Raw genomic sequence first — 227,728 nt, 5'->3', positions numbered from 1 at the left:
GTCTGGCGCTGGAAGCCGAGCGGGCCGACCACGCGGCCAAAGGGTTCGTCGGTGCTGTCCAGCACCTGGTTCATGGCCGGGCTGAGATGGTCCGGCAGGTACCAGTTGTCGGCCTCGGAGAGGACGCGGCTGCCACAGACCAGCTGTACCCGGCGGTAGCGCAGGGCGGTGCCCGGTTGCGTTGCGCCCAGCGCCTGCAGCACGTCGGCGGGGGCAGGCTTGTCCTGGCCGTGCACACGCACCGCGCGCACCCGCGCCTGTTCGGCCAGGCCGTGTTCGGCGCACCAGTGTTCCAGGGTGGCGGTGGCGCTCTGCCCGGACAGCACGCGCTGGTGCAACCGCTCGACCAGGGCAGCCGATGCGATGCGCTGTTGGCCAGGCGGTGCCTGCGGCGGCGCGGTAGCGGCCGCATCGGTGGCGGACAGGCTGGCGATCGGGGCAGCAGCGAGCAGGGACGCGGCCTGCCAGCGGCGGAGGCGATCGTGGCGGTCGGACGGGCCCATGCGGCATCACAACGGAAACAGGCGCCTATGGTACCCGTTCAGGCGTGTGCACGGCGTGGCTGCGAGCGATCGTGGCAGGGCAATCATCGCTCTGATGAATATCTGGCATCCAGATATTTCGTTGGCCGATGGCTTTGCGGAGGCGCACGCTGGCGCCATTCTTGGCTTTCCGGGAGTCCCCGATGACCCTCCAGTTCGTCCATGGCGGCGTAGACCGCTACGGCGCGCCACTGCATTTCCATATCCGTGGCGGCCGCATCAGTGGCTTCAATGGCGAGGCCTCGCCGGCCGACGGGGCAGAATGCGTCGACCTGCAGGGCTTCGCGGTCCTGCCCGGGCTGGTCGACGGCCACATCCATCTGGACAAGAGTTTTGTCGGCGACCGCTGGCACCCGCATCAGCCGGTGAACAGCCTGCGTGAGCGGCTGGCGGTGGAGAAGGCCGCGGTAGCGGGTGCCGCGCCGATGGTGGACCGTGCCGAGGCATTGATCCGCCAGTGCAGCCGCTTCGGCACCGTGGCGATGCGCTGCCACGTGGATGTGGATGGCAGCACCGGCCTGCGCCATCTCGAGGCGGTCCGCGAAGCGGCGCGGCGCTGTGCCGACCTCATGCGCATCCAGCTGGTGGCGTTCCCGCAGGCCGGGGTGATGTCCTGTCCGGATACCGCCGCCGTACTGGAACAGGCGCTTTCCGCGGGCGTGGAGGTGCTCGGCAGCATCGACCCGACCACGCTGGATGGCGATGCTGAAGGCCAGCTGGCACTGCTGTTCGGCCTGGCCGAGCGCTATGGCGTGGGCCTGGACATCCACCTGCACGAGCCCGGCGAGACCGGACTGGCGCAGCTGCTGCGCATTGCCGCGCGGACCCGGGCCGCTGGCCTGCAGGGGCGGGTGGCGGTCAGTCATGCCTACTCGCTGGGCGACGTGCCGCTGGCGCGCGCGTTGCAGGTGGGCGAGGCGCTGGCGACGGCGGGCGTGGCGATCATGAGCAATGCCCCGGGTGATCATCCGTTCCCGCCGCTGCGCGCGCTGCATGATGCCGGTGTGCGCGTGTTCGCAGGCAATGACAACATCCGCGACTGCTGGTGGCCGTATGGCAATGGCGACCTGCTGCAGCGCGCGATGTTGCTTGGCTACCGTTCCGGGTTCTACACCGACGCCGACCTGATGCTGGCGCTGGACATGGTCACCACCCATGCCGCGCAGGTGATCGGCCTGCCGCAGCATGGCATTGCCGAAGGCCTGCCGGCGACGTTCGTGGCGGTTCGCGCCGACCACGGCCCGGCGGCGGTGGCCGGGGTGCCGGTGGAGCGCAAGGTGGTCGTTGATGGCCGCTGGCTGTAGATCCAGGCCGCGCGACCCCCTGTAGCGCCGAGCCATGCTCGGCGACCTTTCAGGCGTAATCGTCGGCGCGGGTGGCGATGAATTCCTCAAGCCACGCCAGCAGATGGGCGATGTCGATGACCTCGCCCTGCTCCACGCGCTTGAGCAGCAGGGTGCCGGCGCCGATCTGCAGGCTGCTGTCGGCGTAGCGCAGCACTGCATCGATGCCCCAGGCATCGGTGACCTGCATCCAGGCCAGGCCAGGCACGCGCTGGGCCAGGGTGTCACCGAACGCGACGCCCAGGGCTTCCCAGCCGCCGCAGTCGTCACGATCGATCAGTTCGGCATCGACCACGCGCTGCAATGTGCTGGCGGCCAGCGGCCATTGCACCGGCAACGTCGGGAAGCTGGCGGCCACGCGTGCGGCGATCAGCGAGCGTTGGTGCTGCAGGTGCGTCTGCAGGGCGGCGGGCAGGGGATCGAAGCGGGTCGGGGTTTCGTCGGACATGGCGAGGCGCCGTGGAGCACGGAAACAAGGGGCACTTTACGAGGCGATGATGCCCGCCGTGCGGCAAGATTGATCAGATATCGATGATCAATGCGCGAAAGGCATCCACGCATGGCGTGGACCTACCGTGGTCAGTCCGGCTCGCGCTGCACCTGCCGCCACAGCTCGCTGGCCAGTGCCCGCACCGCATCATCGGCATCGGCACGATGCAGCAGGCCGATTTCGTAGTTGTCGATCACCGGCAGCCCACGCTCGCCATCGATGATGCGGTGCTCGCGCGTGACCGCGCGGCGCGGCAGCAGGCTGATGCCGATGCCATCGGCCACCGCACCCTGGATGCCGCTCAGCGACGAGCTGGTGAAGGCGATGCGCCAGCGCAGGCCCAGCGCTTCCACGGCATGGATCATCTCGTCGCGGTACAGCCCGCGCGGCGGGAAGGTGACCAGCGGCAGCGGGTCCTGCTGCAGGCAGCTGCTGCGCAGGCTGTCGATCCAGTGCATCGGCTCGCGCCGGCAATGCACCGCCTGGCGGCTGTTGCGGCGTTGCTTGACCAGCACCAAGTCCAGCTCGCCGTGGTCGAAGCCCTGCGCCAGGTCACGGCTCAGGCCGCTGCTGATCTCCAGCTTCACCTGCGGGTGGCGGCGGCTGAAGGCGGCCAGCATGCGGGTGGTCTGCGGGTTGACGAAGTCTTCGGGTACGCCGATGCGGACCGCGGTCTCCACCATCGCGCCGGCCAGCGCCTGGGCCATTTCCTCGTTCAGGTCGAGCATGCGCCGCGCGTAGCCGAGCAGGGTGTGGCCGGCGTCGGTGGGGTGCACATCGCGGTGGCCGCGCTCGAGCAGGCGATGCCCGGCCAGTTCCTCCAGCCGCCGCACCTTCTGGCTGACCGTGGACTGGGTCGAATGCAGGCGCGTGGCCGCCGTGGTGAAGCTGCCGCAGTCGGCCACCATCACCAGCGCCCGCAGCAGGTCCAGTTCGAACAGGGTTCTATTCGATTTGGCACTGTCTTGCATTTGAACATTTCACTTCTGGATACCCGGGCCGACTTCTACCATGCGGGGCAGGGGCCGGCAATGCGCGACCCCTGCGACCATCGCCCTGCGGCGATGGAGAAAAGGAGACACCGTGATGCGCTTCCATTGCCCCGCTGGCTGGCCTGCACCGTTCACGCGCGTGCTGCTGTGGTGTCTGCTGGCCATGGTCGCCCCTGCCTGCACTGCTACGTCCAGGGCCGACGCAGACGCGCGCCTGCGTGATGCCGCCAGTCGCGGCGACGCCGGGGCGGTGCGCGGAGCACTGGCCGATGGTGCTGATCTGGAGGCGCGTGACGGCCAGGGCCGCACGGCGCTGCTGCTGGCCACGCAGGGCAACAACGTGGATGCCGCGCGCGAACTGATCGAGGCCGGGGCGGACGTCAATGCCAAGGATGCGCTGCAGGACAGTGCTTACCTGTATGCCGGCGCGCGCGGCCTGGACGAGATCCTGGCGATGACCCTGGCGCACGGCGCCGATCTGCGCAGCACCAACCGCTATGGCGGCACCGCGTTGATTCCGGCCGCCGAGCGCGGCCATGTCGCCACCGTGCGCACGCTGCTGCGCGCAGGTGTGGCGGTGGACCATGTCAACCGCCTGCACTGGACCGCGCTGCTGGAAGCGATCCTGCTCGGCGATGGCGGTGCACGCCATGTGCAGATCGTGCAGCTGCTGCTGGAGGCCGGTGCCGACCCGGAGCTGGCCGACGGCGATGGCGTAACGCCACTGGCGCACGCCCGCCAGCGTGGCTATGCCGGCATTGAAACCCTGCTGCGCCAGCACGGCGCGGCGCGCTGAACCGCTACTCCTTCCACCCGCACGCTGGCCGTGCCCATCAGGATGCTGTCCATCATGTTCCGTTCCCGTCCGTTGTCCCTTGCCATCCTCCTTGCGGTGGCGCCGCTGTCGGCATCTGCTGCCGAGCGCGCCGACCTGCTGATCCGTAACGCCACCGTGGTCGACGTCGAGCACGCCAGCACGCTGGCCGGGCAGAGCGTGGTGATCCGCGGCGAGGACATCGTTGCGGTGGGCCCGGACGCGCAGCTGCGCAGCCAGTGGAGCGCGGCCCGCCAGATCGATGCCAAGGGCAAATACCTGATCCCGGGGCTGTGGGACATGCACGTGCACTTCGGGGGTGGCCCGGCGCTGATCGAAGAGAACAAGGCACTGCTGCCGCTGTATATCGCGCACGGCATCACCACCGTGCGTGACTGCTCCGGCGATCTGCCCGAGCAGGTGCTGCAGTGGCGTGGCGAGATCGCCAGGGGCACGCTGTTCGGCCCGCGCCTGCTCAGTTCCGGCGCGAAGATCGAAGGCATCAAGCCGGTGTGGAAGGGCACGATCGAAGTGGGCAGCGAGGCCGACGTCGACAAGGCGATCACCCGCCTGCAGCACGACAAGGTCGATTTCGTGAAGATCACCGACAGCACGCTGAAGCCGGATCTGTTCCTGTATTCGGCCAGCGCCGCGCGCAAGGCCGGATTCAAGGCCTCGGGCCACATTCCGATGGCGCTGACCGTGGAGCAGGCGGTCGATGCTGGCCTGGCCTCGATCGAGCACCTGGACTACGCATTCAAGGCCGGCAGCAAGGACGAAGCGAAGATCGCCGCCGACTTCGGCGCCGGCCGCATCGACCGCGCCGAAGCCAATCGCCGCCTCGACGCCAGCTTCGACCGTGACACCGCGATGCGCGCCTACCGCGATTTCGCCAAGCGCGGCGTATTCGTGACCCCGACCCTCAACGGTGGCCGTATCCTCGATTTCCTTGACCAGGATGACCACGCCAACGATCCGTACCTGGCCTACATCGGCCCGGGCCTGCGCGCGACCTACCAGTGGCGCGTGGACCGCGCCGCGAAGGCGACGCCGGCACAGATCGAGGCGCGCCACGCGCAGTACCATCAGGTGGCGGCCGTGCTGCCGTTGCTGCAGGAGGCGGGCGTGACGATCATTGCCGGCACCGATGCGGGCTTCCTCAACTCGTTCAACTTCCCGGGCATCGCCCTGCACCAGGAACTGCAGCTGTTCGTGAAGGAGGGCCTGAGCGCGCCGCAGGCGCTGTCGGCCGCAACCCGTTCCGGCCCGGCCTGGTTCGGCCAGATGGACCGTTACGGTGGTGTCGCGCAGGGCAAGGCCGCCGACCTGGTGCTGCTGACCGCCAACCCGCTGCAGGACATCGCCGCCACCGAGAAGATCGACAGCGTGATCCTGCGCGGCAACGTGTATGACCGCGCTGCGCTGGACAAGATGCTGGCCGAGACCAAGGCCAAGGTCGCAGCGTGGAACGCCGAGGCTGCGAAGGCGCAATGATCGACAGGGTCGGATCCCTTCCCGACGGGAAGCACCCTGACCCTGTGGTCTTGAGCGAAATCCACGCCATGCGTGGATGATGCGGCCGGTGACCTAGCGCGGCGCCGGCCGCATTCCGTGCAGTTGCGGCAACGCGGCCTTCATCGCATCGATGAAGGCACGCAACCGTGGCGGTTGCTGGCGCGCGGCCGGGAACACCACGTGTACCGGCAGTGCCGGTGCCTGCCAGTCCGGCAGCAGCTGCACCAGCCGCCCTTGTGCGAGGTCGTCGGCCACCAGCCAGGCCGAGACCACCGCTGCGCCCAGCCCGGCGCGTGCAGCCTGCTGTACCACGAACAGGTTGTCGCTGAGCAGGCGTGGGCTGATTGACAGCGTATGCGCCCGGCCCTGCGCATCATGCAGCAGCAGGCGTTCGCGGTAGTAGGTGACCAGCGAGATCCACGGCAGTGACTGTGCCTGTTCCGGCGTACTGACCGCCGTGGCGTCCACCAGCGAGGGCGCTGCCACGACGATGCGCGGCACTTCTGCGAGCGGCAGTGCAACCATGCGCGGTTCGTCGACCGGACCCACCCGTACCGCGCAGTCGATACCTTCGGCGATGAAATCCGGGCGCCGATCTTCCAGGATCCACTCCAGGCTCAGCTGTGGGTGCTGGGCCAGGAACCCGAGCATGGTCGGCAGCAGCTGCGCCTGGCCAAAGGCGTGCGGCACCATCACCCGCAGGCGTCCGCGCAGCGTTTCCGGTTGGCCGTTCAGTTCGGCCTGCAGCGACTCCCATTCGTCGACCACGCGCTGCGCATGACGCTGGCAGCGCAGGCCGTCCTCGGTCAGTTGCAGGCCATGGGTGGAGCGCTGCAGCAGGCGCAGGCCGAGCTGCCGCTCCAGTGCCTGCAGGCGTCGGCTGACCGTCGGCTGGGTGGTGCCCAGCTGCAGGGCCGCAGCAGACAGGCTGCCGGCATCGACAATGCGCAGGAAGGTGCGCAGCAGATCCAGGCGATCAGCGCCGGTGGCGAGGTCATTCATGCGTGTGGCGTATGAAATATATGTGCCAGAGCCTACTACAGACGTTTGGCGAATACAGGCAGGATACGCCCACTTCCTCTACCGGGCTCCCCCATGTCTACCCCCTCGCTGTCTGTTGCGGCCGCACCGGCGACCGTACCTTCCACCCCATTGGTGCTGGCGATGGCGGCCGGTGCCGGCTTCTCGGTCGCGTCGCTGTATTACAGCCAGCCCATGCTGGGCCTGATCGCCCAGGACCTTGGCGCCGGTGAGCGCGCCGTCGGCCTGGTGCCAACCTTGACCCAGCTCGGCTACGCACTGGGCATCCTGCTGCTGGCACCGCTGGGCGATCGCTTCGACCGCCGCCATCTGATCCTGTTGAAGTCCGCGCTGCTGGCGCTGGCACTGGGCGCCGCCGCGATGGCTGGGCACCTGCCGGGCCTGCTGATGGCCAGCCTGCTGGTCGGGCTGATGGCAACGCTGGCGCAGGACATCGTTCCCGCCGCTGCGGTGCTGGCACCGGATGCGCAGCGCGGCCAGATCGTCGGCCGGGTGATGACCGGCCTGCTGCTCGGCATCCTGTTGTCGCGGGTGGTCAGTGGCGTGGTGGCTGAAGCGTGGGGTTGGCGCGCGCAGTTCGTGCTGGCGGCGGTATCGGTGGCGGCGATGGGCGCGGTGATGGCGCGTGCGCTGCCGCGTTTTGCACCGACCAGCACGCTGCGCTATCCGGCGTTGCTGGGCTCGTTGCTGGCGTTGTGGCGCGAGCAGCCGCAGCTGCGCCGTGCGGTGGCCAGCCAGTCGCTGCTGGCGGTCGGCTTCAGTGCGTTCTGGTCGACGTTGGCGCTGATGCTGCATGCCCGCCTGGGCCTGGGCAGTGCGGCGGCGGGTGCGTTCGGTATTGCGGGTGCGGCCGGTGCGTTGGCCGCGCCGTTTGCCGGCCGTTTCGCTGATCGCCTGGGTTGCCATGCCGTGGCGCGGTTGGCGATCGCGGTGGCGCTGCTGGGCTTCGGCCTGCTGCTGGCCGAAGCCTGGTTGCCGGCCGCCGCGATGCTGCCGCTGCTGGTGGTGAGTGCGCTGCTGTTCGACTTCGGCTTCCAGTCAGCGCTGGTGGCGCACCAGACGCTGGTCTACGGCCTGGTGCCACCGGCACGCAGCCGGCTCAATGCGTTGTTGTTCACCGGCATGTTCATCGGCATGGCCGCCGGTGGTGCGCTGGGCAGCCTGGCGCTGGCGCAGTGGGGGTGGCACGGCGTGGCCTGGCTGGCGGTGGTGTGTGCGGGTGGCAGCCTGCTGCTGCGTCTGAAGTAAGGGTGGGCGTTCGGCAGGACTTGCTGGCCCAGCACCTGCGGTAGTGCCGGCCGCTGGGCGGCAACAGCCAGGTTCCTGCGGTCTGTTGGAATGGCTCTTGGGGTCAGATCCGTTTTCCGAAGGAAAACGGATCTGACCCCTGATTGATTTCGATATCTGACAGAAGTGTCGAACAAGGTCGACACCTACCAACCGCCATCGGAATCTGTCAGAGGTGGGGCGGTGTCGGAGTGCGGGGTGTCAGCCGCATGGATGCGGCTGCCAAGCTTACAGGGACGTACTTGCAGCGTCCCCGCACTCCGACACCGCCCCGCCATCCCACGGAATCCAGGCTTCTGCTGTTGTTGTTGCCGTTGCTGCCGAGGTTGCCGGCCAGCGGCCGGCACTACCGCGGGTGCAGGGCTGCAAGCCCTGCCGAGCAACCCCCTAATCGTGACCGCTGTCGTCCAGGCTGATGATGCCGCGCCGCAGCGCCTGGGTTACCGCATGCGTGCGATCACCCACGCCGAGCTTGTCCATCAGGCTTTTCATGTGCGCCTTCACCGTCTGCTCGGAAATCTGCATGCGCTCGCCGATGCGCTTGTTCGACAGCCCTCCGGCCACGTGCCGCAGTACCTCGGTCTCGCGGGGCGACAAGCGATCTTCCACTACATGCGCGGCGATGCTGGCCGCCACGGCAGGGGGAATCGGTGCGCGCCGGCCGCCGGCGACCATGCGGATGGTGTCGATCAGTTCATGGCGCAGCATGTCCTTCAGCAGGTAAGCGCTGGCGCCGGCCTGCAGCGCCCGCACCGCACGTACGTCACCGCGGTAAGTGGTCAGCACGATGATGCGCGCGCGTGGGTCCAGCGCGCGGATCCGCACGATGGCTTCCACGCCATCCAGGCGGGGCATCTGCAGGTCCATCAGCACGACGTCAGGTTGCAGCTGCTGGTAGCGCGCGATGGCTTCCTCGCCATCGGCGGCCTCGCCGAGCAGGCGCAGGTCGGCGTGAGCGCCCAGCAGTGCCGCCAGGCCATCACGCAGCAGCGGGTGGTCGTCGACCACCAGTACGCCGATCGGGGCAGGGGACTCAGTCATGGTTTTCTCTACTCCAGGGCCAATGCCAACGTGATCGGCGGCGGTGATACAACCGCCGGGCCGGAACTGCCAGCGCGACTTCGGTACCCAGCCCGGGGCGGGTCCACAGCTGCAGTTCCGCGCCGAGGCGCTGGGCGCGCTCACGCATGCCCTGCAGGCCCCAATGGCCATGGCCGGCGTTCTCGTCGGCAATGCCGGCGCCGTCGTCGCGCACGTGCAGCAGGAAACACCGCGTGCCATAGGACAGTTCCACTTCAATGGCACTGGCATTGGCATGGCGCAACGCATTGCGGATGGCCTCGCGCCCGATCAGGAACACCTCTTCGGCCGCGTCGGCCTGCAGCGGTGGCGTCGCGCCTTCCACGGTCAGGCGCAGGGGATTGATGCCATGCCCGGCGTATTCGGCGTGCACGTCGGCCAGCGCCGAAGCGAGGTCGCGGCCCGCGAACGGCGCCTCGCGCAGCGCATTGACCCGTTCGCGACCCTCGGCCAGGTTGCGCTCGGCCAGCTGCATCGCTGACTCAAGCTGGCTGCGCACCGGCTCGGGTGTCTGCGCTGACTGGCTGATCGCGTGCAGGCGCAGGATCAGGCCCTGGCTACCCTGCAGCAGGGTGTCGTGCAGGTCGCGCGCGATGCGTTCGCGCTCGCCGTTGCGTTCCTGCAGGCGCGCGCGGAACAGTGCGGCCAGCTGCCCGCTGCGGATGCGTACCGCCAGCACCAGCAGTGCAAGCACGGCGGCTGTGCACAGCAGCTTGAACCACACGGTCTGCATGAAGGTGGGAGCGATGCGGAAGCTGCGGCTGGCCGGCGCGGTGCTCCAGATGCCGTCCTCGTTGGCGGCTTCCACCTCGAACCGGTAGTTGCCGGGCGCGAGGTTGGTGTAATACGCACGCGTGCTGCTGCCAGCGTCCTGCCAGCCGTCATCCACGCCCGACAGGCGGTAGCGGTAGCGGTTGCGCTCCGGACGTGCCAAGGACAGCGCCACGTAATCGATCTGCAGCTGGCTGGTGCCGGCCGGGAGGCGCAGGCCATCGCGTAGCGGCGCGTGCTCGCTGCCATACAGCACCTCGCCGATGCGCACGCTGGGAGCCATCGTATTGACGTGCGAGCGGGTGGTGTCCAGCCAGGCCAGGCCCTGGTTGGTGGCCAGCCACAGCAGGCCGTCGTCGGCCAGGGCGGCGGTGGAGATCGGTCCGCTCTGCAGGGCGATGCCGGGCATGCCGTCGATGGCGTCGAACAGGCGTGGCGTCACCGGCAGGCCGGTGCGCAGGGCACGGCGCAGCAACCCGCTTTCCATCCGTACCAGGCCACGGCTGCCGTTGAGCCACAGGTGTCCATTGGCATCGGCGACCATGCCGGTGATGCCCTCCAGGACACCGGCCATGTCGGTGCGCACCGGGACGAACCGGCCGTTGCCCAGCCGTGCCGCCAGCCCCGCTTCGCCGGCGACCAGCAGAAGGTCCCGGTGGTGCAGCATCGCGGTCACCGGCCCTACCGACAGGCCGTCCCGGGAGTCGAAGGTCTCGGTGCCATTCGCACCGAGGCGGCGCAGGCGGCCATCGGCATAGCCGAGCAGCAGCTGGCCATCGGCATCCAGCGCCAGCGATGAGCAGGCCTGCTCGGGCAGGCGGAGTTCACGTTGCCACTGGTCATGCTGGTAGTGCAGCACCCCGCGTTCGCCGGTGCAGACCCAGGCCTGTCCGTCATCGGGGAACAACAGGGCATGCAGCGGCTGCCCGGTGAACGGCGCCGGCAGCGGGATCAACGTGGTGTGGCCGGCGACCGTGCGCGCGAGGTTGACCCAGTCGAACTGCCAGATCGGCGTGGGTGCCTGGCGCGCGGCGGCCTGCAGCTGCGTGGCGCTGCCATCCAGCAGGGTGCGCCGCAGGTCGTAGGGCTTGAGGTCTTCGCCATAGCCATACACGTGGCCATCGCTGGCCCGCACCAGCGCGCGGTACGGATCGCTTGGGCCCACCGCCAGGGTGTGCACGCTGCGTGCGCGGAAGCGGTTGAGGCCGAGATTGGTGCCAATCCAGAGATTGCCTTCGCGATCGACGATGATCGGCACTGCTGATGTGGCGGTCAGTCCTTGCGGCGAATCGAAGCGTTCCATGCGCACGGCCCGGGTGCCGTCGAAGGTGATGCGGGCGACGCCGCCGTGCGGGCTCATCGTGGCCCACAGCGCGCCATCGGCAGTGAACTGCAGGCGCGCAGCAACCAGTTCCGGCAGCCGCCGCGCCTCACGTTCGCTGTCTGCCAGCAGACCCTGCGCGTTGGCCAGCGGCGAGGTGCCGCGCACCCGGTCGGCCAGCCACACTTCACCCTGCGGGCTTTCGGCCAGCGTCGCCATCTGCGAGACCGCGATGCCGGTGTCCTCGAACGCAGTCTGGCCGGCCGCACGCATCCAGATCTTCAGGTCGGCCAGCACCCAGAACCTGCCCCGGCTGTCGTGCAGCACCCACTGCACACGGCGCTCGGGCAGGCCGGCAGCGGCCGGCAGTGGCTGCCAGCGTTGTCCGTCGAAGCGGCGCAGCCCGCCATTGATCGCCGCCCAGAGCTGGCCCTGGCGATCCTGGCTGAAGCGTGGGACGACGCCGACCGGCACCCCCTGCTGGCGGCCGTAGCTGCGCAGCTGCCCATGCGCGAACTGGCTGATGCCGGCCTGGAAGTAGCCGATCCACAGCGCACCGCCGGCGGCATGCGCCAGCGTGACCATGTTGGTGGACGGGAACTGGCTGCCGGCGGGTGCTGCCTGCCGTTCGAAGCGACGGCCATCGAAGCGGTACAGGCCCGAGCCGGTAGCCAGCCACAACAGGCCCTCGCGGTCCTGGGCAATGTCCCAGATATCGCCTGGTGCGCCCTGGCCGACACGCCAGGCGGTGTGTTCGTAATCGGGCAGCCCGCCGCTCACCGGCGGGCGCTGCACGGCAAAGGCGGGCAGGGAGGTCAACAGCAGCAGGCACGTCAGCAGCGTCGGCAGGCGACGCAGGAACGGGAAGGGGCGGCCACGCATGGCGCGCATTCTGGCAGGTGTGGGGCAGTCCAGGGTGACCCGAACGGGGTAGGCGGCGTGCGCCGGGGTCGGCTATCACGCCGGCATGCCCTCCGGAGCCCCGCCATGCAGCGCCTGTTCCTGATGTTCCCCGACCGCGGTCCGGGCATCGGCCTGCTGTGGTTGCGGTTGTGCCTGTCCGCTGCACTGGTCACGCCCGGCATGCAGGCGGGCGGGTGGTCGGCGTTGTGCCTGCTGGCAGTGCCGATGCTCGTGCTGGGTGCGTTGACGCCGCTGGCGGCGCTGATGGCGGCCGTGGGCATGTTCGCGCAGCAGGCGCCGTGGCCACAGGTGGTGCTGCCATTGGCGCTGTTGATGCTGGGCCCTGGCGCCTATTCACTGGATGCGCGGTTGTTCGGGCGCCGCCTGCTCCGCCGTCGGCCTCCCCCATTCGGGTAGGTGCTGGCCTCGACCGACGGGGGTAGGGCGTCACGCAGGGGGCGCGCACCATGGGGCACCCCTTCGCGGCGTCCCGCATGGCCACCATCTCCCCGCCTGATCCGCCCGCCGCTTCACTGGCACCGCAGCAGGCTGCCGCGTTGCAGCGCGCCCTGCGCTATGTCGATGAGCATCTGTCGCAGCCGCTGCGGGTGACCGAGCTGGCGGCGGCCGCCTGCGTCAGCCGCTTCCATCTGGTACGCCTGTTCCGCGCCGGTACCGGCGCCAGCCCGCTGCGCTATGTCCGCCGCCGTCGTATCGAGCGTGCGCGCCAGCTGCTGCCGGGCGCGCAGCTGCCGATGGCCTGCCTGGCCCAGCAGCTGGGCTTCTTCGACCAGAGCCATTTCGTCCGCAGCTTCCGCGCGGAGACCGGCTGCAGCCCCGGCCAGTACGTCGCCGGCGATGCCGCCCTGTTGCATCCCCTTGATCGTGTTTCCAACGGAGTCCACCCATGAGCCTTGCCACCGCCACTCCCGCCCCGGCGCTGCTGTCGCCGACCGACCACGCCCTGGTGCTGATCGACTTCCAGTCGCAGATGGCGTTCGCCACCCACACCATCGACATCTCCGCGCTGCGCAACAACGTGTCGCTGATCGGCAAGGGCGCCAAGGGCTTCAATGTACCGGTCGTGCTGACCACAGTCGCCGAAGCATCGTTCTCCGGGCCGATGTTCCCGGAACTGCCGCAGATCTTCCCTGGCCAGACGGTGTTCGATCGCACCTCGATGAACACCTGGGAAGACCAGCCTGTGATCGATGAGATCAACCGCATCGGCAAGCGTCGTCTGGTCATCGCCGGCCTGTGGACCAGTGTCTGCATCGTCGGCCCGGCGCTGTCGGCGCTGGCGCAGGGCTTCGAGGTGTATGTGATCACCGATGCCTGTGGCGATGTCAGCGAGGAAGCGCACGAGCGTGCGATCACCCGCATGGTGCAGGCCGGCGCGGTGCCGATGACCAGCGTGCAGTACCTGCTCGAACTGCAGCGCGACTGGGCACGGGGTGAAACCTACGACCTGACCACCGGCATTGCGCGCGACCACGCCGGCGGCTACGGAATCGGCATCCAGTACGCCAAGCGGATGTTCGGTGCGCAGGAAGGCGGGCACTGAGCATGGTTGCCGGCCATGGCCTCGACCTGGCCCTGCTGATGCTGCGCGTGGCGGCAGGAGGCTTCCTGCTGCCGCACGCGCTGGGCAAGCTGTTCGGCTGGTTCGGGGGGCCGGGGCTTTCCGGCTTCGCCACCGAGCTGCGCGGTTTCGGGCTGCCGGCAGTGGCACCGTTGCCATTGCTGTTGGCCGTGCTGCAGGTGTTGTCCGGGCTGGCCGTGCTGCTGGGGTGGCAGACCCGCATCGCCGCGCTTGCGGCGGCTGCCTTCATCGGCTTCACCGTGCTGTTGGCCCTGCCCAAGGGCTGGTTCTGGATGCGCGGCGGCAGTGAGTACCCGTTGATGTGGACCACGGTGCTGCTGGCCCTCGCGCTGGCCGGCCCCGGCGCCTGGGCGCTGGACGGCCAACGCTTTCCGGGAGAATCCGCATGAGTCACGATCCCCTCGATCACGGCCGCCGCAACGTGGTGCTGGCCAGCGGCGCCGCTGTTGCGCTCGGCCTGGCAGGTCGCGCCGGTGCCGCACTCGATTCCACTTCCAAGGAGCGTCGCATGAGCACGCTGGTCATCCGCAATGCCCGCATTACCACCCTCGACCCGCGGCAGCCGCATGCGCAGGCGCTGGCTGTACAGGAAGGCCGCATCGTCGCCGTCGGCAGCGACGAGGAGATCATGCGCGGCTGGGGCAATGAAGCGACGCTGATCGACGCGCAGGGCCGGCGCCTGCTGCCCGGCCTCAACGACAGCCATACCCACCTCATCCGTGGTGGCCTGAACTACAACCTGGAACTGCGCTGGGACGGCCTGCGTTCGCTGGGCGATGCCCTGGACATGCTGAAGGCCCAGGTAGACCGCACTCCCGCGCCGCAGTGGGTTCGCGTGGTCGGTGGCTTCACCGCCGCGCAGTTCAACGAGAAGCGCCTGCCGACGCTGCAGGAGCTCAACGACATCGCACCGGATACGCCGGTGTTCCTGCTGCACCTGTATGACCGCGCACTGCTCAACCGCGCCGCGCTGCGCGCCTGCGGCTACACCAAGGACACGCCGGATCCGCCGGGTGGCCAGATCGTGCGCGATTCGCTGGGCAACCCGACCGGACTGCTGCTGGCCAAGCCCAATGCGCTGATCCTGTACGCCACGCTGGCCAAGGGCCCGCGCCTGCCGATCGAATACCAGGCCAACTCGACGCGCCATTTCATGCGCGAACTGAACCGGCTTGGCATCACCTCGGTGATCGACGCCGGCGGTGGCTTCCAGAACTACCCCGAGGACTACCAGGTCATCGAGCAGCTGCATCGCGATGATCAGCTGACGGTGCGCATCGCCTACAACCTGTTCACCCAGAACAAGGGCAGGGAAGTGGATGACTTCCGTGGCTGGAGCGAGATCCTGCAGCCGCGCCAGGGCGATGACCTGCTGCGCCACAACGGCGCGGGCGAGATGCTGGTGTTCTCCGCCGCCGACTTCGAACTGTTCAACGAGCCGCGCCCGGAACTGCCGCCGGAGCTGGAACCCGAACTGCACGACGTGGTGAAGCTGCTGGTCCAGAAGCGCTGGCCGTTCCGCATCCATGCCACCTACGACGAGAGCATCACCCGCATCCTCGATGTGTACGAACAGGTCAACCGCGAGGTGCCGTTCGATGGCCTGCACTGGTTCATCGACCACGCCGAGACCATCACCCCGCGCAACATCGAACGCATCCGCGCGCTGGGCGGCGGCATCGCCGTGCAGCACCGCATGGCCTACCAGGGCGAGGCCTTCGTCGAGCGCTACGGCGTGCAGGCCGCGCGGCACACGCCGCCGGTCAAGCGCATGTTGGCCGAGGGCGTGCCGGTGGGCGCAGGCACCGACGCCACCCGCGTGGCCAGCTACAATCCGTGGGTGGCGTTGTCCTGGCTGGTGACCGGGCGCACGGTGGGCGGGTTGGCCCTGTATGGCGAGGAAAACCTGCTCGAACGCGAGCAGGCGCTGCGCCTGTGGACCCAGGGCAGCGCCTGGTTCTCCGGCGACGAAGCAGTGAAGGGGACATTGAAGGTTGGTCAGCTGGCCGACTTCATTCTGCTTTCGGCCGATTTCTTCCGCGTCGACGACGCGCAGATCGCCGACATCACCAGCCTGCTGACGGTGGTCGGCGGCCGCATCGTGCACGCCGACGGCGATTACGCCGGCCTGGCGCCGCAGCTGCCGCCGGCGATGCCGGACTGGTCGCCGGTCAACCGCTTCGGTGGCTACCACGTTGGCGGTGCCGCCACCGGATTGGCCGCCGCCCATCGCCACCATCACGGTGTGGCCTGCAGTACGCATGGTGCTCACGGTCATGCCGCGCAGCATGCGGCGCCTACCGGTGACCTGACCGCCTTCTGGGGCGCGATGGGATGCTCGTGCTTCGCGTTCTGAGCCTGGCGCTGCTGGCCGCGCCATCGCTGGCGCTGGCCTGCGAGGGGGGCCGCTGCAGCGACGCGGGCGATGGCCGGCTGCAGCTGGACGCATCGCTGCGCCTGCGCGGCCTGTACTACGACCCGACCCGGTTCGGCATCGGCGGCGGCGAAGATGGCTATGGCCTGCTGCGGGCACTGGCCTCGGCCACCTATGTGGAGGACAGCTGGCAGGCAAAGCTGCAGCTGGGCGTGCATGCCGAGAATGGCAAGGCAGGCGGCCCGGGCCGCACCGACCGTGGTGCCTTGGACGTGCAGCAGGCGTACTGGCGCTGGCAGCGCGGTGGCATCCATGTGCAGCTCGGCCGGCAGGAAGCCGGCTATGGCAGCTCGCGGCTGTTGTCGGTGCGCGATGGGCCGAACATCCGCCTGGCCTTCGACGGTGCGCGCCTGGGCTGGAAGGGGCGGCTCGGCACGCTTGACCTGATGGCCTTGCGGCCGGTCGAGAACCGGCCGGGTGCCTTTGATGATCGGGGCGAACACGGTGCGCACCTGTGGGGTGCCTATGCCACCGCGGCACGCGGGCAGGGCGTGGGACAATGGGATCTGTACCTGCTGGACTATCGTCGCGACGGTGCGCGCTTTGCGGCAGGCTCGGGATCCGAGCGCCGGCAGACACTCGGTGCGCGCTGGTTCGGCCAGTCAGGACTGCTGGACTGGAACAGTGAGCTGGTGGCGCAGGGCGGTGAACTGCGTGCCGCCACCGGCCCCCTCGACATCCGTGCCTGGACGCTGGCCACCGACACCGGCTGGCGCTGGACGGAGCGGCCGCTGCAACCGCGGCTGGGGCTGAAGGCCGACATCGCCAGTGGCGATGGCAAGCTGCACGATCGGCGATTGGGAACCTTCAATGCACTGTTCCCCAAATCGGCGTACTTCAGCGAGGCCAGCCTGCTGGCCCCGGCCAATCTGATGGACCTGCAGCCGACCCTGGCCCTGCGCCTGCGCGACGCGGTGGCGACGGAGCTGGGCGTACAGATGGCCTGGAAGCATCGTCGTGCCGATGCGGTCTACACCACGCCGGCGCCGCTGGTGGCGTTGCCGGGCAGCGCCGGTGGCGCGCGCCGCATCGGCACCCAGTACAAATCCGAAACCCGCTGGCAGGCCAGCGAACACTGGCAATGGCAGCTGCAGCTGGCCTGGATCGACGCCGGTCCTGCACTGAAGCAGGCTGGAGGCCAGGACACGCTGTTCGCCTCGATCGTTGGAGCATGGCAATGGTGAACGCAACCGCGTCGCAACACCCCGCACAGGCCGCAGGGGCCTGGTCCCCGCTGAAGATCCAGATGTTCCGTTCGATCTGGCTGGCAATCCTGGCCAGCAACATCGGCACCTGGGTCAACGATGTGGCCGCCGCCTGGGTGATGGCCGAGCGCACCGGTTCGCCGCTGATGGTGGCCCTGGTGCAGTCGGCCACCACGGTCCCGATCGTGCTGCTGGCGCTCGCTGCCGGCACCCTGGCCGACATTGTCGATCGTCGGAAGTACCTGTTGGCGACCCAAGGCTGGATGCTGCTGGTGGCCGCAGCGATGGCTGCGTTGACCGCGATGGACCTGCTGACCCCGCAGTTGCTGGTGCTGCTGACCTTCTGCATGGGCTGCGGTGCGGCGATGGCAATGCCCGCGCAGGCCGCCATCGTCTCCGAACTGGTACCGCAGCCGATGCTGGCCTCGGCGGTAGCGCTGAACTCGATCGGCATCAATATCGCCCGTTCGATCGGCCCGGCCATCGGCGGCGTGATCGTCGCCCAGCTGGGTGCGGTCTGGGCGTTCGGCTTCAATGCCATCACCTTCGCCGCGATGTTGTTCGTGGTGTGGGGTTGGAAGCGCGACCCAAAGCAGTCGAGCTTGCCGCCGGAAGGCTTCGGTGCCGGATTGAAAGCGGGCCTGCGCTACGCCAGCCGTGCCGGACGGCTGCAGGCGGTGCTGATCAAGTCGGTCGGCTTCTTCTTCTTCGCCGCGGCAATGAACGCGCTGTTGCCGGTGGTGGTGCGTGGGCAGATGCAGGGTGGGGCGGGGCAGTACGGCATGCTGCTGGGCTGCATCGGGATCGGCGCAGTGGGCGGTGCGTTGCTGCTGCCGAAGCTGCGCGCACAGATGGATCGCGACCTGCTGGTGCTGCTGGCGACGTTGTCGCTGGCCCTGAGCCTGGTCGGGCTGGCGCTGACCCGCAGCTGGTACGTGCTTCCGGCGGTGATGCTGGTCAATGGATTTGCGTGGATCACCGTGCTGTCGTCACTGCAGATCGCTGCGCAGACTGCGGTTCCGGCATGGGTACGTGCGCGTGCGCTGGCGCTGTACATCATGGTGTTCTCTGCCGGCATGGCCGCCGGCGGCCTGAGCTGGGGCGCGCTCGCTCAGCGCACCTCGCCCGAACTGGCGTTGCTGGTGGCAGCGGCCGGTGCAGTGATCGGTGGGTTGCTGGTATGGCGCGTGCGCATCGCCGGTACCGAAGACCTGAACCTGAGCCCGGCCGGGCACTGGCCGGCACCCGAGCTGTCGGTGCCGGTGTCGAACGATCGAGGCCCGGTGCTGGTCACCATCGAGTACCGCATCGATGATGCTGATCGTGCCGCGTTCCAGGCGCAGATGCGCGCGATGGGATCCATCCGTCGTCGCGATGGTGCAGTGGTCTGGGGCGTAGTCGAAGACGTGGCAACACCGGGGATCCACCTGGAGTATTTCGTGACCCCGTCATGGCTGGAGCACCTTCGCCAGCACGAGCGCATCACCGCCGACGACAAGGCGATCCAGGAAGAACTACGCGGATTGCATCGGGGAGAGCGCGCGCCGGTGGTGCGTCACTTCGTGGGTGGCCATGATCCGCTGCCCGCCTCCGTGCCACATCACCATGCAGACATCTGAGCCGTCGCTGGTAGAGCCGGCCGCTGGCCGGCTGTGCAGGATCGCGATGGATTGATCGGGTTGCCGGCCAGCGGCCGGCACTACCAAAGCGGAGGCGGTTGACCTGCCCGTGGTAGAGCCGGCCGCTGGCCGGCTGTGCAGGATCGCGACGCGTTGATCGGGTTGCCGGCCAGCGGCCGGCACTACCAAAGCGGAGGCGGTTGACCTGCCCGTGGTAGAGCCGGGCGCTGGCCGGCTGTGCAGGATCGCGATGGATTGATCGGGTTGCCGGCCAGCGGCCGGCACTACCGAAGCGGAGGCGGTTGACCTGCCAGGGGTAGAGCCGGCCGCTGGCCGGCTGTGCAGGATCGCGATGGATTGATCGGGTTGCCGGCCAGCGGCCGGCACTACCAAAGCGGAGGCGGTTGACCTGCCCGTGGTAGAGCCGGCCGCTGGCCGGCTGTGCAGGATCGCGACGCGTTGATCGGGTTGCCGGCCAGCGGCCGGCACTACCAAAGCGGAGGCGGTTGACCTGCCCGTGGTAGAGCCGGGCGCTGGCCGGCTGTGCAGGATCGCGATGGATTGATCGGGTTGCCGGCCAGCGGCCGGCACTACCAAAGCGGAGGCGGTTGACCTGCCAGGGGTAGAGCCGGGCGCTGGCCGGCTGTGCAGGATCGCGATGGATTGATCGGGTTGCCGGCCAGCGGCCGGCAGTACCGAAGCGGAGGCGGTTGGCCTGCCAGGGGTAGAGCCGGGCGCTGGCCGTCTGTGCAGGATCGCGATGGGTTGGTCGGGTTGCCGGCCAGCGGCCGGCAGAACCAAAGCGGAGGCGGTTGACCTGCCAGGGGTAGAGCCGGCCGTTGGCCGGCTGTGCAGGATCGCGACGCGTTGATCGGGTTGCCGGCCAGCGGCCGGCACTACCGAAGGGGCGGCGGCACCGTTGCGGCGCCGCCGCGATACCTCACTTGCGTGCGAACGCCAGCAGGTCGGCGTTGAACTGGTCGGCGTGGGTGATGGTCAGGCCATGCGGCGCACCAGCGTACACCTTCAGTTCGGCATCCTTGATGATCTGCGAGGATAGCTTGGCCGAGGCATCGAACGGCACGATCTGGTCGTCGTCGCCGTGCACGACCAGCGCCGGCACGTCGATCTTCTTCAGGTCCTCGGTGTAGTCCACTTCCGAGAATTCGTGCACGCAGTCGTACTGGCCCTTGACGCCACCGAGCATGCCCTGCAGCCAGAACGCATCGCGCATGCCCTGGGTGACGTTGTTGCCATCCCGGTTGGCGCCGAAGAACGGTGTGGTCAGGTCCTTGAAGAACTGCGAACGGTCGCCGCCGGTGCCCTTTCGGATGCCGTCGAATACTTCCAGCGGGGTGCCGGCCGGATTGCTGGCGGTCTTGAGCATCAGCGGCGGCACGGCGCCGACCAGCACCACCTTGGCTACGCGCTTGCTGCCATGGCGGCCGATGTAGTGCGCCACTTCACCGCCGCCGGTGGAATGGCCGACCAGGATCGCGTCCTTCAGGTCCAGCGCTTCGATCACCGCGGCCAGGTCATCGGCATAGGTGTCCATGTTGTTGCCGTTCCAGGTCTGGCTGGAGCGTCCGTGGCTGCGGCGATCGTGGGCGACCACGCGGAAGCCGTTCTGGCCCATGAACAGCATCTGCGGATCCCAGGCATCGGAAGACAGCGGCCAACCGTGGGCGAACACGATCGGCTGGCCGGTGCCCCAATCCTTGTAGAAGATGCGGGCGCCATCGGCGACGGTGACGAAGTTGCTCATTGCAGGTTCCTTGGCGGAAGGGAGGGAAGGCTTCGGCAGGATGCCGGTGCCTTCGGCAGTACAGCGCAGGCGCAGGCGACCGACTTGCACGGCTGTGCTGGATTGCATCGGATGTGACGCGTATCGCTCTGGCAGGACGGGAGCCGTATGCCGAGGATGAGCGCAGCCCGCCACAGGAACGCACGGATGCCCGCCATGCGATGGTCGCTGATGCTGTGCCTGCTGCTGCCCATGGCAGCGCCGGCACAGACCCATGTCTACAAATGCGTGGATGGACCGCACCCGGTCTACCAGCAGACACCCTGCCAGGGGCGTGCCGCATGGCGCTGGGACGTGCCCGCGGAGCAGTCATTGTCCCGCGGCGCTGTGGCGCCAGCGGCCTCGGCACCGAAGCCATCGCCCCGACCACGGCGTGCGGCGCGGGCGCACGGTGCGCTGATCACGATCAGCACGGATGCGGCGGCCTGCGAGCGTGCCCGCCGCCAACGCGAGCAGGCGCTGCTCAAGCGTCGGCGCCTGGATTTCGTGCAGCGCCGGCAGCTGGATGACGCGGTCTACGACGCCTGCCAGTGATGCGGTGACCGTGAAGTGCCGAAAACGACAACGGCGCCATAGGGCGCCGTCGCGTGGAGTACCGTGGGTGCAGCTCTCAGCGACCGTCGCTGGCGGCGGCCGGCGCGGGCATGCTGTCCGGCTTGGGCAGGCTCAACTCCGGGTTGCCCTGTTCGGCCTGCAGGATCTGGATGCGGCGCTGCAGGGCGTCCAGCTGGCTGTTGGTGCTCTGCACATCGGTGCTCAGGCTCACGGCCTGTTGCTGGGCCTGCTGCAGGGCTGCGCTGACCTGGGCCGACTGCGCCTGCTGCTGTTCCATTTCCTGCTGCAGGGTGCGCAGGCGTTCCTCGTTGTAGGCCACCAGGCGCTCGGTGTAGCGCTTGCCGGCTTCAAGGCGGGTGGTGTCGATGTAGACCTGGGCCAGCTGTTCGGACTGCTGCGCGAAGGTGCGGTAGACACGCTCGGCGTTGTCCACCGCATCGGTCTTGATCACCCGCCAGAAGTTCTTCTCCTGGAACAGGGCCACGTAGTAGGTCAGGGTGTTGGCGTTGAACAGCAGGCTGGCGCCGTAGTTGCCGTTGTAGGTGGTGCGCAGCTCGGTCAGCTGGCGCGAATCCATCAACTGCTTGAGTTCGTCCACGGTATTGCGCACCACCGGCGCGCTGCGCGCCGGTTCGGCTGCCGCCTCACGGTCGCCACGTGCGGCCATCGCCGCCGGTGCCACCAGCATCATCGCCACGGCCAGCACTGCCGCGCTGCGCGCGTGCCGGGCAAAGACCGCGCCCCCTGAAGTTTCTCGCATGTCTAGACCATCCACGGATGAGTGTGGGTTGAGTTGAAGGTGGTTCCCCGCCGGGAGTCTAGCATGGGTGTGGGCGCCGCCAAGGGCGCCCGTCACGGCTCGATTTCAGTAGACCAGCTGTGCGGCGCTGCACTGGATCGACTGCACGTTGACGTCGGTCCGGCCCAGTTCCAGGCCAAGCACGCTGGCCAGCAGGTTGGTCAGCAGGGTGCCGACGCTGTTGAGCACCGGTCGCAGTGCGGCCAGGATCGGCTTCAGCAGGGTGCACAGCAGTCCGCTGCAGCTGACACTGCCATCGGGGTTGGTGACACCCGTTCCCCCGGCACCATCGAGAAAGCCCGCCGGTGCAGTCTGGATGTAGGACGCCAGATTGTTGCGCACGCAGCCGTTGTAATCGATCAGGTTGCCGAGCAGGCTGTCGCAGCGGTTGATCAGCAGGCCGCCGACCAGCGAGCCAAGCAGGCCATCGAGCAGGCCCAGGCCCTGGCCGGTGACGGTCGTCCTGTAACCGGCCCACACCGAACCGTCTTCCCAGCAGGTGGTCAGGCCCAGCAGGCAAGGCTTGGGGACGCCATTCTTCACCGTCCAGTTGCCCAGCGGGGCGAGATTGCGTGCCGGATCGCCATCGCGCAGCAGCGGGATGACCTGGTCGACGTTGTAGCGTCCGCCAGTCGGAAAGGCCGCCTGCAGGTAGCGATCGGCCAGCGCCTTGGCCGTGTCGTTGGCGCTCATGCCCTGCTTGGGCGAGCTGAGCATGCCTGACAGCACGCGCAGCAACTCGTTCACCAGCCCCGATACGGCGTCACCAACCGCGAGCGGGTTGATCCGGGTCGAGCCGGTCTCGCCGGCGGCCAGGGTCAGGGTCTGTGTGCTGGTCAGGGCGGGCAGGGTAATCCTGTCGTTGATCAATGGTTGGCCCAGCAGCTTCAGCAGCTGTTCGTCCTGCAGCGTGGCATCGCAGACATTGGCCCTGGAGAAGCGCTGTGCGGGGTCGACATTGCCGACGCAGGCGCGCAGCACTGACGAGTCCACCTGGATCGTGGCCTTGGGTGGACTGCCGCCGCACTGGATGCCGGTCAGTGTGCCCATGCCGTTGGCCACGTCGACGTGCAGCGGCAGGTGCAGGCGCGTGCCGAGCAGGCTCAGCAGCGGCCCCAGCGCGAACAGGTTGTTGCTGTCCACGTCCGCCATCAGCCGGACCTGCGCGTTGTAGGCACGGCTGCCGACACCGCCGATGGCGATCGATGGCGGCTCGACCACGCCGGCCTGGATCCTGATGCCCAGCAGGTCCAGTCCCTTGACCGCCACGCCATTGCCATCGTTGGCGATGGAGATCGCGGTGTTGATCAGGTTGAGCACGTTGATCTGTGACTCCAGTGCGCTGCCGACCGTGCCGTCGGGCGAGACAACTTCGGCAAACAGGCCACCGCCGCCGGACTGGCTGCCAAGCACGATGTTGAGCTTGTTGATGTCCAGCTGGGTGGCAACCAGATCGGACAGGGCGCGCAGCTGCACGCCCACCGTCGAGTCACGGCCGACCACGGTGGCGGTGGCATCGACCAGTTGCGCCAGCGAGATCTTGTTGACCGACAACAGGCGATTGAAGTCGGCCACGCTGAGGTTGGCGCTTACCGGTATGTTGAGCGCTTTCAGCAGGCCGGACGGAGTCACGTTGGCCTGCGCCAGGCCGTCATAGGACAGCACCGTGGCATTGGTGACGTCCAGGCCAACCAGGCGCAGGGTCGACAGCAGTACTGAATCGCCATTGGTCCGCAGCAGCTGCGAGCCGACGGCAAACACCGCGGTGGGTTCGGCGCGGCGCGCCACGGCCTGCACGCTCACGGTGGGCAGGCTGGAACTCTGCCCGAAGAAGGGCAGCACGCTGCGCTCGGCGATCACCTGAACCGCATTGCGTGGATTGCTGGCATCGACGCTGGTGACGAAGCGGGTGCCGGTGCCACGGCTGGCGCTCCAGTTGCCGCAGCGGATCTGCAGGGTGCCTGCGAACCTGTTCTGGGCCAGCGCATTCTGCCGGGCAGCGCTGTTGTCGCTGTTGTCCGGGCTGCACAGCTCCAACCGCTGTGCGCCGGCCAGTGCGGCAAGGTCGGCCACCTTCTGCGCATCACGCTTGGCCCAGAACAGATAGCCGATCTCGATCAGGCCCAGCATGGCCAACAGCGCCAGCATGACCAGCATCATCGTGACCGACATGCCGCCGCGTGCGCGGCTGAAACTGAACTGGCGTGGGCGTTTCATGGCCGACCTCAGCGTCCGGAGGAAGAGGCGTCCCCGGACCGGGCAACATCGGTCTCAAAGAAGTCCGGGATCTCGTGTTCGAAGCTCTTCAGGTAACGCGCATAGCTCAGCGTGGCCTGGTCACCCAGGATCGGCAGGCGCTGGCCGGCCTGCTGCCCGGAGGCCTGCAGGCGGAACAGGTTGCGGGTGGCCTCGCCGCTCTGCATGCGTGTGCGCGGTGTGGCCGGTGGTGCAACGTCGGTTGCGACGGTTGCCGGTTGCGCCCCAGTCACCTCGGCGGATGCGGCCGGTGCGGCCAACTCCACGGTGGGAAGCGGTTCGGCCTGCATCGGCACCGTGGCCGCTGGCGACGCCGAGGGGCCACCAAGCATCCGTCCGGTCAATGGCTGTTGCTGTGCCTGCACGGCACCGGCCACAAGCAGGCAGCACAGCACGGGCAACAGGTGTCGGGTCTGGCGCATCGCGGTCATGGTGTGCTTCCGGTCGGGTGGTCGGTGGCGCTGAAGCGTTCCAGCATCGATGGTGGCAGGCGCTGCGGATCGCGTTGGTCGCGCGGGTCGCGGCGGGGTTCGCCCGCCAGCCGTGCGCCGCCCGATGCACGAGCGCCACTCTCGACGCTGGCCGTATGTGCAGGTGTGGCTGCGTTGGCGGCGGCAGCGGCCTGTCGTTGCTGCAGGCGCGTGCGGATCTGCTGGGCCTGCTGCTGGATGCTTCGGCGCGTTTCTTCGTTGAGGCTGGCCTGTTCCGATAGCCGCTCCGCCGTGGCCTGGTCGCCGCGCAGTACCGCCCAGAGTGCAAGGTTGGCCGTTGCCTTGGCGTTGCCCGGTGAAAGTTCCAGGGCCTTGGCCAGCGGCTCGCGGGCCTGATCGAACTGGCCGGCACGCAGCCGTGCATAGCCCAGGTCGCCCAGGTAGTCGGTGTTCAAGGGCTGCAGCTGCGTGGCGCGCGCCAGCGCCTGTTCGCTGCCGGCGTCGTCGTCGCGGCGTGCAGCGATCAGGCCCAGGCCATGGGCGGCCGCCGCGGCCTGCGGCCCGCTGGACAGCTCGCGATACAGCATGACTGCCGCGTCGGTCTGGCCGGTCTCACGCAGTGCGTCGGCCTGCAGCAGGCGCAGGGCAGGGCGATCACCATAGCGTTGGCGGAAGGCTTCCACATGGGCCAGCGAGGCATACCAGGCGCCCTGCTGCTGCATGCGTTCGATCAGCTCCAGATAGGCGTTGCGGCTGTCCTGCGGATCGGGTTCCGGCGGCGCAAGGCTGGGCGCCCGAACATACTTCGGTGTGGTCGAGGCGCAGCCACTGGCCAGGGCGGCGAGGGCGACGGCAAGCAGCAGGCGGGAGGTGCGCAGGGCAGGCATCAGGGAGATCCCATCTTGGACAGGGTGGTGGCCAGCGCGACCAGCGCCGGGCCGGCGAGCACCAGCATCAGTGCCGGCAACAGGGTCAGCATCATCACCACGGTCATCTTCACCGAGAGCTTGCCGACCTTTTCCTTCAACGCGTTGCGGCGCTGTTCGCGCAGGCGGATGCTGAACTGGCGCAGCGGCTCCTGCACTGCGCCGCCGTGCGCATGCACCTGCAGGATCAGCTGCATCAGGCTGGCCAGGTCATCATCGGCGTAGACCTCGCTCAGCCGCCGCAATGACTGCGCGCGCGTGCGGCCATGGGTATAGGCCACATTGGCTTCCTGCAGTTCGCCGCCGAGTACCGGCAATGCATCGCGCAGCTTGTCACCCAGCGTCTGCAGGCTCTGGTCCATGCTGAAGCCCACGCCCTGCAGCAGGCGCAGCAGGTCGATCAGCAGGGGCAGCTCGTTCTCGACCGCGCGGCGGCGGCGCTTGACCCACGACGACAGCACGAACTTGGGCAGCAGCAGCCCGGCCGCCAGCGCACCGATCACCACCATCACCTTGGCAAGCCCGTGCGCGCTGCTGAACGCCAGCGCCAGCGCCAGCACCAACAGGGCAAGCAGCAGGCGCAGGCCGAGATAGATGGCGGTGCCACGGCGCGTGTTCCAGCCAGCCAGGTCCAACAGCAGCTTGTCTTCGTTGGCAAGCAGCGCAGCCTCCAGGCGGCCGCCACTGAGCGAGCGCCCGAAGCGCTCGATCCAGCCCAGCGAGTCGCGGCGCGTGGCCTCGGTGTCGCGGCCTTCTTCACGAGGCTGCAGGGCGGTTTTCAGCGTGGCCGAGCTGCGGTGCTCGCGATGGCTGCGCACCCAGCCGGCGATACCGAGCAGGGCGACGCCGGCTGCCAGCACCAGCAGCGAAAGGGCGAACCAGGCGCTGGCGCTCATCGGGCACCTCCGGGGCGGCTGCGGACGGTCATAGCGATTTGGCCAGGCGGTACAGCAGGAACGCCCCGAGCAGTTCCAGGCCCAGTGCGATCAGCAGGATCCTGTGACCGAGCGGGTCGTGCAGCACCGGCTGGAAGAACGCCGGGCTGGAGATCGCCATCAGCACCGCACTGGAGGGTGGCAGCAGCCCCAGCACCCAGGCCGACATCCGTGTTTCCGAGGTGGTGGCCGCCAGTTCCTGCTGGGCCTGTTCCAGGTCGCGCATGAAATCGCCCATGCGTTGCAGGATCTGGTCGGCGCGGCCACCGATGCGCACGCTCACTCCGATCACCACTGCCAGCACCTTCAGTACGTCCATCCGGTACGGCTGCGCGGCCAGGCTCAATGCACGATCCAGGTCCATGCCGCTGCGCGCATAGCGCACCGTGGTGTCGAGCAGGCCGCGCAGTGGCGCGCTGGTCTGCATCGAAGACACCTGGAACGCGGCCTGCAGGCTGTTGCCCAGCGCAGTGAGGCGGACCAGGTTGTCGAGAAAGTCCGGCATCTGGTGCAGCAGCTGCGCGCGCAGCTTGGTGATCCGGCGCATCACCCACAGCCAGCAGCCCAGCAGGTACAGCAGCAGGGTCAGCGGAAACATCCAGGCCGTGCCCAGCCGCATCGCCGCCACGATCGCAAGCGCCAATCCTGGCACCAGCAGCATCAGTGGCAGCTTCCAGCCCGGCGCAAGGCCTGCGCGCTGCAGGACACCGTCCCACGGCAGTACGCGGGTTCCGGAGCTGGCCGGGCGGGTCGAATCGCTGGCCGCCGCAACGGCAGGCCCGGCCGGTACCGCGCCGGCCGCGCTGCCGCGCGCCAGTTGTTGCTCGGCATGCTGCAGCGAGGCCTGGCGCTGCTCGCGGTTGCTGGCAGCGCCCCACAGCCAGACCGCCAGCGCCAGCAGCACCGAGATGATGCTCAACACGCCCAGCAGCAGGCCGGTGCCCATGCTCAGAAGTCCCCGTAGAGCGATTCACGCAGTTGCTGGCGGAACGGCTCCAGCTTGTGCGAGTGCGGATGGAAGCCCAGGCCGATCCAGCGGTCGATCTCGCGGCCGGCGGCGTCGATCTGCACCTCGTGGCGGAACATTTCCTGGGTGGTGATCAGGTTGTCACTGACCCCCGTGATCTCGGTGATCGAGACCAGCACCCGGCGCCCGCTGCCCAGCCGCGAGATCTGCACGATGAAGTCGATGGCGCTGGCAATCTGCCGGCGCAGGCTGTCCTCGCTGCCCTGGAAGCCGGCAAAGCCTGCCAGCATCTCGATGCGGTACAGGCAGTCGCGCGGCGTGTTGGCGTGGATGGTGGCCATCGATCCGTCATGGCCGGTGTTCATCGCCTGCAGCATTTCCAGCACTTCCGCGCCACGCACTTCGCCGACCACGATGCGGTCCGGGCGCATGCGCAGACTGTTGCGCACCAGGTCGCGGATGCTGACCGCGCCCTGGCCCTCGGCGCCGCCGATGCGGCTTTCCAGGCGCACTACGTGCGGATGGTTCAGCGAAAGCTCGGCGGTGTCCTCCACGGTGATGACGCGCTCGCTGGGTGGCACGTAGCTGGCCAGCGCGTTCAGCAGCGAGGTCTTGCCGGAACTGGTGCCGCCGGAGACCAGGATGTTGCAGCGGCCCAGCACCATCGCCTTCAGCAGGGCCTGCATCGGTGCGTCGAAGGTGCCCTTGGCGAGCAGTTCGTCGGGGGTGAACGGGTCCTTGCGGAACTTGCGGATGGACACCATCGGCCCGTCCACCGCCAGTGGCGAAATGATCGCGTTGAGGCGGCCGCCGTTGGGCAGGCGCGCATCGACCATGGGATTGGAATCATCCAGCCGGCGGCCAAGCGGCGCGAGGATGCGGCGCAGGATGCGCAGCAGGTGGGTGTCATCGGTGAAGCGCTGGGTGGCACGCCGGAGCTGGCCACCCTGCGAAACGTGCACGTCCTTGAAACCGTTGATCAGGATGTCTTCAATGGTGGGGTCGTGGAGCAGGTCGTCCAGCGGGCCGAAACCGGTCAGCTCCTTGACCAGGCCCTCGGCAACCACCTGCATCTCTTCTTCGTTGATCGGGATGCGCCATTCCTGGATGAAGCCCACGGTCTGCACCTGCACCCAGCGGGCGATGGTATCCGGGGCCCAGGAATCGATGTCGATGCGCTCGTCCTCGATGCTGTTGAGCAGGTGCTCATGTGCGGCCGACAGCACCTTCTGGTACTGCTCGGTCTGTGCGAACGGCAGGTGGCCCGGGCTCTCGTGCAGCAGCGGGCGGGCAACGGCATGCGGGAACGGGGTTACCTTGTCTTCCATTGCGATCCACCCAGGGCAAGGGAGAGTCTTTCCCGCAGGCCATGCGGCTGGACCGGGCAGGCAGCCGGGTCCAGCCGTGACACGAGCGGGGCGAGGGCACGCAGGTAAGGATCGCGCGGCGCATCCTGCAGCAGCAGGCGGCCCTGGCTGGCGGCAAGGCGCACACGCGGTCGTTCAGGCAATGTCGCCAGCAACGGCACTTCGAAGCGGCGTGCGATCTGTTCCGGGCTCATGCCGCTGCTGTCGTCGTGGCGGTTGATCACCAGCTGCAGGCGCTTCTCGCGCTCGCGCTGGCCTGCAAGATGCTTCAGCGCCTGGTCCAGCGAGACCAGCGTGGCGATTGACGCATCGGTGACCAGCCAGATTTCGTCTGCCTGGTCCAGCAACAGCGGCGGCAGCTGCCGCAGCGGGCAGCCGCCGGCATCACACAGCACGCTGGCGAACACCCCGCGCAGGCGCTGCAGCAGCGCGCCAGGGTCGGACGGGGGCACGGCATCACTGCCGCCGGCACGGTCCAGCAGTACCAGCCCGGAGTCATGGCGCGCCATCGCGGTGCGTGCGAGGGTGGCGTCGATGCGGCTGGCATTGCGCAGCGCATCCTCGTAGTGGAAGCGGCTGTCGAGATTGAGGTACAGCGCAAGGTCACCGGACGGCTGTGCCAGTTCCATCAACAGGCCGTCCTGCTGCATTGCATCGCCCTGGGCGAGGGCCCGCGTCTGTTGCGCCAGCACCGAAAGATGTGCGGCCAGGGTACTGGTGCCGACCCCTGCGCGCACGCCCAGCAGCACGATCAGGCGCGCCTTGTGCGCGTGCTGCGCCACCGCGGCCGGGCGCGGTGACAGCGCACGCCGCAGGGCCGCCTCGATGCCGGCGTTGTCACTGTCCAGGTCCAGCACATCGCGCAGGCCGGCGCGCAGGGCAATCACCACGCCTTCGACCTGGCCGGCGCTGGTGGCGCCGACCGCGACCAGGGCCAGGTCCGGCTGGGTCTGCTGCAGCTGCTGTGCCAGTACGCTCGAGGCAGCCGCGTGCTCGGGCCGGAAGTCAAGCAGCACCAGGCTCTGCGGGCCGCGTTGCAGGTCCTGCGCCGACGTCGGCGCACTGCTGTCCTGCCAGTGCAGGGTGGTGGTCGGCGGCAGCTTGGCGGCCAGCCGGGGCAGCAGTTCGCGGTCGATGCCGTACAGGACCAGGTTCATCGGCGGTCCTTGCGGATGCAGCGGCTGGGCGGTGGCGTAGGGCATGGGCGTGGTTCCGCAGGCGTCATGGAAGTCAGCGCGAGAAGCCGGGCACCGGGTCCTGGCTGACCGGCCCCAGCAACCACGCCCCCCATTCGGGAAGATGCGGCTTGGCTTCGCGCTCGCCAGGCAGCGGCAGTTCGGTGTTGCGTGCCAGCGGCTGCACCAGACGCGGGGTGACGATGATCACCAGCTCCTTGTCCTGGCGCTTGTAGTCGAAGTTGCGGAAGAACGAACCAATGATCGGCAGGTCGCCCAGCAGTGGAATCTTGTTGACGTTGGAAACGATGTTGGAGCTGACCAGGCCACCGATGACGAAGCTCTCGCCATCGCCCAGCTCGACCGTGGTATCGGCGCGACGGGTGGTGATCGAGGGAATCTGCACGTTGTTGAGCACGATCGCGTTGCTGTAGTCCAGGTCGCTCGCCTCCGGCGCCACCTTCAGCGCGATCCGGTTCGGCGCCAGCACCGTTGGGGTCACGGTCAGGCCGATGCCGAAGGGCTTGTAGGTGATGGTGGTGGTGCCAAGCCCCTGCGGCTCCAGGATCGGCAGCTCGCCACCGGCCAGGAAGCTGGCGCTTTGGCCGGACAGTGCCACCAGCGTCGGCTCGGCCAGCACGCGGGCCATGCCATTGCTCTGCAGCAGTTCGACATCGGCGTTCCACAGTCCCTTGGTCGAGCCGAACACCAGCCGGAACGCCGAGGAAATCGGCGACACGGCTTCGTTGCTGCTGTTGCCTTCCTTCATGCCGGGCAGCAGGCCGGTATTGCCGGGCAGGCCAGTGCCGGGCCGCGCGAAGCCATAGGCGAAGCCGCCGTTGCGGTTCTGGAAGTTGATGCCGATCTGCTTCATCGCGGTCTTGTTGAACTCGACCACCTTGACCTCGACCTGGACCACGCCACCACTGTTGATGGTGGACGCATCGGCAAGCATGCCATCCTTGCCCAGCGCCATCGCCGCAGTGCGCTGTTCCTGCATGTGAGTGAGCATGCTGTCGGTGCTTCCCTGCAGGAGGCCCTGCTGGTCCTGCTGGGTGAACACCAGACCGGTGCTGCCGGTGCTGGCGGCGCCCTGTACGGCGCTCTGCACCCGTACCGTCAACCGCTGGGGCTCGGCCTGTCTGCGGTGCCACAGCAGCAGGGTGGTGGTGCCGGGCATCTTGCCGACCAGCAGCGCCTGGCGCTGCCCGCGCAGCATCACGATGTCGGCCACACCCGGGTCGGCAATGGCCACCCGCTCCAGGTCGGCCGGCAGGTTCCAGGGACGCTGCTCGCGCGCCTGCAGCACCAGGTCATCGGCGGCCACGCTCGTTGCCGGCGCCAGCAGCACCAGCAGCAGGGCCAGCCAGCGCTGGCGGAGGGAGAGGCGTGGACGGCGGCGACGTTCGGTCATGGATGCACTCGATGCAGGTCAAAGGGAGGCACGGGATGTGGGACTGTCGCCGCGGATGATCTCGATCCCCGACGCGCGCGGTGCACTGCGACGTGGCGCCGACGCGCGCGCCGGTGCGTCCGGGGTGCTGCGTGGCGGTGCACTGCCACGTCCGGCCAGCGCGTCGCCGTCGAGACCAGCAAAAGCGTGGTTCTCCGGCCGCTGCAGGGCGAGCTGCTGTTCGGCGTCGAGCCCACGCAGCGGGTCGATCACTCCGCGCGATTGCGGGAACAACGCCAGGTCGGGCAGGCCGGTATCGGCGGGATTGCGCAGGGCCAGGAAAAGTTTGCCCTGCTGCGCACCCAGCAGCAGCCGGTTGGCGTCGGCCACCGGTACCGCAAGTACCGCGCTGCGTGCGGGTTGCGGCGCTTCATTGATGCTGCTGTGCGTGCTGCCACTTCCGGTGATGTCGGCTGCGCGCGGGTCGTTGCGGGTGTCGGCCCCGCTGTCGGAAGCAGTCTCTGTGGCCACCGGCACAATGTCCTGCTGGCCATAGCTCAGGACGCGCAGGCGCGACAGCAGCAGGCGCGTCTGCGCGGCTTCGCCAGGGCCGTTGATGTTGGGCTGGGCGTTGCGCAGGTTGAGGAAGACGTCGACGAAATCACCGGGAAGGATGCGGTTGCCGGCACCGACCAGTTCGTCCACGGGCACGGCCAGTGCACGCTCGCCCGGCCGCAGCTGCAGCGAGAAGCCCTGAGCCAGTGCGCTGCTGTTGATCACACTGCCTTCGGCAATGTCCTGCACCGGCACCTTGCCGGTCACGGCGGCAATGCTGGCAGCGGCACCGGGGACGGGTGAGGTGCGCTGGGCCAGGCGCAGGCCGTTGGCGCTGATCGGCTCGCCCGCAGGCAGGCGTGCCACGGCTTCGACCACGGTGATCGCCTGCGTCTCGTTGTGAGCGACTGGCGCGACGGTTGCAGGTGCGGCGGGTTTGCGCCCGATCATGAAGGCGATCACCGCCAGCAGCACGGCCAGGCCGATCAGGGCGACGGCAGCGATGCGGGTCAACTTGAGCATGGAACCGTCTCCAAAGTACCGATCATCAATTGCCGCTGCCGAGATCGAGCTGCGCGACCGCGACGCTGCGGATGGGGGCCTGCATCACCCACTTGTAGAGCGTGGCGGTGCCGGGCAGGAACGGATGGCTGGCATAGTCGTAGCTGACCGTCACGGTCATGCACTGGGCCGTGGCCAGACCGGCGCAGGGCGCCTGTGCCGACACCACGATGGCGTTGCTGCCCCCCGCGCTGCAGTCCACGTTCTGCTTGGAAAACTGCAGCAACCATTGCATCGAGGTGCGTGCGGCGACGCAGGCGGCGGTGCGTCGTTCGCTGGCGGTGCCGTAGCGCAGCGAGGCGCGCGCGCCTTCGGCCGAGGCGGTGGCCAGGGTCTGCTGCGCCGCCATGATCATCACCCCGGAGAAGGTGAACAGCAGCAGCGGCAACAGGCCGAGCATCAGCATCAGGGCGAACTCGATGCTGGCGACACCGCGTTGCAGGCGTGGGCTGCGGATGTTCATGGTGCACCTCCGTAGATGCTGGCCAGCACCCAGCCGATGGCGGCCAGTGCCAGGTAGGCTGCATAGGGAATGCCACGTCGTCCCTGGCGGGCGGCCTGCATGTCACGCAGCACCGGATGCGCCTGCCACTGCGTGCTGGTGCGATTGACCTGCATCTGCAGGTGACCGGGCAGCAGCACGCCCAGGTGGCGACCGGCCAGCACCAGTACGGCATGCAACCCGGCCGCGAGGCTCGCGAACAGCCAGACCGGCAGCAGTGCCTGCCAGCCCAGCATCAGGCCCACCACGGCGAAGAACTTCACGTCCCCGGCGCCCATCCAGCGCAGGGCATGGAACGGCAGCAGCGCCAACAGGCCGATCACCGCGCCGGCAAGGTGGGGCAGCCACGGCTGGCGCGGCGCACTGAACTGGCCGACGGCGATCACCGCAGTGGCGATCACGCATGCGGCGACCAGCCAGGTGTTGGGCACCCGTCGGGCATACAGATCACTGATCGCGATCCGCAGGCACACGCCGATGGCCAACAATCCCAGCACTGTCATCGCACACTCCATCGTCCGTCACCGGACGGTCTTCGCCTGGTTCCATGCGCCCCGCCGTCGCGGCCCTGCCGGCCGCGCGCGGTCGCCGCTCAGGTCGTCGAGCCCGACGCCTTGGTGGCCAGTGCGGAGAGGTTCTTGAACAGCGTTTCGAAGAACCCCTTGATCTGGTCGTTGCCGACCGCAATCAGGACGCCTGCGATGACGGCAGCCAGCAGCCCGTACTCGAGCGCGGTGACGCCGTCTTCTTCCTTCAGGAATTTGCGGATCGATGCGTTCATGACCAATGTCTCCCTCTACCTGTCTGCGGATGCAGTACACCTGCGTTGGGCGGTGGCCCGGCTCCGCCGGGATCGTCCGTGGGCCTCCGCGCGTCCTGGCGGAGGAGGCACGGCGGGATAGGCCCGCTGTGCTCAAGCAGGGTGATCGTTTCCAGGCGGGACATTGGCCGCATGGTCGCGACCGGACGGCCCGGGGCCGGTGGTCGAGGCATCCAATGATGCGTGCGTGGTCATGCTGTCCCCCTGGGTGCGGCCAGATCAGATGGCCCGATCACCGTAATGTCGACTTTGCCTGAATGGCGGTTGGCTGCAACCGGAACCTATATGCAAATTCGGCAGAAACCCCGGAAGCCTGAAAATTCCAGATGGTTTCTGTGACGAAAATCCGTTCGCAGGCAAAACGATTCATTGTCGTGCAGATAATGTGATTCGCTTTCCGGGTCCATGCGAAAACCGTGCCACCTGCTCAGACATTTTCTTCACTTGTGTATCCCTTTTCATCATTCCGGGCCGCGGGTTTACCTTTGCCGATTATTGGGCATACTCGCATTCAAGCTCTTGCATTGATTTGTACGATCGCATCGACGCCGGCGCCGCCGGCGTGGCAACGGAAATGGATTCTGGATCGTTGCGTGCCCTGTCAGGCAGTGGGGGCCGCAGCGGATGGCGGATCAACGGGGGGACAACACTGTCATGGTCGATGGTGGGGTAGAGGACAGCGACGACAGCGGCCTTCGGTCGATAGACCTGGCCACGCTGAGCGGCATGCTTCGCGTCTGTGATGTCGAACTGCTGCTGCTGGATGGCAACGGGCCACGGGCAGCGTTCGCTTCGCGCGTGCACGAGGAAGCCCTGTTCTGCAGCATCAGCTGCGGCTTCCATTGCCGTGGCCGTTTCATGCTGCCGCCGGACTGGGCGATGCTGGGGTACCTGCAGGCCACCGATGAAACGATGAGCTGGTGCCACGGCGTGCCGCTCACGCCGGGCATGGCGCTGACGATCATGCCGGAGGGCATCAGTGAGTTCACCCTGAGCCCGGGCACGCACATGACCCTGATGCTGGTGCCGGTGGCCCGCGTCCAGCGCAAGCTGACCGAACTGAGCCTGCGCAGCACGCCACCTGCTGGCCAGGCACTTTCGCTGTTCAACCTGGCCAGCGATGCCACGCCGCTGGCACGCCATTACCAGCAGCTGCACCTGCAGCTGGGACAGGGCGCAGGCCTGCAGCCGGACGAGACCGAGAACCTGCTGCATGAGCATGTGCAGGCCCTGCTGGGCGCCGGTGCGGCGGATCGACCGGGCTGCACCCGTGCGCGGCGCACGCATTATCTGATCGCGCAGCGTGCAGAGAACTTCATGCGGCTCAACCTGCGTCGCAATATCTACATGAACGAGATCTGCGATGCCGCCGGCGTCAGCGAGCGCGGCCTGCGCTATGCGTTCGAGGACCTGTTTGGAACCTCGCCGAACCGCTACCTCTCGATGCTGCGCCTGTGCGCGGCCTGCCGCAGCCTGTCGATGGCAGACTCCAGCCGTCGCTCGGTGAAGGCGATCGCCCTGAGCTGCGGGCTGTGGGATCTTTCGCGGTTCGCCGACAATTACCGCAAGGTATTCGGCGAACTGCCGCGCGACACCCTGATGCGCGCACCCGCGCAGATCGGCCAACCGGCCTGATCCAGGCCGGGCAAGGGTTTTTGCGGTGTTTATGCCGGAATTGCGTATCCGCTTGCCGATCGTGTTGCCGCTTATGCATAGCCGGCTGCCGATTCCGGCCGTGGATTTGCCGGAATGCGTGATTGCCGTGCCGGATTGAAGTGCACCGCCCTCGTTGCAACCGCTGAAATGTCAGTCACCTGCCTAGCGGCAAGTCCACTGACATTCCAGTTGTTCGCCTACGGGGGAAATGCTCATGAACCGCATCTACCGGCGTGTATGGAACCGCCAGCTCAATGCTCTGGTTGTGGCCTCGGAACTGGCCACCGGCGACAGCGGCGGCAGCGCTGCACGCGATCCGCGCGCCTTTCTGCTGATGCCCACTGCCCTGGCCCTGGCACTGCTGTGCGCGCTGGCCAGCGGCCACGCAGGGGCCTCGGAAACCAATCAATCGCTGCGTGACCTGCAGGCACTCGCGGCAAAGTATGCGCAGCCGATGCCGGTCAAGGTTGACGCGGAAGTGGCCCTGGCTGCCGCCGCGCGACAGGCGCAGAACAGCCCCGCAATCAGTGCGGATGCTCGTCTGGGCCTGCAGTTGAACACCACGTCGCTGCCGGTGGTACGTGACGTGTTGCCGGCCACCGTGCAGGTGAAGCTGGCAGCGAACACCGTGCCGAAGCAGGTGGCCGTGCCGGCGCTGGCGGCTGATGTCCGCGCCAATGTTGGCGTGGGCAGCACCGCGGCCAGGGCGGCACAGGTGGATGCATCGCTGGCTGCGCATGTTGCGCCCGGCGCGCATGCGCCGCTGGGCGTCGCTGCCGATGCGCGCGCCAGGGCCAAGGTCGGCATGGCTGGCCGCCAGGTCGCTTCGATCGATACGGGTGCCCAGGCGGCCGCCGGCCTCAGCGGTGCAGCCGCGGGATCACTGCCTGGGCTGAAAGCCACCGTCGATGGCAAGGCCGACACGCATCTGGCGGTCGCTGGCCATCCCATCGAAGGGCAAGGCCAGGCCAGGGCGACGGCGGCAGTCACGCTGCCGGCCAAGGAAGAACTGCCGGGTGAAACCCATGATCGTGCCATCAGTGCCGCGTTCGATGCCGGCATCGCCGGCAAGGTGCGCGTGCAGGCGCCAGACGGCCAGGAGGTAGTGGCCGATCGCAACCTGAAGCTGGCCGGACAGGCGACCGTAGCGGCGCAGCACAGCGCACTGGGCGTCGGCAACCTGGTCGGCGGTGCGGTGGGTGCTGTCGGCGGGACGCTTCACGGTGCTGCGGGTGCGGTTGGCAGCGCGGTGGGTGGCGCGCTGAACGGCACTGTTGGCACGGTTGGCGGTGCAGTGGGCGGCACGCTCAACAACACGGTAGGCGCAGTCGGTGGTGCAGTTGGCGGTGCTCTGAACGGCACAGTCGGCACGGTTGGCGGCGCAGTCGGTGGCGCGCTGAACGGTACTGTCGGTACCGTTGGCGGTGCACTCAACGGCACCGTTGGCCAGGTCGGCAGTGCAGTGGGCGGCACGCTCAACAACACGGTCGGCGCAGTCGGTGGCGCAGTCGGCGGTGCTCTGAACGGTACTGCTGGTACCGTCGGCAGTGCGGTGGGCGGCGCGCTCGACGCCACAGTTGGCCAGGTTGGCGGCGCAGTGGGTGGCACGCTCAACAACACGGTCGGTGCAGTCGGTGGCACTCTGAACGGCACTGTCGGTACCGTCGGCAGTGCGGTGGGTGGTGCTCTGAACGGCACCGTCGGCCAGGTCGGCAGCGCAGTGGGCGGCACGCTCAACAACACCGTCGCCACGGTCGGCGGCGCCGTGGGCGGCGTTCTCAACGGCACCACCGGCAGCCCCACCGGCGACCTGGGCGGCGTGCTGGGCAGCACGCTGGGCAGTGTCGGAAGCGCGGTGGGCAACCTGCTCAACGGCAATCTCAATGGCACCATCGGCAACCTGGGCAGCGCCGTGGGTGGCCTGGTGGGAGGCACGCTGGGCAGCCTCGGCCTGACCCAACCTTCGGCGATTCCGCCAACCAGTCCGAAGGCGCCGGCGCCGGCCGACCCGAATGCTGGGCTGATCATCGGCACCGGTGGCCTGGTCGGCAATGTCGGCCAGCTGATCGGGCCGACCACCACCAGCCTGTTCGGCGGCAACGGTTATCTGAGCAACGGCAATCTCAAGCTCAGCAACGCCAACGTCATGCAGACCTATTCGACGGTCAATGTGCTGGGCCTGCCGGTGGTAAACCTGTCGCCGGTCGGCAGCACGCTCAACGGCCTGGGCGGCGCAGTCACGGGCGGCAGCTCGCACCTGACCCTGATCGGTGGCGTGACCTCCGACAGTTACATCTACAACATCAACAACGGCAATCCCGGTGGCCTGCTGGGCCTCCTTCTGCCAACCGACTCGCCGGCGTGGGCGGCCAAGTGCCTGGACATCGCGCTGGCCGACATTTCCTGCTGGGCGGTCAACGCGGCACAGGACTACCAGGTGTTGATGGGCGATGGCGCCTTCGCCAACGGGTCCAAGGAAGTGGTGATCGGTGCCAATGCACGCCATGAACTGCCGAAGGTCGATGCCAATGTCGCCTTCCCCGGCGATGGCGTGAACGATCCCAGCAATCCGACCGGCGTGCCGACGGCCGACTATGCCGCCCGCATGGGCCACTCGGTCGTCGTCGGTGACAGTGCCGTGGGCACCGCCAACGGACAGACCCTGCTGGGTGCCGAATCCACTTCCAATCAGGCCAACTCGGTCGCGCTGGGTTACCGCTCCGCTGCACTGCGCGGCGCGCAGGCCAGCTACAGCGCCTACGGCCTCACCGCACCGCAGGTCTCGGCCGGCGAAGTGTCGGTGGGCACGGCCGGTGGTGGCGAGCGCCAGATCACCAACCTTGCCGCGGGCAGCGCCAATACCGATGCTGTCAACGTGGCCCAGCTGAAGGGCGCCATCAGTCTGATCGACGATGTGGCCTCCGCAGCGGTCACCTATGACCTGGACGGCTCGGGCAACCCGAACTATCGCCGGGTCACGCTCGGCGCAGGCACCGGCACCACCACCATCGGCAATCTTGCCGCCGGCGCGGTCACCGCCGGCAGCCTGGAGGCGGTCAACGGCGGCCAGTTGGCGGCGACCAACAGTGCCATCGCCAGCTTCTTCGGTGGCCGTGCGGCTTTTGATCCGGCCAGCGGCATCTTTACTGCACCGTTGTTCGAGATCAGCACGATCTCCACTGGCGGTGCCATTGCCAAGGGCCTGTATGAGAATGCCACCGATGCCTTCGCCGCGGTCGATGGCTCGCTGGTCAACCTCAACACGCAGATCACCGACATCCGCAACGGTGGCACCAAGTACCTGCGGGTGAACTCGACCGGCACTGAGGCGGTGGCCAGTGGCACCGATTCGATCGCGGTCGGCACCAATGCGCGGGCGACGGCGGCCAACAGCATCGCGGTCGGTGCCGGCAGCCTGGCCGATCGAGCCAACTCGGTGTCGATCGGCACCGCCGGTGCCGAGCGCCAGGTCACCCACATGGCGGCCGGTACCGCAGCGACCGATGCGGTCAACGTGGGCCAGCTGCAGGCCTCGGAGCAGGGCGCGCTGCGCTATGACCTCAACGCCGATGGCAGTGTCAACTACGCCAGCGCCACGCTGGGCCAGACCGGCACGGCAACCACGCTGCGCAATCTCGGACCGGGCCAGGTCAGTGCCACCAGCGGTGAGGCCATCAATGGTGCCCAGCTGTTTGCCGCCAACCAGGCGGTGGCTACCCATCTGGGCGGTGGTGCCGCGGTCGATGCCAACGGCGTACTGACCGCGCCGACCTACTCGATCAACAACGTCGCCGCCAACGGCACCGTCACCAAGGGCGACTACAACGATGTCGGCACCGCCTTCGATGCGGTCAGCAACTCGTTGGCCAATGTCGCCGACCAGACCGGCGAGATCGACAAGCTGGCCGTGAAGTACGATGTCGATGGCAGTGGCAACGTGCTCAACAGCGTGACGCTGGCCGGTACCGGCACCGGCGCGGTGAAGATCACCAATGTCGCTGCCGGCAGCGTGCTGGCCGGCAGCAGTGATGCCATCACCGGCGACCAGCTGTTCAGCACGAACAGCACCATCGCCACCTACTTCGGCGGCACCACCGCCTACAACGGCACCACCAACGTGTGGACCGCGCCGACGTTCAGCATCTCCAGCATCGCCACCGATGGCACGTTCACCAGCGGCGACTACAACAACGTCACGGCCGCCTTCACCGCTGTCGACGGCTCGCTGAAGGTCCTCAACCAGCGCATCACCAATGGCGGTGGTGGCAGCGCATACCTGGCGGTCAACTCAACGGCGGCCGCAGCCACTGCAGCCGGTGCGGAAGCGGTGGCGGTCGGTCCGCAGGCCAGTGCAGCCGGTGCCAACAGCGTGGCGGTCGGCAACGGCGCCAGCAGCAGCGCCGGCAACAGCGTGGCGCTGGGCGCCGGTTCGGTCGCCAGCGTCGGTGCACAGAGCGGCTACACCGGCGCCTACGGGCAGACCGGTGCCAGCAACTCGGCCGGTGAGGTCTCGGTCGGCAGCACCGGCAGCGAGCGCAAGATCACCCACGTTGCCGACGGCTCGGACACCTACGACGCGACCAATGTCGGCCAGCTGAAGAACGGCGTGAACTACGCCATCGACGAGTCGAAGAAGTACACCGACCAGAAGATCCAGAACATCACCAACGTGGCCGGCAGCTTCCGCGCCAACAACACCAACAACCTGGCCGATCCGTCCGCCAGCGGCGCCAACTCGGCCGCCGGTGGTGCAGGCTCCACTGCCGCCGGTGCCAACTCGACCGCGCTGGGCAATGGTTCGCAGGCGCAGGCCGACAACTCGGTGGCATTGGGTGCGGGTTCGGTGGCGAACCGGGCCAATACGGTCTCGGTGGGCGCCAGCGGTGCCGAGCGCCAGGTGGTCAACGTGGCCGACGGCTCGCAGGCCACCGATGCGGTCAACGTGCGCCAGCTGCAGGCCTCGCAGCAGGGTACGATCCGCTACGACACCACGGTCAACGGTGCGACCAACTACAACAGTGTCACGCTGGGATCCACCAGCAGCGGCCCGACCACGGTGCGCAACGTCGCCGCCGGTACTGCTGGCACCGATGCCGTCAATGTCGACCAGCTGAAGTCGGGCATGGCGCAGACCCTGGACTGGTCCAAGGCCTACACCGACGAGCGCATGGGCGGCTTCGAGCGCGACCTGCGCAAGACCGACAACCGTGCCTCGGCCGGTATCGCCTCGGCGATGGCCACCGCGGCGCTGCCGCAGCCCAGCGAGGCGGGCCGCAGCATGGCCTCGATCGCGGCTGGCAGCTACAACGGCGAATCGGGCGTGGCGCTCGGCATCTCCGGTGTCTCCGAAGGCGGCCGCTGGATCTACAAGTTCAGCGGTTCGACCAACAGCCGTGGCGAGGCCGGTGTGGCCGTCGGTGCCGGCATCCAGTGGTGATCCCCGCCGCCGGGCCGCACCCGCGGCCCGGCATCGCGGAAACGTCTACAGGGGGAATGACATGAAACAGCATCGCATCGCCCGCGCCGGCCAATGTGCCGCCACGCTGGGCCTGATCCTGGGGATGGGCCTGCTGGCCGCCTGCCGCAGCCATGCGCCGGCCGCCGATGGTCCTGCCGGAGCCACCGCTGTGCACTTCCCGGAGGCCTCCAAGGCCTCGCTGAAGGAAGGCATCTATCCCGACGTCGCCGACCTGCGCCGTTTCGCGCCGGGCATGAGCAAGCGGCAGCTGTACACGCTGCTGGGCACGCCGCACTTCAATGAAGGCATGTGGGGCGTGCGCGAGTGGAACTACCTGTTCAACTTCCGCACCGCGCAGGGCGCGGAGTACTTCACCTGCCAGTTCCAGGTGCGCTTCGACAGCAAGGGCATCGCGCAGGGCGGGTATTGGAAGCCGGAATCGTGCGCGGCCGTGCTCGAACCGCCGCGGCCACCGGCGCCGCTGGCACCGGCACCGCTGCCGGAACAGCCGCTGCGGCTGTCGGCCGACGCGCTGTTCGGCTTCGACAGCGCGGTGCTCAGCGCCGAAGGCCAGCAGGCGGTGCAGGGCATCCTGGCGCAGGTACGCGAGGCCGCGCAGGTGCAGTCGATCAGGGTAACCGGCTACACCGACCGCATCGGCAGCGCCAGCTACAACCAGGCACTGTCGCAGCGCCGCGCCGATGCCGTGCGCAACGCGCTGGTGCAGGGGGGCGTGCCTGCAGCCAGCATCAGTGCCGAAGGACGCGGCGCGGCCGAGCCGATCGTGCAGTGTGAACAGCGCAACCGGCGCGAGCTGATTGCCTGCCTGGCGCCGAACCGGCGCGTGCAGATCGCCGGGATGGCCCAGCCACATTGACCTCCTGCGCCGGGGCGGTGTCCCGGCATCCCGAGTCCCCCCTGACCGCCGGCAGGCGTGGCAACGTCTCCCCCGTCGTCCACGCCTGCCTGCGGCTCAGGTTCTCAAATGGTGCACGCGATGAATGCCCAATTCCTGCCCCTCTCCATGAAGACGGAAGCTACGCTCAGCGTGTACGGCCAGCTCGGCAACCACGCCGTGGTGCGCATCCCCGGTCGGCGACTGCCAGGCCTGATCCTGCAGGCCGACACCGTGGCGGGGTTCCTGGCCCAGCTGCAGGAAGCCCAGGCCTGCCTGCGCAGTGGCCGCGCGCAGCGCACCGATGCCGAGCTGGACATGCTGATCGACGTGCTGCAGCAGTGGTACGCCCTGATCGAATCGCGCCTGGCCGACGCCGGCGAGACGCTCTAGCAAAAAAAGGGACGGAGGGGATTAAGTCGTTTCCGGCACAACCGGGGCATATGCGACTTAATCCCCTCCGTCCCCTTTTCTCAAGCGCGGGCGCGGATCAGCCAACAGGCGGCATCCACACGAACGCGGTCACCTTCGATGAACGGCGCGAATGCTGCCAATGCTTTTTCGCGAAGCACTGCGGCGCGGGCTTCCGGCATTGATCGCAGGGCCAGTCCCAACGGTCCCAGGTGGCCGACATAGGTCGGCAGGTCTTCGCGGGTGAGCGAGCAGGGCAGGTCCACTGCAACAACCTCTGCGTCATTCCAGCCGGCATTCTGCAGCAGGCACTGCACGCGCTCGCCATCGGCAAAGGCGAACTGTCCCGGTGCGCCGGGTACGCGGGGTGGGAGATCCAGTGCATCGCCGATGGCGCGCTCGGCCGTGGTCATGAATGGATTTTCATCGGCACTGCGCCAGGCGATGAAGCGCAGCCCAGCGCCGGGTGTCGTGGCACGGTGCAGGTTGGCGAACGCGGCCTGGCTGTCCTCGAAGAACATGACGCCCAGCCGCGACTGGATCCAGTCGAAGTGCGCCGGCGGCAGCGGATGGCGCTGCGCGTCTGCCACGATGAAGTCCGCGTCCAGTCCCGCAGCCTCGGCGCGCTGGCGGGCCAGCGCCAGCATCGGCGCGGAGATGTCCAGGCCGGTGCAATGTGCCGCTGGGCGCGCTGCGGCCGCGGCCAGCAGGCTGGCGCCGGTGCCGCAGCCGATGTCGAGCAGTTTTGTCACGGTCTCAGGAAGTTCGGTGACCAGCAGGTCGGCCATCGGCTGGAACAGGCCGTCAAGAACAGCCTGCTGCGCAACCCACGCCTGGCCGCCAGGGCCGTTCCACAGGGCGTTCTGATCGATGGGAGATGTGCTTGCCATGGCCTTGCTTCGTCGGGTAGTTGCCCATAGCTTGGTGCTTGAAGGTCACTTGAGGTCAAGCCCGTGCGTGAACTGGATATCGGCGAGGTGGTCAAGCGCAGTGGCGTGCCGGCCTCCACCCTGCGCTACTACGAACAGCTGGGGTTGTTGCAGGCGCTGGGGCGCCGCGGCCTGCGCCGGCAGTACGACGAGCGGGTGCTGGAACGGCTGGCCTTGATCGGCCTTGGCCAGGCGGCTGGCCTTTCGCTGCAGCAGATTGGTGCATCACTGCCGTCGCAGCATGGACGCATCTCACTGGACCGCGAGGCACTGCTGGCGCAGGCCGACGTGCTGCAGCGGCAGATCACCCGGTTGCAGCGGGTGCGCCGTCAGCTGCAACGCGCGGCGGCATGCCCGCGGGCGGAGGATGCCCGGTCGTGCGGTTCGTTCCGGAAACTGTTGCGCGCGCAGCAGCGGATGAGGGGATGAGAGAAGAGCCTCCACGCCCCGCGTGGATCAATCAATCGCGGGTGCTGACTTCCCAGGTGGCATGCAGCACGCCCGGCACCTGTTCCATCCGTGCCAGCACCACGTCCAGTTCATCGGCACTCACGGCCGTACTGACCAGCACCGCGATCACATCGGTAGGCGCGTCGGCATGCTCGACCACCTGCACATCACCCACCGGGTACTGCGCCGCTTCCAGCGCATCGACCAGGCGCTCGCGCACCCGCGGTACGGCGTCGGCATCCACGCTCAGGCGCACCTCGTAGGTGGCTTCAGTCGCTGCCTCGTTGATCGGAATGCGGTTGATGGCATTCACCAACGGCCGCAGCAGGGTGTTGCCGGCGATGATCAGCACGGTCAGCAGCACGCCCTCGGCCAGCATGTCCGCGCCGGTGCAGCTGCCGACCGCTGCCGAGCACCACAGGGTGGCGGCGGTGTTCAGGCCACGCACGTTCATGCCTTCCTTCATGATCACGCCGGCGCCGAGGAAGCCGACACCGGAGACCACGTAGGAGATCACCCGCACCGCCTCGGCACTGCCGGCGATACGCATGCCCAGGTCGACGAAGGCGGCGGCGCCGACTGCCACCAGCACGTTGGTGCGCAGGCCGGCGGTGCGTTGCCGGTACTGGCGCTCGGCACCGATCAACGTACCCAGCACGAAGGCGGCCAGCAGGCTGACCACGGTGTCGGCGAAAGGACCGGCCTGGAAGGTCTCAAGGAAGCGCATGGCCGGAGTCTACCCGGTCGAGGTGACAGTAGATCCACGCCATGCGTGGATACCCGGAAGTGCCAGAAGCGACTTAATCCCCTCCGTCCCCTTTTTGTCGGGTCAGTCGGTGTCGTCGACGCGCTCGCCCATCAGTTCGCGCTGGCGCTTGTCCAGTTCCTCGGCATAGCGCTTGCGTACGAAGGCTTCGGACACCACGCCCAGGACCTGGCCGTCAGCGGCGACCACCGCCAGTTCGTCGGCCTGGGTCTGGTCGAAGCGCTGCATCACGCTGACCACGTCCGCAGACGGCGACAGCGATACGTCCCGGTTCTCGGCCAGCTCGCCGATCACGGTCTCCGGCTTCACGCCGTCGCCGTAGACGCGCGGGATCTGTACGATGCCGGCGTAGTGCCCCTCGCTGTCGATCAGGATCACCCGGCTGCCCGAGCCCAGTGGGAAGCGCTGGCGGAACGCGGCGGCATCGATATCGCCCGGCGCGGTGGCCACGCCCTTGCGCATCAGCCGGCCGGCGCTGAGGTTCTGTACCCAGCCCACGTCGCGGGCACTCTTGATGGTCTCCCCGCGCAGGTGCATGCGCCAGGTCGAGAACGAGTAGCCGAACCACTGCCGTACCAGCGTGCTGGAGACCAGCACCGCACTCATCACCACGCTGGTCAGCAGGAAGTCGTGGGTGCCTTCCAGCACCAGCATGGCCATGGTCATCGGCGCGCCCACCACGGCGGCGGCCAGCGCGGCCATCCCGGCCAGCGCGGCGGAGGTGGCGTCGATTACCGGCACGCCGGTGGCCATGGCCAGCAGGCCAGCGAACAGCGCGCCCACCAGGGTGCCCATGAACAGCGAGGCGAAGAACAGGCCGCCGCGGAAGCCGAACCCCAGCGAGATGCCCGAGGCCAGGCACTTCAGGGTCAGCAGGCCGCCGATCCAGATCAGCGGCAGATGCGTGGTCAGGTCCAGGTGCAGGGCGCCATGGCCGGACGACAGCACCTGCGGGCTGGCCAGGGCCAGCGGAATCAGCAGCAGGCCGCCCACCACCGGCCGACCCCAGGCAGGCAGCGGGCTGCGCTTGACTGTGCCCTCGATCGAGGCGATCAGCCGCATGATGACAATACCGACCATCGCGCAGCAGCAGCCGAGCAGGCCGTAGATGGCGTAGTCGGCGGCGCGCACGTCGATGGTCGAAGCGGCCGGCAGCAGGTAGGCCTCGATGCCGGCCTGGTCGGCCACGAAGGCGCCGGCCAGGGCGGCCACTGCCACCGGCGCCAGTGCGGCCGGCGTGTAGGCGCCGATGACGATCTCGAAGGCGTAGAACGCACCGGCCAATGGCGCACCGAAGGCGGCGGCAATGGCACCGGCGGCGCCGGCGCCGACCAGGATGCGCACGTCGTTGCGGCGCAGGCGCATCACCCGGCCCAGCTGCGAGCCAGTGCCGGCCCCCATCTGCGTATACGAAGCTTCCAGCCCGACCGAGGCGCCGCAACCATTGGACAGCAGGGTCTGGGTCAGCACGATCAGGTTGTCGCGCATCGACATGCGGCCGCCGTGCAGGGCATTGGCTTCCACCGCATCGAGCAGGGGGCGTTTGAGCCGGGTCGCGGCCAGGCTGACCAGGCCGACCAGCAGGCCACCCAGCGGCAGCACCAGCAGCGCGGTCCATGTCAGCGAGGGCAGGGAGCTCAGGCGCATGCCGTCGTCCAGCCCATACAGCGTGCCCTGCAGCCAGCGTGCAATGCCGGACTGCAGCAGGGTCAGGTAGCCGGCAAGCAGGCCGACCAGCAGGGCAAGCGCGATGAACCACAGGTCGCTGCCGCGCAGCCGCAGGCGCAGGCCCTGGAAGGCCGAATGCAGGCGCGATGGCGAAACAGGCAGTGACATGGTGGCGGCATGATACGCCGCCACCGTGATCGTCACCGTCACTGCATCGGGCGGTTACCGCTTCAGAAGCGGTAGCGGCCCTGCACGTAGAAGGTGCGCGGTGCGGCCACCATGCGGCCGGCGTTGCCATCGACGTTGCGGGTGTACCAGCGCTTGTCGGCCAGGTTGTTCACGCCCATCGCGATCTCGCTGTCACCCAGGCCCGGCACCTGCCAGGACACCTGCGCGTTCCACAGGCGCACGCCCGGCACGCGGCCCACGCGCGCATCGGCGGTTTCTTCCCAGGTGTTGGCGGCATCGGAGAACTGGCCGCTCTGGTGGGTGCTGGAGACATTGAAGGTCCACCCGGCGAGCGTGTAGCGGGCGCCGACGCTGTCGGTGTCGCGGGAGTAGAACGGCACGTCCAGGCCACGGTTGTCACCGGACTGCTGGATCGCCTTGGTCCAGGTGTAGTTGGCGTACAGCTCCAGCCCGGCCAGCGCACTGTCCTCGGTGAAGTGGTACTCCACCGCGCTCTCCACGCCCTTGTGGTCGGTGGCGCCGATGTTCTGGAAGGTTGGCGGGGTGATGCCCGGCACCTGCAGGATCTGGTTGTCGAAGCGCATCTTGAACACGGTCACTTCCGCGCGCAGTGCGCCGTCCTGCCAGCGCGCACCCAGCTCGGTGGTCCTGGCCACTTCCGGATTCAGCGGGTTGCTGGCCGTCTGCGAATTGAGCTGGATGTTCTGCACGGGCCCGAACGAGGTGGTGTAGTTGCCGAACACGGTCAGCTGCGGCGTCAGCAGGTAGGCGATGTTGAGCGAGGGCAGGGCCTTGTCGTTGCGGCTGGTGAAGGTCGCCGCGCCCGCGGCCTGGCGGCGGTCCATGTCGATCCATTCCATGCGCACGCCCGGGGTGATCCGCCACTGGCCGATCGCAATGCGGTCGTCGATGTAGAACGCGTGGGCGTCGGTGGCGTTGTCGAAGCGGTTGGTGGCGCTGGCCACGCCGGTGCGGCGGGTGACGGTGTAGCTGCGGTCGTTGCCACGCTCGCGCAGGAAGCGGTAGCCGGCAGTGATGTCGTGCACGCTGGCGCCCCAGTGCAGGCGCTGGGTGTAGCGTGGCTCGATGCCGAGCACGCGGTAGTCACGCGGCTGCACGGTCAGCTGGGTGTTGGCGGCGTTGATCAGCGAGCTGGCACGGCTGCTTTCGTTGTAATAGGCCAGCACCTCGAACTCGCTGTCGGCCGACAACGTGTTGGTGTAGCCCAGGTCGATGCCGGTGCGGTGGCCCTTCCAGAAATCAGTGGGGCGGGTGTTCTGGAACGGGTCGGCCTCGTACTGGGCGCGGGTCAGGCCGCCCGGGGTCAGTGAACGCACGTCGTAGTAGGAGAGCTTGGCGCGCAGCTCCTGCTGTTCGTCGATCGCGTAAGCGAACTTCAGTGCGAGATCGTTGAAGCGGTCATCGCTGCCCTGGCGCCAGCCGCGGCCGTCCTGGCCGGAGTACAGCAGGGCCGCGCCCAGGCCATTGTCGCCGGTGCCGCCGAGGAAGGCGTTGTACTGGGTGCTGTCGCCGCCGCCGTGGTCGTAGGCGGTGTAGCGCACACCGGCTTCGCCATGCAGGCCGGTGCCGGTGGGAATGGCACGGGTACTGAAGTTGATGATGCCGCCCACGTTCTGCGGGCCGTAGCGTACCGCGCCGCCGCCACGCACCACGTCGATCGATTCGATGTTTGACAGGCTGGCCGGCGCGAACGAAAGCTGCGGCTGCCCATACGGTGCCACCGCCAGCGGCACGCCATCGAGCAGCACGGTCGAACGCGGCGAGTAGCGGCCGGTCAGGCCACGCACGCCGATGTTCAGCGACACGGAACTGCCGGCGGTGCCGGAGTTGTCGGTGACCTGCACGCCGGGGATGCGGCGCATGGCATCACCGATGCTGGCCGCGCCGCTGGCCTCGATGCGCTGGCGGTCGACCACCGTGCGCGCGCCGGCAAAGCGCTTGACGCTGTCATGCAGGCCGGTGCCCAGCCAGCTGCCCGAGACCTGGATGCTGTCCAGCGTAGTGGCGCTGTCCTGGGCAAAGGCGCGGGTGGCCGGAAGCAGGCACAGGGCGAGGGTGGCGGCCAGGGGCAGGCGGGCCGGTTGCAGGGCGTGGATGGCCATCGGTAGAGGGTGTGGAAGGTCGCAAATGAGAATTATTGCTGATTCCATTCGCTATTGGAATGCGCCCCCGGTTCATGCCTGTGCCCCGGTGATAGAGTGGGCGATTGTTTCCTGACTCGCTGAGAATCCGCCATGTCCCAAGCCGCCTTCTACCCCGTCGGAACCCCTGGTCAACCGTGGGGAGCGGCGGAACGGGAGCTGTGGCGTGGCCGCCAGCAGCGCCTGCGTCGGTACGACAAGGAGGTGCTGCCGCGGATCGAGTCGCTGGCCTCGCGCTTCGACAAGGTGGCCTATGGTCAGCTCGACTACGCCGGCGAGAGCTACACCCTGTTCGCCCTGCGCAGCCGCGACTGGAACCCGGCGCTGCCCGCCGCGCTGGTCACCGGCGGCGTGCACGGTTATGAGACCAGCGGCGTGATGGGCGCGCTGGAATTCCTCGAGGAGCACGCCGCTGACTATGCCGGCAAGGCCAACCTGCTGGTTGCGCCGTGCGTGAATCCGTGGGGCTTCGAGCGCATCAACCGCTGGAACTTCGATGCGATCGACCCGAACCGCAACTTCCGCACGGATGGTCCGGCCCGTGAGTCGACCGCGTTGATCGAGCTGATCGCGCCTGACAAGGGCCAGTTCGTGCTGCACATCGACCTGCACGAGACCACCGACAGCGACGAGAGCGAATTCCGCCCGGCGCTGGCCGCACGTGACGGCAAGCCTTTCGAGCCGGGCCTGATCCCCGATGGCTTCTACCTGGTGGATGACAGCGAGAACCCGCAGCCAGCCTTCCAGCAGGCGGTCATCGCCGCCGTAGAGAAGGTCACCCATATCGCCCCCGCCGATGACAAAGGCGAGATCATCGGTTCGCCGGTGATCGCCCACGGCGTGATCGAGTATCCGCTGGTGAAGCTCGGACTGTGCGCGGGCATCACCGGTGCGAAGTTCACCACCACCACCGAGGTCTACCCGGACAGCCCACGGGCGACCCCGCAGCAGTGCAACGACGCGCAGGTGGCCGCGGTGTGCGCGGCGCTGGATTACGCGCTCGCCCATCGTTGACCGGTAGTACCGGCCGCTGGCCGGCAACTGAAAAGGGGACGGAGGGGATTAAGTCGTTTGTGGCACAAACGACTTAATCCCCTCCGTCCCCTTTTTCGTGTCATCCCAACGCGTCGGCCCACCACAGTGCGGCCGGTCCCGGCGGCGCGTCGCGGCGCCAGAGCAGGTCGCTGTGGATGCGCCGCGGCCAGCCGGGCAGCGTCAGTTCCACCAGTCGCCCGCGGTCGTAACGCTGCACCAGTGCCCGCGGCAGCTCGGCCCAGCCGATGCCGTCCTCGGCCATCTCCATCACCATCAGATAGTCGGTGGCGGTCCAGGCCAGGCCGGTGACGATGTGGGATTGATCGACCTCCGCACTCAATCGCACCTGCCGGTGCCGCGCCAGCTGTGCGGCGCTGCGACGGCCGGCGTTGGCCAGTGGGTGCTCGCGCGCCACGTACACCGACAGTTCGCTGTGATGGGCCAACGGCCGGGCCATCAGGCCATCCGGATAGCTTTCCTGTTGCGGCAGCAGGCCCAGCGCGGCGCGGCCGCTGCCGACCAGCTCCAGCACGTCATCGCCTTCGGCATCCAGCCATTCCAGTTCGATCTCCGGGAATGCTTCGGCAAAGCGCTGCAGCACGCGCTGCTCCGGATCGAGCTGGTACACATCGGAAAACACCACCGTCAGCCGCGCTTCGACCGGCGCGGCCAGGCGCACGCTCAACTGCTGCAGGCGGGCATCGGCGGCGAGGATTTCCTGGGCATGGCCGAGCACCTGGCGCCCGGCCTCGGTCAACTGGGGGTAACGCCCGCTGCGGTCGAACAGGCTCACGCCCAGGTCGGCCTCCAGATGGGCAATGGCGGTACTGACCGTTGACTGCGTCTTGCGCAGGCGGCGCGCCGCCGCCGAGAACGAGCCCAGCGCGGCCGCTTCCACGAAGGCCTGCAGGGATTCGGGGGAATAGGGCATTGATCCATCGCTCCTGTCGATGGGATCCATTTTGGTACCACCGTAAAAGGCGATGATACTGGCCGCCGTCGCCCCTGTCTGCGGGCGTTCCGGACCCTCCACGCATGCCGTGGACCCATTGAAGAGGCGGCGCGGTCCCCGCCCTGCAAGGAGCTTCACATGTCCCGTACTGTTCCCGCCCGTGGCGCGCTGGCCGCCTGGGCCTGCCTGACCGTGGCGATCATCGCCGAGGTGGTCGGCACCTCGTTCATGGCCCATGCCGCCCGCGACGGCGGCTGGAGCGGCTACCTGATCATGGCCGGCGCGCTGGCGCTGTCCTACTTCTTCCTCGCGCAGTCGGTGCGCCGCATTGCTGTGGGCGTGGCCTACGCGGTGTGGGAAGGCCTCGGCCTGACCCTGCTGACCGTGGTCGGCCTCACCGTGTTCGGCGAGAGCCTGTCGCTGCAGCAGCTGGCCGGCCTGATGCTGGCGGTGGCCGGCATCGTCTGCGTCACCCTCGGGGAGGCGCACTGATGAACACCCTGGCCCTGTTTTTCGTGATCTGCTCGGCGCTGATCGACGTCGCCGCCAACATGATGGTGGCCAAGTCGCAGGGTTTCCGTCGTTGGCGCTGGGGCGTCGGTGCGATCGTCCTGGTCTGGATCGCCTTCGCCCTGCTGGGCCAGGCCGTGCGCTACATGGATCTGGCCACGGCCTATGCGATGTGGGGGGCGATCGGCGTGATCGGCACCGCCACCTGCGGCCGCCTGTTGTTCGGCAACCGCCTGCGGCCGATCGGCTGGGTTGGCATCGCCCTGGTCACGGCGGCGGTACTGCTGCTCAGCACCGCCAAGTAGCAGCACGCCCGGTCGCGAGCGGGGCGGCGATGATGCAGCGATTTGCGAAGTCGCCCTTGCTCATCGACACTGCGGTTTTCCACATGGAGTGCCCGCATGTTCAGCCACATCACCGTAGGAACGAACGACATGGATGCCGCACGTCGCTTCTACGACGCCCTGTTCGCCGCGATGGACGCGCGTGCGGGCGTATTCGACGAGAAGGGACGGCTGCTGTACTTCAAGGATGGGCGGATGTTCGGTGTAACCGCGCCGATCGATGGGCAACCAGCGTGCCATGCCAACGGCGGCACCATCGGTTTCAGTCTGGGCAGTGCAGAGGCCGTGCGTGCCTGGCAGGAAGCTGGCGTGGCTCACGGTGGCAGCGCAATCGAAGATCCGCCCGGCGTCCGCAACATGTCCGGTCGGCAGGTGTTCCTGGCCTATCTGCGTGACCCGGATGGCAACAAGCTGTGTGCGGTGCATGTAATGTCGTGATCGGACAGGATGCGCGTGGCCGCACCGCGGCCCGCGCGGGCAAGGTTGCGCTCCGGCGCGCGCGTGATACCACGGAATGAGCGGACGGGCCTGCGACCGCAGGCCGCAACTTCATGCTCTGTCCACTGCGGTTCAGCCAGAATCGGTCGGCTAACCCTTTGATCTACCGGAGAACGCCGCCCCATGGACGTACTGGAGCCGCAACAATCCCCGGTGCGCACCCTTCGGCCTGTGTTCGCCTTCGCGGCGATCGTTGTCGTGGCGTTCGCGCTGTTCGTCAGCCTGTTCCCGCTCGGCGCGGGCCGCCTTCTGCTCAAGGCACAGGACTGGGCCGCCCTCAACGTCGGCTGGTACTACCTGCTGGCCATGACCCTGTACCTGGTGTTCGTGGTGGGCGTGGCGCTGTCCAAGTACGGTGGCATCAAGCTGGGTGCCGACCATGACGAGCCGGAGTTCAGTTACCTCTCGTGGGCCGGCATGCTGTTCGCCGCCGGCATCAGCATCACCCTGTTCTTCTTCTGCGTCTCCGAGCCGCTGACCCACTACCTGCAGCCGCCGCAGGGCGATCCGGCCGCAGGCGAGGCTGGCGCGCGCCAAGCCATGCAGCTGCTGTTCCTGCACTGGGGCCTGCACGGCTGGGGCGTGTTCGCACTGGCGGCGATGGCGATGGCCTACTTCGCCTATCGCCACAACCTGCCACTGGCCCTGCGCTCGGCGCTGTACCCGCTGATCGGCAAGCGCATCAACGGCCCGATCGGCTACACCGTGGATGCGCTGGGCATCGTCGCGACCGTATTCGGCATCGGCGCCGACATGGGCTTCGGCGTGCTGCACCTCAATGCCGGCCTGTCGCACCTGTTCGACATTCCGCATTCCAACCTGGTGCAGATCACCCTGGTGGTCAGCATGATGGGCGCGGCGGTGGCCGTGGCGGTTTCAGGCGTGGAGAAGGGTGTGCGCTGGATGGCCAACATCAACATGCTGCTGGCGATCGCGCTGGTGCTGTTCATGCTGTTTGCCGGCCCGACGCAGTACCTGTTCAGTACCTTGATGCAGAACCTGGGCGATTACCTGGGCAGCGTGGTCGGCAAGAGTTTCGACGTCTACGCCTACGGCGGTCGCCCGGAATGGCTGGGCGGCTGGACGGTGTTCTACTGGGCCTGGTGGATCGGCTGGGCGCCGTTCGTCGGCCTGTTCATCGCCCGCATCTCACGGGGCCGCACCATCCGCGAATTCGTATTCGGGGTGCTGCTGATCCCGCTCGGCTTCACCCTGGCCTGGCTGTCGATCTTCGGCAACAGCGCGCTGGACCAGGTGCTGCACCACGGCCAGCAACAACTGGCGCAGCTGGCGGTGGATGATCCACCGACGGTGCTGTATGCACTGCTGGATGGCTACCCGTGGAGCCGCACGGTGATCGCCGTGACGGTGCTGGTGAGCTTCATCTTCTTCGTGACCTCCGCTGATTCGGGGGCGGTGGTGTTGTCCACGCTGTCGTCGCATGGTGGATCGCCCGAGGACGATGGTCCGCGCTGGCTGCGCGTGTTCTGGGGCACGGTGATCGCGGTGCTGACCGCCGGGTTGTTGCTGGCCGGCAGCATCGATGCATTGAAATCGGCGGTGGTGCTGGCATCGCTGCCGTTCTCGGCGATCCTGCTGCTGATGATGTGGGGTCTGACCCGCGCCTTCAGTGACGAGTCGCACCGCAAGCGCGCGCTGCAGTACCGGCCCTCGCCGCTGATCGGCGACGACCGCCATCACCAGGGCTGGCGCCAGCGCCTGAGCCAGGCCATGCACTTCCCGGTGCGCGACCAGGTCTACCGCTTCATGGACGATACGGTGAAGCCGGCGATGGAAGCGGTGGCCGAACAGCTGCGCGGGCAGGGTTGGGATGTATCCACCCGCTTCGAGGCCGGCGACATGGAGCTGACGGTCAATCACGGCGAACAGCAGGACTTCCTGTACCGGGTGATCCTGAGCGGCTACCTGACCCCGTCGTTCGCCGCACAGCAGCTGCGCAACCAGCGCTACTACCGCGCTGAAGTGCATCTGTTCGAAGGCAGCCAGGACTACGACCTGGTGGGCTACAGCCGCAAGCAGATCATCAACGACATCATCAGCCAGTACGAACGGCACCTGCAGTTCCTGCACCTGAGCCGGTGATGGTAGTGCCGGCCGCTGGCCGGCAACGCGAACGGGGCGGCGCATCACCGCCGCCCCGTTGCCGAATCAGAACCGGTAGCGCGCACCCAGCGAGACGAACTGCCCGCGCAGGTTGTACTGGCTGATGTCGAAACCGTTGGAGCCACCGGCCGGGTCGAACGGCGGATCCTTGTCGGTCAGGTTCAGCACCGACAGCGACAGCGTGGTCTTCGGAATGCCCTCGTACGCCACGTACATGTCCAGCTGGTGATACGGCTTGATGCGGTCGCGCAGCCCCGGATTGCTGGTCGCCGTCGCCACGCGCTGGTCGTAGCCGCTCACGTACTGCAGGCTCAGCGTGCTGCTCCAGTCGCCCACCGCCCAGTTCAGCGAGGTGGTGCCGCGGGTGCGCGGTAGCGCGCCGTGGCGGTTGTTGCCGGCGCCGTCATAGGGTGCCTGGCCGGCCACCAGCGGCTGCTTGAAGCTGAGCAGGTGGGTCCAGCTGCCGGCGACGGTGAAGTTGCCCCAGCCTTCGGTGCGGAAGGTGCGGTTGGCTTCCAGGTCCAGTCCGGAGGTGGTCAGCTCGCCCTGGTTGGCGTACTGGTTGGTGATGAACTGGATGCGTCCCTGTGCATCACGCTGCACGCGGCCGGGGAACAGCGTCGGGTTGTCGACGATGAACTGCGCGCTGTCCGGCTTGACCAGGTTGTCCTGTTCGATGCGGTACCAGTCCAGGCCGATGCTGGTATCGCCATCCGGTGACCACACCGCACCCACGTTGAAGTTGCGCGAGCGCTCGGCCTTCAGGTCCGGGTTGCCGGTGCGGATGTTGGTGACGCCACGGCTGCCGCCGGGCTGCAGCGGATCCAGCGGATCGATCACCGAGCCGTAGCTGACGGTCTGGCCCGGTGCGATTTCCGGCAGCGAGGGGGCGCGGAAGCCACGCGAGAACGAACCACGCAGCAGCAGGCTGTCCAGCGGCTGCCAGCGCAACGCCAGCTTCGGCGAGAACGCCTTGCCGAAGTCATCGTAGTGGTCACCGCGACCGGCCACCTGCAGTTCCAGCGTGCGGTGCAGCGGCACGCTCAGTTCGGCGTAGGCGGCGCTGACCTGGCGCTCGCCGTTGACCACGTTGATGGCCGGGCGCAGTTCGGTGCCCGACAGCACCTGTGCACTGGTACGCGCATCCAGCGATTCCTTGCGGAACTCGGCACCCCAGGCGAAGCCGACCGTACCGGCCGGCAGTTCCCACAGCGAGGTCGAGGCCTTTACGTTCAACGCGTGCAGCTTGTACCAGCCCGGGCGCTTGGTCTGCAGGCGCAGCGCATCCAGCGCGCCCGGCGTGCTGGACGGGTTGAGGAAGTTGTAGCTGCCATCGCGCAGGATCTGCTCGAACGCGTAGCGGTTGACGAAGTTGTCGACGTACTCGCGCTGCGCGCTCTGCGAGGTCAGTGCCGCCACTTCCCAGTCCCAGCGCTCGCCGCTGCCACGCACGCCGGCCAGGGCGCGGTAGAACACCTGGGTGTTGTCCTTCAGGCGCGGGCCCAGATCGAAGAAGGTGTACTCGAACGGCAGCGGCGTGCTGCCCGGGTTGTTCGGGTGGCCGACCGGCAGCACCGCCGGCACGTCGATCAGGGTGCCGGTGGCCGGGTTGTACGCGCGCAGGCCGGGGCCGACGGTCAGCGGCGCGCTGAAGATCTGGTCGGCCTTGTTGTGGCTGTACAGTACGTCGGCGAAGGCCTCGACGCTTTCATTGAAGCGGTAGGTCGCGCTCAACGAGGCCTGCAGGCGCTCGGCGCCGGGTTGCAGGGTCTTGAATGGCTGTGCATTGAAGGCGCAGGCCTGGCCGGGCAGGGTACTGCCGAAATCGCTGTAAGGGCGCAGTTGGCTGCCGTCGGGGCAGCTGGAGAACGGCTGGGGTGCGCGCGGGTTGGACAGCCAGTTGCCACCGGCGGTGGACCAGCCGGCCAGACGGCCACCGGGCCTGTCGCGGAAATCGCCGCTGCGGGTGTAGGCGCGCTGGTCGGCATCCAGCCGATCGCGCTTGAGCAGGTCCAGCCCGAACAACACGTTCCAGCCCTGCTGTTCGAGGTCACCGAAGCCGGCCAGCAGGTTGGCCTTGCGTTCGTCCAGGCCGCCCTGTGTCGCGGTGCCGAAGCCGCCGCCGACTTCCACGCCCTGGAAGTTCTTTCGCAGGATGATGTTGATGACGCCGGCGATGGCATCGGAACCGTATACCGCCGAGGCGCCATCCTTCAGCACTTCGATGCGTTCGACCGCGCTGATCGGCAGCGCGTTGAGGTCGACGAAGGTGTCCTGCGTGTTGAGCGCGAAGCCGAAGTTGGACACGCGATAGCCGTTGACCAGCACCAGCGTGTTCTTCGGCGACAGGCCACGCAGGCCGATCGAAGCCGAGCCGGCGGCGAAGCTGCCGGTGTACTGCTCGTCGAAACTGTTGCCGGCATTGGCCGACAGGTTGCGCAGCACGTCGGTGAGGGTGGAGCGGCCGGTCTGCTCGATCTGTTCGCGGCTGACGATCTGCACCGGGTTCGGCCCGGCGGTATCACTGCGTTTGATGTTGGAGCCGGTCACCAGCACGGTGCCGAGGGTGGTGCTGTCCTTGCCGGCATCGGCGGTTTCAGCGGCGCCGGCAGCGCCGGCGGTGAGGACCAGCGCGATCGCGCCGGCAAGCAGGTTCAGGGTGGTGCGGTACATGGAAGCGACGACGCCGAACGGGGGAGGAGCCGTCAGTACCGCACGCAGGTACATGCGCCTTCCAATGACGAAAGCGCATTCAGTTATACATCACAGGTTCTTAACGAACGGTGCGAGGAGTGCGGAGCATTGGTGCGCACGCTCCTGTAGAGCCGAGCCTACGCTCGGCTCCGCGCACTGACCGGAAGGCAGCCGAGCGTGGCTCGGCTCTACAGAAGGCAATGCCAGCCCATCAAGGCTGCAGCAGCACCTTGCCGTTGCGACCCGAGCCTCCTGCGACCTTCACTGCCTCGGCGATGTCGTCCAGCGCGAAGATCTGCTCCACCGGCAGCGTCAGCTCGCCGCCAGCGGCGCGCTTCAGCAGTTCGCCGACCAGCCGACGCTTGTCTTCCACCGCCATCGCCTGGCTGACCTTGCTGCCCCAGAAGCCCTTCACGGTGGCCTCCTTGTAGATCAGGCCGCCGGCAGGAATGTGCATCGGCTCGCCACTCATCACACCGAACGACACCAGCGTGCCGTGGTGGCCGAGCAGGTCGACCAGATCGCCACTGGCGTCGCCGCCGATGGAATCCACTGCGGCCGCGGCCTGTGCTTCGCCAGTGGCTGCGCGCACGCGTTCCTTCCATCCGTCCACCGAGGTGTCGAACACATGATCGACGCCCAGCGCCTGCAACTGCGCGACCGCATCGGCATTGCGCACCAGGTTGGCCACATGCACGCCACGCGCCTTCGCCAACATCGCCAGCGACTTGCCGACCGCGCCGTTGGCGGTGTTCTGCACGATCCACTGGCCTGCTTCGACGTGCAGGAATTCCAGCAGCATCAGCGCGCTCAGCGGCATCGCGATCAGCTGTGCGGCCATTTCGTCGGGGATGGCGTCCGGCATCGGAATCACCATGCGTGCCGGTGCGATGAATGCTTCGGCCCAGGTGCCGTGCACCGAGGCGGCGGCCACGCGCTGGCCGATCTGCAGGCCCTGGACCCCTTCGCCCAGTGCATCGACCACGCCCAGTGCCTCACTGCCAGCGATGGCCGGCAGGGTCGGCTTGTAGCCGTACAGGCCACGCACGGTCAGCAGGTCGTGGTTGTGGATCGAGGCCAGCACGGTGCGGATGCGCACCTCGCCGGGGCCGGGCTCAGGCAGCGGCGCATCGGCAATGGCAAGGACGTCGGCCGGATCGCCGAAGGAGGGGTACTGGGCAGCGCGCATGAGCGATGTTCCGAAGAAAGTGATGTTGTAGCGAACTGGGGACGCAGGGGATGTCGACAAGGTGTCGCCGTTGCAACACGGCGTCCTGCGACGGATCGTCGCGGCATGTCGTGATTACCGCATCTTGTGTTGACGGTTTGGAGTATCCCCACTATGTTGTGCCCGTCACTCCCGGTCAGCCGCCGCCGCCGGACATGCAGCAAACGTCCCGCGGCCCGCCCCTGAAGGCTTGCCGTGTCGACGCGGCCGCCACCGTGCGGACGCAGGTCGCCCCCACGGCCCGGATACCGGCCGCAGGCGCAGGCAGATGCCGACGACCTACGTTCCCGTACCCTGGCAATCCACCCGTTCGCCCCGTGCGCCGGTATCGCGTCCAGGGCCGCCATGGCATCGACCGCCAATGCGCGTGCGAGCCTGGAGTTTCACCACCATGACCGACAGTACCTTCCGCGTGGCCGATCCGGCCGGCGCTGGCGACGCCTTGCGCGCCGGTGGCGAGCGCATACCGACCTGGATCACCAAGGAGGCCGGCAACCGCCGCCTGCCGTTCGACGCCGAGCGCCTGCAGCGCAGCATCGATGCCGTGCATGCCGAGTTCCCGCAGCTGGATGTGACCGACTATCGCCGCGTGGTGCAGGCAATGGTCGAGCGCAAGCCCAGCCTCAGCGCCGATGACCTGGTCGATCTGTTGATCCGCGAGGCCGAATCGCGCGTGGACCTGGTCGCGCCCGAGTGGGAACAGTTCGCCGCGCGCATCTACCTGCGCCGCCTGTACAAGCGTGCCAGCCGCAACCGCTTCTACGATGTCAGCCTGAAGTACGGCTCTTACGTGGGCCTGCAGGAAAGCCTGGCTGACCGCGGCATCTACAGCAACGACATCCTGCGCTGCTATTCGAAGGAAGAGCTGCAGCAGGCCGGTGAGATGATCGATCCGGAACGCGACCGCCTGTTCGCCTACAACGGCCTGTACCTGCTGGCCACGCGCTATCTGGCCAGCGACCGCAGCCGCGAGGTCTATGAACTGCCGCAGGAGCGCTGGCTGACCATCGCGCTGTACCTGATGCAGGAGGAAAAGCCGCGCGAACGCCGCATGCAGCTGGTCGGCGAGGCGTACTGGGCGCTGTCCAACCTGTACATGACGGTGGCTACGCCAACCCTGGCCAACGCCGGCAAGGTGGGCGGCCAGCTGTCCAGCTGCTTCATCGACACGGTGGACGACAGCCTGCAGGGCATCTATGACTCCAACACCGATATCGCGCGCGTGTCCAAGCACGGCGGCGGCGTTGGCGCCTACCTGGGCTACGTGCGCAGCAGCGGCGCACCGATCCGTGGCGTGGCCAATTCCTCCGGCGGCGTGGTGCCGTGGATCAAGCAGCTCAACAACACGGCGGTGTCGGTTGATCAGCTTGGCCAGCGCAAGGGCGCGGTGGCGGTGTACCTGGACATCTGGCACCGCGACATCGAAGCCTTCATGGACCTGCGCCTCAACAACGGCGACCAGCGCCTGCGCGCGCACGATGTGTTCACCTCGGTGTGCGTACCCGACCTGTTCATGGAAGCGGTCGAGCGCCGCGCCGACTGGTACCTGTTCGACCCGCACGAGGTGAAGCAGGCCAAGGGCTGGTACCTGCAGGACTTCTACGATGAGAAGCGCGGTTCGGGCAGCTTCCGCGACCGCTATGCCGAGCTGGTGGCCGATGAGCGCATCAGCCGCCGAACGGTGAAGGCCATCGATCTGTTCAAGCGGATCATGCTCAGCCAGCTGGAGACCGGCAACCCGTTCCTGTTCTACCGCGACGAGGTCAATCGCAGGAATCCGAACAAGCACGCGGGCATGATCTATTCCAGCAACCTGTGCACCGAGATCCTGCAGAACATGAGCCCGACGCGGATGATCCAGGAGATCGTCAGCGGCGACCAGATCGTCACCACGCGCCGTGCCGGTGACTTCGTGGTCTGCAACCTCTCCTCGATCAACCTCGGCCGCGCGATCAGTGCACCTGATGACCTGCTGGCCACCGATGTGCTGGAGCGCCTGATCCCGATCCAGGTGCGCATGCTCGACAACGTGATCGACCTCAACGCGTTGCCGGTGCCGCAGGCCACGATCACCAACCGCAAGTACCGCGCCATCGGCCTGGGCACGTTCGGCTGGCACCACCTGCTGGCGCAGCAGGCCATCCAGTGGGAATCTCCGGATGCCGAAGAATTGGCCGACCGTCTCTACGAACGCATCAACTTCCTGACCATCCAGGCCAGCGCGCAACTGGCGCAGGAGAAGGGCAGCTACCCGATGTTCGCCGGCAGCGACTGGCACAACGGACGCTACTTCAGTGACCGGGGCTACAGCGGCGCGGCCTGGGACAGCCTGGCCCGCGAGGTCGCCACGCACGGCCTGCGCAACGGATGGCTGCTGGCCGTGGCGCCGAACATGAGCACCGCGCAGATTGCCGGTTCCACCGCTTCGATCGACCCGATCTACAGCGCGTTCTACTACGAGGAGAAGAAGGACTTCCGGCGGCCGGTGGCAGCACCGGGACTGTCGCTGGAGACCTGGCCGTACTACGAGAAGGGCGCCTACAAGGTCGACCAGTTCGCCAGCGTGCGCCAGAACGCGCGCCGCCAGCGCCATGTCGACCAGTCGATCAGTTTCAACCTGTACGTGCCCAGCACCGTCCGTGCGAGCACGCTGCTGGAGCTGCACCTGAGCGCCTGGCGCGAAGGCCTGAAGACCACCTATTACGTGCGCTCCAACGACATCGACATCAGCGAATGCGAGTGGTGCGCCAGCTGACCACCGGCGACCCAAGGTAGTGCCGGCCGCTGGCCGGCAACACGATAGAAAGAGAACGAAGGCAGAAGCCCATGGCAACCCCCCTCGACCGCATCAAGATCCTCGAACCGCGCCATCCCAACCGCAGCACCGGCATCATCAACGGCCAGACCAGCGGCATCCTCAACTGGAACGACATTCCGTACCCCTCGTTCTATCGGGCCTACAAGGAGCTGTCGACCAACTTCTGGATTCCCGACGAGGTGGACATGAAGCTGGACGCGCGCCAGTACGGCGAGCTGTCAGGGCGCGAAAAGAACGCCTACGATTCGATCATCGGCCTGCTGGCCACGCTCGACTCACCGCAGACCCGTTTCATCTACAACGTGGCCGAGTACATCACCGACCCGGCTGCACATGCCAACGCGGCGATCATCGGCCAGCAGGAAGTGATCCACAACGAGAGCTACAGTTACGTGCTGGCCTCGATCACCGACCTGCCGAACCAGAACCGGATCTTCGAGATCGCCCGCACCCACCCGACCATCATCAAGCGCAATGCCCCGATCATGGGTGCGTACGACGACTTCATGCGCGAGAAGACCGCCGAGACCCTGCTCAAGTCGTTGATCCAGTCCTCGATCCTGGAGGGCATCAATTTCTATTCCGGGTTCGCGTACTTCTACAACATGGTGCGGCAGAACCGCATGAACGGCACCGGCAAGATCATCAGCTTCATCAATCGCGACGAGCTGGCCCATACCAAGTTCATCAGCGAGCTGATCCGCGCCATCATCGGCGAAAACCCCGAGCTGCAGACCAATGAGTTGACCGCCTATGTGCACCAGTCATTCGAACATGCCATCGAGCTTGAGACGCAGTGGTCGTCGGAGGTGCTGGATGGCATCGATGGCATCGACGTGGACGAGATGACGCGCTACGTGAAGTACCGGGCCAACAAGATGGCCGGCATGCTCGGCATCGAGCGCCTGTACAGCGACACCACCGACAACGTGATGCCATGGATCCGGGCCTACGCCGACAACTTCACCGAGACCAAGACCGACTTCTTCGAGATGCGCAATGCAAGTTACAAGAAGACCAACGTCGACAACGGCTTCGACGATCTCTGAGCCCAGCGCCGCGCTGAGCATCCTGATGGTGGTCGCCTCCTTGAGCGGCAATACCCGCGAGCTCGGCCGGCAGATCGCCGAGCGCTGCCGCGCGGCAGGTCATGCGGTGCACTGGCAGGAGGCCGACGACCTGCGTCAGGCCCCCTCATTGGCGGCCAACGAGGCCGACCTGGTGCTGCTGGGCTGCTGGACCGACAACGCCGGGCGCACGCCAGCGGAGATGAAGGCGTGGGTGGCCGGCATTGCCGAGCGCGGTCAGCAGCCACGCCAGCTGGCGGTGTTCGGTACCGGCGAAACGCAGTGGGGGCAGGAGTACTACTGCGGCGCCGTGCACCGGCTGATCCGCTATTTCCGCAGCGACTATCCGCCGCTCGAGATCGAGCAGATGCCGCATGGCGAGCGTCACGCCGCAGCCATCGACGCCTGGACCGATGCGGTCCTGGCCCACTACTGGAGCAACCACGATGCAGATCATCGACGCCACCACGCCTGAGCAGTTCCAGCAGCTGCTGGCCGAGCACCCGCGGGTGCTGGTGGATTTCCACAAGGACCAGTGCCCGGGGTGCCGGATGCTGGAGATGTCGCTGCACCGGGTGGCCAACAGCGTCGCGGGGCAGGGCACCACGTTGCTGCGCGTGCAGCTGGAGGTGCTGGGTGAGGCGTTCTTCAGGGAACTGGGGCTGCGGCAGACGCCGACGCTGTCTCTGTTCCGTGATGGCGACGAACGCGCGCGCCTGGCCGGGTTCCAGTCGCCGCAGCAGATCGAGGCCGCGATCGCGTTGCATTTGTAGAGCCGAGCCATGCTCGGCTGCTGTTCGTGCGGTGTGCGATGAGTCGAGCATGGCTCGACGCTACAAAGGCGACATTGTCATTTCGCGCTATGCGCCGCTGAAGGTGTCCACCAGCAGCTTCACGTTCAACACCACGATCAACAGCGCGATCACCCAGGCGATTGCGCCCAGCCAGCGCGGGGCCACCAGCGCGCCCATCGTCACCTTGTCGGTCACGATCCGTACCAGCGGGATGATCGCGAATGGCAGCTGCATCGACAGCACCACCTGGCTCAGCACCAGCAGCTTCACCGCGCCCTGGTCGCCGAACAGCAGGATGACCACCACCACCGGAATGATCGCCAGCGCTCGTGTGATCAGCCGTCGCAGCCACGGCGGCATCCGCAGGTGCAGGAAACCTTCCATCACGATCTGGCCGGCCAGCGTCGCGGTCACCGTCGAGTTCAGGCCCGAGGCCAACAAGGCCACGGCGAACAGCGTCGCCGCCGCACCCAGGCCCAGCATCGGCGCCAGCAGCTGGTGCGCCTGCTCGATGTCTTCCACGTCGAAACGGCCATTGGCATGGAACACGGCCGCCGCCAGGATCAGGATGCTGGCGTTGATGAACAATGCGAGCGTCAACGCAAGGGTGCTGTCGGTGACCGCCCAGCGCAGTGCGCTGCGGCGGCCTTCATCCGTGCGCGGGTAGGCGCGGGTCTGCACGATGGACGAATGCAGGTACAGGTTATGCGGCATCACCGTGGCACCGATGATGCCGATCGCAATGTACAGCGCGTGCGGATCGGTCACCACCTGAGCGCGCGGAATGAACCCGCCCAGCACCGCCATCACTGGCGGGGCAGCCATCGCGATCTGCACCACGAAGCAGGCGAAGATCACCATCAGCAGCGCGATCACGAACGCTTCCAGCGCGCGGAAGCCGCGGTTCATCAGCAGCAGAACCAGCAGCGTATCCAGCGCAGTGATCACCGCACCCCACAGCAGTGGCAGATCGAACAGCAGCTTCAGCGCGATCGCGGTGCCGATCACCTCGGCCAGGTCGCAGGCGATGATCGCCGCCTCGCACAGCGCCCAAAGTGCCAGGTTCACCGGCTTCGGGTAGCGGGCGCGGCAGGCCTGCGCGAGGTCCATGCCGGTGGCGATGCCGAGCCGTGCCGACAGTGCCTGCAGGATCACCGCCATCAGGTTGGAAATGAGGATGACCGACAGCAGCAGGTAGCCGAAGCGCGAACCACCGGCGAGGTCGGTGGCCCAGTTGCCCGGGTCCATGTAGCCGACCGAGATCATGTAGCCCGGGCCGAGGAAGGCCAGCAGGCGGAACCACCAATGGCCCTTGTCGGGCACCGCGACTGAGGCGTTGAGCGCACCCAGGCTGGCCGGAGTGGAGGCCGAAGGGTCGCGGGGCACCAGGGTGTTCATGGGTCCGAATATAGCTACTGCTATAGTCATTAGCAATGTGAAACAATCGTCTTTATCGTGTGACTGGTCCAGAATTCAGGTTCAACACCGGATCACCCCGGAAGGACAGGCGCAGGCGTGGGCAAGACCGACGATTCGACATCGCTGAAGAGCACCCCCTTGATCGAGGCCGAGCGCCAGGTCGAGAGCTTCCGGCAAGTGCGCGAGGCGCACCGGATGGAGCTGGTGGAGGACTATGTCGAGCTGATCTCGGACCTGCTGGCCGACGGCGGCGAGGCCCGCCAGGTCGACATCGCGACGCGCCTGGGCGTGGCCCAGCCTACGGTGGCGAAGATGCTGCGGCGCCTGGCCCGCGATGGCTGGGTGGTGCAGCGGCCGTACCGTGGCGTGTTCCTGACCCCGGAAGGTGAGGCGCTGGCCCATGCCAGCCGCCAGCGCCACCAGACCGTGGAGCGTTTCCTGCTGGCGCTGGGCGTGGACGCAGACACCGCACGGCGTGATGCGGAGGGCATCGAGCACCATGTCAGCGAGCAGACGCTGGCGTTGTTCGAGGCGTTCGTACGGAAGGCCGAGGGCGGGGCGCCGTAACGGTAGCGCCGGGCCATGCCCGGCGGGCGCGTCGCCGTGTTCATGCCTTTCGCCGGGCATGGCCCGGCGCTACCGTGGTTGGATGGCGCCGTTGGGGCAGCGCGCCTGTTCCTGCGCGCAGGCCCGTTTCGTCCATTCCTTCAACACCGCTTGCAGGCCTTCATAGCGCCGGCCTTGCCAGCCATTGGCCAGCACCGTGCCGTCGGCATCGATCAATACCAGATTCGGCGGGGCCAGCCCGGCTAAGGCCTGCAGTGCCGGCATGCGCGCGGCGCGGCGTGGGTCCAGTACCGGCCACGGCATGTCCTGCGCGTGCATGTAGCGGCGAAGCGCGGCCTCGCTCTCATCCAGGCTGATGTAGACCACTTCGGTATCGGCCCCGGCCTCGCGCAACATGTCGCGTACGCTGCGCAGCGTGGGTACGAACGCATGGCACGGTGCGCACCAGTCGGCACCGAAGTACAGCGCGACCAGCTTCGGCGGCGGCGACCACTGCATCGGCCGCAGCGATCGCTGCTCGGGACGCATCAACGAGGCGGCGACCTGCGCGTGCAGGTCCGCAGCCATCGCCGGTGCGGCCAGCAGCACGGCACAGGCCAGCAACAACGCTCGCAGAGCTTCAGAACGCATAGCGCAGGTTGACGTACCACGAACGCGCGAAGCGCGGCCCGTAGACATAGTCGCTGTCCCGCAGCGCCCCCACTTCGAGGTCCTTCTGGCGCTGGTCGAATACGTTCTTGACGCCCGCGGCCACCGACACTTCCTGCTGCGCCTGTGCGCCCAGATGCCGGTGCCAGCGCGCACCGAGGTCGGTGACCAGGAATGACCGCGTGCGGTGCAGCTCGCCCAGCCGGTTGTTCAGCACCGACATCGGCCCGGTATGGCGCAGCGCGACGAAGGTTTCCCACGGTTCGGCCGGCATCCAGCTGAGCTGCGCCAGGCCGGTCCAGCGCGGTGTCTTCAGGTAATCGCGGCTTTCGATCACGGTGTCGCCACCGTCGCCGCTGTCGTCGAAGATGCGTTGCGGCTCGCGGAAGCGCGAGCGGTACCACGAGGCACCGGCGGTCAGGCGCCACTGCGGCGAGGGTTGCCAGCCGAGGTTGGTTTCCGCACCCAGCACGTTCGAGCCGGAGGCGTTGTAGCGCAGCTGGCTCAGCTGGCCGTCATCGCCGCGCTGGATCTCGCCCAGCGCGAAGGTGTCGCGGATGCGTGCATAGGAGGCGGTGGCATCCCAGCTCCACACCGGATCGGCCGGGTCCGAACGCCAGTCGAAGCCGAACAGGGTGGTCAACGCGCGCTCTTCTTTCAGACCGTCCGCGTTGCGCACGCGCACCTGTTCGCCGCCCAGCGTATCGACATGCACATCCTCGACGAAGATTTCCGGCGCACGGAAGCCGGTGGCGATGCCGGCGCGCCACTTCAGGTTCGGCGTGGCCTGCCAGGCCAGCGCGATGCGTGGTGAGAACACCGCGTTGTCCAGTTCCGAGCTCTTGTCCACGCGTGCGCCCAGCACCAGGTCGACGTTGTCGCGCAGGCTCCACTCGTCCTGGATGAAGGCGCCCAGGTTGTGGAAGGTCGCATCCTCCAGCACCGCGAGACGCTGCCCGTCACCGGTACGGTTGTCGTCGCGCAGCGCCTCGTGCTTGTACTGCACACCGAAGGCCAGCGCATGCGCGCCCCGCCGCCAGTTCAACTGGCTGTCGATGTAGTGCAGCGGGTTGTGGGTGCGGCCGTACTGGCGCCACGAACGCGAGGCCGCGCTGCCGGCCACGTCGGGGTCCAGCTGCAACGGGTCATAGCCGGGCGCCGAGGGATCGGTGACCACGTCGCCCAGGCCGCCATAGAAGCTGTCGCGGTCGATGTCGGCGAAGGCATAGGCCAGGCGGAAATCGACGTCGGCAGTGATCTCCTGGTCCCACGACACGCTGCCGCGCCGGTATTTCGTATCCAGCGATTCGGCGATGTTGGCCAGGTATTCGGGCTGGTCCAGGCGGTTGCCGCCGCGGCGGGTTTCATCGGTCACCTGCAGGTCCAGGCGCAACCGCGTGCCCGGCGTGGGCGCGTACCAGGCCTGCAGCCCGCCGACCTTGAGGTTCTTGCGGGTGATTTCGGTGTAGCCGTCGCCGTTGTAGTCGATGCCACTGTTCCAGTTGCGCTGGGCAATCACCGACAGGCCGGCGTCTGCGTCCTTGGCAACCAGGTCCAGCCGCACGTCGGCGTTCTTCTGCGGCGTACCCTTCAGCACATCCACGCCGGCCTGTACATGGCCACCGCTGCGCGCCGGCAGCGGCGGAATCAGGTTGATCACACCGGCAACCGCGCCCGGGCCGTACAGCGCCGAGCCGCCGCCCTTGACCACTTCGATGCGGTCGACGAACCCGGCCGGGATCTGTTCCAGGCCGTACACGCTGCCCAGCGTGGACAGCAGCGGAATGCCATCGAACAGGAGCTGGTTGTAGGCGCCGGGCAGGCCCAGCAGCTGTACTTCGCTGGTGTTGCAGTTCTGGCAGTTGCTTTCCACGCGCAGGCCGTTGATCAGCTCGGCGGCGCGCGAGAAGTCGGTGGCCGCGCGCAGCGCGATGTCTTCCTTGCGCAGCACTTCGGTGCGGATCGGCACGTCCGACAGCAGGCGTTCGCTGCGCGTGGCAGTGCTGACCTTGACCTGCACACGGTCCAGTTCGGTCGGTTTCGGAGTGTCGGCCAGTGCAGGCAGCGGCAGGGTCAGGGCAATGGCGGCGGCCAGCGGCAACCGTCGGAAGCGGTGGGGCATGGAGCACATGAGGGCGTCGTCCTTGGGGGAAGAAAGGCGGCGAGGGCGACCTGGCTGACGCGTATGAAAGCAGCGGCTCATGAAGATAGCAAGTGCTATATAAGGAAGCCGCAGCAATTACGACTGGGCGCTGGTCGAGTCAGATTATGGTGGTGTTATAACATTACATAAAAAGACCGCAACCCTGCCGGTGGTCATGTCCGCAGGATGGAGTTGCCGTACAGGCGGGGAGGCGGGGTCTGATCGTCAGCCGCGGCGGAATGCGGCGGGCGTGCGGGCGCCGACAATGATCATGCGGATCATCGTGGAGATCTGTTCGACCAGCTCCGGATCCTTCTCCGGCGGCAGATCCATGGCGGTGGCGCCCATCGCGAACACCAGCCGGGTGATGGCCTTGGCCACCAGTTCCGGAGCGTGCAGCACCGCGCCATCCAGTGCGGCCAGGCGCACCAGGTCGTGCTGCAGCTCTTCCTCGAAATAGTGCAGCTCGCGTTCGACCGCGTGCTTGAAGTCGTCCGAACCCACCGCGCCCTCGCGCAGCAGCACGTGCAGCAGCTTGTCGTCGGCGCGCAGCTGTTCCATGAAGGTCTCCACCGAGACCCGCACCACGCTGGTGGCGGTGGAGGTGGCGCGCTGGCGCGCCTCGCCGATGATGGTGCGCAGCGAGCGGCCGGCCGCGTCGATCAGCGCTACGGCCAGTTCGTCCATGTCGCGGAACTGCCGGTAGAAGCTGTTCGGCGCGATGCCGGCCTCGCGTGCCACTTCGCGCAGGCTGAGCGTGGACAGGCTGCGGTGCGGCCCGATCAGCTTCAGGGCGGCGGCCAGCAGATCTTCGCGGCTCACCGTACGGCGGGCCGGGCTGTTGGCATCTTCGGGCGGCGACAAGGCGGTGGCGGCGGCCATGGGGGTTCCGGTGCGGCGAGGCTGAATCATACCCAATCCGGTTCAATATACACATGTATACACAGGTGTATGTGCGCCCGTATAGTGCGCCCATGAGCGCTGTCGTCCGTCCGTCCCTGTTCTCTCCGTACCGCTGGGTCTCGCCGTCGCTGTTCGATTTCTGGGCGGGCCAGCTCAATCCCCTGTGGACCCTGCGCGAGCCGGTGGCCCGCCTGGTCCGGCGCGAGCCGGCCGGCGAGGGCGCGGCGACCCTGGTCCTGCGCACCAACCGGCACTGGGCCGGCATGCGCGCGGGCCAGCACGTCACCCTGGGCGTGGAGATTGAAGGACGCCTGTGGCAGCGCAGCTACAGCCCCACCGTGCTGGGACCGCGCGAACTGGCGATCACCGTCAAGGCGGTCGACGGCGGCCGGGTCAGCCAGCATCTGGTGAACCATGCGCAGCCGGGCGAGCTGTTCCGCCTGGAGGCGGCGTTCGGTGAATTCCAGTTGCCGGCCGCAGCGCCGGTATTGCTGCTGGCGGCCGGCAGTGGCATCACGCCGATGCGCAGCCTGCTGCGCGAAGCCTGCCAGCGCCCGCTGGCCGCGCCGGTGGACCTGTTCTACTGGGAGCGCAGCGCCGCCCACCTGCAGTTCCGTGATGAGCTGCAGGCGTTGGCCGCCAGCCAGCCGAACCTGCGCGTGCACCTGCTGACCACCCGCGAAGGTGATGCGCCTGCCGCACGCATCGATACCCACGATCTGCAGGTGGCAGGCGATGACACCCCGTTGGCGCAGCGCCACGTGCTGGCCTGTGGCCCGGATGGATTCGTTGCCGCTGCGCGCCAACGCCTGGCGCACCAGGTCGCGGGTTTCCAGGCGGAAGCGTTCACTCCGCCGGCGCCGCTGCGTGACGCCAGCAGCGAGGGCGAGGTGTCGCTGACGCTGGCGCGCAGTGGCCGCCAGCTGAGCGTGCCGCGTGGCCGTTCGCTGCTGGAAAGCCTGGAAGCCCATGGCATCAAGCCCAAGCACGGTTGCCGCATGGGCATCTGCAACACCTGCAGCTGCGACCGCGTCAGTGGCGCCACCCGCCACCTGCGCACTGGCGACCTGCAGTCCGAATCGGCACAGCCGGTACGGATCTGCGTGAGCGCACCGACCACCGACCTGACCCTGGATCTCTGAGGACGCCTGCCATGACCCGCGCTACCGACCGTGCCCTGAGTACTGCCGAGATGCATGCCTTCGGTGAGGAACTCGACGCGATCCGCGACCGTGTGATCGGCAGCCTCGGCGCCTCCGACACCCGCTACATCCGCCGCGTGGCCGCCGCCGTGCGCTGGTTCGGCGTGGGTGGCCGTGGCCTGCTGTTCCTGGCGGCGTTTTCGCCGCTGTTCTGGATGCCGCTGCTGTGGCCGGCCGCGATCACCGGCACGCTGCTGCTGGCGCTGTCGAAGATCCTGGAGAACATGGAGCTGGGCCACAACGTGATGCACGGCCAGTTCGACTGGACCGGTGATCCCAAGCTCAATGGCAATACCTACGAGTGGGACATCGTTGCCACCGCCGACAACTGGCGCAAGACCCACAATTTCCGCCACCACACCTACACCAATGTGCGTGGCATGGACGATGACATCGGCTATGGCCTGCTGCGCATCTTCCCGGAACAGCGCTGGAAGCCGTTCTACCTGCTGCAGCCGATCATCGCGCCGATCTTCGCACTGCTGTTCCAGTGGGGTGTGGCCGCCCAGGACCTTCGCCTTGGCCGCTGGCTGAAGGGCCGCATGAGTGCCCGTGCGATGTGGCTGCAGACCCGCCCGGTGGCGCGCAAGATGCTGCGCCAGGTGCTGAAGGACTACGTGTTCTTCCCGCTGCTGGCTGGTCCGTTCTTCCTCACCGTGATGCTGGGCAACCTGGTCGCCAACGGCCTGCGCAACATCTGGACCTACGTGATCATCTTCTGCGGGCACTTCACCGCCGAATCGGAAACCTTCCCCAAGGAGTGCCTGCGCAATGAGTCGCGCGGCCACTGGTACCTGCGCCAGCTGCGCGGTTCGTCCAACATCAGCGGTGGCTTCCTGATCAACGTGCTGTCGGGCAACCTCAGCCACCAGATCGAGCACCATTTCTACCCGGATCTGCCGGCCAACCGCTATGCGGCCATCGCCAAGGAAGTGAAGGACATCTGCCGCCGCTACGGCCAGCACTACAACAACGGCTCGCTGCCGCGCCAATTCGGCCAGGTGGTCTGGCGCATCCTGCGCCACGCATTCCCGAGCAAGCCGCGCCGCCTGCCGATGCCGGACATCATGTCCGCACCGGCATCGGCCAACGCGGGCTGATCGACTCAGCCCGCCTTCGCCAGGGCCGCCTGCTCGCGGTCCAGGCGGCGCAGGAACACCTGCATTTCCTTGCGTGCCTGCTGGTCGCCCTTGCTGCCGGCCACGCTCAAGCCGCGCTGCCATGCCTCACGGGCCGCCTGTGGCTGGCCACTGGCCAGCCAGGCTTTGCCCAGCAGCTTCCAGGCCGCCGAGTACTGCGGATCAAGCACCACGCAGCGGCCCAGGTGGGTTGCCGCGCGCACCGGGTTGCCGGCATCCAGCCAGCCCTTGCCCAGGCCGAAGCGCAGCAGCGCGCCGTCCTTGCCGGCGGCAAGCATGCATTCCAGAGCTTCGACGTTCATCCGCACACCTCCACCAGCAGTTCGGCCGGCCCAGGCTGGAACCGGCCGCGATGGAACAGCAGCGGCGCACCGCCGTTCTCGTGCACTTCGATGATGCGGCCAGCCAGCAGCAGGTGATCGCCTACCGGCCACTGCGCGTGGCGCGTACAGGTGAGATGGGCGACCGCACCGGCGATGCGCGGTGGGGCGTTCTCGTCGTCATCCTGCAGTGCCAGGCCGTCGAAGCGGTTGCGGACCTGCGGATCGGCGAAGCGCCGGGCAAGCGCTTCCTGGTCGGCCGCCAGCACGCTGATCGCAAAGCGGGTGGCGCGCTGGAAGGTGGACAGGCTCTGTGCGTGCAACGCCAGGTTCCACAGCACCAACGGCGGCTGCAGCGAGACCGGTACGAACGAGTTGATGGTCAGGCCGACAGGCTTGCCCTGTGCATCGCGCGCGCAGACGATGGCCACCCCGGTCGGGAAATGGCCGAGCAGCCGCCGCAGGGCACGCGGCGGCATCTCGACCGACGGCACCGGGGCCGGGGCGGGGAAGACCCCCGCCCACGGCCCGGCGTACGGCAGTGTCTCGCCGCTCATGAGGCCCGGGCCTGGCGGTAGCGCCGGCCGACCTCGGCCCAGTTGATGATGTTGAAGAAGGCACCGATGTAGTCCGGGCGGCGGTTCTGGTAGTGCAGGTAGTAGGCGTGTTCCCAGACATCGAGTGCGAGAATCGGGGTGTTGCCGGACAGGCCGACGCCTGCACCCATCAGCGGGCTGTCCTGGTTGGCGCTGCTTTCCACCTGCAGGCGGCCATCGCGATCGCTGGTCAGCCAGGCCCAGCCGCTGCCGAAGCGGGTCTGCGCGGCCTTGGTGAAGGCGTCCTTGAAGGCATTGAAGCCGCCAAGGTCATGGTCGATGGCGGCGGCCAGTTCATCATCGGGTGCACCACCGTTGGGGCTGAGCACGGTCCAGAACAGGCTGTGGTTGGCGTGGCCACCGCCGTTGTTGCGCACCGCGCCACGCTGCGCCTCGGGTACGGTATCGAGGTGGGCGATCAGCGCCTCGACGGGCTGTTCGGCGATGCCGGCCTGCTCGATGGCGGCGTTGAGGTTGTTGACGTAGGTCTGGTGGTGCTTGCTGTGGTGGATCTCCATCGTGCGCGCATCGAAGTGCGGCTCAAGGGCGTCGTAGGCGTAGGGGAGCGGGGGAAGCGAGTACGACATCGAAGCAATCTCCGTGGGGAAGGCCAGAGGGCTGGCCGTGGGGAGATCGTTATCGCACCTCAACAAGGGTTGAGGTCAAGGGGCGGGATTGAAATGCGTGCGCGTTCGTCGCTTTGGTTCCTTCCATCAATCTCTGCAGGACTGCTCCCTGCGGCGGCGCGGAGATGGAGTCAAAGGCAAGAGCAGGAGCGGCATGGTAGTGCCGGCCGCTGGCCGGCAATCAGCGAAGGTCGGGTTGCCGGCCAGCGGCCGGCACTACCAGAACCCTCCTTTCGAGCCTCGCCGGCGCGCTGATGTGCTGCCTGCGCTCGCAGGAAACCGTCGGGTGGCGGGGGAAGGGGCTGGCCGGGACCGTTGGCGCCATGGATGGCGCCATCGAGCCCCCAAGGATGGGTTTACGGCGTGTCCCGGCCAGCCCCTTCCCCCGTCACAGCCGATATCAACAAAAGCGCCGGCAGGCGAACCAGCCGCCAGCGCCTTCATCAACTCAACTCAACCAATCCTTGCACGCGCCATCAACCTGTTCACCGCAGGCCTGCTGCATCCGCTGCTGCAGCCGCGCCAGTGTCTCGGCACCCTGGTGCTTGCCGCTCCACGCCTTCAACTGCCCGGCCAGGCGTTCGAAGCGCTGGCGGGTGCGCTGGTGGTAGCCCGAAGGCTGCGCTTCCAGTTCCGCGATCAGCGAGGCAGTGGCCTGCTCGATGCGTGGTGCATTGTCCGGTGCCAGCTTCAGCAGGCCCTCCACGTACAGCACGCCCCACTGCACGCGGGTTGCCGGGCCCTGCGCGCCATCGTAGGCGCGCTTCAGCCACGCCAGCGCTCCGGCGGTGTCGCCGCGCTGCTCGGCCAGTTCGGCCAATTCGGGCATGTAGTAGTACGGCTGTTCGCTGCGCTTTAGCTCGGCCAGCAACAGCGCCTCGGCGCCCGCGTCGTCGCCGACCTGGCGCAATGCGTACGCCGCGCTGCTGATCGTCGCCTGGCGTGCGTGCGCATCGGTGGCGGCCGCATCGGCAGCGGCCACCCGCTGCTTGACCCGCTCAACCAGCGCCGCGGGCAGTGCGCCCTCCGGCTGCTGCTGGCGGGCCAGCGATACTTCCGTCAGTGCGCGCGACAATGCGTCGTCGGCGCGGTCGCCGCGCTCGGCATCTGCGCGCTCCAGCGCGACCAGCAGCTGCTGCCCCAGCGTGTTGCGGGTGGCCTGGCCGGCGCTGGCCTGCTTGACCAACGTCGCGCCCGCGTAGCCCAGCAGTTCGCGGTTACGACGGACTTCGGCAGGTTGCGCCAGCACTGCCTGCAGCAGCTCACGCACCTCGGTAGGCGAGCTGGCGGGCGTGTCGGTGGTGGCCAGGGCCAGCAGGGCAAAGCGGCGCTGCAGGGCGGCATCCGGTGCCGCCTTGGACAGCTGGCGCAGTACATCCTGGCTCCTGCGCTCGCCAGCCAGGCGGTTGGCGTCGACTTCCCAGCCGTAGTCGCCCAGCACCTGCCAGTCTTCGGCGGCCAATTTTTCCGGCGTGGCCAGTGCCGTCGCCAGGGTGGCGGCGATGGCGCTGCGGCGCCCGGCCGCGACGGTCAATGCCCGGGTCAGTTCGGCGGCGTCGTTGCCACCGGCCACGCGGGTAAGTTCATTGCGCTGTGGGTCCAGCACGATCAGGGTCGGGTAGCCGCGCACCCCGAAGCGCTCGCCCCAGGCCTGTGCCCCTTCCTCGTCGCCATCCAGGTAGACCGGCACGAACTTGCCGGTCAGCGCGATGAAGGCCGGGTCCTTGAACAGGCCGGCCTTGAGCTGGTTGCACGGCGGGCACCAGACCGCGCCCCAGTACAGCAGCACCGGCTTGCCGCTGTCGGCGGCCTCGGCGAAGGCATCGTCCACATCGCCCTGGCGCCAGGCGATGGCGGACGCCGGCGCGGGCGCGGGCGCCTCGGCGGAGCTGGCGGTGGACACCGGGGCCGGGGTGCAGGCGCTCAGCGCCGAAGCCAGCAGCAACATGGAAAGCGCGACGCGCATCGGCAGCATCTCGAAGGGCAAGGTGACAGGGCATTGTAGGAACGCGCAGGGAAGCCGCTGATTCAGTTTGCTTATGACGGGCATGCGGCGGGGCATGACGCCCCCGGGCATTGGCCGGGTTCCGTGCCTTCAGGCGGCTGCCCGCATCATCTGCTGGTAGACCAGTCCGTTGAACTCGCCGGCCTCACCGTCAACCACGAAGCCATAGCGCAGATAGGTCGGCACAGCATTGAGCGATGCGCGTACGGTCAGGACCGGCTCGCGTACCTGCGGCAGCACCGCCTCGAACAGTGCATGGCCGATGCCCTTTCCCTGGCAGGCGGGATCAACGAACAGCATCGCCAGGTGGCGACCTTCCTTCAACTCGACCACGCCGACGATACGGCCGTCCTGCTCGGCCACCAGGATATGGTTGTCGCCGTCCAGGCGTTCACCGAACGCATCGGCGGCGGCGACATTGCCGAACGTGGCGATGCCGGCTGCGCTGAGCGAGGGCGCCACCGCCGCAGTGAACGCGGCCAGGCACACCGCGCTGATCGCGGGCAGGTCATCGACGCGGGCAGGGCGGATCGTCGGCATGCAGTGTTCTTCCCGTGGCGGGCTGCGCGCCCTCGCTGCCCCGTGCCTGCACGCTAAGCTGCAGGCATGAGTGATTTCAATCCCGCCTACGCTTCGTTGTTTCCGCAACAGGGCTTGAGCCTGGGCCTGATGACGCCGGTGGCGTCGCAGGGGCTGGCCGATCCGCATGAGGCGCGGCGCATCGCGCGGTTGGCCGACGATCTTGGTTTCGCCGCGTTATGGGCGCGCGATGTGCCGCTGATGGTGCCGCAGGGGCCGGACGCGACAGCAAGTGCGTTGGACGATCCGTTCCTGTGGCTGGGCATGCTGGCCGCTGCGACCGAGCGCATCGTGGTCGGCAGCGCGGCCATCGTGCTGCCATTGCGGCAGCCGCTGCAGGTGGCGAAGTCGGCGTTGAGCCTGGACCGGATCGGCGGCGGGCGGTTCGTGCTGGGGCTGGGTTCGGGTGATCGCCCGGAAGAATTCGCTGCGTTCGGCGAGGATCTGGAGGGCAGGGCAGCGACGTTCCGTGAGCGCTGGTCGCTGCTGCGCGCGGCGCTGTCACCGGAGACCGATGAGCGGACCGCTGTACTGCAGGCGACCGGTGGCTTCGACGTACTTCCGGCGCCGGCAACCCGCGTTCCGATGCTGGTGGTGGGTACCGCACGGCAGAGCCTGCAGTGGATCGCGCGCGAGGCCGAAGGCTGGGCCACCTATCATCGTGAGGAGGCCGCGCAGGAGGGGCGCATCGGCCTGTGGCAGCAGGCGCTGGCGCAGCGCGGCGGACCAGGCAAGCCATTCGTGCAGTCGATGCTGCTGGATCTGCAGGCGGATCCGCAGGCGCCAGCCGAGCCGCTGCCGCTGGGCCTGAAGGTCGGCCGCGATGGCCTGCGTGACTATCTGCTGCGCGTGCATGCGCAGGGCGTGGCGCATGTGATGTTCAATCTGGTCGACAACGGGCGGCCGATGGACGCGGTGCTGCGCGAGATCGGGGAGCAGGTGCTTCCGCATATGCTCCGGTAGGTGTCCACCTTGGTGGAGACGCTCCATCGTTGCCAACGCTGCGCTTGCCGGTGTGCTGGAGGTCCGCATCTGCGTATCATTCGCATTTGATACCCCGCTGCCGGAGCCCCGTGTGACCCAACGTTCCCCCATGCACCCGAGCGGACGCCTGTTCGCCGCGGTCGCTTTCATCGAGGCCGTGACCTGGGCCGGCCTGCTCCTCGGCATGTGGATGAAGTACGGCCCGATGGCCAACGTGGCGCTGGTGAAGGTGTTCGGGCCGCTGCACGGCGTGGCTTTCCTCGTCTATGTGGCGGTGACGCTGTTTGCGGCGGTGCGCCTGCGCTGGCCGTGGTGGGCCAGTGCCCTGGCGCTGCTGGCAGCGATCCCGCCGCTGGTGACGCTGCCGCTGGAGTGGTGGTTCAAGCGCCGTGGCCTGCTCGGCCTGCGTGCAATGCGCTGAATCCACTGTTGCGCACCCATTCAAGAGAATGGGTATCAAATGCAAATACGAGCCGTTATCATTTAAGGGCGGCATCTGGCCCTGAGCAGGGTCGGTGCGGGGTGGGACGCGCAGGCGCGTCCGGCCAATCCTTCCCTGTTACGGCTGGTGTTTCATGCACGCACGTCCCGTCGTTCCCGGCTTGCCGGCGCTGGTGTTGGCTGCCCTGATCGGCACCATGGCGATGATGTCCTTCGTCGCCGTGATCGGCCCGGTGGTCCGCATGCTCGGTTTGTCCGAGTGGCATGCCGGGCTGTCAGTCACCGCCGCAGGCGTGTTGTGGATGCTGGCCGCGCGCCCCTGGGGCCAGCTCAGCGACCGCATCGGCCGCAAGCGTGTGCTGATGCTGGCGATGAGTGCCTACACCGTGGTCTACATCGCGCTGGCGGTGTTCATCGACGTGGCCCTGCAGACGGTGCCGCCGGTGCTGGTGTCAGTGCTGGTGCTGGTCGCTGCGCGCGGCCTGATCGGCCTGTTCTACGCAGCGGTGCCTCCTACCGCAGCCGCGCTGATCGCCGACAAGGCGCCGACCGGGCAACGTGCGAAGTTCCTCGCCCGCTTGGGCAGCGCCAACGCATTGGGCATGGTGCTGGGCCCGGCTGCCGCGGGTTGGCTGGCCTATACGAACCTGTCGCTGGCGCTGTATGTAGCCGCACTGTTGCCACTGCTGGCGTTGGCGCTGCTGGCCTGGCGACTGCCGGCCACACCGCCTGTGATGGGCGTTTCCGCCCGGCACCGCGCGCCAATGAGCCGCCTCGACCCGCGCCTGCGCCTGCCGCAGCTGGCGGCGTTCATCGCCATGGTCTCGGTCACCATCGCGCAGGTCACGGTTGGCTTCTTCGCGATTGATCGCCTGGGCCTGGATGCGGCGGCCGGCGCGCGCATGGCCGGCATCGCGCTGACGGCGGTCGGCCTTGGCCTGATCCTGGCGCAGGCGCTGGTGATGAAGCTGGAGGTCCATCCGCGGCGCTGGATCGTCCTCGGCGCCGTGATCTCCGGCATCGGCTTCGCCTCGGTGGCGGGCGTGCAGCAGGGCTGGCAGTTGCCGGCGGCATATGCGCTGGCAGCGTTCGGCATGGGCTTCGTATTCCCCTCGTTCCAGGCGCTGGCCGCCGACGCGGTGGAAGCACACGAGCAGGGCGCCGCCGCCGGCACCGTCGCGGCAGCGCAGGGCCTGGGCATGGTCGCCGGGCCGATGCTCGGCACGCTGTTGTATCGCGGCGGGCCCAGCCTGCCATACCTGCTGGTCGGCGCGTTGCTGCTGTTGCTGTTCGCGCTGGCTGCAGTGCATCGGATGAAGGAGACCCCATGAACGATTCCCTGATGCAGGGCGCGTGGCCGGAGGCTGCGCCAGCGCCGCAGGAGAGCAGCGACGACGCGTCGCTGTTCCTGCTGCAGCACGCTGGCCAGCACGTGCACGCACGCGGTTGCCGCGCCACGCTGCCGGCCGGTGCGCTGGCGACATTGGCAGAACGCGTTTCGGTGTTCTTTGCCCAGCAGCGCGGCGGCCCGGGCCTGCTGGTTGGCGCGGTGCCGTTCGAGCCGCGTGCCGACGATGCGTTGTACCAGCCCGAGCGCCTGCTGCCGGCGCTGGCACTACAGCCACAGGCCGCGCCAGCGCTGGATGGTGCCCTGCAGGCCGAGCCTGCGGCGCAGGCGTACGCGGCGTCGGTGGCTGCCGCGGTGCAGGCACTGCGCGCGCCCGAACTGGACCTCCAGAAGGTGGTGCTGGCGCGCAGCCTGCTGGCACGCACCCGCCAGGCGCTGTCTCCGGACGTGCTGCTGGCACGCCTGGGCGCAGATCCGTCGGTGGCGACCTATGCGGTTCCGCTGCCGGTGGAGCTGGGCCAGGCGCCGGCCTGGCTGGTGGGCGCGACGCCGGAACTGCTGCTGCGCAAGCGCGGCGCCGAACTGTTGTCTCATCCGTTGGCGGGCTCTGCGCGGCGCAGCGCCGATGCCGCCGAGGACGAGCGTGCGGCGCAGGACCTGCTGGCCTCGACCAAGGACCATGACGAGCACCGTCATGTGGTCGAGGCGATCGTCGAGGGTCTGGCGCCGTATTGCAGCCACATCGATGCGCAGCCGCGGCCGGTGCTGCATGCCACCGCCAGCATGTGGCATCTGGGTACCCGCATCCACGCCGCCCTGAAGGATCCGCAGACGTCTGCCGCCGAACTGCTGGCGCAGCTGCACCCCACGCCGGCAGTCTGCGGTACGCCACGGTTGGCTGCGCTGCAGCGCATCCGCGAGCTGGAGCCGGTGCCGCGCGGCTTCTACGCCGGTGCCGTGGGCTGGTTGGACGCGCAGGGTGACGGCGACTGGTACGTGGCGATCCGCTGCGCGCGCCTGCAGGGCACGCAGCTGCGCCTGTATGCCGGTGCCGGCATCGTCGCCGAGTCACACCCCGAGGCCGAGGTGGCCGAAACCGCAGCGAAGTTCGCTGCCCTGCTGAATGCGTTGGGTGTCCATGAATCCGCGCCTGCGATCGAGCCTGCTGCATGACTACCTGCACTGACTCTTCCCGCCTGCCACTGCAGCAGGTGTGGCCCGACGCGCTGGTGGCGCGCTATCGCGAAGCCGGTCACTGGCGTGGCGAGACCTTCCCGGCGTTCCTGCGCGAGCGGGCAGAGCGTTTCGCCGATGACATCGCGGTGGTCGCCGGCGACGTACGCCTGAGCTACGCGCAGCTGTGGCACGAGGCCGGGCGGATCGGTGCCGGCCTGCTGGCGCTCGGCCTGCAGCCAGGGGAGCGGGTGTTGGTGCAGCTGGGCAACACGGCAGGCTTCATCACCACGGTCTGCGGCCTGTTCCGCGCCGGGCTGGTGCCGGTGTACGTGTTGCCGGCGCACCGCATGACCGAGCTGGTGCACTTCGCCAGCAAGGCCGAAGCCAGTGCCTACATCACCACCGCACTGCACGATGGCTTCGATCATCGCGGGCTGGCGCGAGCGCTGCAGGCCGACGTGCCGGCGGTTCGCCATGTAGTGATCGACGGCGAGGCGGCGGAGTTCATCGCGCTGGAGGCGCTGCAGGGCGATCGCAGCCGGCTGCCGGCCGATCCGGACCCGCAGTCGGTGGCGTTCCTGCAGATTTCCGGTGGGAGCACCGGGCTGTCCAAGCTGATTCCACGCACGCACGACGACTACATCTATTCGTTCCGTGCCAGCAATGAAATCTGCGGCATCGACCGCGACAGCGTTTATCTGGTAGCGCTGCCGGCCGCGCACAATTTCCCGATGAGCTCGCCCGGCTTCTTCGGCGCGTTGTACGCCGGCGCCCGCGTGGTGTTCAGTCCCGGCCCCGGGCCGGATGCGGCCTTCCCGCTGATCGCCCGCGAAGGGGTGACCTGCTGCGGCCTGGTGCCGCCGCTGGCGCTGCTGTGGGCGCAGGCCGCCGCCACCAGCAAGCATGACCTGTCGAGCCTGCAGGTACTGCAGGTGGGCGGTGCCAAACTGGTGCCGGAAGCCGCACGGCGGGTGATCGACGGCCTTGGCTGCACGCTGCAGCAGGTGTTCGGCATGGCCGAAGGCCTGGTCAACTACACACGGCTGGATGATCCGGAGGACCTGATCGTGGCCTGCCAGGGCCGGCCGATCAGTCCGGACGACGAAGTGCGCGTGGTCGATGACCATGACCAGCCGGTGGCCGAAGGCGAGGTGGGGCATCTGCTCACCCGTGGCCCGTACACCATCCGTGGCTACCATAACGATGCAGTGGCCAATGCGCGCTCGTTCACCGACGACGGTTTCTACCGTACCGGTGACCGCGTGCAGCAGCTGCCCGGGGGCTACCTAGTGGTACAGGGGCGTGCGGGTGACCACATCAACCGGGCGGGCGAGAAGATCTCTGCCGAAGAGATCGAGGACCACTTGCTGGCACATCCGGGCGTGTTCGATGCGGCCGTGGTCTCGATTCCAGACGAGTACTTGGGCGAGCGCAGCTGCGCCTTTGTGATCCCGCAAGGCGAACCGTTCAAGGCGCCGGTACTGAAGGCCTGGATGCGCGGGCGCGGCCTGGCTGCGTTCAAGGTGCCCGACCAGGTCGTGTTCGTCGACAGCTTCGATACCACCGCGGTCGGCAAGGTCAGCCGCCGCGAACTGCGCGCGCAGCTGCGTGCGCGTCATCTGCAACAGACAGGAGGAACGCGCTGATGGCGCTGCCCCGTATCACCGACTACCCCTTGCCGACCGCCGCTGAGCTACCGCAGGCGCGCGGGCCGTGGCGTCCCCGGCGCGATCGTGTCGCGCTGCTGGTGCACGACATGCAGCGTTATTTCCTGGCCGCGTTCGACGCCGGCAATGCACCGCTGCGGCCGGCCGTGGACAACATCGCACGCCTGCTGGCGCATTGCCGCGCGCACGGCATTCCGGTGTTCTACACCGCGCAGCATGGTGACCAGGACCGTCGAGACCGTGGCCTTCAGGCCGACCTGTGGGGGCCGGGCATGCGTCGCAGCGCCGACCATGAACCGATCATCGAGGCGCTGGCACCGCAACCGGGCGAGCACGTGCTGGTGAAGCACCGCTACAGCGCATTCCAGCGCAGCAACCTGGAGACGCTGATGCGGGTGCGTGGACGCGACCAGTTGCTGGTGACCGGCGTGTACGCCCATATCGGCTGCACCGCGACCGTGGTGGATGCCTTCCAGCGTGATATCGAGGCCTTCATCGCCGCTGATGCGGTGGCGGACTTCTCGCGCGCCGATCACGATCAGGCGCTGCATTGGATCGCGCGTACCTGTGGCGTGCCGATGACCACCGACCACCTGCTGGAGGTGCTGTGATGGCCGCGACCGGTGAGGTGCTGGATCTTGAGCGGATGCGTGCCGACGTGGCGCGCGTGCTGGAGTGCACGCCGGCCGAGATCGGTGACGACGACAACCTGATCGACCTGGACCTGGATTCAATGCGCATGCTCGGCCTGGTCCTGGCCTGGGGCAACACTGGCCTTCCGCTGGAGTTCTCGCAGCTGGCCGAGCACACCACGCTGCGCCAGTGGTGGGGTGTGGTGCAGCAACTGCAGGCCGCGCAGAACGCATGAACACCGCAGCGCTGGCCACGCCGGTGGCGTTGACCGAGGCCCAGGCCGGGCTGTGGTTTGCACAGCGGCTGGCACCGGACAATCCGTCATTCAATACCGCGCACGCGGTATGGATCGACGGCCCGCTGGACGTGGCCGCATTCGTCGCAGCGGCAGACCAGGCTGCGCGTGAGGCGGAGGCCTTCGCATTGCGCTTTGCCGAAGGGGCCGATGGCCAGCCACTACAGTGGCATGACCCGGTACACGTGCCGCTGCTTTCGGTACGCGATGTTTCCGCCGAGCCGGATCCCGCCGCTGCGGCGCGCAGCCTGATGCACACCGACCGGTTGAGCCCGGTTGATCCCACCCGCGACCGGATCAGCCAGCAGGTGCTGCTTGAACTGGGCGGGCAACGCTGGGTGTGGTACCTGCGGGTGCATCATCTGGCCGCCGATGGCTACGGCATGGCGCTGTTCACTGATCGCGTGTGCGCGTTGTACGCCGGCCGCAGGGGTGAGCCACTGCCAGGACTGGCCGGTGTGCTGGCCGATGATGCCGCCTACCGTGCCGATCCGCGCCGCGCGCTGGCCGGGCAGTGGTGGCGTGAGCACATGCAGGGCGCACCGGCAGGCGTGGGCCTGGCCGGCACGCTCGCGGCCAGTGACGACGCGCTGCGCCGGGTGCAGTCGCTCGATACGGCCTTCCGTGAGCAGTTGCTGCAGGCCTCGGTACGTTGGCTGCAGCCCTGGCCGGATGTGCTGGCCGCGTTGTCGGCCGAGTACCTGCGGCGGATGAGCGCTGCCGATGAAGTGGTGCTGGGCGTGCCCTACATGGGGCGGCTGGGCAACGCGTCGGCGCGGGTGCCGGCGATGGTGATGAATGTGTTGCCGCTGCGCGTGGCGGCCGGCGAGGGCAGCGTCGAGGCCTTTGCCCGGGGCCTGGGTCGCCAGCTCAGCCAGGGCCGCAGGCACGGCCGCTACCGGGGCGAGCAGCTGCGCCGGGACCTGGGCCTGGTCGGCACGCAGCAGCGCCTGCACGGCCCGCTGGTGAATGTGCAGCCGTTCTACAGGCCGCTGGCGCTGACTGGCGTGCAGGCGGCGCTGGAGGTGCTGTGCACCGGGCCGGTGGATGACCTGGCGCTGGGCTTCCGTGGTGATGGCCAGCATCTGCTGGATCTGGAGATCGAGGCCAATCCCGCGCTGTACAGTCGCGAGGATGTCGAGGCACACGCGGCGCGGTTGCTGCATTTCGTGTCGTCGGCGCTGCAGGCTGATGATATCGCCGCCGTACCCCTGGCGACGCCCATGGAGGCGCAGCAGGTGCTGCACGGTTTCAACGCCACCGCGCACGCGTTCCCGGAGACGACCCTGGTCGCGTTGCTGCAGCAGGGCATGGATCGGGACCCGCACGCGCCAGCGCTGGTGTTCGGCGACACGACGCTGGACTACGCAACGCTGGAAGCGCGCAGTTTCGCGCTGGCGGCACGGTTGCGGGCGATGGGTGTCGGCCCGGGCAGCGTGGTGGCGGTGGCATTGCCGCGTTCGCTGGCGCTGGTGGTCGCGCTGGTCGCGGTGCTGCGCGCAGGCGCCGCCTACCTGCCGCTGGATCTTGCCCATCCCGACGAGCGGCTGGCGCGCATCTTCGCCTCGGCGCAACCGGTGTGCGTTCTGGCTGCGGCGGAGGTTTCGGCGCGCACGGCCGGCGTGCCGGTGCTCGCGCCGGAGCAGTGGACCGCGCTGAGCTTCGCCGCGCCGTGGGCCGATCCTGCGCCCAGCGACGCAGCGTATGTGATCTATACCTCCGGCTCGACCGGGGAACCGAAGGGCGTGGTCATCGAACACCGCGCCATCGTCAACCGCCTGCTATGGATGCGCGAGCAGTACGGCATCCGCGCCGATGACCGCGTGCTGCAGAAGACCCCGGCCACCTTTGATGTCTCGGTCTGGGAGTTCTTCCTGCCGTTGCTGTGCGGGGCCACGCTGGTGGTTGCCGGGCCCGATGCGCATCGCGACCCCACTGAACTGGCGCGCCTGATCCGTGGCCATGGCATCACCACGGTGCATTTCGTGCCGTCGATGCTCGATGCCTTCCTCGCTGCACCGGCCTCCGAAGGCCTGCAGCTGCGACGGGTATTCACCAGTGGCGAGGCGCTGGACGCCGCGTTGCGCGACCGCTTCCACGCGCGCGTGCAGGCCGAGCTGCACAACCTGTATGGCCCGACCGAAGCGGCCGTGGACGTCAGCTATTGGCCGGCGTCGGCGCAGGATCGCTCGCGGCCGGTGCCGATCGGGTTCCCGGTCTGGAACACCCGCCTGTACGTGCTGGACGCCCGGATGCAGCCGGTGCCGATAGGCGTGGCCGGTGACCTGTTCCTGGGCGGCATGCAACTGGCACGTGGCTATCTCGGTCGCGACGACCTGACCGCCGAGCGCTTCCTCGCCGATCCGTTCCTGCCTGGCGAACGCATCTATCGCACCGGCGACGTGGCGCGCTGGCGCGCCGATGGCGCGGTCGAGTACCTGGGCCGCAGCGACCATCAGGTGAAACTGCGCGGCCTGCGCATCGAGCTGGGCGAGATCGAGGCGGCACTGCGTGAGCTGCCTGGCATGGAGCGCGTGGAAGTACTGCTGCGCCAGGACGCGCCCGGCGATGCCCGGCTGGTGGCCTATGTGCCAACCGCGCTTGCCGACCCCGTCATGCTGCGCAGCTACCTGGCCACGCGCGTGCCGGATTACATGGTGCCCTCGGCGTTTGTAGGCGTGGACCACTGGCCGGTGACCGCCAACGGCAAGCTCGACCGCAACGCATTGCCTAAGCCACCCCAACGTGAAGTTGCCGGCTTGGCGCCGCGCACGCCGTTGGAACAGGAGCTGGCGTTGCTGTTTGCCCAGGCACTCGGGCGTGAAGCGCCGGTGGCGGTGGATGCGGATTTCTTCAGTCTCGGCGGTGACTCGCTGTCGGCGGTGCACCTGCTGCTGGCCATCGAGCAGCGCTGGCGCTGCGATCTGGGTCTGGGTGCCTTGTTCGCGCAGCCCACCGTGGCTGCGCTGGCGGTTCGCCTTGCCGAGCCGCCCGCGCTGGCCGATCACGCACTGGGGCCGGTAATCGCGCTGGCCGCGACCGAAGCGGGCGGGTCCACGCCGCTGTTCGTGCTGCACCCGGCCGGTGGCATCGCCTGGAACTACCGCACCCTGGCCCGGGCACTGCAACCCGCCCGCCCGGTGTATGGCCTGCAGTCGCCGGCACTGGACGCGCGGCTGCCACTGCCGAGCAGTATCGAGGCGATGGCCAACGATTACGTACAGCGCGTGGTCGCACTACAGCCGAAGGGGCCGGTGCATTTGCTGGGCTGGTCGGTGGGCGGCATCCTGGCCCAGGCGATGGCGGTGCGGCTGCATGAGATCGGCCGCGACGTCGGCGAGCTGGTGCTGCTGGACGCCTATCCCAGCGAGTGCTGGCGGGCCGAGCCGGAACCCGATCCCATCGCTGCATTGCGGGCACTGCTGGCGATTGCCGGTCATGACCCGGATGCGCATCCGGAACTGGACAGCCGGGAACGCATTCTCGCGTTCCTGCGTCGTGGTGGCAGTGCACTGGGGAGTCTGCCGGATGTGGTGCTCGATGGCGTGGTGCGCGCCGTGACCGGCACCAATCGACTGATCCGTGAACATATCCACCGGCCGTTCGATGGCACGCTGGTGCATGTGCGTGCGGGCCGGGATCACCAGGCGCGGCCACAGTTGCAGTCGGCGTTGTGGCGGACACACGCGCGCAGGGTGCAGTCGTTGGAACTGCCGTTCCTGCATGCAGAACTGACTGGCCGCGATGCGGTGGCGCAGCTGGCGCCGTGGTTGTCGGCGCGGTTGCGCCAATGGGACGAGCAACAGGAGATCGCAGCATGCAGTTGACCGGCTTTGAAGGTCGCGTGGCACTGGTGACCGGCGCCGCCGGCGGCATCGGCGAGGCACTGGTACGGTTGCTGGCCGCGGCCGGTTGCACCGTGGTGGCGACCGATCGCGAGGCACCGCGCGTGTCAGATACCCGGGTGACGTCGTTTGCACTCGACGTAACCGACAGCGCCGCGGTGGACGCCCTGGTGGACCAGGTCGAGTCCAGCATCGGGCCGATCCTGTTGGCCGCCAGCGTGGCCGGCGTACTGCATGTGGGCGGTGTCACCGAGACCGGCGACGACGACTGGCGCCGTGTATTCGCGGTCAATGCCGATGGCGTGTTCCATGTCGGCCGTGCGCTGGCGCGGGTGATGTCGCCGCGCCGGCAGGGCGCAATCGTTACCGTCAGCTCGAATGCGGCTGGCGTGCCGCGGCACGGCATGGCGGCGTATGCCGCGTCCAAGGCCGCCGCCACGATGTTCACCCGCTGCCTCGGGCTGGAGCTGGCGCCGTTGGGCATCCGCTGCAACATCGTCGCCCCGGGGTCCACGCTGACCCCGATGCAGACCGGCATGTGGCAGGACGAGCACGGCGCCGAACGGGTGATCGTCGGCAGCCTTGAGACCTACAAGGCCGGCATTCCACTGCGCAAACTCGCCACGCCGGAAGACATCGCGCACTCGGTGATGTTCCTGCTCTCCGAGCAGGCCGGGCACGTAGCGATGAGCGATCTGTATGTCGACGGCGGCGCCACCCTGCGCGGCTGAGCCCCGACCGCCGCTGCCCGGCAACGGTAGTGCCGGCCGCTGGCTGGCATTCCATAGCCCCCGGTAGTGCCGGCCGCTGGCCGGCAATCCATAGCCCCCGGTAGTGCCGGCCGCTGGCCGGCAACCTCATTCAAATTCAGACATCTCCCAGCCCCCATCGAGGCTTGGCCCGACAGCCAACGCCCAATGATCGACCCACCATGGCGCATGAGCAGCCATCGCCTTCGCCTGGGCCGTCGCTCGATCATTGGCCAGGCCTATGTTCTGACCACCACCACGCATCAGCGCCGCAGGCTCCTTGAAAGCGACGCTTCGGCAGCATGTGTAATCGATCAGTTCGATTACATCGAACAGCGCGGGCTCGTACGATCACACGCATGGGTCGTCATGCCGGATCACGTCCACTGGATGTTCGAGCTACGTGCTGCGCACCTTCCAGACATCGCGCGGCGGATGAAATCGTCAAGCGCCCTTGCCCTGAATCGCCTGGCGGGCCGTCGAAGCACGGTGTGGCAGCCCGGCTACTTCGATCATGCAGTGAGGACCGAAGAGTCGCTGGCGCGGCAGGCGCTGTACATCCTGGGGAATCCGGTACGCGCCGGTCTCGCTAAGCAGATTGGCGAGTATCCCTATGCGTGGTCGGCTTGGATGTGATGCCGGCCAGCGGCCGGCACTACCAGCGCAGATCCCGTTCCGGTGCACAGAGCAGCCGTGAGGGTAGTGCCGGCCGCTGGCCAGCAACCGTAGGAACCCGCGCGGAGATGCGTAGCTGCCAGCCAGCCGCCGGCACTGCCATTCAGTGTTCAGCGCGACCATTCGCTGCTCAGCGGCGCTTGCGCGCGCTTCGGCCGTGGTCGGCATGGGCGCGACGCCGGCCAGCGGCCGGCACTACCAGCGCAGATCCCGTTCCGGTGCACAGAGCAGCCGTGAGGGTAGTGCCGGCCGCTGGCCGGCAACCGCGGGAACCCGTGCGGAGATGCGTAGCTGCCGGCCAGCCGCCGGCACTGCCATTCAGTGTTCAGCGCGGCTTGCGCGTGCGCTTTGGCTTTGCGGTATCACCGCCGCTGGCGGCGCTGTCCTGCAGCGCCTGCAGCCAGGACAAGGTGTCCACATAGTCGATGAAATGCCGCAGGTAGCCGGGGCTGGTGGCCTGCATCGTGTCGAGCATGCGTTGCACCAGCACCGCCGAGTTCAGCGGGCCGCCATCGGCCGGGGCCTCGGCGCGCAGCGAGCGGCGCACCTGCAGTTCGCTGCGCAGCTCCGACCACTCGCGCTGCACCTGCTGCAGCATCGGCACCTGCGGGTAATGCGGCAGCGAGCGCGACCCCGCATCGAGGTCACGCACCAATGCGCGCAGGCCTTCCAGGGCGGGCGGCTTACTTGCCATCCGCCGCCTTGGGCTTGGGAATCGGCGCGATCTCCACGCGGCGGTTGCGTGCGCGGCCTTCCTCATTGGCGTTGGAACTGACCGGCTGCTCGCTGCCGAACGCGGCGGCGAACACGGCATCAGCGGGTACGCCGTCGGCAATCAGGGTGCGGGTCACGGTCAGCGAACGCTGCGCGGACAGCTCCCAGTTGTCGGCGAAGCGGCGGTTGCCCTCGCGCACCGGCGCATCATCGGTGAAGCCACTGACCATCAGGATCTCCTCGCGGCTGCCCAGGTAGGCGGCCAGCGGCGCGGCGAGGCTGCGCAGCAGCTCCTGGCCTTCCGGCTGCAGCTGGTCGGAGTTGAGCGCGAACAGCACGCTGCCGCTGATGCCGATGCGGCCGTCGACCAGGGTCACGCGACCGGCAGCCAGCGGGCCAGCCAGTGCCTGTTCGAGCGTCTGCAGGCGCTTGGCTTCGGCCTGGCGCTGCTTCACTTCCTGGTCCAACCGCTGCGACAGCTCCAGCTGCACCGCGACCACACCCACCAGTATCAGCACGAACGCACCCAGCAGCACCGACATCAGGTCGCCGAAGGCGGCCCAGATCGGCGCGTGCGAGCCGCCGTCAACCTCCAGCTCGTCGCTCATGCGCTGCCGGCCTTGCCGCGGCGTGCGGCCAGCTGCTGCAGTTCTTCCATCACCTGCTTCTGCGACAGCAGGCTGAGGTCGACCACCTCGCGCGCCTGCGCCACGTAGTAAGCCAGCTGCTCATCGCTGCGGGCCAGCGAGGCATCCAGCGCGCCACCGATCTGTTCCAGGCGGCCGGACAACTCGGTGGAGGCGTTGCCGAACTGCGCGACGGCCTCGCCGAAGGAGGCGGCCAGCTGGCTGACTTCACCTGCGCTGCCGTTGAGCGCTGCGGCAATGCCATCCAGCTTGCCGGTCTCTGCGGCGATATGGTCGGTAAAGCGATTGCCAACGCGCTCCAGCAGCTCGGCCGAGCCACCGACCAGCGCGTCCACGGCGGTGCGCTGTTCGTGTGACGCATGGTTGATTGCATCGAGCAGCGTCTGCACGGTGGCCAGCAGGCGACCGCGTTCTTCCAGCATCGCGTTGTCACGCACCAGGCTTTCGGACAGCGTGCTCCGCAGCTCGTTGATGACGTCGGCAGCAGCTTTCGGTGCCGCCGCCGCGGTCTGCAGCAGGGTGGAAACTTCAGCCAGCGTGGCGCTGGCCTGCGCGCGACCGTTCTCGCCGATCTGCTGTGCGGTGGCCGCCAGCGTGTCGCAGACCTGCTGCTGCTGCGCGGCCAGGCGTTCGCCGTTGGCCTGCAGGCGCTCGGCCAGGTCGCTGGAAAGGTGCTGCAAGGCATCGCTCCAGCGCTGCAGGCGCTGTTCGTCGCCGGCCTGCAGCTGCGCCTGCAGGGCGGCGTGGGCCTGCTGCAGCTCGGCGCTGACCGCGTCCCAGCGCGCTTGGCGCTGCTGCTCGCGGCTGTCCAGGCTGGCCTGCAGTTCGGCGTGCGCAGTCGCGGCGGCGGCCTGCGCGGCCTGCCACTGCTGCGAGCGCTGCGCTTCATGGTCCTGCAGCAGTGACTGGCTGGCGCTGTGCTGCTGCTCCAGTGCCTGCAGCAGCGCCTGCGCACGCGCATCCAGATGTTCGCTGGCGGCGATCAACGCCTGCTGCTGGCGCTCGACCAGCGCGCTGTTGAGGGCCTGCTGCTGCTCGGCGGCGGCACGCAAGGCGTCTGCATTGCTCTGTGCATCGGCCTGCAGGCGCTCGCCGATACGCGTGACCAGTGCTTCGGCGTGCGTGCCCTGACCATCGCTGAAGGCCTGCAGGTGCTGGCGCAGTTCGCTCACCAGCGCCTGCTGCGCCTGGGTCTGTTCACTCACCACCTTGGCCCAGCTGGCTTCGGTGGCGACCCGGCTGCGTTCGAAACCGTCGCTCAGCCCCGCCAACTGCTGTTGCACGGCCCGCTCGACACGGGCATGCAGCGCCTCGCCGTGCTGGGCCAGGCCCGCCAGCGTGGTTTCCGCCATCGGCCGCAGCGCACCACCGATGGCTGCGGCGCTGGCTTCGGCCCCTTCGCGCAGCGACTGCTGCAGCGACAGGGCCAGCCGTTCCTGCAGGGCCTGGCTCTGGGTCAGGAACTCGGCCTGGCCGGCCAGCAGGCGCTCATTGGCGGCCGCACTGTGCTGCTCAAAGGTGCTGGTCATCGCCTGCAGGCGGTCGACCAGCGCCGGCAGCGCGGCGGACTGTGCCTGCAGCAGGCGCAGCGATTCGGCGCGCTGCCAGGCCTGCGAATGCGGGTGCAGGTCGCCGGCAATGGCGCGGTCCAGCTGCTGCACGGCCTGCAGGCGATCGCGGCGCAGCAGCGCCGCCAGCAGGCCGAGCATGGCCGAGCTGGCCACACCGGCGATCGAGGTACCGAAGGCCACCGCAAGGCCCTGCACCGGCGAGGCCAGCGAGCCGCGGATCGCGGCCATGTCGGTGGCGCTCTGCAGGGCCAGGCCGGTGCCGCGCAGGGTATCCATCATGCCCAGCAGGGTGCCGAGCATGCCCAGCAACACCAGCAGGCCGACCAGGTACGGGGTCAGCACCGGCGCGGGCAGGGCAGTGCGCTCGCCTTCCACGCGCAGGCGCACGGCGTTGCGCAGGCCCATCGGCACGCGCTCCAGCCAGGGGGCGAGGCTTTCCTTCGCGCTGGACAGGTCGTTCAGTGCGGCGCGCAGGCCGTTGCTGGCCTGGCGGTAGCGGTACAGCTCGACGCCGCCGGCGATGTAGCAGGCCGCGATGATCGCCGCCACCGCTGCACCCAGCGGATGCACTGACACATAGCCAATGCCGATCCAGCACACGGCCAACAGGCCGACAAGGAAAACAATGACATGGAAAGCAGTTCTGGACATGGTGTTCCGGTCAGTGGGAGCGCAGGGCGTCTTGCAGCCCTTGGATCGGGTGGAAGCGCAGCTGCAGCTCAGCCAGCAGCAGCGTGCGCATGTCGTGGCGGAAGGCCGCGCGCCAGCCGGGCTGGCCGTGCACGCGTTCAAAGCGGGCGCCGAGCACCGTCGGCGCGATTGCCAGCAGGCTGTGCTCGCGCGGGGTGAGGGTCTGTTCCATCACCGCATCTACTTCGGCCAGCCGAGCCAGGTCGGGCGACGCCTGCACCAGCTGGTCGCGCAGTCGGCCGCGCAGGCGCCCGGTGGCGGTCTGGATGGCCTGCTGCAGCACCCGGTAGCGCTGGCGCAGCGAAGCGAAGTTGGGTGCGGCAGCGGCCTCGGCCAGGTCCAGCAGGCGCTCGGCCTCGGCGTCCTCGCGGATGGAGGCCAGCAGGCTGGCATGGGCCTGGGCGCAGTCGGCCAGTACATCCTCGACCCCCTCGGCAGCCTCGCCGGGGTCGGGCAGGCGTCCGCCCAACGCGCCGGACAGGGCCACGGCACGGCTCCAGTCCACCCACTGGCCGAGGCGATCGGTCAGGGCGGGACTGCTGGCCGGCATCGCGCCGTCGCTGAGACGGGCGAGCAGGCGGAGGAACTCCGGTCCACCCAGGACCGGCTGCGCTGCGTTTGCCATCAAGGGGTGAGGGGCCAAAAACCGTTGATTTTACAACCAGATGACCCCGGCTGGATGAAGGCGGGCCCTGGGTGGCGGTACCCGCAGGCGCGACAAGGCTTAGAATGTCCGGCTGCATCCATCCGTTCGACCCCTGGAGTACCCCATGACTGTTGCGCAGTTCTACCCGATCGGCACCCCCGGACAGCCCTGGGGCGACGCGGAACGCGCACAGTGGCGGGCCCGCCAGCAGCGCCAGCGCAGCTACCACGATGACGTGGTGGCCGCCCTTGAGCGCTTGGATGACAGCGTTTTCGACGTGATCCAGTACGGCCAGCTGGACTATGCGCCGGACCATTACCCGCTGTTCGCGGTGGTCAACCACGACTGGAACCCGGCGCTGCCGACCGCGCTGATCACCGGCGGCGTGCATGGCTACGAGACCAGCGGCGTGCATGGCGCCCTGCAGTTCCTGGAACAGCAGGCCGAGCGTTACCTGGGCCGGCTGAACCTGATCGTGGCGCCGTGCGTCAGTCCGTGGGGCTACGAGCGCATCCAGCGCTGGAACCCGGATGCGATCGACCCGAACCGCAGCTTCCGTGACGGCGGCCAGATCGAAGAGGCCGCTGCGCTTATGCGCTGGGTGGCTGAGCGCAAGCCGAACCTGCTGGTGCACCTGGACCTGCACGAAACCACCGACAGCGACCTGCACGAGTTCGATCCGGCGCGTTGCGCCCGCGATGGCAAGCCGTTCGAGCGCGACACGATTCCCGATGGCTTCTATGTGATCGGCAACAGCGAAGACCCGCAGGCCGAGTTCCAGAAGGCCCTGATCGCCGCAGTGGCGCCCATCACCCACATCGCCCCGGCCGATGCCGAAGGCAACCTGGTCGGCCTGCCGCTGCAGTCGCCGGGCGTGGTCTGGGGCGAGTCGCGTTCGATCGGCGCCTGCGCCGGCTTCACCGACGCGCGTTTTGCCACCACCACCGAGGTCTACCCCGACAGCCCGCGCACCAACCCGCAGGAATGCAACGACGCCCAGGTGGCGGCGGTGTGCGCCGGCCTGGATTTCGCCCTGGCGGCGCAGTAGCGCGCCACGTTGCGGGCAGCGATCGGCATCAGCCGGCGCTGCTTCTTCACCGGCGTGGCGGCCACAGCCGGCGAACCCGACGCGCGGCATCCGGCAAACACATCCAGATCGCGTTCGTACACGACGCTGCTGACGCCAAACAGGCCCAGCAGCGAGTGGAAGACGTTGTCGTGGCTGTGCGCCCGGTGCAGGGCATTCCCACGCAGGCAGGCCGTGTCCAGGCCCGCGTTGCGGCCGAAGCCCGCTGAGAACCACATCACCAGCGGCACCTGGGTCTGCTCGCGCGGTGCGATGAAGTAAGGCGTACCGTGAAGGTACATGCCGCGTTCGCCGAGCGACTCGCCATGGTCGGACACATAGATCAGCGCGACATCGCGCTGGTCCGAATAACCCTGCAGCAGGTCGATGGTCTCCGCCAGCACCCGGTCGGTATGCACCAGGGTGTTGTCATAGGTGTTGACCAGCGCCTCGTTGCTGCAGTGCTGGATCTGGTTGCTGTCGCAGGTCGGGCTGAAGGCCCGCGACGCTGCGGGATACCGTTCAAAGTAGGTCGGCCCATGGCTGCCGAGTTGATGCAGCACGACCAGGGCATCGCCGTGGATGGCGTCGATGCGTGCGCCGAGCTGATGCAGCAGCACGTCGTCGTAGCAGGTGCCGTCGGCGTTGACGCACTGGCCGGCCACCTTCAGCGCAGGCATGTCCTCGGTCGGCACGCGCTCGCACACGCCCTTGCAGCCGCCATTGTTGTTGTTGCGCCAGAGCACGCTGACGCCGCTACGCTGCAGGATGTCGAGCACGTTCTCCTCGGTCGCCGCGCGGACGTCGTCGTATTGCTGGCGGGTCATCTGCGAGAACATGCAGGGCACCGAGATCGCCGTTGCGGTGCCGCATGAGGAAACATCACTGAAGCTGATGACGCCTTCCTTGCGCGAGAGCCGGGGATTGGTCGCGCGTGGGTAGCCGTTGAGCTGGAAGTTCTGTGACCGCGCGGTCTCGCCGACGACCATGACCACCAGCTTCGGGCGTGGGCCCGGAACGCGCCGCGCGTCCGTGCCGATCGGGCGCAACGGTTGCTGGCGGGTGCTGTAGAGGCTTTTCAGGTAACCGTGGGTATGGCGCATCACGTTCAACGGCAGCACCTGGTCGCGGATGTAGCGGTTATTGCGCAGCAGTGAGGAGTAGTCCTTGTAGAACGCAAAGCCGATCACCAGCAGCATCACCAGCGACGCCAGGACGTTGGCCGGCCACACCAGCAGCGACCGTATCGAACCCGCTCCGCTGGCGGTGCGCACCAGGGCGAGCCCGGCAGCGGGCAGCACGCCCAGCGCCAGCAGGGTCAACAGCAGCGGCAGCGAGAGATAAGCGTTCAGTTCGGCCTGGTTGGTCTCGAACACGTTCTGCACCATGCTGCGGTCGATCAGCACGTTGTAGTGCAGCATGAAGTAGCTGCAGCCGGCGCTGACGACAACCAGCAGCACCAGCAGCGGCTTGCGCACGAAGGGTAGCGCCAGCAGTGGCGTCAGCATCAGATTGAACAGGCAGAACAGCAGCAGCGGCAGGCTGGCCAGGAACAGGATGCTGCGCGCACCGTTGAGATCAATCAGCCCCCACAGCGTCTTCCAGAGGGCGATGTTTCCAATCGTGGCGAAGAACAGTGCGGCGGCCCAGACCAGAACGATTGGATGGGACCGTGGAAAACGGAGGCATTGGCGCACGAGCAGGTTCCGCGGAACAGGAGTGCGCGCAGTATCGAAACGGCTTTATCAGGAAGTTGTCAGCCTGGCCCGGCTAGCCCAGCAGGATCACGCCCCACACCGCGCCGACCATCAACAATGCGGTGGCCTGCGCGGCGCTGCCCATGTCCTTGGCGTTCTTGGACAGCGGATGCTGCTCCAGCGAGATGCGATCAACCACGGCCTCGATTGCCGAGTTGAGCAGTTCCACCAGCAGGCTGATGAGGCAGACCGCCAGCAACAGCGCGCGCTCGGTCGTGCTGATGTCCAGCACGAAAGCTGCAATGATCAACAGCGCGTGCAGGAGCAGGAGCTGGCGAAAGGCGGCCTCGCCGCGGAAGGTCGCGATGAAGCCATCGCGCGAATGGATCAGGGTGTGGAAGATGCGGCTCAGGCCGGTCTTGCCGTGCGGATACTTGCCGCTGTGTTTGGGATGCTGCATGGCGCTTTCAAAGTCGGGGGCAACCCCGAGCATGTGCACGCCGCTGTCAGGAATACGTCAGATGCGGGCCGCAGGCCAGTGCAGGGCGAACCGGCAGCCGTGCTTCGAGGACTGTACTGTCATCGTCCAGCCAAGGTGTTCGACGATGCGCTGCACGATGGACAGTCCCAATCCTTCACCGCTGAGCGGTGCCCCGGGCACGAATCGTTGGAACTGCTGCGGGTCGATGCTGGAGGGCAGGCCGGGGCCGGTGTCTACGATGATCAGTGTGGTGGTGTCCAGGGTGATCCGGACCTTTCCCTGTTCGGTGTATTGGCAGGCGTTGCGCGTCAGGTTCCAGATCACGCTGTGTACCAGGTCCGGATTGGCGTGCATTGTCACCTCTCGACCGGGATCGACGGTGATTCCGACCGGCTTGCCGGCCAGCCAGGGCTGGCAGCGCTCCACGCAGGACTCGATCAACGGACGCAAAGCCACCTCGCTGCGCGGGACTGAGCCGGGGGAACGTGAGAGCAACAGCAGGCAGGACAACTGGCGCTGCATCTCCTGGGTGGTACGCAGGATGCGCTCCGCGCTGGGAACCAGGTGGCTGTCAGGAGGAAGCTGGCAGGCAAGGGTTTCCGCAGCACCGCCGATGATGGCCAGCGGCGTACGCAGCTCATGGCTGGCATCGCCGCTGAAGCATTGCTCGCGGTGCAGGAAACGCTCCAGTTCATCACTATGCCGGGCAAAGGCGCGGGCCAGAACGCCGATCTCGTCGCGTGCGTCCTGGCAGGGAAAGGGTTTCCGCCCGCTCTGCACAGCATCGGCCAACTGCGTGATGGGCGCGATGACGTGCGACGCCACCTTGCGACCGATCAGGAAGGCGCCGAGCACGCAGATCGAAATGACCAGCGCTGCAAAGGCGTTGATCAGGTATTCCAGGTAGCCATAGGGTGCAGCGTCCTGCAGCAGGTAGTAGCGTTGGCCGCCACTGTCGAACACACGCAGGTGCCACTCGTTGGGTGCTGCTTCGCCGTGGTAGCCCAGGCCGTACTGGCGCAGGACCATCGGCACGCTATCGTGGTCGTACAGCTGGCTGCCCGAGGGCAGGGCGGTGCGTTCGCCACGGGCTAGTGCTGCCTGCAGCTTGTGCACGGCACTGTTCTGGGTCCGCGCGATGACCGCGGCCCTGACCTGGTCGTAGTCCACCTGTTCGGCCAGGACGATGAAGCCCATGGCGCCGGCCATCAGCAGCACGAACGAGATCGTGATGCGGGTACGCAGGGTCAGGCGGCGGTAGAGAGCGGCAGGGGTCACGCCGGCATGCGCCAGCCGACGCTGTGCACCGTGGTGATCAGCGCGGTGTCGAAGCTACGGTCCACCTGCAGGCGCAGCTCATGGATGTGGGTTCGCAGCGCGCCGCTGTCCGGCGGCTCGTCGCCCCAGACCAGGTATTCCATCTCCTGCTTGCGGACCACGGCGGGTGCCGCGCGTACCAGGCACACCAGGAGCTTGTGCGAGGTGGGCGTCAGCGCGATGCAGCGTCCCTGCCGCCACGCCTGCGGCGAGCGCGTATCTACCTGCAGGTCCTTCCACGCCAGTACGCTGTCGACCTGGCGGCCCTGGGCGCGTCGCACCAGGGCCTTGATCCGCGCATCCAGCTCCTTCAGCGAGAAGGGTTTGACCAGATAGTCATCCGCGCCCAGTGCCAGGCCCTGCACGCGGTCTTCGACCGGATCGCGCGCGGTCAGCATCAGGATCGGCACCGGATTCTGGAACTCCTGGCGCAGCTTCTGGCACAGCGCCATCCCGTCCAGGCGTGGCAGCATCAGGTCCAGCAGGATGGCATCGTAGTCGTTCTGCGTGGCCCGGCGCAGTCCGCTGGCCCCGTCGCGGGCGTCGTCCAGGACGTAGCCCAGCGGTTCAAAGAAGGCATACAGGTTGGCAACCAGCTCGGGGTTGTCTTCGATGATCAGCAGGCGGGTCATGACATGCGTCCTTGCGCGTGGCCGAACTCTGCCCGATCGATGGCCGAATGCCAATGCCCTTGCTGAATGGATCGCGGCCTGGGTTCGGCCCCGTCAAGCGACGTTCAATCGGCCGGGCTGCGTGAATCGCGGATCGAGTAGATCACCGAGAAGATCTTCCAGCCCTGCTCGGTGCGGACCAGCTGCCACATTTCCTTGCCCCAGTTGGTCTTCACCCCATCGTCGTGGAAGCTGTAGTCAAACGACACCGAGGCCACATCCCCATCCGTGTCGATCTTCGTGTTGGAGAACTTCTCCTCCTTCGGCTTCGGCGAGGCCACCGCCCCGTCGATCAGCGCGATGAAGTTGTTGGCGGGAATCTGCCGTGCCTTGATCGCATCGGGCTTGGCCCTGCGGATGTCCTGCAGGCGCGCGTCCTCGGAAACGAACTGCCAGCCGATATCTTCCGGCTTGTCAGAGAAGAACAGGCCCATGTAGGTCGGCTTGTCCTTGTCGATCAGCGAGGTGCGGAACGCTTCGACCACCTGTTCGATCGCCTTGACGTCGGCGGGGGCGTTCCTTGCGGCGTGGGCCGGCAAGCACGCAGGGAGGAAAAAGGCGAGGGCAGCGAAGCGTGCACGTGCGTTGGGCATCATGGGGTCCTGGGGAGGAATAGGGTGGCGCTGGCGCATCACCGCGCGTAGGTCCGCCAGAAGAGCACGCGGTCTTCGGTCCTGTTGATGGCGACGAAGACTGATTTTCCGGATTCGGGCGCGCAGCGAAAGACGCGGTACGACGCGCTGAGCGTCCCGTCGCCCGGCCACCAGTATCGATCGAACGCAACAGGATCACTGTCGTTGAATGTCGTTGCCTGGCAATCCGCAGGCAGCTGCAGTGGTACCGCAGGGGGCTTGGTGAAGGCCAGCGCGCTGGTGTTCGAGTCGAGGTCGTGCACCTCGCGCAGGTCGGTCGCCTCGTGCGGCACCCAGCCGGGAATCCATCCCTTGTTCACCATGTCGGAGTCAAGCGCCTCGCGCAGAGTGTCGAACGAACTGTCCATCACCAGGCCGCAGGCGCATAGCACCGTGCAGGCCGCCAATGGAAAGGCAGATCGCAACTTGATCCAGGTGGTGGGTGGAAACATGGTTCCTGCTACCCCGAGGAATGCCGTCCGACCTATCGGGTCAGTGCGTCGAACAGGCGATTGCGGTCCGCATCGCTCATCGACCAGCTCTGCCCGAGCGGGGCCATGCGCACGGATTCGGTCTGGCCGCAGGCCCGGTACTGCCAGGTTTCCGAGCCATCGGGCTGGGCGGCCACGTCGATGCCGTCCAGGCGCGCGCACTGCAGCCGGGCCAGCACCATCGGTGCAAAGTGCAGCATGTAGTGCTGCACCCGGTCGGCCGGCATTGCCGTGCCGGAAGGCAGCGGGTGGGCCGGGCCGAACTCGGCGAGCAGGCCAACGCAGGTCGCTGCGGCGGACAAGGTATTGCGACCGAAGGCGCGGGAGGCATCCCGCTCCACACTCTTTCCCAGAGTCTTGCCTTCCTTGCTGCTGGCATAGGCCTCGGCGGCCTGCAGTTGCGCGGCGTCGAGTGTCGACAGCCAGTGCTTGCGGCCCTCCTGCAACTGCAGTTCCAGGCCGGGCAGGCTCTTCTGGCAGCGCGCGGCGATCGCCTGTGTCTGCACGAAATCCTGCCCACGATCACCCGGTGGTGCAGCCGCTGTTGCCGCTGCTGGGGCAACAGCCAGGGCCATGCAGGCGATCACCAGATTCCGTCCAATTCCATTGCGCATCCTGCACCCCATGGAGAGTTTGACGGCGCACGCTAGCACGGATGCCGGGCGCTGCAACAGGCCCGCGTGTCGAGGTTTGACGTCGAAGAGAGTCTGCGCGGATGATGCGCGGGCGCGCGGCGCAGGAGGGGATCTGTCAATGAGGGCACTGATGTGGGGGCTTGCGGGCCTGTTCGTGGCGTACGTGGCCGGTTGCTCGGCGATCTCGGCGTGGCATTCCCACGCGCTCGCCTCGGTCCGGGTCGGGGCGAACAGGGGCGAGGTACTGCCGGCGTTGGGTCCCCCTGACGTGGTGGAGCACGCCGATGTTCCCTTCACCCGCTATACCAGCCGTGGATGCAGTGGTCGCTGTGCGCAGCGATGGTGGTATGAGAACCGGCTGGGACTGGATACCGAAGCCTGGTCGGTGGAACTGGATGTTTCCGGTCGCGTGATCGCAACGTCGCGCCTGACATCACCGTAGAGGACCGCAGCAAGCGCATGCGTATCCATCGTCCTTTCATCTTCATCGCAAGCCTGGCCCTGATGGCGTGGTGCACGTTGATGGGCGTGCTGGTGCTCATCCATGGCTTCAAGGAGCAGGGCCTGCGCTGCGGCAAGCTGTGCTCACTGCAGGTCTCCATCCGCCTGCTTTTGGGTGATCGAGGATTCGAATTACTGGTGGCGATGGGGCTCTTTGCCACAGCGCTGATGTGCGGGTACATCGCGCTGCGGGAGGGCATGCATGGCGGGCCGCAGAGGCGGGCGGGGCGCCGTGGGCGCAGACACCGCCGACCGGGGCGGCCCCGGTCGTAAGGTGTCTGCACCGATGTAAATCGCTGCCTGTGGGGACGCTGCAGGTCGCTTCAGCGATGCAGCGCGTCGATGATCAAGCCGGTCGCGATCTCCACCAACAGGTACTCGGTGTCGGACTGGCGCACCCAGCGCTGGCCGCGACCCGGATTGCGCAGGTCATAGCGCGCGTAATCGTCTACCCAGTAGCGGCGGTCCACTTCGGCCCAGGGCAGGCGGTCGCCACGACGCCAGGCCTTCTTCTGCCAGCCCGGCGGCGGCGCATCGCGGTTGTGCGGGCCGCCTGCATGCGGCGGCGGGCCGTTGCCGCGGGCGTGGTGCGGCGGATCGGCGAAGGCGGGGGCCGCAGCCAACGCGGTGGCGGTGGTCAAGGCGATGGCAAGCAAACGTGTGGTCTTCATGGAGATGCCTCCGTCATGGCCGCGGCATGCGGCGCTGTGGCGGGAATATAGGGCAATCAGTGTGAATGAATACGGGTGTGGGAGGCACTTTTCTGAACAGACGGCGCGGCCTGCAGTTGCTGCCAAGGTACGGGGTCAGGGGACCCCGCCCTGGGCCGAGTCCGTCGCGGCCCAGCCTCCGCCCAGCGAAAGGAAAACGTCCAGCTCGCGGTCGACCCGCTCCGCGCGCGAGACGGCCAGTGCCGACTCCGCATCTGCCAGCGCGGCCTGTGCCGAAAGCAGGTCGAGAAAATCGATCCTGCCGAAACGGTAGAGCTGCTGCGCCTGCCCGGCGGCCCGCGCTGCGTCCCCACGCGCCTGTGCCAGGCTGCGCTCGCGTTCAAGCTCCTGCGTGCAGGCAGAAAGCGCGGTCTCGGTCTGGCGCAGTGCCTGCAGCACGACGCCGTCAAAGGATGCCAGAGCGGTATCTGCATTGGCACCGGCCGCTGCGATGCGGGCCTTGGCCGCGCGGCGGTTGGGCCAGTGCCATGACAGCAGCGGCCCGACGCTCGCCCCGAAACTGTCGGCGGAAAGCAGCTGCCCTCGCATGCCTGCTGTGCCCAGGGAGGCGCCCAGGGTGACCCGCGGATAGAGTTCTGCGGTCTCTACGCCGATCATCGCCGTGGCCGCGGCAAGGCTCCGCTCGGCGGCACGTATGTCAGGGCGCCGCTGGAGCAGCTGCCAACCCTCACCGACCGGCAGCGACTGCTCCAGCGCCGGGGCGCGCGGGCACGCTTCGACGTCCCTCGGATAGTCTGCCGGCACCCTGCCCATCAGTGCGGCCAGTTCGAACAGTGCGGCCTGGCGCTCCGCCAGCAGGTGCGGCACCGCCGCCGCGCTGCGGTTGACCGCAGCACTGGCACGGCTGACATCGAAGTCCGTTCCACGCCCGCCTGCCGCCAGGCGACGGGTTGCCTCCAGCGTGGCGCGCTGTATCGCCAGCACCTGCCGGGTTGCAGTGAGCGTGTGATTGCTTGTGCAGATCTGGAGATAGGCACGGGTGACAGCAGCAGCGACGACCACGCGGACCTGGTCGCGTGCCGCAGCGACGGCCTCCGCGTCGGCGTTGGCGGCTTCGATGCCGCGGCGGATGCCGCCTGCAAGATCCAGTGGATAGGAGAGGTGAAGGCCCAGCGCATAGGACTGCGGCGCGGCCGACGCCTGGGTGTAACCACCAGCATGGGTGAGCGTGCCCGATGCATCCACGTCGGCCTGCACGGCGCTGCGCGCGCGATACTCCAGCACGGTAGCGCTGGCGTGCCGAAGATTGGCATCGGCGGCGCGCAGATCGGTATTGGCCGCCAGTGCTTCGCGTACGTAGCCGTCAAGCTGGGGGTCGCCATACAGCTGCCACCACCGATCCGGTGGCGCGTCGTGGTTGAACGATGCGTCCTGGCCCGAGACGAATGGCTGCGCTGCGCGTGGCGTGGCCGCGACGGCATTCGCAGGCAGGTGATAGTCGGGGCCGGAGACGCAGGCCGTCAGGGGCAGCAGCAGGGCAAGCAACCCACAGCGTAGTGTTCGCAGGCTCACTTGCAGGCTCCCTGTGCCGAGGGCGTGATGGTCACACTCGCAGTGCGACCGACGATCAGGCGGGTATCCGGCGGCGCATCATCAATGCGGATGCGTACCGGGATCCGCTGTGCCAGCCTCACCCAGGTGTACGTCGGCGCCACGGCGGGGAGCAGGTTGTGCGTGCTGGAGCGCTGATCGTCGGCAATGCCGGCGGCGATCGTGTCCACGTGCCCGCGCACGTCGTGGTCGTCGCCCATCAGCCGTGCCACGGCGGCATCGCCCTCGGTGATGCAGCCCAGTTTGGTTTCCTCGAAGTAGCCTTCAATGCGCAGGCTGCGGGTATCGATCAGCGCCAGCGCCTGCGCCCCTGGCTGCAGGTAGTCGCCTGCATGCAGGTCCAGGTTGGTGACGATGCCATCGGTACTCGCGCGCACCTCGGTGCGTTGCACGTTGAGCCGGGCAACGCGCTGTTCAGCCCGTGCCTGCGCCAGGGCGGCCAACTCGGTATCGACCTTGGCGGCATTGCGTTCGCGTGTTTCCGAGGCGACAAGGTTGCCCAGTGCGTTGTCCCGCGTCGATTCGCGGCGGGCCAGCGCCAGCGTGGCGCGTGCGCTGCTGACCGCTGCATCGGCCTTCTCAAGTGCGGCAGCGAAGCGCGGCTGGTCCAGCACCAGCAGCAGCTGTCCGGCGCTGACCCGCTGGTTGTCGTGCACCAGCACCTGGGTGACCAGCCCGCCCATGTCTGACGCAACGCGCACCACATCGGCGCGTACCCGTCCATCGCGCGTCCACGGGCGTGTTTCGTAACGCTTCCAGATGGACAGTGCGGCAACGACAGCAATCGCGAATACAACCAGCGTAGCGCTCCAGCGCCCGATGACGGCAAGCAGGTGTTTCATTTCATTTCTCGAGCAGGGGCAAAAGCCGGATCATCAGCTCCGCCAGGATCAGGAACAGGGACAGGCCCACCAGTGGTCGCGCGGCGAACAGGCGGTACAGGCCGAGACTGGCGAGCAGGCGCGAGGTCAGCATCGACAGCGCCAGCGCGGCGGCGGCCACGGCGAGCAGGCCGGGGATCAGCACGCCATCAATGGAAAGATCAGAAAACATGAGGTCAGTGCCGATGGGTGAAAGCAGGCGCCAGCAGGTCGCGGCGCAATCCGCAGAGCAGGTGCGACAGATGCTCACGATCATCCCCGCTGCTGGCCGTCGCGGCCTCGCGCATGCGGTCCAGCAGTTCAAGAAGATGGATGTCGACACTGCGTGGCGCACGAGTGCGCATCCTGAAATGTGCGGCGATGCGCTCGACCAGCGCGGCGTGAAGCGACTGGGTGCGCGGATCGCCCAGGCGCCTGCCCAGCGCGCGGAGTTGGCTGGATGCACGTGCCGCACGAGCGTCCGCAAACAGCGTTCGCAGGTCGTGTGCTGCGCTGGCATGGCCCTGCAACCTGGGAGCGAGCAGTCCGATTCGATCCAGCATGCGGCTGAGCCAGGCGCGGGTCACATCCCCCTGTCCAGCGGCGTGTCGTGCGATATCCCGACGGATCGAACGCTCCAGCCGTGCGCGGTTGCGGCTCGCATCGGCGGTCTGGAACAGCTGCATGCTGCACAGTGCCACCGTCGTACCGACGAACAACGCAACGCTGTTGTTGAGCGCGCCGACGATGTTGACCGTATTGGTCGCACCCAGACCTGCGATTAGCGGGAAGGTCAGCACCAGGCCCAAGGCAGCCATGGTGAAGGGTAGCCGGGCCAGGAACGATCCGCACAGCAGCAGAGCAGGCGCCAGCGCGGCAATCAGGCCGACGAAATCGGACAGCGCGGGGAAGATCAGCAGACCGTAGAGCAGGCCGACGGCAACGCCGATCGACGACCCCACCAGATAGCGCATGACATGCGGCGCAGGCGCTTCGATCGTGCCGAACAGCACGCACGCCGTGCCGATGATGGACACCGCCGTGGCGCCCTCCGACCAGCCGGTAACGATCCACACCACGCAGCTCAGCAGGATGCCGACGAACGCGCCCAGCGCGCTGCGCAGGGCAAGCCGATGATCCCGGTGAAGTACCGCACCCTGCGCATGTCGCGCAAGGCGGGCAGGTACATGCAGGCGCCAGTCGGGGCGGGCGGTGTGCAGTTGCGCCTGCAGCACGCGGCAGTCGGCGTGGGCCAGGTCGAGCTCGGCCTGTTGCGCGACCAGGCCGGCCCGCAGCAGATCGCGCCAGCCCCTTGCATCCATTGCGCTGGCCTGTGGTGAACGCAGCCGGGCGATGGAATCTTCCACCGCGCTGGACAGCATCAGGACGTCCAGCATCCGGTCATGCAGGGCACGCAGGATCTGCACCTGGGCCACGCCTTGGGCACTGTCGAAGGGCAGGTGGATCGACAGCACATGCAGTTCGAGCAGGTCAGCTGCCACTTTCGAGCGGTCCGTCGCCAGCACCGTGTCCGATGCACCGGCGCACATGTCGCGCGTCCATCGTTCCGCATCATCCAGCACGGCAGCGACCCGCGCATGCACGCGCATTGAGACCCGGCGCGGCATCACCAGCGCATGGACCAGCGTTGCTGCAAGGATGCCGATGGCGATTTCCTGCACCCGCGTGATGGCGATGGTGAACACCTCTCCGGGCACCATCACCGCAGGAAAACCAATCAGACTGGTGGTATAGCCGGCCAGCAGGAACGCGTACGCACGTGGCGTGCGGTCGAGCATCGCCAGGTACAGGCACAGCGCCATCCACGTGGCGAGCGTGGCGCTCAGCACCAAGGGCGCATTGGCGAAACGTGGCACCAGCGCGACGGTGGCGATGGCCCCGCCGACGGTACCGAGCAGGCGGAACAGGCCGCGGCTGAGTGTCGCCCCGGACAGAGGCTGCGATACCAGATAGACCGTGCCGATCACCCAGAACGGGCGATTCAGGCCGATCCTTAGAGAGACATACAGCCCCAGCGACGCGGCGAGCAGGCATTTGAGCGAGAACAGCACCGCCTCCTGATCGGTCCTGAGGGCAGGGCTTTTGAACCGGGCGAATGCCTGGAACACGTGGGGACGGGCAGGAGTGGGGGAGTGCATGCGGCTCATGCTAGTGATCGGCCGCACTAGCGAATTTCGCTACAATGACAATCAATCGCTAAAACCGGTCAATGTGAGAATGGCTCGCATTTCGCTCCCCGGCTTTGACCTGGACCCGGACGAGACCGATCGCCCGGCGGTTGCCAGCCGCCTGCAGGTGGCCGAGCACGACGCGGAAATTCCGGTGCATGAGCATCGAAAGGGCCAGCTGATTCTTGCGCTGCATGGGGCGGTGACCTGCGAAGTCGCCAATGCGCTGTGGATCGTGCCGCCCCAGTGTGGCGTCTGGATTCCGGGCGGCATGCCGCACAGCAACCGCGCCACCGCCAACGCGCGCCTGTGCTATCTGTTCGTCGAGCCCGGCGTCGTCGATCTGCCCATGCAGTGCGTGACGCTGGACATCTCGCCGATGCTGCGCGAGATGATCCTGCACCTGGCAGACGCGCCGCTGGACTATCCGCATGGCAGCCACACCGACCGGCTGGCGCGGGTGTTGCTGGACGAGCTGGTACAGATGCCGGCCGAGCATCTGTCGCTGCCGGTCAGCCATCACCCGAAGGTGCGGGCGTTGGCGGCCGCGCTGTCGGCGGATCCGGCAGACCGCAGCACCATCGGCCAGTGGGCAGTGCGCCTGGCCCTGGGCGAGCGCACGTTGACCCGGCTCATCGAACGGGAAACGGGATTGTCCTTCGGGCGCTGGCGGCAGCAGCTGCACCTCCTCATCGCCATTCGGGAACTCGCCGCCGGTGCACCCGTACAACGCGTTTCCGAGACGCTGGGCTATGAGTCGGTGACGGCCTTCATCACGATGTTCAAGAAAGCGCTTGGCCTTTCCCCGGCGCGGTACTTCGCGGTGCGCCTGCGCGGGCAGTAGCGGGGAACAACGGGCGAAGCCGTTGCCTGGAACGGCTACTTCGAGGTGTCGGAGACCGATTGAATCGCGGCCACCACCGCAGCAGGATCCTCGCGTTGGAGGGTGTGGCCGGTTGCCAGGTAGCGGTGCGAGCCGCGCGTGAAGCCCGGGAAGAGCAGGCTATGCCTATAACGGTTTCGGTGATCTGACCGGGCAAGTCAGCCCGGACAGTGGCGCCAGCAGCTTCACCGTGGACGCGGCTGGCAATCGCAAGACGGCTACCGATGCGCGTGGCGTCACCGCCGCCTATCACTACGATGCACTCAACCGCCTGATCGGTATCGCCTACCCGGACCCCAATCTGGACGTGGGCTACAGCTACGACGTGGCGCCTGCCGCGTGTACCACCGACGAGCGCTTTGCCAAGGGGCGCCTGGGGCAAGTGCTGCACGCCAATGGCAGCACCCAGTACTGCCACGACCGCTTCGGCCAGGTCACCCGCAAAGTGCAGACCATCAATGGTGTCGCCAGCACGCTGCGCTATGCCTATAGCAAGTCGGGCCGCCTGACTGCGCTGACCTACCCCGACGGCAGCGTGGCCGACTACGTGCGCGATACCCAGGGCCGCATCACTCAGATCGGCCTGACCCGGCCTGGCCAGGCACGCCAGATCGTGGTGAACAACGTGACCTATGCGGCCTTCGGCCTGGCGACTGGCTGGACCTATGGCAACGGCCGCCAGCTACAGCGTCCGCTGGATCTGGACTACCGCCCGCAAGCAGTGCACGACCCGGCCGCAGGCGGCCTGTCGCTGGGCTATGGCTATGACCCGGTCGGTTCAATCACCGAACTGAAGAACGGCGCGGGCTCGGCGGTGCTCGCCAAGTACGCCTACGACACGCTGGGCCGCCTGACCCAGACCCAGGACGGCACGACCGGCACGCCGATTGAAACCTATGCGTATGACGCCACCGGCAATCGCATCGCATTGACCACCTCGGCAGGCACCGCCAGCTACACCTATCCCGCAACCAGCCATCGCCTGACTGCGGTGGATGGCGAGTCGCGCAACCATGACGCGGTGGGCAACACCACCAGCATCGGCGGCAAGACGTTCACCTACAACGATGCCAACCGCATGAACGCAGTGAAGCAGGGCGATGCTGTACTGGAAAGCTACGCCTACAACATCGCGGTGAGCGCGTGCTGCGTACCCCGGCCGGTGGCGCAGCGCAGATCACCTTGTACGACGAAGCAGGGCAGTGGCTGGGCAACTACTCGGCCACGGGCCAGGCGCAACAGCAGGTCATCTGGCTGGACAACTACCCGGTGGCGTTGATCAACATGCCGGCCACCGGCGTGCCGGAACTGGCCTACGTGCAGCCGGATCACCTGGGCACACCGCGCGTGGTGATCGATCCGGTACGGAATGTCTCGATCTGGGAGTGGAGCAACAAGAGCGAGGTGTTCGGCAACCAGATTCCGAGTGCAGACCCGGACGGGGATGGTGTGGCGTTCGAACTGGCACTGCGCTTCCCAGGCCAGCAGGCGACGGATGCGAGTGGGCTGTTCTACAACCATCATCGCGAGTACGACCCGGCGGTGGGGCGGTATTCGCAGAGTGATCCGATTGGGTTACGAGGCGGAATCAGCACCTACGGATACGTTGGCGGAAATTCACTTAGCTTAATAGACCCGTTGGGATTAAGGAACGTGCACAAGACAGCCGTCGCAATTGGGAATGCGATCAACGCTGGGCGCTTGCTTGCTTCGGGTACGCTGAGGATCGCTGGAGGACTTGGCATGGAGGGGGCAGTAGTGACTGCCGCACCGGGCTCCGCAAGTATTGGGCTGGGCGTCTGGAACATCACTAGTGGCCAGAAGGCGTGGGCTCGCGCCGAGCAGCAGTGGGCGGAGGCAGCCTGTGAAGACAGTAGCAACTATTCGAGGGGCGACGTCCTGAAGACATACTCGGGTTTGTTGCCTTGGGGAACTGAGTCAGATGACCCCGGTGAGCCTTTTTGGATTGATATTATGGAGAAGCACGTTAAGGAGGCTGTCCATAAGCCAAGGGAATTCTTGCAGGAAGTAGGAACCATAGGACTATGAAAACTGGATTGCTGCTCCGCTATGTTGCTTTGATGATCCTGGTCCTCCTAGGCTGGTGGTTTTATAGGCACATAAGCCCCGCGCTAATGACATTGGTTGGGCTAGGCATCATGGGCGGAAGCACCGTATGGGTCATTGTGGCTCTCACAAGAAAGCCAAGTGAAGCGGCCCGAATAGCCAAATCTTGGTGGCGCTTGATCTGGGATGGCTTCTGGGGACTGTGAACTAATGTTACGCCCGCTAATTAAAGTCTCCAGCAGGCCGATTGGGACCTCTGCCTACCGATACTGGCAATCGCAACACACTGACCATGTTGGCAGGAAGCGAGAGCCACACCCATCCGGCAACCAACCATCACCTGAGGCATTTACCGCTATGTACGATCGTCAGCCAGACGCTGCCTCTAGTTCTCGAGAGACTGTGGATGATCTGTGAGCACGTATTTCCGTAGGGCATAACATAAAACTCAGGAGGTCGTCGATACGTGGTTCGCAATCCCCTGAAAGATGGACTGGACAACGCCTTTGGCGGCAGGATGCTGCTACGTCAGTGCGAGACATTCGAAGCGTGGCTGACTACGTGCGAGATACCCAGGGCCGCATCACTCAGATCGGCCTGACCCGGCCTGGCCAGGCACGCCAGATCGTGGTGAACAACGTGACCTATGCGGCCTTCGGCCTGGCGACTGGCTGGACCTATGGCAACGGCCGCCAGCTACAGCGTCCGCTGGATCTGGACTACCGCCCGCAAGCAGTGCACGACCCGGCCGCAGGCGGCCTGTCGCTGGGCTATGGCTATGACCCGGTCGGTTCAATCACCGAACTGAAGAACGGCGCGGGCTCGGCGGTGCTCGCCAAGTACGCCTACGACACGCTGGGCCGCCTGACCCAGACCCAGGACGGCACGACCGGCACGCCGATTGAAACCTATGCGTATGACGCCACCGGCAATCGCATCGCATTGACCACCTCGGCAGGCACCGCCAGCTACACCTATCCCGCAACCAGCCATCGCCTGACTGCGGTGGATGGCGAGTCGCGCAACCATGACGCGGTGGGCAACACCACCAGCATCGGCGGCAAGACGTTCACCTACAACGATGCCAACCGCATGAACGCAGTGAAGCAGGGCGATGCTGTACTGGAAAGCTACGCCTACAACATCGCGGTGAGCGCGTGCTGCGTACCCCGGCCGGTGGCGCAGCGCAGATCACCTTGTACGACGAAGCAGGGCAGTGGCTGGGCAACTACTCGGCCACGGGCCAGGCGCAACAGCAGGTCATCTGGCTGGACAACTACCCGGTGGCGTTGATCAACATGCCGGCCACCGGCGTGCCGGAACTGGCCTACGTGCAGCCGGATCACCTGGGCACACCGCGCGTGGTGATCGATCCGGTACGGAATGTCTCGATCTGGGAGTGGAGCAACAAGAGCGAGGTGTTCGGCAACCAGATTCCGAGTGCAGACCCGGATGGCGATGGTGTGGTATTCGAGCTGGCGCTGCGCTTCCCGGGCCAGCAGGCCACCGAAGCGAGTGGCCTGTTCTACAACTACAAACGGGAGTACGGCCCGGCAGTGGGGAGGTACTCGCAGAGTGATCCAATCGGCTTGGCTGGAGGTATCAGCACTTATGCCTATGTCAGTGGAAACCCGATCAGCTTGATTGATCCGCTTGGGTTGGAGCAGGGGGCGGCATTCAGAGCGATCTATCTTGCAGACGGGGGGAGTTCAAATTCTCCAAGAGTCGGATATCACGACTACTACATTTGGGTTCCGATGTGTGCTGGCGGGTGTACGCCGGATCAGGCCTTTAACGCGATGAGAAAATTCTCAGCGCCTGGTGCGCCCCCCGCACAAGACGGAAGTCGCAACCTTGTGCTGCCAGGTCTGACAAAAGGAAATCCAATCAATCAGACCGTGGATCCTTGCGAGAGAACCATCAAGAATGTGGCCTTGCCAGGTCACCAATTTGGCGGATCGGTCACTATTTAAATTCAACAGAGGAATGGTGTGGTGGGTGCGCAAATCGTTGGAACCGGCGTCGGGCCGAATCCGATCATGAATCAGCTTATGGGGCCGATGATTTTTGAGTATCTCGGTTCCCGCGCTGCGAGGTCTTTGGGGCCATGAATAATGTGCTAAAGAAGGGCTCAAGGCGCCGATTGGTGTTCGCTCTGTTTCTGCTCGTATGGTTCGTAAAATCTATTTTGGGATTCATTGCTGTCGCAGGACGAGATGCTCCTGGCTACCCGGGCGCTGTGAGAGGCTTCCCATATCCGTATCTTGGAGACGCGACATTTTACGTTGTAATACCGGCTATGTTTGTAGGGCTTAACGTGATCATGTTTTTGTTCGCGAGCAGGATTCCGAAATGGTTAGCCATCATCGTTGCGGCGCTGCAATTATTTACTCTGCTGATGCTCCTGTTTCTTGGTGCAGGAGGAATTTAAGTGAGCTGCATATCCGAAGCCCCGCTCACGCGGGGCTTCTCTTTCACCTGCAACGATGCCAACCGCATGAGCTCGGTGAAGTTGGGTGACGCCACAATTGAGAGCTACGGTTACAACCATCGCGGCGTGCGCGTGCTGCCTACCTCGGGTAGTGGCGTAGCGCAGATCACCCTGTACGACGAAGCAGGGCAGTGGCTGGGCAACTACTCGGCCACCGGCCAGGCGGAGCAGCTGGCCATCTGGCTGGACAACTATCCGGTAGCGCTGATCAATGTGCCGGCTACAGGCGTGCCGGAACTGGCCTACGTGCAGCCGGATCATCTGGGCACACCGCGCGTGGTGATCGATCCGGTACGGAATGTGTCGATCTGGGAGTGGAACAACAAGAGCGAAGTGTTCGGCAACCAGATTCCGAGTGCTGACCCGGATGGCGATGGTGTGGCGTTTGGGCTTGCGCTGCGCTTCCCGGGCCAGCAGGCGACGGATGCGAGTGGGCTGTTCTACAACCATCATCGCGAGTACGACCCGGCGGTGGGGCGGTATTCGCAGAGCGATCCCATCGGTCTACTTGGGGGGATTGCAAGCTTTGCGTATGTTGGTGGGAATCCGATTTCACCGTCCGATTCTCTTGGATTGTGCGAAGACGATAATGGTTCTGATGCGCCCATTCATCAAAAAGACATACGGCAAGTACTTCAAGTCATGCATGTCCTACGTTCAGCCTCCGACATGGTTGACTTTGCCGATGTCTGGTGCGTCCGTTCTGACGTTGTTTGTTGAAGTGCCCTTTGTTGCCGGTGTTGCAACAGTGGGGGGAGGAGCGCTGGCGAGCTATGAGGTTGGAGCCGCTATCGTCTGCGCTATGGCTGGATCCCTTTGACTCCGGAGCAAGAGTTGACTCCCATTGCGAACGCGGAGGAGTGGGGGGATGCGCGTGGATTCTGGTGTGCGAGCCATGTGTCCGGGGCGTTGGGCGGAATGTGTGGAATCAAGCAAACCCTCTTCCCAGGTGTTCTTCAAAAGAGTGCAAAGGCAGCGGAATGTCCAGTCAAGTGAAGGATAGAATTTTCTCATCGTTGATTTGCTTCACTCTATCTGCTTCTGTGAATTTTGCGGGATGGGTATGGATATCCGCTTTCATGAAGATAGGAGCGATGCGAGTTCCCTACGTACTGCTTCTCTCATTACTCCTTTCGGTCACATTCTTTGCGCTCTCTCGAGCCGAAAGTATGCGCCGCATCCCGCGAAGTTTAGTGGTGGGGTTGATCGCTGGTCTTGTACTCGGGGTCGTGGCTGTAACTTCTTCCAATCTGGCAATTGATGGGGGGCGCTTGCTTGTAAAGAGCCTTGAGAGATTCGGAGCAACGGCATTGGTAGCAGACCTTTGGCCATCGCTGTTACTTGGAAGCTGGCTTGTGGGAGCGATCTCATTTTGCGGGGCATCGGCTTATTTAAGGCGAGCGTCCCTAGGGATGCCCTGAATAATTGCCACTGAGCCCTGGATTTTCATCATGCCGAATTAACCTATGCCCCGGCGCCACCGGTAATCGCACCTCGCTGCCACTTCAGCAGGCACTGCCAGCCACACCTATTCCGCAACCAGCCACCGGCTGACCGCCGTGGACGGCGAAGCGCGCAACCATGACGCAGTGGGCAACACCACCAGCATCGGCGGCAAGACGTTCATCTACAACGATGCCAACCGCATGAACGCGGTGAAGCAGGGCAATGCCGTACTGGAAAGCTACGGTTACAACCACCGCGGTGAACGCGTTCTGCGTACCCCGGCCGGTGGCGCAGCACGGATCACCTTGTACGACGAAGCAGGGCAGTGGCTGGGCAACTACTCGGCCACGGGCCAGGCGCAACAGCAGGTCATCTGGCTGGACAACTACCCGGTGGCGTTGATCAACATGCCGGCCACCGGCGTGCCGGAACTGGCCTACGTGCAGCCGGATCATCTTGGCACGCCGCGCGTGGTGATCGATCCGGTACGGAATGTCGCGATCTGGGAGTGGAGCAACAAGAGCGAGGTGTTCGGCAACCAGATCCCAAGTGCCGATCCAGATGGCGATGGTGTGGCGTTCGAACTGGCGCTGCGCTTCCCGGGCCAGCAGGCGACGGATGCGAGTGGGCTGTTCTACAACTACCAGCGGGAATACGACCCTGCAGTGGGGCGGTATTCGCAGAGTGATCGCATTGGACTCAGGGGCGGGATCAGCACATACGGATACGCAGGTGGCGTCCCGTCGTCTTTGATAGATCCACTTGGTTTGTGTCCCTGCGAGTGCGTCGACTACTTAGGCATGACGTTCGGTGTGGCAGACGTCACCTTTGGAGGCTTGGAAGCTGTGAATGGCGCAGGAGCCACCATTGCCGGTGTTTTGTCTCTGCAGCCCGAAGTTGCAATCCCCGGATTCCTGGTAATGGTGAATGGTGGAGCAACGGCGTACGATGGAGTGTCAGCGATACAAACCGCTCAAGATGGAAAGGAAAGAGAATCCATCTACACCGAGGTGGGCGGGGAGTTGCTGGGGCCAGTTGGCGCGAAGACGGGAGAGCTGTTGTCGTTTGGCTTGACGTTCAGCGGTCACCTTAAGGCCACACGGAAACTGTTGCAACGCGTAGCCACTGACAAGGATGCACTGGATGCCATGAAGGCGGTGAAGGATGTTTCGGGTGGGTCCGGGTGCAATTGCAAATAATGGAGATGATATGCATATGCGCAAGAAAATATTTAATTGGCTTGGTTTGTTGTTCTTTGCGCTAATCTTCTTGAGGTCCTCGTCCTATCTTGTATTGAAGGCGTATGCGATTGGCCACCTTGAGAGGGGCGATTATTTTGTAATGTTGCCAATGGCGCTGGGGTCGCTCCTGATCTGCGGCATGTTTATGGCAATTATTATTAAAGGAGTGAAAGCCAATCGGTAAGCTCCGCCTCGGTTGATGCGTACCTGAATGGCTATCGGCGTGAGACGTCGAAGCGCGTACTGAGGATTCGGGGATGCCAAAGGTGAGGTGTGCCGCCGCTGTCATTGCCGGTCTGGTTCTGGCCGGCTGTGCAACATCGGGTGGCGATATGATCGTGCGCGTCTCGGGAAGCGTGCCGCCAGGTCAGGGTGACGTTCGCGCTCTCGATTGTGAGCTGAGCATGCTCGGGGAGGGCGAAGGTGTAGTTTCGTCGAAACCGGTTGGAAGCACATTCGCGGTCCCCATGATGGTCGTTGCAGGGCCGGAACCCCAGAGCTACCAATTCGGCGTTGAATGCAGGGACGGCCGGAGTTTCGCATCCAAGCCGGTGCAGATCAGTAGTCGGCGCTCCTATGCTCGGCATCTCAACCTTGGGGAGCTTCAGGAGTGGTGAGAGAGAGGAAGGGGCGGACGAGGCCGCACCACCGTGGTATGCATCTGGTGGATTCCAGTAGATGAACCAAGATTTCAACTCCCTCGAATGGTGTGACGCCACGTTGCTGGCCATCAACATTGATAGGAGCAAACCTGGCGTATGCGACGAGGTAAAGGTCCACGTGCGCTGGCCGGACGGCCGGCAGGCAACCGTCTGCTTCTCGGAAGCCTACGGGTGCTCGGCGCTCATGAACTTCGGCGTACTGGGGGAGGAGGGAATAGAGTTCGCCAGGGTCGAGGACGACGAGCCGGGGCTTGCTCATCTTCTTGATCGTTGGAAGGCGGTCGGCTATCCGTTGTCCGGCCTGAAGTGTTTCCGTATCGAGACCACCTCGACCGGAAGCGTAATTCTTATCTACGCCAGGACATGGCGGATCGAGCATCTGCCGATGGCGGGTGCAGTGCCCTGAAGGACATTCCGTGCCCAGATTCCTCACGCCCGACGAGGTCTCCCTCATCCACAGGCTGCTGCCCGAGACGACCGAGCTGTCCGAACGGTTGTTGAAGGATCTGGCGCTCGCCCAGGTGGAGGACGTGGAGGTTGTCGGATTCGGGGGCGTGGTGTTCCTGTCCAGCACGACCCAGGTCTTCGGAAGCGACATTGCCACGGCGATGCTTGCCGATGCCGACGGCGTGCCGGTGAGAGTCACCCTGTGCCTGGACAATCACGATCAGCTCTTCGAGCTGGAGCTGTGCAAGGTGGACTTCTCGCCGATCATCGGCGTCGATCTGAGGAGCGCTTTCAGCGAGCACTGACGCCTGCTGAAGGCGATCCTCGCTGAAGGGCGCTGCGCATGGGATTCACCCTTCGGAATCGGACAGGGCCTGGCGCTGCGCTTCGGCTGCCATCCGGATTGCCTGCAGTTTCGAGTGATTCGGCCAGCTGTAAGCTTCGAACGAATTGCTGCCATCCGGATAGTAGAAGATCGTCCTGTTGCCTTTGGCTTTGACTTTAGGTCCCACGGATCGCGTGAGAAACTGCGAATGTAGGATGGGTTCGAAATGGACATTGCGGGCATCAGGTGCCTTGTAAGTTAGGTGGTAATCCCCGTTCGTGATCAGGCTCATTGACTTTGTATGGCCTCCAAGGAACCTTTCACTGAGCCATGGGTAGTAGTCCCGCACAACTGTCAGATCTCCGTCGACTTTGATACCCCAGCGGCCGTTGGGCGAATTGTTGTCATCAAAAAAGACAATCATGCCGGCGGGACGGCCGGATCGAATGCCCTCGCCAAACGCGGAGGTGTCTTTGTACTCCGCGCCGAAGGTGATATTGCTCAGTTGCCAGTTGCAGGTGCCACCTCCATTCACCGGCACTTTGGCCTCGAACAGTCTGCTCTCTCGCTGCTGGATGGGCTTCAAGTCCATCCGCTGATAGCCATCTCGATCATACGGAATTCCGGAGGCAGAGTAGCTGGTGATGGTGCAAGTCTTTGAACGGTACACGACTCGCACGTCCATCGTTTCGAGCTCAGTAGGGACTTTGATGGCCACATTGACCACGCCTGCGTCGGTGCTGGGAGATAGGCTTCGGTCCGGCAACTCCCGGTCCGGGGTGTGGCCGCAGCTGCTCAGAAGCAGGAGGGCGAGGATTGTTGCGGGGATGGGAAGTTTCATCGGCTGAAGTCGGGGCATGCTGATTTCTTCTGAATGCTGAGGGCTCCATCGGCATCTGTCTTGAGACAGAATGTGGCTTCATAGATTGCGGTACGCAGATACCAGAGATTTGGAATTTGTCGAATTGCTTGAAAGTAGTAGGTTGTGTTCAATTTCAGTTGAAAATTCTCCCTGTTGTCGGGCCCATCCCGCTCGTAGCCGTCTGGTATTGAGCCGTATGCAATGCAGTTGCCAGGCTTTAGCTTCATTGGCTTGGCATCGTCCTTCAGGCGGATGGCCCAGCTTTCGGATTCGAGCGTGTAGTACTCCAGCAGTAGCAGGTTGGCCACTGGGAACGAGCCCTTCGCTTTTTCCGGGATGCAGATCGCGGGTGTGCCATCCACAAGCCTGATATCTGCCTCTTCTCTGATCAGCTGGAACGCGTGCGCCATGTCTGGGGCCACGCAGCAACCGGCGGCCACGAGCAACGCCAAGGTGCTTTTGAAATTCTGCATTGGTTTCTGATGCCTCCGTCTGCACAGCTCTGAAAGTGCGAGTGATTCAATTGCCCTGATCACCCTTGCCAGCATGGTCGTGTCGTCAGAAGAATGGTGGCGCGCGCCAGTCTGGAGCGGCCGTCACAGGGTGAGTAAGGCGAAGGGCGTCGCATTTGAGCGGGCGAACGCCGGGGCGAAAAGAGGGCAGGCGCGACATCGATAGAGGCTACTGCTCACCCACCTGCAACCGCCCCACCGCCTGCGCGCACAGCGACTGGCAAGCCATGACCAACCCCTCCATCACCCGGTCGCCCACGTACTGCCCGGGTTCGCCGTTCTGCCGGGTGCGTTCGGCCGCCAGCAGCATTTCCAGCACCACCCGCAACCCGTTCAACGCGCAATCGGCATCGGCCAGGGCCAGGCAGCGGCCGGGCAGCTGGTGACGCTCCGGCCACGGCTGCCCATCAGCCGCCGCACCGGAGCCGATGCGGTGGAGGTTGGCAATGAAGGTGTTCCTGTCCACGGGCGGCGCGGCTTGTGGCGAACCGTCGTCGCCGGCGGTGCTGCGGTAGGCGTGCAGATGCGGGAGGTCCGATTCGTTCATGGCAAGGCTCCGTGCAGGGCAATCGGTAGCCGCCACCCATAAAAGTGGCGGACGGTACGTGGTTCGAACACCGGGTTGATGTCAGTCCGGCGGGCCCGAAGGCCCCCACGCACCGCCCGCCATAGCCGGCAGACGGATTGCCAGCCGGCGCCACGCTAGGGTGGCGCCGGCTGGCAAGCGCATACATCAACATCAACTCGGGTGTTCGAAGCCCGGCCACCCTTTTGAGGTGGCACGCCATCTGAGCCCCTGGTGCTGTGCAATGCCAATCAGAAGAGTTGCAAACATCACTCGATTGGAGACGCTTTTGACATTGTCCAACGCTGTTAAGCCCCGGCAGTGCTGGCTGGCGTAGTGATCCGTCCGCAACGTGCAATCTGCGACAGGGGTCGAGGTTGTCACGGCGAACGGGCCGGGCGGGGAGGGCCTATCACGACAGGCGGCGCCAATTCAGGCTGCGTGGCTCACGGGTTGACGCTTTCAACGCCCCAGCGCACTCTGCGGGTTGGGGTCGACAACCCGTTCAGGGGCAGGGCTGCAGGGTGGTACCAGGAGGCGGAACAGCCATGAGCCAACTCACCGACAGCTTCGGACGCAGCTTTCCGTACCTGCGCTTGTCGCTCACCGAAGCCTGCAACTTCCGGTGCAGCTACTGCCTGCCCGACGGGTACCAGGCCGACGGCCGCCCGCGTTTCCTGCAGGTGGAGGAGATCGGCCGCCTGGTGCGGGCCTTCGCGGCGCTGGGCATGAGCAAGATCCGCCTGACCGGTGGCGAGCCCAGCCTGCGCAAGGATCTGGACGAGATCATCGCCACCGTGGCGGCGGTGCCGGGCATCCGCAAGGTGGCCATCACCACCAACGGCACGCTGCTGCCGAGGCGCCTGCCGGGCTGGCACCGGGCCGGGCTGACCGCGCTGAACGTGAGCATGGACAGCCTGCAACGCGAGCGTTTCCACACCATCACCGGGCACGACCGCCTGCCGGAGATCCAGCAGGGCCTGGCGCTGGCGCAGGCGTTGGGCCTGCCGACGATCAAGCTCAACGCGGTGCTGCTGCGTGGCCTGAATGACGACGAGCTGCCGCAGTGGATGGACTACCTGCGTGACCGCCCCTTCAGCGTGCGCTTCATCGAACTGATGCGCACCGGCGACAACGAAGCCTATTTCCAGCGCCACCACCTGCGCGCTGATCGGGTGATCGAGCAGCTGCTGGCCGCGGGCTGGCACGAGCGCCCGCGCGCCGCCGATGCCGGCCCGGCCCGTGAGTTCAGCCACCCTGACCATCGCGGCAGCATCGGCATCATCGCCCCGTATTCGCGTGACTTCTGCAAGGGCTGCAACCGCCTGCGGGTGACCGCCAAGGGCGACCTGCGGCTGTGCCTGTTCGGCGAGTTCGGCGTGCCGCTGCGACCGCTGCTGCAGCGCGATGAGGACCACGACGCGCTGCTGGCACGCATCACCACCCAGCTTGGCCTGAAAGCGGCCGGGCATGGACTGCACCAGGGCCAGACCGGGCTGACCCCGCACCTGGCCTCCATCGGAGGATGAGCAACACGATGAGTGGGGAATTGAATGCGGCCTTCCATATGGCCGATGTCCGCGACAAGCGCATCACCCGCCGCCGTGCGGTGGCAGTGGGCGAGCTGCATGCCGGTCCGGTGGCGTATCCACTGATCGTCGAGCGCCGCCTGCCCAAGGGCGATGCGCTGGTGATGGCCGAGATTGCCGGCCTGCAGGGCGCCAAGATGGCGTCGATGCTGATGCCGCTGTGCCATCCGCTGCCGCTGGAACTGGTGCAGGTGTTCTGCGCGCCGGTACCGGAACGGCAGGCGATCCGCGTGTGGTGCGAGTGCGCCAGCGAGGCGCGCACCGGTGTGGAGATGGAGGCGTTGGCCGGCGTCAACGCCGCGCTGCTGACCCTGTACGACCTGAGCAAGCCGGTGGAACCGGCGCTGCGCATCGAAGGCATCCGCCTGCTGTTCAAGGAGGGCGGCAAGCGCGGTGTCTGGCTGCACCCGGATGGCATGGACGAGGCCGAGCGTGAGCGGTTCAAGCCGCGTGCGCCGAAGGGCCTGGAAGGCGCGGCCTGCGCGGTGATCACGCTGAGTGATCGCGCCAGCGAAGGCACCTATGAGGATGTATCCGGCCCGACCCTGGTGGCCGGGCTGAAGAAGCTGGGGGGCGAGGTGGTAGCCGCCGAGGTACTGCCCGATGGCATCGAGCCGTTGGCGGGCCACCTGCAGGCCTTGGCCGCCGAGGGCGTGCGCCTGTGCCTGTGTACCGGCGGTACCGGGCTGGGCCCGCGCGACCTGACCCCGGAGGCGCTGCGTTCGTTGAATGCGCGGCCGGTGCATGGCCTGGCGCAGATGGTGCGGGCACTCAGTGCACAGCACACGCCGATGGCCTGGCTGAGCCGCGCCGAGGTGGTGCAGCTGGGCAATATGCTCGTGTTTGCATTGCCCGGCAGCCCGAAGGCGGCGGCGCAGTGCCTGGACATCCTGGCACCGGTGCTGGGTCATGCGCTGGCGATGGTCGATGGCGGTGGCCACGGATGATTGCCTACAGCGAGGCCTTGCAGCACCTGCTGGACGCGGCTACGCCGCTGCCGGCCGAACGCCTGCCGCTGCACGAGGCCGCGGGCCGCACGCTGGCCCGTGACATCCACAGCGCACAGTCGCTGCCGCCGTTCGACAATTCGGCGATGGACGGCTTCGCGCTGCGCGCCAACGGCGCGACGTTCGAGGCCGGCACCGAATTTGCCGTGCAGGGTTGGCAGGCGGCCGGCGATGCCGGCGCCGAAGGCGGCGAGGGTGCCTGGGAAATCATGACCGGTGCGCGCATGCCGGCCGGGCTGGATACGGTGGTACCGGTCGAGAACGTGGAGATCCTCGCCAGCGAGGATGGCCGCCCGACCCGCATTGCCCTGAAGGCATTGGTGAAGCCGGGCCAGAACGTGCGCCTGCGCGGCGAGGATGTAAGCGACGGCGAGCGCGTGCTGCAGGCCGGGCAGGTGCTGGACATCAACGCGCGCACCCTGCTGCATGCCATCGGCGTGGGCGAGGTGGCGGTGGTGGCGCGGCCAAAGGCGGCGGTGATCGCCACCGGCAAGGAGTTGGTGACCGATGCGGCGCAGGCGCTGGCATCCGGGCAGATTCGTGACAGCAACCGGCCGTACCTGGTCAGTCGCCTGCAGGCCGCCGGTGCCGAGGTGGTCTGGCAGGGCACGGTGGGCGATGACGTGGCCGCGTTCAATGCGGTACTGGATGCAGCGCTGGACGCAGGTGCGCAGCTGTTGATCAGCACCGGCGCGGTGTCGGCCGGCCGCTACGATTTCATTCCCGACGCGCTGCGTGGCCGAGGTGCGCGCATCGTGTTCCACAAGGTGGCGATCCGCCCGGGCAAGCCGTTGCTGTTCGCGGTGCTGCCCGATGGCGCGCTGTATTTCGGCCTGCCGGGCAACCCGGTGTCGGCTGCGGTGGGCCAGCGCTTCTTCGTCGAGCCGGTGCTGCGCCGCCTGCTGGGGCTGGCACCGGAGCCGGTGTTGACGTTGCCGCTGCAGGCCGACGTGCGCACGCCGCCGGGCCTGCGCTTCCACGCGCGTGCGCGGGTGGAAGTAGACGCGCAGGGGCGCCTGAGTGCGCGCGTGCTGGCTGGGCAGGAGTCGTTCCGTTTGATGTCCATGCTGCAGGCCAATGCCTGGGTGGTGCTCGAAGGCGAGGGCGGCGTGGCCGCTGCCGGCACGCCGGTGCGCGTGCAGGGCTGGGGTCATCAGGACCCGGTGCAGCTGGCGAGCCAGGAGCCGTGATGAGACAGGTGAATCTGCAGTTGTTCGGTGCGTTTTCCGATCTGGATGCCAGCCGCGAGATCGCCGTGGATGTAGCCGGTGGCACCGTGGCGGATCTGCGCCAGGCGCTGCGCGAGCTGCTGCCGCTGCGTTGGCCCGGTTTCCGCGCGGGCCTGCTGGACTATTCGGCATTCGCCGACCAGCATCGGGTGCTGCGCGACCACGAGGCGCTGCCCGACGATGGCCGGGTGGCGATCCTTCCGCCGGTGAGCGGGGGCTGAGCGATGAGCGAGATGATCATCGCCAAGGTGGTGGATCGCGCGCAGGCGGCGATCGATCCGGCCGAGGGCATCGCGGCAGTGTCCGATCCTGGCTTCGGCGGCATCGATGTGTTCATCGGCAAAGTGCGCGATGTCAACGTGGGCCGGCGGGTGACCGGGATCACCTACGATCTGTTCGAACCGCTGGTGCTGAACGAATTCAAGCGCCTGGCCGCCGAGGTCGAAGCCACGTTCGGTCCGAAGCTGAAGCTGTATGTAGCGCATGCCAAGGGCCGGTTGGGCATCGGCGATGTGGCGGTGGTGGTGGCCGCCGGCAGCCCGCACCGTGACGAAGCGTTCCGGGCCTGCCGGCAGTTGATCGAAGTGGTGAAACACCAGTGCCCGATCTGGAAGCAGGAGCATTACGAGGACGGCGACAGCGCGTGGAGCGAGGGTTGCAGCCTGTGCCATGCGGACGGCGAACCCGGCCATGACCATGCGCACGATCACGAACATCCCCATTGATGGCATCGTGCTGGCCGGCGGCCTGTCCAGCCGGATGGGCCGCGACAAGGCGCTGCTGCCCTGGCACGGCCGCACGCTGCTGGAACATATGCGCGGGCTGCTGCTGCAGGCCGGTGCCGGGAGGGTATGGGTGAGCGGTGACTACCCAGCGTTTGGTGGCATCCCGGACAGGGTCGCGCGCTACGGCCCACTGGGCGGCCTCTACAGTGTGGCGATGCAGATGCCAGACGGCCCCGCTTGGGTGGTGCCGGTCGATACGCCCAGGGTGACACCCGCGCTGCTGCAACGGCTGCAGGCCGGTCAAGGCCGTGCCTGCACGGTATTCGACGATGAACCGTTGCCGATGCGGTTGCAGATCGATGATCATTGCCGCCGCGTGCTGCAGGCCTTGATCGAGGACCCGACGGCGCGCCGTTCACTGCGCGCCCTGCAGGAATGCCTGGGCGTGACACGGATGCCACTGGCGCCGGAGGATCGGGCGTTGCTGCTCAACTGCAATACCCCGTCGGAATGGGAGTCCATCACAGCATGAAGGTCCAGCTGCAACAGCAATCGATGCGCCTGCGCGTGGATGAGGAAGAACTGGCACGATTGCTGGCAGGCGAGTCGGTCGAGAACCTGACCCGTTTTGGCGGCAGTGGCGGCTGGGGCGTGGCGCTGTCGCTGCATGCCGGCGATCAGGCGGTGTTGCTTGATGGCGGGACGTTCTGCCGGTTGGTATTGCCGCGCCAGGCCGTTGAGTCGCTGGCGGGGAGGCTGCCTTGCCGTGATGGGCTGGGCTTCGGTATCGCGTTGGATGACGACAGCATGCTGCAGCTGCAGTTCGACGTGGACGTGCGCGACAGCATGCGGCAGCGTGGCCCGCAGCGGCGTTCCGAACCCGCGCCAGAGTAGGTGCACGTTGCGTAGGGCCGGGCGGTGCGCTGTCGTATGATGAGGGCCTTCGTTCCTGCCTCGCTGCAATGCCTCTGAACCCCTCCGCTCCCTCTGCGTCCCGGCCGGCCACGCCCAATCCGGCAGCAGCCGATGACGGAGACGCGCTGCACTTCTGCAGCACCTGTGCGTTCTCCGACGCCTGCATGTCGCAGGGCTACGACAAGACCGCGCTGGGCGAACTGCATGTGCTGGTCGACCACGTCGGCCCGTTCCAGGCCGGCGACTACCTGTTCCGTGCCGGCGATCCGTTCGACTCGATCGCCGCGGTGCGTGCCGGCATGGTCAAGACGTTCGTCGATGACAGCCAGGGCAACGAGCAGGTGCTGGGTTTCAGTCTGCCGGGCGAGGTGATCGGGCTCAATGCCATCCACGGCGCGCGCTTCCCTTGCAACGCCGTGGCCCTGGACACCGTCTACCTGTGCCGGATCTCGTTTCCGCGATTGAGCCTGCTGGCCACGCGCATGCCGGGGTTGCAGGCGCGGCTGTTCAACCTGCTCAGCGCCGAGATCGGCAAGGTCGCCACGCTGGCCGCCAACCATCGCACCGAGGAGCGCATGGCGGCGTTCCTGCTGGATCTTTCCGAGCGCTATGCCCGGCGCGGATTCTCCGCCACCCGCTTCAACCTGAGCATGGCCCGCACCGAAATCGCCAACTACCTGCGGATGGCGCCGGAGACGGTGAGCCGGGTGCTGCGCCGGTTGAGCGACGAGGGTGTGATTGCGGTGAACCAACGTGAGATGCTGTTGCTGGACCCGGACCGGCTGGCGGAACTGGCCGTAGCCCGGGACGCCGGACTGGACTGATCAGGCAGGGGGCTGGGCATGAAGCGAGCGGCATTGTTGTGGCTGGGCCTGCTGGCCACGGTACCGGCCTGGGCGGCCGACCTGACGGTGTCGGCGGCGTCGAGCCTGACCGAGAGCTTCCGCGAACTGGGTGCGGCCTATGAGAAGACGCACCCGGGAACCAGGGTCGATTTCAACTTCGCCGCCTCTGGCGTACTGCTGCAGCAGATCAGCCGCGGCGCGCCGGTGGATGTGTTCGCGTCGGCCGATGAAGCCACCATGGACCAGGCCCAGCAGCAGGACCTGCTGGCGGCCGGCAGCCGCGCGGTGTTCGCGGTGAATGCGCTGTGGGTGGTGGTGCCGCCGCAGGCCAGGGCCGCGCCGCGCAGCTTGAAGGACCTGGCCGGTGCCGGCGTGCAACGCATCGCACTGGGCAACCCGGACAGCGTGCCGGTCGGCCGCTATGCCAAGGGCGCGCTGGAAGCGGCCGGCCTGTGGCCGTCGGTGCAGGGCCGGATCATCACCACGCAGAACGTGCGCCAGTCGCTGGATTACGTGGCGCGCGGTGAAGTGGATGCCGGCTTCGTCTATGCCACTGACGCGCAGGCGATGCCGGACCGGGTACGCCGTGCCTTCGCGGTACCGGTGTCCGGGCGCATCGCCTATCCGCTGGCGGTGACCAGGGCCAGCGCGCAGCCGGCAGAGGCCAAGCGGTTTGTCGCCTTCGTGCGTTCGGCGCCGGGCCAGGCGATCCTGGCCCGGCACGGATTCGGCAAGCCCTGACGCATGGATCTGGACTGGAGTGCATTGGGGTTGTCGCTGAAGGTGGCCGGCTGGGCCACCGCGATCAACCTGGTGCTGGGCGTGGCGCTGGGCGCGCTGCTGGCGCGTCGGCGCTTTCCCGGCCGTGAGCTGCTGGATTCGCTGTTGACCCTGCCGATGGTGCTGCCACCAACGGTGCTGGGGTATTACCTGCTGGTGCTGATCGGTCGCAACGGCCCGATCGGCGCGTGGCTGCAGTCGTGGTTCGGCATCAACTTGGTGTTCACCTGGCAGGCTGCGGTGATTGCGGCGGCGGTGGCTTCGCTGCCGCTGGTGTTCAAGCCGGCACGCGCGGCATTCGAGGAAGTGGACGGACAGCTGGAGCAGGCCGCGCGGACGCTGGGTGTGTCCGAAGCGGCGGTGTTCCTCCGCGTCACGCTGCCGCTGGCCTGGCGCGGCATTCTTGCCGGCCTGTTGCTGGCGTTTGCACGCGCGATGGGCGAATTCGGCGCGACGTTGATGGTGGCCGGCAGCATTCCGGGCCGGACGCAGACGTTGTCGATCGCCATCTACGAGGCGGTGCAGGCCGGTCAGGACGGCAAGGCCAATGCGCTGGTGATCCTGACCTCGGTGGTGTGCATCGTGATCCTGTTGCTGGCCGCGCGGCTGGTGGGCGGACGTCGCCGGGAGCTGCGTGATGTGGCTTGACCTGCAGGTGCAGCGCCGCCTGCAGGCGGCCGGCCAGGATTTCGTGTTGGACGTATCTCTGCAGTGCACGCAGCGCCAGGTGGTGCTGGCCGGACCTTCAGGCGCCGGCAAGAGCCTGACCCTGAAGGCGGTGGCCGGGCTGCTGCGGCCGCGGCAGGGGCATGTACGCCTGCAAGGCCAGGCCGTGTTCGATGCGGCCACTGGCGTGTACGTGCCGCCGCAGCACCGCCGGCTGGGGTATGTGTTCCAGGACTATGCGCTGTTCCCGCACCTGAGCGTGCGCCAGAACGTGGCGTTCGGGCTGCAGAAGGGATGGTTGAATCCTCGGATCGGCCAGCGTTTCGACGCGGTGGAGCAGTGGCTGCACGCCTTCCGCATCGACACGGTGGGCGATCTGCTGCCCTCGCAGGTCTCCGGTGGCCAGCGCCAGCGCACCGCACTGGCGCGGGCGCTGGTGACGCAACCGCAGGCGCTGCTGCTGGATGAACCGTTCTCCGCACTGGACCACGACCTGCGCCAGCACCTGCGGCAGGAGCTGGAGGCAGTGCTGGACAAGACCGGCATCCCATTGTTGTTGATCAGCCATGATCCGCAGGACGTGGCCATGTTCGGCCAGCAGGTGGCGCGCATGGTGGACGGCCGCATTGTCGGCAATTGACCCGTGATGGACGCACCGGCGATGGTTGGTCACATCTGATGGTAGTGCCGGCCGCTGGCCGGCAACCACGGAATGCTGAGCAGCCGGCCAGCGGCCGGCTCTACCGTGATGCACAGGCAATGGTTGGCTACAGAGGCCGGCTCTACCGGTTCAAGGTCCGTGCGGTCCGTTGGTCATGGATCAATACAACTCGCAGTGGGTGCGGCCTTCACCGCGCAGCGCGTCCCAGCGCCCTTCGCCACCGATGGCATCGACGGCCTCGCGCACCGCGCCTTCCAGGTGTCGCTTGTTGCCGCACAGGTACAGATGCCCGCCCCGGGCCAATACGTCGCGCACTTCGGCGGCACGCTGCTGCAGCACATGCTGCACATAGACCTTTTCGACGCCATCGCGCGAGAACGCGGTATGCAGGCCAGCCAGAACGCCCCGGGTATGCCAGTCCTGCAGCTGGTCGCGGTACAGGTAGTCGTGCTTGCTGTGCTTCTCGCCAAACACCAGGTGCACCTCGCGTGCCCAGCCGCTGGCCTGCAGTTCCTGCAGCAGGCCCATCAAGGGTGCGATGCCAGTACCGGTACCGACCAGCAGCAGCGGTGCCTGGCCGGTATCGGGCAGGTGGAAGCCAGGGTTGGAGCGGCAGTACACGCGTGCATGATCGCCGCCATGCAGCAGGCTGCCGGTGGCAGTGCCGAAGCGTTCGCGGCCGCGCAGGGTGTAGCGCACTTCGCGCACGCACAGGCTCAGCTGGTCGTCGCACGGGTGCGAGGCGATCGAATAGGCGCGCGGCAGCCGCGGTGACAGCAGTTCGCGCAGCCGGGCAAGCGGCACGCTGTCCGGCGTGGCGTGGTCCTGCAGCACGTCCAGCAGGTCCAGACCGTGCAGGTAGGCGTCCAGCTCGCGCTTCTGGCTGACCTTCAACAGGCCCTTCAGTACCTCGCTACCGCCGAGCCTGGCCAGTTCGCGCAGCACGCCCTTGCTCAGCAGGCGCAGCTCGCGGTCATGCAGGGCGGCCACGGCGGCGGTGTCGCCGTACCAGGTGGCCAATGCCTGCAGCAAGGCAGGGTCGTTCTCGGGTACCACGTGCAGGGTGTCACCCGCGCGGTAGGCCATGCCACTGCCGGCAATGTCCAGTTGCAGATGCCAGGCGGCCGGGTCGCTGCTGTTCAAGCGGCGGCGTTCGAGAATGCGGGCGGCAAAGGCATTGTCTTCGCCATAGGCGGTGACCTGCAGGTGCAGGTCCTGGCCAGCGCTGAGGTCGCCACCCAGCACCTGGCCCAGCACCGGCTGCCATTGCTGGAAGAACAGCTCGTAGCCCAGGTCGGCATCCACGCGGTGCAGCAGCGGCTGCGCCTGGCGCTCGCTCAGCGCGGCATCCAGCGCCTTGGTGAAGCCGCAGAAGCTGGGATAGCCGGTATCACCGAGGCCGAACACCGCATAGCGCAGGCCGCTCAGCGTCGGGGTCTGGCGCAGGGTTTCGAAGAACCGCTCGCCATTGGCCGGCGGTTCGCCATCGCCGAACGAGCTGGAAATCGCCAGCAGCACATCGCCGTGGCCGAGACTGGCCACGTCGATGTCGTTGAACGGGAGCACCTGCGGCCCGTGCGGCTGCAGGCCCGCGCCCAGGCGCTGGGCCAGGGCGCGGGCGTTGCCCGACTCGGACGCAAAACCCACCAGCAGGCGGCTGAAGGGCGTACTGGTCGGGAGAGCGTTCACGCGGCCTCGTAGAAGTCGTCGAACTTCTCCTTGCTGAACTCGACCAGGTCGTAGTTCTGCATCAGGTCGTTCACCACGCGGCGGATGCTGATGTACGAGGTGATGTTGCCGTCGGTGTCGAACAGCGGCTGCACGGTGGTATCGACCACGTAGAGCACGCCGCCCTTGCCGAGGTTGGGCACGATCCCGGTCCAGGTCTTGCCGGCCTTGATGGTGTCCCACATGTCCTTGTAGACGGCCTTGGGTACGTCTGGATGGCGCACGATGCTGTGCGGCTGGCCGATCAGCTCTTCGCGGGCGAAGCCGGTGAGCGTGCAGAACAGGTCATTGGCGTAGGTGATGTTGCCCTGCAGGTCGGTGGTGGAGATCACCATGACGTTCTGCAGCGCATTCACGAGCTGGGCGTTGTCGGGGGAGTAGCTCATCGGAGGGTCCTTGTAGAGGCCGGCAGCGCCGGTGTGTTCGGGTCCTGCATAGGAATACGCCCGCGTGGCGGCGGGCGGTTTGACATTGGTCAAGCGGGTGGTTCGGCGGGCTGCGACCGGGTGTCGCAGGGACAATCTCTGTAGAGCCGAGCCCATGCCCGGCTCACGGGGCAAACGGGATTGCCAGCAGCCGAGCGCGGGCTCGGCTCTACGGGAGAGACACAGGCAGGAGCCGGGCGCATGTCATGTGTACTGAGCTCATGACGCCTTGTCACAAAGAAATCGCCATGGCTTCACGGTTGATTGATCGCATGGAGGGCTATTGTCGTCCTGAGCCTCTCGCTGGCGTCCCCCACGTCCTGCGTCGACTTCCTTCCCAGCATCAGCGCCCGTCCGGGCGCCGCTGGCGTCTGTCTGCCTGAAGCATCCGAGATCATCCCCATGGCCCGCGCCGCCCAGTCCGCTTCACCCGTTGCGATCTCTCCCGTCACGCCCGTGCCGATCGGCACCCGCCGCGGCCATTCGCAACCGTTGGATCTGCCGGAACTGGTGCAGCGCGTTTTGTTCGTTGCCACCGAGATGGCGGACTTCGTCAAGGCTGGTGGCCTGGGCGATGTGGCCGCGGCGCTGCCGCGTGCGGTGCGCGGTGCCTGTGATTCGCGTGTGCTGCTGCCCGGCTACCCGGAGGTACTGCAGCGCCTGCCACAGCTGCAGCGGGTGGGACAGGTCAGCGCGCGGGCCGGCTTGCCGGCGTGCACGATCGGCATGGCGGTGCAGGCCGACGGCCTTCCGATCTACGTGCTGCTGTCGCCGGAGCTGTACGAGCGTGAGGGCTCGCCCTATGTGGACGGGCAGGGGCAGGAGTGGAAGGACAACGCGGTTCGCTTCGCGACGCTTTCGCATGCGGCTGCGGAGATTGCGGCCGGGCGTGCCGGGCTGGACTGGTCGCCGCAGCTGCTGCACCTGAATGACTGGCCGGTGGCCATGGCGGCCGCCTACGTACGTTGGGACCGGACCGCCGTGCCGACCCTGCTGACGATCCACAACCTGGCTTACCAGGGGCTGTTTCCATACGCGCTGGCACCTGTGCTGGGCGTGCCGGCCGAACACCTGGATGAGCTGCACTTCCACGGTCAGATGTCGTTCCTGCAGGGCGGCATCACCAATGCCACGCGGCTGAACACGGTCAGCCTGCGCTACGCGCAGCAGATCACCGCCCCTGATGACGGCTGCGGGCTGCATGACCTGTTGGCACGGAGGGCGGCCGGCGGGCATCTGAGTGGCATCGTCAACGGTATCGATGCCAGCTGGGATCCGCGCCGCGATATCCATCTCAAGGCCCACTTCGGCATTGGTGAGTGGACCGGGCGCGCCACCAACGCGCATGCGGTGCGCAAGGCGTTCGGCCTGGCGCCGTCGACCGGCCCGCTGTTCGCGGTGGTCTCGCGGCTGGTGCACCAGAAGGGCCTGGACATCACCTGCGACGTGGCGCCCCAGATCGTGGCGGCCGGCGGCCAGCTGGTCATCATCGGAGGTGGCGAGCCGCAGGTGGAAGCCCAGGTGCAGGCGCTGGCCCGCCGCTACCCGGGGCGGGTGGGCGCCTTCATCGGGTTCGAGGAAGCGCTGGCCCGCCAGATGTTTGCCGGCGCCGATTTCCTGCTGATGCCTTCACGCTTCGAACCCTGCGGGCTGAGCCAGATGTACGCACAGCGCTTCGGCTGCCTGCCCATCGCGCACGCGACCGGCGGGCTGGTGGATACCGTCGAGGATGGCGTGACCGGATTTCTGTTCCATGGCGCCAACGCTGATGGACTGCGCCGCTGCGTGGAACGGGCGATGCGCACCTTCCGCCTGCCGGGCCTGCTGCAGGCCATGCGCCGCGCGGCCATGCTGCGGCCGGGTGGCTGGGATGCGGCCGGACGCGCCTATCTGGCCCTGTACCAGCAGACCTGCCAGGTGGCTGCATGAGCCACGACAGCCTGCATCTGGTCGCCCTGGAGGATGAAGCGATCACGGAGACGGGATTGGATCAGCGCATCGCGCCGGCCCTGGAGGACCTCGTCCACGCGCGCCCGGCCGATGCATTCGCCTGGCTGGGCCCGCATCGCCAGCCAGAAGGCGGACGCCAGCTGCGCGTGCTGGTGCCGCATGCGCAGCGCGTCGAGGTGATTGCAGACGATGGGCGGCGCTGGGACCTGTCTCCCGGCCCGTTGCCCGGCCTGTTCGAGGGCGTGGCCGGCGACGCGGCGATACCGCTGCTTGCCCTGCATTTCGAGCAGGGCGTGGAGCAGGTGCACGATGCCTATGCCTTCGGTCCACTGTTGGACGAAGCACTGCTGCATCGGTTCCATTCCGGTGATGCCGATGCGGCGCGGCAGCTGGGGGCGGTGCCGATGCAGGTGCAGGGCATCGCGGGCGTGCGCTTCGCGGTGTGGGCACCCAATGCCCAGCGGGTCGCGGTGGTTGGCGATTTCAATGGATGGGATGGCCGACGCCATCCGATGCGGCTGCGTCACACCGCCGGCGTGTGGGAACTGTTCCTGCCGGGGGTGCAGGCCGGTGCCCGCTACAAATTCCGCATCGTCGGCGCCGACGGCCGGGTGATGCCCGACAAGTTCGATCCGATGGCGCGCTGGGCCGAGCTGCCACCGGCCACCGCTTCGCGGGTGCCTTCGGCGGCGCCGACGCAGTGGCACGATGACGCATGGTTGGCGGCCCGACGCCAGGCCGGAACCTGCGCACCGCTGTCCATCTACGAAGTACATGCGGGCTCTTGGCAGCGCAGCGACGAGGGTGCGCCGCTGGACTGGGATGCCCTGGCCGACCGGTTGATTCCGTACGTGGCCGGACTCGGCTTTACCCACATCGAGCTGCTGCCGGTCAGCGAGCATCCCTTTGGCGGTTCCTGGGGCTACCAGCCGCTGGGCATCTACGCGCCGACGGCGCGCCATGGCACGCCGCAGGCCTTCGCGCGCTTCGTGGACCGCTGCCACCAGGCCGGCGTGGGAGTGATCGTGGACTGGGTGAGCGCGCACTTCCCGAACGATGCGCATGGCCTGGCCGGGTTCGATGGGACTGCGCTGTACGAGCATGCGGATCCGCGCGAAGGAGTGCACGCCGACTGGGACACGCTGATCTACAACTATGGCCGCAATGAGGTGGCCGCCTACCTGATCGGCAGTGCCTTGGAGTGGGTGGAGCGCTTCCATATCGACGGTCTGCGCGTGGACGCCGTAGCGTCGATGCTGTACCGGGATTACAGCCGTGCCGAGGGGGAGTGGGTGCCCAACGAGCAGGGCGGGCGCGAGAACCTGCAGGCGGTCGCGTTCCTGCGGCGGATGAACCAGACGCTGCGCGAGCGCTTCCCGGACGTGCTGGTGATCGCCGAGGAATCCACCGCGTGGCCGGGCGTGACCGCGCCGGTGGAAGCGGGCGGGCTTGGCTTCACCCATAAATGGAACATGGGCTGGATGCACGACACCCTGCAGTACCTGGGTCGCGATCCAGTCCATCGCCAGCATCACCACAGCGAGATCAGCTTCGGCCTGGTCTACGCCTTCTCCGAACGGTTCGTGCTGCCGCTGTCGCATGACGAGGTGGTGCATGGCAAGGGAGCGCTGCTGGCCAAGATGGCGGGCGAGCCGGCGCAGCGGCTGGCCCAGCTTCGCGCGTACTTCGGCTTCATGTGGGCGCACCCCGGGAGCAAACTGCTGTTCATGGGCGGCGAGTTCGGCCAGGGCCACGAGTGGTCGCACGATGCGGCACTGGACTGGGCACAGGCGGCCAGCAGTGAGGGCCAGGGCCTGTCGCGCCTGGTGCGAGACCTCAACGGCGTGCTCCGCGCCGAACCCGCGTTGCATCGCGACGAGCGCGACGAACGCGGTTTCGATTGGAGCGTGGCCGACGACAGCCGCAACAGCGTTTACGCGTTCATCCGACGGGATCCGGCCGGTAGCGGCCGCACCCTTCTGGTAGTGAGCAACTTCACCCCGGTGCGGCGCGAGGCGTACCGGGTCGGCGTGCCGCACCCGGGGCGTTGGACCGAACGACTCAACACCGACAGCGCGTACTACGGTGGCGGCAATAGCGGCAACCTCGGAGCGGCGCTTACCGAGCCCCGGCCGATGCATGGCCACGCCCAGTCGCTGCGGCTCACGCTGCCGCCGCTGTCCACGCTGTACCTGCAGGTTGATGCATGACGGGAGTGACGCCGCGCCTGGGCGCATGGCCTGTGGCCGGTGACGGGGTGGAGTTCCGCGTGTGGGCACCGGACGCAAGGACGATGGCGCTGTGCCTGAACGGCACGCAGCGGCCGATGCAACGCGACCCGGACGGCTGCCACTGGCTGCGAACACCGGCATCGCATGGCGACCGCTACCGTTTTCGCCTTCCTTCCGGCCTGGACGTGCCCGACCCGGCCTCGCGCTGGCAGCCGGATGGCATCGACGGCGACAGCGCGGTGGTGCTGGACAAGGACATGGTGCAACCCACGTGGCGCGGGCATGCCTGGCAGGACCTGGTGATCTATGAAGTACACATCGAGGCCGGCGGCGGCTTCGCGGCGCTGACCGCGCAGCTGCCGATGCTGGCCGCGATTGGCATCACCGCCATTGAGCTGATGCCGGTCGCGCAGTTTCCCGGCCAGCGCAACTGGGGCTACGACGGCGTGTTCCCGTATGCGCCGGCCCATGCTTACGGCGGGCCGGCAGCGCTGAATGCCTTCGTCGAGGCGGCACATGCCGCTGGGCTTTCCGTGTTGCTGGACGTGGTCTACAACCACTTCGGACCGCAGGGTAACCATCTGCGCCAGTACGCGCGGGGGTTCTTCCGTGATGACCGCAGTACACCCTGGGGCGAGGCCATCGACTTCCGCCAGCCCTGGGTGCGGCGCTTCTTCATCGACAACGCGCTGATGTGGTTGCGCGACTACCGCTTCGATGGGCTGCGCCTGGATGCGGTGCATGCCATCGATGATGAGCGCTTCCTGCAGCAGCTGGCCGAGGAGGTACACGCGGTGGTGCCGCGCGCGCACCTGGTGCTGGAGAACGAACGCAACCAGGCGCGATGGTTGCGCGGCGCCTACCAGGGGCAATGGAATGACGACTTCCACAACGCGCTGCACGTGATGCTGACCGGCGAGCAGGAAGGCTATTACGCGGCCTATGCCGGTCGCGCCGAAGCGCTGCTGGCGCGCTGCCTGGCCGAGGGATTCGCCTGGCAGGGCGAACCGGACCTGCGCGGCGATCCCCGCGGCGAACCCAGCGCCGACCTGTCTCCCGCGCGTTTTGTGGCATTCGCGCAGAACCACGATCAGGTAGGCAACCGTGCTTTCGGCGAGCGCTTGTCGATGCTGGTGGATCCGGCGCGGCTGCGTGCGGCGCTGGCGTTGACCCTGCTGACGCCGATGATCCCGCTGCTTTTCATGGGCGAACCGTGGCAGGCGCAATCGCCGTTCCTGTTCTTCACCGATTACGCGCCGCCACTGGACGAGGCGGTGCGCGAAGGGCGTCGCCGCGAGTTCGCTGGTTTCAGCGCCTTTGCCGACGCCGCCTCGCGCGCGCGTATTCCCGACCCGAACGACCCGGCCACCCTGCAGGCGTCCTACACGTCGCCGCCCGGCGATGATCCCTGGTCGCAGCACTGGCTGCGCTGCACGAGCGGGTTTCTGGCACTGCGCAGGCGCTATCTGCAGCCCGGGTTGCTGCAGGCGCGGTCGTTGGGTGCGCGCGTGCTGGGCGAAGGCGCGGTGCAGGCGGGCTGGCAGCTGCCGTCGGGCCAGTGGTGGATCGCGGTCAATGTCGGCCCGTCGCCGGTGGTGCATGCGATGCCGGCCGGGGAGCACGTTGTAGGGCCGGACGCTGCCACGTTGCTGCCCGCAGGCGGCGGCGTGTTTGCCTGTTGGGTCGCCGCATGAGTACCGATGCGGCGGTTCTGGAGGCGGCACGGCGCGCGGGCCTGCTGGTCCGCTGGACCGACGTGGCCGGTGTCGAGCGCGAGGTCGCACCGGACGTGCTGCGCGCGGTGCTGGAGGCGCTGCAGGGCGATGCAGCGCCCGAGCACGGTGGCCTGCGCACGGCCTGCTGTGGACAGCTGCTGGCGATGCCCCAGGCGGCAGGCGCAGCGTGCTGGGTGGATGAGCAGGGCGCAGTGCTGCCGGCACACCCCGATGCGCAAGGGCGCTGGCGCGTGCCGGACCAGCCCGGCTACTGGCGGTGGCGCCAGGGCGGACGGCAACAGGCGATTGCGGTGGCACCACAGCGTGCCTGGTGGCCGCTGGGCTTGCTGCGCGGCTGGGGCCTGTCGGCGCAGGTCTACAGCCTGCGCGCTCGCGACGACGCCGGCATCGGTGACAGCGCCGGCTGTGCGCGATGGAGCGAACTGCTGCACCGTCACGGCGGCGATGCAGTGGCGTTGAGCCCGCTGCATGCCGGCTTGCCACCAGGGCCAGGCTACAGCCCCTATTCGCCCAGCGACCGGCGCTGGCTCGATCCGCTGCAGACCTCCCTGCCGCAGGTACTGCCGGAAGCAGCCGACGCCGTGCTGGCTGAAGACGAAGCACTGGCGACGGCCGTTGCAGCAGCCACTGCCGCGCGCCGCATCGACTGGCCGCACTCGGCGGCGTTGAAGTGGCGCTGGCTGCGCCAGGTGCGCCAGTGGCTGCGGCAGCAGGCGCCGGCTCAGTACGAACAGATGCAGACGTGGTGCGATGCGCAGGGCGAATCCCTGCTGCGCTATTGCCAGCACGCCGCCGACCGGTTCACTGGAAGCGCTGACGACCATGCGTTTGCGCAGTGGTTGGCGCGGCAGGGCTGGGCGCAGGTGCAGGCGGGATTGCGCGACGACGGCGCGTCGATCGGGCTGATCGCAGATCTGGCGGTGGGTTGCGCGCCGCAGGGCGTCGAGGCCCGGACCGGCGGCGACCATTTGCTGCAGGGCCTTGAGCTGGGCGCGCCGCCGGATGCGTTCAATCCGCTGGGCCAGGCCTGGGGTATCACCAGCTGGTCACCCTCCGCGCTGCAGCGCGAGGGCTTTGAGCCGTTCATTCGCGTGCTGCGCGCCGTGATGGCCGGCCGTGGTGGGCTGCGCATCGACCATATCCTCGGCCTGCAGCGGCTGTGGGTGCTTCCCTGTGGCTCGGGCGCCGGGCAGGGCGTGTACCTGCGCTATCCGTTCGATGATCTGATCAACCTGCTGGTTCTGGAATCGTGGCGGCATCGCTGCGTGCTGATCGGTGAAGACCTGGGCGTGGTGCCTCCGGGCATTCGCCAGCGGCTGGCAGCCCGCGGCATCCTGGGCATCGAGGTGCTGCCGTTCGCCCGCAATGGTGAGCACTTCCTGCCGGCGCCACGGTGGCGCCGCGATGCGGTGGCCATGCCCTCCACCCATGATCTGCCACCGCTGTCCGGCTGGCTGCACGGGCGCGACCTGCGCTGGCGTGCCCGCCTGGGTGAGCTGACCGGGCTTGCAGCGGCGTTGCACGCGCGCGCCAGTGAGGTGCAGGGACTGTCCGCAGTTGCCCGAGGCGAGGGCGCGACGCTGGAAGCGCGTGCGCTGTCGCTGGTCGCGCACGCGCCTTCGCGGTTGGCGTTGCTCCCGCTGGAAGATGCGCTGGGGAGCCGCGCGCAGGTGAACCTGCCGGGCACCGTCAACGGCCATCCGAACTGGCGCCGGCGGCTACCGCTGGCGTGGGAACAGGACGCGGTTGACGCGCGTATTGCCAGGTTCAGCGCCACGCGGCGGAGGGAGCGGCGATGACTCCATTGCGTGCCACCGTACGCCTGCAATTGCATCCAGGCTTCGCCCTCGAGGCCGCCGCGACGCAGCTGCCTTACTACGCCGCGCTGGGCGTCAGCCATCTTTACCTGTCGCCGATCGCCGCTGCGCTGCCCGGGTCCACGCATGGCTACGATGGCATCGACCCGGCCCGCATCAATCCGGAACTGGGCGGCGAAGAAGCCTTCCGGCAACTGGCCACAGCGACGCGCGCGCACGGCATGGGCCTGATCCTCGACATCGTACCCAACCATCTGGCGGCGTCCCCGCACAGCCATTGGTGGAACGATGTGCTGATGCACGGGCGTCGAAGCCCGCACGCAGAATGGTTTGACATCGACTGGGAGGCGCCGGGCTGCGAGGGCCGGCTCTGGCTGCCTGCACTGGACCGGCCGTTGCACGACGCGGTGCGCGATGGCGTAGTGCGCGTGGTGGTGGACAACGCGCGTCCCGTGCTGCGCCACCATGGTCTGGCGTTGCCCTTGTCGCCGCGCAGCCATCCACTGGACCCCGCGCAGTGGCCGGCGTGGGCCGAGCGCTGCAACCGCAGCGTTGAACGGCTGCATACGCTGCTGCAGCGGCAGCACTACCGGCTGGCCTGGTGGCGCACGGCGGGCGATCAGGTGAACTACCGGCGCTTCTTCGATATCAATGAACTGGCCGCGCTGCGGGTGGAGCGCGACGACGTGTTCGAGGCGGTGCATGCGCTGCCGCTGCGGTTGGTACGCGAGGGATGGGTGGACGGCCTGCGTATCGACCATGTGGATGGCCTGTCCTCCCCGGGCGCCTACCTGCGGCGCCTTCGTGAATCGCTCGACGCAGCCTGTGCGGCCGGCGGTCGTGATCCGCAGGCGGTGAGCCTGCATGTGGAGAAGATACTGGCCGAGGGCGAGCAGCTGCCCGACAGCTGGGCCTGCGACGGCACCACCGGCTATGACTTCATGGACCAGACCGGTGCCTGGTTGCACGATCCGGCGGCTGCACCCGCGCTCTCGCGCACGTGGCAGGCGCTGGGCGGTGACTCGCGCAGCTTTGACCGGATTCAGCAGGACGCTCGCGGCATGATGTTGCGCCAGGGCCTTCACGCAGACTTCCAGCGGCTGCTGCGCAGTGCGCAGCAGGTCCTGCAGCCCCGGCTGGCCGAGGCCGATATCGGAGTGGCTGCGCTGGCACGCGCATTGGCTTCATTGCTGCGGCACTACCGCACCTACCGGCCCTATTCGCTGCAGGGGGCGGGTGAACGAAAGGCGCTGGTGGACGCTGCAGCTGCTGCGCGCGAGGCGCTGGACGGTGCGGCACGCGCCGCGCTGGATCTGCTGCTGCAGGCACTTCCCGGCCAGGCGCCGGCTGAAACCGAGCTGCGCGTACGGTTCGGGCAGCTGGCCGCGCCGCTGAATGCCAAGTCGGTGGAAGATACCGGGTTCTATCGCTATTTCAGGCTGCTGTCGCGCAACGAAGTCGGCAGTGATCCGCAGCGGCTGGGCATGGAGGGGCGCGAGCTGCTGGAACATGCAGCCGGGCGCCTGCGGCGCCATCCCAGGGCGCTGCTTGCGCTGGCGACCCACGATCACAAGCGCGGGGCCGACAGCCGGGCACGGCTGGCGGTTCTCAGTACCTGCACGGTCGAGTGGCGGGACGCGGTGCGGCGCTGGAGCCGGATGGCGACCCGCGCCGGCGCGCCAATGCCATTGCCGGGTGCCGAGGCCTATGCGCTATGGCAGGCGCTCGTCGCCGCGTGGCCGATGCACGGTACCCCCGGCGCAGGCTTCCCATCGAGGATGGTGCAATGGCTGACCAAGGCGTTGCGCGAGGGCAAGCGGGTCAGCAGCTGGTCCGATCCCAACGTGGCCGTGGAGGAGGGCGCCGCGCAGTGGCTGCACGCGCTGCTGGATGGAGCGCCGTTGCAGCCGGTGCGGGAGGCGCTGGCGACCTTCGTGGCGCGCATCGCGCCGGCGGGCGCCTGCAACGGTTTGGCACAGCTGTGCCTGCAGCACTGCCTTCCCGGCGTGCCCGATCTTTACCAAGGCGGTGAAGGCTGGGACCTGAGCCTGGTGGACCCGGACAACCGGCGCGCCGTGGATTATCCAGCGCGGCAGGCGTGGCTGCGTGATGCGCGCGCGTGGCCCGCGCTGCTGGAGGACTGGCGGGACGGTGGGATCAAGGCATTTCTACTCCGGCGATTACTGGATTGCCGCCGCCGGCACCCGCAGCTGTTCCTGCACGGCGCGCTGCAGCCGCTGTCCGCGCCTGCGCGCTCACCGTGGCTGGCGTTCACGCGCAGGCATCAGGCGCAGATGCTGCTGGTGGTCGTGCGGCGTGGTTCGCCCACCGCCGTGCCTGGCCCAAGCCTGCATGCGCCGCGCGACGTCGGCAGCGATGTGACGCTGCGTGGGGTGCCGACAGGCCCCATGCGCAACGTCCTTGATGGGCGTATCGAACATTTCAACGCAACCACGGACGTGGCCAGGCTTCTGGCTGGCAGCCCGTTGGCGATATGGATCAACGAGGAGGCAGGTAGGGATGGACAGCAGGGAACGACGGCAGCGGATTGAGGCACTGGCCCACCAGATCTGGGAGGCAGAAGGGCGCCCGGATGATCAGCAGCAACGGCACTGGCACATGGCCGAGCGGTTGGTGGAGGCCGAGATTGCCGCCGCGCGCGGGGAGGAGGGCACCGATGGCGAGCCGTAAGTGGACGCAGACCTCGCGCGTGCGCGAAGGCCGGCCCTTCCCGCTGGGAGCGACCTGGGACGGGTTGGGTGTGAACTTCGCGCTGTACTCGCGGCATGCCACCCGGGTTGAACTCTGTCTGTTCGATGCACGCAACCGCGAAGTGGAACGCATCGCGCTGCCCGAGTACACAAACGAGATCTGGCATGGGTACCTGCCGGACGTGCGGCCCGGCCAGCGCTATGGCTACCGGGTGCATGGCCCCTATGCGCCGGAGGAAGGCCATCGCTTCAATCCCAACAAGCTGCTGCTGGACCCCTACGCCAAGCAGATTGTGGGCGAACTGAAGTGGGCCCCCCACCTGTTCGGCTACACCTTGGGCCACCGCGATGGCGACCTGAGCTTCGACCGCCGCGACAGCGCCAGCTACATGCCGCGCTGTGCCGTGATCGATCCGGCCTTCAGCTGGGGTGCCGAGCGAGCACCTGCCACGCCCTGGGACCGGACCGTGATCTACGAAGCGCACGTGCGCGGGCTGACCATGCAACACCCCGATGTTCCGCAGGCCGAGCGTGGCACCTTGTCTGCCCTGCGCCATGACGCAGTGGTCGACCACCTCAGCCATCTGGGCGTGACCGCCATCGAACTGCTGCCGGTGCACGCCTACGTCGATGACCAGCAGCTGCTCGAGCGCGGGCTGCGCAACTACTGGGGGTACAACACCATCGGCTTCTTCGCGCCGCAGCCGCGTTACCTGTCGCTGGGCACCGTCGCCGAGTTCAAGCAGATGGTCGCGCGGCTGCACAATGCTGGCATCGAAGTGATCCTGGATGTGGTCTACAACCACACCGCCGAAGGCAATGAGCTGGGCCCTACGCTGTCCTTCAAGGGCATCGACAACGCCAGCTACTACCGCCTGGCCGATGATCGCCGCTACTACATCAACGATACCGGCACCGGAAACACGTTCGACCTGACCAATGCCGGTGCACTGCGCATGGTGATGGACTCGCTGCGCTACTGGGTGACCGAGATGCGGGTGGACGGCTTCCGCTTCGACCTGGCGACCATTCTCGGCCGTGAACGGCATGGGTTCGACGCCTCGGGCAGCTTCCTCGACGCAGTGCGCCAGGACCCGATCCTGAGCCAGGTGAAGCTGATCGCCGAGCCGTGGGACATCGGCCCGGGCGGCTACCAGCTGGGCCAGTTCCCGCCGGGCTGGGCCGAATGGAATGACCGTTTTCGAGATACGGTGCGCGCGCTGTGGCGCGGCGATGGCGGCCAGCTGGCGGAGTTCGCCACGCGCTTCACCGGCTCCGCCGACCTGTTCGAGCACCACGGCCGGCGGCCGTCGGCCAGCATCAATCTGGTAACGGCACACGATGGGTTCACGCTGCATGATCTGGTGAGCTACAACGACCGCCACAACGAAGCCAACGGCGAAGACAACCGTGATGGCCATTCGCACAACCTTTCCAGCAACCATGGCGTGGAGGGTGAGACCGATGATCCGGCGATCCTCTCCGTACGTGCGCGGCAGATGCGCAACCTGCTGGCCACGCTGCTGCTGGCGCAGGGCACCCCCATGCTGCTGGCCGGCGATGAGTTCGGCCATTCTCAGCAGGGCAACAACAACGCCTACTGCCAGGACAACCCGCTGAGCTGGATCGACTGGGAGCGTGCTGCGCAGCCGGCAGCCCAGGCGCAGGTGGCGTTCGTACGCCGGGCGCTGTCGCTGCGCCGACGCTATGGCCTGCTGCGCAGGAACCGGTTCCTGCGCGGCGAATACGATGAAGCGCTGGGCCTGCGCGATATCGACTGGCGGCATGCTGACGGCCGCAGCATGGAGGAAGCGGACTGGCATGACGCAGGGCTGCGTGCGCTGCTGATCGTGCTGGACGGTCGCAGCCCCGACAGCGGCCTGCGCGAGCCCGGACGGCATGTCAGCCTGGCCCTGCTGTTGAACGCCGGGGAGCAGCCGCAGCGGTTCTGCGTGTCAGATGACGCCTTGTCGTTCCGGCGCGTACTCCTGCAGACCGACGAAACGCCGTTGGAGCCGGATGAGGAAGGCGCCTGGACGCTGCCGCCGCGCAGCCTGTGCCTGCTGGCGGCAAGCAGCAGCGCCTGATTGCTCTGCGGCGCTACTGCGGTGCGCCGGGCGTTGCCCGGCGTACCGGTAGCTACCCCATCAGATAACGCAACACACCCGCCGAGACCACGCCGATCAGCACGGTCGGCAGCATCGACAACCGCGTGGCGGCCAGCAGGGTGATGGCCAGTGCGGCCAGGTCGGCCGGCTTGTCGGCGACGAAGTCCGGGGCGATCACCGAGATCAGCACGCAGCCCGGCGCGGCTTCCATTACCGTCACTGCGCGTTTGCTCAGCGTGCGGTTACGCAGCGCGAGGAAGCCGACGATGCGGGTCAGGTAGGTGGCGGCGGCCATCAGCACGATGGTCAACACCGAGGTCCAGTGGATCAGGCCGTTGAAGATCATGCCGCGTCCTCCGCCAGCAGCCAGGCAGCGGCCAGGCCGGCCAGGGCGCCGCTGGCCACGTACCACGCGCCCGGGATCAGCAGATAAGTGGCGGCGGCCACCACCAGGCTGACCAGCCACGGCCGCGCGGCCTTCATGCCCTGCCACATGCCGCGCAGCAGTACCAGGAATACGGCAGGGAAGGCCATGTCGAAGCCATAGGCGTGGATGTCGCCCAGCAGCGGCCCGATGATCGCGCCGAGTGCGGTGCAGGCCACCCAGACCGTGTACAGGCCGGCCGAGACGCCCAGGTAGTAGGCCAGGCTGAAGCCAAGCGCGCGCCGACGCGCGTCGGCCACGCCCAGCGCCCAGCTCTCGTCGCACATGAAGAACAGCGCCGGCAGCACACGACGGCGCGGCAGGTGCTGCAGCAGTGGGGCCAGGCTGGCGCCCATCAGCAGGTGGCGGCTGTTGACCAGCGCGGTGATTGCCACGATCAGTGCGATGTGCGGTGGCGAGGTCCACAGTTCGACGGCGGCGAACTCCGAGCCGCCAGCGAAGTTGAGGCCGGTCATCAGCGGCACTTCCAGTGCGCTCAGGCCCTTCTGGGCCGCCTGCGCGCCGAGCACCAGGGCGAACGGAATGAAGCCGATCATCACCGGCACGGCGGCACGCAGGCCGCGCAGGAATTCGGCACGCGGGGCGGTGTCGCAGGCGTCGGGCAGGGGGAGGGTGGTACGGGCGTCCATGGAACGGCACAACGAGATGGGGGTGGCCCATGCTAGCGGGCCGATCGCGAAATCGGGTTGCGTTGATGCCACTGGATTCGGGATGATTGATATTCCATGCGGCCAGAGTCGACCAAGGCGAAATTTCATGCAGTACCAGCTCGACAACCTGGATCGCCGCATCCTCGACGCCCTGCAGCGCGACGGCCGACTGCAGAATCTGGAGCTGGCCCGTATGGTCGGGCTGTCGCCGTCGGCGTGCCTGCGCCGGGTGCGGCTGCTGGAGGAGGGCGGCTACATCGACCGCTACGTGGCTTTGTTGAACGAGGCCAAAGTGGGGCGGGGCTTCACGGTGTTTGTGCGGGTATGGCTGCGCGGGCAGGACGAGGACACCACCAACCACTTCATCAACAGCATCAAGTCTTTCCCGGAAGTGCTTGAATGCCATCTGATGGCCGGTGACTGCGATTTCCTGTTGCGGGTGGCGGTGGCCGACCTTGATGCCTACCGGCAGTTCCAGATGCAGCACCTGAACCGGATCGCCGGAGTGCAGAACACCAAGACCGAGATTCCGATGCAGCGGATCAAGCAGACGACTCAGCTGCCGCTTTGACGGATGGGGTTTGCGGCCGGGTTGCACCCGGCACCCGCAGGTAGTGCCGGCCGCTGGCCGGCAACCTCGGGAGCAACAGCCGAAGCAACAGCGTGCATTCCGTGGGATGGCGGGGTGGGTCCGGTTGCAGGGGACGCCGTAAACCCCCAGTCCGGCCCAGCCGCTGGCGGCTGTGCGTTCGAGCGCTTGCGAAGCAATGCTTCGCAAGCGAAGCGCCCTCACCCATGGGGGCTTGGCCGCGGTATCCATGCCGCGGACACCCCCGCAACCGGACCCACCCCGCCTTCGACAGATTTCCACGATCTGCCGGAACGGCATGAGTTGCTCTTGGCAGGTGTCGACCTTGGTCGACACGTTTGGGTCGGCATGGGGTCGGATCCCGTTGCTTTGCAACGGGCTCTGACCCCTGCGCGTAGATAGCGTGGTCTGTTCGATTCATTGATTCCTGATGGGTTACTGGGTTCACGGAGCCTGGCTTCACGTCGGCCGCGGGCGGCGGTCATCGCAATGACATGTGCCCCCGGTACGGTTTGAGCCCGCTTGCGGGTCGCGCGCGGGCCGGGGTTCCGGTCATGGTGCGCGTCCACTGCAGCTGCTGTCGCTGCCGAGGGTCATGTGTTCTACGTCAGGGGGCTGAATGGACACCATGCGGTCAGAACTTGGAAGGTGGCCATCGCCGCATGGCTGCTGCTGTCCTTTGCCGCTGCCGCACAGGACGCGGTTCATGCCTACGACATCCCTGCGCAGCCGCTGGAACAGGCGGTCGAGCGCTTCAGCGTCATCAGTGGGTGGTCGGTGATGTACCCCGGCGACCTTGCTTCGGGCCGCAGCAGCCATGCGCTGCGCGGGAGCCTGGCACCGCTGGCGGCGCTGGAATCGCTGCTGCAGGACACTGGGATCGAGGCCGAGGTGATCGGCGAGCAGCGCGTGGTGCTGCGCCGGGGCATGCCCTCGCCTGCGGAACCCGGTGTTGGCGCGGGGCTGCCCGAGGCCGAACGCCGGCGTCGCTACGGCGGGCTGCAGCAGCGGCTGCGTGCGGCGTTCTGTGACGACCCGGAGATCGCGCCCGGCCGCTATGCCGCAACGCTGCGCTTCCGCATCGACGGCGCGGGCCAGGTGAGCGAGCCCGAGCTGCTGTCCGGCAGTGGCAGTGATCGCCGCGACGCACGCCTGCTGCAGGCGATGCACGGCCTGGTGCTGGCGACCGAGGCCGCCGCGCTGCCACAGCCGGTGACGCTGCAGATCCGTCCTTCCGGCACCGACCACGACTGCGGCCGGCGCGCGCCCCTTCCATGACTTCAAGGATTCGGACATGAGCAACGGTACGGCCGGGGCGGTTGACCTGATGGACCACCTTCTGGGTGCCTACGACGAGCTGAAGCGCCGGTTGGTGCGCAAGCTCGGATCGGAAGAGCTGGCCGGCGACGCGCTGCAGGACACGTGGATGCGCCTGAGTGCGCGCCGTGACCGCCTGGACGCCGTGCAGAACCCTGCGGCCTACCTGCTGCGCATGGCGATGAACACCGTGATCGACCGCCAACGGGCAGACCACCGCCTGCTGAGCCTGGAGGAGGTGGATACGCTGATGGACATGGCCGACCCGGGGCCGGGGCCGGCGCAGGCGGCCGAGCTGGACTTCGCGCTGGAAGACATGGTCGGGTTGCTGCAGCGCATGCCCGAGCGCCGTCGCCGCATCCTGCTGGCAATCCGCGTCGATGGCCTGCAGCAGCGCGACGTGGCCGACCACCTCGGTGTGTCGCTGCGGTTGGTGCAGCGGGAGCTGAAGGCAGCCCAGGACTACCTGGCCGAACGCAGCGGGCAGGGGCGCCAGGTGCGGTTCTGAGCGACGGCATCCGTCTACACTTTGACGCCGAGCAGAACCCCGCAGCGTGCGGGTCCGGCATGAGCCCCCATGGATCCTGACGACCGCCCGCAACGCCCGCTGGATGCCGTCGAGCGTCAGGCCCACGCGTGGGTGGTGCGGCTGACCTCGGGCGAGGCGACCGCCGCCGACGGGCGCAGGTTCCGTGCATGGTGCGAGTCCGACCCGCGTCATCGTGAAGCGTTTGGCCGTGCGCGCCGGCAGTGGGAGCAGGTGCGGCTGGCCGGCGAGCAACTGCCCGCCGCCGCGCGCCAACCGGTCGCGCCGACGCCGGCCCAGCGCTGGAGCCGGCGCGCCTTCCTGGGCGCTGCGGTGGCGGCGCCAGCCAGTCTGGTGGTGGTGGCGGCGCTCCGCCCGCCGCTGGGGTTGTGGCCCTCGGTGACGGCGATGACGGCCGATTTCCACACGAGCACCGGTGAACGACTACAGATCGCGCCCTTGCCGCAGCTCAAGATCGAACTGGATACGCAGAGCAGCCTGCGCCGCCGCGCGCACGCGCAGGGCGAAGGCTTCGAGCTGGTGCAGGGCCAGGCCGCGATCGAAACCGGCGCTGGCCTGCGCCTGGCACTGTTCGCGGGCCCGGGTTGCGTGATTGCCGATGAAGGTGCGGTGCGCCTGGACGTACGCAACACCCACGGCCAGGTACGCGTGACCTGCCTGCAGGGTAGCGCCCGCATCGAGCATCCGCAGGGCCGCCTGCAGCTGCAGGCCGGCCAGCAGACCCGGTTCGACGAGCGCCTCAGTGGCGTGGTGGCCGAGGCCGTAGCTTCGGAAGTGAGTGCCTGGACCGAAGGCATGCTGGTCTTCCGCCGCGCACCGCTGCACGAGGTGGTGGACGAGATCAACCGCTACCGGCGGGGCAGGGTACTGCTGGGTCAATCGGCATTGGCGCGCGCGCCGGTCAGCGGCCGCTTCCGCATCGATGATCCGGACGCGGCGCTAGAGCAGCTGCGACTGACGATGTCGCTGGATCTGCGTCGCTTTCCGGGTGGCATCGCCGTCCTTGGATAGATGAAGGCGCTGGCCGTGCGCGCCGCGCCGGGCTGTTGCAAGCAAGGAGAATCCAAGGATGCGCAACGAGACCATCGGTGTGCTCGATCTGCGCCGCAATCTGTCTGCATTGCTGGAAACCACCCAGCGAAGGCCCCTGATGGTGCATCGCTATGGTTCGCCCTGGGTGTGCGTGGTGTCTGACGCGCAGTGGCAGCAGCAGGCGGTGCTGCTGGACTTCAATCCGCAGTCACACCCATTGGCGATGCTGCTGCGGCTGCAGCAGCAGGAGATGCCCTTGGTCGAATCCGGGGCGCTGCCGCCTGCGGCGCTCGCACGCGCACTGCTGTTGGCGGGCATGCATGGCATCGACGATCTCACGCAGCTGCATGAGCAGGTACTGCATCATCGGCTCTGGCACTGGTTCGTGGCGGGCGCCCATGGGGTGATGGACGGCTGGCAGCTGCCCGCACTGCGCGTTGCGCTGGCGTCATGGTGCGATGACGTGGACATGACCGATGCACTGGTCGCATTCGCTGCCCGCAGCGACGTGGCGGTACTGGCCCGCCGTTGTGGGGGGGACGCACCGCGGCTGCAGCGCGAAGCCTGCAGGCGGATGACGCTGCGATGACGTTGCCGATGAAGCGCCACCGCGTGCACAGAGTTGCATTCGCGGTGTCGCTTCACCTGCCTTGCTGACGTCTTCTCCAGAGTACGACGCACCACGCGTCGCGGAGCACGGGCGGCGCAGATGGAAGACAGTCGCAGGATCAGCATGCTGGAGCTGGATCGCCACCTGAGCCAGTCGCTGGAGCAGGCACGGCACACGCCCCTGAACGTACAGCGCTATGGGCGCTCGTGGGTCTGGGTGCTGTCCAGTGACGCCTGGGCGGATGCGGCGCGCTGGGCGGCACTGGACAGCAGTGCGCATCCACTGGCGGCACTTCGAAAGGCCCTCGACCTGCGGCTGTGGCCCTGGCCCGACGCGGCCATGGGCGCGCTGCCGCTTGGCACAGCCGATGCGCGACTGCTGCAACGTGCGGCCCTGCTGGTGATCGTGCGTGATCTCAACACTGCGCAGCGCGTGTACGACGACCTGCGCTACCACCAGGCCTACCGGATGTTCATTGGCCTCGACCACGGCACCGCGTGGTCGTCGACGCAGTGCGTGCGCCTGCTGCAGGCGTGCGTGCATCCGTTGCTGCGCGAGTGCATCGACCAAACACTGGCCAGCGTGCCGCCGCACCTGCTCGAGGCGGCACGCGTGCCGGCTGCACGTGCGCCCGCACAGGCAACCGCGCAGCGAATCGCAGGCGGATGTTTATCGTACTGACACATGCACCGCTGACCATGGTGCAGCGGTCTCTTCCAGGATGACGAGGGCGGAACGATGGCAAGGCAGGCAGGTGGTTGCAGGGCTCGGCAGCAGGGCTTCAGCCTGATCGAGATCATGGTGGTGGTGGTGATCATCGGCATCCTTGCCGCGCTGATCGTGCCGCGGTTGATGGACCGTCCGGACCAGGCGCGCGTGGTGGCGGCGCGCCAGGACATCGCGGCGCTGATGCAGGCGCTGAAGCTGTTCAAGCTGGACAATGGGCGCTATCCCAGTGCCGAACAGGGGCTGCAGGCACTGGTGAAGCCGCCGCAGGGCAGCGGTGCGTTGCCGGTGACGCCGTATCTGGATCGCCTGCCGAATGACCCGTGGGGCCATCCCTACCAGTACCAGGTTCCAGGCACTCATGGCGACATCGATGTGTTCTCGCTGGGTGCGGACAGCAAGCCCGGTGGCGACGCCGGGAACGCAGACATCGGCTCCTGGCAGCTGTGAGGCGTGCTGATGGCAGCCCGGACCCGTTCGGTCTCGTGCATCCGCCAGCGTGGCGTGGCCGTGATCGTCGCCTTGCTGGTGGTGGCATTGGTGGCCGTGATTGCCACTGCGCTGCTGACCCGGCAGTCGGCGCAGTTGCGTGCGCTGCGCGGCGACCAGTTGCGCGCACAGGTACGCATGGCGGTGGATGCCACGCTGGAGCGTGCGGCGCAGCAGCTGCGTGAGGATGTCACGGAACAGCTGACCACGGTGCGCAGCGGGCGCTGGGCGCGCCCGTTGGAACTGCAGGCGCCGTTGCCGGTGCAGGTGCAGCTGGTCGATGCGCAGTCGATGTTCAACCTGCGCAACCTGCTGGCGCATGGCAGGCCGGACCCCGAGGCGCGGGGCGCGTTCGTCGCGTTGTGTGCCGGGCAGGGGCTGGACCAGGGCACCTGCGCATCCGCGGTGGATCACATCCAGGCGCGCCTGCGCGACGGCGATATGCCGGCGCAGGCGCCGCTGCCGCGCGAATCACTGATCGAACAGGCGCTCGCCGGCGCCGACCCGGTGGCGTTGCAGGCGCTGGCGCGGCGCACAGTGGTGTTGCCCGCGCAGACCCTGGTCAACGCCAACACCTGCGACCTGAGCGTCCTGCAGGCGGTGACGCCTGCGGTGGAACCGGCAAGGCTGCAGGCGCTGCTCGCTGAGCGCGACGCCGGCCACTGGCTGCTCAACCGCGGTGACATCGCCAACCGACTCCAACTGAGCAACGAACAGATGGCCGTGCTTCCGCTGGGTATCCATAGCGAGTGGTTCCTGGCCGTCGGCCGGGTGCAGGCCGACGGCAGCGCGGTTGACTTCCGCGCGCTGCTCTGGCGCGAGTACCGCGACGACGGGGTGCGTGTACAACGGGTGTGGACGAGGATCGGCGCATGACCGTGCAGCTTCGGGTGCGCCTGCCGGCGCTGGCGCACCTGCGCGCTGACAGCGCGGTGGACTGGGCGCAGCTGCACAAGGGCGAGGTGCTCGCCCACGGCCGCGACACGCTGGCGGCGCTGGGCCTGCGGCATCCGCGGGCCACGGTGCATGCCTGCCTTGATCCGAACGACCTGATCCTGCTGGAACTGCAGCTGCCGCCGCTGTCCGGGCGCCGCCTGCAGGCGGCGTTGCAGGGCGAGGTGGAGGCCATGCTGCTGGATGATCTGCAGGAGGTGGCGCTGGCCCACGGTGCGCAGGCGGCAGACGGTACGGTTCCGGTGGCCTGGCTCGGCCAGCAGGCCATCGCGCAGGCGCAGCAGCTGCTGGCCTCGTGTGCGCTGCAGCTGCAGGCGTTGTATCCGACGCCACTGCTGCTGCCTTGGCAGGACGGCCACGCCACGCTGCAGGTCAGCGGCGAGCATCTGCTGGTGCGCAGCGGGCGCGATCGGGGACTTGTCCAATGGTATGGCGGACGTGATGCGTCTGCGGTGATGCAGGCGTTGGCCACCCGCCTGCGACAGGCCGGCGTGCAGGCCGTGCAGTGGATCGACAGCGTACCGCCGACGTGGCCGGACAGCCTGCCGGCCACCGCCGTCGCGCATGAACGGCAGGCCTGTGGCCCCTTGCCGGGTTGGTCATTGCCGCTGCCCGGCGCAGGCCGTCAAGCGCCGCGACTGGCGATCGGCCTGGCACTGGCGGCGGTGCTGCTGGCTGCACTTGGCCTGCAGTGGCAGGTCTCGCGTTGGCGGATCGAGGGTGAGGCGCTGCAGCAGGACATGGCACGGCAGTTCAGCGCACGCTTTCCGGAGATCACCGATGTGGTGGACCCGGTGTTGCAGGCAAGGCGAGCGCTTGCGGTTCCGCCGCCAGCGCCGCCGTTGCCGGCGCTGCAGCGTCAGGTCGCCAGCACGCTGCACGCGGTTCCGGAGCTGGCGGGGCAGGTGCACAGCCTGCACTACCAACCCGGGCAGGTGTACCTGGAGCTGGACGCTGATGCCCAGGCATTGGCCGACGATCCACAGCGGCTTGAGCACTGGCAGCAAGCGGTGCAGGCGCAGGGGCTGCAGCTGGCGCGCGATGCCGGTGGACGCCTGCGGGTGAGCGGAGCGGGACAGTGACGACCCGAACCCTGCGGCTGGGCGAGGGGCTGGCGGGCCTGCAGCAGCGCTGGCAAGGCCTGCCACCGCGCGACCGGCTGATGCTGTGGGTGATGGTGGTGGCGCTGCTGGTGGCGGGCCTGTGGTCGTTATGGCTGGAGCCCTTGCTGAAGCAGCGCACGCACTGGCAGGCCGAACTCCCACGGCTGCAGGCGCAGCAGCGCGCACTGGCACCGCTGCTGCGCGCCCGTGAGCGCCAGCAGCTGGTGCAGGGCCAGCATCCGACCCTGGCCGGGCTGCGTGACCAGATCAAGGCCGCCGGTCTGGCTGGCGGCCTGCATATCGAAGCGCGCGACGGGCGCTGGCACCTGCAGGTACGGGCCGTACCTGCCGATGCGCTATGGAACTGGCTGCTGCCGCTGCTGGCCGACCCGGCCATCGAGCTGCAGCAGCTGCAATTGACACGCACAGGGGATGCGAACATGCCGGCGGCACGGATTTCAGGACACATCGTGATGGTGGCCCCTGCGGGTGCCCATCCATGAGGGCGATGCGCAGCCTTGCCTGCAGTGCCGCATTGGCCCTGATCGTGGGCGTGGCCCACGTGCCGGCGCCGGTGGCGGCACAGGACACAGGCGATGAGCCGGTGCAGCTGAACCTGGTGGATACCGATATCGGTGGCGTGCTGCGCATGGCGGCGCGCTTCACCGGGCGCCAGTTCCTGGTCGACCCACGCGTGACCGGCAAGATGACGGTGGTCTCCGATGGCCCGGTCAGCCGTACCCAGGCCTACCAGCTGCTGCTGGGCGCACTGCGCATGCGTGGCTTCGCCGTGGTCGAGAACGGCGGCGTCAGCCGGGTGGTGCCGCAGGCCGATGCCAAGCTGCTCGGTGGCCGGGTGGGTAGCGGTGGTGCAGGGGGCGAGATCGCCACGCGTACGTTTGCGCTGCGCTATGAGAATGCGGCGGCGCTGGTGGCTGTGCTGCGGCCAATGATCAGCCCGGACAATCCGATCACCGCCAATCCAGGCAACAACACCCTGGTGATCACTGACTACGCCGACAACCTGGAGCGCATCGCGCGGGTGATCGCCAGCGTCGACACGCCGGCCGGCATGGACACCGATGTGGTGAAGCTGCAGCAGGGCATTGCCGTTGATGTAGCGGCAATGGTCGCGCCGCTGCTGGATGCGCAGGGCGCCGAGCCGAGCCAGAAGGTGGTGGTGATGGCCGACCCGCGCAGCAACAGCGTGCTGCTGCGCTCGAGCAGCCCCGGTCGCACCCGCCTGGCGCGGCAGCTGGTGGAGAAGCTGGACCGCGCCCAGGATGAGTCCGGCAACCTGCACGTGGTCTACCTGCGCAATGCCCAGGCCAACCAGCTGGCCGGTGTGCTGCGTGGCGTGGTGGCCGGACAGAGCGATGCACCGGCAATGGGCAGCAACGAAGGCATCACCCCGCTGCCGGGTGACGCCAACCGTTCCACGCCCACCCAGCCGTCGCAGCCGCAGCAGGCCAAGCCCGGAGGCAATGCGCTGGAATCGCAGCGGCTGGACCCGAGCCGCCGTGACCCGATCGATGCAGGAAGCACCGGCTTCAGCCAGAACGGCATTTCGGTACAGGCGGACGTGGCCACCAACACCCTGCTGATCTCTGCGCCTGAGCCGGTGTACCGCAACCTGCGGCGGGTGATCGACCAGCTCGACCAGCGCCGTGCGCAGGTGCTGGTGGAAAGCCTGATCGTGGAGGTCAACCAGACCGACGCGGCCGAGCTGGGCGTGCAGTGGATGCTGGGCAATGGCCGCACCTTTGGCGGCACCCACTTCGGTGGCGCCACCGGCGGCAGTGGCCTGAACACCGCCGCGCGCACCACGCTGGACGTGCTGCCCAAGGACGGCCTGAAGATCGGCGTGATCGATGGCACCATCAACCTGCCCGGCGTCGGCCAGATCCTCAACATGAAGGCGCTGGCTACTGCGCTGCAGAGCAAGGGCGGCGCCAACATCCTGTCGACGCCGAACCTGATGACGCTGGACAACGAGGCAGCCAGCATCATGATCGGCCAGACCGTGCCGTTCGTCAGTGGCCGCTACGTGACCGACGGTGGCGGCGGCAGCAACAACCCGTTCCAGACCATCGTGCGCGAAGACGTGGGCCTGAAGCTGCGGGTGCGCCCGCAGATCTCCGAGGGTGGCACGGTGAAGCTGGACATCTATCAGGAAGTCAGCAGCATCGACGCGCAGAGTGCCAACAGTGCTGCCGGCATCATCACCAACAAGCGTGCGCTGGATACCAGCGTACTGCTGGACGATGGCCAGATCATGGTGCTCGGTGGCCTGCTGGAGGACAACGTCAGCCACGGCCGTGACGCCGTGCCGGGGCTGGGCAGGATCCCGGTGCTGGGGGCGCTGTTCCGCAGTGATACGCGCAAGCGTTCCAAGACCAACCTGATGGTGTTCCTGCGCCCGCACGTGGTGCGCGACCCCGCCGCTGGCCAGCGTTTGACCCGCGACCGCTACGACTACATGCGCAATGCGCAGGCCGGTGCACAGCCCGTGCAGAGCTGGGCGTTGCCGGCACTGTCGGCACCGCAGCTGCCGCCGCAGGACCTGGCTGTGCTCGGCCAGGGCAATGCGCGCGACGGCCAGGGCCAGCCGTCGCAGAACACCAGCCTTGCAGCGATGTATCCGCCAGGCGAGGGCGACGCCCAGCTGGTGCAGTTCGCACAGGGACTGGACCCGGCGCGTGCCAGCCAGGCTGTGGCGCAGGTGCGGGCACTGGGCCTGCAGGCCTACGCGGAGGCAACGCCGGGCGGGAGTGGACAACGCCTGCGCGTGCGTCTGCCGCGTGATCCGGTGAAGTTGGATCCGGCATTGCAGCAGCTGCGCGGGCTGGGCTATACGCCGGAACTGGTAATCGGGCCGTGAGCGCCGTTATGCCGCTGCCGTACGCGTGGGTGCGCAGCCACGGCGTGATGCTGTCCGAAGCCGGTGGCGAGCCGGTGCTGCTCGGCACGGCCGACACGGCAGCGTGGGCCGTGGCCGAGCTGCGCCGGCGGCATGGCCCGCTTCCGTTCCGGATGCTGGATGCGGCAGCCTGGCAGCAGCGCTTGGGCGAGCAGTACCGTGACGGCGGTGATGCTGCTGCCGTGGTGGGGGCCGCCGAGAGTGAAGTCGATCTGGACCGGTTGATGCAGGACATGCCGGAGGTCACCGACCTGCTGGATGCGCAGGACGATGCGCCGGTGATCCGCATGATCAATGCGTTGCTGGCACAGGCTGCACGCGACGGTGCCAGCGATCTGCATATCGAGCCGTTCGAGACCCATTCGGTGGTGCGCTACCGGGTGGACGGCACGCTGCGCGACATGGTGCAGCCTCGGCGCGCACTGCACGCAGCGCTGGTGTCGCGCATCAAGATCATGGCCCACCTGGACATCGCCGAGAAGCGGTTGCCACAGGATGGGCGCATTGCGATCCGCGTGGGCGGGCGGCCGCTGGACATCCGTGTTTCCACTGTACCGACCGGGCATGGCGAGCGCGCCGTGCTGCGATTGCTGGAAAAGGATGCCGGCCGCCTGCAGCTGCAGCGCCTGGGCATGGCCGATGACACCCTGGCCACATTCACCGGGCTGATCCGGCAGCCGCATGGGATCGTGCTGGTGACCGGGCCGACCGGCAGCGGCAAGACCACGTCGCTGTACGCCGCGCTGGGCCAGCTCGACAGCAGCACCAGCAACATCCTCACCGTGGAAGACCCGGTGGAGTACGACTTTGCCGGCGTCGGCCAGATCCAGGTCAACGCGCGCATCGGCATGAGCTTTGGCACCGCCCTTCGCGCGATCCTGCGCCAGGACCCGGACACCATCATGATCGGCGAGATCCGCGACCTGGAGACCGCACAGATCGCCGTGCAGTCGTCGCTGACCGGACACGGTGTGCTGGCTTCGCTGCACACCAACGATGCGATCTCGGCGGTGACCCGCCTGGCCGACATGGGCGTGGAGCCTTTTCTGCTGGCGTCGTCGTTGCGCGGCGTGCTGGCGCAGCGGTTGGTGCGGCGGCTGTGCACGCAGTGCCGGCGTGCCGAGGTGAACGGCGAAGGCCGAACCGTATGGCGCGCAGTGGGTTGCACGGCCTGTGCCAACAGTGGCTATCGGGGACGCACCGGCATCCATGAACTGTTTGTGGTGGACGACCGCGTGCGCGCACTGATCCATGAAGGGCAGGGTGAGCCTGCGCTACGCGAGGCGGCCCGGCGGGCCGGCATGCGGACCCTGCGGCAGGACGGCCAGCGCTGGGTCGACAGCGGGGTGACCACGCTGGAAGAGATCCTGCGCGTCACCGGCGACGATTGAGGCCTGCATGGCACTGTTCGACTATCAGGCTGCCAACGCGCAGGGCCGCATCGAGAAGGGCCAGGTGGATGCCGACAGCCCGCGCGGTGCGCGCCAGCTGCTGCGTGGGCGCGGGCTGACCCCAGTACAGGTGAGCGCTGCGCGCAATGCCGGCAGTGGCTGGGCTGCTCGGCGGTTGTCCGCCAGCGAGTTGGCCTGGGCCACCCGCCAGCTGGCCAGCCTGCTGGCGGCCAGCCTGCCGTTGGAAGGCGCCTTGAGTGCGGTGATCGAGCAGGCCGAACGCCCGCACGTGGCCCAGGCGCTCACCGCGGTACGCGCCGACGTGCGTGCCGGCCAGCGCCTGACCGTGGCGCTGGCAGCGCGGCCACGCGATTTTCCACCGATCTATCGTGCGCTGGTGGGTGCAGGTGAGGATTCCGGCGATCTGGCGCGGGTGATGGAGCGCCTGGCCGACTACATCGAGGAACGCAATGCGCTGCAGGCCAAGGTACTGACCGCCTTCATCTACCCGGCGGCGATCAGCCTGGTGTCGGTGGCGATCGTGATCTTCCTGCTCAGCTACGTGGTGCCGCAGGTGGTGACCGCGTTCGTGCAGGCGCGGCAGACGCTGCCGATGCTGACCCAGGTGATGCTGGCCGCCAGCGCGTTCGTACGCAGCTGGGGCATGTGGGTGGGGCTCGGCATCGCTGCGCTGGTGGTGGCCTGGCGGTTGGCCCTGCGCAAGCCCGGGTTGCGCCTGCGCTGGGACGCGATGCTGCTGCGGGTGCCGATGGTCGGGCGTTTCGTGCTGGGAGTGAACAGTGCGCGCTTTGCCTCGACACTGGCGATCCTGCTGGATGCGGGTGTGCCGCTGCTGCGTGCGCTTGAAGCTGCCCGGCAGACCCTGGGCAATGCGTTGCTGGCGCGCTGTGCCCATGACGTGTCCGCGCGTGTGCGCGAAGGTGCCGCGCTTGGTTCTGCGCTGAAGGTGCAGAGGGTGTATCCGCCGATCCTGGTGCACCTGGTGGCCAGTGGCGAGAAGACCGGTTCGCTGGCGCCGCTGCTGGATCGCGCCGCACAGACCATCTCGCGCGAGATCGAGCGTCGCGCGATGGCACTGACTGCGTTGCTGGAGCCGACCATGATCCTGGTGATGGGCGGCGTGGTGCTGACGATCGTGCTGGCGGTACTGATGCCGATCATGGAAATGAACCAGCTGGTGCAGTGATGCGCAACGCGCATCACGGGTAGAGTCGACTGTCCGTCGACTGCTTCTCAAGCGCACTTCGACAGGACCAGCGCTTCGCGCGCCAGTCGACCAACAGTCGACTCTGCCCGGTCGGCGTCTTCGATTCTCCACACAATCCTCCACACCTTTTTCCGATCTTCCACAGGTTTCTTAAGCGGCCTGTCATCGGCGCGGACCAGCATGGACACGTCGCCGCAGAGTGGGCTGGGAGGCCCTCGGCGGCAGCAGGCGTGTAGTGACCGTTCCTCCCTTGGTGTTTCCCTTCGCAGTAAACCCTTCAGGAGAAGATCATGAACAAGTACAAGACCCTGGCCGCGCTGGTTGCCACCGCGCTGCTCGCTACCGTGGGCGCCGCCTCGGCGCAGACCGTTACCGGCGGCGGTGCCTCGCTGCCGGCCGACCTCTACAAGGGTTCGGCCGACAGCATCCTGCCGGCGAACTTCACCTACGCCGTGACCGGTTCGGGCACCGGCAAGAAGGCGTTCCTGGAAAACAACTCGGCGCTGTTCTCGACCACCGGCACCGTGCATTTCGCCGGCAGCGATTCGGTGCTGAGCAGCACCGAGCTGAGCAACTACACCACCAACTTCAACCAGCCGACCAACGCCAACCGCTACGGCGCGCTGATCCAGGTGCCGTCGGTGGCCACCTCGGTCACCATTCCGTTCAACAAGGCCGGTTCGGCGGTGGACCTGAGCGTGGCGCAGATCTGCGGCGTGTTCTCGGGTGCGATCAGCGACTGGTCGACCATCGATGCCAACCGTAGCGGCCCGATCCAGGTCGTGTACCGTCCGGAAAGCAGCGGCACCAGCGAAATGTTCAGCCGCTTCCTGACCGCGGCCTGTGCCGCTGAGAACGCTGAAACCTCGAAGCTGGTGGGCGGCAAGTTCGCCATCAAGTCGACCTTCGCCGACCTGTACAAGCGCGACGCCAACGGCAACCTGCCGGCGTTCCTGGTGGCCGCCCCGACCACCGGTGGCACCTCGCTGTACAACACTGTCTACGCTGCTGAAGGCCGTATCGGCTACGTCGGGCCGGACGTGATCCCGAGCCTGACCGATGCGACCAAGGTCGCCAAGGTCAAGGGGTTCTCGCCGGACCAGGTGAGCGTGCAGGCCACCCTGGACACCGTCGCTCCGCCGACCGGCACCGATGCTGAGAACCCCGCCAACTGGGTGCCGGTGTTCGGCAACCCGTCGGCTGGCTATCCGATCGCCGGCTACACCAACCTGGTGATCGGCCAGTGCTACAAGGATTCGAGCGTCGCCACCAGCCTGCGCGGCTTCCTGGCCCGCCACTATCCGGCGACCTACACCGTCGCGTATGAGAAGTCGATCACCGACCACGGCTTCATCCCGCTGACCAAGGCCTGGCGCGATGCGATCCGCAACCGCTTCGTGCTGGCCAGCAGCACTGCCGGCCTGAACAACCCCAGCACCTGCGCCGGCATCGGTCGTCCGCTGTAATCCGCAGCACCGGTTGAATCCTGCTTGACGCGACGCCGGCCTCTGGGCCGGCGTCGCCATTTCCGCGACGGTGCCGCCGTTGCAGCGTTTCGCTGTCGGCTTCGTGTGGCGTCACCCGTCTATCAGTGGCAGGGCATGCGTTGCGCGTGCCTCCCCCGATCGCCGCCGCAGCCGCGGCCCACCAGGTTGATGAGGTTCCGATGTCGCACCCGCTCCCGTCCGTTGTTCGTCCGGCCGCGTTGATGCGCCGCAATCATCCGATGGCGTGGGCCATCGCGGTCGCACTGGGGAGCATGGTGGCCCCGGCCAGCCAGGCGCAGCAGGCGTTCAGCCCGGGCTGGTTCGCCGAACGGGGCGCGGCCCAGGGCAGCGCGGCACAGAGTGGCCGGATGCCCAACGGCGTGCCGATCCAGTTCCAGTTGCCGGCCCAGCAGCAGGATGCAGCACGGCAGAAGTTGCAGCAGTCGATCGACAATCTCGGCACGGCGGCGCAGGCGATTGCCCTGCAGCAGCGACTGCAGGAACAGGCGCGGCAGGCGCGCCGCGAGACTGGCTTCATCGTTGCCGATGGCCTCGGCAAGGACGGCCTGAGCGTCGACCAGAACCCGCTGACCCGTGGCTGGCTCAACGCGCGCGAGGCGATCCAGTCGCAGGGCAGCGACGGGCGGGTGCAGGTCACGGTCGAGCAGACCGCGGACAAGGCGATCCTGAACTGGGAGACCTTCAACATCGGCGGCAACACCACGCTGAACTTCCTGCAGAGCCCTGACTGGGCAGTACTGAACCGCGTCAACGATCCGCAGGCGCGGCCCAGCCAGATCCTGGGCCAGCTGAAGGCCAACGGCACGGTGTTCGTGGCCAACCGCAACGGGGTGGTGTTCGGCAACAACAGCCAGGTCAATGTCCGCAATCTGCTGGCGGCTGCAGCACGGATCAGCGATGCGCAGTTCCGCGACAATGGCCTGTACAGCCCCGACGCCAGCAGCAGCGCGCTCAGCGATGCATTCGGCAAGGTGGCGGTGGAGCAGGGCGCCCGCATCGCGACCCATGAGCCGACCAGTGCGACGCGCGGCGGTGGCTACGTGCTGCTGGCCGGGCACAGCGTGGAGAATGCTGGCCATATCGAGGCGCGCAAGGGCCAGGTGCAGCTCGCTGCGGGAGACAGTTTCGTGATCCGGCGCGGCGTGGGTACGGTCACCAACACCAGCTCCACCACCCGGGGCAATGAAATCGCGCCGCGCTTCATCGCTGGCAGCACGGCTGGCAGCGTGCGCAACACCGGCCTGCTGCGGGCGCTCGAGGGTGACGTGACGCTGGCCGGGCGCAGCGTCGAGCAGGCCGGTGTGGCCGTGGCCAGCACCACGCTTGCACAGCGCGGCACCGTGCATCTTCTGGCCTCGGCCAGTGATGCCGGCAGCAGCGTCACGCTTGCTGACGGAGCCACCACGGCGGTGCTGATCGAGGACGATGGCAAGACCACGGTGCTGGATACGCAGCGCGACGCCCTAATCAAGGAATCGGCCGAGCAGGACGCGATCCGCGCTGGCGCGCGTTCGGCAACCTTCGACAATCTGTCCCAGCACAATGATCGCCGGGACCAGTCGCGGGTGGAGATCGTCTCGGGTGGCAACATCCATTTCAGCGCGGATTCGCTGACGGTCGCCACGGGCGGCCAGATCATCGCCGATGCGGCGGCCCGTAGCTACGTGGACGATGCCGCGCGCGTGGACGTGTCCGGCGCAGTGGGCGTGCAGGTGTCGATGGAGAGCAACAATGTCCAGATCAAGGTGCAGGGCAACGAACTGCGCGATGCCCTGGACAACCGCGACAGCGGCAAGCTGACCAGCAGCGAAGTCTGGGTCGACCGCCGCAGGCTGGTCCACGTTCCGGCCGGTACCGGGGGCTACGAGGGTGAGCGCTGGTACGCCGCAGGCGGCCTGCTGGAAGTGGGGGGCTACCTCGACAACCAGGGGCACTCGATCGGCGAATGGGCTGCGCAGGGAGGCACCGTCCTGCTGGGCGGCAGGGAAGTGATCACGCAGGGGGGCTCACGCATCAACCTTGCCGGCGGCAGCCTGGATGTGCAGAGCGGCGTGGTCCGGCAGAGCTGGGTGCGCGGCGTTGATGGCCAGGTCTACCGCCTTGATGAGGCGCCGGCGGAGATGCTGTTCGATGGCCTGTACAGCGGCCATGAGGTGAAGCAGGAACGCTGGGGCATCACCGAGACCTTCCGTGATCCGATCGTATTCGCGGCGCAGCGGGTCGATAACGGGTACACGGTCGGCCGCGATGCAGGACGGCTGATCGTCTCCGCACCGACCGCGGTGCTGGATGGAAAGGTTGAGACTGCCACCTTCCAGGGCGCGCAGCAGAACCGCAGGCCGGAGGCCGCGCTGGACGGCTATGCACAGGCGCAGACGGCGGTCGCGCGCAATGCGCAGCTGTACCTGGGGCGCTACGACGGCCAGGGCCGCAGTGGTGTGTTCGGCTCGGATGTGCGCCTGGGTGACAAGGCTCCGACGAAGACGGCGTGGTCGCTGGCGGCTCCGGTCAACGAGGAGCGGCGTGACACGGTGTGGCTGGATATCGCAGCGCTGAGTGCCCAGCAGTGGGGACGGATCGACCTGGCGACCGCCGATCGCATCCGCATCGATGGCAGCCTTCGGCTTCAGGCAGGCGGACAGCTCAACCTGACCGGCAGCGAGGTGGAACTGGCAGGCGACATCGGCATTGCCGGCGGCCAGCTGTCGGCGGGCAACCTGCTGGATGTCCAGGGCCGGCCGACGGCGCTGCTGCACGATGGCCGCGCCCGCACCGCCATTGCCGACGGCACGCGGATCGATCTCTCCGGCGAATGGAGCAACGCGTCAGTGGCGATACCGCTCGATGCCAGCGGTGCCTGGACGGATGGCGGCCGCCTGAGCCTGAGCAACAGTCACGACGTGGTCGTGGGCGCCGAGGCAACGGTGGAGGTCGAGGCCGGCGCCGCGTTGGACCTGCGCGGCAAGGGCCGCGTCGGCAAAGGGGGCAGCGTCAGCCTGCAGGCCAACAGCAGCGCGGTTACGACCGACGGCAGTGGCCGGGTGCAACTGGGTGAGGGGAGCCGGTTCAGCGGCCGAGGTCAGGGCAGCGGTTCCTTCTCGCTGGGAACCGGTGGCCACGTTCGGGTGGGCGATGCCGACCTGGCGGGCGCGTCGCTGCGACTGGACCCCGGCCTGTTCGGCAGTGGCTTCGCGCAGTACGACATCAATGGCCACCACGGCGTGGAGGTGGCCGATGGCGCGCGGCTGATCGCTGCCCTGCCAGGCCTGCGCATGACCCAGGACGCGCAGATGGCAACCGATCGGGCGTCCGCACTGGTGGCGTGGGATGCGCCGCTGTACAGCGCTGATCCGTCGAGCGGGCGCGTCAGCCAGCGCGCGGGTGCGAGCATCAGCCTGCGTTCGGACCGCAACAGCGTGGGCGGTGACCTGCGGGTCGGCAAGGATGCACTGGTGGCGGTCGATCCAGGGCAGACGATCTCGCTGCTGGGTGCAGGCAACATCGATGTTGAAGGTACGCTGCGTGCGAAGGGCGGCCGCATCGTGATCGACGATGTGCGTCCGGAAAATGCGCTGTACGCCGGGCAGCGCACCGAACGCACCTGGCGTTTCGCCGAAGGCGCGCTGCTGGATGCCGATGCAGACGCGATTTCGCTGCCCGATGCCAGCGGCCGTCTGCGCGGGCAGGTGCGCGCGGGCGGACGCATCGAGATTGGCGGGGCGCTGGACTGGGAGACCACAGCATTCGTCGACAACCGACCACCGGAAGCCTTCGTGGTGGTCGAACGCGGTGCGCGCCTGCAGGCGCGGGGTGCGTCGGCCGAGCTGGATGTCGACGGCCAGGGCCGTGTGCGCGTGGACAGCGACGGCGGGCAGATCGTGCTGCGCTCGGCCAATGCGCTGTATCTGGAGGGCGGGATGGACGCGGCCGCCGGTGGTGCCGGCGCACGCGGCGGCACGCTGGGGCTGGCCTTTGGCGGCAGCATCCATGCACGTGGCGCCAGCGAGGAGGTACTGCGGTCACGTGCGATCACCCTCAGCCAGCACAGCGCACCGGCGCAGCCACTGCCGGCCGCATTGGAATATGGCCACGCCGCGTTGTCGGTCGAGCAGCTGCAGGCGGGCGGCTTCGACAACCTGTCCGTGTTCGGTGACATCCGCGCGGTCGGCGACGTCGACCTGCGCCTGGCCCAGAGCCTGCGCATCCACGGCCAGGGTACTTCGAGCCTGGGCATGGCCGTGGATGCCGGGCCGTCGTCGGCGTTGCGGCTGAGTGCGCCCTACGTCCGCCTGGCGCAGGCGCGCTGGGGCCAGCTGGCGGGCGAGAACCTGCAGGGCACTGCGGCGGTCGCTTCGGCCGGGCCGGACGATCACACGCTGGCGGTGCAGGCCGAGCTGATCGACATCCGCGACGTCACCTGGCTGTCGGGTTTCGAGCACGTGGCGCTGGAAAGCCGCAGTGACGTGCGCCTGACCAACGGCATTGCCAGCACTGGCAACAGCAGCGCGTTGATGACGGCCGGTTCGATGGACGTGACCGCTGCCCGCCTGTACCCCACCACAGGCGCGGTCGGCACGCTGGTGGCCGGCGCCTCGGCGCAGACCGTGCAGACCGCTGATTACTGGGCCGATCCGGATGCCGTGCTGCGCATCCACGGCACAGGTGCGCCCACGCCGCCGGCGCCGGAATCGGCGCTGGGCACGCTTCGGCTGGTGGCCGCCACGGTACAGCAGGGCGGCAACGTACAGGCGCCGATGGGCACGCTGCAGCTGGGTGGCCTGATCCAGAACGGAACCGTCGGCAGCCGGGTGGAACTGCTGCCAGGCAGCGTAACCTCGACCAGCGGTGCCGGCCTGTCGCTGCCCTATGGTGGCACCGTCGATGGTGTCGACTGGCGGGTCGGTACGCGCAGCCTGAGCTCGCTGACGCCGGCCGGCATCTCCTCGATGGGGGTGACACTGAAGGCCAACGCGATCGAGGTGGCGTCGGGGGCATTGCTGGACATGTCCGGCGGTGGCGAGTTGACCGGTGCCGCCTTCGTGTCAGGACGCGGCGGCTCCGTCGACGTGCTGCGCACGGCGTTGGCCGACGCCAATCCGCGCTACGCGTTCAGTGCGTCGGGCAACCCGGTGTACGCGATCGTACCGGGGCGCGCCGGGGCGTTCGCCCCCAGTGGCGAAGAAGGGTTCGCAGCACCGGCAGTGGGCCAGCAGATCACCGTGCCGGCTGGCGTGCCCGGGCTGGCGGCCGGCACCTACACGCTGATGCCGGCAAGCTATGCGCTGCAGCCCGGTGCATTCCGGGTGGAGCTGGGCGCCACCGGCACCTCCGGCATCGTGCAACCGATTGCGACCGGCACCGGCACCTGGCGTGTGTCCGGGCAGCAGCGTACGGCGCTGGGCGCGGCAATCTCCCCGTTGCTCACCGACATCCTGCTGACGCCCGCCGCAGTGGTACGCCGACACTCGGGCTACAACGAAACCTCGTACAACAGCTTCGCGCAATCGGTGGCCGACCGCCGCGGCGAGTCGCGTGGCTGGCAGACCGTCGATGCGCTCGGGTTGACCCTTGCGCTGGGCGAAGGTGCAGGTCGTGCGGCAACGCCTGCCATCCGCTTCGCCGGCACCGCGCGGTTCGACGCCGCTACCGACAAGGGGCGTGGCGGCACGCTGACAGCCACGTTGGCCAGCCCGGCGGTCGGTTCGCTGGAGATCGTCGATGGCAGTGCGCAATCGCAGGCGCGTGATCGCGGCGCTACCTTCAGCGACGACGCGCTCAATGCCTTCCTGCCGGCGCGGATGATGATCGGCGGGCAGTTCAACCAGGAGGCCTCGCAGGTGGCGGTGACCGGCCAGGCGCGCAGTGTGGCGGTGCGTTCCGGTGTCACCCTGAACGCACCGGAAGTGCTGGTGGCAGCGGCCTCCGGTGGCAGCGGCATCCTGGTCGAGGCCGGCGCGACCCTCGATACGCTGCCGTTCGCGTCCGCCAATGCGGACGCCAGCGCGACGCTGCCTTACCAGGTCGCCGGCGGCCTGCTGGCGGTGTCCAACCGGCGCCTGAACCTCATCAGCGGCACCACCGGCGTCGAGGCCGGTCCGGTGGCGATCGACATCGGGGGGTGCCAGGTGGCGTGCGACGGCCAGGCCCGGCTGGTTTCCGATGGCAGCATCGCGGTAGCGACCGATGGCACGCTGCAGATGCGCGACTCGGCCAGCTATGGCACCCGTCAGCTCGGCCTGAGCATGGCGGCGCTGAACCTCGGCAGTGCCGAAGCGATCGCACAGGCCGCTGCGGCAGGGGCGCTGCCCAGTGGCATGACCATGAACCAGTCCGTGCTGCAGCAACTGCTGCGCGGCAATGATGCGACCGGCGCGCCGGCGCTGGACACGCTGAGCCTGGTCGCGCGGGAGTCTGTCAACGTGTTCGGCAGCGTCGACATGGACGCGCGCGACAGTGCCACCGGCCGCAGTGGCCTGCAGACGCTTGTGCTCGGTGCGCAGGCCATCCGCGGCTACGGTGCGGCGACCGACCGCGCGCGGATCCTGGTGGACACCCTGGTCTGGGACGGCTCACTCGCGGCGAGCCAGGCGCCGGGCAGTGACGCGACGGTGCCGCCGGCCGATCCGATGGTGGACCGGCTCGGCGCCGGGCAGCTGGACATCGTCACCCGCCAGCTGCAGCTGGGGCGGGCGCCGTTCAGCCGTCCCAGCTCTGAAGTCCCTGCGAACCGGCAGGTACTCGGATTCAGTGCGCTGAACCTGAGTGCTTCGGAGCAGCTGTCGTTCTCCGCGCAGGGCACGCTGGACGTGTTCCAGCAGCGCGGCGACTATCTGGCCGACAAGGGCTGGCAGTACAGCGGAGGCAGCCTGGGTATCGATACACCGCTGTTGACCGCCGATCCCGCCGCGCAGCTGCGCGTGCGCACTGGCGGCGACTTCCGCCTGCGGGGGGGCACCGGCAAGGCCGGTGGCGATGCACTGGGCAGTGAGCTGAGCATCGACGCCACCCGGATCGCGCTGGACAGCACGATCGCGCTGGCATCAGGACGGCTGTCTGCGAACGCGCGCGAGGGCATCACGCTTGGTAGCCGGGCGGCGCTGGATCTGGCCGGGCGCAAGGTCTCGCTGTACGACGTGGACAAGTTCAGCTGGGGCGGTGATGTCCTGCTGTCCAGCGACACGGGGGACATCCGCACCGATGTTGCCTCCCGCATCGATGTTTCCGCCCGCAACAACCGCGGCGGGCGCATGACGGTCACCGCAATGGCCGGCCGAGCGGATCTGGCCGGTGATCTGCAGGGCGCCGCCAGTGGCCGCTACGACGCCGGTGGCACGCTGGTGCCCTACGATGGTGGTGAACTTTTGGTGCGGGCACGCCAGCTGCAGGACTTCACCGGCCTCAACCAGCGATTGACCGCCGGCGGTGTCGTCGGCGGCCGCAGCTTCCAGATCGGTGAAGGCGATCTGCGGATCGGCGACGAAGTGAAGGCGCGCCGGGTCGACATCAGTGTCGACGCGGGCAGCCTGACCGTGGCCGGCCGCATCGATGCCAGCGGCGAGCAGGTCGGCAGCATCCGCCTGTACGCCCGCGATCAGCTGCAGGTGGACGGCACGCTGGACGCGCACGGTACCGGCCTGCGCGTGGACAGCCATGGCAAGATCATCGACAGTCCGAACCGGGCCACCATCACGCTGGGCAGCGCCGAGGGCGCCGTTGGTCTGGCCAGCGCGGCGCACCTGGACCTGCGTGCAGGCAGCGACGTTGCCGTCGGTGACGGCCCTGGACAGAACGACGGCATGGCGCGGGGCTCGCTGAAGATCGATGTGCCGCGGGTGGGCAGCAACGACGCGGCGATTGCTGCGGCCAATGGCCTGCGCATCGATGGTGCGGCCGACATCCAGCTCAATGGTGTCCGCCGCTACGACGATGCGCCCCTGGCCAGCACCGCCGATGTGCGCGGCAACCGCGCGCAACTGGTCACCCAGCAGTGGCTGGACCAGGTGGTCGATCCGCACAGCGTGGCCTGGATCGATGGTGCGCTGGGCAACGCGGACCTGCAGCAGCGCACGAGGGCGCTGGGCGATGTCCGCCTTCGCCCCGGCGTGCAGGTGCTGGCGCGGCGCAGCGACGCCAACCCGGAGGGCGACCTGACCATCGCTGGCGACATCGATCTGTCCGGCTACCGTTACGGCCCCGATGCAGACCGCGCCGATCCATCGCGGCGTGGCTTCGGCGAATCGGCCTCGCTGGTGCTGCGGGCCGAAGGCAACATCAACGTCTACGGCAGCATCAACGATGGGTTCGCACCGCCGCCGTCCACGCCGGATGAGGGTGGCTGGCAGCTGTATGAGGGGCGCAATGGCAGCGCGGGGCACACCCCCTTTGGCGGCGGGCTGGTGGTGCCGGTGGAAGGAGTGAAGCTGCAGCCCGGCACCGAGTTCCAGGCCGGCACCCGCCTGAACTATGACGTGCCGGTCGAATCGGTAACGCTTCCGGTCGGTACCGTGCTGCCCGCGCCGATGGTGATCTCGCAGACCCTGCGCCTGCCTGCGGGTACGGTGCTGGGTGCGGCGGTGACCACCGACTCCGGGCAGACGCTGGCCGCGGGCACCGTGCTGCAGGAGCCGCTGATGCTGGCGGCCGGTGCGCGGCTGGGGGCGGGCTTCCGCCTGCGCAGTGCGGTGCAGGTAGCGGCACAGGAGTGGCCCGCCGGCGCGGTGCTGCCGGTTGCGCTGCGCCTGGCACGCGAAGTCGCGCTCAAGGTGGGCGCGTACATTCCCTCGTTGACCAAGGTGGAGCTGCCCGGCGACGCGCCGGTGAATCTGCGGCCGGCCGATGCCGATGGCAACCAGGGGCGCAACTGGGCGCTGGCGCCGATGCTGGCCGAGGGCACTACCTCCTGGGACCTGACCGTGGTTGCCGGTGCCGATGCCGGGGCGGCCGATCCACGCAGCCGGCGCTGGGGCAGCGAAGGCAGCGTGGTGCTGGCCGATACCCACCAGGGCTCGATCGGCACGGTCAAGACGGAAATCATCTGGGTGGGGGATCGCGCGCTGACCGAGCGGGCATCGCTGGACTGGATCGGCGACACCTCCTATGCGGGCCGCCCGATCGCAGAGCTGGCCGACATGTTCGGCTTCACCGAAGACGAGTTCTGCGCGATGTCCGCCGACTACTGCGGCCCGGCACCCCGCCAGGTGGCCGCGCAGGGCTCGCTGGATTACTGGGGCGACGAGTCCTACGTGGGCACCCCTGCGAAGGACTTCGCCGCGATGTTCGGCATGACCGAAGACGAGTTCTGCAGTACCGCGCCCACCTACTGCGCCGGCGGCGGCACGCAGACCGAAGTGACCACTTACGGCAAGCGTGCGGGCACACCGGCGTGGAGCGTACTGCGCACCGGCAAGGGTGACATGGAGCTGCTCGCTGCCGGTGACGTCGTGATGAAGTCGGGCTTCGGTGTCTACACCGCCGGCACTCCCACCGCGCTGGGTGGGGGCCGCGACGCTGCCTTCAATTCGCCCCGTGCAGCGGCCCCTTGGAACACCGCACTGCTGGGGCCGAACCTGGTGCCGGGCAGCTATGACGCTGCGATGGCAGGCTACCAGGCCTGGTATCCGGATCGTGGTGGCAATCTGCGCGTCGAAGCCGGGCGCGATATCGTCGGCGACGCCTGGACCGCGCGCGCAGAGTCGGGCAGCAGTGAGCGCGACTGGGCGCTGTACTCCAGTGCCGCGGTCGGCAACTGGCTGTGGCGCCAGGGTACCGGCGGCACGGCTGGGGTGGAGCCGGTGCCGACCAGCTGGTGGGTGAATTTCGGTACCTACACCAACGTCTCCGCTGCCGCTGGCAGCTCTCCACGGATGGTCGGCTTCACCGGCTTCGGCACCTTGGGCGGCGGCGACCTGACGCTTGAGGCCGGGCGCAATGCCGGCGTCCGCGATCCGATGGGCGACGCGCTGGGCTCGCTGAGCGCACCGCGCTCGGGCGCGATCATCGCGGCGGTGGGATCGACCGGCCGGGTCAGCGATGGCCAGCTGCACCTGACCGGCGGCGGCGACCTGCGGTTGCGCATCGGTGGCGCACTGAATCCGAACCTGCAGGCGACGATCTCCAGCCTCAATCCCTCCAGGGCGGGACAGAATCTCGACCTCAACGGTACCCTGACCAATCTGCGTGGCAGCCTGCAGCTCGATACCGGGCGCATCGGTGCAATGGGCGTCACCCTGGAAAGCTACGCGACGCTGGGTCAGCAGCGCGCCGCAGACCTGTTTGCGCCCGACGCCGCCCGCGCGATGGGCGGACCGGTGCTGGTGCTGGGCGATGCGGGCGCGCAGCTGCAGGCACGGGGCGATGTGGTGCTCGGCGGGGTCGCCGATGCAGGCCGGGTTCCGCTGGCCAACTACAGCGCGGTGCTGCAGGACGATGGCGCGCACGCTGCAGGCAGCACGTGGTTCTCCCTGTGGACGGCCAACACGGCCGTGGATCTGTTCAGTGCCGGTGGTGACCTCGCGCCAGGCCTCGCCGGGCCGGATAACGTGACCGGCAGCAATCTGTGGCGCGAGCAGATCCAGCTTGTTGTGCGTGGCGGGGATGATCTGCTGAATTACTGGCTCTATCCTTCGCGCTTCAGCGCCATTGCTGCGCAGGGCGACATCAAGCTGGACCGGATCAGCGTCACGCCGGGGACGCAGGATGTGATCCTGCTGGCACCCTCAGCAACGGGACGGTTGGACGTCCTGGCCGGTGGCAGCATCCTCGCCCAGCGTGGCGCGACCCAGATCGCGCGCTCGGGTGCGGACGTGCGGCTGCCGGGACCCTTCGACCCCGCATTCCTGGCCCAGCAGGGGGATTCCGGCGGCAATGTGACCCGCTCGCGGCACAACCTTTCGGTCGATGGCAATACCGCCTCGCCAGAAGCGTCGCTTCCGCTGTTCGCATTCGGTCCCAATACTCCGCTGTCCACTGTGTCTGCGGCACTGGCGCCGAGCCGCTTCTACGCGGTGCAGGGCGACATCATTGGTCTGGCCAGCGGCGCCCGGCGCACGCTGGATCCCAGCGCGGGGCAGCGCACGCAGCTGAACTGGTTCGAGGCCGCCGGCGGCGTGCAACTGCGGGCAGGCCGGGACATCCTCGGGGCGTCGATGACCGCGTTGAACAGCGCGCCCGCCGACATCACGGTGGTGGCGGCGGGCCGCGACATCGTGCATCTGAACGCGACCGTCGCCGGCCCCGGCAACGCTGAGATCAGTGCCGGCCGCCAGCTGCGCCAGGAGGATGCGGGCAGCATCGTCAGCCTCGGTGGCATCGTGCAGGGCGACACCCGTGCCGGCGCCAGCATCGCGCTGACGGCCGGCAACCAGCAGATCGATTTCGCGGCCCTGCGTGCACGCTATCTGGATCCCGCCAACCTCGCCGATCCGGCGCAATCGCTGGCGTCGCAGCCGGGCAAGGCAGTCAAGGTGTACGACCAGGAGCTGAAGCAGTGGCTGCAGCAACGCTTCGGCATGATTGCCGAAGGCGACGGGGCGCTGGCCGCGTTCGATGCGCTGCCGCAGGAACAGCAGCACATCTTCCTGCGCCAGGTCTATTACGCCGAGCTGCGCGAAGGTGGACGGGAATATACCAATGCAGAAGGGCCCCGCTTCGGCTCCTACCTGCGTGGGCGCGAGGCCATCGCCACGCTGATGCCAGACAAGGCTGCGACCGGTGCGACGATCGACCGTACCGGCGATATCGTGATGTACGGTAGCTCCGGCGTGCGTACCGAAGCGGGCGGCAACATCGAGCTGATGGCACCGGGTGGGCAGATCGTGATCGGTGTGCAGGGTGTGGTGCCCCCGGCCAGTGCCGGACTGGTGACCCAAGGGCAAGGCGACGTCCGGCTGTTCAGCCAGGACAGTGTGCTGCTGGGCCTGTCGCGGGTGATGACCACCTTCGGCGGCGACATCCTGGCGTGGTCGGAGCAGGGTGACATCAATGCCGGTCGTGGTTCGCGCACGACCTTGCTGTACACGCCACCGCGCCGTGTCTATGACGGCTGGGGCAATGTGATCCTGTCGCCGCAGGCCCCGGCCAGCGGTGCTGGCATCGCCACCTTGAACCCCATCGCCGAAGTGCCGCCGGGCGACGTCGACCTGATCGCTCCGCTGGGCACCATCGATGCGGGCGAGGCCGGTATCCGCGTCTCCGGCAACATCAACCTGGCCGCACTGCAGGTGCTCAACGCGGCCAACATCCAGGTACAGGGCGAGAGCAAGGGCCTGCCGGTGCTGGCATCGGTCAACGTCAATGCGCTGGCCGCGGCCAGTGCCGCAGCCAACAGCGCCAGCCAGGCGGCACAGGACGTGATGCGCAAGAGCCAGGACGATGCACGGCGCAACCAGCCGTCGGTGATCAGCGTGCAGATACTGGGCTTCGGCAGCGGCACCAGCAGCATCAAGCCGCCGGCACCTGGCAACACCGCCAACAGTGGTTACGACGCCAACAGTGCCTTCCAGTTCCCGCAGGCGAGTCGCGACGAGGGCACACAGCGCCGCTAGGCATCGAGCGATCCCGATAGATGCCGACCTTGGTCGGCACACAATGCTGCGAACGTGGCCGGTAGTTGATCCACGCCATGCGTGGATGCGGCTGAACTGCAGGAACGGACAGCATCGGGCCAGCCGCCAGGGAACGGTGGCGGCCCCAGCCAGGACGGCACGGAGGGCAGGGAGCGGCCATCGGCGGTGAGGACCACCGACACGGCGCCGCCGGGCGCAGGAAAGCGCCCGGCGGCAGTAGGCGCGCGCGAATGTACCCCGGTCGTTGCCGACCCTGGTCGGCAGCAGTTCCACACCATGCATGGATGCGGTGACACGAACGAATCCTAAAGCTCCAGCACCCGCCGGTAGCTCAGCGGCCCACGCACATCGCGCAGTCCCAACCGCAGTTCCAGCCCGGTGGCCGGCAGCACCTCGCCTTCGCTCGGCAACAGCGCCCACCCAGCGCCCGGCTGCCAGGCGCGTACCTCGAACCGCTGCACATCCCTGGCCACCGCGATGCCTTTCGACGGCTCAGGCGCGGGCAGGGGGTACCGATCCGTCGCAGCGCCACTGGCCCGCCACAGCGTATTGCCCTGCCGCCACCAGCGCACCCGCTGCCAGCGCCGTCCATCACTGCCGACACTGCGGGTGATCTCCAGCGCAAAGCTGCCATCCGGGTGCCGTTCGCTTACCAGGGACGGAGGCAGCAGCCGCTGCGGTTGATCGGCCGGACGCACTGCACCATTCATCAACGCGTCGTCCGCGCGCATCTCGATATCACGCTGGAACTGCTGCAGCACGCGCAGAGCTGTCGTGGTCTCGGCATCGGCCCGGCGCAGCCGCTGGTCGCTGCTGGCCACGCTGTCCAGCGCACGCCAGCAGATCAGCGCCAGCACACCCATGATGGTGATCGCGATCATCACTTCGATCAGGGTGAAGCCACGTGCGGCGTGCTTCATGGCGCTGCTGTCCACGGTAGCTGCATCCGCGCCAGCGACTGCCGCGGTGCATCTTCGGCCACCACGCTGAGTTCCAGTTGCGGCTGTCCGTCACTCCCCGTGCCCAGATGTTGCAGCACCAGGAACGTGCTGCGCCCCTGCACGCAGCGCTGCCGTGCATCCTGGGGCGGCTGCGCGGCCAGGCGCAGCTCCTGCCAGCGGTCCTGCGCGCACATCAGTGCCAGCCGTCGATCGCGCAGGCGCGACTGATCGTCGGTGGCCACCGCCACCGAACGCATCACCGCCGCCAGTGCGATTGAAACGATCGCCAATGCGATCAGCACTTCGATCAGGGTGAACCCGTGCCCGTTCCGCTTCACTGCACGACCTGCAACTGTCCGCTGCCATCATCGCGAAGACGCAGTTGCCGGCCCTGCAACGACAGCGTCACTTCCCACGCCACGCCAATCCATTCGGGGCTCAGTTCAATCGGCGTGGTCGGTTGCACGGCGATGCCCGCCGGTTGCCATTGCTGTGGGCGCAGCAGGTCATCGCGCTGCACGTCCACCCAGCGGCTGCCTTCGCGGCGGCTGAAGCGATAGCCGGCGGCGTCGGCCTGCCAGCGCAGGGGGCGGCCATCGATACGCGCCTCGTCGCGCGCCACCTGCAGGCGCTGCGCCAACCGTTCGGCTTCCTGTCGCAGCTGCCGGCCCGGGTCGAGCAGGCTGCCCAGGCCCAGCCCGATGCCCGCCGTGCAGATGCCGATGATCACCAGCACCACCATCAGTTCCAGCAGGGTGAAACCACGCGGCACGCGCTGCATCGACGTTGCCTCCTGTCCGGGTCGATGCCTGCCAGCGTAGGCCCGCATGATGAAACAAAAGCGTCAGCCGCACCTGCTAGCGTAGGCGGACACGAACGTGGCGATGGTGCGGAACATGGACGGCTGGCGCTGGGATCGCAATCGCATGTTGACCCTGCTGGCGGCGGCGCTGCTGCTGGCCGTGGTGGCCTACTGGAGCGTCACCCTGTCTGCGGTGGCGCCGGCGGCCGTGGCCAGCGAGGCGAAGACCGAGGCGGCGGTGCGGCCGTTGGCCGATGCGGTGGCAAGCCTGCCGCTGGTGCGACTGTTGTCCCCCGGCGCAGTGCAGACCGAGGTGGTGGTGCTGGGTGTGATGGCTGGCGACCACGCACCGCTTGCGCTGCTTTCGGTGGATGGGCGTCCAGCCGAAGCCTACGCGCCGGGCCAGCGGTTGGGGCCCTGCACGGTGCTGGCCAGCATCAGTGCCACTACGGTGGAGCTGAACCAGGCAGGGCAGTCGCGCAGCCTAGCGGTGCCCACGCTGCCACCGGTGCCGAGCGATGGCATCGTGCCGGCTGCCCCGAAGGGGGGCTTCCCGTAGGGCCGAGCCCACGCTCGGCTGCCTTTGCATGAGTGTTGAAGGACACGCAGGAGGAGCCGAGCGTGGGTACGGCTCTACAGCCGTGCAGGCTCAGCGCGCAGGTCGCTGCGGCACCACCGAGCGCCCGAACGCATCGCCCATGCGCTGCCGCGTGCCTTCCAGGTTGTACTGCATCAGCTGGCTGCCGGGCTGCTGCATCAGGCGTTCGGCTTCGGGGAGCGCTGGCGGCTTCGCCGGCCTTGTCGCAGGCGCCAGCTTGCGTTGCAGGCAGTCCCAGGCCGGAATCCGCTCGCCGTTGACCTGCACTTCGATGCAGGGCGCAGCTCCTTCCTGCTTCTTCGCCTCGTCGGCGCGACCCGATGGCAGCGCCAGCAGCAGGGCGAGGGTGAGCGCAGCGCGCAGGCCCGGCATCAACGATTCACGCATCTCGACTCTCCCGCAGCAATCGATGTTCTGCAATGAAGACGGGTGGCCAAGGCAGGGTCCGCCTGCGTGCATTGCGGCGCTGTCAAAAGATGACAGTGCTGTCACAAAACTGTTGGCGGCTTTGACGCGATGTACACGTCCTGTTGGTAGATCCACGCGCCGCTCCCTGGCCCCTCCCTTCGATACGACGCGATGCCTTCGATGACTCCTGTCCCGTGCCGAGCCGTTCGCCTTCCGCTGCGCCTGCATCCGTTGACGCTGGCAATGGCAGCGCTGCCGTTGTCGATGCCGCTGCTCGCGCAGGAGGCCGCACCCGCGCCCAGCGTGAACATCAACGAATACATCGTGCGAGGCAACACGGTGCTCGATCCGCGGGAGATTGAACGGGCGGTGGAACCGTTCCTCGGCCCGGGCAAGACCCTGGCCGATGTCGAGAAGGCGCGCGATGCGGTCCATGCGCTCTACCAGCAGGCCGGCTACCAGTCGGTCTACGTCGAGCTGCCCGAGCAGCAGGTCAGTGGCGGCGTGGTGCTGCTGAAGGTGCAGCAGACGCCGATCGGCCAGCTGCGCGTGGTCGGCACCCGCCACGAATCGCCCGAACGCATCCGCGAACGCGTGCCGGCGCTGGCCGAGGGCAAGGTGCCGGATTTCGACCAGGCGCAGAAGGAACTGACCGCGCTGAATGAAGGCGGACGTCGCCAGGTGATGCCATTGGTGCGCGAGGGCCAGGTGCCGGGCACGATGGATGTGGACCTGCAGGTCGAGGAGAAGTCGCCGTGGCGTGCCAGTGCGTCACTCAACAACGACCATAGCGCCGACACCGAGAAGCTGCGCCTGAGTGCATCGCTGGCCTACGACAACCTGTGGAAGCGTGGGCACAGCGCCAACATCGGCGTGTACCTGGCGCCGGAAGACACGAAGCAGGCCAAGGTCTTTTCCGCCTCGTACACAATGCCGTTCGAAGGCACGCCGTGGAGCCTGGAAGCCTCCGGCTACAGATCCGACAGCCGCGTGTTGAATGCGGGCGGGCAGGTCGGCACCGGCACCGGCACCAATGTGATCGGCAACGGCCATTCGATCGGCCTCAAGCTCAACTATCGCCTGTCCGGCAGCAGCCAATGGTGGCGCCAGCTCAGCCTCGGTGTGGATTTCAAGGACACCGAGGAAGATACCCAGATGGGCAAGGACAGCCTGAAGACGCCGCTGAAGTACGCGCCGATCACCCTGGCCTTGGTCGGCGTGCGCCAGGGCGAGCACGATCAGCTGAGCATCAACACCCAGCTGGTGGCCGGTACCCGCCGCCTGTTCGGTTACGGCAGCGACGCCACTGCGTTCGGGCAGAAGCGCTACTGGGCCGACCCGAGTTTCGTGGCCTTCAAGGCCGACGTGGCCAACACACATACCTTCGGCAGCGACTGGCAGTGGTATGCGCGCGGGTCGCTGCAGGTAACCGATGCGCCACTGGTGTCGGCCGAGCAGTTCGCCGCAGGTGGCATGTACACCGTGCGCGGCTACCTGTCGGCCGAGGCGATCGGCGATTACGGCGGCCTGGCCAGCCTGGAATGGCGCACCCCGGCGTGGTCGCTGTGGCGCGGCACCGACCTGCGTGTCTACAGCTTTGCCGATGCGGCCTACCTGCGCCTGCGCCAGCCGCTACCCGAGCAGCGTGACAAGTACAACCTGGCCTCGGTCGGCCTGGGCGCGCAGCTGCGCCTGGGCGAACACCTGCAACTGCGCCTGGACTACGCCCGGCCGTATGCCGATGGCCCGGTCACGCGCAAGGACGACCCGCGCCTGCATTTCAACATCAGCACAAGTTACTGACCCTTCCCTTGAACATGCGTTCTCCGGAGACCCCTCGCATGGACCGTTTGCTTTCCCGAGTGTTGTTGCTGCTGGCCGCGCTGGTTGCGCTGCCGGCGGCTGCGGCCGATGCCAATTGGTGGCAGGCCGAATGGAAGTACCGCAAGCCGATCACCATCGACGCCGGCCCGCAGGGCGCGGGCCTGGCCGGTGACCCGGGCCGCACGCCGCTGCTGCTGCGCCTGCATACCGGCAACTTCGGCTTCGACGGCACCCAGGACGCGGGCAACGACCTGCGCTTCGTCTCGGGTGATGGCCGTACCGTGCTGGCCCACCAGATCGAGCAGTTCGATTCCAGGATGGGCATGGCCCTGGTCTGGGTGGATGTGCCGGCGGTCAGCGCCGCAGCGCCGCAGACCATCTGGATGTACTACGGCAATGAAAAGGCCCCGGCCAGCGGCAACGGCCAGCAGGTGTTCGATCCGGACTACACGCTGGTCTACCACTTTGCCGAGGCCAATGCACCGGCACGCGACACCACCGCCTATGGCAACAATGCCGGTGCCGTGGTGCCGTCGTCGGAAGGTTCGGTGATCGGCCGCGGCGTTCAGTTGGGTGCAGGCCCGCTGCCGCTGCCGGCCAGCGCATCGCTTGCACAGGAGGCGGGTGCGCCGTTCACCGTTTCGGCCTGGATCAAGCCAGGCAGCAACACCGCTGCGCAGGCGATCTACGCCCGTCGTGACGGCGCTTCCGAACTGGTGCTGGGCATCGAGAACCGGGTGCCGTTCGTGCAGCTCAACGGACAGCGCAGCACGCCGGCACAGCCGATTCCGGAAGGGCAATGGGCGCACGTGGCGCTGACAGCGGAGAAGGGCTCACTGCAGCTGTACCTCAATGGCCGCGTGGTCGCCCAGATGAGCGGCGAGCTGCCGGCGCTGGGCACCACGCCGGTGGTGGGCGCCGATGCTCCTGGCGCGGTGCAGCCGCTGGCCAATTTCGAGGGCGCACTGGATGAGCTGCGTATCTCGCGCGTGGCACGACCGGCGGCACTGCTGCTGGCCGATGCCACCGCACAGGGTGCCGATTCGCGGCTGATCAGCTACGGCGCCGACGAGCAGTCCGCCGGGCAGAGCCACTTTGCCTTCATTCTCAAGGCGATGCCGTTCGATGCCTGGGTGGTGGTGGCCATCCTCGGCCTGATGATGCTGCTGTCGTGGGCGATCATGATTGCCAAGGGACGCCACTTCGGCCGCACCAGCAAGGCCAATGCGGTGTTCACCGAGAGCTTCGGCAAGCTGTCCGGCGTGCCGCTGCGCACCCTGTCCGACATGGACCGCCAGGGCAAGGCACCGGCCGCGATGCACGATGGTTCGTTGTGGCGCATCTACCAGGTGGCCATCGATGAAATGCAGCAGCGCCACCAGCGCGACGGCAACAGTGGTTACCTCAGTGGCGCCACCATCGCGGCAATCCGCGCGTCGATGGACGCGGTGATGGTGCGCGAGCAGGAAGCGATGGCACGGCGCATGAACTGGCTGTCGACCACCATCGAAGGCGCGCCGTACGTGGGCCTGTTCGGTACCGTGATCGGCATCATGCTGGTGTTCGTGGTGGCGGCGATGGCCGGCGCGGTCGACATCAACTCGGTGGCACCCGGCATGGCCGCAGCGTTGCTGTGTACGGCGGCCGGTCTTGGCGTCGCGATCCCGGCACTGTTCGGCTACAACTACCTGGGCGCGCGTGCCGAAGCGATCGGTGCGGACATGGCGGTGTTCATCGACGAGTTCGCCGCGCGCCTGGCCGAAGAGCAGGACGGGCGCGGCCCGGCCGCGGTCCAGGGCTGAGGGCGCGTCATGGGCCAGAAGGCGAAGTTCGGCATCAAGAAGCGCGAGAAGGGCATCAACGTGACGCCCTTCGTCGACGTGCTGCTGGTGGTGCTGGTGATCTTCATCCTGACCAGCAACGCGTCCATCCCCGGCATCGAGGTCAACCTGCCAAAGGCCAGCAACGCCGTGGCGCTGGAGAAACCGAAGACCAAGGCGATCACCATCGACCCCAGCGGCCAGGTGTTCCTGGATGCGTACCCGGTGACGATGGCGGAGCTGGAAGACCGCCTGCGTACCGAACGCGCGACCACGCCGGATTTCCCGGTGATCGTGCGCGGCGACGCGCAGGTGCAGTATGCCCGCGTGGTCGAGGTGCTGGACCTGCTGCGGCGCCTGGAGCTGGCCCAGGTGGGCCTGGTCACCGGCAAGGCGCAGGGCTGAGGCATGACCGCCCATCAACCCCCTCGGCCGGAGCCCGGCATGCGTGGTCGCTCGTTGCTGGTGACCGTCGCGCTGGTGCTGGTCGCGTTGCTGGTGCTCGGTGTCGCACTGTGGTGGCTGCTGTTCAGGGACACCGCCAGCACCCGTCGGCCGGTGGTGCAGCCGCCGATGCTGGCGTTGCCGCCACCGCCACCGCCCCCCCCGCCGCCGCCGGAAAAACCGCCGGAGCCGGAAACGCCGCCGGAAGAGACGATGCCCGAGCCGGAGCCGCTGGATCAGCCGACGCCGGCCGAAGAGCCGACGCCGACCGCGGACAACACCGATCCGGTGACGATGAATGCCGACGCGCAGGCCGGTGGCGACAACTTCGGCATCCAGTCCGGCAGCGGCGGCGGTTCGTCCGGCGTCGGTCGTGGCGGTGCCGGCAATGCCACCTATGGGCGCTACCTCGGCTACCTGATGCAGCAGGCGATCTCGCGCGACGACAAGGTCAAGCGCCTGGCGTTCCAGCTGCAGGTGAATGTGTGGCTGGCCAGCGATGGTCGCCTGGAAAAGGTCGAGCTGGTGCGTGGCAGTGGCAACGAGGAGGCCGACGCGGCCGTGCTCGATGCACTGCGTCGCATCGGCAAGGTCGACCAGGCACCGCCGCCGTCGCTTGATTTCCCCGCCCGCGTCCTGATCCAGGGCCGCCGGCCCGGGGCCTGATTCCCCGACCTCCGTGATTTCCCTTCTTTCGATGAGAACCGTGATGAACGACCACGTCCGCGCACGAACCGATTCCCGCCGCCCGCGGCCGGCCCGACGGGCGCTGCTGTGCTGCGCCGTGCTGCTCAGCCTGGCCGCCCCGGCCGGCGCGATGGCCGCCGAAACCACCATGGTCAAGCTGATCAAGGGGCTGATCGCCAGCGGTGCACTGAAACCCGAAGACGGCCAGGCATTGCTGGTGCAGGCGCAGGCCGAAGCAGCGGCGTTGCAGCACACCGCGGCCGCCGGGACCCCGGCCGCCAGTGGTGGCGTGGCCCTGGAGGCCGGTGACGTGCGCGTGCCGTACGTACCGCAGAGCGTGCGCGACGGCATTCGTGACGAGGTGCGCCAGGAGGTGATGACGCAGGCCAGGTCCGAGGGCTGGGCGGCGCCGAACGAAGTGGCTGAGTGGACCAAGCGCATCAAGGTCACCGGTGACATGCGGGTGCGCAGCGAGTCGCGCTTCTTCTCCGAACGCAACAGCGACATCGTCAGTAACTGGTCGTCGATCAATTCCGGCAACGGCTTCGACACCAACACCAACACCAACCTGCAGCTGCCGCCGCTGCTGAACACCCGCCAGGACCGCCGCAACCTGTGGCGCATCCGCGCTCGCCTGGGCATCGAGGCGACCATCGGCCAGCACACCACGGCCGGCGTGCGCCTGGCCAGCGGCAGCAGCAATGGCCCGGTGTCAACGACCGAGCAGCTGGGGGGTGGCCTGAGCAAGAAGGACGTGTGGCTGGACCAGGCCTGGCTGGCCTACAGCCCGGCCGATTGGGTGACGGTGCGCGGCGGCCGCTTCGGCAATCCGTTCTGGACCAGCGATACGCTGTTCTCCAACGACCTGAACTTCGATGGCCTGGCCGCCAACCTGCAGTACGACTTCGACGACGGTGACCTTGGCCTGTTCGGTAATTTGGCGGTGGTACCGCTGGAGTACACCTCCGACAGCGCGCCCAGCCAGAGCCGGGTCAAGACGCCGAACGAGAACAAGTGGCTGTCCGGTGCGCAGGTGGGCGTGGACTGGCGCTTCAACGACGACAACGCGCTGCGCGCGGCGCTGGGCTACTACGACTTCAAGAACATCAGCGGCCGCCTGTCCTCGCCGTGCGCGCTGTACGCAGGCGCGGTCGGCTGCGACACGGACTGGTCGCGCCCGGCCTTCATGCAGAAGGGCAACACCCTGATGCTGATCCGCGACATCGCACGCAACCCGCTGGATCCAGCCAACACGCCCACCCCGCAGTATGTCGGCCTGGCCTCGGCATTCCGCCTGGCCACGCTGAACCTGCGCTGGGATACGCAGCTGGCCCAGGGCATCGGCCTGCGCCTGGATGGCGACTACATCCGTAACCTGGCCTACGACAAGCAGAAGATGTTCATCCGCGCCAACAACGGCATCGTCAACAACTACGGTGCCGGTGGCACCGCCGGCATCGATACGTTCCGCAGCGGCGACACCGCCTGGATGGTGCAGGCCACCTTCGGGGCCGCCGACCTGAAGGAGAAGGGCCAGTGGCAGGCGCTGCTGGGCTACAAGCGCATCGAGGCCGATGCGCTGCCGGATGCCTACAACGACCCGAACTTCCACCTCGGTGGCACCAACGCCCGCGGCTACTACGTGGGCGGCGCCTACGCGCTGGACGCGCGCAGCTGGATCAGCGGCAAGTGGATGGCGGCCAAGGAAGTGTCCGGTGCTCCACTGTCGATCGACGTGTTCCAGCTGGAGTTCAATACCGGGTTCTGAGTGACGGCGTGATCTGGATCACGTAGTGCGTGGCGGGGGCGCAGTGATGCGCCCGTCTAGGGAAAGGAGACCACGCGTTGCACATAAGGAGGAGTGGATGAGCCGTCGCAAGCTGTTCGAAAGTTCCGAACCGTCCAGTCGATCGCTGGGCATCGGGCCGGCCTATGTCTCGGTGGAGGGGCTGCGCCAGCACCTGGCGGAATTCCTGCTGTATGCAGGCCGGCCGGTGGTGATCATGCGCGGGCGCAGCGAAGTGGGTTACTTCCTGCCGGCGCGCTGCTGGCGCCAGCGTGACGACGATCCGCTGGCGGCGGCCGCCGCCGACCAGCTGCTGGACGCGGCCGGGTTCCAGGCCGAGGATATCCAGCAGGTGGAGCAGGAATTCAACGCGATGCGCCAGCGCACCGTGCTGCATTCACGGCGCTGAGCGGCCGCCGGGCATGGCCCGGCGCTACCCGATGGCCCCGCGCCGCTCCGGTAGCGCCGGGCCATGCCCGGCGAGCGTCGTCTGTAGATCCACGCCATGCATGGATGGGGTTACGCGGCGGCCCCGCGTTCACTGGTGATGCGTGCACCTTCGCGCATCACCAGGGTCACCGGGGTCTTCTCCACCACCTCCAGCAACCGCTGCCACTGCGCATCACTCAGCTCGGCGCTGGCATGCAGCACGCGGTGCACGTGGAAACGTCCATCCTCGTCACGTTCCGAGCGCAGCTCGGCATGGAACTCGCCCAGCTCCCAGCCCTTGCGCTGCGCATACATGCGCAGGGTGATGGCGGTACACGCCGCCAGCGAGGCCAGGTACAGATCGAACGGTGCGAAGCCCTTGCCCTGGCCGCCCAGCGAGGCGGGCTCGTCCGCATCCACATCGAAGCTGCCGTTGCTGATGTGGTGCAGATAGTTGTCAGCGGTCGAAACAATGCGTGCGTAGGCCATCACGTTCTCCATCTGTCTGCGGCGCCAGCCATGCTCGACTGCGCCAAAAGGCGGCGCCGGCCAGGACCGGCGCCGCTACCCAATCACTCGGTACGATCGTACGAGAACTGGATGCCCGCGGTACCACCGGTTTCAATGAAGAGATTCAGGAAGGCCGGCACCGTTGCCGAGCGGGCCCAGTCGCGCTGCAGTTCGCAGAACAGCTGCGGCACGCTGATCAGCTGGCCACCGGCCTGTTCGATGCGGCGCAGTGCGGCATCGTGCGCGGCCAGCGAGGTGCCGCCGACGGCGTCGACCACCACATACACCTCAAAGCCTTCCTTCAACGCATCCAGGGCCGGGAAAGTCAGGCACGCCTCGGTCCACAGCGCGGTCATGATCAGCTTGCGGCGGCCGGTGGCTTCCACCGCCTTGCGGAACTCGACGTCCTCCCAGGAATTGATGGTGGTGCGGTCGTAGGTGGGGTAGTCGCCCAGCACCTTGCGCAGCTGTGGAATCGGCGGCTTGTTCAGGCCGGTCTTGACGTTGACCGTCGAATGCACGATCGGCAGACCGTAAGCCACTGCGGCCTTGGCGGTGCCGACAATGTTGTTGACCAGCAACTGGCGGTCCATCGAGGCGATGGAGTTCACCTGCACCGGCTGGTAGTCGATGATGATGAAGGCGGAATTCTGCGGGGTCAGCAGATGATCGCTGGCCGGGTCGCGGATCGGTTCACTGGACATGATGGATCTCCTGTTCAGGGGGGAGCCGGCGGCTGGCCGGCACGAGGGCCACTCAACTGCGCTGCGAATCCAGCGGTTCATGGTTCTTCTGCACGTCCCGGGCCTTCAGGTAGCTTTCGATCAGCAGCTGGTAGTTCGGGAAGATCCTGGTGTAGGCCTCGGCCCACTGCTCGGCATCGTCGCGGTTCCAGCTGCGCTGGATCTCCGAGGCGACCGCAGCGGTGTCCATCGGCACCACGCCGGCCTGCACCACGCGGGCCAGGGTGATCTCCTCGGCCATCTTCGAGTAGGTACCCGACGCGTCGATGACCGCGAACACCTGGTAGCCATCGGCAACGGCGGCAATGGACGGGAAGGCCATGCACACGCTGGTGATGGTGCCGGCAATGATCAGCTGCCTGCGGCCGGTGGCCTTCACCGCAGCAACGAAGTCCGGGTTGTCCCAGGCGTTGATCTCGCCCTTGCGTGCCACGTACTGGGCATGCGGGGCCGCGTCGTGGATCTCCGGGATCAGCGGGCCGTTCGGGCCCTGCGGCACCGAGGCGGTGGTGATCACCGGCATCTTTGCCAGCGTGGCCATCTTCGCCAACGCGGTTGCATGCGCGCGCACCGAAGTGAACGGCATGTCACCAATGGTCTGGAACAGGCCGCTCTGGTGATCGATCAGCAGCATCGCGGCGTTGTCTGGATCGATCACCGGACGGGCACCGTTGAAGTTGGCGGGGGTACTCATGGTCAGTCTCCTGGGGAGGTTGGGCGATGGCCCGATGGCTGTGGCGGGCCGCAGCCCGCCGCGTTGAAGTGTTCAGTGCGCGATCCGGCCGAAGCGACCACTGTTGAAGTCGTTGACCGCCTGCGCGATCTCGGCCTGGCTGTTCATCACGAACGGGCCGTAGCCGACCACCGGTTCGTCGATCGGTTCGCCGCTGAGCAGCAGCACAGTGGCGTCACTGTCGGCATCGACGAACACGTCTTCGCCACTGCGGTCGAAGGTGACCAGTTGCGCCTCGCCGACCGGCGGACCGCCGTTGATCCGCACCGTGCCCCTCAGCACCACCAGCGCCAGCGTGCGGCCCTCGGCGACCGGCAGTTCGGCGTGGCGGCCCTGCTGCAGGCGGATGTCCCAGACATCCATCGGCGTGTGGGTGCGCGCCGGGCCGGGGTGGCCGTCGAAGCGGCCGGCGATGACCCGCACGCGGCCGGCGCCATCGGGCAGATCCACCGAGGGAATCTCTGCGTCGAGCAGGGTCTGGTAGCCCGGTGCGCCCATCTTGTCGCGTGCCGGCAGGTTCACCCACAGCTGGACCATGTCCAGCGTGCCGCCGCGCCTGCTGAACGCCGGTGTGTGGAATTCCTCATGAAGGATGCCGGAGGCCGCCGTCATCCACTGCACGTCACCCGGGCCGATGGTGCCGCCGGCGCCGGTCGAATCGCGGTGCGCGACCTCACCCTCATAGACGATGGTGACGGTCTCGAATCCGCGGTGCGGATGCTGGCCGACGCCACGCGGGGTATCGCTGGGGGCGAAGGTGTAGGGGCCGGCATAGTCCAGCAGCAGGAACGGGCTCAGGTGCTGGCCGTGGGTGTTGTAGGAAAACATCGAGCGGGCGGGGAATCCGTCGCCCACCCAGTGCGGGCGGGGGGCGCTGTAGGTACCGGTGACACGCTTCATGGCGATCTCCTGGCCGGGGTTGCCGGCCGCTGTTCTTCGTTGCGAAGACAATATCGCCGCGACAATATGGCCGGTAGATGCCATTATTTGCCGTCATAGTCCTATCTGGTGAACAATGCTCGCAGGCCATGAGCCGCAGGAGGTCGCCCCGTGTTCATCGCAGATATCCGCCGTTGTGACCTCAACGACCTGTTCTACTTCGCCATGGTGGTCGAGCACGGCGGCTTCTCGCAGGCCGGTCGGGCGCTGGCCATGCCGAAGTCGAAACTGAGCCGGCGCATCGCGCTGCTGGAGGAACGGTTGGGCGTGCGCCTGATCCAGCGTTCGACCCGGCGCTTCTCGGTCACCGAGGTCGGCCAGGACTACTACCGCCATTGCAAGGCCATGCTGGTCGAGGCCGAAGCGGCCGAAGAAGCGATTGCGATGTCACGCGCCGAGCCGCGCGGCACCATCCGCCTGGCGTGCCCGATCGCGATCCTGCATGCGCGCATCGGCGCGATGCTGGCTGATTTCCTGGCCCTGTACCCGCAGGTGACGGTGCAGCTGGAGGCCACCAACCGGCGCGTGGATGTGGTGGGCGAAGGCATGGACGTGGCGATCCGGGTGCGGCCGCCGCCGCTGGAGGACAGTGACCTGGTGGTTCGCGTGCTGGCGCGCCGGGTCTGGTGTACCAGTGCCAGCCCGGCGCTGCTGCAGCGGCTGGGCACGCCGCAGGTGCCGGCCGATCTGGCGATGATGCCGACCGTCGATCTGGCATCACCCAGCCAGCAACACGCCTGGGAATACGCCGGGCCGGGCGAGGTGCTGGCCAGCGTGCACCATCGCCCGCGACTGGTCAGTGATGACATGATCGCGTTGCGCACTGCCGCGGTGGCAGGGGTGGGGTTGTTGATGTTGCCGCGGATGATGATCACCGATGAGCTGGCCAGTGGCGCGCTGGTGCCGGTGCTGCAGGACTGGGTGCCGAAGCACGGCATCGTGCATGCGGTGTTCCCGTCGCGGCGGGGGCTGCTGCCAGCGGTGCGCGCGTTGATCGATTACCTCGCCGAGCAGTTCGATGCGTTGCAGGAGCCGTAGATCCTCCATCCACGCCATGCGTGGATGATGCTTTCGTGGTGCCGCTTGCCGCTTGCCGCTTGCCGCTTGCCGCTTGCCGCCTGCGGCTGCGCAGCCCACAATCCACGCCCGGACCGTCGCCATCACGCCCATCATTCCCCGGTCCGGCCTTGGCACCTATGTCTCCCAATGCCCTGGCGCTGGTCGAGCTGCTGATCCGCGAGCGCCGTGCGTTGTCCCGCTTCATCGCACGCTATCTCGACCCGGCCAGTACCGAGGACACCCTGCAGAACCTGTACCTGAAGGCCAGCAGCGTGCCCGGCGACCCGCCCATCCTGGAGCCGCGCGGCTATCTGTACCGGATGGCCTACCATCACGCGCTCAACCGCAGCCAGGCCGATGCCCGCGAACGCCGTGCCATGGCCGAGTACGCCGTCGACATGGCCGAGGCCAGTCGTGATGGTGAGGCGCAGGCACTGGACCAGGCGCAGCTGCGCGAGATCACCCAGACCATCCTGGCCCTGCCGGCCCAGGTGCGCGAGTGCTTCGTGCTCAACCGTTACCTGGGCCTGAGCGAACGCGAGATCGCCGCGCGCCTGGGAATCTCCAAGAGCCTGGTCGGCAAGCATGTGCTGCGTGCAGCGCTGCTGATCCAGCAACAGCAGCGGGGAATGGGCCGATGAGCGGCGATTGCCGTGGGCAGATCATGCCCGCTGTTGTCACAACAGGAAAGCGCACCCGTTCGCGGTGCGGTAGGCCACAACCATGACCACGTCCGAACCCTCGCCGCGTCAGGCCAGGCAGGCGTTGCGCTGGGTGATACGGTGCAGTGCAGGCCCGCTGCCGGAACGCCAGCAACGCAGTCTGCGGCGCTGGCTGCAGGCTGACCCCCGCCACGCACTGGCGTGGCGCCAGCAACAAGCCTTCTGGCTGCGGCTGGACGCTGCCGGGCCCGAAGTGCTGGCCGCGCTGCCCGAACTGACCGCCGATCGCCAGGGGCTGCGTCCGATCGCACCGCGCCGCCGGCTGCCGTGGCTGCTGGCCAGCGCAGCGGTGATGGTGCTGATGGTCGCGGCCGCGCCCCACGCATTGCTGCTCGCGCGTAGCGACCTGCGTAGCAGCACTGCGCCGCGCGTGGTGCAGCTGGACGACGGCAGCACGGCGGTACTCGATACCGGCACCGCGCTGGCACTCGCGTTCGATGGCCAGCAGCGGCGCGTGCGCCTGCTGCGCGGGCAGGCCTGGTTCCAGGTGGCGCATGAGCAGCGACCGTTCCAGGTCGAGGCCGGCGGTGGCCGGATCCGCGATATCGGTACGGCGTTCAGCGTGTCGATGCAGGGCGCCACCATTACCACCGAAGTCAGCGAGGGCGTGGTCGATGTGCGCCCGGGCGATGGCAGCGTGCAGCGCCTGCGTGCCGGGCAGGTGCGTGCGTTCCGTGACGGGCGCTGGCTGCAGCCGCTGCAACAGACCGCGCCGGAGGCAATGGCGCCGTGGCGCCGTGGTGAGGTGGTGATCGACGGTCTGCCTGCCGCGCAGGCCATCGCCGATCTCGGCCGCTACCGGCGTGCCCCGGTCTGGGTGGTGGGCGGGCAGGGCGCACGCGTGCGGGTCAGCGGCCTGTTCCATCTGCAGCAGCCGGAAGCGGCCATCGATGCCGTGGCCGCGCAGGCGGGACTGCGCGTGCAGCGCTTGCCCGGTGGTGCATTGCTGGTGTGGTGATGCAGCTGCGGAGCATGGGCGAACCGGCCGCATGAAAAAACAGGAAAAAACCGTGGGCAGTCATCGCAGCCCGCTGTCTATAGAGGTATAGCCAGAGCGAAACCGCGTTTCTTCTCAAGCCAGACACACCACCGGCACCGGACGTGCCCGTGGTCCCGCCCCGCTTGAGGAGTTCCTGTCCATGCCGTCCACGGCATCCGCCTGTCACCGTCGCGTTACCGTCCTGGCCCTGGCCATTTCCACTGCATTGCTGCCGCTGGCCTGGGTGCCCGTGGTGCAGGCGCAAGCGGCGGAGGCCGCATCGCTGCGCAGTTACGCCATTCCGGAACAACCGTTGGCCGATGCCGTGCGCAGCTTTGGCCGCCAGGCCGATGTGCAGGTGGTGTTCCGCAGTGACCTGGTGGAGGGCCGTCGCTCCAGCGCGGTGAGCGGCGAGTACAGCCAGATGCAGGCCCTGCAGCAGCTGCTGCGCGGAAGCGGCGTGCGTGCGCAGCGCGGCACCGATGGCACCTGGAGCCTGCGCGCCGCAGCGGAGGCGGGGGAAGGGGGAGGGGACGGGGTGCGGGTGACCGAAACACTGGACGTGGCCGGTCGCCTGCAGACGGAAGGGGGCGAGGCCCGCGATCGGCGTGGCTACGACGATGTGTTCGCGCTGGACATGACCACCGCGTATTCGGGGCGCGACCGGGTGGAGCGCTACCGTGGCGCCAATCCGGCCGACGTGGTCAAGGATCTGGTCGGTGTGTTCAGCGGTGATGCGCGCAACAGCGGCGCGCTGGACATCAACATCCGCGGCATCCAGGGGCCGGGGCGGGTGCCGGTCAGCATCGACGGTGGCGAGCAGGCGCTCACGGTCTGGCGCGGCTACAACGGCGTCAGCAACCGCAACTACATCGATCCCAACCTGATCGGTGGCATCCAGGTCATCAAGGGGCCAGGGCTGGTGCGCGATGTGCACAGCGGGATCGGCGGCGCGCTGGTGATCAAGACCATCGACGTCGATGACATAGTGGAAGCCGGTGAGCGCTTCGGCGGGGAGCTGAAGATCGAAGGCAGCAGCAATGCGGTGGCGCCACGCCTGCCGCGGCTGCATACCGGCGAGGATTACCGCACGGTGCCGGGGTTCCCGCAGGGCTCGCCCTCGGCACCGTATGCCGACAGCACGCTGCTGGTGCCGGTGAAGTCGCGCGGTTCTGAAACCAATGTGTTCGCCGGGGAAGACCAGGCCTGGCGGCTGGCGCTGGGCCTGCGTGGCGAACACGTGGACCTGATGGCGGCCTATGCCTGGCGCAAGCGCGGCAACTACTTTTCCGGCACCCGGGGCGCGGCTTACTACGACCAGGATCCGCGCGAGCAGTTCGAGTACAAGGGCCTGGACTACATCACCACGCTGGCGCGCTACTTCGAGCCTGGCGACGAGGTGCCCAATACCTCCAGCGAGCAGGAATCGTGGCTGCTGAAGGCGACCTGGCAGATCAACGAGGACCAGCAGCTGCGCGCGACCTGGCGGCGCACGCTCTCGCACTACGGCGAGATCATGCCCTCGCGCATCCTGTCCGCGCCCGACTACGGTCGCATCCAGTGGCCGCTCAGCCGCGTCGATGCCGATGCCTGGAACCTGGAATACCACTGGCAGCCCGCCGGCAGCCGCTGGCTGGACCTGCGTGCCAACCTGTGGCGCACCGAAACCACCAGCGATACGTACACCGCTGGCGGCTTCCCCAATTTTGCCAGCAACCCCGACTGGAACCCCGGCAGCAGCCCGATCCTGCGCAATACCGCGCTGGCCAATGCCCGCAACGACCGCACCGGCCTGACCCTGAGCAACCGCTTCGCGTTGCATCCCACCCTGGACCTGACCGTGGGCGGCAACTGGCAGTTCGAGAAACTGCGCTCGGCGGACCCGTACTTCGGCGTCAGCGATGGCTGGCGCATGTACCCGCGCGCGGGGCGCCGCCAGGAAGGCGAAGGCTACCTGGTGCTGGACTGGCGGCCGGTGGATTTCCTCTCCCTGAGTGCCGGCGTGCGCTACGCGCGCTATTGGGCCTTCGATGATTTCCTGCAGGAACACCCGGAGCTGATGACCACCTCGGTGTCCCCCAAGGAGGCCCGCTACCGCGTCAACGAGCTGCCCGAACGCCCGGCCAGCCTGCAGGGCGAGATCGACGCCATCGAGTCGCAGCGCGAGTTCTGGGACAGCATCGGCATGGGCTTCATCGTTGATGATCTGCTGAAGGGCCTGCTGAGCAGGTACGAGACGCCGGTGGCGGTGGAGCACACCATTCCGTGGCTGCCGGATGCGGACGGCAACTACCGCCGTGCCAGCAACCCCTGCCTGAATGGCGAGGTGGCGGCCATTCCCGGGCTGTTGCCGGTGCAGGGTGCGCAGATCCTGTGCAGCATCCAGAGCGGGCGGCCGCAGACGGTGTCCGGGCGCAATGAGCGCAGGCGCGACCATGCATGGCTGCCGACCTTCTCGGCCACCGCGCATTTCTCGCCCAATGCGCGCGCCTACGTCCGTTACAGCGAGGCGGTGCGTTTCCCCAGCATGTTCGAGAGCACCATCGCGTTCTCCAGCAGCCTGAACCCGCTGTACCCGCTCAAGCCCGAGCACGCCTACAACTACGAAGTGGGCTACGTGCACAACCTGTCGGCGCTGTTCGGCAACACCGCTGATGCCGACGTGAAGCTGGCCTACTACGTGCACAAGACCCGCAACGTGATCGAGCGCGACGGCAATTTCCTGTTCGACAACCTGGACAAGCAGCGCATCCGCGGCGTGGAGCTGCAGGCGCGGTTCGACAACCGTCGCTTCTTCACCGACCTGGGCATCAGCCGCACGCTGGAAAACAAGGTCTGTGACGAAAGCATGGCGGTGCAGCTCGATGCACTCGCCGGCAAGGTGCCCAACTGCGTGCAGGACGGCTTCGTCAGTGGCTACCTGCTGACCCAGGCCATTCCCCGGTTGTCGGTGAACGCGTCGCTGGGCACCCGGCTGTTCGATGAGCGCCTGGAGCTGGGCAGCCGCATCGTGCATTACCAGCGCCACCAGAACCCGGACCTGCAGGCCTACCGTGACCGCCTGTACGCCGGCAGTGGTGGCCTGATCTGGCAGAACGTGCCGTTCACCTGGGGAAACATCACCACCGTCGATGCCTACGCGCGCTGGCGCATCAACGACCATGCCAGCGTCGAGCTGGTCGGCACCAACCTCGGCAACCGCTACTACGTCGACCCGGCCACGCGCTCCACGCTGCCGGCGCCAGGGCGCACGCTGAAGCTCGGTGTCACCGCGCGCTTCTGATGACCTGTTCCGTTGTTGTACCCGTAGTTCCCTCAACCCAAGGAGTAGTTCCATGAAGATGATCTCCCGTTCCGTACTGGCCGTGGCCGCCACCTTCGCCCTGGCCGGTGCTGCCCAGGCTGCCGACATCGTCGGTGCGGCCAGCGCGGCCACCGATGCGCAGCTGTACGTCAAGGTCGGTGCTTCTGAAGTCAACGGCGGCCCGCACAGCGCAGGCAAGGCCGGTATCGGTGTCGGCACCGTCTCCAACGCCAAGCCGGTCGACTTCCAGGGCCTGGCCGCCTACTCGGCCCCCACCACCGTGGGCAACGTGACCGTACGTACGCTGGCCATGCCGATCACCGGCACCCCCGGCAACCATGCCGGCATGGGCCACTTCAACTTCGTCAAGGTGGGTAGTGGCGATGTGTGGTTCGGTGAATGGTCCAAGGATGGCGCCGCGGGTGGCTTCAACAACCGCCAGGTGTACTTCGCTGGCGACCGTGCGGGCACCACCTTGCCCAGCGGCACCGCCACGTACGCGGTGGCCGGCCTGAACAAGTTCAACGGCAGCAACCTGCTCAGCGGCACCTTCGCCGCGAACTTCGGTACCGGCAAGCTGACCGGCGGCCTGACCGGTGGTGGCCAGACCCTGGCGATCAGCGCCAACATCAACAGCGCCGATGCGTCCTTCGCCGGCACCGCCGTGGCCAACGGTTCGGTCACCGGCAACAGCCAGGGCCAGTTCTTCGGCGCCAACGCCGCCACCCTGGCTGGTATCGCTACGTTCGCCGGCAACAGCCAGTACGACACCGCCTTCGGCGGCAGCAAGAACTGATTGCCACGCCCCTGACGGGGCAGGGCAGGGACAAGCCGCGATCCGCCAGTCCCTGCTTCGGCCCGCTGCATGCACCGCCACGGATCGCCCATGCGCCACCCCATTTTCCTTGTGTTCCTGCTGCTGGTTGCCGCCGACGTGCGCGCCCAGCAGGACGATCTGCGCCGCGTGCTCGAACAGGGCAGCGAACTGCGCCACCAGCAGCAGGACCAGCAGCGCCTGCAACAGGCCGAATCGCAACGGCCGACGCTCACCATCGATGGCAAGACCGTGCGGGTGGAGCGCACCGTCGATGATCTCGGCCAGGCCCTCTACCTGTCGTTGCAGTACCAGCAGTGGCCGGCCGCCGCGGCGTTCCTGGCCGAATACATCGAGCTTCCGGGACACGATCCGCTGCTGCGCCACTATGCGCAGGGTGCATTGGCCCGCGTGGCCGGTGACCATTCGCGCGCTGCACAGCAGTACGAAGCGCTGCTGGCAGCGCAGCCGGACTTCCTGCCCGCCCGCCTTGAACTGGCGCGCGTCTATGCCGAAGACCAGCGCGACAGCGCGGCGGTGGCATTGTTCGGTGCAATCAAGGCCGGTATCGACAGCAACGATCCGGCCACCGCGGGTGTGCGCGCACGCGTGGACAGCTACCTGGACGCGTTGCAGGCACGCAGGCGCTGGAAGGGTGCGGTCGCCGCCGGGCCTGCATGGAGCGACAACATCAACCGCAGTTCGGCCAGCAGCACCTGCCTGTTCGTCGTCGGCGACACCTGCCTGATCGAACGCACGCTGCCCGAAGCGCAGCGCGCCACCGGCCTGGACTACGACGCCAACCTGGAACGGCGATGGGCGTTGGCCGGCCATCATGGACTTTACGTGCGCGGTCTCGCTTTCGGTCAGGCATGGCGCGGGTACAGTGCATACAACGAGCTCAACGCCAGCGTGCAGGCCGGTTACAGCTGGCGCAGTGCACGGCACACCCTGCAGCTGGCGCCGAGCTATGACTACCAGGCGCTGGGCAACCACGCCCTGCAGGGCGGCAGTGGCGTGCACGGCGAGTGGCAGTACGCCCTGGACGGGCGCAGCCTGCTCAAGCTGGAGGCCGACTGGAAGCGCCAGCGCTATAGGCGGCCGGGCCTGGCTGACAACTACGATGGGGATCTGGCAGCGCTGTATGCCACCTGGTTCTGCGCGCTCAACCCACGCTGGACCCTGTTTGCGGGCATGGACCTGACCGACAGCAGCGCAGCCGACCCGGCCAACGGCTATCGCCAGCGCGGCCTGCGGCTGGGCGCGGCACGGCAGTGGAGTGGCACCACGGCCACGGTGTTCGTGTCGTTGCGTCACCGTGACTATGATGCCTGGAGTCCGTTGCTGCAGGCGCGCAGGCAGGACGACGAACAGAACCTGATCGCCATCGTGCGCAGCGAGCAGCTGGCGGTGGGCGGGCTGGTGCCCAGCCTGAGCCTGCGCTACGCCCGCATCGACAGCAACGTTGGTTGGCTGTACAGCCATGAGCGCAGCCTGCTCAGCCTGAAATGGGAGCGTGCGTTCTGAACGCACCGCTGCAATGCCGGAGTGAATGCGCCGCGGCTGCGATCTTCATCGATCATCACGCGCCCTTGTAGCCCGGTTCGCGCATCCTACGGCCGTTGCGGCGGAGGTGGGCCGCGTGTATCGAGGAGCGCCGGTCGTGCTGGAAGCGGGCAACAAGCCAGAAGGCCTGAAAGGGTTGAGAGTACTGGTGGCGGAAGATGAATTCGCCATCGCGATGTTCCTGGTGGACTACCTGGAGCTGAAGGGTGCGCAGGTGGTGGGGCCGGCCGGGGACCTGCAGGCACTCGGCCGGCTGCTGGATGACAACCCCATCGATGTGGCCCTGCTGGACATCAACCTCGGTGGTGAACAGGTGTACCCGCTGGCCGACCGGCTGGCCGAAGCGGGTACGCCGTTCATGCTGACTTCTGGCTACGATGACAACCTGCCCAGCCGCTTTGCGGATGCGCCCCGCTGCACCAAGCCCTATCACATCGAGGCCCTGGTCCAGCAGCTGGCGGGACTGGTGGCGACGCCGCAGGCCCCTGCGGGCATCGCCTGATTGCGCGGTATGTCGCGTCGCACCGAAGGCCTCCAGGCCGCTGAGCGCCCGGCGGGCATGCCGCCGTCGCTGCAGGCGCATGCGCGCCATGACGGCATGGCCGCCCGGATTGCCCATCACGATTGGTCATCCACGCCACTGGGCGCGATCGAGCGATGGCCACCGCACCTGCGCGCCACGATCGACCTGATGCTGGCGCATGGCTTCCCGATGATCGTGCTGTGGGGCGAGCAGCTGGTGCAGCTCTACAACGATGGCTATGCCGAGATCCTGGCTGACAAGCATCCTGGCGGACTGGGCCAGCCGACGCGCGAGTGCTGGCCCGAGGTCTGGCACATCAACGGCCCGATCTACCAGCGTGTGTGGCAGGGCGAGACCATCACCTATGAGGACAAGCTCTATCCGCTGGCGCGACGGGGGCGCTTGGAGGATGTCTGGTTCACCATCACCTACAGTCCCATACGCGGAGAGGACGGGTGCATCAGCGGCGTGCTGGTGACCATGTTCGAAACGACGGCTGCGCACGTGGCGCAGGCGGCCCGCGAACGCGAGGAACAGAGGCGCCGTGAGAGCGACCGCCGGTTGGCGCTGGCCTTCAAGGTGCTGCCGGTGGGTGTCTGCATTGTCGACGCCGACGGCAACCTGCAGCTGTCCAACGACCAGATGCGGACCTATCTTCCCACCGGCAAGGTGCCCTCCACGGATCGCCCCAACCACTATCGGTGGCAGGGGGTGCATCCCGATGGCTCGCGCATCGAACCCCACGATTTCGCCATCGCCCGCGCCCTGCGGGGGGAGACGATGGTCCCGGGCCTGGAGTTCCAGTTCATCCATGACGACGGGCGCGCGCGCTGGACGCGCGTCGCCGCCGCACCGCTGCGTGATGCCGATGGCGGGGTGAGTGGCGTGTTCGCGATCGCCGTGGACATCGACGACCTCAAGCGTGCCACCGAGCGCCAGTCGGTGCTGCTGGCCGAACTGCAGCATCGCGTGCGCAACATCATGTCGACCATCCATGCCATTGCCTGGCGGACCCGCGTATCGGTCGGCAGCGTGGACGAGTATGCCGAGCGCCTGTGCGCGCGGCTGATGTCACTGGCGCGCACGCAGAGCCTGTTGACCCGTGGCGCCAATGTAGGGGTCTGCCTGCGCGGCATGCTCGAGGAGGAGATCGCGGCGCAGACACCGGCGGCTGCCGCCTATCATCTGCAGGGTGAGGATGTGCTGTTGCCACCGAAGGCGGCCGAAGTACTGTCGCTGGCCATCCATGAGCTGGCCACCAATGCGCTCCGGCACGGCGCGCTGGCCCACGGGGACGGGCGGGTCGATGTCTGCTGGCACCTGCAGGTGCAGGACGGGCAGCCGTGGCTGGGCCTGCACTGGTGCGAGCGCCATGCCGAGGTGGAGGGGTGGGAGATGCCACGCCAGCGAGGCCTGGGCCGGGTCCTGATCGAGCAGCGGGTGCCCTATGAACTGGCCGGCAGCGGCGAGCTGAGCTTTACCCCGCAAGGCCTGGATGCCTGGATCCGCTTCCCGCTGCGCGAGCGCGACAGCCTGCTGCAGACCGACGCCCCCGACGCTGGGGCGCCGGGGTGAAAAGGGATTTATCCCCAATTTGGCCAAATTGGGTATAGTGGCTGTCATCCACCCTGTCTGGAGCCGTGCCATGACCCTGCCGCTGGATCTGCCTGGCCTTGAAAAAGCCCCGGCCTCGTCGGTGAAGACCCGGGGCTGGCCGAGCCTGATGCGCACCGTGCGCGAAAAGCAGGCGCTGGTCATCACCAACCACAATCACCCGGAAGCGGTGATCGTGGACATCCGCACCTACCAGGAACTGCTGGCCAAGGCTGCGGGTGGCGATGCCGGTGAGCGCAACGAAGAGCTGCTGCGCCTGCGCAGCGAATTCGACCAGAAGCTGGCCGGGCTGCAGCGCGGGGAGGGGCTGGGCAAGGTGCTGGGCCAGCCGATCCGCCGCGGCCGCAAGGTCACTCTCGGCCGTCCACTCTGACCGATGGGGCGGATCCTGGTGCTGGCCGGCGTCAATGGCGCCGGCAAGAGTTCGCTGCTGGGCACCTGGCTGGACGCCGATGGGCTGAGCTGGTTCAACCCGGACTCGTTCACCCGTCGCCTGGTCGACGCCGGCTGGCCGCTGCCGGAGGCCAACGCCGAGGCCTGGCAGGAAGGCACCCGCCGCCTGCGCCAGGCCATGGCCGATGGCACCGACTTCGCCTTCGAGACGACGCTCGGCGGCAACACCATTCCGCGCCTGCTGCGTGAGGCCTGCGAACGGCATCAGGTGGCGATCTGGTTCTGTGGGCTGGCCGATGTCGAACTGCACATCGCCCGTGTGGCTGCACGTGTGGCGGCCGGTGGCCACGATATCCCGGAGGAGAAGATCCACGCGCGTTTCGATTCCGCGCGCGCGAACCTGCTGGAGCTGCTGCCGCACCTGGCCGAGCTACACGTCTACGACAACAGCGCGCCGGCCGACGCGCAGGGCTGCGTGGTGCCGCTGCCGGTACTGGCCATGGCTGCAGGCGAACTGCAATACCCGATTGCGGTAGCCGACCTGCTGCACACGCCCGGCTGGGCCAAGCCCATCGTGATGCGTGCGATGGAATTGAACAGCCCGCGCGATTGAGGGCGCGTGCGTTGTAGCGCCGAGCCCATGCCCGGCTGATCCCCGAAGAGCAGCCGAGCGCGGGCCCGGCTCTACAACGCCGGCTTCACCTGCTCGGGCTCTGAAGCCTCCGGCAGCGGCGGCAAGGTCGGGTCCACCGTCACCGGCGCATCGCTCTTCAACAGCGCAGCCGCTTCCCGTTCGCTGCCGACCGCCGGCGGTGAACCGCGCAGCGGCAGGCCGGCGGTCTCCCTCACGAACAGCATGGTCACCAGCCCGATCACCGCCGCGCCCATCAGGTAATAGGCCGGCACCAGCGGGTCGCCGGTGCGTTCCACCAGCCACGCGGTCACCAGCGGCGTGGTGCCACCGAACAGCGACACCGACACGTTGAAGGCGATCGACAGCGCGCTGTAGCGCACCGGGGTGTAGAACAGCGCCGGCAGCGTGGACGGCATCGAGCTGGTGAAGCACACCAGTGCCAGCCCCAGCAGCATCAGGCCGAGGAAGATCAGCCCGTCATGGCCACTGCCGACCAGCAGCAGGCACGGAATGGCCAGCACCAGCAGCGCGATGCACGCACCGATGATCATCGGGCGCCGGCCCAGACGGTCACTGAACATTCCGCCCACGACGTTCAGCGGCATCATCACCAGCATCACGATGATGATCAGCAGCAGGCCCTTGCTCTCGGCATAGCCCATGGTGACGCTGAGGTAGCTGGGCATGTAGGTCAGCAGCATGTAATCGGTCACGTTGAACACCAGCACCAGGCCCATGCATACCAGCAGCTGGCGGCCATGCACCTGGAACAGGGCGCCCAGCCCCGGCCGGTCGTGTTCGCGCTTCTCGGCTTCCTCGGCGAAGGCGCGGAACGCCGGGGTTTCCTCCAGCTTCATGCGCATGTACAGGCCGAGCAGGCCCAGCGGGCCGGCCACCAGGAACGGAATGCGCCAGCCCCAGTCCAGCATCTGCTCGCTACTCAGCAGCATGTGCAGCGCGGTGACCGTACCGGCGCCGGCGATGTAGCCGCCCAGCGTGCCGAACTCCAGCCAGCTGCCCATCAGGCCGCGGTTGCGGTCAGTGGAATACTCGGCGATGAAGGTGGCCGCGCCCCCATACTCGCCACCCGTGGAAAAGCCCTGCACCACGCGCGCCAGCAACAACAGCACCGGCGCCCAGATGCCGATGCGCTCGTAGGCGGGAATCAGGCCAATGGCGAACGTGCCCAGCGCCATCAGGATCATGGTGAACGCCAGCACTTTCTGGCGGCCGTAGCGATCACCCAGCGGCCCGAACACCAGACCGCCCAGCGGCCGCACCAGGAACGCTACGGTGAAAGTGGCGAAGGCGGCGATCACCTGCGCGGTGGGATTGCTGGAGGGGAAGAAGACTTGGCCGATGGTGACGGCAAGATAGCCGTACACACCGAAATCGAACCATTCCATCGCGTTGCCCAGTGCAGCGGCGCCAACGGCGCGCTTGAGCATGGGTTTGTCGACCACCGTGATCTCATCGACCTTCAGGTGGCGGCGGCGCTTGAACCAGCCGAAATGGGCGTGTGCATCGGAGTTGTCCTGCATGGGGACTCCTTGTTTGGTAAATGCAGTGCGGAATAAACGGTGTGGTGTGTCCCGGGAAACGGAAACGGCGATGCGGGCGCAGGTGGTGCACGGGTATCGGGGCAAGGGGGAATTGCGCACGCACGGCGCCACGCGCACGACAACGCGCCGCCGTAACGGTGGACATGCGGAAACAGACCGCTGCAGCCGCGCGATCAGCGGCCAGCGGTCACATCAGCGTGGGAATGCAGGCAGAGCGCCTGCGGGCGTCATCCGCCGGGATCCAGCGCGAGGCGATGGAAGGGCAGGGCGGGAGCCATCGTGGCAAGCGAAGCGCCGGTCGGCAGTGCTTCCCCCGTAACAGGTGCGCCCGTCACGTAGTGGGTCGTGTCGATCATCCGTTCATCATAACGGCATCGGGCGTGAGCATGCAGCGAAGCGGGCTGATCTGCACGCTGTGTTTCATTACGCCTGTTCATCCGCACTGCATGCGATGACATGCGTTGAACGAACTCTGGCCGCAGCCCTCACGCAGCGCTGTCTACGGTAGTGCCGAACGCAATCGAGAAGGAGCATCGCATGACCCGTCGCATTCCCGAAGGCACGCTGATCATCGTCGCCGACGGTGGTTCGGCTCGCGTGTTCACCAACGTTGGCAGCGAACATCAGCTGGCGTTGAAGCAGGAAGGCGAGCTGCGCCTGCAGGACATCAGCGAGCAGGGCGTCTCCGGTCAGGGCCCGGCCGGTGCGGTGCCGAAGGACATGTCCATCTCCCAGCTCAACGAGGCGACGTTCGCCAAGCAGGTGGCCGAGCAGCTCAACGAAGATGCCTTGAACAACCGCTATGCACACCTGGTACTGGTGGCCGACCCGACCACGCTGGGCCGTATCCGCCCGCTGCTGCACAAGGAGGTCCAGGCCCGCCTGCTGGGCGATATTGCCAAGGACCTGACCAATTCGCCGGTGGAGGACATCCAGAAGGTCTTGGCGGGGTAACGACCATGCCGTTCATGCGTGACTACCCGGCGGCGGAGCCCGCCGGCGCGGACGTGGAAGCTCAGGCGGGCTGGCTGCTGCTCGAGTTCGGTGCACCCTGGTGTGGTCACTGCCAGGCCGCGCAGCCCGCACTCCAGGCGTTTGTGGACGCCCACGATCTGGTGCATTGGAAGATCGAGGATGGCAAGGGAAAGCCGCTGGGGCGTGCTTTCAAGGTAAAACTGTGGCCCACCGTGGTGCTGCTGCATGACGGCCAGGAAGTGGCGCGCGTGGTGAGGCCGATCGACAGCGCCGACCTCGCCACCTTGCAGGGCGCATTGCCCGATTGAAGGCAGCAATCGCTGCGTGCGGTGCGCACGGCGCCGAGCAGGCTCGGCTGCAGGGCGACCTAGTGATAGGTCACCTTTTCCGCTTCCGCACGCAGCTTCTGCAACAGGCACCGTCCATGCTGGCTCAGCATGACCATCGCGTTGGCGATCTGCCTGGCGTCGTAGCCCATCGGCGCGGGAGGTTTCGGCTCGGGGCCGTACTGTTCGCCGACGAGGATGGCCATGCCTTCGGCACTGTTGAGGGCCTGTTCGATGCGCTGGAACAGCGACTCCATGGCCGGGCTGAGCGGACGCGTGTGTTTCATGCGGAAACTCCTTGGGTGCGAGGGCCACCGCAAGGGTGGCGGGCGACGCGTGCTTGGAACTCCCGGAAGGAACAGAGAAAACCGGAGGGCCTGACGGCCACACGCAGCGCCCGCCGCAGTTACGACGAGCTATCTCTGTCCTTCTTTTCGGGGGTTCCAATCCCGGCAGCGGGATGTCCGCTGCGGCGCCATCCTGGGCAGATCGAGGCGCTGCGCACCAATTGATGGTTCGTCTCGCTTTCTCCCGCTCCGAAGGCGCGGTCTTTCAGAAGTGCTTGTATGGACATCCATTGCCGTATTGGCACCGATAGGGAAGCGGGAGACCGCAAGGCTATGAGGCGACTCGTCGTCCGGCCATGCAATTACGTGCAAATCATCGTGCCGGTTCCGGCGGCCGCACTGCAGCATGCGACAGGGCAGGGCCGGTGCTAGGATCGGACTACCACCTGAATCGATCCAAATGCCGATGCCCATGCTGGACCGTCGTTTCCTGATCGCTTTCGCCGCGACCGCCGTGCTTGCCTCCGGGGCAGCGCTGGCGGCTCCGGCGACATCCGCCGCCGAACGCGCCTATGGCTCGGTCGACCCGTTCATCGGCACAGGCGGAGAAGGCCATACCTACCCGGGGGCCACGGTACCGTTCGGCATGGTCCAGCTCAGCCCGGACACGCGCATCCAGCCGCGCGAAAAGGCCTACGGTTGGGCGGCCGGCTACCGCTACGACGACAGCAGCATCGTCGGCTTCTCGCACACGCATTTTTCCGGCACTGGCCATTCCGATCTGGGCGACATCCTGCTGATGCCGTTCACCGGCAACCCCGGCCTGGAGCGCGGCGATCCGGAGAAGCCACGCAGCGGTTACGCCTCACGGTTCCGCCACGCTGACGAGAAGGCCGAGCCGGGCTACTACGCGGTCACCCTGGACGACTACAAGGTGCGCGCCGAGCTGACCACCAGTGCGCGCGTGGGCATGCATCGCTACGCCTTCCCCAAGGGCACCGACGCCAAGGTGCTGCTGGACATGCGCACCAGCATGTACGACTACCCGGGCAAGGTGCTGTGGTCGCGGGTGCGGGTGCGCGCCGACGGCACCGTGACCGGCTTCCGCGAAACCCGCGGCTGGGCGCCGGGTCGCCAGCTGTTCTTCGCGATGCGCTTTTCGCGCCCGCTGGCTGGCCATGAACTGCACAACACCGAGCAGGACATCGTCTACAAGGGCTTCCCGCCGCCGGGCGAGAAGGACCCGGCGCAGCGCGCACAGATCGAGGGTCGCCAGCTGGTCGGCACGTTCGCATTCGGCAAGCTCGACGCACCGCTGGTGGTGAAGGTGGCCATTTCGCCGGTCAGCGAAGCCGGCGCGATCGCCAACCTCGACGCGGAAGTGGCTGACTTCGATTTCGACCGCGTGCGTGCGCAGGCGAAGCAGGAGTGGACGCAGGCGCTGTCCGTGCTGGACATCGACGCGCCGGAACATGCGCGGCGCAGCGCCTATACCGCGCTGTACCACACGATGCTGGGGCCGACGCTGTTCATGGATGCCGATGGCCAGTACCGCGGTTCGGACAACGCAGTGCACAAGGCCGACGGCTTCACGCACTATTCGACGTTCTCGCTGTGGGACACCTACCGTGCGCTGCACCCGCTGCTGACGCTGGTGCAGCCGGAGAAGCGCAACAGCGACTTCGTCAGTTCGATGCTGGCGCACCATGAGCACAGCCCGTACGGCATGCTGCCGGTGTGGTCGTTCCATGGCCTGGAAGACTGGTGCATGATCGGCTACCACGCCGTGCCAGTGATCGCCGATGCCTACGTGAAGGGCATTCGTGGCTTCGATGCCGACAAGGCATTGAAGGCAATGGTCGAGACCGCCAATTACGGCCCCTACGACGGCATCGCGCAGTACCGCGAGCTGGGCTACGTGCCGATCGATGAGGAGGGCGAAGCGGCCAGCAAGACGCTGGAATACGCCTTCGACGATTGGACCATTGCACGCATGGCGCAGGCGATGGGCAAGGCAGATATCGCGGCGACCTTCGACAAGCGCGCAGGCAACTGGCGCAATGCCTTCGACAAGGACACCGGCTTCATGCGCGCGCGCAAACGCGATGGCAGCTTCCGCACGCCGTTCGACCCCAGCGCCAGCGGCTACGGCACCGACTACACCGAAGGCAACGCCTGGCAGTATTCGTGGTACGTGCCGCAGGATGTGGCCGGGCTGGCCGCCGCGCACGGCGGCAGCGACAAACTGCTCGCGCGCCTGGACGAAGTGTTCAGCGCCAAGGTGGATCCGTCGATCTTCGAGCACATGGAAGACATCACGGGACTGATCGGCTGGTACGCGCATGGCAACGAGCCCAGCCACCACGTGGCCTACCTGTATTCGTACGCCGGACAGCCGTGGCGCACGCAGGCGCGCCTGAAGCAGATCATGGATACCCAGTATGCCGACCGCCCCGATGGCCTGGCCGGCAATGATGACGTCGGCCAGATGTCGGCGTGGTATGTGTTCACTGCGCTGGGCTTCTACCCGGTCGCGCCGGGCTCGGGCGAATACATTCTTGGCCGTCCGTTCCTGCCGAAGACCGCGATGCGACTGCCGAACGGTAAGACCTTCACCATCGTGGCCGAGGGGCTGGATGACAAGCACACGTATGTGGGCAGCGTGACGTTGAACGGCACGCCGTTGCAGCGCACCTTCCTGCGCCATGACGAGATCCTGGCCGGTGGCGAACTGCGCTTCAGCATGCAGGCCGAGCCGAACAAGGACTGGCCGGGACAGGGCGCGCAGGCGCCGTATTCGATGAGCCGGTGATGCGCACTCGGTAGGTGCCGACCTTGGTCGGCACGCTTCACGGGTGACCAGGAACCTGTAGAGCCGAGCCCATGCTCGGCTCAGGCATCGTGCCAGGAGCAGCCGGGCATGGGCTCGGCTCTACAAGGGCAATTCAACAACGCTCAGCGAAACCGCAGCCCCACGCGCGCGCCACCGAGCGGCGCCGCTTCGATCTTCAACATCGCGCCATGCCGCTGCGCGATCTCGGCCACGATCGCCAGGCCCAGCCCGCAGCCGTCGCCCTCGCTGCTGGACCGGTAGAAGCGTTCCGTGACGCGCGCGCGTTCCGCTTCGGCGATGCCGGCGCCGTCATCGTCCACCCACACCTGCACGCCGTCGGTCTCCTGCCGAACGCCGAGGGTGATCACTCCGGGCGCGGCGCCATAGCGCAGCGCGTTGTCCAGCAGGTTGCCCAGCGCCTCGCGCAGCAGCTGTGGATCGCCCTGTATCTGCACGCTGTCGTCGGGTCCGTCGTAACCCAGGTCCACGCCTGCAGCCAACGCACGATCGGCGTAACGCTCGACCACGCCACGCGCCAGCGCGGCAAGGTCGAGCGGCTGCAGCGGCAGCGCGCTGCCATGGGGATCTTCGGAACGGCTGAGCATCAGCAGCTGGTTGACCAGATGCTGCAGCCGCGCCAACCCGGCCAGCGTGCCCGACAGCGCCAGCTGCTGCGCTTGCGGATCATGCTGGCGCAAGGAACTCTCCAGCTCCACCTGCATCGCCGCAAGCGGCGTTCGCAGCTGGTGCGCGGCGTTGCTGACGAAGCGCCGTTGCGCCGCCTGCATCGCGTCCAGTCGCTGCAATAGTGCGTTGTACGCCTGCACCGCCGGCCACAGCTCGCGTGGAGCTTCCTGCGCAGGGTCCAGCGGTGCCAATGGATCCGGCCGCGGGCTGGCCAGCTTCCGTGCGACCAGGTTGGCGTGGCGTGCGGCGGCTCCGGTGCCCGACCACGCCAGCCACGCCGCCAGTGCCAGGATCGCGGCCTGGAACGGGATGCTGGTCAGCAGCAGCTTGCGTTCCAGCCGGTGGCGCTTGCGCAGCGTCTCGGCCACGCGCAGCCGGATGTCATGGCCCGGCCCGGCGCTGACCACGACTTCGACCATGCGCACTGGCTGCCCACGCAGGCGCGCATCGTAGTAGACCGCGCCCTCATCGGCGGCAGCGCTCCCCGGGCGCGGCAGTGCTTCGGGCAGGTCGCCATACAGGCGCCCGCCTGCAGCGTCGACCACCTCGCCATGCACTTCGTCGGCGGTGTCCCAGGTGAACATGCGCGATACGGCCGGGGTGATCTCGATCGAAGCGCGGCCATCCTGCACTGTCACCAGCTCGGACAGCGACATCGCCGAGTCCAGCAGCCAGCGGTCGTAGACCTGGCCGGCGTAGAAACGGGCCAGCGCGAACGAACCCACCGCGCTGCACAGCAGCAGCACCAGCAGTGGCAGCCACAGGCGTCTCAGCAGCAGGTCACGCAGGCTGTGCACGCGCTCAGTCACCCACGGCCTCCAAGCGGTATCCAAGCCCACGCAGCATGCGGATGCCGACACCGGCACGTGCCTGTTCCAGCTTGCGGCGCAGGCGGCTGACATGCACTTCGATCACCGACAGGCTGGCCTCGTGGTCCCAGCTGTACAGCGCGTCGAACAGGCGCTGTTTGGTGACGGTGCGGCCGGGATGCTGCATCAGGGCCTCGACCAGCGACAGCTCACGCGCGGTCAGTTCGATGCGCTGGCCGTCCACCTGCACTTCATTGCGGATGCTGTCGAAGCACAGGCGACCCAACCGCTTCTGCGCAGGTGCGTCGCTGCGGCGGCGTGACAGCGCACGCAGGCGTGCTTCCAGCTCTCCCAGTGCGAACGGCTTGGCGAGATAGTCGTCGCCTCCCCGGTCGAGGCCGAGGATACGGTCTTCTACACCGTCGCGCGCAGTGAGGATCAGCACCGGCAGGGTCACACCGTCGTTGCGCAGGCGCGAGAGCAGGTCGAGGCCATCGACGTCGGGCAATGAAAGGTCGAGCACCATTACGTCATATGGCGCGCTGGCCAGTGCAGCGGGTGCATGCAGTCCGCGCGAAAGGTGGTCGCACAGATGACCCGTGCCCTGCAGGGCACGGATCAGTCCATCGGCCAGGGCGGCGTCGTCTTCGATCAGCAGGATTCGCATTGCAAGCTTCGTGCAAGGTTGGGGCAAGATTGGCGCAAGTGCGTCACCTTACCGTGACGCGCATGAATTTCTCCCCTTGTCTTGCGGCTGTGTTGGCTGCCCTCCTGTGCGCACCTGCGGCATCGGCACTGTCCCTGCAGGAGGCGCAGCGCGCCATGGAAGCGCATAACCCGGACCTGCGTGCGGCGGCGCTGGAGCTGCGCGGGGTGCAGGGCGACGCGCAGGCCGCCGCGTTGCGGCCAGCGGCCGAGCTGTCGATCGGCAGCAGCAAGATCAGCCCGAAGCACGGCATCGGCCCGGGGCGCTGGCAGGACAAGCGGGTGGACAGCACGCTGGGCCTGGGCTGGACCTGGGAGCGCGGTGGCAAGCGCGCATTGCGCATCCGCCAGGCCGATGCACTGCTGGAAGTGGCCGGGCTGGAGATGCTCGATACCCGGCGCCGGCAGCAGGTAGCGCTGCATGAGGCCTACTTCGGCCTGAAGCGCGCGCAGGAGCGGGTGCAGATTGCCGAGGCCAATCGCCAGAGCTCGGCCGAACAGATGGCGGCAGCCGACAAGCAGGTTGCCACCGGGGCGATGGCGCCGGTCGACCGCGCGCGGCTGGCGGTGGACGACCTGGCGGTGGCCGACGCGGCGCGCGAGGCAGTGCTGGATCTGCGTGATGCGCGGCATGCGCTGGGCCTGCTGCTCGGCCGTGACGACAGCGGTGACCTGAGTGCCGATGATCCCTGGCCCGACCCCGCAGCCGTTGCCGCAACGCGTGCGTTCGATCCGCAGCAGCGTGCCGATCTGCGTGCGGCGCGTTCGCGCCTGGCCGCGGCCGATGCCGGTGTAGCACTGGCGCGCAGCGAGCGCCATCGCGACGTCCAGCTGGGCGTGGAAGCCGAACGCGAGCCGACCGACATCAGCGGCGTCACCTGGGGCGTGTCGCTGACCATCCCGCTGGGCGGCCCGTCGCGTGCACGCGGCGCGATCCAGCGTGCCGAGGCCGACCGTGACAGTGCCGCGCTGGAACTGCAGGTGCTGCAGCGCGAAGCGCGCGCCGAACTGGACCAGTTGCAGGCCAGCGCGCAGTCCGCCGCGCAGCGTCGCAGCGACTATGAAGGGCTGCAGTCCGACGCTGCACGCAAGGCGGTGCGGGGCATCGAACTGGCCTATCGCCGCGGTGCCGCCAGCCTGACCGATCTGCTGGATGCGCGCCGTAGCTGGCGCGACTTCGAGGCTGCGCTGATCGAGGCGCGTGCCGACCATGCCATTGCGTTGGCGCGCTGGGAAGCGGCCACATCCGTTGCTGAAGGAGAGTCCTGATGAAGTCCACTGTCGCCCATCGCCTGCGGGCGCGACACGCCGTGCTGCCGGCCTTGCTGGCGCTGGCGCTGCTGGGTGGCTGCGGCCGCGAGCCGGCCTCGTACATCGAGGACGCGCCGCAGATCAGCGGCGGCCAGATCCAGTTTCCGGCCGGCAGTCGCCAGCTGGACGTGCTGCGCAGCGAGGCGGTAACCGCCGGCGCCAGCGCCAGCCTGCAGCTGCCGGGTCGGGTGGACTGGGACGAGACCCGCTCCAGTGCACTGCGCACGCCATTGGCGGGGCAGGTGGCGCGTATCGATGCGCAGCCGGGGCAGAAGGTGAAGGCGGGCCAGGTGATCGCCTGGATCACTTCGCCCGAGTTCGGCCAGGCCCAGGCCGACGGCGTGCGCGGCCGCGCCGAACTGCAACAGGCCCGCAGGGAACTGGATCGCATCCGCGAGCTGCATGCGGCGGGTGTGGCATCGGGCCGTGAACTGGACGAGGCCGAGGCCAACTTTGCCGGCAGCCAGGCCGATCACGCGCGTGCGACCGCCTTCGCCAAGGCGTATGGCAATGGCCTGCACGTCGACCAGCGCCTGCCGCTGCGCGCCCCCATCGACGGCGTGCTGGTGGAACGGCGGATGAGCCCGGGCATGGCGGTCAGCCCCGACAGCGAACAGCCGTTGGCAGTGATTGGCGATCCGGACCGCTTGTGGTTGCTGCTGGATGTTCCCGAGAGCCAGGCAGGGCGCTTGAGGGCGGGCATGCAGGTGAGCCTGGCCGGCGCCGATGGACGGCCGCTGCAGGCGACCCTGCAGCACGTGGATGACTTCGTCGACAGCGAGCGCCGCGTGGTGCAGGCGCGCGCCGAGCTGGACAACCGGGCACGGGCATTCAAGGCCGGCCAGTACGTGCGTGCGCAGGTCGCGTTGCCGGCCGAGGGCGGTGTCTCGCTGCCCGACGCTGCGGTGCTGCTGATCGACGGCAAGCAGGTGGTGTTCGTGGAGGAAGCAAAGGGCCGCTTCGTGCGCCATGCCGTGCACGCCGAGGAACTGGGTGACGGCCGCCTGTGGGTGCGTGAAGGCCTGGCGGCGGGCAGCAGGGTGGTGGTCGAGGGGGGCCTGCTGCTGCAGCAGCTGGTGGACAGCGCGCCGGCAGCCGCCAGCACCGGCACGGGGCACGCCGCCCCATGATCGATCGCCTGATTGCCTATTGCCTGCGCCAGCCACTGATGGTGATGCTGGCGCTGCTGCTGTTCATCGGCGCTGGCATTGCTGCGTTCCGCGTGTTGCCGGTGGAGGCCTTCCCGGATGTATCCGATACCCAGGTGACGGTCGTATCGCTGCACCCGGGCCGCGCCGCCGAAGAGGTCGAGCGCGAGGTGACGATGCCGCTGGAAGTGGCGCTGTCCGGCATTCCGCATTCGGTGCGGTTGTTCTCGCATACCCAGTTCGGCCTGTCGATGATCATCCTGACCTTCGACGACAAGGCCGATGACTACTTCGCGCGCCAGCAGGTGCTGGAGCGCCTGCAGGGCGTGGAGCTGCCGGAAGGGGTAACCCCGGAGCTGGAGGCGATGAGTTCGGCGGTGGGTGAGATCTACCGGTACGTGCTGAAAGGCCCGCACATGACGCCGACCCAGTTGCGCACCGTGCAGGAATGGACGATGGAGCGCAGCCTGCGCACCGTGCCGGGCGTGGCCGATGTGATCAGTTTCGGCGGCTTCGCGCGCACCTTCCAGGTCAAGCCGGACCTGGACAAGCTGCGTGACCGTGGCATCAGCCTGGGTGAGTTCGCCGAGGCGCTGGAGAAGGGCAGCTCGAATGCCGGCGGCGGCTACGTGGAACGCGGCCAGCAGCAGTTCCTGATCCGTGGCGTGGGCCTGATGCGTTCGCCGGCGGACATCGGCAACGTGGTGGTTGCGCAGCGCGGGGGCACGCCAATCCTGGTGCGCGACCTGGCCGGCATTGCCGACACCGGCCTGCCCCGGCAAGGCCTGGTCGGCCAGGACGACAATGACGATGCGGTGTTCGGCATGGTGCTGATGCGCAAGGGCGAGAATCCGTCCGACGTGCTCGACGCCCTGCATGCGCGCATCGCGGAGATCGAAGCCAACCAGCTGCCGCACGGGGTCAGCATCGAGCCGTTCTACGACCGCTCGTGGCTGGTCTCGACCACGCTGAAAACCGTCTTCCGCAACCTCCTGGAAGGCGCGGTGCTGGTGTTCCTGGTGCTGTGGCTGTTCCTGTACAACGCCCGCGCCGCACTGATCGTGGCGGCGATGATGCCGCTTGCGCTGCTGTCGACCTTCCTCGGCCTGCATCTGTGGGGCGTGCCGGCCAACCTGCTGTCGCTGGGGGCGATGGACTTCGGCATCATCATCGATGGCGCGGTGATCGTGACCGAGCACATCGTTTCGCGGCTGTCGAAGCTGCCCTCCGCAGCCGACCGGAAGGCGAGGTTCTCGACCATTCTTTCAGCTGCATCGGAGGTGGGGCGGCCGACGTTCTTCTCGATGCTGATCATCATCGCCGCGCACATCCCGATCTTCACCCTGCAGCGACAGGAAGGCCGCATGTTCGCGCCGATGGCGTACTCGGTGACCTCGGCATTGATCGGTGCGTTGATCCTCGCACTGACCGTAGTGCCGCTGTTCTGCTACTGGTGGCTGCGGCGCGACCGCATGCGCGATGGCAATCCACTGATGGACCGCCTGACCGGCTGGTACAAGCCGATCCTGGAACGCGCACTGGCCCGCCCGCGTGCGGTGGTACTGACTGCGGTTGCGCTGCTGGTCGGCACGCTGGCGCTGGGCACCCGGTTGGGTTCGGAGTTCCTGCCCGAGCTGGACGAAGGATCGATCTGGCTGACCGCCACGCTCGACCCGAGCACCAGCCTGGCCGAGGCGCAGCAGCAGTCGCGGCGCATCCGCGAGCTGGTCGGCACCTTCCCGCAGGTATCGACGGTGGTGGCCAAGCTCGGGCGCCCGGAGGATGGCTCCGATGCCAAGGGTGCCAACCAGATCGAGGCGCTGGTGGCGTTGAAGCCGGAGGAAGAGTGGCCGAAGGGCGTGGACAAGCGGCAGCTGGTGAGCGATCTGCAGCGCACGCTGGAGCAGCGCATTCCAGGGCCAGAGTTCTCGATCTCGCAGCCGGTGCGCGACAACATCCTGGAGAGCATCTCGCAGATCAAGGGCCAGGTGGTGATCAAGGTGAGTGGCTCGGATCTGGACGTGCTGAACCAGCAGGCGCAGGCGATCCTGGCCCAGGTGCGTGCGGTGGACGGCGTGGAAAGCGCGTTCATCGATCGCGACGGTTCGCTGCCGCAGCTGCAGATCGACATCGACCGCGACCGCGCCGCGCGCTATGGCTTGAACGTGCGCGACATCGACGCGGTGATCGAGACTGCACTGGGCGGGCGCCAGGTCGGCGAGCTGTGGGAGGGTGACCGCAGGTTCCCGATCACCCTGCGCCTGGACGATGCCGATCGTGACCTGCAGCGGCTGCGCACGGTCCCGGTCGGCATCGGCGATGGCCACACGGTGACACTGTCCGACGTGGCCGAGTTCCGCATGGCCAGCGGCGCGATCAACATCTCACGCGAGAACGCACAGCGGGTGAAGGCAGTGAGCATCTTCATCGCCGGGCGTGACATGGGTAGCGTGGTGGCTGACATGCGCAAGCGCGTGGAGGCCAGCGTGCAGTTGCCGGAAGGCTACCGGCTGGAGTGGTCCGGCGAGTTCGAGAACCAGCAGCGTGCGATGAAGCGGTTGGGCTGGGTGATTCCGCTGTCGGTGCTGATCATCTTCGTGCTGCTGTTCGATGCCTTCAAGGACATCGGCAGTGCCGCGCTGATCCTGGCCAACGTGCCGTTGGCGATGATCGGCGGCATCCTGGCCCTGTGGTTGACCGGCATCCCTCTGTCGGTGTCGGCGGCGATCGGGTTCATCGCGTTGTTCGGGCAGGCGGTACTGAACGGGGTGGTGATGCTCAGTCGCTTCGCCCAGCTGCGCGAGCAGGGCATGGACCTGCTGCAATCCGTGGTGCAGGGCTCGCTGCAGCGCCTGCGCACGGTGCTGATGACCGCGCTGCTGGCGATGTTCGGTTTGCTGCCGATGGCGACCTCGCATGCGATCGGTGCCGAGACCCAGAAGCCGCTGGCGGTGGTGGTGATCGGTGGCCTGCTGTCGGCGATGCTGCTGACCCTGCTGGTACTGCCCACGCTGTACTACTGGGTACACCGGCGCCGCGAGGACCGTAGCGCCTGACCCAACTGTAGAGCCGAGCCCACGCTCGGCTGCGTCTGGCCTTCGCGCGAAGAGCAGCCGAGCGTAGGCTCGGCGCTACCGAATCCCCGCGCCACGCGCAGATGCGATCCACGCCATGCGTGGATGCCGTCCGCGCGACCTACACCATCCCACCGTTGGCGCGCAGTACCTGGCCATTGATCCATCCGCCATCGGCACCGGCCAGGAAGGCCACCGCACCGGCGATGTCCTCTGGCGTACCCAGCCGCTCCAGGGGGGGCATCTTCGCCAGCCGCTCGATCAGCTCCGGCGATTTTCCATCCAGGAACAGCTCGGTAGCGGTCGGGCCCGGCGCCACGGCGTTCACGGTGATGTTGCGCCCGCGCAGTTCCTTGCTGAGGATCGCGCCCATCGTCTCCACCGCCGATTTGCTGGCCGCATACACGCTGTAGTTCTCCAGCCGGGTCCCGACCACGCTGGTGGACAGCGTGACGATGCGCCCGCCGTCGCGCACCCGTCGTGCACTTTCGCGCAGCACATTGAAGGCGCCCTTGAGGTTGATGCCGATCACCCGCTCGAACAGGGCATCGTCGGTGTCGGCCAATGGTGCCAACTGCAGTACGCCCGCGCTGTTGACCACCACGTCGATGCCGCCGAAGCGGACTTCGATGGCATCGAACAGCCGCCGCACCGCCTGCGGATCGGCGACATCGGCCTGAAGCGCGATGGCCTGCGCGCCGGCTGCGCCGAGTTCGGCCGCCAAGGCTTCGGCGTCGCCGCGGCGGCCCGCATAGTTGATCGCGACCGCGTGGCCGTCGGCGGCGAGCCGGCGGGAGATGGCGGCGCCGATGCCACGGGAGCCGCCGGTGACCAGGGCGACAGAGCGGGCGGGGGAGAGGGTCATGGTGGCTTCCACTGGGGCACGCCGGAGCGGCGCAGGGCCATCTTCGCGCCATCGCACGTTCGGATAATCCTGCATAATCCGCCAACATCATCCGGATAGCCGAACAATGGACCGCTTCACGGCCATGCGCGCCTTCGTCCGTATCGTCGAGCGCCGTAGCTTCACCCGGGCCTCCGAGGACCTCGGGCTGCCGCGCGCCACGGTGACCGACGCGATCAAGGCGCTGGAACAGCGGCTGGGCGTGCGCCTGCTGCACCGGACCACGCGGCAGGTGGTGCCGACGCTGGAAGGCGAAGCCTTCTACGGGCGATGCCTGCGCCTGATCGCCGACATGGACGATGCCGAGGCCGCGTTCCGTGACGCGCCGCCGCGCGGCCCGTTGCGCATTGAAGTGCACGGCACGCTGGGCCGGCACCTGCTGTTTCCGCAGCTGCCGGACTTCCTGCAGCGCTACCCGGAGATCGAACTGGACATCAGCGAAGGCGACCGCTATGTCGACCTGCTGCGCGAAGGCGTGGATGCGGCGTTGCGGGTGGGGACGCTGGCCGACAGCGATCTGGCGGCGCGCCGGTTGACGATGCTGCGCGAGGTGACGGTGGCCTCGCCAGGCTATGTGCAGGCCAGGGGCGCCCCGGGCAGCATCGATGCCCTGCAGGACGGCCACCAGATGGTCGGCTACCGCTCCAGCGCCAGCGGCCAGCTGATTCCGCTGGAGTTCCAGCAGGATGGGCAGGTGCGGTACCTGCCGCTGCCGGCGCGGGTGCGTGTGTCCGGCGCGGATGCGTTCCTCGGGGCCGCGCTGGCAGGCCTGGGCATCATCCAGGCACCTCGCTACCGGATGGACCCGTATATCGCGCGCGGGCAGCTGGTCGAGCTGTTGCCTGAGACACCGCCGACGCCAAGCCCATTGAGCCTGGTCTACCCGCGCAACCGCACGCCGTCGCCACGGTTGCGGGTGTTCATTGACTGGGTGGCCGGGGTGTTCGACTCGTCCGAGGGTGCCGGCCAGCGGCCGGCACTACCGACGCAGCACGCGAAGCTGTCCGACCGCAGGGGGTAGTGCCGGCCGCTGGCAGGCATCACAGCGCTGCCAACGACCCCTGCATGCGATGGAAACTGCCATCGGTGGCGGTGAACCAGGCCAGCGAACGCCCGCCGACGAAGTCATCGACATGCACCACCGTTGCGCCATCGGCTTCCTGCCACGAAATGGCATAGACCCCTTCGCTGATCTGCTGCCACTCGCAGGCGGCTTCGCCCTGCGCACCGGCATAGGCGCCGGAGACGATGGCGTACTGCACGTGGCGGCCATCGGCGCTGTAGATGTTGTCAGCGGCCAGGCCGTCATAGCGGACGCGGAAGCGGCGGCCGGCGAACAGCGGCAAGGCGGGGGCAGTGTTCATCGGATCGCCACCGGGTTGATGTTGACCTGGGTCGAGCCGACATACAGCGGTTGGCCGAGCACGAACAGGAATTCCCAGGCCTTGTCTCGGACCAGGGCACGGGCGTCGATCAGCTCCAGGTTGTAGATGCCGCGCTTGGCCAGCATGTACTGGTTGACCGGAAATTCCTCGGCACCGTTCGGGTTCGGGTAGACCTCCGAGGCCCAGGTGTCGCCACCGAAGGCGACGATGCCCTGGTCGGCCAGCCACTTCGCCGCCTCCATGCCGATACCCGGTTCCACTTCCAGGAATTGCGTGTTGTCCTTGCCGATCAGTTCCAGCCAGCCGGTGTTGAACAGCACCACGTCGCCCTTGCGCAGGCTCAGGCCCTGCTTCTTCAGCACGGCCTGGATGTCGGCCACGGTGAACTCGGTGCCGCCGGGCACGATCGCCTTGCCGTAGTGCGCGGTCATGTCCAGCAGCACACCGCGGGTGACCATCGGCGGCACCTTCTCGACGCCGAGCTTGCGCACGCCGTCGACGGTGACGAAGTCGGCGGCCTTGTTGCCGTTGTAGTAGACGTTGTCGATGCCGATATGGCCGATCCCATTGAGCTGGGTGCCGACGCCGGTCCACGCGTTCACCAGTTCATCGTTGAAGGTGAACCTGTTGGGGCCCAGCGACCTGCCGGCCTGCTGGCCGACCTGCACGTTGTACAGGCGGAAGCTGCGGTGGCGGAACGCGGGCAGGTTCTTGTCCACCGGCACCGCCAGCGGATAGGTCTTGCCGGTCCTGACCAGCGAGACCGCGCGCTTGACCACATCCGCGGTCAGCAGGTTGGCCGCGCCGATCTCATCGTTGGCGCCATAGGCAGAGGGATACCAGTCCTCGGCGGTGGCCTGGAAAGACAGCGGTAGGGTAGCCAGTGCAAGCGCGGCCAGGGTCTTCATCTTCATGGCAAAGCTCCGGTAACGGTCAGGCCGCCGCGGCGGCGCCGGCATGGGCCGGGAAGTGCGGCAGCACGTACTCGGCGATTTCGTGGAAGGTCTCGGCCAACGGCCGTTCGTTGCGGCGGAACTGCAGGCCGATGTGGTCAACGCCGGCGGCCTGCAGGGCATTCAGTTCGGACAGCAGGGCGTTGCGGCCACCGCGCAGGCCGAAGCGCCAGCGCTGGGGCGGAGCATCAGCATCGGCGAGCAGGTCCAGGTGGATGAAGCTGGCATAGGGCTTGTTGCCCGCCACGGCACGCCAGGCCGCCACGCGTTGCGCATGGTCCTGTGGCGTGCCCGGGTAGGCCAGGCAGCCGTCCATGTGCTGGCCGATCCACGCCGGTTGCTGCTGGGCCAGGCCGGCCACGAACAGCGGCAGGGCCGGGCCATCCGCGGGCAGCACGTCCAAGCCCTGCGGCAGGTGGGCGGCGGCGCCTTCGCGCAGCAGTGCGATCTGCTCGCGGAAACGGCTGCCACGGCTGTCGAAGTCGCGGCCGAACAGTGGGTACTCCACCGGGCGATCGCCACTGGCCACGCCCAGCAGCAGGCGATCGCCGCTGAGCCGCTGCACGCTGCGCGCCGACTTCAGGGTCAGCAACGGCTCGCGGATCGGCAGCACCACCGCACCGGTACCCAGCAGGATGTGCTCGGTGATGCCGGCCAGGTAGCCGAGGTAACTGAACACCTCGAACACCTGCGCCGCATCGCCGAAGGCCGGGTCGTACACCGGCACGTCGCGTACCCACAGCGCGCGGAAGCCGAGGCGGTCGGCCAGCCGTGCCAGTTCCGCATGGCGCTGCAGGTCCGGTTCGCCAGGCAGGCGTCGCGCGTCGCGTCGCGCCTGTTCGCCCAGCGGCGTCCAGTCATTGTCCAGCGGTGCTTCGATGCCAATGCTGAAGCCACCGGCCTGCAGACGCGTCAACGCACTGCCCATGGCCAGGCTCCTCAGTCCCAGGCCGGGGCCAGGCCCGGCGGATCGACTTCGCGCCCGTTGCGGTCAAGCGCAGCGATCGCGGCCATGTCATCGGCATCCAGGTGCAGGTCCTGGGCAAGCAGGTTGCTGGCCAGGTTCTCGCGCTTGGTCGAGGACGGGATGACCGCGTAACCCAGTTGCAGTGCCCACGCCAGCGCGACCTGGGCCACGGTGGCCTGGTGCTTGTCGGCGATGGCGGCCAGCACCGGATCCTTCAGCACCTTGCCGTAGGCCAGGGTCATGTAGGAGGTCACGGTGATGCCCTGGTCCTGCAGGAAGGCGGTCAGTGCCGGGTTCTGCAGGTACGGGCTCAGTTCGATCTGGTTGGTGGCGATCTCGCCGGCGCCGACCACCTCGATGGCCTGCCGGGTCAGTTCGATGTTGAAGTTGGACACGCCGATCTGGCGGGTCAGGCCCAGCGTCTTGGCTTCGGCCAGTGCGGTCATGTACTCGCGCACCTCAACGCCATTGCCCGGCGCCGGCCAGTGGATCAGCAGCAGGTCGACGTACTCGGTGCGCAGCTTGGCCAGGCTGTCGCGCAGGCTCGGGATCAACCTGTCGGCGGCGTAGTTGTCGACCCAGATCTTGGTGGTCAGGAACAGCTCGTCGCGCGGGACGCCGGATTCGGCGATGGCCTGGCCGACCTCGGCTTCGTTGCCGTAGATCTGCGCCGTGTCAACCGCACGGTAGCCGACGTCGAGGGCGTTGCGCACCGAGTCGATGACGGTCTGGCCGGTCAGGCGGAAGGTGCCGACGCCAAAGGAAGGAACGCTCATGATGGACTCCAGGGACTTCGTAGAGAGCCGGCGGGCTCGGGACAGGGCGAAGTGTGGGCGCTTTACATTTGTTGATTAAGCCGTGTATACGGGAAATGCTTTTGCAGCGAGGTAAATAATGAAAACCACCCTGGATGAGCTGAAGGCCTTCGTGGCGGTGGTCGATGGTGGCTCGATCACGGCGGCGGCCGAGGCGCTGGAGCTGACCATCTCGGCCACCAGCCGCACCCTGGCGCGGTTGGAGGACAAGCTGCAGACCACGCTGCTGCGGCGGACCACGCGGCGGCTGGAGCTGACCGAGGAAGGCGCGGCGTTCCTGGAGTACGCGCGCACGATCCTGGCCACGGTCGACGAGGCCGAGGAACAGATGGCCGCGCGGCGGCTGCAGCCGGTCGGGCGCCTGCGCGTGGACGCCGCCACGCCGTTCATGCTGCACGTGATCGTGCCGCTGCTGGAGGGCTTCCGCGAGCGCTACCCGCAGGTGGAGCTGGAGCTGAATTCCAACGAGGGCATCACCGACCTGATCGAGAAGCGCACCGACGTGGCGTTCCGCATCGGCGTGCTGCGCGATTCGAGCCTGCATGCGCGGCCGATCGGCCACAGCCGCATCCGCGTGGTGGCCAGCCCCGAGTACCTGCGACGGCACGGCACGCCCACGCGGGTGGAGCAGCTGCGCGAGCACGACCTGCTGGGCTTCACCCAGCCCAGTTCGTTGAACGAATGGCCGCTGCAGGATGCCGATGGCGGTCCTTTCGTGATTGAGCCGGCGATTGCTTCGTCCAGTGGCGAGACACTGCGCCAGATGGCGGTGGCCGGGCTGGGCATCGCCTGCCTGTCCGACTTCCTGACCCGCCAGGATCGGCGTGACGGCCGCCTGGTGCAGTTGTTCGCCAGGCAGACGCAGGAGGTGAGGCAGCCGATCAACGCGGTGTACTACCGCAACACCGCGCTGGCCGCGCGCATCACCTGTTTCGTCGACCACGTGACGCAGACGCTCGGCCAGCGTCCGTTTGACGAATAAGGCGGGGTAGAGCCGGCCGCTGGCCGGCTTCCGGGTCCCCGGGGCTGCCGGCCAGCGGCCGGCACTACCGACTGCGCATCATCTGTTGCGTGGCCCATGTACGGATGGGTAGCGCCGGCCGCTGGCCGGCGTTATCGCTTGTGCAGCGCGCGCCGGTTCGCGATGTGCGCGCATGCCAGCAGCACACCACCCACGGCCGTCGCCAAGCCGTGCCAGAGCAGCGATTCCTTCAACGGTAGGTACAGCGAGGACGACAGCAGCAGGATGGCGCCGACGCACGCCAACCGCAGGGGGCGCCAGTACCGATGCCGATGCGCTCCGGCCGAGGTACTCACCAAGGCAAGCGACGAGGCCAGCAACGCGAACAGCCACTCCCAGCGCGACATCATCAGCAGCAATGTCATTGCGCCATGGCCGGGATGCTGGAACGAGCGCAGCGCCATCATCGCGGCCGGCACGAAGGCCAGCAGCAGGGGCAGGGCGATGCAGTGGGCGGCGCAGGCCAGCGACAACCAGGCGCCGGCAAGATCGAAGCGGGGGTGCCAGCGTGCCGAACGTGGCGGCTGGGCCAGGGCCCTTGCGGGCGTCGTGGGGATGTGGTCCATAATGTTACATAGTAACAATCGGAGCCTCCCCAATGAAGCGTTCTGCTGCTCTTTTCCTGCTGCTGGCGGCCAGCACCGCGCAGGCCCATGACGTCCGCCAGTTGGGTGTGCATGTGCACGGCCAGGCCACCGTCGATGTTGCGCTTGACCAGCAGACGCTGGAATTCGTCCTGCAGGCCCCCGGCATCGGCATCCTCGATTTCGAGCGGCCGCCGGCCAACGCAGCCGAGCAGGCCGCGCTGGCGCGTGCGACTGCGCTGCTGCAGAGCGGCAGCTGGGTCACCCTGCCAACCGCGGCGGGCTGCCGTCTTTCCGGCAACGATGCCAAGGCCGAGGGCTTCGATGCGCCGGCTGCCGCGCCGCCGTCAGGCAGGCACCGGCACGCGGGTTTCAGCGCAACGCTGCAGTACCACTGCGCCAGGCCGGCCGAGCTGCGGGCCATGGTCGTGCGCCTGCCCGCACTGTTCCCGGGCCTGCACGAAGTGATCGTCAACAGCGCCACCGCACGTGGCCAGAACCGCAGCGTGCTGACCACGGACAACCTGCGCGTGGTGCTGGCACCGTGAGCATGCCACCGGTGATCGCGCTGGATGGCGTGCAGTTCGGCTATGGCCGGCGCCTGGTGCTGGACGTGCCGCGGCTGTGGATCGAGCAGGGCAGCAGTGTGCTGCTGCGCGGAATCAGCGGTGGCGGGAAGAGCACGCTGCTGGGCCTGCTGGCGGGCGTGTTGCTGCCCGGCAAGGGCAGCGTCGAGGTCGCCGGCCACGCGCTGCAGGCGATGCGCGGCGCCGCGCGCGACCGCTTCCGCGCCGATCACCTGGGTGTGATCTTCCAGCAGTTCAACCTGCTGCCGTTTCTCAGCGTGCGCGACAACATCGCGCTGGGTCTGCGCTTCTCCCGCGTGCGCAGCGCGCGCATCAGCGGCCCGCTGGATGCCGAGATCGCCCGCCTGCTGCAGGCCCTGCAGCTTGACCCGGCGCTGATGCCGCGGCGCGCGGGTACGCTCAGTGTCGGTCAGCAGCAACGCGTGGCGGCGGCGCGCGCCCTGATCGGCCGCCCGGCGTTGCTGCTGGCCGATGAGCCGACCTCGGCGCTCGACCGCGACGCCGCCACTGCGTTCCTGCAGCTGATGTCGGCGCAGTGCCAGGCGTCCGGCACCACCGTGCTGGTGGTCAGCCATGACGACAGCCTGCAGCCGTTGTTCGACCGCACGATTGCCCTGTCTCAGATCAACCAGGCAGGTGCCGGCCATGCTTGAGCTTGCCTGGGCCAGCCTGCGCAGCCGTGCGTTGAGCGTGGGCCTGACCGTGCTGGTCATCACCCTCAGCGTGGTGCTGCTGCTGGGTGTCGAGCGCGTGCGCACGCAGGCACACGAAGGCTTCGCCAGCACCGTGTCCGGTACCGACCTGATCGTCGGTGCGCGTTCGGGGCCGGTGAACCTGCTGCTGTACTCGGTGTTCCATATCGGTGACCCGACCAACAACGTGTCCTGGCAGTCCTACCAGGCGCTGTCCGCGTTGCCGCAGGTGACGTGGGCGGTGCCGCTTTCGCTGGGCGATTCCTGGCGCGGCTACCGCGTGGTCGGTACCAGCGATGGCTATTTCGAGCATTACCGCTATGGCGCCGGGCATGCGCTTGCGTTCGCCAATGGACGGCCGTTCGATGACCTGTATGACGTGGTGATCGGTGCCGAGGTGGCGCAGGCACAGAAGGTCGTCCTCGGCGATGAGATCGTGCTGGCGCACGGTACCGGCGCGGTCACGCTGGCCACGCATGCCGACAAGCCGTTCCGTGTTGCCGGCATCCTGCAGCGCACCGGCACGCCGGTGGATTCGTCGCTGCTGGTCTCGCTGGCGGCCATCGAGGCGATCCATGTCGATTGGCGCTCGGGCGTGCAGCTGCGCAGCCAGAGTGTGAGCGCCGAGCAGGCGCGTCATCTGGACCTGACCCCGACCAGCATCACCGCCTTCATGCTGGGCTTGAATTCGCGCATTGCCACGTTCTCGGTACAGCGCAGGATCAACGAGTATCCGGACGAGGCGATGCTTGCGATCCTGCCCGGCGTCACGCTGCAGCAGCTATGGCAGTCGCTGGGCACCGTCGAGCGGGCGCTGCGGCTGATCAGCGCGATGGTGGTGGCACTGGGCATGGTCTCGCTGGTGGCGCTGCTGGTCTCGACCCTGCAGGAGCGGCGGCGCGAGATGGCGATCCTGCGTGCCGCCGGGGCACGGCCGGGTTACATCGCCAGCCTGCTGGTGGTGGAAGCGGTGGCGACCAGTGCGGTGGCGTGCGTGCTGGCCCTGTCGCTGCTGGTGGTCGCCAGCATTGCCGGGCGCGGCTGGGTACTGGCCACCTTCGGACTGTCGATCACCCATGCCTGGCCGGATGGCCGGGAATTGGCATGGGTGGCGGGTGTGCTGCTGATCAGCGCGGTAGCGGGGCTGGTGCCGGCGTTGCTTGCTTACCGGCGCACCTTGACCGATGGCCTTTCAGCGGGAGGCTGAGCATGCGATGGATGCGGGTAGTGCCGATGGTGCTGGCGCTGGCCGCCTGTGAGCGGCCGGTGGATACCGGCGTACAGGCCTTGCCACCCTCGCCGGTTGTCGACCGCGATGGCCCAGCGGGCGCGGCGGAGCAGGAGCTGGACTGGTTGCAGATGATGCCGAAGGATGAGCTGGCCGCACTGGAGCGGGGGGAGGGCCCGGAGGTCGAGCACAACGGCAACCGGCGCATGCCGCAGTTCGGCACCTTCCGCACGGTGGACACGGTCCTGCAGCGGCCGGTGCGCCTGCCAGGCTACGTGGTACCGCTGGCCAATGCGCAGGACGGGCGGCTGACCGAATTCCTGTTCGTGCCGTACTACGGCGCCTGCATCCACGTGCCAGCACCGCCGCCGAACCAGATCGTGCACGTGGTGCTGCCACGCCCGATCGAGATGCCGGACATGTACTCGCCGTTCTTCCTGGCCGGCACCCTGCGTGCGGAACGGCTGGATGATGATCTGGCCGGCTCGGCCTACACCATGCGCGATGCGGAGCTGAGGCCGTATGAACCGTAGCCTCCTTTTGCTCACGCTGGGATGCCTGTGGCTGGCGGGCTGTACGTCGCCGGGCGGCGATGCCGTGGTGGTCACGCCGCAGGACAAGCCGGCGCCCTCCGCCACGGCCGAAGCCCCCATTGACCGCTGGGACGCGCTGCGGCCCGACGAAGTGACCTATCAACGCCCACCCCCGCAGATCGGCCTGTCACGCAATGGCATGGACGGGGTGGGCGGGCTGATCGACGACACCGGCTCCGGCACGCCACCGGGACAGCAGATCGATCATTCCAGCCCGGACCGCGCAAGACAGTTCGGTTCTTCGCAGGTGGTCGATGCTGCCGATGGCCGCGCGGTGGACCTGGATGGCTACGTGGTACCGCTCGGCACCAACGATGCCGGCTTGGTTGATGAACTGCTGTTCGTACCGTTCTACGGTGCCTGCATCCACGTGCCGCCACCGCCGCCGAACCAGATCATCCACGTGACCCTGGCGACGCCGATCACGCTGGGCGGTCTGTGGGATCCGTACCGCCTTGTCGGCCGCCTGCAGGTGAAGCGCTTCGACGCGGACATCGCCAGCGCCTCCTACGATGCTGCCGCGGCCACGCTGACGGCGATCCACAATTGATGCGCCGGCGCTGGATCATTGCTGCGGGGATGCTGCTGGGCGCACTCGTGCTGCTGGTGTGGTGGCAGCGCGCCCCCACCGCGCCGCCGTCGGTCGCATTTCCGGCGCCTTCTTCCGATGCCCGCCAGCGCATCGAACAGCGCCTGGCTGATGACCACGCGTTCCGCAACGACGTGCTGTTCCTGCTCGCGGCCACAGTGCGCGACCGCTGCCAGCCAGCGCAGGCCGGGCTGCTGGCACGCATGGCCAATCGTGCGTCGCTGCCGGTGCTGGCGGCGGTCAGTGCGGTGACCCAGCAGGATCCATCGCTGGACCGGCCGATTTACCAGTACATCCAGCATCGTGCCGATGCGACGCCGTGCGGCCAGCCGCTGCAGCTGCCGCTGGCCGGTGGGCGCAGCATGGCGGTGGACATCGAACAGTACGCGCGCACGTTCCCGGACAGCTATTTCGACCCGCAGCGCAGCAGCGAACCCCGGGATTTCGGCGCGCGGTCGCTGCAGCAGCGCGCCGGCAATGCCTGCAACAGCGTGGTGTATTCGGTGCTGCCGCTGGGTGGCACCGACTGGCGGTGCAGCAGCCTGCGCGCGAATGCCCGTGCGCGGGTGCGCGGCCTGTGCGAGGACGAGCTACGCCGCCAGCATGGGAGCACGGGTGGGGAGCTGGACACGGCCGTCGGGCAGGGCATGCAGGCATCGGTGGTATCGGCGATTGCCGCGTTACCGGAAGACTGCCGGTGATGATCTGTGACACCGGCCATGGGCCGGCATGAAGGCGCGGCAACATGAACATTGGCCGGCCCCCAATCTGAACCAGTGGCGTTGTTGTCATAACTATACAGGACATCCGGTATAGTTATGGCTGTAATCTACCCCATCAGGTTCTCCCATGGCTTTGTCCCAGCCCTTGGCCGGTGCTCCGGCCCTGTCGCCTGCCCGTCGCTGGGCACTGTTGTTCACCGTCGCCGCTGGCCTGTTGCTGGTTACGCTCGACAACTCCGTGCTCTACACCGCACTGCCCACCCTGACCGAGGAACTCTCGGCCAGTGCCGGCCAGGCGCTGTGGATCATCAATGCCTATCCACTGGTGATGGCCGGCCTGCTGCTGGGCGCGGGCACGCTGGGCGACCGTATCGGACACCGTCGCATGTTCCTGATCGGCCTGGTGGTGTTCGGCGTCGCCTCGCTGGCAGCGGCGTTCGCCGACTCTGCAGCGCAGCTGATTGCCGCACGTGCGTTGCTGGCGGTCGGCGCGGCCGCGATGATGCCGGCCACGCTGGCGCTGATCGGCCTGAGCTTCCACGAAGCGCGCGAACGCAACATCGCCATCGCCATCTGGGGGGCGGTGGCCATCGTCGGTGCGGCGCTCGGTCCGATCATCGGCGGCTGGCTGCTGCAGCACTTCTGGTGGGGCTCGGTATTCCTGATCAACGTGCCGGTGGTGGTGATGGCGCTGGTGGCCACGCTGCTGCTGGCGCCGGAAGGCCAGCGCGATACCTCGCGGCCGTGGGACCTGGTTTCGTCGCTGCTGGCATTGGCTGCGCTGTCCGGCCTGGTGCTGGCGATCAAGTCGCTGATCGCTACGCCGCCGTCGTATGCGCTGGGCGCAGGCGCGCTGCTGTTGGCCGTCATCAGCGGCGCAGCGTTCGCACGCCGCCAGCATCAGCTGCCGTACCCGCTGCTGGACTTCGCGATCTTCCGCAACCCGGCGTTCCTGGCCGGCACGCTGTCGGCAGTGTTCACCCTGTTTGCGATGGCCGGCCTGCAGCTGGTCACCACCCAGCGCTTCCAGCTGGTGGCGGGCTTTACGCCGCTGCAGGCGGGCCTGCTGGTGTCAGTGGCGGCGCTGGGCAGCCTGCCCAGTGCGCTGCTGGGCGGCAGCATCCTGCACCGGGTGGGCCTGCGCCCGCTGATCTGCGGCGGCCTGGCCGCAGGTGCGCTGGGCGTCGGCGTGGTGGCGTTCGGCTTCCCGCACGGCCTCGGCTGGGTGGTCGCCGGCATGGCGATCACCGGCTTCGGCATGGGTTCGGCCATCTCGGTGGCGTCCACCGCCATCCTCAACAACGTGCCGGCGCACCGTGCGGGCATGGCGTCATCGGTGGAAGAGGTGTCCTACGAGTTCGGTGGCCTGCTGGCGGTGGCGATGCTGGGCAGCCTGAGTGCCGCGATGTACAGCGCGTTCCTGCCGGTCTCGGCCGATATGCCCGCGCTTGCCCGCGAGGGTTTCACCCAGGCGCTGCATGCCGCGCGCGAGAGCGGGCAGGGTGATTGGTTCGCACTGGCTGCGGCGGCATATGACCGTGGCTACCAGATCGTGCTGCTGGTGATCACGGCGGTACTGGCGCTGGGCGCGACGATCATCGCGCGCCTGCTGCGTGGGCGCGTCGGCAGCCGCGAGGGCGCGGCCGATCGCGTAAAATGACGCGATGAGAACCAGCAAGCGCGACCGCATCCTCGACGCCGCCGTCAACGTGATCAATCGTGATGGCGTGCGCGCGGTGACCTTCGAGTCGGTGGCGGCCGAGGCCAAGCTGACCCGCGGCGGCCTGCTGTACCACTTCCCGTCGCGCGAGGCGCTGCTGCGCGGGATCGACGAGCACCTGGTGCAGGCCTGGGAGGCGTCGATGGAAGCGTTGCTGGGCAAGACCGCCGACCAGGCCACTGCGCTGGAGCGTTACCAGACCTTCGTGCGCGTGTCGGCCCAGAGCGCCACCCGTGCCGAACTGATGTTCATGCTCGAATCGGCCGACCCGGAGGCCGGCGAGCGTCCGTGGGGCCCGGCGGTTCAGCGCTGGGCACCGTCCGCGCCGGAGCCCGGGAATGTGGATCCGACGACGCTCGACAATTTCGTGGCGCGGCTGGCCGCCGATGGCCTGTGGATCTACGAGGCAATGTACGAAGGGCAGCTCGATGAAGGCGTGCGCGCCCGCGTTGCCGAGCGCATCGCCGGGCTGCTGGCGAAGTCGGATGGAACGTCCAGTTGAGCGGCCAGCCGGCGCGCCGACATCGCCCGTGGTAGAGCCGACCGCTGGTCGGCTGCCCTCCGGTCAGACAACGAAAATCCCGCGCGTCGCGCGATAGTCGACCAGCGGTCGACTCTACCCCTCATCCATTTACCCAGCCTGTGCTGCGCTCGCGGCCAACCACGCCCTGGGCGACGCCCCCAGCCGCTTGCGGAACGCCTTCGACAACGACGCGGTATCGGCAAACCCCACCTCGACCGCCACCTGCTTGACTGCCACGCCGCCCCGCAGTTGCGCGCAGGCCAGGCTCAGCCGCCAGTCCAGCAGATAAGCGGCCGGCGTCGCCTGCATCACCTCCTTGAACACGGCCGCGAACGCGCTGCGCGACATGCCGGCAGTCGCGGCCATGCGCGGCAGCGTCCATTCATCCTGCGGTGCCTGGTGCATCGCCACCAGCGCGCGGGCCAGACGCGCATCGGACAACCCACGCATCAGCCCATGACTGACGCCGGCCGCATCCGGGTGGTCCACCACCCAGCGCAGGACCTGGATCAGCGCCACCTCGAACAGACGGTTGGTCAGCAGCCGGGAACCGCAGCGCTGGCGATCGGCCTCGGCGAACAGCAGGTGCAGGGTGTCCTCCAGTTCGCCGATCGCCGCCAGCGGTACCACCATCACCGGCGGCAGCGACTGCACGATCGGATTGCGTGCACCACCATCGAAATCCAGCGTGGCGCAGGTGAAATCCGGGCCATCCAGCGGCGCATTGAAGAACACATGGTGCAGCGGCTGCGGGTACAGCAGCAGGCTGGGTGTGTCGATCTTCAACCGGGGCAGCGCGATATCGCTGTCGGGATGACGGACCTCCATTTCACCCTGGCGCAGGATATGCAGGAACGCACGACCGGGCTGCGGCTCGAAGACATGCTGCCCGCACAGCGGGCCACTGTGGAACAGCGCCGCCTGCACCCGGAAGCGTTCCAGCAGGGAGGAGAGGCGATCTGGCGCAGCGGCGGCGGCGGGCATGCTCATGGACGTATGGACAACATGTGCGGCGAATTGCCACTGATGCGTCCGGCGAGTCTACCTAGGATGAGCGGGTCGTCCAATCCCGGGCGCTTTCCCAAGGAGATCCACCATGTCCCGTGTCCCCCTGATCGATGCCGCCAACACCACCGCCGACCGCCAGGCCCTGCTGGGCCAGGTCCACGCCGCCTTCGGCGCCACCCCGGCCATGTTCCGCGCGGTGGCCAACTCGCCGGCCGCCCTGCAGAGCATGTGGGCTTCGTTCGGCGCGCTGGGTGGCGGTCGCCTGTCGCCGCTGCTGGGCGAGCAGATCGCCGTGGCCATTGCCAACCGCAATGCCTGCGAGTACTGCCTGGCCGCGCACACGGCATTGGGCCGCAAGGCCGGCGCCAGCAGCGGGCAGATGGCCGCCGCGCAGATCGGCCAGTCCAGTGACCCGGCTACCGCCGCTGCCCTGGACTTCGCGCTGAGGGTGGTCGAGCAGCGTGCGCAGATCGCCGAGGGCGATGTGCAGGCGCTGCGCGCGGCCGGCTTCGACGATGAGCAGATCGTGGAGATCCTCGCGCATGTGGCGCTCAACCTGTTCACCAACTACGTCAACGTCGCGTTCGACGTGCCGGTGGACTTCCCGAAGGTCGCGCTGCGCTGAGGTCTACCGGGCCGGGGGCGCTGTGCTCCCGGCCATCTTCAGCAGGCGTGACCGTCGTCCGCCTGCAGCCGGTCAGCATGGGTATACACATTGAACCCGCTCTCCCGCGCGAACCCGACCAGGCACAGGCCGGCGCTGCGGGCCAGGTCGATCGCCAGCGCGGTCGGTGCCGACACCGCGGCCAGCACGCTGGCACCGGCGCGCACCGCCTTGCTGACCATTTCGTAGCTGGCCCGGCTGGAAATCACCAGCAGGCCGCCTTCAATGGCGTGTTCGTTGTGATGCAGGGCGCCGATCAGCTTGTCCAGCGCATTGTGGCGACCCACATCCTCGCGTACCCAACCGATGCGCCCACTGGCGTCGGCCCAGGCGGCGGCATGGGTGGAGCCGCTTGCCGCATTCATCGGCTGGTGCTGCGTCAGCGCGGCCAGCGCGCGCTGCAGAGCGGCGGGCGAGTAGCTGCGTCGCTCGCGGATCTGCGGCAGTGGACGCAGCACTTCTTCCAGCTGGCGGGTGCCGCACAGGCCACAGCCACCACGGCCGGGCAACAGGCGGCCATTGGCCGGGTCCAACTCGGCACCGGGTGCCTCCCCGGCCACGGTCATCTGCAGTTCGATGCCTTCCAGCTGTGGGCGGATGTCGATCGACAGCAGCTGCGAGGGCGCAGCAATCAGTCCCTCACTGAGCGAGAACCCGAGCGCAAAGTCCTCCAGGTCGCAGGGCGTGGCCATCATCACCGCGAAGGCGGCGTCGTTGTAACGCAGTGCGACCGGCACTTCCTCAGCGACCACGTCGACCAGCGGCTGTCGCCCCTCGCTGCGCCAGCGCTGCAACGGACGCTGGGCCGTGCCGGCAGGCGGGGTGTGCGGTGGGGTCGAATCAGGCATGCAGCGCGTCCGGGCTAGGGAGATACGCAGGTGGTGGACCACCCACGGCATCGAGAATAGCGCAGTGGCCATGCGCTGACGCAGGTGTAACCGTTGTCATGGCAGGCTGCGCTAAAACAGCCTCTACCCTCTGGCGAAGCCGCGCAGGCCGTGCTTGACTGTGCGGCTGGTCGTGCGATTGAAGCGCCGCCGGACTGCGATGTGCCCATTGTTGCCGCGTTCCTTCCGTAAGGTTCCCGAACATGTCCGAGCAGAAACCGCCGCGTTACAAGCCCTACAACCAGCCTGCCGGAGGCTGGGGTGCTGCCGGTGCCACCGCCAGGGTGCTGCTGCAGCAGAGTGTGATCGGCAAGGGGTCGAAGGCGCTGCTGGCGATGAACCAGCCCGGTGGTTTCAAGTGCCCCAGCTGTGCGTTCCCCGATGCCGACGAACGCAGGAAGCTGGAGTTCTGCGAGAACGGCGCGAAGGCACTGGCCTGGGAAGCTACGGAGTTCCGGGCCGGCCGCGAGTTGTTCGCCCGGCACACCGTGACCGAACTGATGGCGCAGACCGACTACTGGCTGGAGATGCAGGGCCGGCTGACCGAGCCGATGCGCTACGACGCAGCCACCGACCACTATGTGCCGTGCAGCTGGGACGATGCCTTCACACTGATCGGCCGCCACCTGCAGGCGCTGGACAGCCCGCACCAGGCCGAGTTCTACACCTCCGGGCGCACGCCCAACGAAGCCGCGTTCCTGTATTCGATCTTCGTGCGCGAGTTCGGCACCAATAATTTCCCGGACTGCTCGAACATGTGCCACGAGCCGACCAGCCGTGGCCTGCCGCCGGCCATCGGGGTGGGCAAGGGCACCATCGTGCTGCAGGATTTCGAGCACGCCGAGGCGATCTTCGTGATCGGCCAGAACACCGGCACCAATTCACCGCGGATGATGAGCAACCTGGTCGAGGCGCGTAAACGCGGCATCCCGATCGTGGCGGTCAATCCGATGCCCGAGCGTGCGCTGATCCGCTTTGCCGAGCCGCAGGACGTGGTGCAGATGGCCACGCTCGGTTCGACCGAGATCACCAGCGAGTTCGTGCATATCCGCATCGGCGGCGACCTGGCCCTGATCAAGGGCATGATGAAGGTGATGTTCGAGCGTGAAGCACAGGGCGAGCGCGTGCTCGACCATGATTTCCTGTCGGAACACACGGTGGGCCTGGAGGCGCTGCGCGAAGACGTGATGGCGCAGGACTGGGACCAGATCGTGCAGGTGTCCGGCATTTCGCAGGCGCAGATCCGTCGCTGTGCGGAGATCTACATCCGCTCCAATGCCACCGTGATCTGCTACGGCATGGGGCTGACCCAGCACCAGTATGGCTCGCGCCTGCTGCAGCAGGTGGCCAACCTGCTGTTGCTGCGCGGCAACTTCGGCAAGCCCGGTGCCGGCATCGGTCCGATCCGCGGCCACTCCAACGTGCAGGGCGACCGCACCGTCGGCATCGACGAGAAGCCCAAGCCGGGCTATCTCGACCGCGTGCAGCAGGTATTCGGTTTCGACCCTCCGCGCGAGCATGGCCACCATGTGGTCGAATCCATCGAGGCGATGCTGGCGGGCAGTGCCAAGGTGTTCATCGGCCTGGGTGGCAACTTCATCCATGCGGTGCCCGATACGCCGCGCGCGTACGAGGCAATGCGTGGGCTGGACCTGACCGTGGGCATCGCCACCAAGCTCAACCGTGGGCACCTGGTTCACGGCCGCGATGCGCTGATCCTGCCGGTGGTGGCGCGCTCGGAGCGCATCGTCACGCCGGCCGGCGAGCAGTTCGTCACCATCGAAGACGCGATGTCCAATGTGACCGCCTCGCGCGGCGTGCTCGAACCGGTCAGCGCCGATGTGTTGCCCGAGGTCGAGATCGTCTGCCGGATGGCGCTGGCCACGCTGCCCGACAGCAGGGTCGACTGGGCAGGCTGCATGCACGACTACGCACTCATCCGTGAGCTGATCGCTGCGGTGTACCCGGAGATCTACACCGGTTTCAACGAGCGCATCCAGCAGCCGCATGGTTTTCATCTGGACATCCCGCCGCGCCGCCGGGTGTGGCCCACGCCCAACGGCAAGGCCAACATCCTGGTGATGCCCGGCCTGGACGTGGACGATCCGGTGCACGATCCGGACATGTTGCGGTTGGCCACCGTGCGCTCGCACGATCAGTACAACACCACCATCTACAGCTACAACGATCGCTATCGCGGCGTGTACAACGATCGCATGGTGCTGTTCATGAACATCGAGGACCGGCTGGCGCGCGGGCTGGAGAAGGAAGCGCGGGTCATCCTGGAGACGATCAGCGGCGATGGCGTGCAGCGGCGCGTCGAGGGCCTGACGGTGCTGGACTACCCGATGCCGCGCGGCGCGCTGGCCGGCTACTACCCCGAACTGAACCCCTTGCTGCCGCTGGACTACTACGACCGCATCAGCGGCACGCCGGCGGCCAAGTCGATCCCGGTGCGGATGCGGGCGATGGCGGCGGTCGCCTAGCAGTGGATGAGTCCAATCCTATGGGCTTCCGGCATGTGGATTGGGTTCATCCAGAGCAAAGGAGCAACGGAAATAGTTGGCCGTATCCCGCCAAGCGCCAACGATCGGTTCCTGGATCTGCGCCAGCAGTTCACGGGCTTTGAGGGGATCATTGGCCTGGCAGGCGAAGTATGCGAATGATTGCAGGTTCCATGGCGAGGGATAACGTGACAGCACGTCTTCGAAGCCGCGTTTCATGGTCGGCCAGTTCACTTTCGACTCGGTGAACAAACGGTCCTCGTACTCCCGCTGCGAGGCAACCCAGTAGATACGGGCGTACAGCATGTATTGGTCCTGCGGTGGGGCCGCGGCCATGACCCTGCGTGCATAGGCTTCCAGGCCGGCCGGATCGCCGCCCCACTTCGGAGCGAAATAGCGCACGGCAGCAAAGTAGAGCGGGAAGTAACCCGGATAGCGCGCGATGCCTTCGTCATGCAATGCGAAGAAGCGGTCTGCATCCCAACTCTGTTCGATCGCCCGGTGTTCCATCGACTCGTACCAATACGGGTCCGTGCTGGCGATGTCCTTGTATTTCAGCAGGTAGTCAACGGCCTGCTGCTGCAGCGCGTTGAACGGCGCCCAGTCCTCTGCCTTCACCGTATTTGCATAGCCGGGGCCGCGGATGCTCCAGCCTTGGCGGCTGAGCATCTCAGCCATGGCCAGGCGCGCCGACGGCGACCTGGGGTAGCGCGAGATCCACGCCTGCACGAGCTTCTCGCGACCCTGCCAGTAGGCCGGGTCACGGTTCCTCATGCTGAAGACATAGCCGATGCCTACGTAGTACGCCGAAAGCTTCCAGACACCACTGCTGAAGTAGCGATCCGTATCCCGGTAACGACTGGCGAGTTGCTCCAGTCTGGCGAAATCCTGCTTCTCCAGCAGTTGCTGTGCCTGCCGGGAGACTTCAGCGCGTTCGCTTGCTTCATCTTCGCTTGGTTCTTCGGCGCCGGTGATGGTCGCGCACGACAACAGCAGCACCACAAGCAGTGTTCGCATGAATCCATTCATGAGGGGAACTCCGTGTCGGGGACAGGGGCAGGGGCGTGGCAAGGCAGGGTGGCACGATTGCCATCTCGCCATAGCAAGGGGCGTCGCGCAAGTCGGCCGCGTGGTTGTCAAGCTGTCAGGGTCGTTGCCAGCCCACTGAGGGTGCCTGCATCGGCTATCATCGGCGTGTGAACCTGCCTGGCCTGCTGCTGCGTTGGATGTTGCTTGTCGCCGTGGTGCTGAATGCACCGGCGCCGGCGCTCGCTGCGTCTTCGTACAGCGGCCCGTCCAGCCAGGAGCATTGCGCTGCACCGCACTCGGCCGCGATGGCTGCGGCCGGCTGTTGCGATGATGCGGCCCCGGCGGCCTGCCAGAGTGGTGAGTGCGAATGCCCGCCGGCCTGTCTTGGCATGCTGGCGACATTGAACGGAACACCGGCCTCGCCGTGGCGCGAGGCGCCGGTTCCGGCCAATACCCAGCAACGCGCGCCGCCGCCGATACCCGACCCGTTGCGTCCCCCCATCGCGTGATTTCCTGCAGGCCTCACGCGCCTGCCGTAGCTGCTCGACTTCTTCTCGACTCTGCCCGCGCCTTCGATGCGCGGGCGGCGGGCCGCGTTGCCCGCATCTGCAAAGGAATCACTCAATGAACCGTACTCTCTCCCTCGGTCTGCTGCTGGGCACCGTGTTGGCCACGACCGCCTGCGCTCGTGCCGCCGAAGAATCCTCCGCGGCACCGGTCGCCAGCGAAGCACCGGCACCGGCCCAGGCCAGCCCGGCCAAGGTCGATCCGGCCTTGCCGGTCGCCATCGTGCACAAGACCGCCAGCTGCGGTTGCTGCGGCATCTGGGTCGACCACCTGAAGGCCGCCGGCTTCGAGGTCGATGTGCGCGACACCGATGACATGAACCCGATCAAGGTCCGCCTGGGCGTGCCGGTCGGCAAGGCCTCCTGCCATACCGCCGAGATCGGCGGTTACGTGGTCGAGGGTCACATCCCGGCGGAGGACATCAAGCGCCTGCTGGCCGAACGCCCGGCCGCGCGCGGGCTGGTGCTGCCCGGCATGCCAGCCGGTTCGCCGGGCATGGAAATGCCGGACGGCTACGTGCAGCCGTACACCGTCGAGCTGGTGCGCACCGACGGCAGCACCGAGCCGTTTGTCCAGCACGGCCAGGGCGGCTGATGGACGGCGGGTGCCGGTCATCCTGACCGGCACTCTCCGACGCGTCCTGTGTAGAGCCGAGCCTACGCTCGGCTGTGTTCGGCCAGCAAGCCGAGCACGGGCTCGGCTCTACAGGATCTGCAGGATCAGCGTGCCGTGGCCGTTTCCTTGGCCAATTGCACGTCGAACTTCTTCTCGGCCGCATCCGCGTAGGCGTTGCAGGTCAGTGCCTTGGCGCTGGCCTTGCTGCCGGCGGCATAGTTCCAGTTGCTGGCGCCCGGATGCGGGGTGAGCAGCAGATCGCAGGGCAGCGCCCGCACCGTTGCGAAGCTGCGCTTGTAGTCCTCGATCAGGCGCGGATAACGGGGATTGCCCTTCAGCTGGTAACCCGGTGCACTCAGGCTGTCGGCGTAGGCGATGCGCACCGGCTTGCCATCGCGGGTGTCGGTCCAGGTCCAGGCGGTGCTGCCCGGGGTGTGCCCTGGCATGAAGTGCGCGGTGAATGCGATGCCGCCCACCGTGACCACTTCGCCATCCATGATGATGCGGTCGGCGCTGGCTGGCGGATAGGTGATGCCGTCGCCAAAGTGCAGGTCGTTGCTGCCGCCGCGCGCCAGCAGCATCGCCGTTTCTGCATTGGCCGCCACATGCGCGCCGGTGCGACGCTTGAGCTCGGCGACCGGGCCGGCGTGGTCGGCGTGCGCATGGCTGAGCAGGATCAATCGCAGGTCCTGCGGGGCCACGCCGCGCAGCTTCATGTTGTCCAGCAGGTGACCGGCCATCTGTGGCATGCCGCCATCCAGCAGTACTGCGCCCTCGGCGGTCTGCACCAGCAGCGCGGTCAGGTCCTCGGTGCCGATCTGCCAGGTGTGGTCGGCAACCTGCAGCGGCGCCATCGGCTGCAGCCAGGACGCATCCACGGTATAGGCCCGCAGTTGTGGCAGCGGTGCCTCGGCGGCAGTGACATCCAAGGCAAGCGTAGTCAGGGCAAGGGTCGTCAGGCAAAGGCGCATGGCGGAGAGGTGTCTGGGCAGGGTCGGATGAAGCTAGCACGTACCCTGGGCGGGCCGTTTCGCGAATAATTCATGGCTGCCATAAGCTCCGCCGCAGCCGATGCAGGGATTGTTCGCTTGCTGTGGATTGTGAATCCATCTCCACAGGCTGGAGCGCACAATCGGCCGGGGCTAGCCTGCTCTCAGGCTCAAGGAGGTGGACCATGCATGTGCTCATGGTGATGCTGGGTGGCGTGCTCCTGCTAGGGGTGTTCCTGCTGTTTGGCCGCCTCTGGAGCGTGGGCACCTCACAGCTGCCCACGGCCCTGCTCGCGTTCATCGCCACCTGGCTGCTGGTGACGCTGGCCAACATGTGGGTGGGCGTGAGCAAGGCCGGTTACGCCGTCCGGGAGGAACTACCGATCCTGCTGCTGGTGTTCGCGGTGCCGGCCTTGCTGGCTGGACTGCTGTACTGGCGCCTGGCGCGCTGAAGGACGGCCATGAGCACACGACCGAGACTGCCTGCCCTGCGCCAGCGCGATGGCCACCACGCCCGCGTGACCTACGAAGAGCTGTTCTTTGATCTGGTCTACGTCTTTGCGGTTACCCAGCTCAGCCACCATCTGCTGCATCACCTGGACCTGGTCGGGGTGATGCAGACGCTGGTGCTGTGGTTCGCGGTCTGGTTGGGCTGGCAGTACGCCTGCTGGGTCAGCAACTGGTTCGATCCGGAGGCGCCACGCATCCGCGGCCTGCTGTTCGTCACCATGTTGCCGGCGCTGCTGATGTCCTCGTCCATTCCCGAGGCCTTCGCCGAACGCGCCTGGGTCTTCGCGGGGGCGTACGCCACGATGCAGGTCGGACGCACCGTGTTCGTGCTGCTGGAGGTCGGCCGCAACCATCCGTTGGCGCCGAACTTCCGCCGTATGCTGGCGTGGGTGAGCGTGTCGGCCTGCTTCTGGCTGGCGGGCGCCGCCGCCGAGGGCAATCTGCGCCTGGCGTTGTGGGCGGTGGCGGTGGCCTGCGAATACATCTCGCCGATGTTCGGTTTCGCGTTTCCGGGCCTGGGCCGGTCGCACACCCGCGAGTGGACCATCGAAGGCGGGCACCTGGCCGAGCGTTGCCAGCTGTTCGTCATCGTCGCACTCGGCGAGACGCTGCTGGCTACCGGTGGCGTGCTCAGCGAGGTCGAGCAGTGGAGTGCTGCGGTGGTCTCTGCGGTGCTCGCCACCTTCGCCGGCACCATCGCCATGTGGTGGCTGTATTTCGGCATCTCCAGCCGCGACGCCACCGCGGCGATCACCCATTCCGAGGACCCCGGGCGGATGGGCGCCAATTTCCACTACGTGCATGCGTTGCTGATCGCCGGCATCATCGCCACCGCGGTGGGCAACGACCTGGTGATGGATCACCCGGGCGCAGCCGTCAGCGGGGTGTACGCCACCGTGATGGTGGCGGGCCCGCTGATCTATCTGCTGGGCAGTGCCCTGTACAAGCGCGTGGTCTATGGGCACGCGCCGCGCTCGCACCTGCTGGGCGCCGCCGTGCTGCTGGTGCTGTACCTGGTGTTGCCATGGATACACCTGCTGGCCGCCGGATGGTTGACCAGCCTGGTGCTGCTGGCCGTGGGGTTGATGGATACGCGGTTGAAGCGTCGCCTGCAGCGGGCGTGATCCGTTGCGTCAGCAAAGCGCTCCAGCCGCCATCGAGCGCAAGCGCTGAGCAGTCGATTGACACTCGACTTCGGCACCGCTGCACAAGAAATGCTGGCAGGCTAGGCCAGCGCGGCGGCCATCGCTGCAAGCTTGCCGATTGTGTTCATATTGCGGGCG

Annotated in this window: 201 protein-coding genes and 5 pseudogenes (2 of these 206 only partly in view); 123 read left to right on the top strand and 83 right to left on the bottom strand. The window is 67.5% G+C overall.

Translation table 11 applies throughout. The features are described from left to right. On the bottom strand, positions 1–503 hold the 5' portion of the coding sequence (locus tag ACMGRF_RS09870; RefSeq protein WP_049414575.1) for a hypothetical protein. 142 nt of this gene lie to the left of the window's left edge; the window shows 503 of its 645 coding nt (coding positions 1–503); its start codon is at positions 501–503; its stop codon lies off the left edge, out of view. 182 nt (positions 504–685) lie between these two features. Between ACMGRF_RS09870 and ACMGRF_RS09865 the strand changes: the two genes are divergently transcribed. Further along, positions 686–1,846: an amidohydrolase family protein gene (locus tag ACMGRF_RS09865; RefSeq protein WP_180880196.1), complete on the top strand. Its 1,161-nt coding sequence runs from the start codon at positions 686–688 to the stop codon at positions 1,844–1,846. Between the two features lie 49 nt (positions 1,847–1,895). Here ACMGRF_RS09865 and ACMGRF_RS09860 read toward each other — a convergent pair whose 3' ends face one another. Continuing rightward, a complete protein-coding gene (locus tag ACMGRF_RS09860; RefSeq protein WP_180880194.1) occupies positions 1,896–2,333 on the bottom strand; it encodes a DUF3806 domain-containing protein in 438 nt (145 codons plus the stop codon). A 131-nt stretch (positions 2,334–2,464) separates the two neighbouring features. Beyond that, positions 2,465–3,346 (bottom strand): LysR substrate-binding domain-containing protein, encoded by an 882-nt coding sequence (locus ACMGRF_RS09855; RefSeq protein WP_049440171.1) that lies wholly within the window; start codon positions 3,344–3,346, stop codon positions 2,465–2,467. 115 nt (positions 3,347–3,461) lie between these two features. Here ACMGRF_RS09855 and ACMGRF_RS09850 point away from each other — a divergent pair, with 115 nt between their 5' ends. Together ACMGRF_RS09850 and ACMGRF_RS09845 are read left to right on the top strand one after the other, a co-directional pair. Then, a complete protein-coding gene (locus ACMGRF_RS09850; protein ID WP_049414581.1) occupies positions 3,462–4,163 on the top strand; it encodes an ankyrin repeat domain-containing protein in 702 nt (233 codons plus the stop codon). Positions 4,164–4,217: 54 nt separating this feature from the next. Beyond that, positions 4,218–5,675 carry an amidohydrolase family protein gene (locus ACMGRF_RS09845; RefSeq protein ID WP_099488330.1) on the top strand — a complete coding sequence of 486 codons (1,458 nt, stop codon included), beginning with the start codon at positions 4,218–4,220 and terminating at the stop codon, positions 5,673–5,675. A 93-nt stretch (positions 5,676–5,768) separates the two neighbouring features. Here the strand turns inward: ACMGRF_RS09845 and ACMGRF_RS09840 are convergent, their stop codons facing one another. Continuing rightward, positions 5,769–6,698: a LysR family transcriptional regulator gene (locus ACMGRF_RS09840; protein ID WP_180880192.1), complete on the bottom strand. Its 930-nt coding sequence runs from the start codon at positions 6,696–6,698 to the stop codon at positions 5,769–5,771. A 93-nt stretch (positions 6,699–6,791) separates the two neighbouring features. Here ACMGRF_RS09840 and ACMGRF_RS09835 point away from each other — a divergent pair, with 93 nt between their 5' ends. Continuing rightward, positions 6,792–7,985 (top strand): MFS transporter, encoded by a 1,194-nt coding sequence (locus ACMGRF_RS09835; RefSeq protein WP_180880190.1) that lies wholly within the window; start codon positions 6,792–6,794, stop codon positions 7,983–7,985. A gap of 426 nt (positions 7,986–8,411) precedes the next feature. Here ACMGRF_RS09835 and ACMGRF_RS09830 read toward each other — a convergent pair whose 3' ends face one another. Beyond that, positions 8,412–9,065, bottom strand: coding sequence for a response regulator (locus ACMGRF_RS09830; protein WP_049413726.1), 654 nt, complete (start codon positions 9,063–9,065; stop codon positions 8,412–8,414). After that, on the bottom strand, positions 9,058–12,087 hold the full coding sequence (locus ACMGRF_RS09825) for a sensor histidine kinase (protein WP_099488263.1): 3,030 nt from the start codon (positions 12,085–12,087) through the stop codon (positions 9,058–9,060). The genes ACMGRF_RS09830 and ACMGRF_RS09825 overlap by 8 nt, the downstream gene beginning before the upstream one ends. A 96-nt stretch (positions 12,088–12,183) precedes the next feature. Between ACMGRF_RS09825 and ACMGRF_RS09820 the strand changes: the two genes are divergently transcribed. The 7 genes from ACMGRF_RS09820 (at position 12,184) to ACMGRF_RS09790 (ending at position 18,960) form a co-directional block, all read left to right on the top strand. After that, positions 12,184–12,516: a hypothetical protein gene (locus tag ACMGRF_RS09820; RefSeq protein WP_049413729.1), complete on the top strand. Its 333-nt coding sequence runs from the start codon at positions 12,184–12,186 to the stop codon at positions 12,514–12,516. Between the two features lie 50 nt (positions 12,517–12,566). After that, a complete protein-coding gene (locus tag ACMGRF_RS09815) occupies positions 12,567–13,010 on the top strand; it encodes a helix-turn-helix transcriptional regulator (protein ID WP_053091543.1) in 444 nt (147 codons plus the stop codon). Continuing rightward, entirely contained in the window at positions 13,007–13,663 is a 657-nt protein-coding gene (locus ACMGRF_RS09810; RefSeq protein ID WP_005417006.1) for a hydrolase, read from the top strand. Before ACMGRF_RS09815 ends, ACMGRF_RS09810 begins: the two co-directional genes overlap by 4 nt. 2 nt (positions 13,664–13,665) lie before the next feature. Next, positions 13,666–14,091, top strand: coding sequence for a DoxX family protein (locus ACMGRF_RS09805; RefSeq protein WP_049413733.1), 426 nt, complete (start codon positions 13,666–13,668; stop codon positions 14,089–14,091). Between the two features lie 119 nt (positions 14,092–14,210). Next, entirely contained in the window at positions 14,211–16,058 is a 1,848-nt protein-coding gene (locus ACMGRF_RS09800) for an amidohydrolase (RefSeq protein WP_414485919.1), read from the top strand. Then, on the top strand, positions 16,037–17,320 hold the full coding sequence (locus tag ACMGRF_RS09795; protein WP_180880186.1) for an alginate export family protein: 1,284 nt from the start codon (positions 16,037–16,039) through the stop codon (positions 17,318–17,320). Before ACMGRF_RS09800 ends, ACMGRF_RS09795 begins: the two co-directional genes overlap by 22 nt. Continuing rightward, entirely contained in the window at positions 17,314–18,960 is a 1,647-nt protein-coding gene (locus ACMGRF_RS09790) for an MFS transporter (RefSeq protein WP_099488254.1), read from the top strand. Before ACMGRF_RS09795 ends, ACMGRF_RS09790 begins: the two co-directional genes overlap by 7 nt. A gap of 940 nt (positions 18,961–19,900) precedes the next feature. On the opposite strand, the gene ACMGRF_RS09785 is transcribed toward ACMGRF_RS09790, so the two are convergent. After that, entirely contained in the window at positions 19,901–20,725 is an 825-nt protein-coding gene (locus ACMGRF_RS09785) for an alpha/beta fold hydrolase (protein WP_099488252.1), read from the bottom strand. Positions 20,726–20,911: 186 nt separating this feature from the next. Between ACMGRF_RS09785 and ACMGRF_RS09780 the strand changes: the two genes are divergently transcribed. Further along, positions 20,912–21,298, top strand: coding sequence for a hypothetical protein (locus tag ACMGRF_RS09780; RefSeq protein WP_099488249.1), 387 nt, complete (start codon positions 20,912–20,914; stop codon positions 21,296–21,298). Between the two features lie 76 nt (positions 21,299–21,374). Here the strand turns inward: ACMGRF_RS09780 and ACMGRF_RS09775 are convergent, their stop codons facing one another. The 13 genes from ACMGRF_RS09775 to ACMGRF_RS09715 all read right to left on the bottom strand — a co-directional run bounded on the left by ACMGRF_RS09775 (position 21,375) and on the right by ACMGRF_RS09715 (position 33,967). Continuing rightward, positions 21,375–22,079 carry a DUF2968 domain-containing protein gene (locus ACMGRF_RS09775; protein WP_049413511.1) on the bottom strand — a complete coding sequence of 235 codons (705 nt, stop codon included), beginning with the start codon at positions 22,077–22,079 and terminating at the stop codon, positions 21,375–21,377. 105 nt (positions 22,080–22,184) lie between these two features. Continuing rightward, positions 22,185–24,335, bottom strand: coding sequence for a TadG family pilus assembly protein (locus tag ACMGRF_RS09770; RefSeq protein ID WP_414485892.1), 2,151 nt, complete (start codon positions 24,333–24,335; stop codon positions 22,185–22,187). An 8-nt stretch (positions 24,336–24,343) separates the two neighbouring features. Next, the gene (locus ACMGRF_RS09765; protein ID WP_099488246.1) at positions 24,344–24,805 is read right to left on the bottom strand and encodes a DUF3613 domain-containing protein; all 462 of its coding nucleotides are present in this window, start codon (positions 24,803–24,805) and stop codon (positions 24,344–24,346) included. Then, on the bottom strand, positions 24,802–25,692 hold the full coding sequence (locus ACMGRF_RS09760; protein ID WP_414485891.1) for a Flp pilus assembly protein TadD: 891 nt from the start codon (positions 25,690–25,692) through the stop codon (positions 24,802–24,804). The genes ACMGRF_RS09765 and ACMGRF_RS09760 overlap by 4 nt, the downstream gene beginning before the upstream one ends. Beyond that, positions 25,692–26,627 carry a type II secretion system F family protein gene (locus ACMGRF_RS09755; RefSeq protein WP_049413519.1) on the bottom strand — a complete coding sequence of 312 codons (936 nt, stop codon included), beginning with the start codon at positions 26,625–26,627 and terminating at the stop codon, positions 25,692–25,694. Before ACMGRF_RS09755 ends, ACMGRF_RS09760 begins: the two co-directional genes overlap by 1 nt. Positions 26,628–26,655: 28 nt before the next feature. Next, complete coding sequence (locus ACMGRF_RS09750) at positions 26,656–27,612, bottom strand: type II secretion system F family protein (RefSeq protein WP_099495819.1); 957 nt, start codon at positions 27,610–27,612, stop codon at positions 26,656–26,658. A 2-nt stretch (positions 27,613–27,614) separates the two neighbouring features. Continuing rightward, the gene (locus ACMGRF_RS09745; protein WP_049413524.1) at positions 27,615–28,961 is read right to left on the bottom strand and encodes a CpaF family protein; all 1,347 of its coding nucleotides are present in this window, start codon (positions 28,959–28,961) and stop codon (positions 27,615–27,617) included. Further along, a complete protein-coding gene (locus tag ACMGRF_RS09740) occupies positions 28,946–30,202 on the bottom strand; it encodes an AAA family ATPase (protein WP_049437831.1) in 1,257 nt (418 codons plus the stop codon). The genes ACMGRF_RS09745 and ACMGRF_RS09740 overlap by 16 nt, the downstream gene beginning before the upstream one ends. 28 nt (positions 30,203–30,230) lie before the next feature. After that, a complete protein-coding gene (locus ACMGRF_RS09735) occupies positions 30,231–31,589 on the bottom strand; it encodes a type II and III secretion system protein family protein (protein ID WP_049437832.1) in 1,359 nt (452 codons plus the stop codon). A gap of 18 nt (positions 31,590–31,607) precedes the next feature. After that, a complete protein-coding gene (gene cpaB / locus ACMGRF_RS09730; protein WP_099488238.1) occupies positions 31,608–32,645 on the bottom strand; it encodes a Flp pilus assembly protein CpaB in 1,038 nt (345 codons plus the stop codon). 25 nt (positions 32,646–32,670) lie between these two features. Then, positions 32,671–33,147, bottom strand: coding sequence for a TadE/TadG family type IV pilus assembly protein (locus ACMGRF_RS09725; protein WP_061479834.1), 477 nt, complete (start codon positions 33,145–33,147; stop codon positions 32,671–32,673). Next, entirely contained in the window at positions 33,144–33,689 is a 546-nt protein-coding gene (locus ACMGRF_RS09720; RefSeq protein WP_049437836.1) for a prepilin peptidase, read from the bottom strand. The genes ACMGRF_RS09725 and ACMGRF_RS09720 overlap by 4 nt, the downstream gene beginning before the upstream one ends. A gap of 89 nt (positions 33,690–33,778) precedes the next feature. Beyond that, positions 33,779–33,967 (bottom strand): Flp family type IVb pilin, encoded by a 189-nt coding sequence (locus ACMGRF_RS09715; protein WP_005416979.1) that lies wholly within the window; start codon positions 33,965–33,967, stop codon positions 33,779–33,781. Positions 33,968–34,660: 693 nt separating this feature from the next. Here ACMGRF_RS09715 and ACMGRF_RS09710 point away from each other — a divergent pair. From ACMGRF_RS09710 to ACMGRF_RS09695, 4 genes are all read left to right on the top strand, one after another. Then, a complete protein-coding gene (locus ACMGRF_RS09710; protein ID WP_164282558.1) occupies positions 34,661–35,641 on the top strand; it encodes an AraC family transcriptional regulator in 981 nt (326 codons plus the stop codon). A 235-nt stretch (positions 35,642–35,876) separates the two neighbouring features. Then, positions 35,877–41,099, top strand: coding sequence for a YadA-like family protein (locus ACMGRF_RS09705; RefSeq protein WP_414485890.1), 5,223 nt, complete (start codon positions 35,877–35,879; stop codon positions 41,097–41,099). Positions 41,100–41,160: 61 nt separating this feature from the next. Then, the gene (locus tag ACMGRF_RS09700) at positions 41,161–41,997 is read left to right on the top strand and encodes an OmpA family protein (RefSeq protein ID WP_049410976.1); all 837 of its coding nucleotides are present in this window, start codon (positions 41,161–41,163) and stop codon (positions 41,995–41,997) included. A 147-nt stretch (positions 41,998–42,144) separates the two neighbouring features. Next, complete coding sequence (locus ACMGRF_RS09695) at positions 42,145–42,408, top strand: DUF6959 family protein (RefSeq protein WP_238378475.1); 264 nt, start codon at positions 42,145–42,147, stop codon at positions 42,406–42,408. Positions 42,409–42,488: 80 nt separating this feature from the next. On the opposite strand, the gene ACMGRF_RS09690 is transcribed toward ACMGRF_RS09695, so the two are convergent. Beyond that, positions 42,489–43,316 (bottom strand): class I SAM-dependent methyltransferase, encoded by an 828-nt coding sequence (locus ACMGRF_RS09690; protein WP_414485889.1) that lies wholly within the window; start codon positions 43,314–43,316, stop codon positions 42,489–42,491. A 63-nt stretch (positions 43,317–43,379) separates the two neighbouring features. Between ACMGRF_RS09690 and ACMGRF_RS09685 the strand changes: the two genes are divergently transcribed. After that, positions 43,380–43,784 carry a MerR family transcriptional regulator gene (locus tag ACMGRF_RS09685; protein ID WP_049410985.1) on the top strand — a complete coding sequence of 135 codons (405 nt, stop codon included), beginning with the start codon at positions 43,380–43,382 and terminating at the stop codon, positions 43,782–43,784. Between the two features lie 31 nt (positions 43,785–43,815). Here the strand turns inward: ACMGRF_RS09685 and ACMGRF_RS09680 are convergent, their stop codons facing one another. From ACMGRF_RS09680 to ACMGRF_RS09670, 3 genes are all read right to left on the bottom strand, one after another. Further along, entirely contained in the window at positions 43,816–44,532 is a 717-nt protein-coding gene (locus tag ACMGRF_RS09680) for an MgtC/SapB family protein (RefSeq protein WP_049410988.1), read from the bottom strand. 102 nt (positions 44,533–44,634) lie between these two features. Further along, positions 44,635–46,407 carry a chloride channel protein gene (locus ACMGRF_RS09675; RefSeq protein ID WP_049410995.1) on the bottom strand — a complete coding sequence of 591 codons (1,773 nt, stop codon included), beginning with the start codon at positions 46,405–46,407 and terminating at the stop codon, positions 44,635–44,637. Between the two features lie 62 nt (positions 46,408–46,469). After that, positions 46,470–48,551 carry a TonB-dependent receptor family protein gene (locus ACMGRF_RS09670; protein WP_099488229.1) on the bottom strand — a complete coding sequence of 694 codons (2,082 nt, stop codon included), beginning with the start codon at positions 48,549–48,551 and terminating at the stop codon, positions 46,470–46,472. A gap of 132 nt (positions 48,552–48,683) precedes the next feature. Here ACMGRF_RS09670 and ACMGRF_RS09665 point away from each other — a divergent pair, with 132 nt between their 5' ends. Further along, positions 48,684–49,604 (top strand): M14 family metallocarboxypeptidase, encoded by a 921-nt coding sequence (locus tag ACMGRF_RS09665; protein WP_049435345.1) that lies wholly within the window; start codon positions 48,684–48,686, stop codon positions 49,602–49,604. 100 nt (positions 49,605–49,704) lie between these two features. Here the strand turns inward: ACMGRF_RS09665 and ACMGRF_RS09660 are convergent, their stop codons facing one another. Beyond that, a complete protein-coding gene (locus ACMGRF_RS09660; protein ID WP_049413941.1) occupies positions 49,705–50,556 on the bottom strand; it encodes a LysR family transcriptional regulator in 852 nt (283 codons plus the stop codon). Between the two features lie 159 nt (positions 50,557–50,715). On the opposite strand from ACMGRF_RS09660, the gene ACMGRF_RS09655 reads away from it, so the two are divergent. From ACMGRF_RS09655 to betT, 4 genes are all read left to right on the top strand, one after another. Continuing rightward, positions 50,716–51,069, top strand: coding sequence for an SMR family transporter (locus ACMGRF_RS09655; protein WP_005416959.1), 354 nt, complete (start codon positions 50,716–50,718; stop codon positions 51,067–51,069). Then, the gene (locus tag ACMGRF_RS09650; protein WP_049413939.1) at positions 51,069–51,392 is read left to right on the top strand and encodes a DMT family transporter; all 324 of its coding nucleotides are present in this window, start codon (positions 51,069–51,071) and stop codon (positions 51,390–51,392) included. Before ACMGRF_RS09655 ends, ACMGRF_RS09650 begins: the two co-directional genes overlap by 1 nt. A 96-nt stretch (positions 51,393–51,488) precedes the next feature. Beyond that, positions 51,489–51,869 (top strand): VOC family protein, encoded by a 381-nt coding sequence (locus ACMGRF_RS09645; RefSeq protein ID WP_005416954.1) that lies wholly within the window; start codon positions 51,489–51,491, stop codon positions 51,867–51,869. 183 nt (positions 51,870–52,052) lie between these two features. Next, positions 52,053–54,032 carry a choline BCCT transporter BetT gene (betT, locus tag ACMGRF_RS09640; protein ID WP_049435891.1) on the top strand — a complete coding sequence of 660 codons (1,980 nt, stop codon included), beginning with the start codon at positions 52,053–52,055 and terminating at the stop codon, positions 54,030–54,032. Between the two features lie 66 nt (positions 54,033–54,098). On the opposite strand, the gene ACMGRF_RS09635 is transcribed toward betT, so the two are convergent. Next, positions 54,099–56,726, bottom strand: a complete 2,628-nt coding sequence (locus ACMGRF_RS09635) for a TonB-dependent receptor (protein ID WP_099488328.1) — start codon at positions 56,724–56,726, stop codon at positions 54,099–54,101. Between the two features lie 232 nt (positions 56,727–56,958). Beyond that, positions 56,959–57,936, bottom strand: a complete 978-nt coding sequence (locus ACMGRF_RS09630; protein ID WP_099488225.1) for a zinc-binding dehydrogenase — start codon at positions 57,934–57,936, stop codon at positions 56,959–56,961. Between the two features lie 430 nt (positions 57,937–58,366). Between ACMGRF_RS09630 and ACMGRF_RS09625 the strand changes: the two genes are divergently transcribed. The 4 genes from ACMGRF_RS09625 (at position 58,367) to ACMGRF_RS09610 (ending at position 62,633) form a co-directional block, all read left to right on the top strand. Then, on the top strand, positions 58,367–60,730 hold the full coding sequence (locus ACMGRF_RS09625; RefSeq protein ID WP_111191235.1) for a ribonucleoside-diphosphate reductase subunit alpha: 2,364 nt from the start codon (positions 58,367–58,369) through the stop codon (positions 60,728–60,730). A gap of 71 nt (positions 60,731–60,801) precedes the next feature. Then, the gene (locus ACMGRF_RS09620; protein WP_049414984.1) at positions 60,802–61,842 is read left to right on the top strand and encodes a ribonucleotide-diphosphate reductase subunit beta; all 1,041 of its coding nucleotides are present in this window, start codon (positions 60,802–60,804) and stop codon (positions 61,840–61,842) included. 25 nt (positions 61,843–61,867) lie between these two features. Further along, complete coding sequence (locus ACMGRF_RS09615) at positions 61,868–62,335, top strand: flavodoxin (RefSeq protein WP_080354738.1); 468 nt, start codon at positions 61,868–61,870, stop codon at positions 62,333–62,335. Then, positions 62,307–62,633 (top strand): thioredoxin family protein, encoded by a 327-nt coding sequence (locus ACMGRF_RS09610; protein WP_049414983.1) that lies wholly within the window; start codon positions 62,307–62,309, stop codon positions 62,631–62,633. The genes ACMGRF_RS09615 and ACMGRF_RS09610 overlap by 29 nt, the downstream gene beginning before the upstream one ends. A gap of 87 nt (positions 62,634–62,720) precedes the next feature. On the opposite strand, the gene ACMGRF_RS09605 is transcribed toward ACMGRF_RS09610, so the two are convergent. Then, positions 62,721–64,052: an Nramp family divalent metal transporter gene (locus ACMGRF_RS09605; protein ID WP_099488218.1), complete on the bottom strand. Its 1,332-nt coding sequence runs from the start codon at positions 64,050–64,052 to the stop codon at positions 62,721–62,723. Between the two features lie 117 nt (positions 64,053–64,169). Here ACMGRF_RS09605 and mntR point away from each other — a divergent pair, with 117 nt between their 5' ends. Then, the gene (mntR, locus tag ACMGRF_RS09600; RefSeq protein WP_005413716.1) at positions 64,170–64,640 is read left to right on the top strand and encodes a manganese-binding transcriptional regulator MntR; all 471 of its coding nucleotides are present in this window, start codon (positions 64,170–64,172) and stop codon (positions 64,638–64,640) included. Positions 64,641–64,709: 69 nt separating this feature from the next. Here the strand turns inward: mntR and ACMGRF_RS09595 are convergent, their stop codons facing one another. The 3 genes from ACMGRF_RS09595 to fabR all read right to left on the bottom strand — a co-directional run bounded on the left by ACMGRF_RS09595 (position 64,710) and on the right by fabR (position 68,313). Beyond that, a complete protein-coding gene (locus ACMGRF_RS09595) occupies positions 64,710–65,270 on the bottom strand; it encodes a thioredoxin-like domain-containing protein (protein WP_100478283.1) in 561 nt (186 codons plus the stop codon). Then, positions 65,260–67,410, bottom strand: a complete 2,151-nt coding sequence (locus ACMGRF_RS09590; RefSeq protein ID WP_262256927.1) for a TonB-dependent receptor plug domain-containing protein — start codon at positions 67,408–67,410, stop codon at positions 65,260–65,262. The genes ACMGRF_RS09595 and ACMGRF_RS09590 overlap by 11 nt, the downstream gene beginning before the upstream one ends. A 246-nt stretch (positions 67,411–67,656) precedes the next feature. Next, on the bottom strand, positions 67,657–68,313 hold the full coding sequence (gene fabR, locus ACMGRF_RS09585; RefSeq protein WP_049439070.1) for an HTH-type transcriptional repressor FabR: 657 nt from the start codon (positions 68,311–68,313) through the stop codon (positions 67,657–67,659). 92 nt (positions 68,314–68,405) lie between these two features. Here fabR and ACMGRF_RS09580 point away from each other — a divergent pair, with 92 nt between their 5' ends. After that, positions 68,406–69,476: a ferredoxin reductase gene (locus ACMGRF_RS09580; RefSeq protein ID WP_180880158.1), complete on the top strand. Its 1,071-nt coding sequence runs from the start codon at positions 68,406–68,408 to the stop codon at positions 69,474–69,476. Between the two features lie 11 nt (positions 69,477–69,487). After that, the gene (locus ACMGRF_RS09575; RefSeq protein ID WP_005416924.1) at positions 69,488–70,636 is read left to right on the top strand and encodes a fatty acid desaturase family protein; all 1,149 of its coding nucleotides are present in this window, start codon (positions 69,488–69,490) and stop codon (positions 70,634–70,636) included. A 5-nt stretch (positions 70,637–70,641) separates the two neighbouring features. Here the strand turns inward: ACMGRF_RS09575 and ACMGRF_RS09570 are convergent, their stop codons facing one another. The 5 genes from ACMGRF_RS09570 to ACMGRF_RS09550 form a co-directional block, all read right to left on the bottom strand. Continuing rightward, the gene (locus tag ACMGRF_RS09570) at positions 70,642–70,977 is read right to left on the bottom strand and encodes a tetratricopeptide repeat protein (protein ID WP_049414974.1); all 336 of its coding nucleotides are present in this window, start codon (positions 70,975–70,977) and stop codon (positions 70,642–70,644) included. Continuing rightward, entirely contained in the window at positions 70,974–71,552 is a 579-nt protein-coding gene (locus tag ACMGRF_RS09565) for a flavin reductase family protein (RefSeq protein WP_180880155.1), read from the bottom strand. The genes ACMGRF_RS09570 and ACMGRF_RS09565 overlap by 4 nt, the downstream gene beginning before the upstream one ends. Beyond that, positions 71,549–72,178, bottom strand: a complete 630-nt coding sequence (locus ACMGRF_RS09560) for a superoxide dismutase (RefSeq protein ID WP_262256924.1) — start codon at positions 72,176–72,178, stop codon at positions 71,549–71,551. The genes ACMGRF_RS09565 and ACMGRF_RS09560 overlap by 4 nt, the downstream gene beginning before the upstream one ends. A gap of 487 nt (positions 72,179–72,665) precedes the next feature. Beyond that, positions 72,666–74,192, bottom strand: coding sequence for a thioredoxin family protein (locus ACMGRF_RS09555; protein WP_414485918.1), 1,527 nt, complete (start codon positions 74,190–74,192; stop codon positions 72,666–72,668). A gap of 120 nt (positions 74,193–74,312) precedes the next feature. Beyond that, positions 74,313–74,762 carry a GNAT family N-acetyltransferase gene (locus ACMGRF_RS09550; RefSeq protein WP_414485888.1) on the bottom strand — a complete coding sequence of 150 codons (450 nt, stop codon included), beginning with the start codon at positions 74,760–74,762 and terminating at the stop codon, positions 74,313–74,315. A gap of 66 nt (positions 74,763–74,828) precedes the next feature. Here ACMGRF_RS09550 and ACMGRF_RS09545 point away from each other — a divergent pair, with 66 nt between their 5' ends. The 10 genes from ACMGRF_RS09545 (at position 74,829) to ACMGRF_RS09500 (ending at position 86,575) form a co-directional block, all read left to right on the top strand. Further along, positions 74,829–75,764, top strand: coding sequence for a TIGR03571 family LLM class oxidoreductase (locus ACMGRF_RS09545; RefSeq protein WP_312547902.1), 936 nt, complete (start codon positions 74,829–74,831; stop codon positions 75,762–75,764). Between the two features lie 130 nt (positions 75,765–75,894). After that, positions 75,895–76,206, top strand: a complete 312-nt coding sequence (locus ACMGRF_RS09540; RefSeq protein WP_049414964.1) for a DUF3817 domain-containing protein — start codon at positions 75,895–75,897, stop codon at positions 76,204–76,206. Positions 76,207–76,360: 154 nt separating this feature from the next. Beyond that, entirely contained in the window at positions 76,361–77,557 is a 1,197-nt protein-coding gene (locus tag ACMGRF_RS09535) for an MFS transporter (RefSeq protein WP_414485887.1), read from the top strand. Then, positions 77,554–78,747, top strand: a complete 1,194-nt coding sequence (locus tag ACMGRF_RS09530; RefSeq protein WP_099487957.1) for an isochorismate synthase MenF — start codon at positions 77,554–77,556, stop codon at positions 78,745–78,747. Before ACMGRF_RS09535 ends, ACMGRF_RS09530 begins: the two co-directional genes overlap by 4 nt. Continuing rightward, a complete protein-coding gene (locus ACMGRF_RS09525; RefSeq protein ID WP_414485886.1) occupies positions 78,744–80,396 on the top strand; it encodes a (2,3-dihydroxybenzoyl)adenylate synthase in 1,653 nt (550 codons plus the stop codon). The genes ACMGRF_RS09530 and ACMGRF_RS09525 overlap by 4 nt, the downstream gene beginning before the upstream one ends. Further along, positions 80,396–81,028: an isochorismatase family protein gene (locus ACMGRF_RS09520; RefSeq protein ID WP_049438812.1), complete on the top strand. Its 633-nt coding sequence runs from the start codon at positions 80,396–80,398 to the stop codon at positions 81,026–81,028. The genes ACMGRF_RS09525 and ACMGRF_RS09520 overlap by 1 nt, the downstream gene beginning before the upstream one ends. Beyond that, the gene (locus tag ACMGRF_RS09515) at positions 81,028–81,285 is read left to right on the top strand and encodes a phosphopantetheine-binding protein (protein WP_049414955.1); all 258 of its coding nucleotides are present in this window, start codon (positions 81,028–81,030) and stop codon (positions 81,283–81,285) included. The genes ACMGRF_RS09520 and ACMGRF_RS09515 overlap by 1 nt, the downstream gene beginning before the upstream one ends. Then, positions 81,282–85,172 carry an enterobactin synthase subunit F gene (locus ACMGRF_RS09510; protein ID WP_414485885.1) on the top strand — a complete coding sequence of 1,297 codons (3,891 nt, stop codon included), beginning with the start codon at positions 81,282–81,284 and terminating at the stop codon, positions 85,170–85,172. The genes ACMGRF_RS09515 and ACMGRF_RS09510 overlap by 4 nt, the downstream gene beginning before the upstream one ends. After that, positions 85,163–85,921: a 2,3-dihydro-2,3-dihydroxybenzoate dehydrogenase gene (locus ACMGRF_RS09505; RefSeq protein WP_049414951.1), complete on the top strand. Its 759-nt coding sequence runs from the start codon at positions 85,163–85,165 to the stop codon at positions 85,919–85,921. The genes ACMGRF_RS09510 and ACMGRF_RS09505 overlap by 10 nt, the downstream gene beginning before the upstream one ends. A gap of 207 nt (positions 85,922–86,128) precedes the next feature. Next, entirely contained in the window at positions 86,129–86,575 is a 447-nt protein-coding gene (locus ACMGRF_RS09500) for an REP-associated tyrosine transposase (protein WP_414485884.1), read from the top strand. 364 nt (positions 86,576–86,939) lie between these two features. Here ACMGRF_RS09500 and ACMGRF_RS09495 read toward each other — a convergent pair whose 3' ends face one another. Genes ACMGRF_RS09495 through ACMGRF_RS09480 form a run of 4 tightly spaced genes read right to left on the bottom strand, consistent with a single transcriptional unit; the run spans position 86,940 to position 90,861 of the window. Then, the gene (locus ACMGRF_RS09495) at positions 86,940–87,308 is read right to left on the bottom strand and encodes a DUF2894 domain-containing protein (RefSeq protein ID WP_111191195.1); all 369 of its coding nucleotides are present in this window, start codon (positions 87,306–87,308) and stop codon (positions 86,940–86,942) included. Then, a complete protein-coding gene (locus ACMGRF_RS09490) occupies positions 87,298–87,936 on the bottom strand; it encodes an OmpA family protein (RefSeq protein ID WP_021204244.1) in 639 nt (212 codons plus the stop codon). Before ACMGRF_RS09490 ends, ACMGRF_RS09495 begins: the two co-directional genes overlap by 11 nt. Then, positions 87,933–90,197, bottom strand: a complete 2,265-nt coding sequence (locus tag ACMGRF_RS09485; RefSeq protein ID WP_414485883.1) for a DUF802 domain-containing protein — start codon at positions 90,195–90,197, stop codon at positions 87,933–87,935. The genes ACMGRF_RS09490 and ACMGRF_RS09485 overlap by 4 nt, the downstream gene beginning before the upstream one ends. A 10-nt stretch (positions 90,198–90,207) precedes the next feature. After that, complete coding sequence (locus ACMGRF_RS09480; RefSeq protein WP_049413072.1) at positions 90,208–90,861, bottom strand: DUF3348 family protein; 654 nt, start codon at positions 90,859–90,861, stop codon at positions 90,208–90,210. A gap of 145 nt (positions 90,862–91,006) precedes the next feature. On the opposite strand from ACMGRF_RS09480, the gene ACMGRF_RS09475 reads away from it, so the two are divergent. After that, positions 91,007–91,930 carry a M14 family metallocarboxypeptidase gene (locus ACMGRF_RS09475; protein ID WP_111096218.1) on the top strand — a complete coding sequence of 308 codons (924 nt, stop codon included), beginning with the start codon at positions 91,007–91,009 and terminating at the stop codon, positions 91,928–91,930. On the opposite strand, the gene ACMGRF_RS09470 is transcribed toward ACMGRF_RS09475, so the two are convergent. From ACMGRF_RS09470 to ACMGRF_RS09440, 7 genes are all read right to left on the bottom strand, one after another. Beyond that, positions 91,834–93,645: a phosphoethanolamine transferase gene (locus ACMGRF_RS09470; RefSeq protein ID WP_414485882.1), complete on the bottom strand. Its 1,812-nt coding sequence runs from the start codon at positions 93,643–93,645 to the stop codon at positions 91,834–91,836. The two genes, ACMGRF_RS09475 and ACMGRF_RS09470, sit on opposite strands and share 97 nt — an antisense overlap. Positions 93,646–93,718: 73 nt before the next feature. Next, complete coding sequence (locus ACMGRF_RS09465; protein WP_414485881.1) at positions 93,719–94,105, bottom strand: diacylglycerol kinase; 387 nt, start codon at positions 94,103–94,105, stop codon at positions 93,719–93,721. Positions 94,106–94,162: 57 nt separating this feature from the next. Next, positions 94,163–95,404, bottom strand: coding sequence for a sensor histidine kinase (locus tag ACMGRF_RS09460; protein WP_111191199.1), 1,242 nt, complete (start codon positions 95,402–95,404; stop codon positions 94,163–94,165). Further along, a complete protein-coding gene (locus ACMGRF_RS09455) occupies positions 95,401–96,075 on the bottom strand; it encodes a response regulator transcription factor (protein WP_049413079.1) in 675 nt (224 codons plus the stop codon). Before ACMGRF_RS09455 ends, ACMGRF_RS09460 begins: the two co-directional genes overlap by 4 nt. Positions 96,076–96,179: 104 nt before the next feature. After that, on the bottom strand, positions 96,180–96,710 hold the full coding sequence (locus ACMGRF_RS09450; protein WP_049413081.1) for a nuclear transport factor 2 family protein: 531 nt from the start codon (positions 96,708–96,710) through the stop codon (positions 96,180–96,182). A 35-nt stretch (positions 96,711–96,745) separates the two neighbouring features. Continuing rightward, a complete protein-coding gene (locus ACMGRF_RS09445) occupies positions 96,746–97,198 on the bottom strand; it encodes a hypothetical protein (protein WP_049440584.1) in 453 nt (150 codons plus the stop codon). A 32-nt stretch (positions 97,199–97,230) separates the two neighbouring features. After that, positions 97,231–97,812, bottom strand: coding sequence for a hypothetical protein (locus tag ACMGRF_RS09440; protein ID WP_241895112.1), 582 nt, complete (start codon positions 97,810–97,812; stop codon positions 97,231–97,233). A 178-nt stretch (positions 97,813–97,990) separates the two neighbouring features. Here ACMGRF_RS09440 and ACMGRF_RS09435 point away from each other — a divergent pair, with 178 nt between their 5' ends. Beyond that, entirely contained in the window at positions 97,991–98,314 is a 324-nt protein-coding gene (locus tag ACMGRF_RS09435; RefSeq protein ID WP_414485880.1) for a hypothetical protein, read from the top strand. A 17-nt stretch (positions 98,315–98,331) separates the two neighbouring features. Then, positions 98,332–98,646 carry a hypothetical protein gene (locus ACMGRF_RS09430; RefSeq protein ID WP_049413085.1) on the top strand — a complete coding sequence of 105 codons (315 nt, stop codon included), beginning with the start codon at positions 98,332–98,334 and terminating at the stop codon, positions 98,644–98,646. Between the two features lie 50 nt (positions 98,647–98,696). Here the strand turns inward: ACMGRF_RS09430 and ACMGRF_RS09425 are convergent, their stop codons facing one another. The 5 genes from ACMGRF_RS09425 to ACMGRF_RS09405 all read right to left on the bottom strand — a co-directional run bounded on the left by ACMGRF_RS09425 (position 98,697) and on the right by ACMGRF_RS09405 (position 103,587). After that, a complete protein-coding gene (locus ACMGRF_RS09425; RefSeq protein WP_021204235.1) occupies positions 98,697–99,044 on the bottom strand; it encodes an RcnB family protein in 348 nt (115 codons plus the stop codon). A gap of 135 nt (positions 99,045–99,179) precedes the next feature. Continuing rightward, a complete protein-coding gene (locus ACMGRF_RS09420; protein WP_414485879.1) occupies positions 99,180–100,616 on the bottom strand; it encodes an efflux transporter outer membrane subunit in 1,437 nt (478 codons plus the stop codon). Beyond that, positions 100,613–101,497, bottom strand: a complete 885-nt coding sequence (locus ACMGRF_RS09415) for a biotin/lipoyl-binding protein (protein WP_049413089.1) — start codon at positions 101,495–101,497, stop codon at positions 100,613–100,615. The genes ACMGRF_RS09420 and ACMGRF_RS09415 overlap by 4 nt, the downstream gene beginning before the upstream one ends. Before the next feature lies 1 nt (position 101,498). Beyond that, the gene (locus ACMGRF_RS09410; RefSeq protein ID WP_049413090.1) at positions 101,499–101,708 is read right to left on the bottom strand and encodes a DUF1656 domain-containing protein; all 210 of its coding nucleotides are present in this window, start codon (positions 101,706–101,708) and stop codon (positions 101,499–101,501) included. A gap of 4 nt (positions 101,709–101,712) precedes the next feature. Then, the gene (locus ACMGRF_RS09405) at positions 101,713–103,587 is read right to left on the bottom strand and encodes an FUSC family protein (protein ID WP_080352968.1); all 1,875 of its coding nucleotides are present in this window, start codon (positions 103,585–103,587) and stop codon (positions 101,713–101,715) included. Between the two features lie 166 nt (positions 103,588–103,753). Here ACMGRF_RS09405 and ACMGRF_RS09400 point away from each other — a divergent pair, with 166 nt between their 5' ends. Continuing rightward, positions 103,754–104,548, top strand: coding sequence for a helix-turn-helix domain-containing protein (locus tag ACMGRF_RS09400; RefSeq protein WP_049413092.1), 795 nt, complete (start codon positions 103,754–103,756; stop codon positions 104,546–104,548). 35 nt (positions 104,549–104,583) lie between these two features. On the opposite strand, the pseudogene ACMGRF_RS09395 reads toward ACMGRF_RS09400, so the two are convergent. Further along, positions 104,584–104,715, bottom strand: a pseudogene (locus ACMGRF_RS09395) (alpha/beta hydrolase); the annotation flags it as partial. Here ACMGRF_RS09395 and ACMGRF_RS09390 point away from each other — a divergent pair. From ACMGRF_RS09390 to ACMGRF_RS09355, 8 genes and pseudogenes are all read left to right on the top strand, one after another. Then, a pseudogene (locus tag ACMGRF_RS09390) lies at positions 104,709–106,636 on the top strand (RHS repeat-associated core domain-containing protein); the annotation flags it as partial. The pseudogenes ACMGRF_RS09395 and ACMGRF_RS09390 overlap by 7 nt on opposite strands. Positions 106,637–107,200: 564 nt before the next feature. Next, positions 107,201–108,315 (top strand): annotated as a pseudogene (locus tag ACMGRF_RS09385) (RHS repeat-associated core domain-containing protein); the annotation flags it as partial. 485 nt (positions 108,316–108,800) lie between these two features. Beyond that, positions 108,801–109,085: a hypothetical protein gene (locus ACMGRF_RS09380; protein WP_152904726.1), complete on the top strand. Its 285-nt coding sequence runs from the start codon at positions 108,801–108,803 to the stop codon at positions 109,083–109,085. Between the two features lie 39 nt (positions 109,086–109,124). Continuing rightward, positions 109,125–109,721 (top strand): annotated as a pseudogene (locus tag ACMGRF_RS09375) (RHS repeat-associated core domain-containing protein); the annotation flags it as partial. Between the two features lie 900 nt (positions 109,722–110,621). Beyond that, positions 110,622–111,790, top strand: a pseudogene (locus ACMGRF_RS09370) (RHS repeat-associated core domain-containing protein); the annotation flags it as partial. A 10-nt stretch (positions 111,791–111,800) separates the two neighbouring features. Continuing rightward, a complete protein-coding gene (locus ACMGRF_RS09365) occupies positions 111,801–112,016 on the top strand; it encodes a hypothetical protein (RefSeq protein WP_049413534.1) in 216 nt (71 codons plus the stop codon). 494 nt (positions 112,017–112,510) lie between these two features. Next, the gene (locus tag ACMGRF_RS09360; RefSeq protein ID WP_070489794.1) at positions 112,511–112,900 is read left to right on the top strand and encodes a hypothetical protein; all 390 of its coding nucleotides are present in this window, start codon (positions 112,511–112,513) and stop codon (positions 112,898–112,900) included. 10 nt (positions 112,901–112,910) lie between these two features. Then, a complete protein-coding gene (locus ACMGRF_RS09355; protein WP_134709321.1) occupies positions 112,911–113,246 on the top strand; it encodes a DUF6984 family protein in 336 nt (111 codons plus the stop codon). A gap of 45 nt (positions 113,247–113,291) precedes the next feature. Here the strand turns inward: ACMGRF_RS09355 and ACMGRF_RS09350 are convergent, their stop codons facing one another. From ACMGRF_RS09350 to ACMGRF_RS09340, 3 genes are all read right to left on the bottom strand, one after another. Further along, entirely contained in the window at positions 113,292–114,125 is an 834-nt protein-coding gene (locus ACMGRF_RS09350; RefSeq protein ID WP_414485878.1) for a hypothetical protein, read from the bottom strand. Continuing rightward, a complete protein-coding gene (locus tag ACMGRF_RS09345) occupies positions 114,104–114,601 on the bottom strand; it encodes a hypothetical protein (protein ID WP_134709319.1) in 498 nt (165 codons plus the stop codon). Before ACMGRF_RS09345 ends, ACMGRF_RS09350 begins: the two co-directional genes overlap by 22 nt. 208 nt (positions 114,602–114,809) lie before the next feature. After that, positions 114,810–115,187 carry a hypothetical protein gene (locus tag ACMGRF_RS09340; RefSeq protein ID WP_414485877.1) on the bottom strand — a complete coding sequence of 126 codons (378 nt, stop codon included), beginning with the start codon at positions 115,185–115,187 and terminating at the stop codon, positions 114,810–114,812. A gap of 566 nt (positions 115,188–115,753) precedes the next feature. Between ACMGRF_RS09340 and moaA the strand changes: the two genes are divergently transcribed. The 11 genes from moaA (at position 115,754) to ACMGRF_RS09285 (ending at position 123,601) form a co-directional block, all read left to right on the top strand. Beyond that, entirely contained in the window at positions 115,754–116,734 is a 981-nt protein-coding gene (gene moaA / locus ACMGRF_RS09335; RefSeq protein ID WP_414485876.1) for a GTP 3',8-cyclase MoaA, read from the top strand. A gap of 8 nt (positions 116,735–116,742) precedes the next feature. Continuing rightward, positions 116,743–117,741 (top strand): bifunctional molybdenum cofactor biosynthesis protein MoaC/MoaB, encoded by a 999-nt coding sequence (gene moaCB, locus ACMGRF_RS09330; RefSeq protein WP_414485875.1) that lies wholly within the window; start codon positions 116,743–116,745, stop codon positions 117,739–117,741. Next, on the top strand, positions 117,738–118,991 hold the full coding sequence (gene glp / locus ACMGRF_RS09325; RefSeq protein WP_414485874.1) for a gephyrin-like molybdotransferase Glp: 1,254 nt from the start codon (positions 117,738–117,740) through the stop codon (positions 118,989–118,991). The genes moaCB and glp overlap by 4 nt, the downstream gene beginning before the upstream one ends. Then, a complete protein-coding gene (locus ACMGRF_RS09320; RefSeq protein ID WP_099486074.1) occupies positions 118,991–119,251 on the top strand; it encodes a MoaD/ThiS family protein in 261 nt (86 codons plus the stop codon). Before glp ends, ACMGRF_RS09320 begins: the two co-directional genes overlap by 1 nt. A 3-nt stretch (positions 119,252–119,254) precedes the next feature. Continuing rightward, positions 119,255–119,755 (top strand): molybdenum cofactor biosynthesis protein MoaE, encoded by a 501-nt coding sequence (locus ACMGRF_RS09315; protein WP_414485873.1) that lies wholly within the window; start codon positions 119,255–119,257, stop codon positions 119,753–119,755. Then, positions 119,721–120,287 (top strand): molybdenum cofactor guanylyltransferase, encoded by a 567-nt coding sequence (locus tag ACMGRF_RS09310; RefSeq protein WP_134709747.1) that lies wholly within the window; start codon positions 119,721–119,723, stop codon positions 120,285–120,287. Before ACMGRF_RS09315 ends, ACMGRF_RS09310 begins: the two co-directional genes overlap by 35 nt. Beyond that, complete coding sequence (locus ACMGRF_RS09305; RefSeq protein ID WP_005413668.1) at positions 120,284–120,649, top strand: hypothetical protein; 366 nt, start codon at positions 120,284–120,286, stop codon at positions 120,647–120,649. The genes ACMGRF_RS09310 and ACMGRF_RS09305 overlap by 4 nt, the downstream gene beginning before the upstream one ends. A gap of 68 nt (positions 120,650–120,717) precedes the next feature. Beyond that, positions 120,718–121,494, top strand: a complete 777-nt coding sequence (locus ACMGRF_RS09300) for a helix-turn-helix domain-containing protein (RefSeq protein WP_414485872.1) — start codon at positions 120,718–120,720, stop codon at positions 121,492–121,494. 18 nt (positions 121,495–121,512) lie between these two features. Further along, positions 121,513–122,256, top strand: a complete 744-nt coding sequence (gene modA / locus ACMGRF_RS09295) for a molybdate ABC transporter substrate-binding protein (protein WP_414485871.1) — start codon at positions 121,513–121,515, stop codon at positions 122,254–122,256. A gap of 3 nt (positions 122,257–122,259) precedes the next feature. Next, entirely contained in the window at positions 122,260–122,943 is a 684-nt protein-coding gene (gene modB, locus ACMGRF_RS09290; protein ID WP_180835207.1) for a molybdate ABC transporter permease subunit, read from the top strand. Then, on the top strand, positions 122,933–123,601 hold the full coding sequence (locus tag ACMGRF_RS09285) for a sulfate/molybdate ABC transporter ATP-binding protein (RefSeq protein WP_414485870.1): 669 nt from the start codon (positions 122,933–122,935) through the stop codon (positions 123,599–123,601). The genes modB and ACMGRF_RS09285 overlap by 11 nt, the downstream gene beginning before the upstream one ends. A 180-nt stretch (positions 123,602–123,781) precedes the next feature. On the opposite strand, the gene ACMGRF_RS09280 is transcribed toward ACMGRF_RS09285, so the two are convergent. Further along, a complete protein-coding gene (locus ACMGRF_RS09280; protein ID WP_049439026.1) occupies positions 123,782–125,311 on the bottom strand; it encodes a sulfite reductase flavoprotein subunit alpha in 1,530 nt (509 codons plus the stop codon). Next, on the bottom strand, positions 125,308–125,736 hold the full coding sequence (locus ACMGRF_RS09275; RefSeq protein WP_049413578.1) for a PAS domain-containing protein: 429 nt from the start codon (positions 125,734–125,736) through the stop codon (positions 125,308–125,310). The genes ACMGRF_RS09280 and ACMGRF_RS09275 overlap by 4 nt, the downstream gene beginning before the upstream one ends. A gap of 441 nt (positions 125,737–126,177) precedes the next feature. On the opposite strand from ACMGRF_RS09275, the gene glgA reads away from it, so the two are divergent. The 7 genes from glgA to glgX are packed head-to-tail and all read left to right on the top strand — an operon-like array spanning position 126,178 to position 138,307. Continuing rightward, complete coding sequence (glgA, locus tag ACMGRF_RS09270) at positions 126,178–127,704, top strand: glycogen synthase GlgA (protein WP_080352941.1); 1,527 nt, start codon at positions 126,178–126,180, stop codon at positions 127,702–127,704. Further along, a complete protein-coding gene (locus tag ACMGRF_RS09265; protein ID WP_049413575.1) occupies positions 127,701–129,935 on the top strand; it encodes a 1,4-alpha-glucan branching enzyme in 2,235 nt (744 codons plus the stop codon). The genes glgA and ACMGRF_RS09265 overlap by 4 nt, the downstream gene beginning before the upstream one ends. Then, positions 129,932–131,650, top strand: a complete 1,719-nt coding sequence (gene treZ / locus ACMGRF_RS09260) for a malto-oligosyltrehalose trehalohydrolase (protein ID WP_111191215.1) — start codon at positions 129,932–129,934, stop codon at positions 131,648–131,650. Before ACMGRF_RS09265 ends, treZ begins: the two co-directional genes overlap by 4 nt. Further along, positions 131,647–133,491 carry a 4-alpha-glucanotransferase gene (locus ACMGRF_RS09255; RefSeq protein ID WP_134709740.1) on the top strand — a complete coding sequence of 615 codons (1,845 nt, stop codon included), beginning with the start codon at positions 131,647–131,649 and terminating at the stop codon, positions 133,489–133,491. The genes treZ and ACMGRF_RS09255 overlap by 4 nt, the downstream gene beginning before the upstream one ends. After that, a complete protein-coding gene (treY, locus tag ACMGRF_RS09250; protein ID WP_414485869.1) occupies positions 133,488–136,061 on the top strand; it encodes a malto-oligosyltrehalose synthase in 2,574 nt (857 codons plus the stop codon). Before ACMGRF_RS09255 ends, treY begins: the two co-directional genes overlap by 4 nt. Continuing rightward, positions 136,030–136,200, top strand: a complete 171-nt coding sequence (locus tag ACMGRF_RS09245) for a DUF2934 domain-containing protein (RefSeq protein WP_080352942.1) — start codon at positions 136,030–136,032, stop codon at positions 136,198–136,200. Before treY ends, ACMGRF_RS09245 begins: the two co-directional genes overlap by 32 nt. Next, positions 136,187–138,307, top strand: a complete 2,121-nt coding sequence (glgX, locus tag ACMGRF_RS09240) for a glycogen debranching protein GlgX (protein WP_414485868.1) — start codon at positions 136,187–136,189, stop codon at positions 138,305–138,307. Before ACMGRF_RS09245 ends, glgX begins: the two co-directional genes overlap by 14 nt. 52 nt (positions 138,308–138,359) lie before the next feature. Here glgX and ACMGRF_RS09235 read toward each other — a convergent pair whose 3' ends face one another. After that, complete coding sequence (locus ACMGRF_RS09235; RefSeq protein ID WP_005409898.1) at positions 138,360–138,674, bottom strand: AzlD family protein; 315 nt, start codon at positions 138,672–138,674, stop codon at positions 138,360–138,362. Next, positions 138,671–139,402, bottom strand: a complete 732-nt coding sequence (locus ACMGRF_RS09230) for an AzlC family ABC transporter permease (protein WP_049413561.1) — start codon at positions 139,400–139,402, stop codon at positions 138,671–138,673. The genes ACMGRF_RS09235 and ACMGRF_RS09230 overlap by 4 nt, the downstream gene beginning before the upstream one ends. A gap of 127 nt (positions 139,403–139,529) precedes the next feature. On the opposite strand from ACMGRF_RS09230, the gene ACMGRF_RS09225 reads away from it, so the two are divergent. The 15 genes from ACMGRF_RS09225 (at position 139,530) to ACMGRF_RS09155 (ending at position 166,379) form a co-directional block, all read left to right on the top strand. Beyond that, complete coding sequence (locus ACMGRF_RS09225; RefSeq protein ID WP_414485867.1) at positions 139,530–139,994, top strand: Lrp/AsnC family transcriptional regulator; 465 nt, start codon at positions 139,530–139,532, stop codon at positions 139,992–139,994. A gap of 615 nt (positions 139,995–140,609) precedes the next feature. Further along, positions 140,610–141,290 carry an STN domain-containing protein gene (locus tag ACMGRF_RS09220; RefSeq protein ID WP_099486052.1) on the top strand — a complete coding sequence of 227 codons (681 nt, stop codon included), beginning with the start codon at positions 140,610–140,612 and terminating at the stop codon, positions 141,288–141,290. A 16-nt stretch (positions 141,291–141,306) separates the two neighbouring features. Beyond that, positions 141,307–141,837: an RNA polymerase sigma factor gene (locus tag ACMGRF_RS09215; RefSeq protein WP_005416809.1), complete on the top strand. Its 531-nt coding sequence runs from the start codon at positions 141,307–141,309 to the stop codon at positions 141,835–141,837. 69 nt (positions 141,838–141,906) lie between these two features. Continuing rightward, positions 141,907–142,887 carry a FecR family protein gene (locus tag ACMGRF_RS09210; protein ID WP_049435293.1) on the top strand — a complete coding sequence of 327 codons (981 nt, stop codon included), beginning with the start codon at positions 141,907–141,909 and terminating at the stop codon, positions 142,885–142,887. 58 nt (positions 142,888–142,945) lie between these two features. Then, complete coding sequence (locus tag ACMGRF_RS09205; RefSeq protein WP_049440015.1) at positions 142,946–143,497, top strand: hypothetical protein; 552 nt, start codon at positions 142,946–142,948, stop codon at positions 143,495–143,497. 144 nt (positions 143,498–143,641) lie between these two features. Beyond that, entirely contained in the window at positions 143,642–144,199 is a 558-nt protein-coding gene (locus ACMGRF_RS09200; RefSeq protein ID WP_240458931.1) for a hypothetical protein, read from the top strand. A gap of 57 nt (positions 144,200–144,256) precedes the next feature. After that, positions 144,257–144,694 (top strand): type II secretion system major pseudopilin GspG, encoded by a 438-nt coding sequence (gspG, locus tag ACMGRF_RS09195; protein WP_049440019.1) that lies wholly within the window; start codon positions 144,257–144,259, stop codon positions 144,692–144,694. Positions 144,695–144,703: 9 nt separating this feature from the next. Further along, entirely contained in the window at positions 144,704–145,609 is a 906-nt protein-coding gene (gene gspK / locus ACMGRF_RS09190) for a type II secretion system minor pseudopilin GspK (RefSeq protein ID WP_049440050.1), read from the top strand. Then, positions 145,606–146,769: a type II secretion system protein GspL gene (gspL, locus tag ACMGRF_RS09185; protein ID WP_049440021.1), complete on the top strand. Its 1,164-nt coding sequence runs from the start codon at positions 145,606–145,608 to the stop codon at positions 146,767–146,769. Before gspK ends, gspL begins: the two co-directional genes overlap by 4 nt. Beyond that, a complete protein-coding gene (gene gspM / locus ACMGRF_RS09180) occupies positions 146,766–147,293 on the top strand; it encodes a type II secretion system protein GspM (protein WP_099486046.1) in 528 nt (175 codons plus the stop codon). Before gspL ends, gspM begins: the two co-directional genes overlap by 4 nt. Further along, positions 147,290–149,671: a type II secretion system secretin GspD gene (gspD, locus tag ACMGRF_RS09175; RefSeq protein WP_414485866.1), complete on the top strand. Its 2,382-nt coding sequence runs from the start codon at positions 147,290–147,292 to the stop codon at positions 149,669–149,671. Before gspM ends, gspD begins: the two co-directional genes overlap by 4 nt. Then, positions 149,668–151,101 carry a type II secretion system ATPase GspE gene (gene gspE, locus ACMGRF_RS09170; RefSeq protein ID WP_414485865.1) on the top strand — a complete coding sequence of 478 codons (1,434 nt, stop codon included), beginning with the start codon at positions 149,668–149,670 and terminating at the stop codon, positions 151,099–151,101. The genes gspD and gspE overlap by 4 nt, the downstream gene beginning before the upstream one ends. Before the next feature lie 7 nt (positions 151,102–151,108). After that, complete coding sequence (gspF, locus tag ACMGRF_RS09165) at positions 151,109–152,308, top strand: type II secretion system inner membrane protein GspF (RefSeq protein WP_414485864.1); 1,200 nt, start codon at positions 151,109–151,111, stop codon at positions 152,306–152,308. A 311-nt stretch (positions 152,309–152,619) separates the two neighbouring features. Continuing rightward, on the top strand, positions 152,620–153,795 hold the full coding sequence (locus tag ACMGRF_RS09160) for a substrate-binding domain-containing protein (protein ID WP_049413919.1): 1,176 nt from the start codon (positions 152,620–152,622) through the stop codon (positions 153,793–153,795). Positions 153,796–153,995: 200 nt separating this feature from the next. Next, entirely contained in the window at positions 153,996–166,379 is a 12,384-nt protein-coding gene (locus tag ACMGRF_RS09155; RefSeq protein WP_414485863.1) for a filamentous haemagglutinin family protein, read from the top strand. Positions 166,380–166,705: 326 nt separating this feature from the next. Here ACMGRF_RS09155 and ACMGRF_RS09150 read toward each other — a convergent pair whose 3' ends face one another. The 3 genes from ACMGRF_RS09150 to gspH are packed head-to-tail and all read right to left on the bottom strand — an operon-like array spanning position 166,706 to position 168,122. Next, the gene (locus ACMGRF_RS09150; protein ID WP_049413933.1) at positions 166,706–167,320 is read right to left on the bottom strand and encodes a type II secretion system protein J; all 615 of its coding nucleotides are present in this window, start codon (positions 167,318–167,320) and stop codon (positions 166,706–166,708) included. After that, entirely contained in the window at positions 167,317–167,679 is a 363-nt protein-coding gene (gene gspI / locus ACMGRF_RS09145) for a type II secretion system minor pseudopilin GspI (protein WP_099495757.1), read from the bottom strand. Before gspI ends, ACMGRF_RS09150 begins: the two co-directional genes overlap by 4 nt. Then, entirely contained in the window at positions 167,676–168,122 is a 447-nt protein-coding gene (gspH, locus tag ACMGRF_RS09140; protein WP_049413914.1) for a type II secretion system minor pseudopilin GspH, read from the bottom strand. The genes gspI and gspH overlap by 4 nt, the downstream gene beginning before the upstream one ends. Before the next feature lie 115 nt (positions 168,123–168,237). On the opposite strand from gspH, the gene ACMGRF_RS09135 reads away from it, so the two are divergent. Continuing rightward, on the top strand, positions 168,238–168,702 hold the full coding sequence (locus tag ACMGRF_RS09135) for a general secretion pathway protein (RefSeq protein WP_111191237.1): 465 nt from the start codon (positions 168,238–168,240) through the stop codon (positions 168,700–168,702). Between the two features lie 90 nt (positions 168,703–168,792). On the opposite strand, the gene ACMGRF_RS09130 is transcribed toward ACMGRF_RS09135, so the two are convergent. After that, complete coding sequence (locus ACMGRF_RS09130) at positions 168,793–169,128, bottom strand: hypothetical protein (protein WP_414485862.1); 336 nt, start codon at positions 169,126–169,128, stop codon at positions 168,793–168,795. Between the two features lie 201 nt (positions 169,129–169,329). Between ACMGRF_RS09130 and ACMGRF_RS09125 the strand changes: the two genes are divergently transcribed. The 6 genes from ACMGRF_RS09125 to ACMGRF_RS09100 all read left to right on the top strand — a co-directional run bounded on the left by ACMGRF_RS09125 (position 169,330) and on the right by ACMGRF_RS09100 (position 176,119). After that, positions 169,330–170,952, top strand: a complete 1,623-nt coding sequence (locus ACMGRF_RS09125; RefSeq protein WP_414485861.1) for a ShlB/FhaC/HecB family hemolysin secretion/activation protein — start codon at positions 169,330–169,332, stop codon at positions 170,950–170,952. Between the two features lie 38 nt (positions 170,953–170,990). After that, entirely contained in the window at positions 170,991–172,775 is a 1,785-nt protein-coding gene (locus ACMGRF_RS09120) for a DUF2341 domain-containing protein (protein ID WP_111096245.1), read from the top strand. Positions 172,776–172,784: 9 nt separating this feature from the next. Continuing rightward, positions 172,785–173,198: an ExbD/TolR family protein gene (locus ACMGRF_RS09115; protein WP_049413909.1), complete on the top strand. Its 414-nt coding sequence runs from the start codon at positions 172,785–172,787 to the stop codon at positions 173,196–173,198. 39 nt (positions 173,199–173,237) lie between these two features. Then, positions 173,238–173,903 (top strand): cell envelope integrity protein TolA, encoded by a 666-nt coding sequence (locus ACMGRF_RS09110; RefSeq protein ID WP_049413907.1) that lies wholly within the window; start codon positions 173,238–173,240, stop codon positions 173,901–173,903. A gap of 43 nt (positions 173,904–173,946) precedes the next feature. After that, positions 173,947–175,692, top strand: coding sequence for a putative porin (locus tag ACMGRF_RS09105; protein ID WP_049413905.1), 1,746 nt, complete (start codon positions 173,947–173,949; stop codon positions 175,690–175,692). 97 nt (positions 175,693–175,789) lie between these two features. Beyond that, on the top strand, positions 175,790–176,119 hold the full coding sequence (locus ACMGRF_RS09100) for a hypothetical protein (RefSeq protein WP_005416760.1): 330 nt from the start codon (positions 175,790–175,792) through the stop codon (positions 176,117–176,119). A 110-nt stretch (positions 176,120–176,229) separates the two neighbouring features. On the opposite strand, the gene ACMGRF_RS09095 is transcribed toward ACMGRF_RS09100, so the two are convergent. The 4 genes from ACMGRF_RS09095 to ACMGRF_RS09080 all read right to left on the bottom strand — a co-directional run bounded on the left by ACMGRF_RS09095 (position 176,230) and on the right by ACMGRF_RS09080 (position 179,025). After that, a complete protein-coding gene (locus tag ACMGRF_RS09095; RefSeq protein WP_049440054.1) occupies positions 176,230–176,628 on the bottom strand; it encodes an OsmC family protein in 399 nt (132 codons plus the stop codon). Between the two features lie 83 nt (positions 176,629–176,711). Next, positions 176,712–177,353 carry a hydrolase gene (locus ACMGRF_RS09090; protein ID WP_414485860.1) on the bottom strand — a complete coding sequence of 214 codons (642 nt, stop codon included), beginning with the start codon at positions 177,351–177,353 and terminating at the stop codon, positions 176,712–176,714. Between the two features lie 52 nt (positions 177,354–177,405). Further along, positions 177,406–178,086 carry a hydrolase gene (locus ACMGRF_RS09085; RefSeq protein ID WP_414485859.1) on the bottom strand — a complete coding sequence of 227 codons (681 nt, stop codon included), beginning with the start codon at positions 178,084–178,086 and terminating at the stop codon, positions 177,406–177,408. Positions 178,087–178,158: 72 nt separating this feature from the next. Then, positions 178,159–179,025: a pirin family protein gene (locus tag ACMGRF_RS09080; protein ID WP_049411592.1), complete on the bottom strand. Its 867-nt coding sequence runs from the start codon at positions 179,023–179,025 to the stop codon at positions 178,159–178,161. 150 nt (positions 179,026–179,175) lie between these two features. Here ACMGRF_RS09080 and ACMGRF_RS09075 point away from each other — a divergent pair, with 150 nt between their 5' ends. From ACMGRF_RS09075 to ACMGRF_RS09030, 10 genes are all read left to right on the top strand, one after another. Further along, positions 179,176–180,102 carry a LysR family transcriptional regulator gene (locus ACMGRF_RS09075; protein ID WP_049440040.1) on the top strand — a complete coding sequence of 309 codons (927 nt, stop codon included), beginning with the start codon at positions 179,176–179,178 and terminating at the stop codon, positions 180,100–180,102. A 158-nt stretch (positions 180,103–180,260) separates the two neighbouring features. Then, positions 180,261–180,764 carry an RNA polymerase sigma factor gene (locus ACMGRF_RS09070; protein ID WP_049440042.1) on the top strand — a complete coding sequence of 168 codons (504 nt, stop codon included), beginning with the start codon at positions 180,261–180,263 and terminating at the stop codon, positions 180,762–180,764. A gap of 82 nt (positions 180,765–180,846) precedes the next feature. Continuing rightward, positions 180,847–181,803 (top strand): FecR family protein, encoded by a 957-nt coding sequence (locus ACMGRF_RS09065; protein ID WP_111207455.1) that lies wholly within the window; start codon positions 180,847–180,849, stop codon positions 181,801–181,803. Positions 181,804–181,984: 181 nt separating this feature from the next. Continuing rightward, the gene (locus ACMGRF_RS09060; protein WP_414485858.1) at positions 181,985–185,107 is read left to right on the top strand and encodes a TonB-dependent receptor domain-containing protein; all 3,123 of its coding nucleotides are present in this window, start codon (positions 181,985–181,987) and stop codon (positions 185,105–185,107) included. A gap of 52 nt (positions 185,108–185,159) precedes the next feature. After that, positions 185,160–185,924, top strand: coding sequence for a Slam-dependent surface lipoprotein (locus ACMGRF_RS09055; RefSeq protein WP_049411579.1), 765 nt, complete (start codon positions 185,160–185,162; stop codon positions 185,922–185,924). Positions 185,925–186,014: 90 nt separating this feature from the next. Further along, a complete protein-coding gene (locus ACMGRF_RS09050; RefSeq protein ID WP_049411576.1) occupies positions 186,015–187,469 on the top strand; it encodes a porin family protein in 1,455 nt (484 codons plus the stop codon). A 136-nt stretch (positions 187,470–187,605) separates the two neighbouring features. Beyond that, complete coding sequence (locus tag ACMGRF_RS09045) at positions 187,606–188,010, top strand: response regulator (RefSeq protein WP_005416747.1); 405 nt, start codon at positions 187,606–187,608, stop codon at positions 188,008–188,010. A gap of 9 nt (positions 188,011–188,019) precedes the next feature. Next, entirely contained in the window at positions 188,020–189,606 is a 1,587-nt protein-coding gene (locus ACMGRF_RS09040; protein WP_049411572.1) for a sensor histidine kinase, read from the top strand. 70 nt (positions 189,607–189,676) lie between these two features. Further along, positions 189,677–190,018: a type II toxin-antitoxin system prevent-host-death family antitoxin gene (locus ACMGRF_RS09035; RefSeq protein WP_049411569.1), complete on the top strand. Its 342-nt coding sequence runs from the start codon at positions 189,677–189,679 to the stop codon at positions 190,016–190,018. Positions 190,019–190,021: 3 nt separating this feature from the next. Beyond that, complete coding sequence (locus ACMGRF_RS09030; protein WP_049411566.1) at positions 190,022–190,651, top strand: AAA family ATPase; 630 nt, start codon at positions 190,022–190,024, stop codon at positions 190,649–190,651. 71 nt (positions 190,652–190,722) lie between these two features. On the opposite strand, the gene proP is transcribed toward ACMGRF_RS09030, so the two are convergent. Then, the gene (gene proP, locus ACMGRF_RS09025) at positions 190,723–192,213 is read right to left on the bottom strand and encodes a glycine betaine/L-proline transporter ProP (protein WP_049411563.1); all 1,491 of its coding nucleotides are present in this window, start codon (positions 192,211–192,213) and stop codon (positions 190,723–190,725) included. Positions 192,214–192,771: 558 nt separating this feature from the next. Between proP and ACMGRF_RS09020 the strand changes: the two genes are divergently transcribed. Further along, positions 192,772–193,188 carry a host attachment family protein gene (locus tag ACMGRF_RS09020; RefSeq protein WP_049411560.1) on the top strand — a complete coding sequence of 139 codons (417 nt, stop codon included), beginning with the start codon at positions 192,772–192,774 and terminating at the stop codon, positions 193,186–193,188. Between the two features lie 5 nt (positions 193,189–193,193). Then, the gene (locus ACMGRF_RS09015; RefSeq protein ID WP_262256880.1) at positions 193,194–193,517 is read left to right on the top strand and encodes a thioredoxin family protein; all 324 of its coding nucleotides are present in this window, start codon (positions 193,194–193,196) and stop codon (positions 193,515–193,517) included. Between the two features lie 59 nt (positions 193,518–193,576). Here ACMGRF_RS09015 and ACMGRF_RS09010 read toward each other — a convergent pair whose 3' ends face one another. After that, positions 193,577–193,822 carry a hypothetical protein gene (locus tag ACMGRF_RS09010; RefSeq protein WP_414485857.1) on the bottom strand — a complete coding sequence of 82 codons (246 nt, stop codon included), beginning with the start codon at positions 193,820–193,822 and terminating at the stop codon, positions 193,577–193,579. Between the two features lie 460 nt (positions 193,823–194,282). Between ACMGRF_RS09010 and ACMGRF_RS09005 the strand changes: the two genes are divergently transcribed. Further along, positions 194,283–196,634, top strand: coding sequence for a GH92 family glycosyl hydrolase (locus ACMGRF_RS09005; RefSeq protein ID WP_414485856.1), 2,352 nt, complete (start codon positions 194,283–194,285; stop codon positions 196,632–196,634). A 143-nt stretch (positions 196,635–196,777) separates the two neighbouring features. Here ACMGRF_RS09005 and ACMGRF_RS09000 read toward each other — a convergent pair whose 3' ends face one another. Next, positions 196,778–198,151 (bottom strand): sensor histidine kinase, encoded by a 1,374-nt coding sequence (locus ACMGRF_RS09000; protein ID WP_414485855.1) that lies wholly within the window; start codon positions 198,149–198,151, stop codon positions 196,778–196,780. Continuing rightward, positions 198,144–198,818 carry a response regulator gene (locus ACMGRF_RS08995; RefSeq protein WP_049411549.1) on the bottom strand — a complete coding sequence of 225 codons (675 nt, stop codon included), beginning with the start codon at positions 198,816–198,818 and terminating at the stop codon, positions 198,144–198,146. Before ACMGRF_RS08995 ends, ACMGRF_RS09000 begins: the two co-directional genes overlap by 8 nt. A gap of 62 nt (positions 198,819–198,880) precedes the next feature. Here ACMGRF_RS08995 and ACMGRF_RS08990 point away from each other — a divergent pair, with 62 nt between their 5' ends. The 3 genes from ACMGRF_RS08990 to ACMGRF_RS08980 are packed head-to-tail and all read left to right on the top strand — an operon-like array spanning position 198,881 to position 204,371. Continuing rightward, positions 198,881–200,125, top strand: coding sequence for a TolC family protein (locus ACMGRF_RS08990; protein WP_049411546.1), 1,245 nt, complete (start codon positions 198,881–198,883; stop codon positions 200,123–200,125). Further along, positions 200,125–201,297 (top strand): efflux RND transporter periplasmic adaptor subunit, encoded by a 1,173-nt coding sequence (locus tag ACMGRF_RS08985; protein WP_049411544.1) that lies wholly within the window; start codon positions 200,125–200,127, stop codon positions 201,295–201,297. The genes ACMGRF_RS08990 and ACMGRF_RS08985 overlap by 1 nt, the downstream gene beginning before the upstream one ends. Further along, positions 201,294–204,371, top strand: a complete 3,078-nt coding sequence (locus tag ACMGRF_RS08980) for an efflux RND transporter permease subunit (protein WP_414485854.1) — start codon at positions 201,294–201,296, stop codon at positions 204,369–204,371. Before ACMGRF_RS08985 ends, ACMGRF_RS08980 begins: the two co-directional genes overlap by 4 nt. A 139-nt stretch (positions 204,372–204,510) precedes the next feature. Here the strand turns inward: ACMGRF_RS08980 and ACMGRF_RS08975 are convergent, their stop codons facing one another. Then, positions 204,511–205,254 carry an SDR family oxidoreductase gene (locus ACMGRF_RS08975; protein ID WP_414485853.1) on the bottom strand — a complete coding sequence of 248 codons (744 nt, stop codon included), beginning with the start codon at positions 205,252–205,254 and terminating at the stop codon, positions 204,511–204,513. 106 nt (positions 205,255–205,360) lie between these two features. Between ACMGRF_RS08975 and ACMGRF_RS08970 the strand changes: the two genes are divergently transcribed. Then, a complete protein-coding gene (locus ACMGRF_RS08970) occupies positions 205,361–206,314 on the top strand; it encodes a LysR family transcriptional regulator (protein ID WP_414485852.1) in 954 nt (317 codons plus the stop codon). A 19-nt stretch (positions 206,315–206,333) separates the two neighbouring features. Here ACMGRF_RS08970 and ACMGRF_RS08965 read toward each other — a convergent pair whose 3' ends face one another. From ACMGRF_RS08965 to dkgB, 4 genes are read right to left on the bottom strand one after another with little or no spacing between them, the layout of a single operon-like run. Next, a complete protein-coding gene (locus ACMGRF_RS08965; RefSeq protein ID WP_099487074.1) occupies positions 206,334–206,657 on the bottom strand; it encodes a MoaF-related domain-containing protein in 324 nt (107 codons plus the stop codon). Next, a complete protein-coding gene (locus ACMGRF_RS08960; protein WP_414485851.1) occupies positions 206,654–207,592 on the bottom strand; it encodes a cyclase family protein in 939 nt (312 codons plus the stop codon). The genes ACMGRF_RS08965 and ACMGRF_RS08960 overlap by 4 nt, the downstream gene beginning before the upstream one ends. Positions 207,593–207,611: 19 nt before the next feature. Next, positions 207,612–208,559 (bottom strand): TIGR03571 family LLM class oxidoreductase, encoded by a 948-nt coding sequence (locus ACMGRF_RS08955; protein WP_099487078.1) that lies wholly within the window; start codon positions 208,557–208,559, stop codon positions 207,612–207,614. Between the two features lie 11 nt (positions 208,560–208,570). Then, the gene (gene dkgB, locus ACMGRF_RS08950) at positions 208,571–209,374 is read right to left on the bottom strand and encodes a 2,5-didehydrogluconate reductase DkgB (protein ID WP_099487080.1); all 804 of its coding nucleotides are present in this window, start codon (positions 209,372–209,374) and stop codon (positions 208,571–208,573) included. Positions 209,375–209,492: 118 nt separating this feature from the next. On the opposite strand from dkgB, the gene ACMGRF_RS08945 reads away from it, so the two are divergent. Further along, positions 209,493–210,395, top strand: coding sequence for a LysR family transcriptional regulator (locus tag ACMGRF_RS08945; protein WP_099487083.1), 903 nt, complete (start codon positions 209,493–209,495; stop codon positions 210,393–210,395). Between the two features lie 131 nt (positions 210,396–210,526). On the opposite strand, the gene ACMGRF_RS08940 is transcribed toward ACMGRF_RS08945, so the two are convergent. Then, positions 210,527–211,000, bottom strand: a complete 474-nt coding sequence (locus ACMGRF_RS08940; RefSeq protein ID WP_414485850.1) for a MerC domain-containing protein — start codon at positions 210,998–211,000, stop codon at positions 210,527–210,529. 32 nt (positions 211,001–211,032) lie between these two features. Between ACMGRF_RS08940 and ACMGRF_RS08935 the strand changes: the two genes are divergently transcribed. The 8 genes from ACMGRF_RS08935 to ACMGRF_RS08900 all read left to right on the top strand — a co-directional run bounded on the left by ACMGRF_RS08935 (position 211,033) and on the right by ACMGRF_RS08900 (position 217,651). After that, positions 211,033–211,566, top strand: a complete 534-nt coding sequence (locus ACMGRF_RS08935) for a ZrgA family zinc uptake protein (protein ID WP_099496033.1) — start codon at positions 211,033–211,035, stop codon at positions 211,564–211,566. Continuing rightward, positions 211,563–212,258, top strand: coding sequence for an ATP-binding cassette domain-containing protein (locus ACMGRF_RS08930; RefSeq protein WP_049411725.1), 696 nt, complete (start codon positions 211,563–211,565; stop codon positions 212,256–212,258). Before ACMGRF_RS08935 ends, ACMGRF_RS08930 begins: the two co-directional genes overlap by 4 nt. Further along, positions 212,251–213,504: an ABC transporter permease gene (locus ACMGRF_RS08925; protein ID WP_262223217.1), complete on the top strand. Its 1,254-nt coding sequence runs from the start codon at positions 212,251–212,253 to the stop codon at positions 213,502–213,504. Before ACMGRF_RS08930 ends, ACMGRF_RS08925 begins: the two co-directional genes overlap by 8 nt. 2 nt (positions 213,505–213,506) lie before the next feature. After that, complete coding sequence (locus tag ACMGRF_RS08920; RefSeq protein WP_049411719.1) at positions 213,507–214,058, top strand: DUF3299 domain-containing protein; 552 nt, start codon at positions 213,507–213,509, stop codon at positions 214,056–214,058. Continuing rightward, on the top strand, positions 214,048–214,668 hold the full coding sequence (locus ACMGRF_RS08915; protein ID WP_262223218.1) for a DUF3299 domain-containing protein: 621 nt from the start codon (positions 214,048–214,050) through the stop codon (positions 214,666–214,668). Before ACMGRF_RS08920 ends, ACMGRF_RS08915 begins: the two co-directional genes overlap by 11 nt. Next, on the top strand, positions 214,668–215,408 hold the full coding sequence (locus tag ACMGRF_RS08910) for a hypothetical protein (protein ID WP_262223219.1): 741 nt from the start codon (positions 214,668–214,670) through the stop codon (positions 215,406–215,408). Before ACMGRF_RS08915 ends, ACMGRF_RS08910 begins: the two co-directional genes overlap by 1 nt. Before the next feature lie 148 nt (positions 215,409–215,556). Then, positions 215,557–217,089 (top strand): MFS transporter, encoded by a 1,533-nt coding sequence (locus tag ACMGRF_RS08905; protein ID WP_414485849.1) that lies wholly within the window; start codon positions 215,557–215,559, stop codon positions 217,087–217,089. 4 nt (positions 217,090–217,093) lie between these two features. Next, positions 217,094–217,651, top strand: a complete 558-nt coding sequence (locus ACMGRF_RS08900) for a TetR/AcrR family transcriptional regulator (protein WP_049411710.1) — start codon at positions 217,094–217,096, stop codon at positions 217,649–217,651. A gap of 129 nt (positions 217,652–217,780) precedes the next feature. Here ACMGRF_RS08900 and ACMGRF_RS08895 read toward each other — a convergent pair whose 3' ends face one another. Next, entirely contained in the window at positions 217,781–218,662 is an 882-nt protein-coding gene (locus ACMGRF_RS08895) for an AraC family transcriptional regulator (RefSeq protein ID WP_049411708.1), read from the bottom strand. Between the two features lie 106 nt (positions 218,663–218,768). On the opposite strand from ACMGRF_RS08895, the gene ACMGRF_RS08890 reads away from it, so the two are divergent. Further along, entirely contained in the window at positions 218,769–219,305 is a 537-nt protein-coding gene (locus tag ACMGRF_RS08890; RefSeq protein ID WP_049435501.1) for a carboxymuconolactone decarboxylase family protein, read from the top strand. 38 nt (positions 219,306–219,343) lie between these two features. Here ACMGRF_RS08890 and fdhD read toward each other — a convergent pair whose 3' ends face one another. Next, a complete protein-coding gene (gene fdhD / locus ACMGRF_RS08885; protein WP_049412776.1) occupies positions 219,344–220,192 on the bottom strand; it encodes a formate dehydrogenase accessory sulfurtransferase FdhD in 849 nt (282 codons plus the stop codon). Between the two features lie 242 nt (positions 220,193–220,434). Between fdhD and ACMGRF_RS08880 the strand changes: the two genes are divergently transcribed. Next, positions 220,435–222,717, top strand: coding sequence for an FdhF/YdeP family oxidoreductase (locus ACMGRF_RS08880; RefSeq protein ID WP_414485848.1), 2,283 nt, complete (start codon positions 220,435–220,437; stop codon positions 222,715–222,717). An 18-nt stretch (positions 222,718–222,735) separates the two neighbouring features. Here ACMGRF_RS08880 and ACMGRF_RS08875 read toward each other — a convergent pair whose 3' ends face one another. After that, entirely contained in the window at positions 222,736–223,764 is a 1,029-nt protein-coding gene (locus ACMGRF_RS08875) for a DUF4034 domain-containing protein (protein WP_049410919.1), read from the bottom strand. A gap of 167 nt (positions 223,765–223,931) precedes the next feature. Between ACMGRF_RS08875 and ACMGRF_RS08870 the strand changes: the two genes are divergently transcribed. Further along, positions 223,932–224,273: a hypothetical protein gene (locus tag ACMGRF_RS08870; protein WP_312547720.1), complete on the top strand. Its 342-nt coding sequence runs from the start codon at positions 223,932–223,934 to the stop codon at positions 224,271–224,273. Between the two features lie 115 nt (positions 224,274–224,388). Continuing rightward, positions 224,389–224,925, top strand: coding sequence for a DUF411 domain-containing protein (locus ACMGRF_RS08865; RefSeq protein WP_414485847.1), 537 nt, complete (start codon positions 224,389–224,391; stop codon positions 224,923–224,925). 125 nt (positions 224,926–225,050) lie between these two features. Here ACMGRF_RS08865 and blaL1 read toward each other — a convergent pair whose 3' ends face one another. Then, entirely contained in the window at positions 225,051–225,917 is an 867-nt protein-coding gene (blaL1, locus tag ACMGRF_RS08860) for a L1 family subclass B3 metallo-beta-lactamase (RefSeq protein WP_049410916.1), read from the bottom strand. A 203-nt stretch (positions 225,918–226,120) separates the two neighbouring features. Between blaL1 and ACMGRF_RS08855 the strand changes: the two genes are divergently transcribed. Together ACMGRF_RS08855 and ACMGRF_RS08850 are read left to right on the top strand one after the other, a co-directional pair. Next, complete coding sequence (locus ACMGRF_RS08855) at positions 226,121–226,387, top strand: hypothetical protein (protein WP_049410912.1); 267 nt, start codon at positions 226,121–226,123, stop codon at positions 226,385–226,387. 9 nt (positions 226,388–226,396) lie between these two features. Beyond that, on the top strand, positions 226,397–227,569 hold the full coding sequence (locus tag ACMGRF_RS08850; RefSeq protein WP_414485846.1) for a low temperature requirement protein A: 1,173 nt from the start codon (positions 226,397–226,399) through the stop codon (positions 227,567–227,569). A gap of 101 nt (positions 227,570–227,670) precedes the next feature. Here the strand turns inward: ACMGRF_RS08850 and ACMGRF_RS08845 are convergent, their stop codons facing one another. Then, on the bottom strand, positions 227,671–227,728 hold the 3' portion of the coding sequence (locus ACMGRF_RS08845; protein ID WP_049439868.1) for a DUF1697 domain-containing protein. The gene runs 458 nt beyond the window's last position; the window shows 58 of its 516 coding nt (coding positions 459–516); the start codon falls outside the window, past its right edge; the stop codon is at positions 227,671–227,673.

It is taken from the genome of Stenotrophomonas sp. EMP41, from assembly GCF_047495535.1.
Taxonomy (GTDB): domain Bacteria; phylum Pseudomonadota; class Gammaproteobacteria; order Xanthomonadales; family Xanthomonadaceae; genus Stenotrophomonas; species Stenotrophomonas sepilia.
The sequence above is the reverse complement of the archived record's forward strand: the minus strand, read 5'-3'. Positions and strand labels throughout refer to the sequence as shown.

Bases quoted from the DNA above. Each gene is read 5' to 3' on its own strand.
- ACMGRF_RS08910 (WP_262223219.1), top strand. From the start codon at position 214,668: ATGCGCCGGCGCTGGATCATTGCTGCGGGGATGCTGCTGGGCGCACTC.
- ACMGRF_RS09800 (WP_414485919.1), top strand. From the start codon at position 14,211: ATGAGCACGCTGGTCATCCGCAATGCCCGCATTACCACCCTCGACCCG.
- dkgB (WP_099487080.1), bottom strand. From the start codon at position 209,374: ATGAGCGTTCCTTCCTTTGGCGTCGGCACCTTCCGCCTGACCGGCCAG.
- ACMGRF_RS09620 (WP_049414984.1), top strand. From the start codon at position 60,802: ATGGCAACCCCCCTCGACCGCATCAAGATCCTCGAACCGCGCCATCCC.
- ACMGRF_RS09815 (WP_053091543.1), top strand. From the start codon at position 12,567: ATGGGGCACCCCTTCGCGGCGTCCCGCATGGCCACCATCTCCCCGCCT.
- ACMGRF_RS09160 (WP_049413919.1), top strand. From the start codon at position 152,620: ATGAACAAGTACAAGACCCTGGCCGCGCTGGTTGCCACCGCGCTGCTC.
- ACMGRF_RS09635 (WP_099488328.1), bottom strand. From the start codon at position 56,726: ATGTACCGCACCACCCTGAACCTGCTTGCCGGCGCGATCGCGCTGGTC.
- ACMGRF_RS09805 (WP_049413733.1), top strand. From the start codon at position 13,666: ATGGTTGCCGGCCATGGCCTCGACCTGGCCCTGCTGATGCTGCGCGTG.
- ACMGRF_RS09750 (WP_099495819.1), bottom strand. From the start codon at position 27,612: ATGGGCACCGGCCTGCTGCTGGGCGTGTTGAGCATCATCTCGGTGCTG.
- ACMGRF_RS09485 (WP_414485883.1), bottom strand. From the start codon at position 90,197: ATGTCCAGAACTGCTTTCCATGTCATTGTTTTCCTTGTCGGCCTGTTG.
- ACMGRF_RS08905 (WP_414485849.1), top strand. From the start codon at position 215,557: ATGGCTTTGTCCCAGCCCTTGGCCGGTGCTCCGGCCCTGTCGCCTGCC.
- modA (WP_414485871.1), top strand. From the start codon at position 121,513: ATGAAGCGAGCGGCATTGTTGTGGCTGGGCCTGCTGGCCACGGTACCG.
- ACMGRF_RS09400 (WP_049413092.1), top strand. From the start codon at position 103,754: ATGGCTCGCATTTCGCTCCCCGGCTTTGACCTGGACCCGGACGAGACC.
- ACMGRF_RS09835 (WP_180880190.1), top strand. From the start codon at position 6,792: ATGTCTACCCCCTCGCTGTCTGTTGCGGCCGCACCGGCGACCGTACCT.
- ACMGRF_RS09695 (WP_238378475.1), top strand. From the start codon at position 42,145: ATGAAGACGGAAGCTACGCTCAGCGTGTACGGCCAGCTCGGCAACCAC.
- ACMGRF_RS09445 (WP_049440584.1), bottom strand. From the start codon at position 97,198: ATGTTTCCACCCACCACCTGGATCAAGTTGCGATCTGCCTTTCCATTG.
- glgX (WP_414485868.1), top strand. From the start codon at position 136,187: ATGGCGAGCCGTAAGTGGACGCAGACCTCGCGCGTGCGCGAAGGCCGG.
- ACMGRF_RS09755 (WP_049413519.1), bottom strand. From the start codon at position 26,627: ATGAGCGCCAGCGCCTGGTTCGCCCTTTCGCTGCTGGTGCTGGCAGCC.
- ACMGRF_RS09320 (WP_099486074.1), top strand. From the start codon at position 118,991: ATGAGACAGGTGAATCTGCAGTTGTTCGGTGCGTTTTCCGATCTGGAT.
- ACMGRF_RS09560 (WP_262256924.1), bottom strand. From the start codon at position 72,178: ATGTCGTACTCGCTTCCCCCGCTCCCCTACGCCTACGACGCCCTTGAG.
- ACMGRF_RS09660 (WP_049413941.1), bottom strand. From the start codon at position 50,556: ATGCCCTATTCCCCCGAATCCCTGCAGGCCTTCGTGGAAGCGGCCGCG.
- ACMGRF_RS09715 (WP_005416979.1), bottom strand. From the start codon at position 33,967: ATGAACGCATCGATCCGCAAATTCCTGAAGGAAGAAGACGGCGTCACC.
- ACMGRF_RS09700 (WP_049410976.1), top strand. From the start codon at position 41,161: ATGAAACAGCATCGCATCGCCCGCGCCGGCCAATGTGCCGCCACGCTG.
- ACMGRF_RS09465 (WP_414485881.1), bottom strand. From the start codon at position 94,105: ATGCAGCATCCCAAACACAGCGGCAAGTATCCGCACGGCAAGACCGGC.
- ACMGRF_RS09130 (WP_414485862.1), bottom strand. From the start codon at position 169,128: ATGCGTGAATCGTTGATGCCGGGCCTGCGCGCTGCGCTCACCCTCGCC.
- glp (WP_414485874.1), top strand. From the start codon at position 117,738: ATGATTGCCTACAGCGAGGCCTTGCAGCACCTGCTGGACGCGGCTACG.
- ACMGRF_RS08890 (WP_049435501.1), top strand. From the start codon at position 218,769: ATGTCCCGTGTCCCCCTGATCGATGCCGCCAACACCACCGCCGACCGC.
- ACMGRF_RS09315 (WP_414485873.1), top strand. From the start codon at position 119,255: ATGAGCGAGATGATCATCGCCAAGGTGGTGGATCGCGCGCAGGCGGCG.
- ACMGRF_RS09505 (WP_049414951.1), top strand. From the start codon at position 85,163: ATGCAGTTGACCGGCTTTGAAGGTCGCGTGGCACTGGTGACCGGCGCC.
- ACMGRF_RS09650 (WP_049413939.1), top strand. From the start codon at position 51,069: ATGAACACCCTGGCCCTGTTTTTCGTGATCTGCTCGGCGCTGATCGAC.
- ACMGRF_RS09810 (WP_005417006.1), top strand. From the start codon at position 13,007: ATGAGCCTTGCCACCGCCACTCCCGCCCCGGCGCTGCTGTCGCCGACC.
- ACMGRF_RS09120 (WP_111096245.1), top strand. From the start codon at position 170,991: ATGGACCGTTTGCTTTCCCGAGTGTTGTTGCTGCTGGCCGCGCTGGTT.
- ACMGRF_RS09710 (WP_164282558.1), top strand. From the start codon at position 34,661: ATGGTCGATGGTGGGGTAGAGGACAGCGACGACAGCGGCCTTCGGTCG.
- ACMGRF_RS09110 (WP_049413907.1), top strand. From the start codon at position 173,238: ATGCGTGGTCGCTCGTTGCTGGTGACCGTCGCGCTGGTGCTGGTCGCG.
- ACMGRF_RS09540 (WP_049414964.1), top strand. From the start codon at position 75,895: ATGCACCCGAGCGGACGCCTGTTCGCCGCGGTCGCTTTCATCGAGGCC.
- ACMGRF_RS09285 (WP_414485870.1), top strand. From the start codon at position 122,933: ATGTGGCTTGACCTGCAGGTGCAGCGCCGCCTGCAGGCGGCCGGCCAG.
- blaL1 (WP_049410916.1), bottom strand. From the start codon at position 225,917: ATGCGCCTTTGCCTGACGACCCTTGCCCTGACTACGCTTGCCTTGGAT.
- ACMGRF_RS09575 (WP_005416924.1), top strand. From the start codon at position 69,488: ATGACCCGCGCTACCGACCGTGCCCTGAGTACTGCCGAGATGCATGCC.
- ACMGRF_RS09675 (WP_049410995.1), bottom strand. From the start codon at position 46,407: ATGTCACTGCCTGTTTCGCCATCGCGCCTGCATTCGGCCTTCCAGGGC.
- ACMGRF_RS09080 (WP_049411592.1), bottom strand. From the start codon at position 179,025: ATGAAGCGTGTCACCGGTACCTACAGCGCCCCCCGCCCGCACTGGGTG.
- ACMGRF_RS09840 (WP_180880192.1), bottom strand. From the start codon at position 6,698: ATGAATGACCTCGCCACCGGCGCTGATCGCCTGGATCTGCTGCGCACC.
- ACMGRF_RS09690 (WP_414485889.1), bottom strand. From the start codon at position 43,316: ATGGCAAGCACATCTCCCATCGATCAGAACGCCCTGTGGAACGGCCCT.
- proP (WP_049411563.1), bottom strand. From the start codon at position 192,213: ATGCAGGACAACTCCGATGCACACGCCCATTTCGGCTGGTTCAAGCGC.
- ACMGRF_RS08980 (WP_414485854.1), top strand. From the start codon at position 201,294: ATGATCGATCGCCTGATTGCCTATTGCCTGCGCCAGCCACTGATGGTG.
- ACMGRF_RS08995 (WP_049411549.1), bottom strand. From the start codon at position 198,818: ATGCGAATCCTGCTGATCGAAGACGACGCCGCCCTGGCCGATGGACTG.
- ACMGRF_RS09450 (WP_049413081.1), bottom strand. From the start codon at position 96,710: ATGATGCCCAACGCACGTGCACGCTTCGCTGCCCTCGCCTTTTTCCTC.
- ACMGRF_RS09860 (WP_180880194.1), bottom strand. From the start codon at position 2,333: ATGTCCGACGAAACCCCGACCCGCTTCGATCCCCTGCCCGCCGCCCTG.
- ACMGRF_RS09065 (WP_111207455.1), top strand. From the start codon at position 180,847: ATGACCACGTCCGAACCCTCGCCGCGTCAGGCCAGGCAGGCGTTGCGC.
- ACMGRF_RS09050 (WP_049411576.1), top strand. From the start codon at position 186,015: ATGCGCCACCCCATTTTCCTTGTGTTCCTGCTGCTGGTTGCCGCCGAC.
- ACMGRF_RS09520 (WP_049438812.1), top strand. From the start codon at position 80,396: ATGGCGCTGCCCCGTATCACCGACTACCCCTTGCCGACCGCCGCTGAG.
- ACMGRF_RS09645 (WP_005416954.1), top strand. From the start codon at position 51,489: ATGTTCAGCCACATCACCGTAGGAACGAACGACATGGATGCCGCACGT.
- ACMGRF_RS09040 (WP_049411572.1), top strand. From the start codon at position 188,020: ATGTCGCGTCGCACCGAAGGCCTCCAGGCCGCTGAGCGCCCGGCGGGC.
- ACMGRF_RS09425 (WP_021204235.1), bottom strand. From the start codon at position 99,044: ATGAAGACCACACGTTTGCTTGCCATCGCCTTGACCACCGCCACCGCG.
- ACMGRF_RS08960 (WP_414485851.1), bottom strand. From the start codon at position 207,592: ATGAAGATGAAGACCCTGGCCGCGCTTGCACTGGCTACCCTACCGCTG.
- ACMGRF_RS09150 (WP_049413933.1), bottom strand. From the start codon at position 167,320: ATGAAGCACGCCGCACGTGGCTTCACCCTGATCGAAGTGATGATCGCG.
- ACMGRF_RS09780 (WP_099488249.1), top strand. From the start codon at position 20,912: ATGCCCGCCATGCGATGGTCGCTGATGCTGTGCCTGCTGCTGCCCATG.
- ACMGRF_RS08900 (WP_049411710.1), top strand. From the start codon at position 217,094: ATGAGAACCAGCAAGCGCGACCGCATCCTCGACGCCGCCGTCAACGTG.
- ACMGRF_RS09230 (WP_049413561.1), bottom strand. From the start codon at position 139,402: ATGGACGCCCGTACCACCCTCCCCCTGCCCGACGCCTGCGACACCGCC.
- ACMGRF_RS09455 (WP_049413079.1), bottom strand. From the start codon at position 96,075: ATGACCCGCCTGCTGATCATCGAAGACAACCCCGAGCTGGTTGCCAAC.
- ACMGRF_RS09740 (WP_049437831.1), bottom strand. From the start codon at position 30,202: ATGCCCTACGCCACCGCCCAGCCGCTGCATCCGCAAGGACCGCCGATG.
- ACMGRF_RS09255 (WP_134709740.1), top strand. From the start codon at position 131,647: ATGAGTACCGATGCGGCGGTTCTGGAGGCGGCACGGCGCGCGGGCCTG.
- ACMGRF_RS09610 (WP_049414983.1), top strand. From the start codon at position 62,307: ATGCAGATCATCGACGCCACCACGCCTGAGCAGTTCCAGCAGCTGCTG.
- ACMGRF_RS08985 (WP_049411544.1), top strand. From the start codon at position 200,125: ATGAAGTCCACTGTCGCCCATCGCCTGCGGGCGCGACACGCCGTGCTG.
- ACMGRF_RS09030 (WP_049411566.1), top strand. From the start codon at position 190,022: ATGGGGCGGATCCTGGTGCTGGCCGGCGTCAATGGCGCCGGCAAGAGT.
- ACMGRF_RS09865 (WP_180880196.1), top strand. From the start codon at position 686: ATGACCCTCCAGTTCGTCCATGGCGGCGTAGACCGCTACGGCGCGCCA.
- modB (WP_180835207.1), top strand. From the start codon at position 122,260: ATGGATCTGGACTGGAGTGCATTGGGGTTGTCGCTGAAGGTGGCCGGC.
- ACMGRF_RS08850 (WP_414485846.1), top strand. From the start codon at position 226,397: ATGAGCACACGACCGAGACTGCCTGCCCTGCGCCAGCGCGATGGCCAC.
- ACMGRF_RS09090 (WP_414485860.1), bottom strand. From the start codon at position 177,353: ATGTCCAGTGAACCGATCCGCGACCCGGCCAGCGATCATCTGCTGACC.
- ACMGRF_RS09525 (WP_414485886.1), top strand. From the start codon at position 78,744: ATGACTACCTGCACTGACTCTTCCCGCCTGCCACTGCAGCAGGTGTGG.
- betT (WP_049435891.1), top strand. From the start codon at position 52,053: ATGGACGTACTGGAGCCGCAACAATCCCCGGTGCGCACCCTTCGGCCT.
- ACMGRF_RS09275 (WP_049413578.1), bottom strand. From the start codon at position 125,736: ATGAGCTACTCCCCCGACAACGCCCAGCTCGTGAATGCGCTGCAGAAC.
- ACMGRF_RS09015 (WP_262256880.1), top strand. From the start codon at position 193,194: ATGCCGTTCATGCGTGACTACCCGGCGGCGGAGCCCGCCGGCGCGGAC.
- ACMGRF_RS09215 (WP_005416809.1), top strand. From the start codon at position 141,307: ATGAGCAACGGTACGGCCGGGGCGGTTGACCTGATGGACCACCTTCTG.
- ACMGRF_RS09440 (WP_241895112.1), bottom strand. From the start codon at position 97,812: ATGGCCCTGGCTGTTGCCCCAGCAGCGGCAACAGCGGCTGCACCACCG.
- ACMGRF_RS09035 (WP_049411569.1), top strand. From the start codon at position 189,677: ATGACCCTGCCGCTGGATCTGCCTGGCCTTGAAAAAGCCCCGGCCTCG.
- gspK (WP_049440050.1), top strand. From the start codon at position 144,704: ATGGCAGCCCGGACCCGTTCGGTCTCGTGCATCCGCCAGCGTGGCGTG.
- ACMGRF_RS09590 (WP_262256927.1), bottom strand. From the start codon at position 67,410: ATGCCCCACCGCTTCCGACGGTTGCCGCTGGCCGCCGCCATTGCCCTG.
- ACMGRF_RS09760 (WP_414485891.1), bottom strand. From the start codon at position 25,692: ATGCCTGCCCTGCGCACCTCCCGCCTGCTGCTTGCCGTCGCCCTCGCC.
- ACMGRF_RS09345 (WP_134709319.1), bottom strand. From the start codon at position 114,601: ATGCAGAATTTCAAAAGCACCTTGGCGTTGCTCGTGGCCGCCGGTTGC.
- ACMGRF_RS09565 (WP_180880155.1), bottom strand. From the start codon at position 71,552: ATGAGCGGCGAGACACTGCCGTACGCCGGGCCGTGGGCGGGGGTCTTC.
- ACMGRF_RS09795 (WP_180880186.1), top strand. From the start codon at position 16,037: ATGCTCGTGCTTCGCGTTCTGAGCCTGGCGCTGCTGGCCGCGCCATCG.
- gspH (WP_049413914.1), bottom strand. From the start codon at position 168,122: ATGCAGCGCGTGCCGCGTGGTTTCACCCTGCTGGAACTGATGGTGGTG.
- ACMGRF_RS09725 (WP_061479834.1), bottom strand. From the start codon at position 33,147: ATGAACATCCGCAGCCCACGCCTGCAACGCGGTGTCGCCAGCATCGAG.
- moaA (WP_414485876.1), top strand. From the start codon at position 115,754: ATGAGCCAACTCACCGACAGCTTCGGACGCAGCTTTCCGTACCTGCGC.
- ACMGRF_RS09300 (WP_414485872.1), top strand. From the start codon at position 120,718: ATGCCTCTGAACCCCTCCGCTCCCTCTGCGTCCCGGCCGGCCACGCCC.
- ACMGRF_RS09605 (WP_099488218.1), bottom strand. From the start codon at position 64,052: ATGAACACCCTGGTGCCCCGCGACCCTTCGGCCTCCACTCCGGCCAGC.
- gspL (WP_049440021.1), top strand. From the start codon at position 145,606: ATGACCGTGCAGCTTCGGGTGCGCCTGCCGGCGCTGGCGCACCTGCGC.
- ACMGRF_RS09530 (WP_099487957.1), top strand. From the start codon at position 77,554: ATGAACGATTCCCTGATGCAGGGCGCGTGGCCGGAGGCTGCGCCAGCG.
- ACMGRF_RS09510 (WP_414485885.1), top strand. From the start codon at position 81,282: ATGAACACCGCAGCGCTGGCCACGCCGGTGGCGTTGACCGAGGCCCAG.
- ACMGRF_RS09550 (WP_414485888.1), bottom strand. From the start codon at position 74,762: ATGCCGACGATCCGCCCTGCCCGCGTCGATGACCTGCCCGCGATCAGC.
- ACMGRF_RS09155 (WP_414485863.1), top strand. From the start codon at position 153,996: ATGTCGCACCCGCTCCCGTCCGTTGTTCGTCCGGCCGCGTTGATGCGC.
- ACMGRF_RS09850 (WP_049414581.1), top strand. From the start codon at position 3,462: ATGCGCTTCCATTGCCCCGCTGGCTGGCCTGCACCGTTCACGCGCGTG.
- ACMGRF_RS09595 (WP_100478283.1), bottom strand. From the start codon at position 65,270: ATGCGTTCTGAAGCTCTGCGAGCGTTGTTGCTGGCCTGTGCCGTGCTG.
- ACMGRF_RS09410 (WP_049413090.1), bottom strand. From the start codon at position 101,708: ATGTTTTCTGATCTTTCCATTGATGGCGTGCTGATCCCCGGCCTGCTC.
- ACMGRF_RS09135 (WP_111191237.1), top strand. From the start codon at position 168,238: ATGGACGGCTGGCGCTGGGATCGCAATCGCATGTTGACCCTGCTGGCG.
- ACMGRF_RS09515 (WP_049414955.1), top strand. From the start codon at position 81,028: ATGGCCGCGACCGGTGAGGTGCTGGATCTTGAGCGGATGCGTGCCGAC.
- gspF (WP_414485864.1), top strand. From the start codon at position 151,109: ATGGCACTGTTCGACTATCAGGCTGCCAACGCGCAGGGCCGCATCGAG.
- ACMGRF_RS09630 (WP_099488225.1), bottom strand. From the start codon at position 57,936: ATGCGCGCTGCCCAGTACCCCTCCTTCGGCGATCCGGCCGACGTCCTT.
- ACMGRF_RS08965 (WP_099487074.1), bottom strand. From the start codon at position 206,657: ATGAACACTGCCCCCGCCTTGCCGCTGTTCGCCGGCCGCCGCTTCCGC.
- ACMGRF_RS09095 (WP_049440054.1), bottom strand. From the start codon at position 176,628: ATGGCCTACGCACGCATTGTTTCGACCGCTGACAACTATCTGCACCAC.
- ACMGRF_RS09785 (WP_099488252.1), bottom strand. From the start codon at position 20,725: ATGAGCAACTTCGTCACCGTCGCCGATGGCGCCCGCATCTTCTACAAG.
- ACMGRF_RS09490 (WP_021204244.1), bottom strand. From the start codon at position 87,936: ATGAGCGACGAGCTGGAGGTTGACGGCGGCTCGCACGCGCCGATCTGG.
- ACMGRF_RS09495 (WP_111191195.1), bottom strand. From the start codon at position 87,308: ATGGCAAGTAAGCCGCCCGCCCTGGAAGGCCTGCGCGCATTGGTGCGT.
- gspG (WP_049440019.1), top strand. From the start codon at position 144,257: ATGGCAAGGCAGGCAGGTGGTTGCAGGGCTCGGCAGCAGGGCTTCAGC.
- moaCB (WP_414485875.1), top strand. From the start codon at position 116,743: ATGAGTGGGGAATTGAATGCGGCCTTCCATATGGCCGATGTCCGCGAC.
- ACMGRF_RS08915 (WP_262223218.1), top strand. From the start codon at position 214,048: ATGAACCGTAGCCTCCTTTTGCTCACGCTGGGATGCCTGTGGCTGGCG.
- ACMGRF_RS09825 (WP_099488263.1), bottom strand. From the start codon at position 12,087: ATGCGCGCCATGCGTGGCCGCCCCTTCCCGTTCCTGCGTCGCCTGCCG.
- fdhD (WP_049412776.1), bottom strand. From the start codon at position 220,192: ATGCCTGATTCGACCCCACCGCACACCCCGCCTGCCGGCACGGCCCAG.
- ACMGRF_RS09235 (WP_005409898.1), bottom strand. From the start codon at position 138,674: ATGATCTTCAACGGCCTGATCCACTGGACCTCGGTGTTGACCATCGTG.
- ACMGRF_RS08925 (WP_262223217.1), top strand. From the start codon at position 212,251: ATGCTTGAGCTTGCCTGGGCCAGCCTGCGCAGCCGTGCGTTGAGCGTG.
- ACMGRF_RS08935 (WP_099496033.1), top strand. From the start codon at position 211,033: ATGAAGCGTTCTGCTGCTCTTTTCCTGCTGCTGGCGGCCAGCACCGCG.
- ACMGRF_RS09705 (WP_414485890.1), top strand. From the start codon at position 35,877: ATGAACCGCATCTACCGGCGTGTATGGAACCGCCAGCTCAATGCTCTG.
- ACMGRF_RS09115 (WP_049413909.1), top strand. From the start codon at position 172,785: ATGGGCCAGAAGGCGAAGTTCGGCATCAAGAAGCGCGAGAAGGGCATC.
- ACMGRF_RS09655 (WP_005416959.1), top strand. From the start codon at position 50,716: ATGTCCCGTACTGTTCCCGCCCGTGGCGCGCTGGCCGCCTGGGCCTGC.
- ACMGRF_RS09010 (WP_414485857.1), bottom strand. From the start codon at position 193,822: ATGAAACACACGCGTCCGCTCAGCCCGGCCATGGAGTCGCTGTTCCAG.
- ACMGRF_RS09790 (WP_099488254.1), top strand. From the start codon at position 17,314: ATGGTGAACGCAACCGCGTCGCAACACCCCGCACAGGCCGCAGGGGCC.
- ACMGRF_RS09475 (WP_111096218.1), top strand. From the start codon at position 91,007: ATGACTGTTGCGCAGTTCTACCCGATCGGCACCCCCGGACAGCCCTGG.
- ACMGRF_RS09305 (WP_005413668.1), top strand. From the start codon at position 120,284: ATGAAGGTCCAGCTGCAACAGCAATCGATGCGCCTGCGCGTGGATGAG.
- ACMGRF_RS09125 (WP_414485861.1), top strand. From the start codon at position 169,330: ATGACTCCTGTCCCGTGCCGAGCCGTTCGCCTTCCGCTGCGCCTGCAT.
- ACMGRF_RS09580 (WP_180880158.1), top strand. From the start codon at position 68,406: ATGAGCGCTGTCGTCCGTCCGTCCCTGTTCTCTCCGTACCGCTGGGTC.
- ACMGRF_RS08945 (WP_099487083.1), top strand. From the start codon at position 209,493: ATGAAAACCACCCTGGATGAGCTGAAGGCCTTCGTGGCGGTGGTCGAT.
- fabR (WP_049439070.1), bottom strand. From the start codon at position 68,313: ATGGCCGCCGCCACCGCCTTGTCGCCGCCCGAAGATGCCAACAGCCCG.
- ACMGRF_RS09820 (WP_049413729.1), top strand. From the start codon at position 12,184: ATGCAGCGCCTGTTCCTGATGTTCCCCGACCGCGGTCCGGGCATCGGC.
- ACMGRF_RS08975 (WP_414485853.1), bottom strand. From the start codon at position 205,254: ATGACCCTCTCCCCCGCCCGCTCTGTCGCCCTGGTCACCGGCGGCTCC.
- ACMGRF_RS09480 (WP_049413072.1), bottom strand. From the start codon at position 90,861: ATGGCAAACGCAGCGCAGCCGGTCCTGGGTGGACCGGAGTTCCTCCGC.
- ACMGRF_RS09225 (WP_414485867.1), top strand. From the start codon at position 139,530: ATGCAGTACCAGCTCGACAACCTGGATCGCCGCATCCTCGACGCCCTG.
- ACMGRF_RS09855 (WP_049440171.1), bottom strand. From the start codon at position 3,346: ATGCAAGACAGTGCCAAATCGAATAGAACCCTGTTCGAACTGGACCTG.
- treZ (WP_111191215.1), top strand. From the start codon at position 129,932: ATGACGGGAGTGACGCCGCGCCTGGGCGCATGGCCTGTGGCCGGTGAC.
- ACMGRF_RS09745 (WP_049413524.1), bottom strand. From the start codon at position 28,961: ATGGAAGACAAGGTAACCCCGTTCCCGCATGCCGTTGCCCGCCCGCTG.
- ACMGRF_RS09545 (WP_312547902.1), top strand. From the start codon at position 74,829: ATGAGTGATTTCAATCCCGCCTACGCTTCGTTGTTTCCGCAACAGGGC.
- ACMGRF_RS09775 (WP_049413511.1), bottom strand. From the start codon at position 22,079: ATGCGAGAAACTTCAGGGGGCGCGGTCTTTGCCCGGCACGCGCGCAGC.
- ACMGRF_RS09765 (WP_099488246.1), bottom strand. From the start codon at position 24,805: ATGACCGCGATGCGCCAGACCCGACACCTGTTGCCCGTGCTGTGCTGC.
- ACMGRF_RS09615 (WP_080354738.1), top strand. From the start codon at position 61,868: ATGGTGGTCGCCTCCTTGAGCGGCAATACCCGCGAGCTCGGCCGGCAG.
- ACMGRF_RS09435 (WP_414485880.1), top strand. From the start codon at position 97,991: ATGAGGGCACTGATGTGGGGGCTTGCGGGCCTGTTCGTGGCGTACGTG.
- ACMGRF_RS09070 (WP_049440042.1), top strand. From the start codon at position 180,261: ATGTCTCCCAATGCCCTGGCGCTGGTCGAGCTGCTGATCCGCGAGCGC.
- ACMGRF_RS09350 (WP_414485878.1), bottom strand. From the start codon at position 114,125: ATGCCCCGACTTCAGCCGATGAAACTTCCCATCCCCGCAACAATCCTC.
- ACMGRF_RS09060 (WP_414485858.1), top strand. From the start codon at position 181,985: ATGCCGTCCACGGCATCCGCCTGTCACCGTCGCGTTACCGTCCTGGCC.
- ACMGRF_RS08875 (WP_049410919.1), bottom strand. From the start codon at position 223,764: ATGAATGGATTCATGCGAACACTGCTTGTGGTGCTGCTGTTGTCGTGC.
- ACMGRF_RS09020 (WP_049411560.1), top strand. From the start codon at position 192,772: ATGACCCGTCGCATTCCCGAAGGCACGCTGATCATCGTCGCCGACGGT.
- ACMGRF_RS09415 (WP_049413089.1), bottom strand. From the start codon at position 101,497: ATGAAACACCTGCTTGCCGTCATCGGGCGCTGGAGCGCTACGCTGGTT.
- ACMGRF_RS08880 (WP_414485848.1), top strand. From the start codon at position 220,435: ATGTCCGAGCAGAAACCGCCGCGTTACAAGCCCTACAACCAGCCTGCC.
- ACMGRF_RS09210 (WP_049435293.1), top strand. From the start codon at position 141,907: ATGGATCCTGACGACCGCCCGCAACGCCCGCTGGATGCCGTCGAGCGT.
- ACMGRF_RS09670 (WP_099488229.1), bottom strand. From the start codon at position 48,551: ATGGCCATCCACGCCCTGCAACCGGCCCGCCTGCCCCTGGCCGCCACC.
- ACMGRF_RS08920 (WP_049411719.1), top strand. From the start codon at position 213,507: ATGCGATGGATGCGGGTAGTGCCGATGGTGCTGGCGCTGGCCGCCTGT.
- ACMGRF_RS09360 (WP_070489794.1), top strand. From the start codon at position 112,511: ATGAACCAAGATTTCAACTCCCTCGAATGGTGTGACGCCACGTTGCTG.
- ACMGRF_RS09570 (WP_049414974.1), bottom strand. From the start codon at position 70,977: ATGAACGTCGAAGCTCTGGAATGCATGCTTGCCGCCGGCAAGGACGGC.
- ACMGRF_RS09205 (WP_049440015.1), top strand. From the start codon at position 142,946: ATGCGCAACGAGACCATCGGTGTGCTCGATCTGCGCCGCAATCTGTCT.
- ACMGRF_RS09365 (WP_049413534.1), top strand. From the start codon at position 111,801: ATGCATATGCGCAAGAAAATATTTAATTGGCTTGGTTTGTTGTTCTTT.
- treY (WP_414485869.1), top strand. From the start codon at position 133,488: ATGACTCCATTGCGTGCCACCGTACGCCTGCAATTGCATCCAGGCTTC.
- ACMGRF_RS09100 (WP_005416760.1), top strand. From the start codon at position 175,790: ATGAGCCGTCGCAAGCTGTTCGAAAGTTCCGAACCGTCCAGTCGATCG.
- ACMGRF_RS09310 (WP_134709747.1), top strand. From the start codon at position 119,721: ATGACCATGCGCACGATCACGAACATCCCCATTGATGGCATCGTGCTG.
- ACMGRF_RS08970 (WP_414485852.1), top strand. From the start codon at position 205,361: ATGGACCGCTTCACGGCCATGCGCGCCTTCGTCCGTATCGTCGAGCGC.
- ACMGRF_RS09535 (WP_414485887.1), top strand. From the start codon at position 76,361: ATGCACGCACGTCCCGTCGTTCCCGGCTTGCCGGCGCTGGTGTTGGCT.
- ACMGRF_RS08955 (WP_099487078.1), bottom strand. From the start codon at position 208,559: ATGGGCAGTGCGTTGACGCGTCTGCAGGCCGGTGGCTTCAGCATTGGC.
- ACMGRF_RS08865 (WP_414485847.1), top strand. From the start codon at position 224,389: ATGAACCGTACTCTCTCCCTCGGTCTGCTGCTGGGCACCGTGTTGGCC.
- ACMGRF_RS09720 (WP_049437836.1), bottom strand. From the start codon at position 33,689: ATGACAGTGCTGGGATTGTTGGCCATCGGCGTGTGCCTGCGGATCGCG.
- ACMGRF_RS09200 (WP_240458931.1), top strand. From the start codon at position 143,642: ATGCTGGAGCTGGATCGCCACCTGAGCCAGTCGCTGGAGCAGGCACGG.
- ACMGRF_RS09055 (WP_049411579.1), top strand. From the start codon at position 185,160: ATGAAGATGATCTCCCGTTCCGTACTGGCCGTGGCCGCCACCTTCGCC.
- ACMGRF_RS09770 (WP_414485892.1), bottom strand. From the start codon at position 24,335: ATGAAACGCCCACGCCAGTTCAGTTTCAGCCGCGCACGCGGCGGCATG.
- ACMGRF_RS09105 (WP_049413905.1), top strand. From the start codon at position 173,947: ATGAACGACCACGTCCGCGCACGAACCGATTCCCGCCGCCCGCGGCCG.
- ACMGRF_RS09830 (WP_049413726.1), bottom strand. From the start codon at position 9,065: ATGACTGAGTCCCCTGCCCCGATCGGCGTACTGGTGGTCGACGACCAC.
- glgA (WP_080352941.1), top strand. From the start codon at position 126,178: ATGGCCCGCGCCGCCCAGTCCGCTTCACCCGTTGCGATCTCTCCCGTC.
- gspD (WP_414485866.1), top strand. From the start codon at position 147,290: ATGAGGGCGATGCGCAGCCTTGCCTGCAGTGCCGCATTGGCCCTGATC.
- ACMGRF_RS09845 (WP_099488330.1), top strand. From the start codon at position 4,218: ATGTTCCGTTCCCGTCCGTTGTCCCTTGCCATCCTCCTTGCGGTGGCG.
- ACMGRF_RS09005 (WP_414485856.1), top strand. From the start codon at position 194,283: ATGCCGATGCCCATGCTGGACCGTCGTTTCCTGATCGCTTTCGCCGCG.
- ACMGRF_RS08940 (WP_414485850.1), bottom strand. From the start codon at position 211,000: ATGGACCACATCCCCACGACGCCCGCAAGGGCCCTGGCCCAGCCGCCA.
- ACMGRF_RS09500 (WP_414485884.1), top strand. From the start codon at position 86,129: ATGAGCAGCCATCGCCTTCGCCTGGGCCGTCGCTCGATCATTGGCCAG.
- ACMGRF_RS09265 (WP_049413575.1), top strand. From the start codon at position 127,701: ATGAGCCACGACAGCCTGCATCTGGTCGCCCTGGAGGATGAAGCGATC.
- ACMGRF_RS08855 (WP_049410912.1), top strand. From the start codon at position 226,121: ATGCATGTGCTCATGGTGATGCTGGGTGGCGTGCTCCTGCTAGGGGTG.
- cpaB (WP_099488238.1), bottom strand. From the start codon at position 32,645: ATGCTCAAGTTGACCCGCATCGCTGCCGTCGCCCTGATCGGCCTGGCC.
- ACMGRF_RS09245 (WP_080352942.1), top strand. From the start codon at position 136,030: ATGGACAGCAGGGAACGACGGCAGCGGATTGAGGCACTGGCCCACCAG.
- ACMGRF_RS09665 (WP_049435345.1), top strand. From the start codon at position 48,684: ATGTCCCAAGCCGCCTTCTACCCCGTCGGAACCCCTGGTCAACCGTGG.
- ACMGRF_RS09085 (WP_414485859.1), bottom strand. From the start codon at position 178,086: ATGAGTACCCCCGCCAACTTCAACGGTGCCCGTCCGGTGATCGATCCA.
- ACMGRF_RS09555 (WP_414485918.1), bottom strand. From the start codon at position 74,192: ATGCTGCCGATGCGCGTCGCGCTTTCCATGTTGCTGCTGGCTTCGGCG.
- ACMGRF_RS09680 (WP_049410988.1), bottom strand. From the start codon at position 44,532: ATGCGCTTCCTTGAGACCTTCCAGGCCGGTCCTTTCGCCGACACCGTG.
- ACMGRF_RS08990 (WP_049411546.1), top strand. From the start codon at position 198,881: ATGAATTTCTCCCCTTGTCTTGCGGCTGTGTTGGCTGCCCTCCTGTGC.
- ACMGRF_RS09430 (WP_049413085.1), top strand. From the start codon at position 98,332: ATGCGTATCCATCGTCCTTTCATCTTCATCGCAAGCCTGGCCCTGATG.
- ACMGRF_RS09340 (WP_414485877.1), bottom strand. From the start codon at position 115,187: ATGAACGAATCGGACCTCCCGCATCTGCACGCCTACCGCAGCACCGCC.
- ACMGRF_RS09625 (WP_111191235.1), top strand. From the start codon at position 58,367: ATGACCGACAGTACCTTCCGCGTGGCCGATCCGGCCGGCGCTGGCGAC.
- ACMGRF_RS08895 (WP_049411708.1), bottom strand. From the start codon at position 218,662: ATGAGCATGCCCGCCGCCGCCGCTGCGCCAGATCGCCTCTCCTCCCTG.
- ACMGRF_RS09735 (WP_049437832.1), bottom strand. From the start codon at position 31,589: ATGACCGAACGTCGCCGCCGTCCACGCCTCTCCCTCCGCCAGCGCTGG.